The sequence below is a fragment of the Pseudomonas sp. GW821-FHT07G06 genome (assembly GCF_058986625.1).
This window is the reverse complement of sequence record NZ_JBYSVW010000004.1, coordinates 57672-287306: the sequence shown is the minus strand read 5'-3', so window position 1 is coordinate 287306 and position 229635 is coordinate 57672. Positions and strand designations below refer to the sequence as shown.

Genomic DNA, 229635 nt, shown 5'->3' with positions numbered 1-229635 from the left:
ATTCCTCCGGCAGGCGGTACATCTGGCGATTGCGCCGGTCCGCCGTGGCCGGTTGGAAACAGGTGTCGACCACGATCACCTGCTGCTCGTTGCGGATGACCCAGAAGTAATAATCCAGCGGCATCGGCGCATTCGGATCACCGCAACAGGCGTCGTAGAGAAAATTCTCCCTGGCGGTGCGCTGGGCGTTTGCGCCGACACGGATGGCGAACACTTCGTACACAGGCGTGGACATGGACACCTCCGGGCTCAGGCGGCCGCCGTGGTTTTGAGGGTCGGACGGAAGTCGAAATCGATCTGCTCGCTGATGCCCAGGTCCTGTGCCAGTTTATGCAGGCCGCTGTAGTCGCGCATGATGGTCGCGCTCCTGTTGCTTTCGCGGGTGTCGGCAATGATCAACGCCGCCTCCTCGACCCCGAGCTGCGTCAGAATCGCCTCCCACATCGAGTAGTCCTGAGCGATAAAGGCACTCAGCGCCACCGACAGGTTACGTGCGAAAAATTCCCGCTGGGTCGGCTGCATATTGGCGTACATGACCTTCGCCACTTCAGCCAGCACCTTGCTGTGAGCGTATTCGTCGCGGTTGTGCTGCTCGGCCACCTGGCGGTTCTGCGGCTGGATGGTCTGGTCATCCGCCAGCAGGTCCAGATAGGCGTTGACGCTAATCTCGGCCACTACCGCAAAGGTGATTGCCGCCAGATCCCGCTGCCATTGCTCGCTCAGCTCTGCCTGCAAGGCCTTCAGGCGCAGGTAAGTGACGGACGGCGGCAGATCCAGATCCTGATCCAGCGCCCGCTCCAGCCTGGTCCGTTCGATGGCGCGCAGGTGCATCAGCGTGTGGTAGTGCTCGTCGATCAGGGTCTGTTGCATGGCCTCGCGAAAATGCCAGTCGTCCTTGCCCAGGTACTGATTGGCAATGACGCTGAGGGCCGGATTGACAATGTGTTCTTCGGCGGTGACGGTGCGCAGGTTGTAGCCGATCCAGCCCCAGGTCACCACGCTGCTTTTGAGCTCGTCACTCAAGGCCTGGAATGTCGGGTGATGGAAAAACGGCACCATGCACTCCGGGTAATCCGGGCGCAGCGGGTCGAACGCTTCAATGATCTGGGCCCTGTCCGGCGCACAAACGGAGGCGCGCCTGGTCCAGGCCTGGTTGAGCCGCACGATCAGTTGATGATCGACCTGGGCGATCTCGATTGCTGTTTGCATGACGCGATACCTGTAAGACGCGTACCCGCCAAGGGGTACGCCAAAAGAATGAAGGGCGCCGGAAAAATCAGGCCAGCCAATAGCGGGTCAGGTTGCGCGCCGGATCAGTGTAACGACTGCGGGCGTGAATCATCCGCCAGTTGTCCCAAATCAGCAGGCATCCGTCGGGAATCAGCACCGGAATGTTGTGCTCGACGAAGTACGCTTCGCCGAGCGCGGCAAACCTGGCCAGCGGCGAGGTGCTGTTGGCGACCAGGGATTGCTGCAGGGCGTCCCTGGACGGATTTACATCGCCGTAGTGAAACTGGTTGTAGCTGAAACGGAAAATATCCCCGTCCTCCGTAGGCGTGAGGATGTACTCCTTGACCCGCCGCTGGTCCGGTTCGCCCGGTTTGGCGGTGGCGACAAATTCTACCGGCGTGTCATCGAGCCATGCGCGCAGTTGCGGCTCGCTGCGTTCGAGGACGCGGAGAAATTCGTAGCCGTCCACCAAACCGGTGTGCCCGCCCCCGCACGTGGCCTGCTTATGGCAATGCAACGCCAGATAACGCGGCGGCGGCCCGTACACGGGCGCCTCGGTGTGCGGGCCAATGCCGTTCATGCTCTGGGAATATGGCAAGTCTTCGTAACCTGGCTTGCGAGTGATGGCAAAGGCCATCTGGCCGTTGAACTGCGGAATGATCGGACCGAACTCATGCAAGGTGCCTACGACATCATCGGCAAATTCTTCCGGGGTCAGCACAGTCCAGCCCAGCGTCGACAGCTCTTCATGACGATGGCCGAGCGAAATGTAAGGTTGAGACGCAACAATCCCTTGATCTGACATGGTGAGATTCCTGGCAGGTGATCAGGCGTTTACGGTTGAGGTGTAAGCGGCAATGAAGTCACGGCAGGCATCGCCCGGTCGGTAGCGCTGCTCGTCGATGCTCTGCACCGGGGTGATTTCGGCGGCGGTGCCGGTGAGAAAGCATTCATCGAAGTCGCCGAGTTCCGTAGGCAGAATCGTCCGTTCGACCACCTGATAATCCAGCGCCCTGGCCAGTTCGATCACGGTTTGCCGGGTGATGCCGTTGAGGAAACAATCCGGCAGCGGGGTGTGCAGCGTCCGGCCCTTGACGAAAAACACATTGGCGCTGGTGGCTTCGGCGACGTGGCCGCGCCAGTCGAGCATCAGCGCATCGTGGTAACCCGTGTTCTCGGCGTCGTGCTTGCTCAGCGTGGCGATCTGGTAATGCCCGGAAGCCTTGGCCTCGAACGGGCTGCTGCAGGGTGGCGGACGGCGCCAGCTCGCGGTTTTCAAGCGGATGCCGGCCATGCGCGCCGCCGGGTCGAAATAGCTCGGCCACTGCCAGCAGGCGATGGCCACGTGCACACGGTTGAAGCGCGCCGAGGTGGAGATCATTTCACTGCCGCGCCAGGCCACCGGGCGCAGATAACCCTCGACCACCTTGTTGCGTTGCAGCAGTTCATGGCTCGCCGCTTCCAGTTCGGCCAACTCATAGGGGATGGCAAAGTCCATCAGGTGCGCCGAGCGGTACAGCCGCTCGCTGTGCTCGCGCAGCTTGAATATCTTGCCGTTGTAGACCCGCTCACCTTCATACACGGTGCTCGCGTAATGCAGGCCGTGGGTCAGCACATGCAACTGCGCCCGGGACCACTCGACGAACTCGCCGTCGAGCCAGATGACACCCTCGCGCTGATCAAACGGGATACCGCTCATATCCATATCTCCCCATTGTTCATGAATGTTCCTACGCCGTTTCCAGCAACACCGGTATCAATTCCGGCACGGCGGCGAGCTCGGTCTGAAAGAAGAACGAACGCTCGCCGAAGGCCGGTTGCAAGTCGTCGAACCAGGTCACCTGCGGATCGAAGCGCGCGTAGAACGTGCGCAACACCCATTGCGGATTGCGTGCCTGGAGGAACTGCAAGACGAAGACTTTTTCCCCCGCAACTGTCTCGATACCGTTGATCAACACCTTGCCGTAGAAGGTGCTCATGGACGGCCCGCGCACCGTTCGCGCAAGCCCCGACACCGTGCGGTACGCCGCCTGGAAGATCTCGAAGGCCCGGGCCAGCGGCATCGCGAAGTAGTGGCTGGGGCCGGTGTCACGCTCGACGAACATGTAATAAGGCACGGCCCCGAGCCGTACGCCTTCGGTCCACAGCGCGGCCCAATCGGCGGGATTTTCGTTGATGTGGCGGATCACCGGCGCCTGCATGCGCAGCGTCGCGCCCGTCGAGCGGATGCGCTCGATCGCCTGGCGGGCAATGGCCTGGCGGATCTCCACCGGGTGGTTGTAGTGGCCCATGATCGACAGGTTTTTACCCGCTGCGACGATGCGCCGGAACAGTTCCAGCAGCTCGGGCGCATCCTTGTCGCTGACAAAACGCTGCGGCCAGTACGCCACCGATTTGGTGCCGATGCGGATGCTCTTGAGGTGTGGCAATTGCAGCAGCGGCTCGATGTAACCGGCCAGCGAGCGGGTGTTCATGATCATCGGGTCGCCGCCGGTAATCAGCACATCCGTGACTTCGGTATGCACCCGCAGGTAACTGACCAGCTCCTGGGACTCTCGAGCGTTGAACTTGAGTTCTTCCTCGCCGATGAACTGCGCCCAGCGGAAACAGAAGGTGCAGTACGCGTGACAGGTCTGACCGGCGCCGGGGAAAAACAGCACGGTCTCGCGGTACTTGTGCTGGATGCCCGGGAGGACTTTGCCGTTGAGCGTGACACCGTTGTGGGTCAACTGTCCGGCCGGATGCGGGTTCATGCGCAGCCAGATCGCCTCGATCCGGCGCTTGATCGCCGCGCTGTCATCCAGTTCGATCAGTTGCTTGAGCGAGGCATATTCCTCTGGCAGCAACATGTCCTTGTGGGGGAAGGTCATGCGAAAAATAGGATCGTCCGGAATGTTGTGCCAGTCGATCAGCGTGCCCAGCACGTATTCGTTGGTGCGAAACGGCATGACCCGGGCCACCACGGTCATGGCCTCCTGCAACGCCGGCGTCAGCTTGTCCCAGTAAGGTGTGTCGCGGATGGTGCGTGAGTTATAGGGTTTGTAGCGTTCGTGCTCCGACAGTCCTTGCATGGCCGCGCTCCTGGTGGTTGCCCTGAGTGTTGTTAGGCGATGGCCGGCGCTTTGCGCTCTATGTCCATCCACGCCCGAACGCTGTCGCGGTCCCACTGGCGACGCACATAGGCCTGGAGCCGTGCAGGCACCGGGTCGCCGTTGGCAACCAGGCGGTTGAGCATGATTGCCAGGTCGGTGTCGGCAATGCTCCAGTCCCCGAACAGATGCTCGGCGCCCTCCTCCAGCAAATGGTCGGCGACGAACAACAGGCGCTCGACGGCGGCTTGGGCCTCGTCGGACAGCGCGGTGTTTTTCTTGCCGAAGTACACCAGGTCAAACGGGCGTTCCTTGCGCACCACCAGCAAGTCGCTGCGCAACCAGGCCTGCAATTGACGGGCGCGGGCGCGCTGCTGGAGGCCCTGCGGATAGAGTTTTTTATGCCCCGGGCAGAGTTCATCGAGGTACTCGGCAATCGCCGAGGATTCCGACAAGGCAAAATCGTCGTGAACTAAGGTTGGAATCTTGCAGGTCAGCGAAAGATTACGATAACTCGCCCTATAGTTTTCGCGTGATTTCAGATCAACCGTGACAAGTTCAAATGAAAGTTGCTTTTCCTTGAGCGCGACAAATGCCGACATCGCAAAAGCACTGACATGATCGGCGCCGACACACAGTTTGAGCTTCCTGTTTTCCATAGAGCACTCCATTCACTGACTGCAGGGATTAACGTGCATTGGAAGTGATCGTAGTTAGTTGAATGAAGGCTGAATAGATACAGAATTTGTCCGTTTCAATCGATACAGAAAGTTGTTTTCTACCGGCAGACACGCAGCCAAAAGCGCTGCAAACGGGAATACAGGGGCAGGCCTGTAAAACAAAAAAAGGGAGCCAACGAAGGTTGGCTCCCTGGGTTGATGCGTTGGGAAATTACGGCTGGGTGGTGATCAGGCCATGGCTGTCGGCAAAGTTCGAGAGCAGTGCCATTTGTGGCATGTTGCTCATGTTCAGCATCGCCAGAGGCTCGTGTTTGCTGGTGTTGACGAAGCCATGCCGGGTCCAGGCCGGCACCAGCAGCACGTCGCCGCTGTTGACGTCGACCGCATCGGCATCGCCTAGGGTCAGCACGCCGCTGCCACACTGGATAACGAACAGATGCCACCAGGAATGGGCATGACCGTTGAGCGTCACACCGGGGTTCAGCCATTGCATGGCGATCGCCATCCCGGGCGTCACTGCACAGCCGTCAATGCTCTTGTCGTGAGCCAAGGCGACAATATCCACGTCGCGGGCCTCAAGGGTCTGACGCATACCCGCCAGTTCGGTGCCTTTCCACACCTTGGCACTTTGCTGTCGATGATGCAGGCTCTGACGAAAGTCTTTATATGAAAAAAACGCACCTTGAAAGTTATCCATTCGCACGTCCTTTCTTTTTATTTCCCACACTTTAGCGCTAAACCTTAAGTTATAGGTTCAGCGCTGTAAAGTCTGGAAATAATTTACAAAACCGATGGGCGCAAGGCAGCAATCATGTCCACTTCTATCGCGGCATTCTTGGGTAATTGATAAACACCGACTGTAGTGCGCGTATGTTTACCGGCATCACCCAACACGTGGCTGAACACATCCGAGGCGCCGTTGGCCACTTCGCTCAAGTCGACAAAATCCGCCGTGGACTTCACATAGACCGTTACCCGGATCAATGACTTGATCTTGTCCAGCGAACCGATGGCATCGACGATCAACGCCAGCCCGCGCATCGCACTGATGCTGGCGGCCGCTTGCGCATCGGCCATGCTGAGGTCCAGCCCGACGCGGCCGGGGTAATGGATCTTGCCGTTCATGCGTGGCACCAGGCCGCTGATGTACAGCTCATCGTGATGACGGATCAGCGGCGCGTAATGCCCGCCTGCGGTGTTTTCGCCGTAGATGTCATAGCCAAACTCTTTGGCCAGGGCGATGAAGCGTTCATCGCAGGTCATGTGCTGGATCATTGATCGAACCCTCTTGATCGGTAATGCAAAAAACAGGTGCTTGCGGGCTCAGCACACGGCGCGGGTGGCCGGTGCCAGGCTAGTCACCTCAATGCGTGACTCAATCGACTCGGCCAGGCGCAACAGGTCGTTGCTCAGTTGCCCGTAGTGTTCGTTGAACAATACGATGTGGCCGATGAATGAGAAGTTGTCTTTGACCAGCGCGCTGACCGAGTCGCCGATACGCTTGGCGTACTGCCCTTCCACCAGGTCGATGCGCAGTGCGCGGGCCAGGACCTCGATGTCTGGCGTTGCCCGCAGGATGCCGCCGGCCGGCGCCCGGAGCAGGCGAATGCCGCAGTAGCCGCGAGCCACTGGCTCATGCTGCTCGGTCTTGCCTTCCACCGCCCAGCGCACCCAGCGTTCCCACGGATCGAAATCGACGAAGGCGCGCTTGGCCAGGTCCCAGATATGCATGCCGCCGGGACGCATGTTGGTTTCCACGGCGCTGGTCAGGTTGTCGCGGCGCAGGAACACTTCGTTGTGCCAGGCACCGTTGTCCAGGGACACCAGACCCGCCATATGCCGACCGGCTGCCATCAAGCGTGCCTGGACCTCAGCCGGCAGCGGTGCGGGGACGACTTGCTGGATCTCTGCGCGGTAGGCACCTTCGGTGGTGGTTTTTTCAGTCACCCAGGTGCTGCCGGCCACAGAGTCCCAGCTGTATTCGCGGGCGTTCTGCACCAGTTCTTCAAGGACGATGCCGCCTTCGCGGTAGGGCTTGAGGGCGAGCCAGGCGTCATCGCACTCCGAAGGGTGATGGATCACGCGACAGCCTCGGCTCGCCCCTTCGCAGGCTGGCTTGATGAAGGCCTTGCCGCCCAGTTCGACGACGCGCTGGCGCAGTTCCGGCAGGCTTTCGACCCGCACGGAAAACACCGGCCGGTATTCTTCAGGGGAGGTGCTGGCAGTTGCTTCGAGCCGGCGAAAGATCTGCTTGTCCAGGCCCGCCCGCGCTTCGTCCGGGGTAATGCCCGGCAGGCCGAAGTGACTGGCCAGCGCTGCACCGAGCAGCACGCCGCGATCGGAGAACGGCAGTACGCCGATCAGCTTCCAGCTGTCGGCATTCAGGCACCCCACCACCAGCTCAAGGGACGCCGCCACGTCTTTCTCGGCCAGCGAAGTGCTGCAGACGTGATCGGCCACCTGGTCGTCATGGGGCTGAATCTTCTCGACCAGCAGGATGAGCCGGGCGTTGTAGAGCGACTTGCACAGCTCGCGCAATTTCTGGATGTCGTGAACCCGATTGCCGTTGTAACCGACCACTACCACGCATGAAGTCGTATTCATAATGCCCCCGACCTGCAAAGTGAAAACCGCAACGGCGCTGACTCAGTCATGCAACGACGCATTGGATTTACGGTTGAGCCAGTACCAGGCCAGGATCCCGCCGGCGCCGATGGCGGCGAGGACCAGCGCGTTGTACGGCGCCGGCACCACTCGCATGATCAACACGGTCAGCCCGGCCCCCACACCCAGGGACACTTCCTTGACGAACATGTTGTTTTGCTTGACCGAGAAGTAATCGAGGTAGCTGAAGGCGCATTCGGCGATCGACAGCAACGCCACCCAGATCAGCGCCCCGACAAGGGTTTCGACGTGGAACGCGGCTGGCGAAGACAACACGGCAAAGCCGCCGACGATGATCCCGATCACCGCCACGACTTTGAAGCGCCCGGTGCGCTCGATCAGCTTCATCACCGGCACCTGGGCGAACACCACCACGGCGCTGTTGAGGATCAGCATCAGGCCGTACCAGGCCGGCAGCTCGCCGGTCTTGAGCAGGATCGCCTGGGGCAGGATCGAGAACACTCCGAACAACTTGATGCCCATGATGATCCCGGCGATCACCCACGGCAGTTTGTTGCCCCAGTTGCTGCCGAGCTGGCTGGCCGGACGGGCCAGCACCGGTTCAGTGGTGAAGGTCGCGCCGAGGGCGATCGGCAGGCACAGCAACACGAACGCCGCCGCACCGAGGAAAAACATCGTTGGCGTGAGCAGTGGCGACAGCAGGATCAAACCGGCCACCAGGCTGCCCATGTTCATGGCCACGCGGTTGTAGGCCGCGCCTTCCTTGGTCTGGGCCGCTTCGCTCTTGATCAGGTAACCGGCAATGGCAATGCCATAGGCAAACAGTGCGGCAGCAGACATCACCATGCCTTGATTGCTGGTCAGTGCCAGCAATACCAGGCCGAGCCCGGCACACAGCAGCGTGACGCTCAGGGAGCGGCGCCCAAGCAGCAGTAAAGTCAGGGGCAACAACAGCAACAAGGCGCGATATCCGAGGGCCAGAATGCTGTTGGTGGCCGTGTCGAGCCAGACGTTGGCCTTGCCCAGCACCGCGAACAGCGAGACAGCGGTGATGATCCGGATCGTGAATAACCGCAGGTTAATGACCGGCTTGGCCACCGCGACCGTTGTTTCGACACTCATGCAGCACCTCAGGAACCGGATGAACGCCCGCCAACAAAGGCCGACATTCAGAAAAGTCTGTAAGGGCATGGTAGAGAGAGAGGCTTGTCCTGATCAGGGCAAGTTCGTATAGAATCCAACGAACTTTACTGCCGGAGAGACCAGTAAAATGCAGGTTCAACGTGCAGTCATCAAAGCCATTGAATTCCAGCCCGGCGTGCCGTTGGTGCAGCAGATCGTCGATCAGCTGACCCAGGCGATCAGCACCGGTGGCCTGCCCCACGGCGCCAAGCTGCCGCCGATTCGCGAACTCTCCGACTTGATGAACGTGGGCAAATCCACGGTAGTCGATGCGCTGGACCGCTTGCGCGCCAAGGGGCTGGTGGTGTCGCGCCAGGGCTCGGGGCATTACGTGCATCGCTCCGAAGCGGCGCTGAAAAGTGGCACCGGCCCGGACCTGCAACCCCAGGACACCCTGAGCGTGGTACGCCGCGCACTGCTGCTGGACAACGGCGCACTGCGCCCCGGCTGCGGTTTCCTGCCGACCTCCTGGCTGCCCGCCGAAGAATTGCAGAAAGCCGTGCGCGGCACCCTGCGAGCGACCTCGTTGCGCATGGGCGAGTACGGCGTGGCCGGTGGTTACGTGCCGTTGCGCCAGGCCTTGCGGGTCAAACTGGCGACCTTCGGCATCGAAGCGCCGGTGGACCAGATCATCACCACCGCCAACACCATGCAGGCCATCGACCTGCTGATGCGCCTGCTGGTCAAACCCGGCGACACCGTACTGCTCGATGATCCGTGCTACTTCAACATGCACGCCAACCTGGCGCTGCACGGGGCCAAAGTCATCACCATCGCCCGGGATTGCGACGGCATGGACCTCGACGCCCTTGAGCAACTGCTGATCGCCCACAAACCCGTGCTGTACATGACCAACAGCACACTGCACAACCCCACCGGCCACTCGTTCACCCCGGCCCAGGTCTACCGCTTGCTGGAACTGAGCCACCGCCATGGCTTCCACATCGTCGAAGACGATCTGTACTGCGACATCCAGCAACGCCGCACCCCGCGCCTGGCAGCCAGCGGGCTGGACAATGTGAGTTACGTCTCCGGCTTCTCCAAGACCCTGACCGCCAACAGCCGCGTCAGCTACACCGTGCTCTCACCACAACTGGCGGCGCGGATGGTCGCGCTGAAAATGGCCTGCGGTGGCGTGACCTCGGAACTGGCGGAGCAGATCACCTGCACCATGCTCAGCGACGGCAGCTACGCCAAGCATGCTCGGCGCACGGTGGACCGGCTGTATGAATCCAACAGCCGCGTGGCCGGTTGGTTGGCGGAGGCCGGGTGTTCGCTATCCTCGCTACCCGGTGAAGGCGTGTTTATCTGGGCGCGGTTGCCGGATGGATTGCATGCCGAGAACCTGGCACGACAAGGGCTGGAAAACAACATGGTATTGGCACCGGGCACCTTGCTGAGCAAAGGGCCGAATGCCAGTCAGTTCCTGCGTTTCAATGTGGCGCACAGCGACAGTCTGCAGGTGCGGGATCGCTTTTTCCGCTTGCTCGACACACCACACAAATAAAGTCTCTCCTCCCCCTGTAGGAGCTGCCGAAGGCTGCGATCTTTTGATCTTGATTTTGGGCTGAGCCGAGATTGCCAGGATCAAAAGATCGCAGCCTTCGGCAGCTCCTACAGGGTGATGTGTTGTTTTCCTGGTATGTGTCGCCACCAGATCGCTACGATTGCCCCCCCCTGCTGATGCACGCTAACTTCGCCCGGTCGCTGCCAATTCAGCGACCGGGCCTGAGAACTCGAACACGACGCAGGAACAATTGGAGTTCTCCTTATGCATACTGGTTCGCGACTCCGACCGGCACGCTCTCTCCATTTTTTCTTAAGCAGATTCGCGAACCGGCTCGATCCCACAATCAAATCAGCGTCGAGCAAATAGCCCCTGTAGGAGCTGCCGCAGGCTGCGATCTTTTGATTTTCAGCGATGTCAGTTCCGCCAAAGGTCAAGATCAAAAGATCGCAGCCTGCGGCAGCTCCTACAGGGGGGTTGGTGCTGTACTCAAAATTGGCTCCAACAAAAAGCCCCGCTCTTCTCTCGAAGGCGGGGCTTTTCAATTCAGCATCCGACGCTTAAGGCGCGTACGTCAGCAGCAACTCGGTCGGCACTTTGAAGTCCAGGGACATCATCACGCTCAACGCGGTAATGGTGAAGATCGAGAACACGAACAGCTTGCGTGCCCAGACCGTGTCATCCACTGCCTTGTAGCCGGTCCAGGCCATGTACAGCCAGTACATGCCCATGGCCGCGGCGACGGCGAGGTAGCTCATGCCGGCGTAGCCGCTGAAGGTCAGCATCAAGGTCGCCACGAGGAAGGCCAGGATGTAGATCAGGATGTGCTTCTTGGCCACCTGGATGCCGCGCTTCACTGGCAGCACCGGAATCGATGCGGCCAGGTAATCGTTGAAGCGGAAGATCGCGATGGCGTAGGAATGCGGCATCTGCCACAGGCTGAACATCACCAGCAGGGTCAGCGCGGCCATGTCGAAGGTGTTGCTTACTGCGACGTAGCCAATCACCGGCGGCATGGCGCCCGACAGACTGCCCACCAGCGTGCCGTGAACCGACTTGCGCTTGAGGTACAGGCTGTAGAAGCCGACGTAGATGACGAAGCCGATCACCGCGAACAGCGCGGCCAACGGGTTGGCCACCTTGTACAACAGGGCAACGCCGGCGACCCCCAGGACGGTCGCATAGATCAGGGCCAGTTTCAGGGAGATCAGGCCCTGGACCAGCACGCGGTTCTTGGTGCGCTCCATCTTGATGTCGATGTCGCGGTCGATGCAGTTGTTGAACACGCAACCGGAGGCAACCACCAGGGACGTGCCGATCATGGCGGCCAGGAAGATGGCCAGATCGACATGCCCTTTGGAGGCCAGGAAAAATCCGCCTGCCACAGAAAGCACGTTACCGAAAATGATCCCCGGTTTGGTGATTTGGATAAAGTGCTTAAGGGACATGCGGATCTACCTCACTTCGCCATCATGAACGTGTGGATGCTGAACATGATCCACAGCGACAAGCCAACCAGCAGGACAATCACGATCGCGGCGAAGACAAACGCAATCACGTTGTTACGCTGCGCGGCCGAACGGTCCAGGTGCAGGAAGTACACCAGGTGCACCAGCACCTGGATGACGGCGAACGCGACGACGATCATCAGGGTGATCGACTTCGGCAGCGTCGGGTACATCACCAGACCGAACGGGATCAGGGTCAGGATCACCGACAGGATGAAGCCGATGGCGTAGGACTTGACGCTGCCGTGACCGGCATCGTGGCTGTCATGGCCATTGTGGGAATGAGCTGCGTTAGCCATTTACATAGTCCCCATCAGATAAACAACGGTGAATACGCAGATCCACACGACGTCCAGGAAGTGCCAGAACAGGCTCAGGCAGCTCAGACGGGTCTTGTTGGTCGCCGTCAGGCCGTTTTTCTGCACCTGATACATCATGATCGCCATCCAGATCAGACCGCTGGTCACGTGCAGACCGTGGGTGCCGACCAGGGTGAAGAACCCGGACAGGAAGCCGGAACGGCTAGGGCCGTAGCCTTCGGAGATCAGTACGTGGAACTCGTTGATCTCCATGCCGATGAAGCCGGCACCGAACAGGAAGGTCATGGCCAGCCAGCCCAGGACCTGCTTCTTGTTGCCACGGAAGAACGCCAGCATGGCGAAGCCGTAGGTGATCGAACTGAACAGCAGCAGAGCGGTTTCGCCCAGTACGTATGGCAGTTCGAAGATGTCGTGGCCCGACGGGCCACCCGCTACGTTATTAACCAGTACCGCGTACGCCGCGAAGATCGACGCAAACAGAATGCAGTCGGTCATCAGGTAGAGCCAGAAACCGTATACGGTCATCTCGCCCGAGTCGTGGTGATGGTCATCATGCCCATGTCCATCGACATGGGTGTGTCCAGCATTGGTCACTAAGTTCGACATGGTTTAAGCCTGTTCCAACGAGGTTTCAACACGGGTGGCGGTGGCCGGGATTTTCCCTGCCGCAACCAGACGCTTGTGCTGCTCGGCTTCGATGCGCTCGATCACGTCGACCGGCACCATATAGCCTTGATCATCACGGGCCGCGTGGATCACGAAGTAGATCACGGTGCCAGCCAGGCTCGCGATTGCCAGCCACCAGATGTGCCAGATCATCGCGAAACCGAACACGGTCAGCAGCGCGCCCATCACCACACCGGTCGCGGTGTTGTTTGGCATGTGGATCGGCTCGTACCTGGCAGGAACCTTGTACGCGGTGCCGTTTTCCTTGGCTTCGGTGAACGGGTCGACAACGTCGGCTTTAGGCAGCACAGCGAAGTTGTAGAACGGAGGTGGCGACGAGGTCGACCATTCCAGGGTGTGTGCATTCCACGGGTCGCCGTGTTCGCACATGTTTTCCGGCTTGTTGCGGTCACGCACGCTGACGTACAGCTGGATCAGCTGGCAAGCGATACCCACGGCGATCATCACCGCACCGATCATGGCGACGTACAGGTACGGTACCCACTCAGGGTTGGTGGTGGCGTTCAGACGACGGGTCATGCCCATGAAGCCCAGTGCATAGAGCGGCATGAACGCGACGAAGAAGCCCGAGATCCAGAACCAGAATGCAGCCTTGCCCCAGCCTTCGTGCAGCTTGAAGCCGAACGCTTTAGGGAAGTAGAACGCGAAACCTGCGATGTAACCGAATACCGCACCGCCGATGATCACGTTGTGGAAGTGTGCGATCACGAACAGGCTGTTGTGCAGAACGAAGTCGGCACCCGGGATGGCCAGCAGTACGCCGGTCATGCCGCCGATGGCGAAGGTCACCATGAAGCCCAGGGTCCACAGCACCTGGCTGGTGAAACGCAGACGGCCCTGGTAGATGGTGAACAGCCAGTTGAACAGTTTCACACCCGTCGGGATGGAAATCAGCATCGTCGCCAGACCGAAGAAGGCGTTGACGCTGGCACCCGAACCCATGGTGAAGAAGTGGTGCAGCCAAACCATGAAGCCCAGGATCGAGATCGCGCCCGATGCGTAGATCATCGAGTGGTGGCCGAACAGTTTCTTGCCGGTGAAGGTCGAGATGACTTCGGAGAAGATACCGAACGCTGGCAGGATCAGGATGTACACCTCAGGGTGACCCCAGGCCCAGAACAGGTTCACGTACATCATCGGATTGCCACCAAGTTCATTGGTGAAAATGTGGAAATCCATGTAACGGTCAAGCGTCAGCAGCGCCAGGGTGGCGGTCAGGATCGGGAACGAAGCCACGATCAGGACGTTGGCCCAGGTGCAGGTCCAGGTGAAGATCGGCATGTCCATCAGCTTCATGCCAGGGGTACGCATTTTCAGCACGGTGGCCAGGAAGTTGACCCCCGTCAGTGTCGTACCCAGACCCGATAGCTGTAGCGCCCAGATGTAGTAGTCCATCCCCACGCCAGGGCTGTATTGCAGGCCCGACAGCGGCGGATAGGCAACCCAGCCGGTCTTGGCGAATTCGCCGACGCCCAGGGACAGGTTGATCAGCACCACGCCGGAAACCAGCAGCCAGAAGCTCAGGGAGTTCAGGAACGGGAAGGCAACGTCACGCGCGCCGATCTGCAGCGGCACTGCAAGGTTCATCAGGCCGGTGAAGAATGGCATCGCCATGAAGATGATCATGATCACACCGTGAGCGGTGAAGATCTGGTCATAGTGTTCCGGTGGCAGGTAGCCAGGCGAACCCTCGGTGGCCATGGCCAGCTGGGTACGCATCATGATGGCGTCGGCAAAACCGCGCAGCAGCATGACCATGGCGACGATGATGTACATCACGCCGATTTTCTTGTGGTCGACCGACGTCAGCCACTCGGTCCACAGGTAGGTCCACTTCTTGAAGTAGGTGATTGCAGCGAACAGCGCCAGACCACCGAGCGCGATCATGGCGATGGTCACCATTACGATCGGCTCGTGGAACGGGACCGCTTCCCAACTTAATTTACCAAACATCGTTTACTCCTCTGCCCCGGCAGCTGAATGCGCGTTCATGTCCATTCCTTGCGTAGCGGCCACTTCTTTCTCTTCTTTCTCGTGCTTCACTTTCGGACCCGGTTTCATGCCTTCGTACTTGTCGACGATGGTCTGGAACAGGTTCGGCGTCACCGAGGAGTAGAGCTCGACTGGGTTGTTCTGGCTCTGCTTGGCAAGGGCTGCGTATTCAGCTTGTTCAAGCTGTTTAGGTGCCTTTTTGACTTCACTTACCCAGGCGTCGAATTCTTCCTGGGAAGTGGCGATCGCCTTGAATTTCATACCGGTGAAACCCGCGCCGCTGTAGTTGGCGGAGATACCGTCCATCTCAGCGTTTTCGTTGGCGATCAGGTGCAGCTTGGTCTGCATGCCCGCCATCGCGTAGATCTGGCCACCCAGCGCAGGGATGAAGAACGAGTTCATCACGGCGTCAGAGGTAATGCGGAAGTTGATCGGGGTGTGCGCCGGGAACACGATCTTGTTGACCGTGGCGATGCCTTGTTCCGGGTAGATGAACAGCCACTTCCAGTCCAGCGCGACCACTTCGATGGTCACCGGCTTCACGTCGGATTCCAGCGGCTTGTACGGGTCAAGGGCGTGGGTCGACTTGTAGGTGACGTAACCCAGGGCAATGATGATCAGCACTGGAACGGCCCACACCGCGATCTCGATCTTGGTGGAGTGGTTCCATTTCGGGGTGTAGGTGGCGTTGGTGTTGGACGCGCGGTATTTCCAGGCGAACAGGAAGGTCATGACGATGACCGGAACCACGACCAACAGCATCAGCAGCGTTGCGGTGATGATCAGGTTTCGCTCGTCCAGACCGACCTGGCCCTTGGGATTGAGCAAGGTCATGTTGCAGCCTGACAGCAACAACGTGCCGATCAGCGGCAATAAGCCTAGTAGTCTGGGGTACCTGTTTTTACTCATCTCACGACCTCTAAAGCAGCTTGCGCAATGCAGTTGGGTTTTGATCGCCAACACTTCACCCTGCCAAGGGTTGGCATTTTTCTTGGATTGAATAAGGGCATGCCCGTCGTGCGTCAGACGCTGTACGACAAATCCCGGGCCTGCGGTGAGTTCTTATTCGAATTCGTGGTCAAAGGCCTTGTTACAGACCAATTCCATTTGGTGCGGGTAGTTGGAGGCTCCGACACCTGGGCATCGCATGAAGCCACCAGACCTCTCGACACCCTGTTTCTGCTCATACCTGGTTAAGATTTGAGCAGCGTCGGGAATTCAGTGCGGGCGATTGTAGATATGTAGCGTTTTATAAACCATGTCTCATCCCGAAATAATTTTTATCCGAACCGGCAACAATCATTCACCGTTTTCGCAAAAGTGGCGCATCTTATCGAAATTGATTCTCAACAAAAACACCAAAATAAGTAGGTCTTCCGCCCACAGTTCAGACAGTATCGGGGGCCTCCCTGCTGCCCTTTACCTTGCCAAAGGCCCGATACGACGGGGGCTCAGGCCAATCGTAAGCCCCTGTTAAAACTGCCTGTTCGGGTCCGGGACGGAAAAAACCGGGAGCCTGCAAAACAGCCCAATTTCGTTACGATTCCATGTGCCAATCCGGCTTCCATGAACGCCCTGCGACACTGACTCTGTGACAACATGTCGCACATGTGTCGCACCCTTGGCTGCCCCACATCAGGGTCTTTTTACCTGGGCTCTGGAATGCGCTCCTCAACACAAAAAAAGCCCCGCTCCTCTCTGCAAGGAACGGGGCTTTTTTGTCCGACAATGGATGGCGGCCGATGACCTCAGCGCAGTGCTTTGCGGTTACGCGACGTCAACAGCGGCACCAGCACCACGATCAGTACGAAAGCCACCAGCGCCCACTGCGCCAGCGACAAACCGAGGATCGGCGGGTATGGCGTGGAGCAGAAACCATCGACCTGGAAACCCAGCGGGAAGATCTTCGCCAGCGGCAAATCATCGACAATCGGTTGCAGCACATCGATGCCGCAGCTGACCGCCGGATAGAACTGCGTATAGACGTGGTGCCCGGCAACGCCTGCGCCTGCCAGCGCGCAGATCACCACCAGGGTTTCGAACACCGTGATGCTGCGACGGTTGCGCATGGCCGCGCCGATGAAGGCGAAGATCGCGATCAGCAGCAACGCATAACGTTGCAGGATGCACAGCGGGCAAGGCGCCTCGCCCAGGACAATTTGCATGTACAGCGCGCCGCCGATCAACGCCAGGCAAATGATGCCCAACAACACCAGGTAGCGCCGTTCACGCCCCAACCGCATGGATTCATCGCTCATCGCGTTTCCCTTCAAGATTCGAGTGCCCGCCAGTCTACACGCTGGCCCGGACCTTTGAGAGTCTGGAGCATGTCCGGGGGATTCGGGGGGAATAGACGACAAGACGGTTAAGGAGGGATTAACTTTAAAAGATCGCAGCCTCCGGCAGCTCCTACATCGGAATGGATTGCATCCTGTAGGAGCTGCCGAAGGCTGCGATCTTTTACTCCAGCGCCGCTGCCGGCCCGAAGAACTCATAGCGGCTTTGCTTCTCCGGCACACCCAGTGCCTTGAGATGGCGCTTGATGGACGCCATGAAACCTTTCGGCCCCAGGAAGTAAACATCCAGGTCACGCTGCTCCGGCAGCCACGCATTCAACTGCTGCTGGCTCAACAAACCGACCTTGTGCGCCGCCGGGCTCACGCCGTCGTCCTCGGAATAGCAGTAGAAACGCTTGAGTTGCGGGTGACGCTCGGCCAGGCCATCGATCCAGTCGCGGAAGGCATGCACACTGCCGTTGCGCGCACAGTGGATGAAATGCACTGGCCGCCGGGTTTCCAGCGCCGCTTCGAGCATCGCCAGGGTCGGGGTGATGCCGACGCCGCCGCTGATCAGTACCAATGGTTTGTCGCTGGCGGTGAGGGTGAACTCGCCCGATGGCGGGAACAACTGGATGCTGGCGCCGACATGCATCTGGTCATGCAGGTAGTTGGAAGCGCGACCACCGGCTTCACGTTTGACGCTGATGCGGTACTGGCCTTTGTTCGCCAGCGCCGACAACGAGTAGTTACGACGGATCTCTTCACCGTCGAGGATCAGTTTCATGCCGATGTACTGGCCGGGTTCTGCCGTCAGGATCGGGCCTTTGTCGGCGGGTTCGAAGTAGAACGACGTGATCTCGGCGCTCTCCTCGACCTTGTCCACCACGATGAACTCCCGCGCCCCGCGCCAGCCGCCGTGGGCCTGTTCTTTTTGGTCGTAAACGCTGGCTTCGGCACCGATCAGGATGTCCGCCAGCTGGCCGTAGGCCGCGCCCCAGGCCGCGATCACTTCAGGGGTGGCGATCTCTTCGCCCAATACTTCGGCAATGGCCCGCAGCAGGCAGCTGCCGACAATCGGATAGTGCTCAGGCAGGATCTGCAGGGCCACGTGCTTGTTGATGATCTTGGCCACCAGGTCGCCCAACTGGTCGAGCTGGTCGATATGGCGCGCGTACATCAATACGCCGTTGGCCAAGGCACGCGGCTGGTCACCGCTGGCCTGGTGGGCCTGGTTGAACAGCGGGCGGACTTGCGGGTATTCGGAGAGCATCATGCGGTAGAAGTGCGTGATCAGCGCCTCACCACCGCTTTCAAGCAGCGGTACGGTGGATTTGACGATGGCACGGTCTTGAGCGCTCAGCATAAGGTGACTCCTGATCTCTTGGGTTGCTAACGGATTACCCTATGCGTATCAGCTTTCGTGCCAACTATTTAATCGTTAAAAATCAATAAGTTAATAACGCAATAGTCATTTCGACACTATCTGCTTTATAGTCATACCGACTACACGGAGTCACTATGACTGCAAAACCACTGCTCACCGCCTTGCTGCCCCTGGTCTCCGACCTGTCCCGCGAACTGCCCGAGGGCGAGCGTTATCGCCGCCTGCTGGAAGCCATGCGCGCCCTGCTCCCGTGCGATGCCGCCGCCCTGCTGCGCCTCGATGGCGAATGGCTGGTGCCACTGGCCGTCGACGGCTTGAGTACCGACACCCTCGGTCGGCGCTTCAAGGTCAGTGAGCACCCGCGTTTCGCGGCGCTGCTCGGCAGCCCCGGCCCGACCCGTTTCGCTGCCGACAGCGACTTGCCTGATCCCTATGACGGCCTGGTCGACGGTCTGGATGATCATCTGGAGGTCCACGACTGCATGGGTTGCCCCTTGTTCATCGACGAGCGCCCATGGGGTCTGCTGACCCTCGACGCCCTCGACCCGGAACGCTTCGAACCGATCGAACTGGATGCCCTGCAAGCCTTCGCCAGCCTCGCCGCCGCCACGGTCAACGCCGCCGAACGCATCGAGCGGTTGAACAACCGGGTCGAAGATGAGCATCAGCGCGCCGAGGTCTACCGCCAGGCCAGCGGCCAGCAGAATCGCGAGATGATTGGCCAGAGCAAGGCCCACAAGCGTCTGGTCGAAGAAATCAGCCTGGTAGGCGGCAGCGACCTGACCGTGCTGATCACCGGCGAAACCGGGGTCGGCAAGGAGTTGGTGGCCCAGGCCATCCATGCCGCCTCGCCGCGCGCCGACAAACCGATCATCAGCCTCAACTGCGCCGCGTTGCCCGACACCTTGGTGGAAAGCGAGTTGTTCGGCCATGTCCGCGGCGCCTTTACCGGGGCGATGAACGACCGCCGTGGCAAGTTCGAGCTGGCCAATGGCGGCACGCTGTTCCTCGATGAAGTCGGTGAGTTGTCGTTGACCGTGCAGGCCAAGCTGTTGCGCGTGTTGCAGAGCGGTCAATTGCAGCGACTGGGTTCGGACCAGGAGCATCAGGTCGACGTGCGCCTGATCGCGGCGACCAACCGCGACCTCGCCGAGGAAGTGCGCAGCGGTCGTTACCGTGCCGACTTCTACCATCGCCTCAGCGTTTACCCGCTGCTGGTGCCTGCCCTGCGCGATCGCGGGCGCGATGTGCTGCTGCTCAGCGGTTACTTCCTCGAGCAGAACCGCTCGCGCATGGGCCTCAACAGCCTGCGCCTGAACAGCGACGCCCAGGCCGCGCTATTGGCCTACGACTGGCCCGGCAACGTGCGCGAGCTTGAACATTTGATCGGCCGCAGCGCCTTGAAAGCCCTGGGCAATTGCAAGGAACGGCCGAAGATTCTCAGCCTGAGCGCAGCCGACCTGGACTTGCCCAACGCCAGCGTTGAAACCGCCACCGAGCAACCTGTCGCCACCGTCACCCAAGCGTCGACCGGCGATTTGCGTGAGGCCACCGAGCGTTATCAGCGTCAAATGATCGGTGCCTGCCTGGAACGGCACAACAACAATTGGGCGAGCGCCGCCCGTGAGCTAGGCTTGGATCGGGCGAACCTGGGGCGGATGGCCAAGCGGTTGGGGATGAAATAAGCAAAGATTGCAGCCTCCGGCAGCTCCTACAGGGATCACATTTCTCTGTAGGAGCTGCCGCAGGCTGCGATCTTTTGATCTGCCCTTGAGTCATTGAAACTAAAGACTGCCCCCGACAAGTCGATAACCCGGCATCGAAGTCATGGCGATCCCGGGATTGCCCGTCACCTTTTTCCAGAGAAGGTTCATATGTCCTCCACCAAAGCCCGCGCAGACTCACTTTCGCTTCTGCTGTTTACCCTGCGCAGCGGCAAGCTGATGGCGATCAACCTGCTCAAGGTCAGTGAGATCATTCCCTGCCCGCCGCTGACCCGGCTGCCGGAGTCACACCCCCACGTCAAAGGCATCGCCACCCTGCGCGGTGCATCGCTGTCGGTGATCGACCTCAGCCGCGCCATCGGCGAGCGCCCGCTGGAAGATCCGAACGGCGGCTGCCTGATCGTCACGGATGTCAGCCGCTCCAAGCAGGGCCTGCACGTGCAGGCCGTGAGCAAGATCGTCCATTGCCTGACCACCGACATCCGCCCGCCGCCCTTCGGCTCCGGAGGTTTGCGCGCCTACATCACCGGCGTGACGTCGGTCGATGGCACCCTGGTACAGGTACTGGACATCGAAAAAGTCATCCACGGCATCGCCCCGGCACAAATCGAAATGGCGCCGACAGAACTGAGCATGGAAGACGCCGAATTGCTCGGCAACGCGCGCATCCTGGTGGTCGACGACAGCCAGGTCGCCTTGCAGCAATCGGTGCACACCCTGCGTAACCTTGGCCTGCAATGCCATACCGCCCGCAGCGCCAAGGAAGCCATCGATTGCCTGCTGGATCTGCAAGGCACCGCGCAGCAGATCAACCTGATCGTCTCGGACATCGAAATGTCCGAGATGGACGGCTACGCCTTCACCCGCACCCTGCGGGAAACCCCGGACTTCGCGCATCTTTATGTCTTGCTGCACACGTCGCTGGACAGTGCGATGAACGCCGAGAAAGCACGGCTGGCGGGGGCGAACGCGGTGCTGACCAAGTTCTCTTCGCCGGAATTGACCCAGTGCCTGATCACTGCGGCCAAGGCTGTCGCTGAACAGGGTTACTGAGCCTTGGCCGAGGACTTTTGCTGGCTGATGCGGCGCGACCTCACTGAAGTCGTGCCGTCACCCGATTGGCCAGCCGGCCTGCAACTGAGCGAATACCATCCCGAAATCGGCGCAGCCGTGCACCGGTTGATGGAGTTCGGTTACCTGGAAGGTGGCGGTCGCGTGGCAGCGCTGGACATGTGGCAATGGCAGTTTGAAAACGACCCGGAATATGACCCGGCGCTGTGCTTCATCGCCCGGGATGCCGAAGGCATTGTTGGCGTGTGCCAGTGCTGGACCAGCGCCTACATCAAGAACCTGGTGGTGCATCCACGGTTTCAGGGCCGGGGCTTGGGGCGTGCCTTGTTGTTACAGGCGTTCAAAGTGTTCCAGCAGCGGCGTGAAGGATGTGTGGATCTGAAGGTGCTGGAAGACAACCACCGGGCGCGGCGATTGTATGAAAGTGTCGGGATGCGTGCCGTTCGCCGGGAGCCGGTACCAGACTGATACGCCGCCATCGCGAGCAGGCTCGCTCCCACAGGTTACCCGTCGTACACAAAATCTGTGGCCACACTCGACCACTGTGGGAGCGAGCTTGCTCGCGATGGGGCCTGCACAACCACTTCAAAACCTTCAGGCATACTCACCTTTCGGCCACAGCCCCAAGGACGCCTGAACCATGAAAGCAGCAACACTGACTTTTCTCTGCCTCACCGCCCTCGCCTCTCAGGCCCACGCCTCCAGCCCCGACGCCTGGGCTGCCTACGACAAGGCCGTACTTGCCAGTTGCACCAAGGCCAGCGGCCTGAAGAACAGCAAACCGGTCGGAAACGCCGCACAGTTCGATGACCGGGTTGGCTATACCGCGCTCCTGCTCCAGGGCCAGTACCCGCAAAAGCACATGAAAGGTGCACAAGGCACCGAGCTGTGCCTCTACAACAAAAAGAGCAAAACCGCGTACGTCACCGAATGGGACTCCATCCGCCCCGCCAAGGCCAATTGAGTGGCGCACATTTCGTTGCGGGCAGCTTGATCAAAAACTTGTGCTACCGCGCGATGGCCCCATCGCGAGCAGGCTCGCTCCCACGATGAATCTTCAGTGAACATGGAATTTGTGTACGACACAGATCCACTGTGGGAGCGAGCCTGCTCGCGATGACGGCAGGCCAGTCACTGGAATTTCAGCGCTTGCCCATCGACCGACGAGTTCCCGGCGGTGCCATGCCCGGCGTCTTGGTGTGGCCGTTCTTGGCGCCGTTCTTGTACCACGGCTGGTTCGAGCCTTTGGCTGCCGCCAATTCGCCCGGCTTGAACGGGAACTTGAATGCCGGGATTTCGGCTTTGGTTTCGCTGTCGGCGCTGGAGTCGACGCTGTCTGGCAGCTCTGCCTGCACGTCGTTCTGGACGTCGGCGACCGGCGGTTGTTTCGGGGAAGTCATGAAAGCTCCGGGTGATGCATGAAATGTCGGGCCCGGTAAATGAGCCGCGAAAGATCGCAGTATAACGGAACGGCAGCGACAAGCTTCAAGCGACAAGCTTCAAGTTAAAAGCGATGGGGGCAGCTTTTAAACTTGCAGCTTGCCGCGTGAAACTTGTAGCTTGCTAAGCATTCTTCACCGCCCGACGAGCCCGCCTCTCATGAAAAAGACTGTCCTGGCCTTCAGCCGCGTCACCCCGGCAATGGTCGAACGCCTGCAACAGGATTTCGACGTCATCGTGCCGAATCCGAAAAACGGCGACATCAACGCCCAGTTCAACGAAGCCCTGCCCCACGCCCACGGCCTGATCGGCGTCGGTCGCAAACTCGGCCGCGCCCAATTGGAAAACGCCGCCAGGCTGGAAGTGGTGTCCAGCGTCTCGGTGGGCTACGACAACTATGACCTGGCCTACTTCAACGAACGCGGAATCATGCTGACCAATACGCCGGACGTGCTCACCGAAAGCACCGCCGACCTGGCGTTCGCGCTGTTGATGAGCAGCGCACGTCGCGTCGCCGAATTGGATGCCTGGACCAAGGCCGGGCAATGGCAGGCCACTGTCGGTGCGCAGCTGTTCGGTTGCGATGTGCATGGCAAGACCCTGGGCATTGTCGGCATGGGCAATATCGGTGCGGCCATCGCCCGACGCGGTCGCCTGGGCTTCAACATGCCGGTCATCTACAGCGGCAACAGTCGCAAGACCGGGCTGGAACAGGAACTCGGCGCGCAGTTTCGCAGCCTCGATCAATTGCTGGCCGAAGCTGATTTCGTCTGTCTGGTGGTGCCGCTCAGCGAGAAAACCAGACACTTGATCAGCCATCGTGAACTGGCGCTGATGAAGCCGAGCGCGATCCTGGTGAATATTTCCCGTGGTCCAGTGGTGGATGAGCCGGCGCTGATCGAAGCGCTGCAAAACAACCGCATCCGTGGTGCCGGGCTGGACGTATACGAAAAGGAACCGTTGGCCGAGTCGCCACTGTTCCAGCTGAAAAATGCCGTGACCTTGCCGCACATCGGCTCGGCCACCCATGAGACCCGCGATGCCATGGCCAACCGTGCCCTGGCCAACTTGCGCAGCGCCCTGTTGGGCGAGCGCCCGCAGGATCTGGTCAATCCGCAAGTCTGGAAGGGTTGAAAAAAAGGGCAGGCGTTATTTGCGCCTGCCCTTTAATGCAAAGAATAAAACAATATCACTCTCAACCTGTCATAAAACTTCCTGAATACACACCCTGCAATTCAGTCAATAAACAAACAACAAAACAACCCGCTAGACTCTCCTTACTTTTCCAGGAACAACGAAAACAATAAAGGAGATCACCACCTTGAACCAACTTACGACAAGTAAAATCATACGCTTCAGCAAAGCAACACTGATGTTATCCATTAGCTTTTTTGGATTGCTGGTGATGTACAGCAACTTTACAGACTACGCAAGCAACTACGAAAGCATCAGCAACATCCTGAGCATGGAGAGCACAGGTGACGACGGGAGATACAGCTACAGGGCCGTTACCTCGCACATGTTCCACCACCGTATCTACTGGCTCATCATTACACTCGAGGTTATCTACACGATCTTCTTCATGATCGGAACCTGTTTTCTTTATAAAAACATGAACAGCAGCGCTGAAGAATTTCACGAGGCCAAAAAGCCCGCGATCATTGGATTACTCATTGCACTCTTGCTTTACTATGTCGGCTTCCAGGTTATCGGCGTGGAATGGTTCAACATGGACCAATCCCAAGCCTGGAGTTACAAAGACTGGACCCGGCATATTGTCGACTTCATACTTCCGCTGCTGATTTACATTGCGATCAGAGTCGAGGACTGAAGGCTTCAGCGCTCGATGAAAGTCATCTCAAGCGAGCTTGCCACTCTCCTGTACCAAGCGTGGTTTGGGGTTGCGAAACACCAGTACGTTACCCGACATCACCAATACCAGCCCCAACAGCGCCGGCATCGTCCACTGATAACCCTCGGCGAACGCCGAGACATTTAGCGCCACCACTGGGAACAGCACAGTGCAGTAGGCAGCACGTTCCGGCCCCATGCGGCCGACAAGGGTCAGGTAGGCAGTGAAACCGATCACCGATCCCGGAATCACCAGGTACAACAGTGAGCCGATATAACGCGCGCTCATTTCCATGTCGAAGGGAATGCCTTTGACCAGGCACCACACCGAGAGCATCGCCGCCCCATAGGCCATGCCCCAGGCATTGGTGGTCAGCGGCTTGAGACCGGCCTTCTGTTGCAGGCTTGAGAGCATGTTGCCCGCCGAGAAACACAAGGTGCCGCACAAGGCCAGACCAAGGCCGAGCAAGGTTTCCGGGCTGGCGCTATGCCCGGCCAGTTCCGGCCAGAACAGCAGTCCCAGCCCAAGCAGGCCCAGCGCACCGCCCATGAGCACGTTGCGGGCGATTCTCTGGCCGAAGAACACCCGCGCGTTGAGGGCATTCCACAGGGTGGCGGTGGAAAACACGACGGCCACCAGACCGCTGGGGATCCACTGGCTCGCGGTGAGGAAGCACATGAAGTTGACGCAGAACAGGCACAGGCCCTGAGCCAGGCAAATCAGGTGCCCGCGACGGTTCATCACTTGCAGGCGCCGACTGAGCAACAGGATCACGAACAGCACCAGCGCGGCGAGGCCGAAGCGATAGACGATCGACACGGGAATCGCTACCACGCCCAGTTGCCATTTCAAGGCAATCCAGGTGGTGCCCCAGATCAGCACGGTCAGCAGGTACAAAGAAAGGTTCATGGCAAAGGCTCCTCGATAGGTGCCCAGTGTCTGGCGCCACGCCTGGACGCACTTGCATAAACTTGCGCTTTTGTCTGGCGACAGGCTGGCAGGCGCACGTCTACGGAGTAGGATGCAGGGCGTTGGATGCTGGTGTTAGAGAGCAACGATCATGGCTGCACTGGATACCCTACAAGTCTTTCAAGCCCTCAACCGCTCGCCGAATGCTCGTCTGGAGCACAGCGCCGAGCTGGGTGACGGCTTGTCTGCAGCCTTGTGGAGCAATCACCACGACGCCCAGGAATACGAAGCGCCCAGCCATCACACGTTGTCCTGTTACATAGCCGGCGGCACCGGCACCTTCCGTCGCGACAAGCCCGGCAACAAGGGCGGCCCGGACAAACTGTGCATCCTGCCGGCCGACCACCAGTCAGGCTGGGTGATCAACGGCGACATCCGTCTGGCACACCTGTACTTCAGCCCCGAACAATTTGCCCTCGGCTGCGTCACCCTGCTTGATCGCGAGCCACGGGAAATGCAACTGCGCGAACAGACCTTTCTCGATGACCCGCAGCAGGCGCTGCGCTTTCGGCAGTTGATCCGTTTGAACTGGGACGAGCCGGGCGAGCGCCTGCTGACCAGCAGCCTGGCCCACGAACTGCTCAGCCATGCCCTGCTCAGCCAGGTCAACGCCCGGCAAGGCCTGCGCCTCAAAGGTGGATTGGCCGCGCATCAGCGCCGGCACCTGGTGGAGTACATCGACAGCCATCTGGACGAGGCCATCAGCCTCGGTCAGTTGGCGGCCTTGTGCGCGTTGTCGGAGTACCACTTCGCGCGGATGTTCCGCGAGAGCTTCGGCTTGCCGCCCCACCAGTACCTGCTGGCGCGGCGCCTGAACCGGGCGCGGGAATTGCTGCGCACGACCTCGCAGCCACTGGGGGAGATTGCGCTGGCTTGCGGCTTCTCCAGTGCCAGCCACTTCACCAACCGCTTTCGCCAGGCATTAGGTGCAACGCCCGGCGAGTATCGACAGGCTTTTTTGCGCTAGGACATTGCAATCCCCCTGTAGGAGCTGCCGCAGGCTGCGATCTTTTAACCCGCCACAGCAAGATCAAAAGATCGCAGCCTTCGGCAGCTCCTACATTAAAACTCCAGCTGCGATCTTTTAACCCACCTCAGATCCCCTGTAGGAGCTGCCGCAGGCTGCGATCTTTACCTGCCACAGCAAGATCAAAAGATCGCAGCCTTCGGCAGCTCCTACATCAGAACTCCAGGGTGCTGGATAACGTTACCTGCCGCGAATCCCCCATGGAAACAAAGAACCGGCTCGCCGCCGAGGTGTAGTAGGTGCGGTCGAACAGGTTCTTCACGTTGAGCTGAAACTTGACCCTCTGCCCGTCGACCTGGGTGTCGTAAGTGGCGAACGCATCGGCCACGGTGTAGCTCGGCAGGTCGAAATCGTTCACCGCGTTGCCTGCTCGCTCCCCCACATAACGCGCCCCGGCACCGACCCGCAGCTGATCACCGCCAATGACGCTGCCGAAGTCATAGACCGCCGACAACGAGCCGCTGTTCTTCGCTACGTTTTGCAGTTGATTACCCTTGTAAACCGGGTCTTCGGTGACTTCGGCATCGGTGTAGGCGTAGCTGCCGATCATGCTCCAGCGATCGGTGAGCTGACCGCTCAAGTCCACTTCCAGGCCACGGGAGCGCACTTCGCCAGCGGCGCTGTAGATCGTGGTCGGGCCTTCGGCGTTGGCCACCAGCACATTGCGCTTCTTGATGTCGAACAGCGCGATGTTGCCGGTGACGCGACCTGGCAAATCAAGTTTGGCCCCCAACTCCCAGGACTTGGCTTCTTCCGGCGCGATGCCGCCGTCAAGCACGGTACTGCTGCCGCTCAACGGTGCGATGGTCGAGTTGGGTTTGAACGACTCGGTGTAGCTGCCGTAGAACGACAAGGCATCGGTGTACTTGTACACCAGGCCCGCGCGCGGCACCCATTTCTGCCCGTTGCCGTCGGTGTTGGCGTGGAACGGCACGCCTTTGCCGGCGTACTGGTCGTACGCCTGGAAACGCGCGCCGGCCACCAGAATCCATTGCTCATTGAGGTGGATGGAATCCTGCAGGAAGGCCGAGTCGCTGCGCAGTTCATCGGTCTGCGCACTGTCGGCCGGGCTGACAGTGGTGCCCGGCACTTCCTGGCCATAGATCGGGTTCACGTAGCTGAACTGGGTGCGGCTTTTCTGACGGATCAGGTCTTCGCGATAGATCTTGCGGTATTCGTCGTCGATGCCGAACAGCAGGTCGTGCTGCAGGCCGAGCACATTCACATTGCCTTCGAGGCTGACGGTGGTGAATCGGTCGGTGCTGATCGCGTTTTGAGTACCGTCCATGCTACGGGTCAGGGTGCCCTTTTTAGTGTCGATGGCGGTCACGCGCACCTGGCTGGCGTCGTAGGTTTCGCGGTTCCAGCTGTAGCCGAAATGGGCTTTCCAGTTGTCGTTGAGTTCGTGATCGGCCTCGAAGTGATAGAGGTCAGAACGCCCTTCCATGTTGTTGAACGGCTCGTCGAGACGCTCGTTGCGCGAGATGTCCAGCGGGTGGTTGGTCCGTGGATCGATCAGCGTGCCGCGGTCGAACGGCGTGAGGAATTCGCGGTGCTCATAGGCGAACAGCAGCTGGGTGCTTTCGCCGTACCAGGCCACCGACGGCGCAATCAGGCTTTCACGATGCACGCCGAAGTTGCGCCAGTAATCTTCGTCTTCATAGTCCAGCACCATGCGGTAGGCCAGCCCGGAATCGCCGAGGGCGCCGGTGCTGTCGAGAGTGCCGCCGCTGCCGTTTTTGCCGTTGCCATAGCTCGAACCGCGCGCAGTCAGCGCGTTGTACTGCTCAAGTTCGGGCTTCTTGCTGACCATGTTGACCACGCCGCCCGGATCCTGGATGCCGTAGAGCAACGAAGCCGGGCCCTTGAGCACTTCGACCCGATCCACACTGGCGTTGAGGCCACGGCCCTGCACGATCGGCATGCCGTCGCGCATGATCGAGCCGTTACGGTTGTCGCCGAAACCGCGAACCATCACCGAGTCCTGGGTGCTGCCCAGGGTATTGGCCTGGGTGATACCGCTGACGTTGGCCAGGGCGTCATCGAGATTGCGCGGCGCCTGATCGCGGATCACCTGGGCCGGGACGACATTGATGGTCTGCGGGATGTCTTGAATCGGGGCCGAAGAGCGCATCACCGAAGAGGTCGGTGGCGGCTGGTAGCTCATGGAATCATCCATCACCGAGGTGATGGTGGTCGCGCCCAGGTTCAACGCCCCTTCAGTCGGCCGCGGTTCCAGCGCCATGGTATGGCCGTCGGTGCGGCGGAACGTCAATCCCGAGCCGGTGAGCAGACGTTGCAGGGCCTGTTCGGCGCTCATCTGGCCATTGACCGCCGGCGCATTGAGGCCGTACGGCGCTTCATCGGTATAGACGACGCTGATGCCGGTTACCCGGCTGAAATCACTCAGGGCCTGGGGCAGCGGTTTGGCGGCCAGCGAGAAACTGAACTGCGCACGCGACTGGCTGCTGCCCGACTCTGCGGCCAGCGCCAGGCCAAGCGGCAACAACGCCGATGCCGAAAAGCTCAACGCAGACACACCCAACCATTGTTTGACCGAACCCGACTTTGCCCTGGACTTCATGACTCATGACCTGTGTAGAACCGCAACGGATGCGAATGACTCGCAGTTTCAGTCACTACACGGATGGCGCTCGGGTTTACCTCACAACAATTTGAAAATATTTTTTATTCAGGGTGATGTGGTGTTTGAACTGGCATCTTCGCGAGCAGGCTCGCTCCCACGGGTGAATGCATTCCAAATGTGGGAGCGAGCCTGCTCGCGAAATGGCCAGTCGCCTCAACGCAAAATTATCAGATGCCCCAACACCTGATGCTGCTCAAACCCCAACACCCCCTGCAACGAACTCAACACCGCCTGCGGGTTCCTGCTCGGGAAGCTGCCACTGACCCGGCGTGCCGCCAGTTCATCGTTCAGCAACACAATCCGTCCGGGGTAATAGCGCCCCAGATCCCGCACCACATCGGCCAGCGTCGCCTTGTAGTAATTCAGCCAGCCCTGGCGCCAGGCCAACTGCGCCTCACTGTCCACCGCGTGGAGCATTTGCACCGAACCTTCGCCGTAGGCGACTTGCTGGCCGGCGGTGAGGATTTGCTGTTCGGCGTCCTGGTCCGCCGTCACCCCGACTCGCCCGGACAGCACCGTGACCTGCGCCCCCCGAGGCTGCAAACGGACTTCGAACTGCGTGCCCAGGACGCGCGCCTGGCCTTTCTCGGCGTCCACCACAAACGGCTCACCGGTGTGAGTAACGCTGAAAAATCCGGCGCCGCGACGCAGTTGCACATGCCGCTCGCCGCGACTGAAATCCACGGCGATGGCACTGTCGGCATCCAGTGTCACCTGCGACTGATCGGCCAGGGTGACAGTGCGGATTTCCCCCGGTGCCGAGACGAAGTCCGCGCCCAGGTCATCGATCCAGCGCAATGGCTGCCAGCCTGTACCGAGACTGACCATCAACAACAGACACGCCGCCATCGCCAGCGCACCGGACCAGCGCCCGACCGTGCTGCGCCGAGACTTGTCCATGGCGTTGAGATACCTCTGCAAGTCCAGGGCATCTTCAGCGGCGAGTGTGCGCGCCGGTCCTTCGCTCAGCTCCCACAAGACCTGCGCCCGGGCATAGGCCTCGGCATGGGCGGGATCGGCCTGCAACCAATGACTGAAAGTCGCCTGATCAGCACTGCTGGGCTGGTCATGCAACAGACTCAGCCAGGCCAGTGCCTCCTGTTCCTGAGCGGGCGTCGGGGTGACGCGTTCGAAGTGGTTCACGGTGCTTTCCCTGGCGTACGCGATTCGGGTTCCCGAAGGCTGGCCTTGCAGGCTTCGAGGGCGCGCATCATATGTTTTTCCACGGCACTTTGGGACAAGCCCATGGCCTTGGCGATCTCGGCGTATTTACGGCCGTGAATGCGATTGAGCAGAAAAATCTGCCGCGTGCGCTGCGGTAATGCGCGCAATGCGGCTTCGACGTGCCGCAGATCGTTGCCCGCCTCCAGCGCCGCTTGCGGTCCGCTGCCATGGCTGTCCGGTGATTCCACCAGCATGCCTTCGCTGGCCCGGACCCGCGTGCCTTCACTGCGCAAATGATCGATGGCGATGTTGCCGGCGCAGCGCAACAGATAGGTACTGAGTTCCTCGACTTGCACCAGCGGCCGCCGCCAGAACCGCAGGAACAAGTCCTGAACCAGGTCCGCCGCCGTCGCCCTGCAACCGACACGCCGACTCACCAGCGCTTCCATTTGCGAACGCTGGGAGAGAAACACCTGGAGAAAGTGTGCACGGTCGCCGCGCTGTTGATCACGCTCGATATCGTGGGGGTCGGGTGGGAGAGTCATCATCGTTCATGTTTCGACCTGAAAACCGGGGAGGCCACGACAGCGTCAGGGGCCCGGCAAGGCCGCAATATTAATGATAAATATTCTCATATGCAAAAGGATCGGATGCAACCCTCTATATCGCCCGTTGGCTCATCGCAAACCAGGCTGCCCCACAGCCCATGCCAATGACCATGGCATCCAAAAGCCACCGAAACAAAAACGGGCCTGCAATGCAGGCCCGTTCTCATGGGAAGGTAAAAAGTGAATCAGGTGTCAGCCGTTAAGCGCCGCCTGTTCGTTTTCCAGAAACTCTTCTTCCAGCAGCTGGTCGGCATGGGCGCCACTCTCGATTGGCACCACATTCGCTCGTTTGCCGCGTAATTTGCCGAACATATGCTCCAGCGCATGTTCAAGTTTGGTGGCTGCTCCGTCGATCGCCTGCTCCATGGTGGAGGCTTTATGGGTGACGGAAACCGGTTGATGGCCTTTTGGCCGCGCCTCCAGCTGGCAGCGCATGTCGTGGGGACCCGGCTTGTCGCCGTTCTCGTCCCGCAGGTGAACCTCGACGCGTGTCAGGTCCTCTTCGTAGCGTTCGAGCGTGCTCTCAATGGTCGTACGTACCCACTCCTCCAGTCGTTTACTGCCTTGAATATGGTTATCGCTATTGACTTGGATTTGCATAGTTCATCCCTTATTTCAGCTAGCTCGCGAGAGGCCGGTCAGCTAAGCCCTTGGGCGTCATCACCGTGACCTCTTGGTTACACAATCGGTCTGTACGCTGAACAATTCAACCCCTAAAAAAAGATAAATTTTCAATCGCAAAAAAAGCCGGACAACCGGTAAAAGCGCTGTTAAGGTCGGGAGTTGGGTCGCCCTGCTCTTGCGTAACAATTGCTCACATTTGCTGTTCCCCCAACGGGTGCAGGCTGCGAAAAACCCCCGCTTCCTCCACCAACCAATCGTGCACTGCGCGCACACCCGGATGGCTCAATGCCCCCGGTGCGTAAAGCAGCATGTAGCGCTTGTGGTTGGGCACCGCCAGACCAAAGGGCACGATCAACGCCCCGCGTTCCAGCTCATCGTTGAGCAGCGTTCGTCGGGCAATTGCCACGCCCATCCCGGCGATGGCCGCTTCGATGGTCAGGTGATTGCGATTGAAGGTATGCCCGCGTCGAACATCCGCCCCTTCGAAGCCGATGGCGTTGAGGTAAAACTCCCATTCCGCATACTCGTAGCTGCCGCGCCAGGCGGTGATGTCGTGCAGCAAAGGAAAGTGCATCAGGTCTGCCGGACCGTGCAGCGGCGGACGACCCCGCAACAGGCTCGGCGCGCACACCGGAAAAATCTGTTCATCGAGCAAGGCTGTGGATAACAGGCCCGGGTAGCTGCCGTCGTTCAGGTCGATCGCCAGATCGAAGTCGCCCTCATGCAACGGCACGCTGCTGTCCTCGGCCACCAGGCGCAACTGGATGTCCGGAAAGCGCTGCTGCAAGCGCGGCAGGCGCGGCGTCAGCCATTTGCTCAGGAACGACGGAATCGAACGCACCCGCAGAATCCCGCTGATCATGCCCGCATCCAGTCGGCGCAATTCCGCGTCGATGCTGCCAAAGGCCTCGTTGACGGTAATGGCCAGGCGCTGGCCCTCGGCGCTCAACTCCACGCCACGGGCGCGGCGGTGAAACAGGCGAAAGCCCAAGCGTTCTTCCAGCTGGCGGATCTGCTGGCTGACGGCTCCGGGTGTGATGTGCAGTTCTTCGGCACAACGGGTGAACGACAGGTGCCGCGCAGCACAGGCAAACACGTTCAGCCAGACATAGGTCTGGGCATGTAATTGACGGCTCATCGTTTAGTCCTGCTAAAGGATGTCTTAGGAAATTTCGTTGGTCACATAGGACCTTGGCGGGCAGTATCGCCGACATAGCGCTTGTCCTACAAAAATGGCGGCGATTCCTCTCCCATTACTTGTACAGGCTTTAGCATGGCTATCAGTGTTTTCGATCTCTTCAAAGTCGGCATCGGTCCGTCCAGCTCCCATACCGTCGGTCCGATGCGCGCCGCCGCGACCTTCGCTCAACAACTGATCGCACAGGGTTTTCTGACGGACGTGCGACGCGTGGAGATCCGCCTTTACGGCTCTCTGTCGGCGACCGGCGTCGGTCACGCGACGGACCGCGCCTGCGTCATGGGCTTGATGGGCGAATGGCCCGACAGCATCGATCCCACCACCATCGACAGCCGCATTCACACCCTGCGCGAAACCGGCAAATTGCGTCTGGCAGGCGTTGAGGACATTGCCTTCGACTGGCACCGCGATCTCCTGTTGCTTGACGAGAGCCTGCCCTACCACCCCAATGCCATGTCCCTGACAGCCTTCGGCGAATCCGGCGAACTGTTCGAGCAAACCTATTACTCGGTGGGCGGCGGCTTCATCATCGAAGCGGCCGAGGCCGAATCCGGGATCGCACCGACTGGCGATGTGGTGCTGCCTTACGATTTCTCCAGCGCCGCCGAATTGCTCAGGCTGTGCAATGAGCACGGGCTGCGGGTCAGTGAGCTGATGATGGCCAACGAACGGGCATGGCGTGGTGATGCCGAGATCCGCCGGGGCCTGTTGCACATCTGGTCGGTGATGCGCGAATGCGTCGAGCAGGGCTTGCGTCACGAAGGCATCCTGCCCGGCGGTCTGAATGTTCCACGCCGAGCGGCGAAACTGCATCGCAGCCTGCAGGAAATCGGCAAGCCGAATGTGATCACCTCCACCTTGTCGGCGATGGAGTGGGTCAACCTGTACGCCCTGGCCGTGAACGAAGAAAACGCGGCAGGCGGGCGCATGGTCACGGCGCCGACCAACGGCGCAGCGGGCATCATTCCGGCGGTGCTGCATTACTACATGAAATTCAATGCCGATGCGTCTGACGACGACGTGGTCGCGTTCTTCCTGGGTGCTGCCGCCGTAGGCATCCTGTGCAAGAAAAACGCATCGATTTCCGGGGCCGAGGTCGGCTGCCAGGGCGAAGTCGGCTCTGCCTGCGCCATGGCCGCCGCGGGCCTGGCAGAGGTACTGGGCGCCAGCCCGGAACAGTTGGAAAACGCTGCCGAAATCGGCCTGGAACACAACCTCGGCCTCACCTGCGACCCGGTGGGCGGACTGGTGCAAGTGCCGTGCATCGAACGCAATGCCATCGCCGCCGTGAAAGCCATCAACGCCACGCAAATGGCCCTGCGCGGTGATGGCAAGCACTTCATTTCCCTGGACCGGGTGATCCGCACCATGCGCGACACCGGAGCCGACATGCACGACAAGTACAAAGAGACGTCACGGGGCGGACTGGCGGTGAACTGGGTGGAGTGTTGACCGCTTTGGTTGCACGCCCGCCATTATTGCCCTGAAACGTGCAGAAAACGCGGCCCCCTGTAGGAGCGAGCTTGCTCGCGAAAAACCCTCAGGCGCCGCAAGCCATCTGGTTTGACGCGTTATCGTTCACGACCATCGCGAGCAGGCTCGCTCCTACAGAACCTGTTTATTGTCCGACAATTTTCCGGCATGGGCCTTGCTACTTCCCTGCTGGAACAATGATGGCGAGATGGCCGATGGTCTGGTGTTGCGAACTAATCCCGATATCGGCCGGTCAACAACTGCACGTTCAATCAGGCGGTGACGCATCATGGACAACCCTTTCCAGCTCATTACCGATGCCTTTGCAGCGGATTACCAGATCAACCTGAGCATTCAGGGCCTGGACGGCAGCATCATGCTGACCCTCTCAAACAGTGGCCGCGTGGTGGCCAAACGCATGATCAGCGCCGAACAACGCAATGACCCCCAGCGCCTCAAGCGCCTGGTTCAAAGCATTCAATTCGGCATTGCCATCGAACAGGGCCACAGCGCCGTGGCCATCCTCGAAGCCATGACCGCCGGCAGCGGACGGACCTTGCCGCCCCCTCCCGTCAAAGGGCGGCAGCGCCCCACGCTCGGGCTCTAGATTTCGCCCTTCTCGACCTCTGGATGTTCACTGGAACCCGCGCCGGTCTTGCGATGCGGATTTTCGATCTTCACCGAGGGAAATTGCGACGAAGCGTAACGCACCACCAGAATCGCAAACGCCAACAGCAGAATCCCGCCGCACAGGTAAATGATCCCCAGGTCCGGCGGGTTGTGGTGCGAAACGTTGGAAATCAGCAGCCGTGTCAGCGCGGTGATCGCCACGTAGATCAGGAAGCGCACGGGCATGTGGTTGGTCTTGAAGTAAATCCCGACCATCGCCCCCAGTTCCAGGTAGATGAACAGCAGCAGGATGTCATCGATCTTGATGTGCCCCTCTTCGATCATCCCGAGAAATTCCATCACCGCCGCCCATGCGGTCACCGCACCGATGGCGAACAGCGCCAGGTAATGAAAGGTCTCGACGAACAGATTGCCCAGGGACTCGGCCAGTTCATGCACGCTCTGCCGCAGTTTTTCGGCCCAGTTGATTTTCACGGTGATGCTTCCTTAGGTCGGTTCGACCGGATGATGCGGGTTGGACGTGACGGTTTTTCTGCATGCAGAAAAAAGGCCAGCCCATGATGGCGAGCCGTTCCGGATTGCGCGCCGTGGCGTTTGGTCGCACCTGTGCGGGGCCTCGCCTGACAAATGTCGAAACCGGTCTACATTAAAAAGCCACTACCCAAAAGACAGGGTTTCGCTTATCCTTTCGCTGTATATAGATACAGTAGTCGAAACCGACAACCAATGTGAAGGCATGTGAGGTGGTGAATGGCCGTCGAAGTGGTATACCGCAGCAGCCGAGATCTGGAGCGCTTGTTCATGGATAAAGCCGAAGCTGACCGTCATGACAAAATGCTCGAACTGGCCGAATTGCTGGCTGAAGTGTTGCAAAAAGCCGTTCCGTCCCTGACCGAGCAGCAAGTGGAAGAAGCCGGGATCTACATGGCGAAGAATCGCGATGTGTTCGCCAAGGCGTTCAAGAGCCAGCCGGACGCCCTGTCCGAATTGCTTGCGGCACCTGTTGAAGTCGTGGAACCTGTTGTAGCGCCTGAGGTGGTTGAAGCCGCTGAGCCGATCACCCCGGCCAAGCCTGCCAAGGCCCCCAAAGCCGCCAAGTAAGCAAGGCCCGAATTGAATAGGCCCTGAGTCCGATGGAGTCAGGGCCTTTTTCATGTCCGAAGATCAAAAGATCGCAGCCTTCGGCAGCTCCCTGCAGGAGCTGCCGAAGGCTGCGATCTTTTGATCTTTTTATCGATACAGCACCTTTTCCGCCAGCTCGTCCGCCACCCGAGCCGGCGAACGTTTTTCCGCCTGGGCGTGGGCAAACACCTCGGTCAGACGCGAGCTGATTTTCGACAGGTGTGCGGTGATGGTCGACAGTTCTTCACCACGGTGCTTGAGCGACACATAGATCAGCCCGCCGGCGTTGATCACGTAATCCGGTGCGTACAGGATGCCGCGACGTTCCAGTTGGTCGGCGACATCCAGATGCGTCAGCTGATTGTTAGCCGAGCCGGCCACTGCCGAGCAACGCAGTTGCGTCACGCTGTGGCTGTTCAGCACTCCGCCCAAACCGCAAGGCGCAAGAATATCGCAAGGTGTGCTGAGCAGTGCGTCGTTGGCGATGGGGTGAGCCCCGAGTTGCTCCATCGCCAGTTGCACCTTGCCATGATCGATATCGCTGACCAGTAGTTCGGCCCCGGCGGCGTGCAACTGTTCTGCCAGGGCATAACCGACGTTGCCCAAGCCTTGAATGGCGACGCGCAGGCCTTCGAGGTTATCGCTGCCCAGTCGCGCCATCGCAGTAGCGCGAATGCCGGTGAATACGCCCATCGCCGCGTGCGGCGCGGGGTCACCCGCCGAGGTGGTGCTGGTGACGTGTTGGGTCTGTTGGGCGATGCAATCCATGTCCGCCACTGAGGTGCCGCTGTCGATGGCCGTGATGTAGCGCCCGTCCAGCTGATTGATACAGCGTCCGAAGGCTTCGAACAGCGCGGCGCGGTTGGCCACATGAACGGGGCGAATGATCACCGCCACGCCGCCACCCTGGGCCAGGCCGGCCAGTGCCGCCTTGTAACTCATGCCTTGGGCCAGGCGCACCGCATCCTCGACCGCAGACTCGTCGCTGGGATAGGCAAGATAACGACAACCGCCCAGGGCAGGCCCCAGTCGGCTGTTATGAATGGCAATGACCGCCTTCAACCCGGTGACCGGGTCAACGCTCAGATGCAGCGATTCAAGGCGAGTACTTTGCATGAGAGCGAACATCGTAAGGCTCCCGAATCACTTCTTGTAGACGCCAGTATAGGCTTGCGCCCGAAAATTGCAGAAGCGCACCGGAATAAGCGCGACCGCGATGCAGGCTTTCGGAAATAACCGGAATTCGCTCTTGCGCAGCACTGGACGAATGCCGGAGAGGGGACTAAAACGAGGCATTGCCCGGAGATTTTGATGACCCCGCGCCAATCGTTCTTCGCCTGCCTGCAACGTTCACCGCCCGCGCTGTTCGAGGCGGCGCTATGGATTGCAGTCGAGCATGACGGTGAAGTGAACCCCCAAGCAGTACTGGCCGATTTCCAGGAATTGCAGCAACGGGTCAGCGGTGGCTTGCCGATGCTGCCGGTCAGTGAACTGGCCCAACCGCTATTGCGGCGCATGAACGACCTGGGCTTTGCCCAGGACGACTTCACACCCTTGCGCCCACAAGTGGCACTGCTCGACAAAGTACTGGAACGCCGACGAGGGCAACCCTTGACGCTGGGGTTGATTGCGCTGGAGTTGGCCAAGGGCCTGGAGATCCCCATGGTCGGGGTCAACTTTCCCGGGCATTTCCTGCTGCGGGTGCCGGGCGCCGATCATTTGCTCGATCCCTGCGGCGGCCGTCGCCTTTATCCGAACGATTGCCGAGAGTTGTTGCACCGCCAGTATGGCCCGAACATGAAGCTCAGTGCCGACCATCTGGTCACCGCCGAACCGGTGCAGATGCTGCAACGGCTGTCGCGCAACCTGCGCCAGTTGTACCTGTCCCACGACGACTTCATCAATGCCCTGATCGACGCCGGGCGCGTCCTGGAACTGGGCAATGCCAGTAGCGCCGACTATCTGGCCCGGGCCAGCCTGTATCAACGGCTGGACTGCCCGAACGCCGAGCGTTTTGACCTGGAGCACGCACTGCTGCTCAGCGACGATCCCATCCAGCGGATTCGCCTCACGGAACGGCTGGGGCATCTGCCGCCGAATGCCATCGTTCATTGATCAAAAATCATTGTGGGAGCGAGCCTGCTCGCGAAGAGGGAGTGTCAGTCAAATCAATATGACTGACATACCGCTATCGCGAGCAAGCTCGCTCCCACATTGGGTCGGTGTGAACCGTTATGGCGTATCTGGCTGATTCGCCGGATGCGCCTGGATGAACGCCGGGTGCGTCGCCGCCAATGCCGCCACTCGCCGGATGCGAGGATAAGCCTCAAGGGAAACATTGAAACGCTCGGCCGCGTACAGCTGAGGGATCAGGTAGACGTCCGCCAGCCCCGGCTCGGGGCCGAAGCAGTAACCGTCATCACCGATCAACTGCTCTACCGTGGCCAGGCCCTGGCCGACCCAGTGCCCGATCCACTCCACCACCTGCGGTTCGTCGTGGCCCGACTGGCGCAGCCGGTTGAGCACGCTGACGTTGTGCAGCGGGTGCACATCGCAGCCGATCACTGCCGCCACGCCACGCTCATGTGCGCGGGTGGCGAGGTCCCTGGACAGCAGCGGCACCTGTGGATAACGTTCCTCCAGGTATTCGATGATCGCAGGAGACTGGATCAGCAATTCGCCTTCATCGGTACGCAAGGCCGGCACGCGGCCCTGCGGGTTGATGCCCAGATAAGGCGGCTGTCGATGCTCGCCGCCTTGGGGTGCGATCAGGTTGACCGGCAAGGAATGATAATCCAGGCCCTTGAGTGCCAACGCGATACGCACCCGGTACGACGACGTCGAACGGTAGTAAGTATAGAGTTCCATGCCCCGCTCCTCTCAGCGCGCCGGCAGCACTTTGCCGCGGCACTCACCGAAACCGATGGAAGCGAAACCGTCGCGGCGGCAACGGCCGCGCAGGATGATTTCGTCACCGTCCTCAAGGAACTTGCGCACCTCGCCCGAGGCCAGTTCGATCGGTTTTTTACCGCCTTCGGTGATTTCCAGCAGGCTGCCGAACTGACCACTCTCCGGCCCCGACAAGGTGCCCGAACCGAACAGGTCACCGGCCTGCAATTGGCAGCCGTTGACGCTGTGGTGCGCGACCATTTGCGCCACGGTCCAGTACATGTGCTGTGTGTTGCTCAGGGTCAGGCGATGGGCCGGCAGGTTCTGCTCGCGCATGGCCTCGGTGAGCAGCAGCACTTCCAGTTCGATGTCGAACCCGCCAGCGGCCTGATCGCGCTTGTCGAGCAGGTACGGCAGCGGCTGCGGATCGCCTTGCGGACGCGCAGGCTGGGCGCGACGGAAGGGTTCCAGTGCTTCGGCGGTGACAACCCACGGCGAAATGCTGGTGATGAAGCTTTTTGACAGAAACGGCCCCAAAGGCTGGTATTCCCAGGCCTGGATGTCCCGTGCCGACCAGTCGTTGAGCAGGCAGAAACCGGCGATGTGATCGGCAGCGTCGCCGATGGCAATCGAGTCGCCCATGTCGTTGCCCTGGCCGATCCAGATGCCCAGCTCCAGTTCGTAGTCCAGGCGCGCACAAGGGCCGAACGTCGGTTCGCTCTGACCGGCCGGCAACGTCTGGCCTTTCGGGCGGCGGACGTCGGTACCGGACGGGCGAATGGTCGACGCACGACCGTGGTAGCCGATTGGCACGTACTTGTAGTTCGGCAGCAACGGGTTGTCGGGACGGAACAATTTGCCGACGTTCTGCGCGTGCTCGATGCCGACGTAGAAGTCGGTGTAATCATTGATTTTTGCCGGCAGGTGCATCTCGCAATCCGCCGCCAGCGGCAGCAGTTTTGCGCCCTGGGCTTCGATCTTGCCGTGCAGGGTGCTGCCCTCGGCGAACAGTTCCAGCAAACGGTCGCGCAACGCGACGCGAGCCTCACGCCCCAGTTCGAAGAAGGCATTCAACTGACCGCCAAGGGTCGCTTCGACGGCTGCTTTCGCAGCGCCATCGAACAAACCGGCCTCCAGGGCCGCTTGCAGGTCAAAGATGTGTTCGCCAATGGCCACGCCACTGCGCGGTGCCGAGCCGTTGAGGCTGAACACGCCCAGCGGCAGGTTTTGCAGAGGGAAATCCGCATGGCCGTTGGCGGATGCAACCCAGCTGCGAGTGATGGAAGTCTGCGTCATGGGTTATCTCCGGGTCGGGTCAAAAGTGGCGGGCAGCGTAGCCCAGCAGGCATCGTAAGTGTTTTGCAGTTGCGGGCAATCGAGGGCGAAACGGCTCGGACGCAATACCTGGCTAGTCTCGAACATGAATGCCATGGTGTTGTCGATTTTCGCCGGCTTGAGGTCCGCGTTGATCGCTTTGGTGCAAGTCTCTCCGTCGGGACCATGGGCGCTCATGCAGCTGTGCAGCGAAGCACCGCCGGGCACAAAGCCTTCGGCCTTGGCGTCGTATTCGCCCTGGATCAAACCCATGAACTCGTTCATCAGGTTGCGATGGAACCAGGGTGGACGGAAAGTTTTCTCGGCCACCATCCAGCGCGGCGGGAAGATCACGAAGTCGAGGTTGGCCAGGCCATGGACGCTGGTCGGCGAAGTCAGCACGGTGAAGATCGAAGGATCCGGGTGATCGAAACTGACGGTGCCGATGGTGTTGAAACGGCGCAGGTCATATTTGTACGGCACGTTGTTACCGTGCCAGGCGACCACGTTGAGCGGCGAATGATTGAGCTCGCACGCCCACAACTGGCCGAGGAATTTCTGCACCAGCGTGGTGGGTTGTTGCAGGTTCTCGTAGGCCGCCACCGGGGTCAGGAAGTCCCGCGGATTGGCCAGGCCATTGCTGCCAATCGGCCCCAGGTCCGGCAGACGCAGCGGCGCGCCATGGTTTTCGGCGACATAACCACGGGCCTGCGGGTCGAGCAGCTCGATGCGGAATTTAAGACCCCGTGGCAGCACGGCAATTTCCAGCGGTTCCAGTTCAAGCACGCCCAGTTCACTGGCAATGCGCAGGCGCCCCAGTTCAGGCACCAGCAACATCTCACCGTCGGCGTTGAAGAACACGCGCTCCATGGAACGGTTGGCGCAGTAGTTGTAGATGCTGATCCCGGCCGGTTTTTCCGCGCCCGAGTTGGCGGCCATGCTCACCAGGCCGTCGATGAAGTCGGTTGGCTCGGCGGGAATGTCCAGCGGGTTCCAGCGCAGGCGATTGGGGGTCACCTCACCCAGCGGGCCGCCGGCCAGTTGCCGGTCCAGCTTGACGAATGCCGGGTGATTGGCTGACGGCTGAATGCGGTACATCCACGTCCGACGCGCCTCGCTGCGCGGCATGGTGAACGCCGTACCGGAGAACAGCTCGGTGTAGAGACCGTACGGGGCTTTTTGCGGGGAGTTCTGGCCAACAGGCAGTGCGCCGGGCAAGGCTTCGCTGCTGAATTCGTTGCCGAAGCCTGACAGGTAGGCCAGCGCTGGCATCGTTGAATCGGGGTTCATGGAGCCTCCTGAACAGGGAGTCGGCAGTGGCCGCTCGCTCTGTTGCAGAGGTCGAGGCACGCCTGGGTTATTTTTATCGTAATTTGATTACGCATAACGTAATTTGATTGGTATTGACCGTCAAGCTATAAAGACGCCCATTCGTCCCGGGATCCCAGCCACCATGGAAAAAACCAGCGACAACAACGGTAAACAGAAAGTCCGCTCGGCCGAGGTTGGCACCGACATCCTCAAGGCTCTGGCCGAGTTGTCGCCTTCGACTTCGCTGTCGCGCCTGGCCGAACACGTGCAGATGCCGGCGAGCAAGGTCCACCGTTATTTGCAGGCGCTGATCGCCAGCGGGTTTGCCGAACAGAACGCAGCGACCAACCATTACGGCCTGGGTCGTGAAGCCTTGCGCGTGGGGTTGGCAGCACTCAACAGTATGGACGTGCTGAAAGTCGCCGCCCTGCCCCTGGCCGAGCTGCGCGATGACTTGAACGAAACCTGCTTTCTGGCGGTATGGGGCAATCAGGGCGCGACCGTGGTGCACATCGAACCGGCAGTGCGTGCGGTGACGGTGGTGACACAACTGGGCTCGGTGCTGCCGCTGCTCAGCTCTTCGACGGGACTGGTATTTGGCGCCTACCTGCCGAAACGCGAGACCGAGGATCTGCGCGTGCAGGAATTGCAGTCCCACGCAGCCCATGTACTGGCAGACGATCAGGCCTACGCGACCCAGTGCGAACAAATCCGCGCACGTGGTTTGCACCATGTACATGGTTTACTGCTGCCAGGGGTGGATGCCTTGTCGGCACCGGTATTCAACGCGATGGGCAGAGTGGTTGCGGTGCTGACGGTGGTGGGGCCGACATCGTTGTTCCATGCCGATGAAAACGGGCCGGCGGCGCAGCGCCTGTTATCCGCCAGCCGTGCGGTCAGCTGGCGCATGGGTCATGAACCCGCCGCCTCCGCAACCTGATTGCGACAGCTGTGCCAACCAGGCAGGGTTGGCATGCCTTTAATTCATTTCAAAACCAAAAACCAACACTTAACAAACCTGCATTATCAATCCCAACTTCTTCGCCATGGCAACTGCCTGTGTGCGTCGTTCCACACCCAACTTGCTGTGAATGCGCCGGGCATGGGTTTTCACCGTATGCAACGAAATGAACAGTTGCTCGGCGATTTGCTGATTGGAGTTGCCTTGGGCAATCAGGTCCAGTACTTCAAGCTCCCGCCCGCTCAGCAAGCTGACAGCGGTGCCCCTGTCGACCATTGGCGCCGTTCCCTGTAGACGACAGATCAGACCCGGCTGGCGCAAATTCAAATCACGCAATGCCTGTTGCCCATGACAACGCTTCACCAACGCCAGGCCAGCCTCCAGTGCGGCATGAGCCATGTCCGGCTCGCCCGTCAGGTCCGCCACTTCGCAGATTGCCAATTGCAACTCCGTTTCCAGCGCCAGCATGGCCTGTTGTTGCGCATGCTGGAGTAACGCCTTGAGGCGATCCAATGGACATTGCGCCAATTGAAGTTGAGTCTCGGCCAACACCAATTGGTATTCGATACGCGCAATCAGTTGCAGCGTGGCGGGTGGTGCCTGGCGTGCATGGGCCCCGCGATAATGACGCAAGACTCGGGTCAGCGCTTCCCGGACCAACTCCGGGCGCCCTTGTTGCAGCCAGAAATGACTGCTGATTTGCAGCAGTACGCTGCGATAAACCGTGTCGGGGATCTGCCGTTGCTGCATCAACCGTTCGGCTTCGCGCAGACGATCAAATGCATGGGCATAATCGCGCTGGTTGGCGGCCATCTGTGCTTGCCCGAGAAAGCCATACAGCGCGTGCTTGTCCTGGCTTTGCAGGCAGTCCTCCAGGCCGGACTGGAAGAAACCGGCGGCCAGTTCATCTTGTCCCTGACAGAGGGCCAACCGTCCTCGCCGCAGGGCAATTCGCCCCAATAGCGGCGTCGGTCGATCAGCCTCTCGAGACAACAGCGCAACCGTATCAGCCAACAAGCTCTCGGCGCGTCGGGGCGCTCCGCGCATCTCCAGCAGCTGCGCGTGATCGAGTTCAAGCAGCCCTTCGAACAATAGCGAGCCTTGGGCGCGCGCCAGGCACAGTGCCTCACGATTGAACGCCTGCGCCACATCGAGTTCGGCGTTGAGCAACGCCTGCTGGGTCAGTCCTGACAGGCACAACACTCGCGCCGGCCAGGCATCGACGCCCAGTTCGGCCAGCGCATCGAGAAAGTGCCCGCGGGCCGCCTCCATACGGCCTTGCAAATGCAGCAGCCAGCCCTGCTGCGCCTGCCAGCGTGCCAGCAGTTGCCGTTGCAGCGCCTGCGTAGGCTGCGGGGTAAATCGTGCCAGTTGCTCGATGCACGCGGCGGCAGGGTCGAAACGTCCGGCAAACAATAACGCCGCGCTGACCAGCCCCACCAATTGCGGCGTAACAAGGGTCAGCTCAGCCTGTTGACGCTCGTGGAGTTTCAACAACAGACAGACATTTTCGCGCCGGAACAAGTGCTCGAGGCTGAAGTGCTGCAACAGACTGACCGCCACTTCGAACTCCTGCGCCAACAGCGCCTGCTCGAACGCACCTTGCCAGTCCTCTTCGGCGCTGAACCATTGGCACGCGCGGCGATGCCAGGATCGCCCGGTCGGGGTCGGCTCTTCAGCCATTGCCCGGGCCAGTGGCTCGAAGATCCGCAGCCACTCGACGGAGTCTTCCCAAGGCTCAATGAAGCAGCCCATTTCCTGCAACGCGTGCAGCCACTGCGCGCCCTCACCCGTACCGAAAAGATGCTCGCACAAGCTGGCGTTGAAGCGTGGCAGATGAACCAACACCTGCCAGACCTCAACCAACTCCGGCGGCAAGGTGTTGAACAACTCGTGCTGCAGATAATCGAGCAACGTTGCCGAACGCCCCTGCTCACCCGACCACGGGCAACCATTGAGTAACGCGATCCGCACGCCAGCGCACCAGCCACCGCTACGCTCAACCACCCTCTTGGCGGTCTGGGCCGCCAGGGTCGGCTCGACATGACCGAGCAACTGCCCGACCTCGGCCTCGGTAAACGCCAGCGCCCGGCCTTCGCACTCGTACACCTCATCATCGAGCAGCAGCCGCGGCCAGTTGCAGGAGGGTCGACGACGGGAAGCCAGCCACCAGGTCAGCGCCGGGTTGGCGACGGCCAACAGGCGATCGAGCATCCGGTCGAGTTCCGGGTTGGGTGCGCGGCAGTAATCATCCAGGAACAGCCAGGTCGGCGTCTGTAATCGGGCCAGATGCGCCAGCAGCCCGGGCTCATCCGCCGATGGCAGATCCAGCGCTTGCGTCAGGCGCAACAGAAAATCGGCAGCACTCAACGACGCCCCCGCCAGCGGCAGCCAACAGACCCGACAGTGCTCCGGCGCCCGCAGCAGGCATTCGCTGAGCAACGCGCTCTTGCCACTGCCGGGCGGTGCGCAAAGCAACTTCACCCTCGCGGTCGACCCCAGCATGGGCTTGATCAGCCGCTCGCGGGACAGATGATGGGACGACAGTCGGGGCACAAGGCCAGGGCGGTCCAGACGGTGCGTCATTGCAGTCATTGTGATGCGCCTTTTTTTATAATTCTGGCGCCACCCTAGACCCCTCCCGAGCGCTTGTTGAAGAAGTATTCAACACACTGATCGCCCCCTATAAAAAAGGTGACCGCAAAGTCACCCTTTTGTGTAGAAGCCTGTAGGAAACCTACCTGACCCCCGTGCTACGCAAGGCTGCCGGTGTGTAGTCCCCCGCTTTTGCATCGATGTTGAACTCGAAGCTGCGCTTTTCTTCGTTCTTCATTCCCAGTGCGATGTAGCGACCGGCAATCAGGTCATACAGCGCTTCGACGGTATAGGCCGGCACCTGGTGATCGTAGTAGAACTGGGCATGCCCTTCGGCGACGCGCCAGAGCTGTCCACGTCCGTCGTAGTGGTCGGCCAGCGCCACTTGCCAGCTGTCTTCGTCGATGTACATGTGGCGCTTGGCGTACACGTGCCGCTCGCTCGGCTTGACCGTGGCGACGACCTCCCAGACCCGGTGCAATTCATAGCGCGTCAGGTCCTGATTGATGTGCCCGGCCTTGATCACATCGGTGTACTTGAGGTCTGGCGAGTCGAGCTTGTAGCTGTTGTAGGGGATGTACATCTCCTTTTTGCCGATCAGTTTCCAGTCGTAGCGATCCGGTGCGCCGGAAAACATGTCGAAGTTGTCGGTGGTGCGCAGGCCATCGGATGAGGTGCCGACACCGTCATAGGCGACCTGCGGCGCACGCCGTACCCGACGCTGGCCGGCGTTGTAGATCCAGGCCTTGCGCGGTTCCTTGACCTGATCGAGCGTCTCGTGGACCAGCAATACGTTGCCCGCCAGCCGCGCCGGTGCGGTCACTTCCTGCTTGAAGTAGTTGAGCACGTTATCGTCGCTGCCCGGTTTCAGATCACCGAGCAACGACGGCACGGCGACTTCGTCCTTGAAGCGGATCACCGTGAAGTCACCATTGGACTGTGGTGTCGCCTGGGTGATGGTGCGACGCAGATTGCCGCCGTGGTAACGGGTGACGTGGTTCCAGATCACTTCCACGCCATTCTTCGGAATCGGGAACGCGTAGTAGCGATTGCCGGTGAAGTTGGCCAGACCGTTACCGTCGTTGATCGGTGTTACGTTCAGCGCACTGCGCTTGGCCGACTCATAGATTTCTGCCGGTAGGGCCACGGTGCGGTGGCTGGGATAAACCGGAATCCTGTAAGTCTCGGGGTAGCGCTTGAACATTGCGATCTGGCCGTCGGAAAGCTTGTCCTTGTACTTGTCGACGGTCGCCGCGGTGATCACGAACAACGGCTTTTCGTTGGCGAACGGGTCGGCCAGGAAACCTTTGCTGTCCACCGCGCCAGCGTTTTTCGGGATGCCACCGGTCCAGGCCGGAATCGAACCATCGGCATTGCCGGCCTTCTCGGCACCGAGTGGTGTAAGGCTGGTGCCGAGCTTGTTGGCTTCCTCTGGCGACACCGCGGCCATCACCTTGGCGGCCAGCAGACTCAGAGCCAGAACGGTGCCCAATTGCAGAATCATCTTGCGCATTGAATTCATCCTTTTCAGCCAGATCAGAAGTTCACACCAAAGCTCAACGCCACGAAGTCACGGTCGGTGAGGACGTTGTAGTCCCCTCCGAAAAAATCGGTGTAACTGAGGCTCGCGGTATAGGTGTTGCGATAGTCCGCATCGACACCCAGGCTGATGGCCTTGGCGCCTTCGTTGAACAGGCCGTTGGGGCCATAGCCGGAGACGTCGTGGGACCACGAGAGATTGGGCCTGACATTGATCCCGGCGATGAGGTTGTTGTAGTCGAGGATGGCCCGACCGCGATAACCCCATGAAGTCGAGGTCACGAAGCCGTCGGTGTCACCGCCGAAACCATACTGGCCATACACCGAGTCGCGGCCATAGCGCAGTTTGCTGCGTGCTTCCAGGCCACCGACCCGAACCACCGCCGCCTCGCCCACCAGCGTCAGGCGATCCGCACCGGCGACCCGATCGATGAAGTGCGTCAGGGTGCTCTGGACCTGCGTCACTTCCTTGCGGCGGTAACCTGTGTTGTCAGCCCCCGGTGACGTGGCGATGGGCGACGCCGCACCGCCTGCTATCGGATTGAGCATGGCCAGGGTCAGGTCATTGGTGTTGACCTGCACCGGGAGGTTGGGGCGGTAGCTGATTTCCCCGCTCCACGCAGTGCCGGTCGATAAGGTGGTGGAGAAGCTGGCGCCGTAGAGGCGGATGTCCTCCGGGTATTCGAGGTAATACTGCCCGCGTCCGAGCATCACACTCTGGGCCAGGCCTGAACCGCTGCCGGGGGCGATTCGGTTGGCGGCGGCGACGATTCCCGGAAGGCTTGCCAGCGTACTGAGCCCGGCGGTGGTGGTCCCGACGCTGGGGCCGCGGCTGTGGTAGTTCATGAAGTACAGGCCGTACTCGGTGTCGTCCCCCAGCCAGCGCAACGCCGTACCCCACTGTCCGGAATCCCGGGCATCACGGTCGCCGCCACGGGGAACGATCACCCCCTCTTTGCTGACCTCGAAGCCCTGGCCAAAGGCTGCAGCAATCGGCTGCAGCGGTGCAATGGCCGGGCTGGCGACGGTGTAGCCCTTGTTGCAGCCATCGGCCACCACATCGACACCAAAGAAGGTGCCGCAGTTATCGACGACTGTCTGATCCCATTCCAGTTGATAGAAGCCTTCCACGGTCAACTTGTCCGTCAGGCCCTGGGAGGCGAACAGCATGTTGACCGGGATCAGGCCCTCCTTGATCTCGGCCCCAGGGCGACGGAACGCGGACACGTCGACCGGATTGATGCTGTTGATCGAGTTGCCAATGAAGGTGCTCTCACCCCAACTGACCACCTGCTTGCCGGCACGCACCGTGCCCGGCAAATCGGCGAGGGAGTAGTTGTGATAAACGAATGCGTCGAGGATTTGTCCGCCTGAAGACTTGGCGCCTTCTTTGCGATTGTGATCGCTGATGTCCTTGAATGGGCGGCTTTCATCCTTCAGCTCGAAGTCGTACCAGTACTTGCCACGCACAAACGCACCGGTGTCGCCGTACTTCAGTTCGAGGTCGTGAATCCCCTTGAAGATCTTCGAGAAGGTTTCGCCTTTCTTGAAGTTCAGGCGCCCGTCGTCACCGGTCGAAGACTGACCGGAACCGCCATTGACGGTGCCTACCAGGGCATCATCCGCATCACGCATGCCCCAACTCGCGCCGACCGACAATGAGGAGTCGAACGTCCCCTCGATTTCCCCGATGCTGAACGAAATGGCCTGAGCCTGGGCACAGCAGCCCAATGCAACCGCGGCCGCCAGCGCCTGCGGTGTGAAGATGGCGCGCATTGTTGTTTTTGTCATGCGTCTTCCCCGGTGAGTGACAGAAGGCGTCACCCTACTGCCGGGCATCGGGATCGATAAGCGCACCAAGGAGGTATTCGTGGTGTACCTCTAAAGGATGACTGGCACAGGGTCATCACCCGGACGTCGAGCAGCCGAATCCTGACTGTTGCCTGGGCTGCAACAGTGCATGTCGGGAATTGGTGTTTTTCCTACAGCACCAAGGACTTATTCTTATCTGGCTGCCACGGAGCCTGCGCCGTGACTGAAAGATTTCAGATGAATCGAGGATTCGGCTCATCGCCCCGTGTTCACTGACGTTGATTTGTAGCTCCTGATCCAACGTCTTACTTTGGCCGCTGCGTTTGCAGCGGCCTTTTTTATGGGGCTCATTTTCAACGTGGGCACGGCCACTGCAGGAGCTGGCTTGTCGGGTCGCCGCATCGCAGCGATGGTCGTTAACGATAACGCGTGTGAACCGGATAAACGCGGCGCACAGACGCCTCGGCTTGGGCGAGTCCATTCAATTACAGTTTCGGTGTGGGCACGGTCCTTTGTGGGAGCTGGCCTGCCAGCGATGGTCGTTAACGATAACGCGGGTTAGCTGGATGAACGCGGCGCACTGGAGTCCATCGCCAGCAGGCTGGCTCCTACAGTTTCGGTGTGGGCAGGGTCCTTTGTGGGCGCTGGCTTGCCAGCGATGGTCGTTAACGATTACGCGTGTGATCTGGATACACGCGACGCACTGGAGTCCATCGCCAGCAAGCTGGCTCCTACATTTCTTTCAGAAAGCAACTACAAGCATAGGTAAACATCACAAGCACTCCGGCCATTAAGTTGAACAGCAAGTCGGCAAACGACTTTTATCGTTGCCTGGCTTCAAACTACTTATTGCGAGTGCAACCATGAAACCCATCAACTACAACCAGTATCGCTCAGCCAGACGCTTCAACAGCCGAATACGCTTTCTGGTTCTTCACTACACCGCCGCTAACTTTTCAAGTTCTGTCAGCGCCCTGACCGGCCCGAAGGTCAGCGCGCACTATCTGGTTCCGGATATCACCGACCCCAGTTACCTGAAAGCCGGTTATACCGGGCAGGAAGTGTTCAACCTGGTGGATGAAAGCCATCGCGCGTGGCACGCGGGCGTCAGTCAGTGGGGCAACCGCAGCAATCTGAATGACACGTCTATCGGCATTGAGGTGGTCAACCTGGCGACTGACAACCACGGCGAATTCACCTTCCCACCGTATCACCCCGAGCAGATTGCCGCGATTGAACAACTGGCGCTGAACATCCTCATGCGCTACCCGGATATCACGCCGACGCAGGTTCTGGGCCACTCCGATATTTCAATCGGCCGCAAAAGCGACCCGGGGCCGATGTTTCCCTGGCAGGCGCTGTACTTGAAAGGCGTCGGCGCCTGGTTTGATGAAGCCACTCGGGACCAGTATCTGAGCCAATACACCACATCGGGCGTTCCGGGCCGAAGCGAATTGCTGGGGCTGTTCAAGTCCTATGGCTACGATGTTTCGGGCGCCTCGTCGGAAGGTGGTTTTCAACAGTTGGTGCGGGCATTCCAGATGCATTTTCGCCCGGAAAAATTCGACGGAAAAATGGACGCACAGACAGCCGCCAATCTGAAGGCACTGGTATTCAAATACTTTTCCGGCTGATCGAGGGCAAACGATTTTCCAACCGACAAATGCGGTTACCGGCAAGGTCAATCAATGTGACCTTGCCGGCAAAGTCAGAGCGAATACTTCTGCAAATTCCCCATCATTTCCTTCAGCGCTTCGATGTTGTCCTTCGGATGCGCCGCACCTTCGAAGTCGCAAATCTGCTGCCAGTGCGCCGCCACGTCTTCCGGTGAGAAGCCGGCCCGTGGATCGAACCCGACACCGAGGCTGCGCTCCCAGCGGACCTTGCCCATCCAGCCGCCACCGACCTCGAACAGACCGGAGGTTTCCTGGCAGTTCTCGCTGGCCAGGTACACCACCAGCGGGCTGACCAGTTCCGGCTTGAGCTGTTCGAAGACTTGCGGCGGGATCAGGCCTTCGGTCATGCGTGTGCCGCCGGTAGGGGCGATGGCGTTGACCAGGATGTTGTTCTTGCGGCCTTCGATGGCCAGGGTGCGGGTCAGGCCATAAAGACCGAGCTTGGCCATGCCATAGTTGGACTGGCCGAAATTGCCATAGATACCCGAGGTCGACGCGGTGAAAATCACCCGGCCGTAGTTTTGCTCGCGCATGTGCGGCCAGGCGGCACGGGTGACTTTGTAGGCACCTTCGACGTGGACGCGGTAAACCAGGTCCCAGTCGGCGTCTTCCATTTTGTGGAAGGTCTTGTCACGCAGGATCCCGGCGTTGTTGACCACCACGTCGACGCGACCGAAGACGTCCAGGGCGTGCTGGACCAGTTTGTCACCGTCAGTGACCGAATCGTGGTTGGCCTCGGCGATACCGCCGGCCTCGCGAATATCCGCTACCACGCGGGCGGCGGCCGAGGCGCTGGCGCCTTCGCCCTGGGTCGAGCCGCCCAGGTCGTTGACCAGAACCCTGGCGCCCTGTTTGGCGAACAGCAGTGCATGCGCCCGTCCCAGGCCGCCACCGGCACCGGTAATGATCACAACTTTATCTTCGAAGCGCACAGACTCATTCATGGGGGGACTCCAGCAGGCCAAGGGACGATGAGTCCGAGTGTCCGGCACGGCGCAGCGGGTCACAATCAACACGGGGGAGGCTGAATGGTGCGCGATAAGGCTGGGGGATGATGATCGCGTCAACAGGTTGCGCGGCCCTTGTGGCGAGGGAGCTTGCTCCCGTCGGGTCGCGAAGCGGCCCTGAGGCATTCAATCCGGGACACAGGTTTTACGACTGCTGCGCAGCCCAACGGGGGCAAGCCCCCTCGCCACAAAAGCCCAGCAGGTTCACGCTGCGAATCAGGAACACGCCACCTTGCGCGGTGGGGAAAGCAATTGATCGCGAAACGCCAGGTAGTGCCTGAGGACCTCGCAGGGTGCCTCGATCTGCGGGTAGTGACCGATGTCGGGCAACACCACAGTGTCCGCATCCGGGATCAGCTCCCGGTAACGCTCGACCATATGCACGCCGGAGATCGGATCGACCCCGCCATCGATCACTCGCAGCGGCACTTCACCGCGTTGCATCGCGCTTACCCAGCGGTTGCGCCAGACCCGTCGCTCCGGGATGTAGGCGATCAACTTGTGCATGATCCGTGGCCCACGCTGGCATTCGACCAGGCTCCAGAAGTCATCCATCTGGCTTTCACTGGGACGGGTTTGCGGGCCGAAAATCTGCCGAAAGCTTCTCACCAGGCCATCACGGCTGAAGGCACGGCCAATCATCCAGCCCAAAGGGCTGAGCAAGAGCTTTTGCATCAATACCGGGCGGTGGGTTTCCGGAAACAACCCGCCGTTGAGAAACACACAACTGGCCAGCTCCACCCGCGACTCGTAATGCCGGGCCAGCAGTTCCTGGGCCACGCTGTCGCCATAGTCGTGGGCGAACAGGTGCACCGGCTGTTCGACATTCAGGTGCTCAAGCAGTGCCTGTTGCAGATCCGCTTGCTCCAGCAGGCTGTATTCGTGGTTCGCCGGTTTGGCCGAATCGCCGAAGCCCAGCATGTCGCAAGCGATCACGCGAAAGCGCTGGGTCAATGGCTGCCACAGGTAATGCCAGTCCCAACTGGCGGACGGAAAACCGTGAATCAGCAACAGCGGCTCACCCTGCCCCGCCGTCCAGTAACGGATGCTGTGGCCACGGAAAACGAACGTCTGGCTGCGTTTGCGCCAGACACACAGAGGAATCTCGGCGAGTGCCATTAGAGTTTATAACCCGGGTCCAGTTTATCGAGCTTGCGCAGCAGCGCCGGCCACGCCAGCGCTCCACCCATTCCTTGAGCACTTCTGGTGACACCCGCGATCATGGCTTTGGCGCCGGCCAGAATCTGCGGTTCGATGGCAATCAGTTCAGCCGCACCGTTTTGCGCCATGACTTGAATGTCGCAGGCACGTTGAAAGGTAAACATCATCAGGAACGTATCGGCGATGGTGCTGCCGCAGGTCAGCAGACCGTGGTTATGCAACATCAGGAAATTGTTTTCACCGAGGTCGGCCTGCAGCCGCACCTTCTCTTCATGGTTGAGCGCCACACCTTCGTAGGCATGGTAGGCCAGGCTGGAAAGCACGAACAACGATTGTTGGCTGATCGGCAGAACGCCCTGCTTCTGTGCCGAGACCGCCACCCCTGAAGCCGTGTGGGTGTGGAGCACACAAACAACATCGTGACGCACTTCATGCACGGCGCTGTGGATGGTGTAACCCGCCGGATTGATCTCGTAAGGACTGTCCATCAGCTTGTTGCCGGCCTGATCCACCTTGACCAGGCTCGACGCGGTCATTTCGTGAAACATCAACCCGAACGGGTTGATCAGGAAATCTTCGGTGCCGGGTACCTTGGCGGAGATGTGGGTAAAGATCAGGTCATCCCAACCGTGTTGGGCAACCAGGCGATAACAGGCCGCCAGGTCAACGCGAGTCTGCCACTCGGCAGCACTGACCTGGTCTTTGACACTGTGTGGCGATTGGACGGGAGCGACAGTCACGGCAAGGAGCCTCGGTGTTTTTTTATTATGGAGTGTTTCCTATGTTCACCGAGTCTAGTCAGCCCTTGAGGTTCGTGTAGTTGCATTGGCAGCCAGCTTGGTGGCCTTACGGGTCAGTCGCCCTGCCATCCATGGATCCATGTCAAACGACCGGCGCCAGCGATGGTCTGACCGGCAGTTCTTTACCGTACTGTCAGAACCCTGACTGGCATGGATGTCGGCGTAACGTCAGGTGCGCAGTGCGCTGATCAGCTCCGCCAGCCAAGGTTCGGCGTCCGTCTCGGGGGTCACGCTCTCGCTGGCATCCAGGCGCAGCATCGGCAGTACTTCGCGAATGCCCAGTTCACCGAACAATTCGCGCATCTGCTCGCCGCCGCCACAAAAAGTATCGCCATAACTCGCATCGCCCAATCCGATCACCGCGCCCGGCAAACCGCGCCAGGCTGCTGGCAGTTGGTCACGAATGGTCGAATACAGTGGTTGCAGATTGTCCGGCAGCTCACCCATGCCGGTGGTCGAGGTCACCGCCAGAAAGGCTTCGGGGCCAAACGCCTGGACGTCGGCGAGGGTCGCACGCGGGTTGTGCCAGGTTTCGAAACCGGCGGCTTTCAACAGGCTGGCGGCGTGGCGGGCAACTTCTTCGGCCGTGCCGTACACCGAGCCGGAAATGATGGCGACTTTCATCAATCTGATCCTGAATCCGGGTGAAAGACCCGGATATTAACACCACGGTCGTGATTATTCTTTTAGAATGCAATTGACAATCAATCAGGAAAGGATGCTCCGATGATTAATGCTCAACTGCTGCAAATGGTGATCAACGCCTCCAACGACGGCATCGTGATCGCCGAGAAGGAAGGCGATCAGGACAAAATCCTCATATACGTCAACCCCGCGTTCGAACGCCTGACGGGGTACTCCAGCGAAGAGATCCTCTATCAGGATTGTCGTTTCCTGCAGTCAGGGGACCGCGACCAGGAAGCCCTGCCGTTGATTCGCAACGCCTTGAACCGAGAAGGTTCCTGCCGGGAAATACTGCGTAACTACCGCAAGGACGGCACACCGTTCTGGAATGAGCTGTCCCTTTCAACGGTGAAAAATCCAGCGGACGGGCAAACCTACTTTGTCGGCGTGCAGAAAGACGTCACCGTCCAGGTCAAGGCGCAACAGCGCGTGGCTCAACTGGAGGGGCAGGTCGCTGAACTCCAGGCGGAACTTGCTGCGCTCAAGGCGACGAACGGTGCAAACGAAACTCAGAATTAATGGTCAGTAACTACAATCACCAATAACTTTGTAACTATATCCTTCGAGCTGGCCATGCAACGCGACGCGCTCCTGACCCAGGATGAGCTGGATTTCATCCAGACCATGCAGCACAACCCGCAACTCAATGTGCGGGATGCGACGTCGAGCCTGCTCGTCAACGGTGGATCGCAAATCCGTGACCTGCTTACCCGCCTGGCAGCCCATGAGCAGGTCACCATTCAAGCCAGCTTCGAAAACCAGCAAATAACCTTCCCCCTGCACCTGGTGGAAGACGAGTTCCATGCGCTGCATTTGCGTCTCGGCGTGCCGAGCATCTATGAAGACGGGCCGATGGTCCGGCCTTGGCGTCTGGTACTGGACGAGCCGGTCGCGCTGGAAAACGCCCAGGGTCAACCCGGCACCCTGTGGGTACACGAAGTGTCGTGCAAAGGGGTTTTGCTGGAGGTTCGCAACAAGACCAAGCCACCGAAGCATTTCGCCTTGTGGTTCAGCCCCTCAGGCTATGAGCGGATTGCCTTGCGCGGCACCTTCGAGAAAGAAAACGACCAGGGCTTCTATGCCTATCAACTGAACCAGAGCGATACGGACGAAACCGAGCGTCTGCGCCAGTTCATCCTGCAACAGCATCGTTTGACTCATCCAACGCTGCATCTCTGAACTTCAAGTATCCAGATTCCCCGCCAGGAACTGCTTCAGACGCTGGCTCATGACCTTCCCTTCATTGCCCAGGCAACCGATCGATGATCCGGCCAGGCTGTCCTGCGCCAGGTTGGAAGCATCACCAGCCAACAACAATCGACACTCCAGGCCCATGGCCAGGCGATTCAAGCGCCGCGGCAACTCGGCATTCGGCACCTGATTGGAAAACAGCACCAGTGCCATGGGCTTGATCCTTTCACACATCAGCGCCAGTTCCTCGAATGGCTGGCCTATGTTCAATACGCGAATGGCCGATGGCCCGGAACTCAGGAACAGGGCGGCAACCAACAGCTCCAGCTCCCGGCAATGATCATCCAGGGCACAGATGACCACGCGACGCGGCTGCTTCTCGCGCGCCAACAGCAAGCGCTGCACTACCCGGGAACGCAGAAAACCATCCAGGAACAGCCACTCGCTGGTTACGCCGAACTGGTCCTGGCGCTGCAACAACTGCTTCCAGACGGGGATCAGAATGTCCTGAAACACCACAGGCAGGGCGTAACTGGAAAAGATTTGCCCGTAGAGCTGCTCCAGCCGAAGGTCGTCAAACTCGTTGACCGCCGCAAGAACCTGCTGCTGCCACTGCGCGTAATCGGCTTCCACGAGGCTGTTGGGGATGATGTGCGACAACGCCTGGAGCGGCTCGGTCCTGGCCAGGATCTTGCCAATCCTGCTGACCGCAACACCGCGTTCGATCCAGCCGAGAATGCTGCGAATGCGCTCAATATCGGTCAGCGAGTACAGTCGATGCCCGCTATCGGTGCGTGTTGGAACAATCAGGCCATAACGTCGCTCCCAGGCGCGAAGCGTGACCGGGTTGACACCTGTCAGTCGCGCCACCTCGCGAATGGGAAAGAGCTCTTCCCGTTCGAGAGCGTTCGCCTGCGTGGATCCTGAAGCGACGTCTGTAAGTATGGGCATCCTGTTGAAACATCCCTGTATCGTCCGTCCGATATTCTAACGCCCCCGCCCCGTAAAGTTTCCGTAAAAAATCGATACTGCGAAGGAGCGGGTAAACGTCACAGACGCCACGGGCAGAATCAGGAATAATCCTTGCTTGTTTCAAGTCGCAGCCCACCACCCCGGCGCTGCGCCTGGCGAAGCGCCTATCCGGAGCGACGCAAATGCCTTATGGAGATACACAATGTCTACCCCACCCGTCACGCTGATGGTTGCGCGCCGCGTTGCCAATGGACGTTATCAGGACCTGATCGCCTGGCTGCGCGAAGGCGAGCAATTGGCCACCGACTTTCCCGGCTACCTCGGCTCCGGCGTACTCGCACCGCCGCCCGACGATGACGAATTCCAGATCATTTTCCGCTTCGCCGACGAACAGACTCTGCACGCCTGGGAACATTCCGTCTCTCGCAGCGCCTGGCTCGGACGCGGCAGCGACCTGTTCGCCCACCCGACAGAACACCGGGTCAGCGGTATCGAAGGCTGGTTTGGCGTCGCCGGCCAACGCCCGCCGCGCTGGAAACAGGCCGTGGCGATCTGGCTGGCGTTCTTTCCGGTCTCGCTGCTGTTCAACTTTGTGCTGGGGCCGCTGATCAGTGACATGAGCCTGCTGCCGCGGGTGTTCATCAGCACGCTGTGCCTGACGCCGCTGATGGTTTACTTGTTCATTCCGTTGTCGACCCGTTTGCTGGCCAATTGGCTGAACAGTGCGCCAGCTCGACCGCTGCCCGCAGAACCCACCGTCCAAAATCGCTGATCCCCCTGTGGGAGCGAGCTTGCTCGCGATGAGGGCGTGTCAGTCAACATATGTGTCGTCTGACAGTCCGCAATCGCGAGCAAGCTCGCTCCCACAGTTGTTTCCCCCCGCAATAGGTAGAGCGCTGCCGTCGCTGGTATAGTTTTACTCTCACCGCGACGCGAGCCGTTCATGACTTCTTCCGCAGCCCCTATCCTGATTACCGGCGCCGGCCAGCGTGTCGGCTTGCACTGCGCCCGGCGATTGCTGGAAGACGGCCATCGCGTGATTTTCAGCTACCGCAGCGAGCGGCCCGGCGTACAAGCCCTGCGCGATCTGGGGGCCACCGCCGTGTTCGCGGACTTCGCCAGCGAGGCCGGGATCCTTGCCTTCATCAGTGAACTGAAAACCCACACTGACTGTTTGCGGGCGATTGTCCACAACGCCTCCGAATGGCTGGCCGAAACACCGGACACTGACGCCGCAGCATTCACCCGCATGTTCAGCGTGCACATGCTGGCGCCCTACCTGATCAACCTGCATTGCGCCGATCTGCTGCAACGCTCAAGCCCCGCCGACATCGTGCACATCAGCGATGACGTGACCCGCAAGGGCAGCAGCAAGCACATCGGCTATTGCGCCAGCAAAGCCGGACTCGACAGCCTGACCCTGTCCTTCGCCGCCAGGTACGCGCCGGACATCAAGGTCAACGGGATTGCGCCGGCCCTGCTACTGTTCAACCCTGAAGACGACGCGGCCTACCGCGCCAAGGCACTGGCCAAGTCCGCGCTGGGCATCGAGCCCGGCTGCGAAGTGATCTACCAGAGCCTGCGCTATCTGCTCGACAACCCTTATGTCACCGGCACCACCCTGACCGTCAACGGCGGAAGGCACATCAAATAAGTGTCCCGCGAGGATTCTCCATGACGTTATCCCTGCCCCAGAATTATCGAGAGATCCTCATCGGCCTCGGTGAAAATCCAGACCGCGAAGGCCTGCTCGACACCCCGGTGCGCGCAGCCAAAGCCATGCAGTACCTTTGCCATGGTTACGAACAAAGTGTCGAAGAGATCGTCAATGGCGCGCTGTTCGCCTCCGACAACGATGAAATGGTGATCGTCGACAACATCGAGCTGTATTCGCTTTGCGAACACCACATGCTGCCCTTCATCGGCAAGGCGCATGTGGCTTATATTCCAACCGGCAAGGTGCTGGGGCTGTCGAAGATTGCGCGGCTGGTGGACATGTTCGCCCGACGCCTGCAAATCCAGGAAAACCTCACCCGGCAAATCGCCGACGCCGTACAACAGGTGACCGGTGCGGCAGGCGTCGCAGTGGTCATCGAAGCGCAGCACATGTGCATGATGATGCGCGGCGTCGAGAAACAGAATTCGACCATGAACACCTCCGTGATGCTCGGCGCCTTCCGCGAGTCGAGCAACACCCGCCAGGAGTTCCTGCAATTGATTGGACGGAGCAAGTAGCAATGCCACAACTTCAGCCAGGCATGGCACGCATCCGGGTCAAAGACCTGTGCCTGCGTACCTTCATCGGCATCAATGAGGATGAAATCCTCAACAAGCAGGATGTGCTGATCAACCTCACCATTCTGTACGCGGCCCAGGAAGCGGTACGTGACAACGACATCGATCACGCGCTGAACTACCGCACGATCACCAAGGCGATCATCGCCCACGTGGAAGGCAACCGCTTTGCGCTGCTCGAACGCCTGACCCAGGAAATTCTCGACCTGGTGATGGCCAACGCCTCGGTGCTCTACGCCGAAGTCGAGGTCGACAAGCCCCACGCGCTGCGATTCGCCGAGTCGGTGTCGATAACGCTTGCAGCGAGTCGTGCTACTGCGTAGCAGCGGCAAGCTTCAAGCAGCAAGCCGCAAGCTGTAAACTTCCAGCCACCGCAATCCATCTTGCAGCTTGAAGCTTGCCGCTCAAAGCTGTCTCGCAGAGACCCCCCATGACCGATCAACAACGCCTGGAACTCGAAGCCGCCGCCTTTCGTCGGCTGGTGGCCCACCTGGACAGCCGCAAGGATGTTCAGAACATCGACCTGATGAACCTCTCGGGCTTCTGCCGCAACTGCCTGTCCAAGTGGTACAAGGCGGCGGCCGACGAGCGCCAGATCGACGTCAGCCTCGACGAAGCCCGCGAAGTGGTTTACGGCATGCCGTACGCCGAATGGAAGGCCCAATATCAGCAAGAAGCCAGCGCCGAACAACAGGCGGCGTTCGCCAAAGGAAAACCCAATGAGTGATTTGAACACCCTGCGCGCCAGCCTCAACAGCGGCGAACACGCCTTCGCCGATACCCTGGCGTTCATTGCTGGCGGTTACGACTATCAGCCTCAGGCCTTCAACAATGGCGGCGTGGAAAACGCGGCCGGGCAGAACGAAGGCTCGTGCAAGACCCTGGGTCTGGCGCTGCTCGAAGGTTTGAGCGATGAAGAAGCCCTGTTGGCGTTCGGCGAGCATTACCGCTCGGTGCTGGCAACGCCGGAAGGCAGCGACCACAGCAACATCCGGGCGCTGATCGCCCACGGCCTGGCTGGCGTGAAGTTCACCCAACAGCCGCTGACTCGCCGCTGATACCCAAAAGATCGCAGCCCTGTAGGAGCTGCCGAAGGCTGCGATCTTTTGATCCTTGCACATTCCGACTTTTAAGATTGACCCGGCAACTTTATTTCGTTTGCTCCGTAGCACCGCTCACGGCTTAGATAAAAAGAAGTCCTCCTTCTTCCGAGCCGGTCATTCATGCGCAGCGAATCCATCAGCCAGTCGATCAACATCGTTCACCCTGTCACGCTCAGCCACGGCAAGAATGCCGAGGTCTGGGACACCGATGGCAAACGCTACATCGACTTTGTCGGTGGCATTGGCGTACTGAACCTCGGCCATTGCCATCCGCACATCGTCGAGGCCATTCGCGAACAAGCCACGCGGCTGACCCACTATGCGTTCAACGCGGCACCCCATGTGCCTTACCTCGAACTGATGGATCGCCTGAGTGCATTCATGCCAGTGGGTTACCCGGTCAGCGGCATGCTCACCAACAGCGGCGCGGAAGCGGCGGAAAACGCCTTGAAAATCGTCCGTGGCGCCACCGGTCGCAGCGCGGTCATCGCCTTCGACGGCGCATTCCACGGCCGCACACTGGCCACGCTCAACCTCAATGGCAAAGTGGCGCCCTACAAACAGAAAATCGGCGTGCTGCCGGGGCCGGTGTATCACCTGCCCTTTCCCGGTCCGGACAATGGCGTGACCTGCGCCGAAGCCCTCAAAGCCATGGAGCGCCTGTTCAGCGTCGAGATCGATGTCGAAGACGTCGCTTGCTTTATCGTTGAACCGGTGCAGGGCGAAGCGGGATTCCTGGCCATGGACGTCGAGTTCGCCCAGGCGTTGCGCAAGTTCTGCGACGACAAGGGCATTGTGCTGATCGCCGATGAAATCCAGTCCGGTTTCGGCCGCACCGGCCAGCGCTTCGCGTTCTCACGGCTGGGCATCGAGCCGGATCTGATCCTGCTCGGCAAAAGCATCGCCGGCGGCGTGCCGCTGGGGGCGGTGGTCGGGCGCAAATCGCTGCTGGATAACCTGCCCAAGGGTGGACTCGGTGGCACTTACTCGGGCAATCCCATCGCCTGCGCCGCCGCGCTGGCGACGCTGGATGAAATGACCGATGCCAACCTGCACGCCTGGGGCACACAACAGGAGGAAGCGATTGTCGGCCGCTATGAAACCTGGCGCGCGAACAACCTGACACCGTACATGGGCCGCCTGACCGGCGTCGGTGCGATGCGCGGTATCGAGCTGATCAACGCCGATGGCTCGCCCGCCCCGGCACAATTGACCCAACTGCTGGCTTTGGCGCGGGATGCGGGCCTGCTGCTGATGCCCAGTGGCAAATCGCGGCACATCATTCGCTTGCTGGCGCCGTTGACCATCGAGGCTGCGGTGCTGGAAGAAGGGCTGGATATTCTTGAAGCCTGCCTTGCAAAACTGACGTGAAAACAGCCCCCTGTAGGAGCTGCCGCAGGCTGCGATCTTTTGACGTTGCTTTAAAAGGTCAAGATCAAAAGATCGCAGCCTGCGGCAGCTCCTACAGGGTTGAGTGCATTTTTTTTCACCATAAAAAAACCGGCCGAAGCCGGTTTTTTCATTTCGACGAAAGCAGAATCAAGCGTTCTGCAGATTGTCGAGGTAACGCTCGGCATCCAGTGCCGCCATGCAACCGGCGCCAGCCGAGGTGATGGCCTGACGGTACACGTGGTCGGCCACGTCACCGGCGGCGAAGATGCCTTCGAGGTTGGTGGCGGTGGCGTTGCCGTCACGGCCGCCCTGTACAACCAGATAACCGTCTTTCAACGTCAGCTGACCTTCGAACAGCGAAGTGTTCGGGGTGTGGCCGATGGCGATGAACACGCCGTCGACTTTCACTTCGTCGAAGCTGCCGTCGTTGTTCTTCAGGCGGGCACCGGTCACGCCCATGTTGTCGCCCAGCACTTCGTCCAGGGTCGCGTTCAGCTTCAGCTCGATCTTGCCTTCGGCAACACGGGCATTCAGCTTGTCGATCAGGATCTTCTCGGCGCGGAAGGTTTCGCGACGGTGGATCAGGGTGACTTTGCTGGCGATGTTGGCCAGGTACAGGGCTTCTTCAACAGCGGTGTTGCCGCCGCCGACCACGGCAACCGGCTTGTTGCGATAGAAGAAACCGTCGCAGGTTGCGCAGGCGGAGACGCCTTTGCCCATGAACGCTTCTTCCGATGGCAGGCCCAGGTAACGGGCGCTGGCGCCGGTGGCGATGATCAGGGCGTCGCAAGTGTAAGTCGCGCTGTCACCGGTCAGGGTGTATGGCTTGGCAGCGAAGTCGACGGCATTGATGTGATCGAAAACGATCTCGGTTTCAAAGCGCTCGGCGTGCTCGCGCATCCGCTCCATCAGCGCCGGGCCGGTCAGGCCGTGAACGTCGCCCGGCCAGTTGTCGACTTCGGTGGTGGTGGTCAGTTGACCGCCGGCCTGCATGCCGGTGATCAGCAGTGGCTTGAGGTTGGCACGGGCGGCATAGACCGCGGCGCTGTAACCGGCAGGGCCGGAACCGAGAATAATCACTCGCGAATGACGGACTTCAGACATGACCTGCTCCTGTTGACCGGCCCGGAACACCTGGCGCGGAACGCCGGATTGCCGGCGGGAATAAAAAAGAACGGTTGAAAGCACTTGGGGAAGGCTTGAACCCGACCGTCCTGTAAAAAGATTGGGTGCAGCGTATCGAGGGGGCGAAGATTAAGGAAATACGGTTTAACAATCCAGCTCATAGGTGGTCTCTATGCAATCTGCCCGACGATATCGACGTCTTTGTTACAGTGAATGTCGATACCGCCACCGCGCTTTCGCCTGTGAAGCAAAGCCGGTAAGGTCGGCGCGTTTTCCCTCTGCCCGGAGCACCTTATGCCCGCCCCTGTTCTGTCCGGCCCGCAATACCTGCGTGAAGGCCTCAAGCTGGTGCTGAGCCCCAGCCTGCGTTTGTTTGTGTTGTTGCCGCTGGCGATCAACCTGGTGCTGTTCGTCGGATTGATCTACCTGGCCGGCCATCAATTCAGCCTGTGGGTCGACACGCTGATGCCGTCCCTGCCCGACTGGTTGAGTTTTCTCAGCTACATCCTCTGGCCGTTGTTCGTGGTGCTCGTCGTGCTGATGGTGTTCTTCAGCTTCACCATGCTCGCCAACGTCATTGCCGCGCCATTCAACGGCTTCCTCGCGGAGAAGGTCGAAGTGGTGGTGCGCGGTACCGATGACTTTCCGGCCTTCAGCTGGGGAGAGCTGATTGCGATGATCCCGCGCACCCTGGCCCGGGAAATGCGCAAGCTGGGCTACTTCCTGCCGCGGGCGATCGGGCTGTTCATCCTCTCGTTCATCCCGGTGGTGAACATCATCGCCGCGCCGCTGTGGCTGTTGTTCGGGGTGTGGATGATGGCGATCCAGTACATCGACTACCCGGCGGACAACCACAAGCTGGGCTGGAACGAGATGCTTGGCTGGCTGCGCGAGAAGCGCTGGCAGAGCATGAGTTTTGGCGGGATTGTTTATCTGGTGTTGCTGATTCCGGTAGTCAACATCCTGATGATGCCGGCGGCAGTGGCGGGTGCGACGCTGTTCTGGGTACGTGAGCGCGGCGTCCAGACGCTGACAACAACCGCAAAGTAAAAAACGCCATCCAGCAATCTACTGGCGTGGTCGCGCAATCACCTGCGGACGAAGGTCTGTCATTCGTAGCATTGGTCCTTCCCAGGGAAGTTAGATAAAAGCTGCGGCAAGAGTATTTCTCTTGCCGCAGGCCTCACAACTGACTCACTTTCCATCCACCAGATTCTTCGTCTACAAACGGACGTGGACAACCGAAAATGGCAAGGGTGCAACTCTTCGTGCTATCAGCTATTAGTGGAATATTTTACTGCACGATGAACTCAATTTGACCGCTTGGGTCAGAAGTCTTGCCATTCACAGTTTGTCTCACCTTGACATGTTTGACACCTTGAGTCCAATCCTGGCGAAAACTCCAAGTTGATCCATCAGGATTTATTTGAGCTTTGCCTAAAACACTAAAATCATGGTTCAGCAATTCAACCGCTTCCGCTCCGGCCGTACAGGTACCTACGATGACTATCCTACCTACGGACAAACGACTTCCGTCTATTGGGTAAGTAACATTTAAAGCGCTCAAGGGTGGAGCGACAAAGAAGGTACGTAGCGCAGTTGAGGCTGAAGACACGCCAGCAAGAGTCTGCCGTGCCCTCACACCCTGAATACCTTTGCCCCAGTTGCGACTGAAATACCAAGTGTTTCCGTTCACTATGGCAGATCCGAGCATACTATCGTCAAAATCTAACACTTCAACTGTTGCCCCCCGCAAACACCCCCCCTCAATAAACACCCGGCCCAGATTGTGACTAGTTTCTTCTAAGGGATATTGAATCGTCGGCACGGGAGTGCTGATCTCTGCTGCCTCATTTGAACCCAGCTTAACTTTCGATTGCTCTGTCATCATTAGTACTCCTTTTATCCGGCAAAATTGCCTGTGACGCAGAACCACTTTCACGCCAATTAAAAATAAATACACCTGCAATAACTGATAGTTTCGAGAAGCGATCGTCAACCTCAATAACACGCAAGCGAAGCTGATATTTCTCCAGCACACCACCCAAACCCTTGATCTCTTCAACGAAACAAAATGGATGAACGGCATCACTTTCTGAGTTTTTTTACTAAAACCTGTTACTTCTTACAGTAGCCGTTGCTACGCATAAGGTATCCAATACGCCTAGGGACTCCCCCCAACTTGAGATCCTTAAGCCATCAGGGATGAGTCACGGTTTCAACTAATGGAGTTCCAGCCCAATGACAACGCCAATCCATGATCCCGCCTCAACTTCCATGATACCTGGCGAAAGTGTCAGTACCGAGGATCAGAATGTATCCTTTCCCTGGACCCGCATGAGTCCGGCAGTGCTATATACGCAACCAGAAACGGGAGATGATTTTGTCATCAGTGAAAGCTCGCGCATTCTCATCGACAGCGAGAGCCTGCGCCCCCTGGCAACACGACTGGCGGCCGGGTTCGCCGGTGCCGCCGGGCTTGGCAAACCAATTACCATTGAGCTGCTGCCAGGCGTTCCCCCACTACGGGGTGACGTATTGTTGAAACTGTCCGCACCGAATACGGCGGACGTCCCGATTCCTGTCAATGGGAAAAGCGAAAGTTACCGGATTGATATCTCAATCAATGTCCTGGTCACCGCACAAACCCTGGAGGCCATGGCCCGGGCCCTGACCACCCTGCATAAAGCTGCACGCGTTTCCACCACACTTGCTCCAGGGGTTGTAATTGATGCCCCCCTGTATGCCGAGCGCTCGGTGATGATTGATATGGGCCGCTGGTATTTCAGCCCCAATTGGGTAATCAACCTGATTCAGGAAATGGCCTGGAATCAACTCAATACACTGCATTTGCACCTGACCGATAACGAAGGGGTAAGGGTTACCTTTCCTTCCTGTGGGGACATCTCCAGTTCCGATGCCTGGAGTACAGAAGAGCTCAAGCGCGTCCTCGACACCGCCGCCGCCTACCATATTGAGGTGATTCCTGAACTCGACATGCCTGGACACATGGACTGGATACTACGCGACCGACCTCTACTCCAGCTTCAGCTCATTGATGGCACCGTTGTGTCTAAAGCTCTCGATTTCAGCATTGCCGAGGCGCGTTCCTTTATCAAAACTCTCGTCTCCGACCTTCTCACAATGTTTCCACGCAGCCGGCGTATCCATTTGGGAGCCGATGAATACTTTCTCAAGCCGATCACCCACAACAACACGCCCCAACTAGCCAAATATGCACAGGACATGTCCGGCAATCCAAATGCCACCTCCGAGGACGCTGTCAGGTACTTCATCAACGACGTGGCAAACCTGATACAAGAGGGAGGTAAAATCGCGCGAGTCTGGAACGACGGGGCCGTTCGACCAAACCCGGTCATTGCTGTGGATAAAAAGGTAGAAATCGAGTGCTGGAGTCTCTGGGGCAGCGTGCGCCGAGAAATGACCGCACAAGACCTGGTAGATGCCGGATACAGCGTGATCAACGCCCATGGCGACTTTTATTTCATCGTTAACAAGACCTGGGACAATATCTTCCACGCCATGCACTCGCCTCGCGGTATTTATGATACGTGGCGAGCCAACCATTTCATGGACAAAGCAGGAGGCGCGATAACGGAGATTCCCGCGGACAGTCCATTTTTAGTGGGGGCCGGAATCCAGTTCTGGATCGAAGTGCCTTCCTTCAGTTCCCCGGAAGAAGCCTGGAATCAGCTGATACCTTGGTTGTTGCCACTGGGGCAACGAACTTGGGACTCTCCGAACGGCGCTGCCGACTACGATTCACTGTCACTGATCGCACAAGCCGTAGCCCATCCACCGCCAGAACCGTGGTAACTGAATAGGTTTCGTGCGTGCCTGACTCAGCACTTGTCAGTACGCACCAGCTCATCGGCAGGCTCACAACGTCACAAATCCATCATCCCGACGTCACACTGACGACATGGCCCCAGCCGACACTGGGGTCATGACGACAGCTCTGCATATCACCCTGATCACCGAAACCTTCCCTCCGGAAATCAACGGCGTAGCCAATACCCTGGGTCGCTTGTGCGACGGTTTGCGCGCGCGCGGGCATCAAGTGGAACTGGTGCGACCACGCCAGAGCTGTGACCAGCAGTTGGGCAGCGACGATGAATTGCTGCTGTGCCGCGGCTGGCCGCTCCCGGGCTATCCCGGTCTGCAATGGGGTCAGTCGTCGATGCACAAGCTGCTGCGGCGCTGGACGCGTCACCGCCCGGATGTGCTCTACATTGCCACCGAGGGTCCGTTGGGCCTATCGGCCTTGCGTGCGGCACGGCGTCTGGGGATTTCCGTGGTCAGCGGTTTCCACACCAATTTCCAGCAGTACTCCAACCAGTACGGGCTTGGCTTGCTCACGCGCCTGCTGACTCACTACCTGCGCTGGTTCCACAACCGCTCGACCATGACCCTGGTGCCCAGCGTCAGTCAGCGCATGGAGTTGGAACGACGGCATTTCGAACGACTGGCGCTGCTCTCCCGAGGAGTCGACAGTGAGTTGTTTCATCCGGCCAAACGACTGAGTGCCCTGCGCGAGCAATGGGGACTGACCGAGGAAGACATCGCCGTCATTCACGTCGGACGCCTGGCCCCGGAAAAGAATCTTGGCTTGCTCAAACGCACCTTCAATACCCTCAAGGCGAGTTATCCCCGGCGCACCCTGAAACTGATCGTGGTCGGCGACGGCCCGCAACGTCAGGAACTGCAAAACGAAATGCCCGAGGCGATTTTCTGCGGCACCCAGCGGGGTGAAGCCCTGGCGTGTCACTACGCATCAGGCGATGTGTTTCTGTTTCCGAGCCTGACCGAAACCTTCGGCAATGTGGTGCTTGAAGCACTGGCCTCGGGGCTCGGCGTGGTGGCCTACGATCAGGCGGCGGCGGCCCAGCATATTCGTCATGGCTACAACGGTGTGTTGGCGATGCCGGGGGATGAAGAAGCGTTCTGCGATGCAGCGGCATGGCTGTTGGAGGACAGGGAGGCCTTGCGCAATGTGCGGCTCAATGCACGCCAGCATGCCAGTCGCCAGGGTTGGGCGACGATCATCGAACAGTTCGAGGGACAGTTGCGCGGGGCGTGTGCCGGGGAGATGGTGGTGCCGAATGCGCCGATTGTTCCCTGATTTCCGGTGACCTTGAGTCAGCCATCGCGAGCAGGCTCGCTCCCACATTGGTTCTGTGTCATACACAAATCCCCCTGTGGGAGCGAGCCTGCTCGCGAAGGCGGCAGTAGGGTCGCCGCTTAAACCAGCGTCATCAACGCTTCACGACTGAACGGCAGGATGTCTTCCTCTCGACCATCGCGCACTTTCTGTGCCCAGTCCGGATCCACCAGCAACGCACGACCAACCGCCACCAGGTCGAACTCGTCGTTGTTCAGGCGCTCCAGCAGTTTTTCCAGGCTGGTCGGTTGTGCCACCTTGTCGGTGTTGACCATGAACTGCAGGAACTCGCCATCCAGGCCGACGCTGCCCACGGTGATGGTCGGCTTGCCGGTGAGTTGGCGGGTCCAGCCAGCCAGGTTCAGCTCGGAACCGTCAAACTCCGGTTCCCAGAAACGGCGGGTCGAGCAGTGGAAAATATCCACGCCGGCATCGGCCAACGGCTTGAGGAACTCGCCCAGCGCCTCCGGGGTTTGCACCAGACGCGCGGTGTAGTCCTGCTGCTTCCACTGCGAGAAGCGGAAGATGATCGGGAAACCTTCACCGACCGCGGCACGCACGGCCTGAATCAATTCAATGGCGAAGCGCGAACGGTTGGCCAGGCTGCCGCCGTATTCGTCGGTACGCTGGTTGCTGCCTTCCCAGAAGAACTGGTCGACCAGGTAACCGTGGGCGCCGTGGATTTCTACGCCGTCCATGCCAATGCGCTGGGCGTCCCTGGCAGCCTGGGCGAACGCGGCGATCACGTCCTGGATATCCTGCTGGGTCATGCCGTGCACAACGACCTGGCCGTCCTTGATTTTTTCCGACGGGCCATAGCCCGGTACGCTGGCGTCCGGCTCGGTGCCGATACGACGTACGCTGCCCACATGCCACAACTGCGGAACAATCTTGCCGCCTTCGGCGTGAACGGCGTCGACGACTTTCTTCCAGCCGGCCAGCGCCGCTTCACCATAGAAGTGCGGAACGTTCGGGTAGCCGTTGGAAGCCTTGTGACCGACGGTGGTGCCTTCAGTGATGATCAGGCCGACGCCCGCAGCGGCACGACGACGGTAGTACTCGATCACTTTGGAGTTCGGCACGCCGCCCGGTGAAAAGGAGCGGGTCATCGGCGCCATGACGACGCGGGTCGGCAGTTCGAGGGTGCCGAGGTGGAACGGTTTGAACAGGGCTTTTACGGGCATGGGACGCTCCACGGAAGAATGACTTTATGACGGTGATAATATGGAGGGATCCGCTGCTTGAACAGCATTATTGATTTTGGTGATTAACAATCAAAAGACAGAAGCAAAAGATCGCAGCCTTCGGCAGCTCCTACACAGGATCGTAGGAGCTGCCGAAGGCTGCGATCTTTTGATCTTGATCTATCGCTTAACTCAGCGCTTTTTCAATCGCGTGAACAATGGTCGGATCATCCGGCGCCGTGCGTGGCGAGAACCGCGCCAGTACGCGGCCATCCTTGCCCAGCAGGAACTTCTCGAAGTTCCAGGTGATATCGCCGGGGAATTCCGCCCCCTCGCCCGCCAGCAAACGGTACAACTGATGACGGTCATGCCCGTTGACTTCCAGCTTGCTGGACAACGGGAAGGTCACACCATAGTTGAGGCTGCAGAAATCCTTGATTTCCTGCTCGGTCCCCGGTTCCTGCCCGGCAAACTGGTTGCACGGCAGGCCCAACACGCTGAAGCCTTTGCCCTTGTATTGTTGGTAGAGGTTTTCCAGCGCCGCGTACTGCGGGGTCAGGCCGCATTTGGAGGCGACGTTGACCACCAATACGACTTGGCCTTTGAAAGGCGCCAGAGGAAGCTCCTGTCCATCCAGGGCTGTCAATTTAAGGTCGTGAAAAGCACTCATGGCGTACTCCAGATTCCCGTGTTCTTCTCGAAACAGCCACTTGGCGGTGTCGTCAGGGACAGCCGCAGACTAAAAAGGCGCCCTCGGGGCGCCTCTCCAGTTATCTGAGCTTAGCGCAGAAATCAGTGGTGATGGCCACCTTCGCCATGGACGTGGCCATGAGCGATTTCTTCCTGGCTGGCGTCACGGATGGCAACGATCTTGACCTGGAAATTCAGGCGCTGACCGGCCAACGGGTGGTTGCCGTCAACGGTCACGTCGTCGCCGTCCAGATCACGGATGGTCACGATCTGCATCTGGCCGTCCGGAGCGGAAGCGTGGAACTGCATGCCCACTTCCAGCTCGTCGACGCCTTCGAACATGCTGCGGCTCAGGGTGCTGACCAGTTCGGCCGCGTATTCGCCGTAAGCGTCTTCCGGTTCAACGGCTACGGTCAGCTCGTCGCCGACAGCCTTGCCTTCCAGAGCCTTTTCCAGGCCCGGGATGATGTTGCCTGCGCCTTGCAGGTAAACCAGCGGCGCGCCGCCGGCGGAGCTGTCGATGACCTCACCAGCGTCGTTGGTCAGGGTATAGTCGATGGAGACAGCCTTATTGGCGGCGATCAGCATGGGGCGAGACCTTTTGCATAAGAAGATTGAAAGGCCAAGTTTAGCGAAGCAATCGACCGAAAGCGAACACAACCCGGACAAACGGGATTCGACGGTCACAGGCTTCCATCAGGACGAGGACGGCCACTGGGTGGCCGAGCTTTCCTGCGGCCACACCCAACACCTGCGGCACCAGCCGCCCTGGCAATCCCGGGCCTGGGTCATGGACCCTGTGTTGCGCCAGGAAAAAATAGGCCAGCCCTTTGATTGCGGTTGGTGCGCACAAGGCACGGTTAGCGATAACCTTGGCGACTGAATTTCGGTAATCGACCAGCCATAGGTCGTGACCATTGCCATGCACCTTCCAGAGAATCCGCATGCAAACTTTTTTTATCGCGCCCACCGATTTTGGTGTGGGTCTGACCTCCATCAGCCTCGGGCTGGTGCGTACCCTTGAGCGCGCCGGGCTCAAGGTCGGCTTTTTCAAACCGATTGCCCAGCCGCATCCGGGCGACACGGGCCCGGAACGCTCCACCGAACTGGTGGCGCGTACCCACGGCTTGAAACCGCCTCAGCCACTGGGCCTGGCGCATGTCGAGCGCATGCTCGGCGACGGTCAGCTCGATGAGTTGCTCGAAGAAATCATTACCCTGTATCAGCAGGCGGCCATCGGCAAGGACGTGCTGATCGTCGAGGGCATGGTGCCGACCCGCAGCGCCAGTTACGCCGCGCGGGTCAATCTGCACCTGGCCAAGAGCCTCGACGCCGAGGTGATCCTGGTCTCGGCACCGGAAAACGAAGTGCTGACCGAGCTCTCCGGTCGTGTCGAGTTGCAGGCGCAATTGTTCGGCGGCCCGAAAGACCCGAAAGTCCTCGGCGTGATCCTCAACAAGGTCAAGACCGAGGAAAGCATGGAGGCCTTCGCCACGCGCCTGAAGGAGCATTCGCCGTTGCTGCGCAGCGGTGATTTCCGCTTGCTCGGCTGCATTCCGTTCCAGCCGGAACTGAACGCCCCGCGCACCCGCGACGTCGCCGACCTGATGGGCGCGCAAGTGCTCAACGCCGGTGATTACGAAACCCGGCGCATGACCAAAATCATCATTTGCGCCCGCACCATGCGCAACACCGTGGAGTTGCTCAAGCCCGGCGTGCTGGTGGTGACCCCCGGCGACCGCGATGACATCATCCTCGCCGTCAGCCTCGCGGCCTTGAACGGCGTGCCGCTGGCCGGCCTGCTGCTGACCAGCGACACCCTGCCCGACCCACGCATCATGGACCTGTGCCGCGGCGCCCTGCAGGCCGGGCTGCCGGTGCTGTCGGTGAGTACCGGCTCCTATGACACCGCCAACCTGCTCAATGGCCTGAACAAGGAAATCCCCATCGATGACCGCGAGCGCGCCGAAATCATCACCGATTTCATCGCTGGCCACCTCGATGCCAACTGGTTGCACCAGCGCTGCGGGACACCGCGCGAGATGCGCCTGTCGCCAGCGGTGTTCCGCTATCAATTGATCCAGCGCGCCCAGGCGGCCAACAAGCGCATCGTGCTGCCCGAAGGCAGCGAGCCGCTGACCGTGCAGGCCGCGGCGATCTGCCAGGCCCGAGGCATTGCTCGCTGCGTGTTGCTGGCCAAGCCCGAAGACGTGCAGGCCGTCGCCCGCGCCCAGGGCATCGAGTTGCCACCCGGCCTGGAAATCATCGATCCGGACTTGATCCGCGAACGCTATGTCGAGCCAATGGTCGCGCTGCGCAAAAGCAAAAGCCTCAACGCGCCGATGGCCGAGCAACAACTGGAAGACACCGTGGTGATCGGCACCATGATGCTGGCCCTGGATGAAGTCGACGGGCTCGTATCGGGCGTGATCAACACCACTGCCAACACCATCCGCCCGGCCCTGCAGCTGATTAAAACCGCGCCGGGCTGCACCCTGGTGTCTTCGGTGTTCTTCATGCTGTTTCCCGAAGAAGTGCTGGTCTACGGCGACTGCGTGATGAACCCGCACCCGAGCGCCAGCGAACTGGCCGAGATCGCCCTGCAAAGCGCCGACTCGGCCGCCGCATTCGGCATCACGCCGCGGGTGGCGATGATCAGCTACTCCAGCGGCGAATCGGCCAGCGGCGAGGAAGTCGAAAAGGTCCGCGAGGCCACTCTGCTCGCCCACGAACAACAGCACTCGCTGCTGATCGATGGTCCCTTGCAGTACGACGCCGCGGCCAACGAAAGCGTGGCCCGGCAGCTGGCGCCGAACAGCCAGGTGGCCGGTCGTGCCACGGTGTACGTGTTCCCCGATCTCAACACCGGCAACACCACTCACAAAGCCGTGCAGCGCAGCGCCGACTGCGTCAGCCTCGGGCCGATGCTGCAAGGCCTGCGCAAACCGGTGAACGATTTGCCGCGCGGCGCGCAGGTCGACGACATCGTCTACACCATCGCCCTGACCGCGATTCAAGCCGCCAACCGACCTATGGATGTGTAAATGCTGGACTTCCTACCCGCCCCGTTGCGCGGCGTGATCGCCTCGCTGCTGCTGGCATTGAACACGATTTTGCTGTGCTCGTTTCTGTTCTGCGTGGCGCTCGTCAAGGCATTGCCGTTCGCCCTCACCCAACGCATTGCGGGCTGGCTGATGAGCCATACCCATGAAGCCTGGATCAGCCTCAACAAAGGCTGGATGAACCTGGTGCGCCGCACGCGCTGGCACATCAGCGGCCTGCAAGGCCTCGACTACCGGCACTCGTACCTGATCACCAGCAACCACCAGAGCTGGGTCGACATCCTGGTGCTGCAATACGTCCTCAACCGACGCATCCAACCGTTGAAGTTCTTTCTCAAACAGGAGCTGATCTGGGTTCCAGTGATTGGTCTGGCCTGGTGGGCGCTGGGCTTTCCGTTCATGAAGCGCTACTCCAAGGCCTATCTGGAGAAGCACCCGGAGAAAAAAGGCAAGGACCTGGAAACCACCCGCAAGACCTGCGCGAAATTCCGCGACAACCCGGTGGGCATTTTCAACTTCGTCGAAGGCACGCGCTTCACCGAGGGCAAGCACAAGCAACAGCAATCACCCTTCAAGTACCTGCTCAAGCCCAAGGCCGGAGGCATTGCCTTTGTGCTGGATGCGATGGGTGAGCAACTGGAGTCCATCGTCAACGTGACCATCCACTACCCCGCCGGGCGTCCTGGTTTCTGGGATTTGTTGTGCGGGAACATTGCGGACGTGGTGGTGCACTTTGAAGAGCTGAAGATTCCGCCGCAGTTCATTGGCAAGAACTACGACCAGGATGGTGAGTACCGATTGCAGTTCCAGGGCTGGATCAATCAGTTGTGGCAGGACAAGGATGCTCTGCTTGCGCAGATGCATCGGGAGTTCCCGGGAGCTTAAAATCAAAAGATCGCAGCCTCCGGCAGCTCCTACACAAAGGTGCGCGTTTACCCTGTAGGAGCTGCCGAAGGCTGCGATCTTTTGACAATCTACGGAGCACAAAAAACCCGCCGAGGATCACCCATCGGCGGGTTTTTCATTTCCGGCTAGCGTTTAGATCGCACCACGCTCGCGCAGTAGAGCCAGCACTTGCTTGACGCCTTCTTCCAGCGACACGGACTGGGTGTCGATCACCAGATCGGCATCCAGCGGCACGTCGTACGGGAAGGACTCACCCGGGATGTTATCCCCGGCCGCCGCGTACAGGCCTTGCGGATCACGCTCGGCGCAGACGGTTGGCGAAGCCTGGACGTAGACCGTCAGCAGACGTTCCTTGCCGATCAGTTCCCGGGCCTGTTCACGACCTTCGGCGCTCGGCGCAACGAACGCCGCCAGGGTCAGCAGACCGGCTTCGTTGAACTGACGCGCAACGTGCGCGGCACGACGCCAGTTCTCGGTACGCCCGGCGCGATCCTGTGGCAGCCCCTTGTTCAGGTCGTGACGCAGGTTCTGGCCATCGAGTACGAACACCGCACGACCAAGGTCGAACAGCTTTCGTTCAACGGCATACGCCAGAGTGCTCTTGCCCGCGCCCGACAAGCCGCTGAACAACACGGTGGCCGGTTGCTGGCCGAAGCGCTGTGCACGCTCTTCGGTGGCGACGTGGGCCAGCTTGCCGTGGTGCGTGCTGGTGCCATGGGCCAAAGGCTGGGCGACGATCATGCCGGCGCCGACGGTGCCGTTGGTCAAGCGGTCGATGATGATGAAAGCGCCGGTGGTTCGGTTGCTGTCGTAACCGTCGAGGGCAATCGGCGCATCGAGCGCGATCTTGACCTTGCCGATTTCGTTCAACTGCAACGCGCTGGCCGGACCTTCTTCCAGGGTGTTCACGTCGACCTTGTTGACGATGCTGGCGATGGAACCCGGCACGTAACTGGTGGCGCGCTTGATGTCGTATTTCTTGCCCGGCAGCATCGGCTCTTCAGCCATCCACACCAGCATCGCTTCGAAGCTGTCAGTCACCGGCGGCACGTTGTCGGCGTGAACCAACAGGTCGCCACGGGAGATGTCGATTTCGTCTTCCATGGTCAGCGTGACGGCCTGACCTGGACCGGCGTGCTCCAGCTCACCTTCGAAGGTGACGATGGACTTCACGCGGCTGCTCTTGCCCGACGGCAGCACCACGACTTCGTCGCCTTTCTTGACGATGCCGCTGGCCAGCGTACCGGCGAAGCCACGGAAGTTCAGGTTCGGACGGTTGACGTACTGCACCGGGAAACGCAGGTCGGTGAAGTTGCGATCGCCCGCCACTTCCACGGTCTCGAGGATTTCCATCAGCGACTGGCCGGTGTACCACGGCGAGCGCTCGGACTTGTTCACCACGTTGTCGCCCTTCAATGCCGACATCGGCACGAAGTGCATGCTGGTGGGCTTCATCTTCAGGCCTTCGGCGAACTGCAGGTAGTCGGCCTTGATCGACTCGAACACGCCTTGGTCGAAGTCCTTGAGGTCCATCTTGTTGATGGCCACGACAATGTGCTTGATGCCCAGCAACGAGGCGATGAAGCTGTGGCGGCGGGTCTGGGTCTGCACGCCGTAGCGGGCGTCGACCAGGATGATCGCCAGGTCACAGGTGGACGCACCGGTGGCCATGTTGCGGGTGTACTGCTCATGGCCGGGGGTGTCGGCGATGATGAATTTGCGCTTGGCGGTGGAGAAATAGCGGTACGCGACATCAATGGTGATGCCTTGTTCACGTTCGGCCTGCAGACCGTCGACCAGCAATGCCAGGTCGATGTCTTCGCCGGTGGTGCCGACTTTTTTCGAGTCGCGGGTGATCGCTTCCAGGTGATCTTCGTAGATCATCTTGGAGTCGTGCAGCAGGCGCCCGATCAGGGTGCTCTTGCCGTCGTCAACGTTACCGCAGGTCAGGAAGCGCAGCAGCTCTTTACGTTCGTGCTGGCCCAGGTAGGCGAGGATGTCCTCGCTGATCAAATCAGATTGATGCGACATGACAGCCCCTTAGAAATAACCTTGACGTTTTTTGTCTTCCATCGAGCCTGCGCCATCGTGGTCGATGACACGGCCCTGGCGCTCGGAAGTTCGCGTCAGGAGCATTTCCTGAATGATGTCCGTGAGGCTTTCGGCCTCGGACTCCACCGCGCCCGTCAACGGGTAGCAACCAAGGGTACGGAAACGCACTTTCTTTTTGACGATGCGCGCTTTGTCTTCATCGCTCAGGTGCTCGAGGATGCGCTCGTCGTCGATCATGATCAGCGTGCCGTTCTTCTCGATGACTTCACGCTCGGCGGCGAAGTACAGCGGGACGATCGGGATGCCTTCAAGGTAGATGTACTGCCAGATGTCCAGTTCGGTCCAGTTCGACAGCGGGAAGACGCGGATCGATTCGCCCTTGTTGACCTTGCCGTTGTAGACGTTCCACAGCTCGGGACGCTGGTTCTTCGGATCCCAGCGGTGCTTGCTGTCGCGGAACGAGTACACGCGCTCCTTGGCGCGGGACTTTTCTTCATCGCGACGGGCGCCGCCGAACGCTGCGTCGAAACCATGCTTGTCGAGTGCCTGCTTCAGGCCCTCGGTCTTCATGATGTCGGTGTGCTTGGCGCTGCCGTGGGTGAACGGGTTGATGTTCTGCGCCACGCCGTCCGGGTTGACGTGGGTGATCAGGTCGAGGCCCAGCTCGGCGACCATCTTGTCACGGAAGGCGTACATCTCCTGGAATTTCCAGCGAGTGTCGACGTGCATCACCGGAAACGGCAGCTTGCCCGGGAAGAACGCCTTGCGTGCCAGATGCAGCATCACGGCGGAGTCTTTACCGATGGAGTACAGCATCACCGGGTTGTCGAACTCGGCGGCCACCTCGCGGATGATGTGGATGCTTTCCGCCTCCAGCTGTTTCAGATGCGTCAGTTTGTCGACCATGGCTACTCACGAAAGCTTTCTTATGAACGGCCAGCGGGCCGTGTTCGAGCGGGGATCCTAGCACAGCGACCTCTTCTAATCAGGACGCCAACTAGATCGAAAGAGCATATGAATATGCCTGCCCGTTTGGGCTATTGAACCGCAAACACCTCTCTGTAGGAGCTGCCGAAGGCTGCGATCTTTTGATTTTGATTTTAAAGATCAAAAGATCGCAGCCTTCGGCAGCTCCTACAGGGATCAGGTCAAATCGGGTTTGGGCAATCGATGAAGATGTGCTCCAGCGCAAAGCGCCGCGCCAGATAATCCCCCAGCGCCTGAACGCCGTAGCGCTCGGTGGCATGGTGACCGGCGGCGATGAAGCTGATGTCGTTTTCCCGTGCACTGTGGAAGGTCTGCTCGGAAGCCTCGCCGCTGAGGTACAGATCACACCCCGCCAGCACGGCTTGATCGATGTATCCCTGGCCGCCACCGGTGCACCAGCCGACGCGGCGGATCATGGCGCTGCCTTCGATCAACAGCGGCTCACGGCCCATGACTTCCTGTACGCGGCGTGCGAAATCCCGGGGCATCATCGGCTCGTTCAGCGAGCCGACCAGACCGACAATCTTCAGGTTATCCGGGTCCAGCGGACCTTCGACGGTGATGTCGAGCTGCCGCGCGAGCTGCACGTTATTGCCGACATCCGGGTGCAGATCCAGCGGCAGGTGATAGGCCAGGAGGCTGATATCGTGCTTGAGCAGGGTCTTCATGCGGCGCTGCTTCATGCCGGTGATGCACGGGTTTTCGCCCTTCCAGAAGTAGCCGTGGTGCACCAGTATCAGGTCGGCATTGGCCTCTACCGCGGCATCCAGCAACGCCTGGCTGGCAGTGACGCCACTGACAATGCGCATCACTTGCGGACGGCCTTCGACTTGCAAGCCATTGGGGCAGTAATCGGCGATTTTGGCGCTGTTGAGGTAACGGTCGGCTTCTTCGACCAGGGTGCTCAGGGCGACGGCCATAAAAGACTCCTAAATATCCCGTTCAGAGGCGCGTGCGGCCTCGTATAATGCGCGTCATTATGAGCGGTCTCATACCGCCTGCAACTCTCTCAGGAACTGCTTAATGCTCAAGGCGCTGCGTTTTTCCGGCTGGCCGCTGTTGGCCGGCGTGCTTGTCGCTCTTTTGATAATCCAGCGTTACCCGCAGTGGGTCGGGCTCCCGAGCCTCGACGTCAATCTGCAGCAAGCGCCGCAAACCACCAGTATGCAACAGGGCCCGGTGTCTTATGCCGACGCGGTCACCACCGCGGCGCCGTCGGTGGTGAACCTGTACACCACCAAAGTCATCAACAAACCCAACCATCCGTTGTTCGAAGATCCGCAGTTCCGCCGATTCTTCGGCGATAACTCGCCCAAGCAGAAACGCATGGAATCGAGCCTCGGCTCCGGCGTGATCATGAGCCCGGAAGGCTACATCCTGACCAACAACCACGTGACCAGCGGCGCCGACCAGATCGTCGTGGCGCTCAAGGACGGCCGGGAAACCCTGGCCCGGGTGATCGGCAGCGACCCGGAGACTGACCTCGCGGTGCTGAAGATCGACCTGAAAAACCTGCCGTCGATCACTGTGGGGCGCTCCGACAACATCCGCATCGGCGACGTGGCGCTGGCCATCGGCAACCCGTTCGGCGTCGGCCAGACCGTGACCATGGGCATCATCAGTGCCACCGGGCGCAATCAACTGGGCCTGAACAACTACGAAGACTTCATCCAGACCGATGCCGCGATCAACCCCGGCAACTCGGGCGGTGCACTGGTGGACGCCATTGGCAACCTGACCGGCATCAACACGGCGATCTTCTCCAAGTCCGGAGGCTCCCAGGGCATCGGTTTCGCGATCCCGGTCAAGCTGGCGATGGAAGTGATGAAGTCGATCATCGAGCACGGCCAGGTGATTCGTGGCTGGCTGGGTATCGAAGTGCAGCCGTTGACCCAGGAACTGGCCGAATCCTTCGGTTTGTCCGGGCGTCCGGGGATTGTCGTGGCGGGGATTTTCCGCGATGGTCCGGCACAGAAGGCCGGCCTGCAACTGGGTGACGTGATTCTTGCCATCGATGGCGAACCGGCCGGCGATGGCCGTCGCTCGATGAATCAGGTGGCGCGGATCAAACCGACCGACAAGGTCACGATCCAGGTGATGCGCAACGGCAAGGAACTCAAGCTGACCGCGGAAATCGGATTGCGTCCGCCGCCGGCACCGGTCAAAGAGAAAGAAGAAGAGTAAGCGGCCAACCCAAAAACCTGTGGGAGCGAGCTTGCTCGCGATGACGGGCTGGCAGTCAACAAGGATGTTGAATGTTATGGCCCCGTCGCGAGCAAGCTCGCTCCCACAGGATCGTGCCTGATTTTACAGATCGCCCAGACCGTCGATCAGCGCCTGGTTCTGCTCTGGCGTGCCGATGGAGATCCGCAGGAACTGCGCAATCCGCTCCTGCTTGAAGTGCCGGACGATCACGCCCTGCTCACGCAACTTCGCCGCCAACCCCGCCGCATCGTGTTGGGGGTGACGGGCGAAAATGAAGTTGGCCGCCGACGGCAGCACTTCAAAGCCCTTGGCTTGCAACTGCCCGACGACCTTCTCGCGATTCTCGATCACCAGCCGGCAGGTCTTGTCGAAATACTCGCGATCCTCGAACGCGGCAGCGGCGCCGACATTCGCCATGCGATCCAGCGGATAGGAGTTGAAGCTGTTCTTGATCCGCTCCAGCGCCTCGATCAGGTCCGGATGCCCCACCGCCAGGCCAACCCGCAGACCGGCCAGGGAGCGGGACTTGGACAGGGTCTGGGTCACCAGCAGGTTGGGATAACGATCGACCAGAGTGATTGCCGTCTCGCCGCCGAAATCGATGTAAGCCTCGTCCACCACGACCACCGAATCCGGGCTGGCCTTGAGAATCTGCTCCACCGCTTCCAGCGCCAGCAAGCAGCCGGTCGGTGCGTTCGGATTGGGGAAGATGATCCCGCCGTTCGGCCTGGCGTAGTCCGCCGGGTTGATCTGGAATTGCTCGTCCAGCGGCACCGCGTCGAAGTTGATGCCATACAGTCCGCAGTAGACCGGATAGAAGCTGTAGCTGATGTCCGGGAACAGCAGCGGCTGATCGTGCTGCAGCAAACCGTGGAAGATGTGCGCCAGGACTTCGTCGGAACCGTTGCCGAGGAACACCTGATTGCCTTGCACGCCGTAATACCTGGCGACCGCGTTCTTCAGCAGGTCGCTGTTCGGGTCCGGGTACAAACGCAGGTTGTCGTTCAGTTCGGTCTGCATCGCAGCCAAGGCCTTGGGCGATGGACCGTACGGGTTTTCGTTGGTGTTGAGCTTCACCAGCTTCGCCAGTTTCGGCTGCTCGCCCGGCACGTATGGCACCAGGTTCTTGACGAACGGGCTCCAGAATTTACTCATCTTCATTTCACCTGCTTGTCGTCAACGATGCGGTATTCGGCGCTACGCGCGTGCGCGGTCAGCGATTCGCCACGGGCCAGCACGGATGCAGTCTTGCCCAGTTCCGATGCGCCCTGCTCGGAGCAGAAGATGATCGACGAGCGTTTCTGGAAATCGTACACACCCAACGGCGAGGAGAAACGCGCGGTGCCGGAGGTCGGCAACACGTGGTTCGGGCCTGCGCAGTAGTCGCCCAGGGCTTCGGAGGTGTGACGGCCCATGAAGATCGCGCCAGCGTGGCGGATCTGCGGCAGCCAGGCTTGCGGATCGGCAACGGACAACTCGAGGTGCTCCGGTGCGATGCGGTTGGCCACTTCGATGGCCTGTTCCATGTCGCGAACCTTGATCAATGCACCGCGGCCATTGATCGAGGTTTCGATGATTGCGGCACGCTCCATGGTCGGCATCAATTTGGCGATGCTGGCGGCGACCTTGTCGAGGAACCCGGCGTCGGGGCTGACCAGAATGGCCTGCGCGTCTTCGTCGTGCTCGGCCTGGGAGAACAGGTCCATAGCGATCCAGTCCGGATCGGTCTGGCCGTCGCACACCACGAGGATTTCCGAAGGGCCGGCGATCATGTCGATGCCGACCTGGCCAAACACGTGGCGCTTGGCGGTAGCCACATAGATGTTGCCCGGGCCGACGACCTTGTCGACCTTCGGCACGCTTTCGGTGCCGTAAGCCAGCGCCGCAACAGCCTGGGCGCCGCCGATGGTGAACACGCGGTCGACACCGGCAATGCAGGCCGCAGCCAGCACCAGTTCGTTGATTTCACCGCGCGGGGTCGGTACGACCATGACCACTTCGGTGACACCGGCCACCTTGGCCGGAATCGCGTTCATCAGCACCGACGACGGGTACGACGCCTTGCCGCCCGGCACGTACAGACCGGCACGATCCAGCGGCGTGACTTTCTGGCCCAGTACGGTGCCGTCCGCCTCGGTGTAACTCCAGGAGTCCTGCTTCTGCTTCTCGTGATAGCTGCGTACGCGGGCTGCGGCGACTTCCAGTGCTTCGCGCTGGGCCACGGAAATTCGGGTCAGTGCCAATTCCAGGCGCTCGCGCGGCAGGATCAGGTCGGCCATGGACTTCACGTCCAGACCGTCGAACTGACGGGTGAAGTCCACCAGCGCCGCGTCACCGCGCTCGCGCACAGCCTTGATGATGTCCAGCACCCGCTGATTGACCGAGTCGTCAGACACACTTTCCCAGCTCAGCAGATGATCCAGATGATGCGCGAAATCCGGGTCAGCAGCGTTGAGTCGGCGAATTGCAGTCAGTGCGGTCATAGCGAGAGCCTCATAGGAATGGCAAAAAACTCAGGCGCCCGAAGCTAACATTCGATCCGCTTGGGCACCTGAGAATTCTGGCTATGAGGCGGATAGACGGCGCAACTCAAGGTTGCGCAGGTGAATCAGCCGCGGTGTCGAGACTCCACTGCCTTGCGCAGGGTGTCGATCAACGCCTGGATACGGGCGTGCTGCATTTTCATCGAAGCCTTGTTGACGATCAGGCGGGAGCTGATGGCAGCGATGAAATCCTGTGGCTCCAGGCCGTTGGCCCGCAGCGTGTTACCGGTGTCGACCACGTCGATGATCTTGTCCGCCAGACCGATCAGCGGTGCAAGCTCCATCGAGCCGTAGAGCTTGATGATATCGACCTGACGACCCTGTTCGGCGTAGTAGCGCTTGGCAACATTGACGAACTTGGTGGCGATGCGCAGACGCCCCTTGGGCTCGACTGCACCGACTTTACCGGCGGTCATCAGCTTGCACTGGGCAATTTGCAGGTCCAGCGGCTCGTACAGGCCCTGGCCGCCGTATTCCATCAGCACATCTTTGCCGGCGACGCCGAGGTCGGCAGCCCCATGTTCGACATAGGTCGGCACATCGGTGGCACGCACGATCAGCAGACGGACATCGTCCTGGGTCGTGGGGATGATCAGCTTGCGGCTCTTGTCCGGATTCTCGGTCGGCACGATGCCCGCTTCAGCCAGAAGCGGCAAGGTATCGTCAAGGATGCGGCCCTTGGACAGTGCGATAGTCAGCATGGGAAACGTCAGCCCTTAATCAGGAATCTTATGCCCGGTCGCAATCGGCGCCGGACACGCATCGAGCCGGAAACCGGCTCGACCTACAACAATCCATCGGGCACGTCCCTGTGCCCATGCAGCAGTACTAGCCCGGAACGCGACGGATCTTGGCGCCCAGCATCTGCAGTTTTTCTTCGATGCACTCGTAGCCACGATCTATGTGGTAGATGCGGTCGATCAGGGTGTCGCCCTCGGCGATCAGGGCCGAGATGACCAGGCTGGCCGAAGCACGCAGGTCGGTCGCCATCACTGGCGCGCCCTTGAGCTTCTCGGTGCCGGTGACGATTGCGGTGTTGCCTTCGACCTGGATCTTGGCGCCCATGCGGTGCAGTTCGTAGACGTGCATGAAGCGGTTTTCGAAGATCGTCTCGATCACAGCACCCGTGCCTTCGGCAATGGCGTTGAGGGAGATGAACTGCGCCTGCATGTCGGTCGGGAACGCCGGGTACGGAGCGGTCCGCACGTTGACGGCTTTCGGCCGCTTGCCGTGCATGTTCAGCTCGATCCAGTCTTCGCCGCAGGTGATTTCGGCACCGGACTCCCGGAGCTTTTCCAGTACGGCTTCGAGGATGGTCGGATCCGTGTCCTTGACCTTCACGCGGCCACCGGTCACGGCAGCGGCAACCAGGTAGGTACCGGTTTCGATACGGTCCGGCATCACCTTGTAAGTGGTGGTGTGCAGACGCTCGACGCCATCGATGGTGATGGTGTCGGTGCCGGCGCCGGAAACCTTGGCGCCCATGGCGTTCAGGAAGTTCGCCAGGTCGACCACTTCAGGTTCGCGCGCGGCGTTGGCCAGGACGCTACGGCCCTTGGCCAGTGCGGCGGCCATCATGATGTTTTCGGTACCGGTCACGCTGACGGTATCGAAGAAGAAGTGCGCACCGCGCAAGCCACCCTCAGGCGCCTTGGCCTTGATGTAGCCGCCCTCGACGTCGATGACCGCGCCCATGGCTTCCAGGCCACGGATGTGCAGGTCAACCGGACGCGAACCGATGGCGCAACCGCCAGGCAGCGCGACTTCGGCTTCGCCGAAACGGGCAACCATCGGGCCCAGCACCAGGATCGACGCACGCATGGTTTTAACCAGTTCGTACGGTGCGACCAGGGTCTTGATGGTGCGCGGGTCGATTTCGACGGCGAGTTTTTCGTCGATCACCGGCTCGATCCCCATGCGACCGAACAGTTCGATCATGGTGGTGATGTCGTGCAGGTGCGGCAGGTTGGCAACCGTCACCGGACCATCGCAAAGCAGCGTGGCAGCAAGGATCGGCAGGGCAGAGTTCTTTGCCCCGGAGATGCGGATTTCGCCGTCAAGACGAGCACCGCCAGTAATAATCAATTTATCCATAAGAATCTCGACGCCCTTGGGCTCAGGTGCGCTCGGCCCAGGCCGCGCTGCTGAAAAATTTCATTGTGACCGCATGGATGCTGCCATCGGTGATCCATGGGTTCAAATGGGCATAGATCTGCTGCTGACGCTTCACCGGGCTCATCGCCGCCAGTTCATCGCTAATCACATTCAGCTGGAAATTGCAGCCTTCGCCCTCGACTTCTACCAACGTTCCGGGCAGCTTTCCTTCAAGGAAGCTCTTCACTTCTACGGCCTGCATGCTCAACCTCAATCGGCGCCCTGTGCGCGCGGGTCGGACATCATACAAAAAAGCCCCGCGCCTGCGAACCCCGCGAAGCAGGACTCTGACGGGGGGCTTCTTTATAGATGCGGGTTAGGGATGCGCCAACAGCTCGGTCAGCTCGCTGACCTGAGCGATTTCACGCATGTCTTCAGGCATCCCACGGATGCTCAACGCCTTGCCGGCCGCCTGAGCATCGCGGATGAAGCACAGCAGCAATGACAAACCGACACTGCTGGACTTGGTCACCGCCGAACAATCGACCACCAGCGCCGCTGCCTTGCTGGCCTTGATCAGCGCCTTGCCCTGCTCACGCAGGCCAGGGCCGGTGCGGTAATCCAGCACGCCACTGAGTCGCAGCTCACCCGCTTCGTCCATCTGGACTGCCGACTCACTCATTGGGCTGACTGCTCTGGCTTCTTGTCGGTGGCTTCCTTGGCCTTGGCGACTTCCCCGGCCCAACCATTGATGGTCTTGTCCAGGTCGTTGCCATTGCGCTGCATCGCATCGGCGAACTGATCGCGGAACAGCTTGCCGATATTGATGCCGTTGATGATGACGTTACGCAGTTTCCACTCGCCGTTGATCTTTTCCAGCGTGTAGGACACTGGATAGATCGCGCCGCTGCTGCCTTTGACCGTCATGCCAACGCTGGTACGGTCGCCCGACTCGTCTTTGGCCGGTTCAACGGTGATGCCCTGGTTGTTGTACTCCAGCAAGGCATTGCCATAGAACTGGAACAGGCCCTTCTTGAAGTTTTCTTCGAAGGTCTTCATCTGCTCGGGCGTAGCCTTGCGCGAGTACTTGACCGTCATGATGCTCTTGGAAATACCCTCGGCATCCACGACCGGCCCGACGATGGTGTTCAGCGCCGTATAAAAGTCTTGCGGATCCTGCTTGTACTTCTCTTTGTTTGCCGCCAGGTCCGCGAGCATACGGTTGGTTGTGTCCTGCACCAGATCGTGCGCCGAAGGCGCCGCTACGGCGTGGGACACCAACGGAAACACCGCGAGCATTACCAACAGGCCACGTCGCAAGGTAGAGATCATTTAACAGTTCCTCATTTAGCTTCTTTGCTAACGGTATTGAGCAGGAATTTACCGATCAGGTCCTCGAGCACCAGCGATGACTGCGTGTCATGGATGGTTCCACCATCCTTGAGCAGGGTGTCTTCCCCGCCCACGCTGATACCGATGTACTTCTCGCCCAACAACCCAGCAGTCAGGATAGATGCAGTGGAGTCCGCCGGCAGATTATCGATGCGTTTTTCCAGCTGCATGGTCACCCGACCGGTAAAGCTGTCGCGATCCAGATCGATGGCCGTGACCTTGCCGATGGTCACACCGGCCATGGTCACCTTTGCTCTGACAGTCAAACCGGCGATATTGTCGAAGTAGGCGTAAAGTTTATACGTGTCGGTGCTCGGAGTCGGGGACAGGCCACTGACCCGCAACGCCAACAAGAGCAAAGCCAGGATGCCAGCCAGCAAGAAAAGGCCGACACCGATTTCCAGGGTGCGGTTTTGCATCAGAAATCTCCAAACATCAAGGCAGTCAGAATAAAGTCCAGGCCGAGCACTGCCAACGAGGCATAGACAACGGTCTTGGTAGTGGCACGACTGATCCCCTCGGAAGTGGGTTCGCAGTCATAGCCTTGGAATACGGCGATCCAGGTCACGACAAAGGCAAAGACGATGCTTTTGATGATCCCGTTGAGCACATCCTCAGTGAACGTCACGCTGTTCTGCATGTTCGACCAGTAGGATCCTTCATAGACCCCCAGCCAGTCGACAGCGACCCACGAGCCGCCCCAGATGCCCACCACGCTGAAAATCATCGCCAGCACCGGCAGGGAAATGAAGCCGGCCCACAAGCGTGGCGCAATGATGTACTTGAGCGGGTCAACCCCGATCATTTCCAGGCTGGACAACTGCTCGGTGGACTTCATGTTGCCGATTTCCGCGGTCAACGCCGAACCGGCGCGCCCGGCGAACAGCAAGGCGGTCACCACCGGCCCCAGTTCTCGCAGCAGCGTCAGCGCAACCATCTGCCCGACAGCCTGCTCCGAACCGTAGCTGGAAAGGATGTTGAAGCCCTGCAGCGCCAGCACCATGCCGATGAACACCCCGGAGACCACGATGATCACCAGGGACATCACGCCCACCGAATGCAGCTGCTTGACCAGCAGCCCGAAGCCGCCACCGATTCCACCGCGGCCAAGCAAGGCATGAAACAGGAACAAGGCCGAACGCCCGAACACCGCCAGCACATCGATGCCGGCCTGGCCGAAGCGGCGAACGCGCTCCATCAATGAAATTCTGCGCATCAGCGCTTCCCCAGAATATCTGCGCGGTAATCCGTCGCTGGAAAGTGGTACGGAACCGGGCCATCGGGTTCGCCGGTCATGAACTGACGAATGCGCGGTTCATCCGAGTTCATCAATTCGTCCGGGGTCCCCTGCCCCAACACCTGACCATCGCCCACCACATAAATGTAATCGGCAATGCTCGCGGTCTCGGCCAGGTCGTGGGAAACCACGATGCTGGTGATGCCCAGCGCATCGTTGAGCAAGCGAATCAGGCGCACCAGAACGCCCATGGCGATGGGGTCCTGGCCGACAAAGGGTTCGTCGTACATGAGGATCTGTGGATCGAGCGCAATCGCCCGGGCCAGCGCAACACGGCGCTTCATGCCGCCGGAAAGCTCGTCGGGCATCAGGTCGATGGCACCGCGCAAACCCACTGCCTGCAATTTGAGCAGAACGATGTCGCGGATCATTTCTTCCGGCAGTTGTGTGTGGACCCGCAGCGGAAACGCGACATTCTCGAAGACATCGAGGTCGGTAAACAGCGCGCCGCTCTGAAACAGCACGCCCATATGCTTGCGCGCATCGAACAGGTCGCTGCGTGACAGTTTTGGCAGGTTCTGACCGTTGACCCAGACTTCGCCCTTGGTGGGACGCAGCTGGGCGCCCATCAGGCGCAGAAGCGTGGTCTTGCCGCACCCGGAAGGCCCCATGATGCCGGTGACCTTGCCACGCGGGATACGGATATCGACATTATTGAAAATGCTGCGCGCACCGCGCTTGAAGGACAGTCCCTTCAGCTCGACCGCGTAGGCGTTATCGGCACTCATCTAAACTCCTTGCGATGCAGCCTCTCACTCGGACGCCTGGCTTTCTGACGAAAGCACATACCTCCCGGGCAGGCCGAACTGGCGGCGAACTATATCACTGCGAAGGCTGCACGCCCAAGGCCAAAGCCGAGTCATGTGCAACTGCATGAGCGGTTCAAAGCCCCGTCTAGAGGGTTTCAGGTAACAAGGAATGACAATGCGCGACGAACTTGCGTGAGGGATTCGATCATAACCGCTATAATCGCCGCCTTTTCATCAGGCTATACGATTTCTGACATGAGCCAATCCAGCGACCTGATTCAATCAGCACAACGCACCATCCGCCTCGAAGTAGAAGCCGTGCAAGGCCTGCTACCCCATATCGACGCAGATTTCGTACGCGCTTGCGAGATGATTCTGGCCAGCAAAGGCCGCGTGGTCGTGGTCGGCATGGGCAAGTCGGGGCACGTCGGCAACAAGATCGCCGCGACCCTGGCCAGCACCGGCACCACGGCGTTTTTTGTGCACCCGGCGGAAGCCAGCCATGGCGACATGGGCATGATTACCCGCGACGACATCATTCTGGCGCTCTCGAATTCCGGCTCCACCAATGAAATCGTTACCCTGCTGCCACTGATCAAGCGCCTGGGCATACAGTTGATCAGCGTGACCGGCAACCCTGATTCGCCGCTGGCCAAGGCCGCCGAGGTGAACCTGAATGTTCACGTCGAACACGAAGCCTGCCCGTTGAACCTGGCACCCACCTCGTCGACAACCGCTGCCCTGGTCATGGGTGACGCCCTGGCGGTCGCGCTGCTGGAAGCCCGCGGCTTCACCGCCGAAGACTTCGCCTTTTCCCACCCCGGCGGCGCCCTGGGCCGACGCCTGCTGCTGAAAGTGGAAAATGTCATGCACGCCGGCCAGGAACTGCCGCAGGTCCAGCGTGGCACCCTGCTCAAGGACGCCTTGATGGAAATGACCCGCAAAGGCCTGGGCATGACCGTCATCCTCGAGGCCGACGGCAAGCTGGCCGGAATCTTCACCGATGGTGATTTGCGCCGCACACTGGACCGCAGCATCGACATCCACAGCGCTGTCATCGACCAGGTCATGACGGCCCACGGCAAGACCGCCCGCGCCGAAATGCTGGCCGCCGAAGCGCTGAAAATCATGGAAGACCATAAAATCAACGCGCTGGTCGTGGTCGACAGCGAAGACCGCCCGGTCGGCGCCTTGAACATGCACGACTTGCTGCGTGCAGGAGTAATGTAATGAGTGCGGACCTGCTGCAACGCGGCAAACAGATCAAACTGGCGGTGTTCGATGTCGACGGCGTGCTGACCGATGGTCGCCTGTACTTCCTCGAAGACGGCAGCGAATTCAAGACGTTCAACACGCTCGACGGCCAGGGCATCAAGATGCTGATGGCCGCCGGAGTGCAAACTGCCATCATCAGTGGCCGCAAGACCCCGGTGGTCGAGCGGCGAGCCAGGAACCTCGGTATCCCGCACCTGTATCAGGGCCGTGAAGACAAACTGGTGGTACTCGACGAGCTGCTGGCCCAACTGAATTTGAGCTATGAGCAGGTGGCCTACCTCGGCGACGACCTGCCGGACCTGCCGGTGATTCGCCGAGTCGGCCTGGGCATGGCGGTGGCCAATGCCGCCAGTTTTGTGCGCGAACATGCTCACGGCATCACCCTCGCCCGTGGCGGCGAAGGTGCTGCTCGCGAGTTCTGCGAATTGATCCTGCGCGCCCAGGACCGCCTCGATGCGGCCAATGCGGCGTACCTGTGAGCCCGATATGCTGAGCAAAAAGTTTCGCAACACCCTGATGTACAGTTGCATCGCGGCGATATTCGCCGCGGTCGGCTACTGGAACATCAGCCCGGAACGCTTCCTCGACAAGCCGGCAACGCCGGTCGATGAAAGCATGATCGACTATTACGCCATCAACGCCCACAGCGTGCAGTACCTGCCGGACGGCAAGCTGCAATATGATCTGGTGTCCGACAAGGTCGAGCACCTGAAGGCGACCGAGGTGACACTGCTGACCAACCCCGACCTGAACGTGTTCCGCGGCACCGAATTCCCGTGGCACGTCCAGAGCCTGCGCGGCGAAGTCAACCCTGACGGCACGCAGGTCGAGCTGATCGATGACGTACGCATCACGCGCTTCGACGAGAAAAACCGCAAGACCCTGATCACCAGCACCCGCATGACCGTGTTCCCGCAGCAGCAATATGCGCAGACCGAGCAAGACGTTAGAATCGACGGCGCTGGCGGTGTATCGACTGGCAAGGGAATGAAAGCGTATTTGAAAGAAAGCAGGATACACCTGCTATCGAACGTAAGAGGACAGTATGAGGCTCGTTAAAACCCTCCCGATTTTGCTCAGTCTGGGCGCAGCACTGGGAAGCGTGAGCGCCTGGGCTCTGCCGGAAGACCAACAGCAGCCTATCCGCATTCAGGCCGACGATGCCCAACTGGACGACAAGCAAGGCATTGCTACCTATAAGGGTGACGTGATCATCACCCAAGGCTCGATGAAGGTGACAGGCAACACCGTTACCATCACCCGCACCCCGACCGGCGACATTGACGTAGTGACCTCGGTGGGCAACCTGGCGTACTTCGAGCAATTGCAAACCGCTGGCGATACCAAGCCTGTTCAGGGTTGGGGCGTGACCATCCAGTATCACGCCACGCAAAATCGCGTCGTGTTGATCGACAAGGCCAAGGTTGTCGACAAGGACAACAACGTCACCCAAGGCGAGAAAATCGTCTACGACACCGAGAAGAAGCTGGCCAGCGCCGGGCGCGCCACCGGCAGCAAGGTGACCGAGTCGCGTCCGCGTATCGACATGGTGATCCAGCCGAAGAAGAAAACCGACGAGAAAAAGGCCCAGTAATGGCAACTCTGAAAGCTCAGCATCTGGCCAAGAGCTACAAGAGCCGCCAGGTCGTGCGTGATGTCAGCCTGTCCATCGACAGCGGTCAGATCGTCGGCCTGCTTGGCCCGAACGGCGCCGGCAAGACCACCTGCTTCTACATGATCGTCGGCCTGGTGCAAGCCGACCAGGGCCGCGTCCTGATCGATGACCTGGACGTCAGCCACCAGCCGATGCACGGCCGTGCAAAAGCCGGTATCGGCTACTTGCCGCAAGAAGCATCGATCTTCCGCAAACTGTCGGTGGCCGACAACATCATGGCCATCCTCGAGACCCGCAAGGAGCTCGACAAGGCCGGTCGTCGCAAGGAACTGGAAAGCCTGCTGCAGGAATTCCACATCAGCCACATCCGCGACAACCTCGGCATGAGCCTGTCCGGTGGTGAGCGCCGCCGCGTGGAAATCGCCCGCGCCCTGGCCACCAACCCGAAATTCATCCTCCTCGACGAACCGTTCGCCGGCGTGGACCCGATTTCGGTCGGCGACATCAAACAGATCATTTACCACCTCAAGGCCAAAGGCATTGGCGTGCTGATCACGGACCACAACGTTCGTGAAACCCTGGATATCTGTGAAACCGCCTATATCGTCAATGACGGTCAGTTGATCGCCGAAGGTGATGCAGAGACCATCCTGGCCAACGACCTGGTGAAGGAAGTGTATCTGGGCCATGAGTTCCGCCTGTAAACGCTGAGCTGTGCCCAGGCAGCCGCCCGGGCACCGGTCTCGCGATTCATCGGTGCCTCATGCAAACCTGCGCGCTCAGCCCCCGACAAGGGCAACTCCGCAACACAAATTTATAGTTTTTTATTGTTACAGCGCTCTAGGCAAATCCTTCAGTTTCAGGCATATAATTTGCTTATGTTTGGCGCCCCGGCGCCCTGTAGTGGATGGCGCATGTGCGCCGGCGAATAAGGTGTTAAGCCCCTGCCATGAAACCATCGCTAGTCTTGAGAATGGGCCAGCAGCTGACGATGACACCTCAGCTGCAACAGGCCATCCGCCTGCTCCAATTGTCGACCCTGGACCTGCAACAGGAAATCCAGGAGGCCCTGGAGTCCAATCCGATGCTCGAACGCCAGGAAGAAGGCGACGACTTCGACAATTCCGACCCCTTGGCCGACAACGCCGAACAAAAGCCCAACACCGATATCCAGGAACCCTCCTACCAGGAAAGCGCCCCGACGGTTGATAACCTCGATGAGGGTGACTGGAACGAGCGCATCCCCAACGAACTCCCCGTCGACACCGCGTGGGAAGACGTTTACCAGACCAGCGCCAGCAGCCTGCCCAGCAATGACGATGACGAGTGGGACTTCACCACCCGTACCTCGGCCGGTGAAAGCCTGCAAAGCCACCTGCTGTGGCAACTGAACCTGGCCCCGATGTCCGACACCGATCGCCTGATCGCCGTAACCCTGATCGACTGCATCAACAATCAGGGCTATCTGGACGAAACCCTCGAGGAAATCCTCGAAGCCTTCGATCCGGAACTGGACATCGAACTGGACGAAATCGAAGCCGTCCTGCACCGCATCCAGCAATTCGAGCCGGCCGGCATCGGCGCACGCAATCTGGGTGAATGCCTGCTGCTGCAATTGCGCCAGTTGCCCGCCAAGACGCCTTGGCTGGCCGAAGCCAAGCGCCTTGTCACCGATTACATCGACCTGCTCGGCAGCCGCGACTACAGCCAGTTGATGCGCCGCATGAAGCTCAAGGAAGATGAGCTGCGCCAGGTCATAGAGCTGGTCCAGAGCCTCAACCCGCGCCCGGGCTCGCAGATCGAGTCCACCGAAGCCGAGTACGTCGTACCTGACGTTATCGTACGCAAGGACAACGAGCGCTGGCTGGTGGAGCTGAATCAGGAGTCGGTGCCACGACTGCGGGTCAACGCCCAGTACGCCGGTTTTGTGCGCCGCGCCGATACCAGCGCCGACAACACGTTCATGCGCAATCAGCTGCAGGAGGCCCGCTGGTTCATCAAGAGCCTGCAGAGCCGCAATGAAACCCTGATGAAGGTTGCCACCCAGATCGTGGAGCATCAGCGCGGTTTCCTCGAATATGGCGACGAAGCCATGAAGCCGCTGGTCCTGCATGACATCGCCGAAGCGGTCGGCATGCATGAGTCGACGATTTCACGAGTGACCACCCAGAAGTTCATGCACACCCCCCGCGGCATCTATGAACTGAAATACTTTTTCTCCAGTCACGTAAGCACCTCCGAAGGCGGCGAATGCTCGTCCACGGCGATCCGGGCGATCATCAAAAAACTGGTTGCCGCGGAAAATCAGAAAAAGCCGTTGAGTGACAGCAAGATCGCTGGTTTACTGGAGGCACAAGGCATTCAGGTGGCTCGCCGCACCGTCGCCAAGTACCGCGAATCCCTCGGGATCGCGCCTTCGAGCGAACGCAAGCGGTTGATGTAGAGCCACGCCACAGCGTTCCAGTGGTAGATCATCTGATCTACCGCTTTATGCACTGGCAACGAAGGAGAAGCTGTATGCAAGTCAACATCAGTGGACACCAACTGGAAGTGACCGAACCTCTTCGCACCTACATCGGCGAAAAACTCGAACGATTGGAGCGACATTTCGACAAGATCACTAACGTGCAGGTCACGATGACCGTCGAGAAGCTGAAGCAGAAAATCGAAGCCACGCTGCATATTCCCGGGAATGAAGTGGTCGCCAATGCGGAACATACCGATATGTACGCTGCGATCGATGCACTCACCGACAAGCTGGATAAACAACTCAAAAAGCATAAGGAAAAGACCCAGAGCCTCCTTCAGGGCGCAACCGGTCGTTAACACTCCCAACCCATGATCCGACTTGAAAGTATCCTGACCCCCGGCCGTTCCCTCGTGAACGTGCCGGGCGGCAGTAAAAAGAAAGCCCTCGAACAAATTGCCAATCTGATCGCCCGCGAAGTGCCGGCTCTGGAGATGCAAGATGTCTTCGAGGCGCTGATTGCCCGTGAAAAACTCGGCTCCACCGGTTTTGGCAACGGCATCGCTATTCCACACTGCCGTCTCAAGGGTTGTGTATCGCCCATCAGTGCATTGATGCACCTGGACGCCCCAATCGATTTCGACGCCATCGACGGCGCGCCGGTTGACCTGCTGTTCGTTCTGCTGGTCCCGGAAGCCGCTACCGATGCGCACCTTGAGCTGCTGCGACAGATCGCCAGCATGCTCGACCGCAAGGACGTACGCGAAAAACTGCGTCATGCCGCAAGCAACGAAGCCCTGTATCAGGTTGTCCTGGACGAGCAAAACGGTCAGTAATCATGCGCTTGATCATCGTCAGTGGCCGTTCCGGCTCGGGTAAAAGTACCGCCCTCAATGTTCTTGAGGACAACGGCTACTACTGCATCGACAATCTGCCTGCCGGCCTGCTGCCGGAACTGGCCGAAAGAGCGTTGATTCATACCGAGCTGATGCAGCCGCTGGTGGCTGTCTCCATTGACGCCCGCAACCTGCCCAGCCACCTGTCACGCTTCCCCGAGCTGCTCGAAGAAGTCCGCAGCCGCCACATTCAGTGCGATGTCCTGTACCTGGACGCCGACGAAGAAACCCTGCTCAAGCGCTTCTCGGAAACCCGCCGACGTCACCCCCTGACCAACGCCAACCGCTCGCTGGCCGAAGCCATCAACGTCGAGAGCGTTCTGCTCGGACCGATTGCCGACCTCGCCGATCTGAAGATCAACACCACCAGCCTGAACCTGTATCAGCTGCGCGACGCCATCAAACTGCGTCTGTTGAATCAGCCCGAGCCGGGCACTGCGTTCCTGGTGGAATCCTTCGGATTCAAGCGCGGCATGCCGGTGGACGCCGACCTGGTGTTCGATGTGCGCTGCCTGCCCAACCCTTACTGGAAACCGGAATTGCGCGAGCAGTCCGGGCTCGATCAACCGGTTGCCGATTACCTGGCGGCACAGCCGGATGTGGAGGAGATGTTCCAGGACATTTCCACATACCTGCTAAAGTGGCTGCCTCGTTTTGCCGCCAGCAACCGCGCCTACGTCACCATTGCCATTGGCTGCACTGGCGGACATCACCGCTCCGTCTACCTGACCGAGCGTCTGGGGCAGGCGCTGCAAAAAACCCTGAAGAACGTCCAGGTTCGCCACCGCGACCTCAGCTAAAGGATTCACATCGCGATGCCTGCTCTGGAAATCGAAATCATCAATAAACTGGGTCTGCACGCCCGTGCTTCTGCAAAGTTCGTTGGAGTCGCGGGTCAGTTCCCGTGCCAGATCCGGGCCGGTCGCACACCAGAGTCCATGGTCGATGGCAAAAGCATCATGGCGATGATGATGCTGGCCGCCGGCAAGGGCACCACGATCCACTTGAGCACAGAAGGCGAGCAGGAACAGGAAGCACTGGATGCGCTGGTGGCGTTGATCAACAACTTCTTCGACGAAGGCGAATAAAGATCAAGATCAAAAGATCGCAGCCTTCGGCAGCTCCTACAGGGCTGCGATCTTTTCAGGCCAGCGCCGTATCCATCACCATCATCAAGCAGAACCCCATCAGCAGGCCGAGGCTGGCAAGTTTGTCATGACCGTTGCGGCGCGACTCGGGAATGACTTCGTGGGTCACCACCAGCAACATTGCCCCTGCCGCCAGCGCCAACCCCAAAGGCAGCAGCATCTCGGCCAGGCTCACAAGCCAGGCGCACACCAGCGCGAACACCGGTTCGACCAACCCTGATGCGGCACCGATCAGGAACGCCTTGACCCGAGACATCCCTGCCCCGGCCAATACCAAGGCGATGACCAGCCCTTCCGGCACGTCCTGCAAGGCAATGCCCATGGCCAGGCTGTCAGCTTCAGGCATGCCGCCGCCGGCAGAAACACCGACCGCCATGCCTTCCGGAATGTTGTGGGCGATGATGGCAAACACGAACAGCCAGATGCGCGGAGCAATGACCGGGCGCTCCAGGGTGCCGACCAGCCTGTCCGGGCTGACGCCGGAGACCTTTCGATCCACCAGGAACAACCCGAACGCGCCGAGCATAATGCCGAAGCTGATCAGCCCACTGGACGCCCAAGGCGACAGTCCAAGCCCTTCGGCGGCAGAGATGCCCGGAACGATCAGCGAAAATGCCGTCGCCGCGAGCATCACGCCAGCGCCAAAGCCAAGCAAAGTGTCGCTGAGCACCTGCGGCATGCGTCGAATCACCAACACCGGTACCGCACCCAACGCGGTACCCAGGGCGCAGATCGCACCGCCCTGCAGTGCGCGCAGCAACCTCGGCTCAAGGTCGAGCCATGCCAATCCATGGGCAACCAATAGGCTCATGCCCGCCAGCAGTAACAGCGATCCAAACGCGTAACGAAACAGCCGTCCACTTCCAATCGCCAGTGTTTCAGTGCCCATAGCCCAGCCCTGGATTGTTTTTATGGAAGACTTAAACCAGTGCGGCCTGATAGCGTGCAGCGACTTGCGGCCAATTGATCACGTTGTAGAACGCGCTGATGTATTCAGGACGGCGGTTCTGATAACGCAGGTAATAGGCATGCTCCCAGACGTCGAGGCCCAGGATCGGCGTATTGCCGCTCATTAACGGGCTGTCCTGGTTACCGCTGCTTTCCACCACCAGGGTCTTTTGCGCCGTCACGCTGAGCCAGGCCCAGCCACTGCCGAAGCGGGTCAACGCCGCCTTGGTGAAGGCCTCCTTGAAACTGTCGAGTCCGCCCAATTGCTCGTCGATAGCCTTCGCCAGCGCGCCTTCGGGTTTGCCTGGGCCGCCGGGCGCCATGACTTCCCAGAACAACGAATGGTTGGCGTGGCCGCCTCCCTGATTGATCACCGCCGCGCGCAGTTTTTCCGGCAGTTGCTGCACGGCAGACACCAGCTTCTCCACGGGCCACTCGGCATACTCGGTGCCCTCGACGGCCGCGTTGAGGTTGTTGATGTAGGTCTGGTGATGTTTGGTGTAGTGGATCTCCATGGTCTGCGCATCGATGTGCGGTTCCAGGGCGTCGTAGGCGTAGGGCAAGGCAGGCAAGCTAAAAGCCATGTTCAATGGACTCCATGATGATGAGGCACAGGGGAAGCGGCATCGATGTGCAGCAGTCGATGGGTACGCGGATATTCGCCGTGCTCACTGATGAAATTCAGCAGCTCGACGTAGGTCTTGCTGCTCTGGCGCAACGCGGCTTCACGCAATGTTTGTGGTAGCCGCGAGTCCTGCATGGCCTGCAACAGCCGTTGGTGGATGGCGCACAAGTATTCGACGCTCTCCTCCGGCTGGTTCAGGCGCAAGTGCAGGTCTGCCAGGTTGTGATGGGAAATCACGCAAGCTGCCACCGCTTCGTCGGCATCCGCCCAGCGCTCGAACAGCACCTGGGCCAGGGCCAATGCCTGCAGATACGCCTCGCGGGCATCGACCAGTTCACCCTGCATGAAAAAGCGATTGGCTCTTTCGATCGTGCGTTTCCAGTGCTCCATGGTGCGCCTCCAAAGCGGCAGCGGGGCTTACACGCCGCCCGCGGTGAGTTTTTCCGGGTTGAGCAGTTCTTCCAGCTGGCCGCGCGACAGGTCGGTGTGTTCCAGCGCGACGTCAATCACCGGCCGACCTTGCTGATAGGCCTTCTTGGCAATCTCGGCAGCTTTCTGGTAACCGATGATCGGGTTGAGCGCGGTGACCAGAATCGGGTTGCGCGACAGCGCTTCCTTAATCCGGCCCTCATTGACCTTGAAGCTGGCAATCGCCTTGTCCGCCAGCAGGCGGCTGGAATTGGCCAGCAACTCGATACTGCTCAGCAGGTTCTGGGCGATGATCGGCAGCATCACGTTCAGTTCGAAGTTGCCCGACTGACCGGCGATGGTGATCACGCTGTCGTTGCCGATGACCTGAGCCGCGACCATCGCGGTGGCCTCCGGAATGACCGGGTTGACCTTGCCCGGCATGATCGAAGAGCCCGGTTGCAAGGCTTCCAGTTCGATCTCGCCAAGACCGGCCAGCGGGCCGGAGTTCATCCAGCGCAGGTCGTTGGCGATTTTCATCAGCGATACGGCAGTTGCCTTCAGTTGCCCGGAGACCGCGACGGCAGTGTCTTGAGAGCCAATCAGCGCGAACAGGTCCTTGCCCGGCTGGAACTGAACCCGGGTCAATGTGCTGAGCTGCTGGCTGAAGCGCACCGCGAACTCGGGGTGGGCGTTGACGCCCGTACCCACCGCCGTGCCGCCCTGTGCCAGAGATTGCAGGCTTGGCTGCAAACCTTGCAGCAGGCCGATGTTGGCCCTGAGCTGTTGCGCCCAACCGTTGAGCACCTGACTCATGCGCACCGGCATCGCGTCCATCAGGTGCGTACGCCCGGTCTTGACGTGGTGATGCACCTGCCCGGCCTTGCGCTCGATGACCTGCACCAGGTGCGTCAGCGCCGGTAACAATTGCTCATGCAACGCCAGCGCCGCACTGACGTGGATAGTGGTCGGAATAATGTCGTTGCTGCTTTGGCCACAGTTGACGTGATCGTTGGGGTTCACCGCCTCGCCGAGCAAGCGGCTGGCCAGCGTGGCGATCACTTCGTTGGCGTTCATGTTGGAACTGGTGCCCGAACCGGTCTGGAAGATATCCACCGGAAAGTGCTGCATGAAATCGCCTTCTAGCAGGCTTTGGGCCGCGTCGACAATGGCCTTGCCCTGGGCTTCGCCGATCTGCTTGAGCTCGATGTTGGCGCGGGCCGCCGCGGCCTTGGCCAGGATCAGCGCGCGAATGAACTGCACGGGCATCGGCTTGCCGCTGATCGGGAAGTTATCCACCGCACGTTGAGTCTGTGCGCCGTAGAGGGCGTCTTCCGGGACCTGAAGCTCGCCCATGCTGTCGCGCTCAATACGTGTCTTGGTCATCTGTAGATCCTTGCACCAGTTCTATGAGAGGAATCGAGGGTTGCAACTCACAGGTAGCGAGTTGCCAGGTGTAGCTTTGCCAGCGCGTGAGGCGGCATTTGCAAAGAGAGAGGCGTTCCAGTTCGCGCAGCGGGCGCCAGGCCTGGTCGAGACAGTAAGTGCGCCAATGCCACGGCAGCGCGACATCGGCGGCGGTGTCGAGCAATAAACGGAAGGAAGTTTCGGCGACGGTCCAGGGTGAGGTTGCCGTGCAGGCCGCCAGATACCGGCCTTCGGCCAGATAGTGGTCGATCAGGCGAGGTTCATCGGGATTCATCGCGCAACGGATCTGGCGACTCATCCAGCGCCAGCTTTCGAGGTAAGGCAGCTCGTGCAAGACAGAACTCATGATCCGGGGCTCATTCGGTAATGAGATTTATTATTATATGATAATGAGAACCAAAACAAGTCGTGAAGACAGGTTACCCCTGTGGGAGCGGGCTTGCTCGCGAAGAGGGAGTGTCAGTCAACATCACTTCAACTGACACACCGCCTTCGCGAGCAAGCCCGCTCCCACAGGGGATCTGTGTTGTGGTCAAAAAAAAACGCGCCACCCGATAGGTGGCGCGCCTTTTGTGTAACAGGAAGGCTCAGCTGCCCGCCACCGTCATCCGCTCGATCAGCACCGAGCCTGTACGAATGTTGCTACGCAACTCAAGATCATTACCCACGGCCACGATCTGCTTGAACATGTCGCGCATGTTGCCGGCGATGGTCACTTCCTGGACCGCGAACTGGATTTCGCCGTTCTCGACCCAGAAACCCGCCGCGCCGCGGGAGTAGTCACCGGTCACCATGTTCAGGCCCTGCCCCATCAGTTCAGTCACCAACAGCCCGCGCCCCATGCGCCGCAGCAAGGCCGCCTGGTCTTCTTCGCCATGGGTGACGAACAGGTTGTGCACGCCGCCGGCATTGGCGGTGCTCGGCATGCCGAGCTTGCGGCCGGAGTAGGTGCCGAGGATGTACGACACCAGCTCACCTTTTTCGACGAACGGTTTGGCGTAGGTTGCCAGACCATCTCCATCGAACGCCGCGCTGCCCATGGCACGCATCAAGTGTGGGCGCTCGTCGATGGTCAGCCACTCTGGAAACAGCTTCTGCCCCAGCGTGCCTTCAAGGAACGACGACTTGCGATACAGGCTGCCGCCGGAAATCGCCGACAGGAAACTGCCGAACAGGCCCCCCGCCAACTCTGCGGAAAACAGCACCGGCACCTCACAGGTCGGCACCGGACGCGCGCCCAGACGGCTCGCCGCCCGTTGCGCGGCACGCTGGCCGATGCTTACCGGATCGGCCAGCAAGTTGCCCTGACGGTTCACGTCGTACCAGTAATCACGCTGCATCTGGCCATCCGCTTCGGCAATCATCACGCAGCTGAGGCTGTGGCGAGTCGACGCATAACCACCGATAAACCCGTGACTGTTGCCATAAACGCGGCAGCCCTGATGGGTGCTGAGGGTGGTACCGTCGGCGTTCTTGATCCGGCTGTCGGCGGCAAACGCCGCGGCTTCACAGGCCAGGGCCTGCTCGATGGCTTGCTCCGGCGTGATGTCCCACTGGTGAAACAGGTCGAAATCCTGAAGATCCCGCGCCATCAACGCGGCATCCGCCAGGCCCGAGGCTTCGTCTTCCGAGGTGTGTTTGGCGATAGCCAGAGCAGCGGCCACCGTTTCGCGAATCGCTTCCGGACCGCTGGCCGACGTGCTGGCCGAGCCCTTGCGCTGGCCTACGTACAGGGTGATGCCAAAACCCTGATCGCGGTTGAATTCGACCGTTTCGACTTCACGCTGGCGCACCGACGTCGAAAGGCCCTGCTCCAGGGAGACGGCCACTTCACAGGCGCTGGCCCCCTGGCGCCTGGCTTCAGCGATGATCTGCTCGACCTGTTCCTGCAGTGCCGGCAATGCTTGTGGGCCGACGCTTTCAACTGCACTCATGCTGTTCTCCACTCAAATTCTGCTTTCGGTAACGGTCATCGAGCGACCGGGCCGGACAAGCGGCCCCCGACTGGTTATCATGGCGGCGTTTCTTTGCGGACTGCCACCATGGTTGATTCTTACGACGACTCCCTCGATACGGGAGAAAAAAGCAAATCCCAGGTCAAACGCGAGCTGCATGCTCTGGTTGACCTCGGCGAGCGCCTTACAACGCTCAAGCCTGACTTGCTCAACAAACTGCCATTGACCGACGGATTGCGCCGGGCCCTGGCCGATGCGCCCAAGCACACCGCGAACATCGCGCGTAAACGGCACCTTCAGTTCATCGGCAAACTGATGCGCGATCAGGACACTGACGCGATTCTGGTTCTGCTCGATCAACTCGATGCCTCCACCCGTCAATACAACGAACGCTTCCATAACCTGGAACGCTGGCGCGATCGTCTGATTGCCGGTGACGACGCCGTACTGGAAAAATTCGTCGTCGAATACCCCGACGCGGATCGCCAGCAACTGCGCTCCCTGATCCGTCAGGCCCAGCATGAGGTTGCGCAAAACAAGCCTCCTGCTTCCAGCCGTAAAATCTTCAAGTACATCCGTGAGCTGGACGAGACTCAACGCGGACTGCGTTAAGTCATCGAGCCCCTGTAGGAGCTGCCGAAGGCTGCGATCTTTTGATCTTTAAAAAAGCAAAGATCGCAGCCTTCGGCAGCTCCTGCAAAGGCGGTGTATCTCCTTACGAGCCCGTGCCACCCACGGTGATCGCATCAATCTTCAGCGTTGGCTGGCCGACACCCACCGGCACCGACTGCCCATCCTTGCCACACGTGCCCACGCCGCTGTCCAGCGACAGATCATTCCCGACCATCGACACCTTGCTCATGGCTTCCGGTCCGTTGCCGATCAGGGTCGCGCCTTTGACCGGAGCAGTGATCTTGCCGTCCTCGATCAGGTACGCCTCGCTGGTGGAGAACACGAACTTGCCGCTGGTGATGTCCACCTGACCGCCACCGAGGTTGGCGCAGTAGATGCCGCGTTTCACCGAAGCGATGATTTCCGCCGGGTCGCTTTCACCGGCGAGCATGTAGGTGTTGGTCATGCGCGGCATCGGCAGGTGCGCGTAAGACTCGCGACGACCGTTGCCGGTGCGCGCCACACCCATCAGACGGGCGTTGAGCTTGTCCTGCATGTAGCCCTTGAGTACGCCATTTTCGATCAGCGTGGTGCACTCGGTCGGCGTGCCCTCGTCATCGACGCTCAACGAACCGCGACGACCGGCCAGGGTGCCGTCATCGACGATGGTGCATAGCTTGGAGGCAACCATCTCGCCCATGCGCCCGCTATAAGCCGAGCTGCCCTTGCGGTTGAAGTCGCCTTCCAGACCATGACCGACGGCTTCGTGCAGCAGCACGCCCGACCAGCCGGAGCCGAGTACCACCGGCAAGGTGCCGGCCGGAGCCGGAATGGCTTCAAGGTTGACCAGCGCCTGGCGCAACGCTTCACGGGCATAGCCCATGGCGCGGTCTTCACCAAGGAAATAGCGGTAATCGGTGCGGCCGCCACCGCCATGACCACCACGCTCGCGGCGACCGTTCTGCTCGACGATTACGCTGACATTGAATCGCACCAGCGGGCGTACATCCGCCGCGAGGCCGCCGTCGGTGGACGCCACCAGAATCCGCTCCCAGACACCGGCCATGCTCACGGTGACCTGCTGGATGCGTGGGTCGAGGGCGCGGGTCGCGGCGTCGACGCGCTTGAGCAAATCGACCTTTTCGGCACGGCTCAGCACTTCCAGGGGGTTGTCCGGCGCATACAACTGCGCAACATCCTGGCTGGTGAATGCCTGCACCGTACCGTGCTGCCCGGCCCGGGAAATCGAACGGGCGGCACGCGCCGCCGCGCCCAGGGCTTCAAGGGTGATGGCATTGCTGTAGGCAAAACCGGTTTTCTCACCCGATTGCGCACGCACGCCGACACCCTGGTCAAGGTTGAAGCTGCCTTCCTTGACGATGCCGTCTTCCAGCGCCCAGGACTCGGAGATCTGCCCCTGGAAATACAGGTCGGCGGCATCGATGCCCGGCCCGGCCAGATCGCCGAGCACGCCTTGCAGGCTCTCGATCGTGACGCCACCGGGCGCCAGCAGGTGTTCACTGACTGAGGACAACAACTCGCTCATATGCTTTACGCCTTAAATTCGTGTTTCTGATGCAGGTCGCTGGGCGCCCTGCGAGAAAAAGCGCCGGTGACTGGACACCGGCATCCGCGCCCGGATGGACGCCTGTTCGCTGCTGTCGCGTTCGGCCAGCAGCACGGCCTCGCCTTGATCCTGTTGTGCCAGCACACGCCCCCACGGGTCGACGATGGCGGCATGCCCGAAGGTTTCCCGCGGTCCCGGATGCGTGCCGCCCTGGGCAGCCGCGAGTACATAACATTGGGTCTCGATGGCCCGCGCACGGATCAGCACATCCCAATGCGCCGCGCCGGTCACCGCCGTGAAGGCCGAGGGGGCGGTAATCAGTTCCGCGCCGGCAGCACGCAGTTCGCTGTACAGCTCGGGAAAGCGCAGGTCATAACAAACCGTCAGGCCGACCCGACCGACCGGTGTGTCCGCCACGACGACTGCGCTGCCATAAGCATAGTCATCGGATTCACGGTAACGGCCACGATTGTCCGCCACATCCACATCGAACAGGTGCAGCTTGTCGTAGCGCGCCACCGTTTCGCCCTGGTCATCGACCAGCAACGAACAGGCATGCGCCTTCGCCGTCGGCTGATCCACCGGCGGCAACGGCAACGTGCCGGCCACTATCCATAACCTGAGGTCGCGTGCGGTCTGTTTCAACCAGGGCAGGATCGGGCCTTCGCCCAAGGCTTCGGCGCGCCCGATGTCGGAAACGTCGCGCCGGCCCATGGCGGCGAAATTTTCCGGCAATACCACGAGTTTCGCGCCGCCGGCAGCCGCTTGTTCGAGCAGTCGACGGGCCTGGGCCAGATTGGCCAGCACATCGCTCTGGCTGACCATTTGAATCACCGCTACAGACATGGCCTTTTCCCTATTGAAACAATACGTTCCTGTAGGAGCTGCCGCAGGCTGCGATCTTTTTACCTTTATTTTTCAAGATCAAAAGATCGCAGCCTGCGGCAGCTCCTACAGCCATGCTACTCCATAGGTCTGGAAAATGGTTTTTCAAAAAGCCTTGTCGAAGGTGATTTTCGGTTCTTTCCACGGCCCTTTGACGGTGTACTTCACACTGGCGAAACGGGAGACCCGGTCACCGATCAGCTTGTCGATCAGGAACAGCGCCCCACCGACCGCCGGTGCGCCGACGATCAGCGCGGCAATCGGCAGGTTATTGGTCACCGGCAGGGTCACCATCAGTTTCGCATCGATCTGATCGGCCACCATGTTCAGCGTGCCGTCGAGTTCGATGGTGCTCGATGGACCCGTCAGCTGGATCGGCTGACGGGTGACATACACACCATTCGTCCCGACCAGCAGCCCCTTGACCCGGTCATAACTCAGGCCTTTGCCGAACAGGTCAGAGAAGTCCAGGCGCAGGCGCCGGCCGATGGAGTTGAAGTTGAGCAAACCAAATACCCGAAGCGCCTGGGCACTGCCTTCGACTTCGACGAACTGGCCCTGATTGAGTGTCGCATCAAGCGAGCCGGAGAAACGCTTGGTCGCCACCCAGGCCGGCGAGCCGGGCCAGCGGCCATCGACATCCATATAAAAGTCCCGGCTGGTGACACTCGGCGCAAACCCCCAGCCCTTGAGCACATCGGCGAGGTTCTTGCCGCTCATGCGGCCCTTGTACCAACTGTTGCTGGCGCCGGGTACGCCTTCCCAGCCACCACTGCCCACCAGCAGCATGCCCTTGAGTCCCAGATCCAGCGAGTTGAACACAATGCCCCTGGCCGTCGGGCGAACCTTCAGCGACCAGGTACCGACCAGATCCTGGCCCTGGAATAACTGATTGATCGTGATGTCCATCGCTGGGATTTTCGTCGGGTCCACCGACGCCAGCGGATCCGGCGAGTTTTCATCGGCCAGTACGGTCGGGTCCGGTGCCGGCAAGCGCACGGTTTGCAGATTGATCGCGACTGGCGTGGCCTTCGAATCGGGCAGGTTGGCGCTGCCCTTGATCTGCTGGCTGTCGAGTTGCAGCGCCCAGGCGGAGGGTTTGCGCGCCAGCTGGATCGACGCCTGATCAAGCGTGGTGCCGATACCGCTGAGCTTGCCCACCTTGAAATCCGCACCGCTGAGCAATTGCTTGGCGCTGCCGCCGGGGTCCTGCCCGGCGTATTTATCCACCAGATCCTTCCACGGGCCTACGTCCAGCTCGGACAACACGCCCCGTACCCGCAGGCCTTTGGTGTCCGGCAACACCGCCTCGCCGCCACCGAGGAACAAGTCCCCGCGACCGTCGGCGAAATTGCCGGCCGGGGCAGCAAACGTGAAATTCGCCAGATCCCCGTAATTGACCCAATAGCGCCGCTCGTCGCCCTGTAACGTCATGCGAAACGTCGTGTCCCGCCCGGCATCGGCGGCCATGCCGAAGGGCGCAGGCAAATCGACCGCCACGCCCTTGAGGTTGGAGTTGACCCGCAATTGGCTGTCGGCACCATTGAGGGTCAGTTGCAGTTGATAAGGGATCACGCCACTCACCGGCAGAGGCTGGGTCACCTTCAGCCAGTCGGTCAGTTTCTTGACCTCGACCTGGCCCGACGCGTGCACCCGGGTATTGAGCTTACCCGGGCTGCCATCGGCAAAAATCTGTGCGGTGACCGGCTTGTCGAATGCCCGGGCGCTGATGTTCTGCCCGCTCAGACCTTTGGCGCTGTCGAAACGGAAGTCACCTTTGAGCTGGGTCAGCTCCAGCACCGGCTCGGCCAGTTTCAAGCGTGCCCTGGCGGTCTTGAAATCGACGAGGATCTTCGGTTCCTCGCCTTTTGCCAGCGGAATATCCAGCTTCAACTTGCCGCTCAGCTCACCCTCGCCTTCCCAGCCGGCAAAGGTCGCCCCGGTGCCGATCGGCGCTTCCTGAAGGATTTTCAGGCCATCGCCCAAGCCACCGGCAAACCCGCCATCAAGGAACAGATGAACGTTCTGCCCGGCAGGCACATGGGGGATGTTGACGTAAACATCGCTGACCTGGGTGTCGAGCAACTGGCCTTTGCTGGCCAGGATCCGAACGCCGCTGTCTTCGACAAACACATCGCCGCTGACCTTGCTGACATGGGGCCAGCCCGGCTGGAAGGCCAGTTCGGCATCGTGAACCTTGAAGTACAGGCTGATGCTGCGATCGACGTCTGCGGCACCGTGGCTGAGCGACCCTTGATACTGGAAGAAGCCCTGGTCCACCGCGCCCTTGAGGATCGCCGTGCGCAGCCATTCATCCAGCGCCGGACTGAGGACTGTCGGCAGATACTTGGCGGTATAGCGACCGTCACCGTCCACCAGGCCAACCCGCAGGTCCATGTAGTCTTCCTGCGTGTCATCGAAATGCAGGCGAATCAGGAAGTCGCCGGCAATCTTGCCCTCCTCGCCCAGCACCTTCAGATACGGCGCAATCAGGGTGAAGCCTTCTTTATCGAGTTTCCAGGTCAGCCGCGCGTTGGCCTGGATGTACTGCCATGGCTTGGCGAAAATCGGGTCCAGGTGCAGCATGAAATCCTTGCTGTCCATGCGCAGTTCGCCGTGCCCCAGGTCACCGCTGATGCTGCCGCTGACATTTCGCGCCGCCGGCGCCCCGTGATAGGCATCGAAGCCCACCTGGTCGAGGTTGGCGGCAAAGCTGAACTTGCTGTCGTCGGTGGCATTGGGTCGCACATCGATCAATACATTGCGCAGTCCGCCCTTCACCTTGAGCCGCTCGACAACGGTGGCAAAGCCTTGCGGAAACGGCGCCAGGGCATTGAGCAGCGGCGTGAGCGGGGTCAGGTCGACCCGGTCGGCCTGTAGATGCCAGAGTTCTTCGGTCTTGTCGGTGGCGGCGCTTTGCTTGAGCTGCAAATGCGTTTCCCAGCGGACGTCGCCCAGGTTCATTGCCAGGGAATCCAGGGTAACCTGCACGCCTTCGGCACTGCGCTCGAAGTAACCATTGAGTGCCAGGTTGTTGATCTGGATCGGCTTGCGCTCGGCGTAGGCACCCTTGAGTTGTGGCGCGTTCAAGCGCACTGCAGCGCTTTGCAAGAGACCTTTGCCCCAGGTCAGCCACAGCTCGCCCCCGGCCTTGATCTCGGAGAAATTCCATTGCTGGCTGATGCGCTCGGGCAGCCACTTCGACCAGTCGCTTTGCGGCAGGCTCAGGTAGACCTCGGCCTCACCGTCCTGCCATTGACTGGCTCGAATGCGGGTACGCAGGCTCATGGCCACGGGCTGGCCGTCGGGCAGGGTAAGGCGGGCGTCGAGACGCTGCCGCGACGCACCGGTTTTCAGATTCAGGCCGACGTAGGTCAGGGTCAGCGGCGAATGTGCAAAGGGCTGCAAGGTCACCTGGCTGTCGAGTACCGACAGTTGCTGGATCATCTGCATGCGATTGAGCAATTGTTGCGGATCGACCGGTTGATCCTGTTGCACGGGCAAACCTTCCAGCGCCCAGTGACCGTCGTCGCCCTCCTTGACGCTGATCTTCAGGCCGCTGAGCTCCAGATGAGCGATGCGTACCTCACGTGCCAGCAGACTGGCCCAAAGGTCCGGCACCGCGCGCACCTGATCCAGGTGCAGGGCATTGGCGCCCTCCCCGACGGTCACGTCGTGGGCCATCAATATGGGGGCGAATCCACTCCAGTTGCCTTCCAGTTCGCCGATTTGCAGCGGCATGCCCAAGGCATCGCTGGCTTTGGTTTCGATATCGGCACGGTACTCGGCGACCAGCGGCGTCAGTTCCCGGCCAAGGCTGACGTAGAGCGCCATCAACACCAAAACCAACGCGCACAGGCCCAGACCCCAGCGGGTCAGTGCGGCCAAAATGCGTGTCAGACGGTCCATGTCAGATGGCCCCCATGGCAAAAGTTTTGCAAAAAGCTGAGGCCAGCCATTCTCGAATAATCAAAACGAAACGCTTCAGAGCAGCACCACGTCGTATTGTTCCTGGGAATACATGGTTTCGACCTGGAAACGGATAGTGCGCCCGATAAACCCTTCCAGCTCGGCGACGTTGCCCGACTCCTCGTCGAGCAGGCGGTCGACAACTTTCTGGTTGGCCAATACACGATAGCCCTCTGCCTGATAGGCGCGAGCCTCACGCAGGATTTCGCGAAAGATTTCGTAACACACGGTTTCCGGCGTCTTGAGCTTGCCACGCCCCTGACAGGCGTTGCACGGCTCGCACAAGACCTGTTCAAGGCTTTCGCGGGTGCGCTTGCGGGTCATCTGCACCAGGCCCAGCTCGGTGATACCGATGATGTTGGTCTTGGCGTGATCGCGTTCCAGTTGCTTCTCGAGCGTGCGCAGCACCTGGCGCTGGTGCTCTTCATCTTCCATGTCGATGAAGTCGATGATGATGATTCCGCCGAGGTTGCGCAGGCGCAATTGACGGGCGATGGCCGTCGCGGCTTCGAGGTTGGTCTTGAAGATGGTTTCTTCGAGGTTGCGATGGCCGACGAACGCCCCGGTATTGACGTCGATGGTGCTCATGGCTTCCGCCGGGTCGACCACCAGATATCCGCCGGACTTGAGCGGGACCTTGCGTTCGAGGGCCTTCTGGATTTCGTCTTCGACGCCATACAGGTCGAAAATCGGCCGTTCGCCCGGGTAATGCTCCAGACGGTCGGCAATCTCCGGCATCAACTCGGCGACGAATTGCGTGGTCTTCTGGAAAGTTTCCCGGGAGTCGATGCGGATCTTCTCGATTTTCGGGCTGACCAGGTCACGCAGGGTGCGCAGCGCCAGACCGAGGTCTTCATAGATCACGCTGGGCGCGCTGATGGTTTTGATCTGGGCGCTGATCTGATCCCAGAGCCTTCGCAGGTAGCGGATGTCCATGAGGATTTCATCGGCGCCGGCACCTTCGGCTGCCGTACGCAGGATGAAACCGCCGGCCTCCTTGATACCTTCCTTGGCCACGCAATCGGTGACCACTTGCTTGAGGCGTTCGCGCTCGGCTTCGTCTTCGATCTTCAGGGAAATCCCGACATGGGCCGTGCGCGGCATGTACACCAGGTAGCGTGAAGGGATAGACAGCTGGGTGGTCAGGCGTGCGCCTTTGGAACCGATCGGGTCCTTGGTCACTTGCACCACCAGGCTCTGGCCTTCGTGCACCAGTGCGCTGATGCTCTCGACCGCCGGGCCTTCGCGCAGGGAAATTTCCGACGCATGAATGAACGCCGCACGATCCAGGCCGATATCGACGAAGGCCGCCTGCATCCCCGGCAATACCCGCACGACTTTGCCTTTATAGATGTTGCCGACGATCCCGCGCTTTTGCGTACGCTCGACGTGGACCTCTTGCAGGACACCGTTTTCGACCACCGCCACGCGCGACTCCATCGGCGTGATGTTGATCAGGATCTCTTCACTCATGGCAGGGTCTCGTTCAGGCATGTTCACGATAATGGCCGCATCTGTTCAGAACGTTGCTTAGTGTGCGTTCCGGGTTTGCCAACAGGGTATGCCGAAATGGCCGAGCAGTTCCGCGGTTTCGCAAAGCGGCAGTCCGACCACCGCTGAATAACTTCCATTGAGCCCGGCGACAAACACCGCACCCAGTCCTTGAATGCCATAACCGCCCGCCTTGTCCTGTGGTTCACCGCTGGCCCAGTAGGCCACGGCTTCATCACGACTGATATCCCGAAAGCGCACGCGACTGGTGACAACCCGGGATTCGCAACGCTCGCCATCAAGCACGGCAATCGCGGTCAGGACTTCATGCTCACACCCTGACAACATCATCAGCATGGCGCAGGCATCCGCTTGATCAACCGGTTTGCCGAGAATTTTTCCATCGAGCACCACGGCGGTATCGGCGCCCAGCACGCAGAACGGTTCGTCAGACACGACGCTGCCGCGCCCGGCCTCGGCCTTGCCGCGCGCCAGACGCTCGACATAGGCCGACGGGGATTCTTGATCTATAGGAGTTTCATCGATATCCGCACTGACGGCGGAGAACGGAACGCCGATCTGCGTGAGCAATTCACGCCGGCGTGGCGAGCCAGAGGCGAGGTACAACCGTTTCATCAAGACCTCTCCCTGTCTAATGCCTGAGCGAATTAATTGATTTTGTAGCGTCGACGCAATCCGCGCAAACCGAAACTGATCCAGGGCCAGAGCAATGCACTGACCAGTGCCGGCAGCACCAGCGCCAGCGTCGGCTGACGATTGCCGGTCAAGGCACTGAGCCAGAGTTGTACAAGCTGGGCGAGGCCGAAGATCACCAGGATCACCAGGCTCTGCTGCCACATCGGGAACATCCGCAGGCGTTGTTGCAGCGCCAGCACCAGATAGGTGATGAGCGTCAGGATCAAGGCATTCTGACCCAGCAAGGTACCGTAGAGCACGTCTTCAGCCAGCCCCAGGCAAAACGCCGTCACCATTCCGACGGTCTGCGGCAGGTTCAACGCCCAGAATGCCAGCAACAAGGCCAGCCACAGCGGACGCAGGATTTCCATGAATTGCGGCAGAGGTGAAACGCTCAGCAGCAGACCGACGGCGAACGTCAGCCAGACTATCCAGCCGTTTCGGGATGCTTTTACACCACCCATTATTCTCTCCCCACTGGAGTGGCCGGCGCGGAGACTGGCGGTTTGGCGGCAGGCTTCGCGGCAGCGGGTTGCGCCGTCGGCGGTTTAGCCGCCGCAGGATGCGTGGCCGCAGGTTTGGCTGGCGTGGTGGCTGGCTTGGCGGGTGCGGTGGCCGCAGGCGCCGCCGTAGCAGGAATCGCCGGTGCGGCAGCCGGTGCAGCGGGGACCGCGGGGCTGACCAGTTTCGGAACCGTCGCCGGAATGGTCGGCCCACCGCCCTGTGCATCCAGGCTTTCCTGGGCCTGGGCAGCGGCGTTGACGCGTTCTTCGGCGGTCCGGTTGTCGCTGAACACCAGCAACAGGTAGCGGCTGCGGTTCAAGGCGGCGGTCGGAACGGCGCGGACAATGGCAAACGGCTGGCCGGAGTCGTGAATCACTTCCTTGACCGTCGCCACCGGGTACCCGGCCGGAAAACGTTGGCCGAGGCCGGAGCTGACCAGCAAGTCGCCTTCCTTGATGTCGGCGGTATCGGCCACATGCCGCAACTCGAGGCGCTCCGGGTTGCCGGTGCCGCTGGCGATCGCCCGCAAACCGTTACGGTTCACCTGCACCGGGATGCTGTGGGTGGTGTCGGTCAGCAACAGGACGCGGGAGGTGTAGGGCATCAACTCGACCACCTGGCCCATCAGGCCGCGGGCGTCGAGTACCGGCTGACCGAGGACCACACCGTCGCGCTCACCTTTGTTGATGATGATGCGATGGGTGAAGGGGTTGGGGTCCATGCCGATCAACTCGGCCACTTCGACCTTCTCGTTGACCAGTGCCGAAGAGTTGAGCAACTCGCGCAGCCGAACGTTCTGCTCGGTCAGGGCGGCAAGCTTCTGCATGCGCCCCTGCAACAGCAGGTTCTCGGTCTTGAGTTTTTCGTTTTCGGCGACGAGTTCGGTCCGGCTGCCAAATTGACTGGCAACGCCTTCCCACAGTCGTCCGGGCAGGTCGGTGATCCAGTAGGCGTCCATCAGCACCAGCGACATCTGGCTGCGTGCAGGCTTGAGCAGACTGAAACGGGCATCGACCACCATCAGCGCGACCGATAGCACGACCAGCACCAACAGGCGCACGCCCAGTGAAGGGCCCTTGGTGAAAAGCGGTTTAATAAGCCGCTCCTCCCAGGCAAATGTTCTGTTTATTCATACGGCAGCAATCCGGCCTGGATGCAGACTGACAGAAGATAAACGCGAACAGGCAGCACTGCAAAGTGCCGCCTGCGCGCTCAACAGCATAGAAGCGATCCGGCGACTTATTCGCTGGAAAGCAGGTCCATGGTGTGTTTATCCATCATTTCCAATGCACGGCCACCGCCGCGAGCAACGCAGGTCAGCGGGTCTTCGGCAACGATCACCGGCAGACCGGTTTCCTGGGCCAGCAACTTGTCCAGGTCACGCAGCAAGGCGCCACCACCGGTCAGTACCAGGCCGCGCTCGGCGATGTCGGAAGCCAGTTCCGGAGGCGATTGCTCCAGGGCGCTTTTCACGGCCTGAACGATGGTTGCCAGGGACTCTTGCAGAGCTTCCAGCACTTCGTTGGAGTTCAGGGTGAATGCGCGTGGAACGCCTTCGGCCAGGTTACGGCCACGAACGTCGACTTCGCGAACTTCGCCGCCCGGGTAGGCCGTGCCGATTTCCTGCTTGATGCGCTCGGCGGTGGATTCACCGATCAGGCTGCCGTAGTTGCGACGCACGTAGGTGATGATCGCTTCGTCGAAGCGGTCGCCGCCAACGCGGACGGATTCGGCGTAAACCACACCGTTCAGGGAGATCAGCGCGATTTCGGTGGTACCGCCACCGATATCCACGACCATCGAACCGCGAGCTTCTTCAACCGGCAGGCCGGCACCGATCGCAGCGGCCATTGGCTCTTCGATCAGGAACACTTCACGGGCACCGGCACCGAGGGCCGACTCACGGATGGCGCGACGCTCAACCTGGGTGGATTTGCATGGAACGCAGATCAACACGCGCGGGCTAGGCTGCAGGAAGCTGTTTTCGTGAACCTTGTTGATAAAATACTGCAGCATTTTTTCGCACACGCTGAAGTCGGCGATCACGCCGTCCTTCATCGGACGAATGGCAGCAATGTTGCCCGGAGTACGGCCGAGCATGCGCTTGGCTTCGGTGCCGACAGCAACGACACTTTTCTGGTTACCGTGTGTCCGAATGGCCACAACGGAGGGCTCATTCAGGACGATACCGCGCTCGCGCACGTAAATAAGGGTGTTGGCAGTGCCCAGGTCAATGGAAAGATCGCTGGAAAACATGCCACGCAGTTTCTTGAACATGGGAAAGGGACCCTAGGCAACGCGTGGGTAAAAAAGTGCGGCAAACTCTAACAACGACAGGGATTTTGGGCAAGGCGCCAATATGTTAAATTGGACGCTTTTCTGTGCACCAAGCCCCACAATCGCGGCCTTATGACCGTAGAAGTGCGGTAGTGTTCCGACAATCTAACACACGGACGCGGTCCGTTTTGTTTTCCACTGGAGAATCCCAATGGCGCTAGAACGCTCCGACGTGGAAAAAATCGCTCATCTGGCCTGTCTGGGCCTCAATGATGCCGATCTTCCACACATCACTTCGGCCCTCAACAGCATTCTCGGGCTGGTCGACGAAATGCAGGCGGTCAATACCGACGGTATCGAACCGCTGGCCCACCCACTGGAAGCCAGCCAGCGCCTGCGCGCGGACGTCGTGACCGAGACCAATAACCGCGAGGCCTACCAGTCCATCGCACCAGCGGTCGAAAACGGCCTGTACCTGGTTCCGAAAGTCATCGACTAAAGGGAAAGAGCCTGCAATGCATCAATTGACTCTGGCCGAGATCGCCCGCGGACTCGCCGATAAAAAGTTTTCCTCCGAAGAGCTGACCAAAGTCCTGCTGGCGCGCATCGCCCAGCTCGATCCACAGCTCAACAGTTTCATCAGCCTCACCGAAGACCTGGCGCTGACGCAGGCGAAAGCCGCTGACGCCCGTCGGGCCAATGGTGAGAGCGGCGCCCTGCTCGGCGCGCCGATCGCCCACAAAGACCTGTTCTGCACCCAGGGCATTCGCACCAGTTGCGGCTCGAAGATGCTCGACAACTTCAAGGCACCGTACGACGCCACTGTCGTCGCCAAGCTGGCTGCCGCCGGGGCCGTGACCCTGGGCAAGACCAACATGGACGAATTCGCCATGGGTTCGGCCAACGAGTCGAGCTACTACGGCGCGGTGAAAAACCCGTGGAACCTGGAACACGTGCCGGGCGGCTCGTCCGGTGGTTCGGCGGCGGCGGTGGCCGCTCGTCTGTTGCCGGCAGCCACCGGCACCGACACCGGCGGTTCGATCCGTCAGCCGGCGGCCCTGACCAACCTCACCGGCCTGAAACCGACGTACGGTCGCGTTTCGCGTTGGGGCATGATCGCCTACGCCTCCAGCCTCGATCAGGGCGGCCCGTTGGCGCGCACGGCCGAAGACTGCGCGATTTTGTTGCAAGGTATGGCCGGCTTCGATCCGAACGACTCCACCAGCATCGATGAACCCGTGCCAGACTACAGCGCCAGCCTCAACGGCTCGCTGCAAGGCCTGCGCATCGGTGTGCCGAAGGAATACTTCAGCGCCGGTCTCGACCCGCGCATCGCCGAACTGATCCACAACAGCATCAAGGAGCTGGAAAAGCTCGGTGCCGTGATCAAGGAAATCAGCCTGCCGAACATGCAGCACGCGATTCCTGCGTACTACGTGATCGCCCCGGCGGAAGCCTCTTCCAACCTGTCGCGTTTCGACGGCGTACGTTTCGGCTATCGCTGCGAAGACCCGAAAAACCTCGAAGACCTGTACAAGCGCTCCCGTGGCGAAGGTTTCGGCGCGGAAGTGCAGCGCCGGATCATGGTCGGTGCCTACGCGTTGTCCGCCGGTTACTACGATGCCTATTACCTCAAGGCGCAGAAGATCCGTCGCCTGATCAAGAACGACTTCATGGCGGCCTTTAATGAGGTCGACATCATCCTCGGCCCAACCACGCCGAACCCGGCCTGGAAGCTCGGCGCCAAGAACAGCGACCCGGTCGCTGCGTACCTGGAAGACGTCTACACCATTACCGCCAACCTCGCCGGCCTGCCGGGCCTGTCGATGCCGGCGGGTTTTGTCGACGGTCTGCCGGTTGGCGTGCAACTGCTCGCCCCGTATTTCCAGGAAGGTCGCCTGTTGAACGTTGCCCACCAGTATCAGTTGAACACTGACTGGCACACCCGCACCCCAACCGGCTTCTGAGGAGACACACATGCAATGGGAAGTCGTGATCGGGCTGGAGATTCACACCCAGCTCACCACCCGGTCGAAAATCTTTTCCGGTAGTTCCACCACGTTCGGTTCCGAGCCGAACACCCAGGCCAGCCTGGTAGACCTGGGCATGCCCGGCGTGCTGCCGGTGCTGAACCAGGAAGCGGTGCGCATGGCGGTGATGTTCGGTCTGGCGATTGACGCCGAGATCGGCCAGCACAACGTGTTCGCCCGTAAAAACTACTTCTACCCGGACCTGCCCAAGGGCTACCAGATCAGCCAGATGGAATTGCCGATCGTCGGCAAGGGCCACCTGGACATCGCCCTGGAAGACGGCACGGTCAAACGTGTCGGCATCACCCGCGCGCACCTTGAAGAAGACGCTGGCAAAAGCCTGCACGAAGAATTCAGTGGCGCCAGCGGCATCGACCTGAACCGTGCCGGCACGCCGTTGCTGGAAATCGTTTCCGAACCGGACATGCGCAGCGCCAAGGAAGCCGTGGCTTACGTCAAGGCGATCCACGCGCTGGTGCGCTACCTGGGCATCTGCGACGGCAACATGGCCGAAGGCTCGCTGCGTTGCGACTGCAACGTATCGATCCGTCCGAAAGGCCAGGTCGAGTTCGGTACTCGCTGCGAGATCAAGAACGTCAACTCGTTCCGCTTCATCGAAAAAGCGATCAACAGCGAAATCCAGCGTCAGATCGAGTTGATCGAAGACGGCGGCAAGGTGATCCAGCAGACCCGTCTGTACGATCCGAACAAGGACGAAACCCGTCCGATGCGCAGCAAAGAGGAAGCCAACGACTACCGTTACTTCCCTGATCCGGACCTGCTGCCTGTCGTGATCGAAAACACCTTCCTCGACGACGTGCGCGCCACCCTGCCGGAATTGCCGCCGCAGAAGCGCGAGCGTTTCCAGGAGCAGTTCGGTCTGTCGGTCTACGACGCCAGCGTCCTGGCCACCAGCCGCGAGCAAGCCGATTACTTCGAGAAAGTCGCAAGCATCGGCGGCGACGCCAAGCTGGCGGCGAACTGGGTGATGGTCGAGTTGGGCAGCCTGCTCAACAAGCAAGGCCTGGACATCGAACAGTCGCCGGTTTCCGCCGAGCTCCTGGGCGGCATGCTGCTGCGCATCAAGGACAACACCATCTCCGGCAAAATCGCCAAGGTCGTGTTCGAAGCGATGGCCAACGGCGAAGGCAGTGCGGACGAGATCATCGACAAGCGCGGTCTCAAGCAAGTGACCGACACTGGCGCGATCTCGGCGGTACTGGACGAAATGCTCGCGGCCAACGCCGAGCAGGTCGAACAATACCGTGCGGCAGACGAAGCCAAACGCGGCAAGATGTTCGGCTTCTTCGTCGGCCAGGCCATGAAAGCCTCCAAAGGCAAGGCCAACCCGCAACAGGTCAACGAACTGCTGAAAAGCAAGCTCGAAGGCTGATGAGAATGGAGCCAGCCCGGCAATCTGGCTCCATTCCCCTGTGGGAGCGGGCTTGCTCGCGAATGCTGTTCGGCACTCAACACAAAGTTGACTGTCAGAATGCATTCGCGAGCAAGCCCGCTCCCACATTTGTTTTTTGGAACGCCCAAATGAAACGTCTGCTCGGCGCCTGCGCCCTCCTCTCGCTCCTGGCCGGTTGCGCCAGCACCGACACCGTCGACCCGCACGGCTACGACAAAACCGGCGTGGCGTCGTACTACGGCTCCAAACACCAAGGCAAACGCACCGCTAGCGGCGAGCGTTTCAACAAGAATTCCATGACCGCCGCCCATCGCCAGCTACCCTTCGGTACACGGGTGAAGGTCACTAATCTGAATAACGACAAGTCCTGCGTGGTACGCATCAATGATCGCGGGCCGCACACCCGTGGCCGCCTGATCGACCTGTCCCAGGAAGCCGCCGAGCGCCTGGGCATGCTGCGCAGCGGCACCGCGCGGGTTCGCGTGCAAGCCCTCGACGACTGACCGATGGAGCCCCGACCATTTTCGGATTAGCCGATTTACCCCTGATCAGCGTGATCGAATTGCTCAGCGGATTGCTCCTGCTGATTGTCGGCGCCGAATTGATGGTGCGCGCCGCCGTACGCATCGCCGCGCGGTTGCACATACGTCCGCTGATCATCGGCCTGACCATCGTCGCCCTCGGCAGCAGCGCACCGCAAATGGCGGTCAGCCTGCAGGCGACCCTGGCGCACAACGCCGACATCGCCGTCGGCAGCGTGATCGGCAGCAGCATTTTCAACATCCTCGTCACCCTTGGGCTGTCCGCCCTGATCATTCCATTGCGGGTTTCCCGGCAATTGGTGCGTCTGGATATTCCACTGATGATCGGTGCCAGCCTGCTGGTGTTCGTACTCGCCTGGAATGAAGAACTGACCCGTGTCGACGGCGTGATGCTGCTGACGGCACTGGCGATTTACCTGGGGTTGCTGCTACGCCAGTCGCGGCACTCGACGCGCCCGGTATCGAGCCATGACCATCATGCGCAAGCGCCATGGCTGAGCAGCCTGCTGATGATCGTCGCCGGGCTGGCGATGCTGGTGTACGCCGGGCACTTGCTGCTGGGCGCTGCGGTTGCGGTCGCCACCGATCTCGGGTTGTCGGAGCGAATCATCGGCCTGACCATCGTCGCCGTCAGCACCTCACTGCCTGAGCTCGCCACTTCGTTGATCGCGGCAATGCGCGGCGAGCGCGATATCGCCGTGGGCAACGTGATTGGCAGCAACCTGTTCAACCTCCTGGGTGTGCTCGGCTTTACCGCGCTGGTGGCGCCATCGCCGCTGTCGGTGTCACCCAACGCCCTGGATTTCGACCTGCCGGTGATGCTCGGCGTCGCGGCGCTGTGCCTGCCGGTGTTCTACTCCGGCTACCGGGTGACCCGCGCCGAAGGCCTGCTGTTTCTGGGTCTGTACCTGGCGTATGGGCTGCACGTGGTGTCGTTCACCACCGGCATGCCACTGGCCGGCAAGCTGGAACACCTGATGCTGTTTTTCGTCCTGCCGGCGCTGGTGGCGTTTTTGCTGTTCACGTCGCTACGCGCCTGGCATCGCCAACACCATAAGAAGGAAGTCCCATGACCGAGAATAAAAAAACCGGCGTTGAAGTTCGTCGCCAAGTAATGGGCGACGCCTTCGTCGACCGCGCACTGGGCAATGCAACCGAGTTCACCCAGCCGCTGCAGGACTTTGTCAATGAACATGCCTGGGGCGGCGTCTGGAATCGCGAAGGCCTGCCGCTGAAAACCCGTAGCCTGATCACCCTCGCCGCCCTGACCGCACTCAAGTGCCCGCAGGAGTTGAAAGGTCACGTACGTGGCGCCTTGAACAACGGCTGCACCGTGGAGGAAATTCGCGAAGCGTTGCTGCATTGCGCGGTGTATGCCGGCGTGCCGGCGGCGATCGATGCGTTCAGGGCGGCGCAGGAAGTGATCGATACCTATCAGAAGCCGGAATAATTTGTAGGAGCTGCCGAAGGCTGCGATCTTTTGATCTACAGCGTCCTCGAATACGCCAAAAAGCCAAGATCAAAAGATCGCAGCCTTCGGCAGCTCCTACATCCATCCGCCCAATTGCAATACGAAGATCCCCACATTGGTGGTGACCGCCGCCATCAGCGTGGTGATCACGATAATCGCCGCCGCCAGTTCATGATTGCCCTCGGCCGCCCGCGCCATCACAAAACTGGCAGCGGCGGTCGGGCTGCCGAAGTACAGAAACAGAATGCCCAATTCCGCGCCGCGAAAACCCCACAACCACGCACCCAACGTCGCCAGCACCGGCAAGCCGATCATCTTCACCAGGCTTGAACTCAGCGCCATGTTGCCGCTTTTGCGCAGCGCCGCCATGGACAAGGTGCCGCCGATGCAGATCAGTGCCAGTGGCAAGGTGGTTTGTGCCAGATACTGGCCGGAGGTCTCCAGCCACCCTGGCAAGCCGATCTTGAAATAGGCGAAGGGCGCCGCCGCCATCACGCTGATGATTAGCGGATTGCTGAACACGCTTTTGCAGATGCTCCACGGATCGGATTTGATCACCGGGCTGTACACCGCCAGGACGATGGTCGAGAGCGTGTTGTAAAACAGGATCACCAGCGCCGCGAGGATCGCCCCGAGGGAAATCCCGTAGTCGCCGTACATGCTGGCCGCCAGCGCCAGGCCGATCACTCCGTTGTTGCCGCGAAAGGCGCCCTGGGTGTAGATCCCCCGATCTTCCCGCGGACATTTCCAGATCGCCCAGCCCCAGGCGATGGCAAAGCCCACAAGGGTCGCGAGGGAGAAATAGATCAGCAGCGCCGGCTGCAACGCCGCGTGCAGGTCGGCATGCAGGATACCCAGAAACAGCAGCGCCGGCATGGTGACATTGAACACCAGGGCCGACGCCGTGTGGATGAAGTTGTCGTTGATCCAGTCGATGCGCTTGAGCAGCACACCCAGAAACAGCATGGCGAATACCGGCGCGGTGATGTTCAGGGTTTCGAGGAAAATTGCCAGCATGCCGGAGAGGACCTTGGGGTGGGCGTCGTTAGGGGGCTAATGATAAGCCACACCGAGCACATTAAGATCAAAAGATCGCAGCCTGCGGCAGCTCCTACAGGGGAACGCGTGTTCTGTAGGAGCTGCCGCAGGCTGCGATCTTTTCCAGGCAACACAGTCTCAGGTAATCGGCGCCGGGTTGAACAGGGTGATGTCGTTATGCAGCTTGTGCTGCTCCGCCCACGTCTGCTTCTTGCCGCTCGCCACGTCCAGATAGTAGTGGAACAACTCCCAGCCCAGCTCCTCGATCGAAGCGCGGCCGGTGGCAATGCGCCCGGCGTCGATGTCGATCAGGTCCGGCCAACGCTGCGCCAATTCAGTCCGGGTCGACACCTTCACCACCGGTGCCATGGCCAGCCCATAAGGCGTGCCGCGACCGGTGGTGAACACATGCAGGTTCATCCCCGCCGCCAGTTGCAGCGTCCCGCAGACAAAGTCGCTGGCCGGGGTCGCGCAGAAGATCAGGCCTTTGCGCTTGAAACGCTCGCCAGGGCCGAGCACGCCGTTGATCGCGCTGCTGCCGGACTTGACGATCGAGCCCAGGGACTTCTCGACGATGTTCGACAGCCCGCCCTTCTTGTTGCCCGGCGTGGTATTGGCGCTGCGGTCCGCTTCGCCCTTGGCCAGGTAACGGTCGTACCAGTCCATCTCCCGCACCAGTTCCTGGGCGACGTCCTGGTTTTCCGCACGGGAGGTCAGCAGGTAAATGGCATCGCGCACTTCGGTGACTTCGGAAAACATCACCGTCGCACCGGCCCGCAACAACAGGTCCGAGGCGTAACCCAGCGCCGGGTTGGCGGTGATGCCGGAGAACGCATCACTGCCGCCACACTGCATGCCGAGAATCAGCTCGGACGCCGGCACGGTTTCCCGGCGACGTTGATCAAGCTTCTTCAATCGGGTTTCGGCCAGCGCCATGATCTGCTCGATCATCTCGGTGAAGCCGTGGCTGGCGTCCTGCAAGCGGTACAGCCATGGCTCGCTCAAATCCACCGAACTGTCGTTCTCGTGCATCACCTGCCCGGCCTGCAATTTCTCGCAGCCCAGGCTGATCACCAGCGCTTCTCCGCCCAGGTTCGGGTTGCGTGCCAGGTTGCGCACCGTGCGAATCGGGATGTAAGCATCGGTCGCGGTGATCGCCACGCCACAGCCGTAACTGTGGGTCAACGCCACCACGTCATCGACGTGCGGGTACTTGGGCAGCAACTCGGCCTTGATGCGCTTGACCGCATGATCGAGCACGCCGGTCACACATTGCACGGTGGTGGTGATGCCGAGAATATTGCGCGTACCGACGGTGCCGTCGGCGTTGCGATAACCCTCGAAGGTGAAGCCTTCCAGCGGTGCTTGGGCCGCGGGCACGTCGGTGGACAACGGCAGGCTGTCCAGCGGTGGCGCGGTCGGCATGCGCAGTTGATCTTCCTTGACCCAACTGCCGCGGGGAATCGGCTGCAAGGCGTAGCCAATGACCTGGCCGTAACGAATCACCTGGCCGCCCTCGGGAATGTCTTCCAGGGTGACCTTGTGGCTCTGTGGCACGAAGTCCACGGTGACCAGGCCGTCGGCAAATTCGGTACCGGCCGGTACGCCCTGATCGTTGACCACGATCACTACGTTATCCCGCTCGTGCAGGCGGATGTAGCGCGGCGAGTCGGAATGTTCAATCAACTGCATGACGCCGCTCCTCAGGAATGCGCTTGAGACAATTTGCCAGGGGCTTCAGTACCATTCGCGGGTGGCTCTTTGAGCACCACACGCTTGATCGGACCCACGATCACCAGGTAGCTGAACACCGCGACCAGCGCGTTGCAACCGACGAACACCAGCGCCCACTTGAACGAACCGGTGGAGCTGATGATGTAGCCGATGACGATCGGGGTGGTGATCGAAGCCAGGTTACCGAAGGTGTTGAACAGGCCACCGCTCAGACCGGCGATCTGCTTGGGCGAAGTATCGGACACCACGGCCCAGCCCAGTGCGCCAACGCCTTTGCCGAAGAACGCCAGGGCCATGAAGCCGACGACCATCCACTCCACGTCTACATAGTTGCAAGCCACGATGCTACTGGAAACCAGCAGGCCGGCAATGATCGGTGCCTTGCGGGCGAAGGTCAGGGAATGGCCTTTGCGCAGCAGGTAATCGGAAATCACCCCGCCGAGCACACCACCGATAAACCCGCAGATCGCTGGCAACGAAGCAATGAAACCGGCCTTGAGGATGGTCATGCCGCGCTCCTGCACCAGGTACACCGGGAACCAGGTCAGGAAGAAGTAAGTGATGCCGTTGATGCAGTACTGGCCCAGGTACACGCCGAGCATCATGCGGTTGGTCAGCAGCTGACGGATGTAGTCCCACTTCGGACCGTCGGCCTTCCTGCCTTTGTCCTTGTCCTGGTCCATGTCGACCATGCCGCCGTTGTCGGCGATGTGCTTGAACTCGGCATCGTTGATCATCGGATGCTGGCGCGGGCTGTAGATCACTTTCAGCCAGATCCCGGAGAAGATGATGCCGATCACGCCCATGACGATGAACACATGCTGCCAGCCGAAGCTGTAGACGATCCAGCCCATCAGCGGTGCGAACAACACAGTGGCAAAGTATTGCGCCGAGTTGAAGATCGCCGAAGCGGTGCCGCGTTCAGCGGTCGGAAACCAGGCCGCCACGATGCGCGCGTTGCCGGGGAAAGATGGCGCTTCGGCCAGGCCGACCAAAAAGCGCAGCATGAACAGCGCAACCACCGCGGTGGACATGCCGAATTCGCCGACATAACCCTGCAAGACAGTGAACAGCGACCAGGTGAAGATGCTCAGTGCATAGATTTTTTTCGAACCGAAACGGTCCAGCAACCAGCCACCGGGGATTTGCCCGGCCACGTAGGCCCAACCGAATGCGGAGAAGATGTAGCCGAGGGTAACGGCGTCGATGCCCAGGTCTTTTTGCAGGCTCGAGCCGGCGATGGCGATGGTCGCGCGGTCGGCGTAGTTGATCGTGGTCACCAGAAACAGCATGAGCAGGATCAAATAGCGGACGTGAGTCGGCTTGGTCGATTGCATGTTGATGTACTCCCACTGATTATTTTTATGCGCGGGTGAATCTTGTGTCCTGTAGGAGCTGCCGCAGGCTGCGATCTTTTGATCTTTAGCGCCATCAAAGGCACCGACAATCAAGATCAAAAGATCGCAGCCTGCGGCAGCTCCTACAGGGTGTTGCGTTTACGAACCGATGTAGCTGGTCTTCACGACCGTGTAGAACTCTTGCGCATAGCGACCTTGCTCACGTGATCCATAGGATGAACCTTTACGCCCACCGAACGGAACGTGGTAATCCACACCGGCGGTCGGCAGGTTGACCATCACCATCCCGGCCTGGGAATGGCGCTTGAAGTGGTTGGCGTATTTCAGCGAGGTGGTGGCAATGCCCGCCGACAGCCCGAACTCGGTGTCGTTGGCCATGGCCAGCGCAGCTTCGTAATCGGCGACGCGGACGATGTTGGCCACCGGGCCGAAGATCTCTTCGCGGCTGATGCGCATCGACGCTTCACTGTCGGCAAACAGGGTCGGCGCGAGGAAGTAGCCCTCGGTGTCGCAGGTCACCAGACCACCGCCGCTGACCAGACGTGCACCTTCGGACTGGCCGATGTCGATGTACTTCATGTCCTGTTCAAGTTGCGCTTGCGAGACCACCGGACCGATATCGGTGCCAGCCTTCAACGCATGGCCGACCTTGATCGACTTCATGCGTTCGGCCATGGCTTCGACGAACCGGTCGTGAATCCCGGCGGTGACGATGAAGCGGCTGGATGCGGTGCAACGCTGGCCGGTGGAATAGAACGCGCTCTGTACCGACAGCTCGACCGCCTGCTTGAGGTCGGCATCGTCGAGAATGATCTGCGGGTTCTTGCCGCCCATCTCCAGCTGCACCTTGGCCTGGCGCGATACACAATTGACGGCGATCTGGCGACCCACGCCCACAGAACCGGTGAAGCTGATGCCATCGACCTTCGGGCTGTTGACCAGCGCTTCGCCAACTACGCGACCGCTGCCCATCACCAGGTTGAACACGCCGGCCGGGAAACCGGCTCGGGAGATGATTTCCGCCAGGGCCCAGGCGCAACCCGGTACCAGGTCCGCCGGCTTGAGCACGACGCAGTTGCCGTAGGCCAGGGCCGGAGCGATTTTCCACGACGGGATCGCGATCGGGAAGTTCCACGGGGTGATCAGACCGACCACGCCCAAGGCTTCGCGCGTGACTTCAACGTTGACGCCCGGACGCACCGACGGCAGGTAGTCGCCGGACAGACGCAGGCATTCACCGGCGAAGAATTTGAAGATGTTGCCGGCGCGGGTCACTTCACCAATGGCTTCCGGCAGGGTCTTGCCCTCTTCCCGGGCCAGCAGGGTGCCGAGTTCTTCGCGACGGGCGAGGATTTCAGTGCCGACTTTATCCAGGGAATCGTGGCGCGCCTGGATGCCGGAAGTGGACCACGCCGGGAACGCTGCACGGGCGGCGTCGATGGCTGCGTTGACCTGGGCCAGGTCAGCCTTGGCGTAATCGCCGATGGCATCGGTCAGTTCGGACGGGTTGATGTTGGTCGAGTAATCGCCGCCGGAAACCCACTCGCCGTTGATGTAGTTATCGAAACGCTTTGCATCTGCCACTTTAAGATCTCCTCACGCAAAAAGCCGCTGATTGCTCAGCGGCCTTACTTAATCGGATGTGTTACTGCGCACCCTGCTTGTCGATCAGCGCGGCGAGCATTTCGTACTCTTCGCCGGTCAGATCGGTCAGCGGTGCACGCACAGGACCGGCGTCGTAGCCGGCAATTTTTGCCCCGGCCTTGACGATGCTCACGGCATAACCGGCCTTGCGGTTACGGATGTCCAGGTACGGCAGGAAGAAGTCGTCGATGATCTTGCCGACGGTGACGTGATCTTCGCGTGCGATCGCGTGGTAGAAATCCATCGCGGTTTTCGGGATGAAGTTGAACACCGCCGAGGAGTAGACCGGCACGCCCAGTGCCTTGTAGGCCGCGGCGTAGACTTCGGCGGTCGGCAGACCACCCAGGTAGCTGAAGCGATCACCGAGGCGACGACGGATCGACACCATCAACTCGATGTCACCCAGGCCATCCTTGTAGCCGATCAGGTTCGGACAGCGCTCGGCCAGGCGTTCCAGCAGCGGCGCGGTCAGGCGGCAGACGTTACGGTTGTAGACCACCACGCCGATGTTGACCGATTTGCACACGGCTTCAACGTGGGCGGCAACGCCGTCCTGGCTGGCTTCGGTCAGGTAGTGCGGCAGCAGCAACAGGCCCTTGGCGCCCAGACGCTCGGCTTCCTGTGCGTATTCGATGGCCTGGCGGGTCGAACCGCCCACGCCGGCCAGGATTGGCACGCTGGTGGCGCAAGTGTCGACCGCCGTCTTGATGATTTCCGAATATTCGCTGGCCGCCAGAGAGAAGAACTCACCGGTGCCGCCCGCGGCGAACAGCGCCGAGGCGCCGTATGGGGCCAGCCATTCGAGACGCTTGATGTAGCCAGCGCGGTGGAAATCGCCCTGGGCATTGAAATCGGTGACCGGGAAAGACAGCAGACCGGAAGAGAGGATGGACTTCAGTTCTTGTGGATTCATTATTCGAACACCCTGGATAGCGACGTTGTGTGAGAAAACCGTTCAGCCTGCGCTGAAGTTGTAGGTCATCGTACAACTTAAAATACAACCGTCAACTGCATTTCATCGTTGAGGGTGGAAATTGTTCCACAAGCAGGGTCACAAGCCCACGTTTATAGGCCTTTCAGCGTTGAGAGAAGAAATGGAATGTGCAGCGCATTCACAGTAGAGGAGATACGTTGTCGGAAGATCAATCAGCAACTGGCTGAAGAATGCGGCGTGCTTGCGGCCCAATCGCGAGCAGGCTCGCTCCCACAGGGGATCTCCTGCGCACACAAAAACCTGTGAACATCCGCAATCAACTGTGGGAGCGAGCCTGCTCGCGATGACGGATTACCAGACGATGAATCGCCTGAAGCGGTAAGACTAACCCCGCTGCGCCTCAGCCTCTTCATGGGCATGGCGCAACCGCTCACGACTGTTGGTCAGGTGCAAACGCATGGCGGCCCGGGCCGCATCGGAATCCTGACGGGCAATGGCGTCGTAGATTTCCTCGTGCTCACGGCTCAGGCGACCCATGTAGTGTTGCTGGTCGTCATGGGCCAGGCGCGCGGAATTCAACCGTGTACGCGGGATAATGCTGGTGCCCAGGTGGGTCATGATGTCGGTGAAATAACGGTTGCCGGTGGACAGCGCGATTTCGAGGTGGAAGGCGAAGTCCGAAGCCACGGCGTCACTGGCGTGGGCGGCGCTTTCATTCAACGCATCGAGGGCGGCGCGCATGTTGGCCAGTTGTTCCGGACTGCGACGTTGCGCCGCCAGCCCGGCAGACTCCACTTCGAGGCTGATACGCAACTCCAGGATCGCCAGCACATCGCGCAAGGTCACCACGGTCGCCGGGTCGATACGAAAGCCACTCGGGCTCGGCGTATCGAGCACGAAGGTGCCGATGCCATGGCGGGTTTCCACCTGGCCGGCCGCCTGCAGACGGGATATCGCTTCGCGCACCACCGTGCGACTGACACCATGGGCATCCATGATGGCCGACTCGGTGGGCAACTTGTCGCCACGCTTGAGATGACCGTCGCGGATCTGCTCGGACAGCACCGTCACCAGTTCCTGAGCGAGGCTGCGGCGCTTGCGTGGGAGGCGTGGTGTGTCGATCGGGTTTTCCATGGTGTACATCGGTCTCGAAAAGTTCGGCGGCTGAAAGCGCATCATAGCGCAACGCGGTTGTACGATCACCCATCCCCCTGTCCCTCCGTAGGAGCTGCCGCAGGCTGCGATCTTTTGACTTTGCCTTTCAAGATCAAAAGATCGCAGCCTGCGGCAGCTCCTACCGGGGGCGGAGGTGTTTACGCGGTCACGGCCTGGTCCACCAGATGGCCATTCTCGATACGAACATGCCGCGGATGGAAGCGCTTGAGGCTGCTGCGATGGCCGACGCTGACAATGCTCAACCCCGGCAATTCATCGATCAGCGCTTGATACAGCGTGGCCTCGTCTTCTTCGTCCATCGCCGAGGTCGCTTCGTCCATGTACAGCCATTGCGGTGCATAAAGCAGCGCACGGGCAAAGGCCAGGCGCTGCTGCTCACCCGGAGACAACATGCGCTGCCAGTGGTTGGCTTCGTCGAGACGGGCTATCAGGTGCGGCAAACGACAGGTTTCCAGCACCTGCACGTAGCGCTCGTTCGGATAGGTATCGCCGGGCTGTGGATAACTGAGGACATCACGCAGAGTGCCAATCGGCAGATACGGTTTTTGCGGCAGGAACAGGTAACGCGCCGATGGCAGGCGAATACTGCCGTGGCCGGCCGGCCACAGATGTCCCATTGCCCGCAGCAGGGTCGACTTGCCGCTGCCGGAGCGGCCGCTGAGCATCACACGCTCGCCCTCCTCCACGGTCATGTCGGCGTTGGTCAGCAGGTGACGACCGTCCGCCAGGTCGAGGCCGAGGTTGTGCACCCTCAGGACGGAGCCCGAGTTCTGCACGTCGATGGCTGGCGCACGCTCTTCGTTGTCACGCATGGCCTGGTGGAAGCTCAGCAGACGATCGCAGGTGGCGCGCCAGGACGCGAGGCTCTGGTAGGCGCTGATGAACCAGCTGAAGCTTTCCTGCACATTGCCGAACGCCGAGCTGATCTGCATCAGTTCGCCCAGTTCGATCTTGCCGGAGAGGTAACGCGGCGAGGCAACGATGAACGGGAAGATGATGGCTGCCTGGCTGTAACCGGCGGTGAAAAACGTCAGACGCTTGGACACCTTCATGATGTCCCAGAAGTTATGCCAGACCATCCCGAAGCGATTGCTCAACCGACGATTTTCGTTCGGTTCGCCGTTGTACAACGCGATGCTTTCGGCATTCTCGCGAATCCGCACCATGGAGAAACGCAGGTCGGCTTCGAAGCGTTGTTGTTGGTTGTTCAGACCGATCAGGCGACGACCGATCAAATGCGTCAACCAACTGCCCACCACGGCGTAGACCAGCACGCACCAGAACATATAGCCGGGAATGGTGATGCCGAACACTTCGATACTGCCCGACACGCCCCACAGGATGATCGAGAACGACACCAGGCTGACGATATTGCGCAGCAGCCCGATACCCAGCTCAAGGGTGTTGGAGGTGAAGTTGTTGAGGTCTTCGGAAATCCGCTGGTCCGGGTTATCGGTGTAACCGCCCTGTTCCAGCTGGTAGTAGTTTTTGTCCGCCAGCCAACGGCTGAAATGCTTTTCAGTGAGCCACGCCCGCCAGCGGATCGTCAGCATCTGCGTCAGGTAGAGCCGATACACCGCGCCGACGATCGCCACCGCCGCAATCGCACAGAAATACAGGATCAGTTGCCAGAACGCGGCCTCGTCCTTCTTTTGCAGGGCGTTGTAGAAGTCCTTGTACCAGGTGTTGAACCACACCGAGATCCCCACGCTGATCAGCGACAGCGCAATCACCGCGATCAGCAGTGTCCAGGCCTTGACCTTCTCTTCACTGCGCCAGTAAGGCGTGATCATTGCCCACACTTTGCGAAAAAACTGCCCGCGCACGGCGTCGTTGACCGCGGAATACTCAGCGTTCTGATTCATGGATAAGGCTCGATAAAGAAAAGAACACGCACGAACCGATCATAGATGATCGGTTCGGTTTGTCGCGAGATACGGCCCGCATTCGTTCAGCGCAGGTTCAGCGGCGAACGGGGCGCTTCTGCAGTTTGCGCTGCAGGGTGCGGCGGTGCATGCCCAGGGCGCGGGCAGTGGCGGAGATGTTGCCTTCATGCTCGGTCAGCACCCGCTGGATGTGCTCCCACTGCAGGCGGTCCACGGACATCGGGTTTTCCGGCACCAGGCTGTCGAGGTCGGCGTGTTCGGACAGCAGCGCCGCCAGCACGTCGTCGGCGTCCGCCGGTTTGCACAGGTAGTTGCAGGCACCGCGCTTGATCGCCTCGACGGCGGTGGCAATGCTCGAATAGCCGGTGAGGATCACCACGCGCATTTCCGGGTCCATTTCCAGCAACTTGGGCAGCAGCACCAGGCCCGAATCGCCGTCCATTTTCAGGTCCAGGGCGGCGTAATCCGGCAGATCGGCCTTGGCCAGTTCCAGGCCTTCTTCGGCGGAACCGGCAGTACTGACGCGAAAACCGCGGCGGGCCATGGCGCGGGCCATGACGCGGGTGAATGTGGCGTCGTCATCGACCAGCAACAAATGCGGCAGTTCTTCGCCTTCGACTTGGATCTCTTCACTCATGTTCGTCTCCTCGGGCGACACGGGGAAGGCGCAGCTCGGTGAGCGTGCCGCCTTCCTCATGACTGTAGAGTTTCACTGAGCCGCCGGCGCGTGTCACGCTGGCCTTGCTCAAAAACAGGCCCAGGCCGAAACCTTTGCCCTTGGTGGTAAAAAACGGTTTGCCGATTTGCTCGGCGATGGCCAGCGGCACACCGGCGCCATGGTCACGGATGCTGATGGTGAGATTTTCCCAATCCCAGTCCAGCGTCACCTGCAGCCCTTCGGGGCAGGCGTCGGCAGCATTGTTCAGCAGATTCAGCAACGCCTGGGTCAAATCCGGCGGCGGCGCCATACGGGGTACCGGGCCCTGGCCAAGGCGCTGGAAACGATAGCTGGCTTCCGGGCGCATCAGGTGCCAGCGATTGAGGGCTTCATCAAGCCAGTCGGTGACGTCCTGCATCTCCACCGCCAACCGGCGATTGGCCTCCGCGGCGCGCACCAGATGCTGCAAGGTCTCTTTACACAGCTTGACCTGATCCTGCAGCACGCCCAGGTCATCCTGCAACATCGGGTCAGGGTGGTCCTGACGCATTTCCTTGAGTAGCACACTCATGGTCGCAAGCGGCGTGCCCAGTTCATGGGCGGCACCAGCGGCCTGGGTGGCGACGGCCAACAGTTGCTGATCGCGCAGGCCTTCTTCGCGACGAATGGCGCGCAGCTCTTCCTGACGACGCAGTTCTTCGGCCATGCGCGCGGCGAAGAACGTGATGACCGCCGCCGCGAGGGCAAAACTCAACCACATCCCGTACACCTGCAGGTTTTCCCGGGCGATGGGGAAGGTTTGCAGCGGATAGAACTGCGCCAGCAGCAGTGTGTACATCGTCAGCGCGATACCCGAGAGGATCACCGAATAACGCCATGGCAACGTCACGGCGGCAATGGTCAACGGCACCAGGTAATAGGAGACGAAGGGGTTGGTCGAACCACCGGAGAAATACAGCAATGCGCTGTGGATAAACAGGTCGCAAGCCAGTTGCACGGCGTATTCGAGCTCGGTCACCGGCCACGAGGTACGCAGGCGAATCGCTGTGAACACGCACAACAGCATCGAACAGGCGAGCGTCGCAGCCAGTTGAAACCAGGGCAGAGGCAACAGTTCGAGCCAGTAGGCCAGGCCCACGGAACCGGCCTGGGCGGCCAGCACCAATGTGCGGATGAATGTCAGCCGCCAGAGGTTCTGGCGAGTGGCGGAAGTGATTTGAACGGGGGCGAGCATGAGCTCTCCTGATGAGCGCTCCAGGCGGATCGCAGGGAGTATAACCAAGCACGGGGGCTGACAGGCAAAAGTGCGGCAAAAGGACACAGAGAAGCAGCTGCAAGTTTCAAGCTGCAAGCCACAAGATAAAAGCTTGTAGCTTGTAGCTTGTAGCTTGTAGCTTGTAGCTTGCAGCTTGTGGCTTGTGGCTTGTGGCTTGTGGCTTGCAGCTTGAAACTTGCCGCTGCTCCATAGAGTCTGATGGTTTCACGCAGGTCCGGACCATACCCCTGCGCACCTTTCAAGGAGCCTTCATGCACACATTCCGCCGCAGCGCCGCCCTCCTCGCCCTGAGTCTCGGCACCGTCGCCAGCCTCCCGGCCCTGGCCGCCGACGAACTGCATTACAACCAGATTTCCCTGCGCGCCGAAGTCAGTCAGGAAGTGGCCCGCGACCTGATGATCGTGACGCTCTACACCGAAGAACAGAACAGCGACCCGGCCAAACTCGCCGCCGACGTCAGCACCACCATGAACAAGGCGCTGGCCCAGGCCAAGCAGGTCAAGGACATCACCCTGCGTCAGGGCAGTCGCAACAGCTACCCGATCTACGACACCAAGGGCCAGAAAATCACCGGCTGGCGCGAGCGCGCCGAATTGCGCCTGGAAAGTTCGGACTTCGCCGCACTGTCGAAGTTGACCGGCGAACTGCTCACCGACCTGAAAATGGGCGGCATGGACTTCGCCATTGCCACCCCGACCCGCAAGGCCAGTGAAGACGCCCTGCTCAAGGACGCCGTGACCGCCTTCAAGGCCCGCGCCCAACTGGCCACCGATGCCCTCGGCGGCAAGGGCTACAAAATCGTCAACCTGAATCTCAACAGCAATGGTTATCCACAGCCTTACCTGCGCGCGCCGATGATGATGAAAGCGGCCGCCATGGACGCCGCCCCCGTGACACCGGATGTCGAAGCCGGCACCAGCCAGGTCAGCATGACCGCCGATGGCTCGATTGAAGTGCTGATGCCTTGAATCGATAGCCCGTAAACAAAAACGGCGGTCATTAAAATGATCGCCGTTTTTTTTGGCAGTTTTCAGGCATGAGCTATAACTGGATAGGTCCACCCGAGAAATGCCGTCGATTGGCCACTATCGGTGCAACAATAACCACTCTTATTCACGCCATGCCCACCCCACAATCCGGGGTATGAATAAGTAACACCCCCGCCCCACGCGGGAGCAACCCGAGGCAGGCGCGCACTGTAAAAGTGCGTCACTTGCACCGTAAAAACGCCGCGCAAACGGTCAAATGCGTCAGAAATTATACAAATGCGACATTAAGGTACGTTCGTGCCACCGTTTAAGGCTTGTAGTCACTCTGGATCTTGCATTGGGTATGGCCCCTGCATAAGTATCCGCAGGCACGACTCACGAGGTCGTCCTCTAATTCCAAAAATGACAACAAATCATGAGGCCACCATGCTTAAACAAGCGGTCATTCCGTTTTTAGTCGGCGCCAGCCTGTTGGCTAGTGCACCGTTCGCTCAAGCTGCGACTAACCTGGTGTTCTGCTCCGAAGGGAGCCCGGCCGGTTTCGATCCAGGTCAATACACCACCGGAACCGACTTCGACGCCTCTGCAGAAACCATGTTCAACCGCCTCACCCAGTTCGAGCGCGGCGGCACCGCTGTCATTCCAGGTCTGGCGACCAGCTGGGACGTCTCCGATGACGGCCTGACCTACACCTTCCATCTGCGTGAAGGTGTGAAGTTCCACACTACCCCGTACTTCAAGCCGACTCGTGAGTTCAACGCCGACGACGTGCTGTTCACCTTTAATCGCATGATTAACAAGGATGACCCGTTCCGCAAAGCGTACCCGACCGAATTCCCGTACTTCACCGACATGGGGATGGACACCAACATCACCAAGATCGATAAAGTCGACGACAAAACTGTCAAGTTCACCCTCAAGGACGTTGATGCCGCGTTCATCCAGAACATGGCCATGAGCTTCGCCTCGATCCAGTCCGCCGAGTACGCTGCCCAGCTGCTCAAGGAAGGCAAGGCCGCCGACATCAACCAGAAGCCGGTCGGCACCGGCCCGTTCGTGTTCAAGAGCTACCAGAAAGACTCCAACATCCGCTACACCGGGAACAAGGACTACTGGAAGCCTGACGACGTGAAGATCGACAACCTGATCTTCGCCATCACCACCGACCCGTCGGTACGTATCCAGAAGCTGAAGAAGAACGAGTGCCAGGTCACCCTGTTCCCTCGTCCGGCCGACCTGAAGGCGCTGAAAGAAGACAAGGACCTGAAACTGCCTGACCAGGCTGGTTTCAACCTGGGTTACATCGCCTACAACGTGATGCCCAAGGTCAAGGGTCAAACCGATGCCAACCCGCTGGCCGAGCTGAAAGTTCGCCAGGCACTGGACATGGCGGTCAACAAGCAACAAATCATCGACTCCGTGTACCAGGGCGCCGGCCAACTGGCCGTCAACGCCATGCCACCGACCCAGTGGTCCTACGACACCACCATCAAGGATGCGCCGTACAACCCTGAGAAAGCCAAAGAGCTGCTCAAGGAAGCGGGCGTGAAAGATGGCACCGAAATCGTTCTGTGGGCGATGCCGGTACAGCGTCCATACAACCCGAACGCCAAGCTGATGGCAGAAATGCTGCAGTCCGACTGGTCCAAGATCGGCCTCAAGGTCAAGATCCAGAGCTACGAGTGGGGCGAGTACATCAAGCGTTCCAAAGGTGGCGAGAACCAGGCGATGCTGATTGGCTGGAGCGGTGACAATGGTGATCCGGACAACTGGCTGAACGTGCTGTTCGGCTGCGACTCGCTGGAAGGCAACAACTTCTCCAAGTGGTGCGACAAGAAGTTCGACGACATCGTCAAGCAGGCCAAGCGCACTTCCGACCAGGCCAAGCGCACTGAACTGTACAAGCAGGCGCAACACGTCCTCAAAGATGCAGTTCCGATGACACCTATCGCTCACTCGACGGTGTTCCAACCCATGCGCGCCAACGTGCAGGACTTCAAGATCAGCCCATTTGGCTTGAACTCCTTCTACGGCGTCAGCGTCAGCAAATAAGGTTTTGCAACGGCGACGTTTTTGACGTCGCCGTTGCTTTATCTACCGAGCAAGCAGGAATTTGCCTACATCCCAATCCGCAGCTGGCTACAGCATCGGGTGAGGACGCGTTGCCATTTCCTACGAGTCTTTAGGACTCTACGCATTTACTGCCGGACCCGCGCCCCATACCGTCGGGATCCGACCAGTGCATGCGTGGGTCATCGGTTACTGCTGCGTGCATGGCTTGAAATCAGTGATGCCTCTACGTCCGCGGACGGGACGGTGGCTCATTGACAACACATTGAGAGAAAAGGGAGCGTTATGCGCCATACCTTGGTTTTATCCGCATTGCTGGGCACCGGCCTGTTGGCCGCCACTTCCATCAGCCAGGCCGCCAACAACAGCCTGGTATTCTGCTCCGAAGGCAGCCCCGCCGGTTTCGACACGGCGCAGTACACCACCGCGACCGACAACGACGCTGCCGAGCCGCTGTACAACCGGCTGGCAGAGTTTGAAAAAGGCGCGACCAACGTCGTACCAGGCCTGGCCACGAGCTGGGATATTTCCGAGGACGGCCTCAAATATACCTTCCACCTGCGCGAAGGGGTGAAGTTTCATACCACCAAATACTTCACGCCAACCCGCGATTTCAACGCCGATGACGTGCTGTTCACGTTCAATCGCATGCTCGATCCGCAACAACCTTTTCGTAAGGCTTATCCGACAGAGTTTCCGTACTTCAACGGCATGAGCCTGAACAAGAACATCGCCAAGGTCGAAAAGACCGGGCCGCTGACCGTGGTCTTTACGCTCAACAGCGTGGACGCCGCGTTCATCCAGAACATCGCCATGAGCTTCGCCGCCATCCTGTCGGCCGAATACGCCGACAAGCTGTTGGCCGAAGGCAAGCCGAGCGACATCAACCAGAAGCCGGTCGGCACCGGGCCGTTCGTGTTCAAGAGCTATCAGAAAGACTCGAACATCCGTTACACCGGCAACAAGCATTACTGGGACCCGAGCCGCGTCAAGCTCGACAACCTGATTTTCGCCATCAACACCGACGCTTCGGTGCGCGTGCAGAAACTCAAGGCCGGCGAGTGCCAGATCACCCTGCACCCGCGCCCTGCCGATGTGCCCGCACTGAAGAACGACCCGGCCCTGCAACTGATCGAGAAGCCTGGCTTCAACCTCGGCTACATCGCCTACAACGTGCGTCACAAGCCGTTCGACCAGCTCGAAGTGCGCCAGGCACTGGACATGGCGGTGAACAAGCAGGGCATTCTCAACGCCGTTTACCAGGGTGCGGGGCAACTGGCGGTCAACGCCATGCCGCCGACCCAATGGTCCTACGACGACACGATCAAGGACGCCGCCTACAACCCGGAAAAAGCCAGGGAGTTGCTCAAGGCTGCCGGTGTGAAGGAAGGCACTGAAATCACTCTCTGGGCCATGCCGGTCCAGCGTCCGTACAACCCCAACGCCAAGTTGATGGCCGAGATGCTCCAGGCTGACTGGGCGAAAATCGGCCTCAAGGTCAAGATCGTCAGCTATGAATGGGGCGAGTACATCAAGCGCACCAAGAATGGCGAGCACGACATCAGCCTGATCGGCTGGACCGGTGACAATGGGGATCCGGACAACTGGCTGGGCACGCTCTACAGCTGCGACGCCATTGGCGGCAACAACTATTCGATGTGGTGCGATCCGGCCTACGACAAGCTGATCAAGCAGGCCAAGGTCGTCACCGACCGTGACCAGCGCACCCTGCTCTACAAACAGGCGCAGCAGTACCTCAAGCAGCAGGTGCCGATCACGCCAGTCGCCCACTCAACGGTCAACCAGCCGCTGAGCGCCAAAATCGAAGGGTTCAAGGTGAGCCCGTTCGGTCGCAATGTGTTCTCGGGTGTCAGCATAGAAAAATAACCGATTAGCCAGAAATGCCGGGGGGCGGATTTTCCGCCCTCGCGCAGACGCTTTGCCGTCTTTTGCCAATTCGGCCGACAGCAAACGTTTGCGATGCCATGAATGAGTTCTAAACCAATAGCCGGATCACAAAAAAAGACCGGTATAAAAAAAGAAAGTAAGGAGCTTTACCCATGAAACTGAGCAGCACCGCGTTATTGGCCCTGGCCATAAGCAGCGTAACCGCCACGGCTTACGCAGAAACCCAAAGCCAGGCTTTCACCCCGGTTACCGTGAACGAGAAGAACGCCCAAAGCGAAGCCACCGGTTTTGTCGAAGGCCAGTCGATCACCGGCACCACGCGTAACTGGTACGCCAATGAACAACTGAAACGTGGTGCAAAATTCAAATACAACGATCACGGCACGCTGACCGATACCGATCGTCGTATCAACTGGGTCCAGGGCACCATCGTCAAATACAACTCGGGTTTCACCGAAGGGACTGTCGGTTTCAGCACCGAAGTGGCGGCTTACAACGCCATCGCACTGGACCAGGATCGTAAAGACCTGGCATCCGGCAACGGTGGCGCACCGGGCACTCGTCCAAGCGCAGGCAACAACCGTACCCTGACCAAAGAAGGCGGCGACGCTCAAGGCCAGTGGAGCAAACTGGGCCTGGCCAACGTCAAGGCCCGTGTCTCCAACACCACCCTGACCGCCGGCCGCATGAACTTCAGCAGCCCGATGGTCGACGTGATCGGTAACCGCGCACTGCCTTCGAGTTTCGAAGGTGTGGCCATCCACAGTGAAGAGCTGAACAACCTGGCCTTCGACCTGGCCACCTTCGACCGCAACTCACCGCGTACCGAAGAAAGCCAGCGTAAATTCCGCACCGAATACGCCAACGGCATCGTCGAGACCGATCACGTCTACACCGGCGGCCTGACCTACACCCCATTTGCCAGCCTGACCACCAGCCTCTGGGCGACCCAGGCTGAAGACATCTGGAACCAGTACTACTTCGGCGCTTCCCATGTACTGGGCGACAGCCAGGTACTGAGCCTGACCACCGGCCTGAACTACTACAAAACCCAGGACACCGGTAAGGCCCTGATCGGCACTATCGACAACGACACCTATTCCCTGTCGTTCGGCCTGACCCACCAGGCACACACCCTGACCCTCTCGTACCAGGAAGTGAACGGCAACGAGTACTTCGACTACCTGCACGAAACCAACGGCATCTACCTGGCCAACTCCCTGCTGTCGGACTTCAACGGCCCGAACGAAAAATCGTTCCAGGTTGCCTACGGTCTGAACATGGCCGAATACGGCGTACCAGGCCTGAAGTTCAACATCTACCAGGCGCGCGGCTGGGGTATCGACGGCACTCACTACACCGGCAACGGCGGCGTGCCCGGCAAGGGTTACGACGGCATCCAGTCCCAGGATGGCGAACACCACTATGAATACGGCATCGGCGCGACCTACGCCGTACAGAGCGGCCCACTCAAGGCCACCACGATCCGCGGTACCTACACCGCTCACCGTGCCAGCGAAAACCAGGCTGACGGCAGCATCAACGAGTTCCGTCTCGTGACCACGATTCCATTCAACATCCTGTAATGCGCGGGCCTGACGGCTGATTCAATGACGAATCGGCCGTTGGGTTTTTGTCCTTTAACTGATTGCAGAGGGTTCTTGATGAAAATGCTTCCCCTACGTGCGGCCATTGCGGCTGCTTTGCTCAGTGTCGCTGTCGGCGTCTCGGCCAAACCCTTGGTGGTTTGCACCGAAAACAGCCCCGAAGGCTTCGACATGGTCCAGTACACCACTGCAGTCACAGCCGATGCGGTGGCCGAAACCATCTTCAATCGCCTGGCGGACTTCAAGCCCGGCACCACTGATGTGATTCCGGCACTGGCCGAATCCTGGGACATCAGCGAGGACGGTCTGACGTACACGTTCCACCTGCGTAAAGGCGTCAAGTTCCACACCACTGAATACTTCAAGCCGACCCGCGACATGAATGCCGACGACGTGGTCTGGAGCTTCCAGCGCCAGCTGGACCCGAACCACCCATGGCACAAGCTGTCGAGCGTGGGCTTCCCGTACTTTGAAAGCATGGGCTTCAAGGAACTGCTGAAAAACGTCGAGAAAGTCGACGACAACACGGTCAAGTTCACCCTGACCCGCCGCGAAGCGCCGTTCCTGGCCGATATCGCCATGGCGTTTTCTTCGATCTACTCCGCCGAATACGCCGACCAGTTGCTCAAGGCCGGCAAGACCGGCGATCTGAACAACAAGCCCGTCGGCACCGGCCCGTTCGTCTTCCAGCGCTACAACAAGGATGCCCAGGTTCGTTTCAAGGCCAACCCGGACTACTTCCGTGGCAAGGCACCGGCTGACTCATTGATCTTCGCCATCGCCACCGACAACAACGTGCGCCTGCAGAAGCTCAAGGCCAACGAATGCCAGGTCGCGCTGTACCCGAAACCGGACGACATCCAGAGCATCAGGAAAGACACCAACCTCAAAGTCGACGAACTGAACGCGATGACCGTTGCGTACATCGCCATCAACACCACTCACAAATACCTGAGCGACGTGCGTGTGCGTAAAGCCATCGACATCGCCTTCGACAAGGAAGCAGCCGTCAACGCGCTGTTCGGCAAAGGCAATGCGACCGCGGCGGTCAACCCGTTCCCGGACACTCTGCTGGGCTACAACCACGACCTGAAGAACCCGCCCCGTGACCTGGACAAGGCCCGCGCCCTGCTCAAGGAAGCCGGCGTACCGGAAGGCACGGTATTCACCCTGTTCACCCGTAACGGCGGTGGTGCCACCAACCCGAACCCGATGCTCGGCGCGCAGATGATGCAAGCCGACCTGGCCAAGGTCGGGATCAAGATCGACATCCGCGTGATGGAATGGGGCGAAATGCTCAAACGCGCCAAAAACGGCGAGCACGACATGGTTTCCGCCGGATGGGCGGGCGATAACGGCGACCCGGATAACTTCCTTACGCCTATGCTCAGTTGTGAAGCGGCCAAGAACGGAGAAAACTACGCCCGCTGGTGCAATGACAAGTTCCAGGCGCTGATCGACCAGGCTCGGGAAAAAACCGATCCGGCCGAACGTGCAGCGCTCTACGAGCAGGCCCAGGTTATTTTTAACCAGGACCAGCCATGGATCAGCATGGCGCACACTAGAATGTTTACCGCAATGCGCAACAACGTAGAGGGCTATCACATTAGCCCCCTCACCACGAACAACTTCGCCACCACCCAGGTGAAGTAGATAAGAAAACTCCCGGCATTCCTGACGCAGGGATGCCGGGCACGCCTAACCGGCTGATGAGGTACACCTTACGATGTTTAGTTTTATTGCCCGCCGACTGGGGTTACTGATCCCCACGTTTTTCGGCATCACCTTGCTGACATTCGCGTTGATTCGCATGATCCCTGGCGACCCCGTGGAAGTCATGATGGGCGAACGCAGAGTCGACCCGGAAATGCACGCTCAGGCAATGGAACGCCTAGGTCTGAACAAACCCCTGTATGCCCAGTACCTGGATTACATCGGCAAACTGGCCCACGGCGACCTCGGGGAATCCCTGCGTACCCGTGAAAGCGTCTGGAACGAATTCACTTCCCTGTTCCCCGCGACCCTGGAACTGTCCATGGCCGCCCTGTTGTTCGCCGGCATCCTGGGCCTTCTGGCCGGGGTGATCGCGGCACTCAAGCGAGGGTCCCTGTTCGACCATGGGGTGATGGGTGTCTCCCTGGCGGGATACTCGATGCCGATCTTCTGGTGGGGGCTGATCCTGATCATGTTCTTCTCGGTGAGCCTGGGCTGGACCCCGGTATCCGGACGGATCGACCTGCTCTACGACATCGAGCCACGCACCGGCTTCATGCTGATCGATACGCTGCTGGCCAACGAGCCGGACGCCTTCTTCGACGCCCTGCACCACCTGATCCTGCCGGCCATCGTGCTGGGCACCATCCCGCTGGCGGTGATCGCGCGGATGACCCGCTCCTCGATGCTCGAAGTACTGCGTGAAGACTACATCCGCACCGCCAAGGCCAAGGGCCTGTCGCCGTCGCGCGTGGTGTTCGTGCACGGTCTGCGTAACGCGCTGATTCCGGTACTGACCGTGGTCGGCCTGCAAGTCGGCACCCTGCTGGCCGGTGCGGTCCTGACCGAAACCATCTTCTCGTGGCCCGGCATCGGCAAATGGCTGATCGAAGCCATTGGCGCCCGGGACTATCCCGTCGTGCAAAACGGCATCCTGTTAATCGCCTGCCTGGTGATTCTGGTCAACTTCGTAGTGGACATCCTCTACGGCTTTGCCAACCCACGCATCCGTCATCAGCGCTGAGATCATGACCATGACCACTCCAATTCCATCGGTAGCAGTCGATCAAAGCCTGCTGTACCCGTCTCCGTACAAAGAATTCTGGCAAGCGTTCTCCAAGAACAAAGGCGCCGTCGCCGGCCTGATGTTCATGCTGCTGGTGATTTTCTGCGCCATCTTCGCCCCGTGGGTCGCCCCCCACAATCCGAGCGAGCAGTACCGTGATTTCCTGCTGACCCCGCCGGCCTGGCTGGAAGGTGGGCAGATCCAGTTCCTGCTCGGTACCGATGAACTGGGCCGCGACCTGCTGTCGCGCCTGATCACTGGCTCGCGCCTGTCGCTGCTGATCGGCTTGTCGTCGGTTGTCATGTCGTTGATTCCAGGGATCCTGCTGGGCCTGTTCGCCGGGTTCTTCCCGCGCGTGCTCGGCCCGACCATCATGCGTCTGATGGACATCATGCTGGCCCTGCCGTCCCTGCTGCTGGCCGTGGCGATCGTCGCCATCCTCGGCCCTGGCCTGATCAACACCGTGATCGCCATCGCCGTGGTGTCCCTGCCGTCCTACGTTCGTCTGACCCGCGCCGCGGTGATGGGCGAACTGAACCGCGACTACGTGACCGCCGCGCGCCTGGCCGGTGCCGGCCTGCCACGCCTGATGTTCGTCACCGTGCTGCCCAACTGCATGGCGCCGCTGATCGTTCAGGCCACCCTGAGCTTCTCTTCGGCGATCCTCGATGCCGCCGCACTGGGCTTCCTCGGCCTTGGCGTACAACCGCCAACCCCTGAGTGGGGCACCATGCTGGCTTCGGCCCGCGACTACATCGAACGCGCCTGGTGGGTGGTGAGCCTGCCTGGTTTGACCATTTTGCTCAGCGTGCTGGCAATCAACTTGATGGGTGACGGCCTGCGCGACGCGCTGGACCCGAAACTCAAGAACGCCGCCTGAGGAGATTCCCATGTCACTGTTAGAAATCAAGAATCTCAACGTTCGCTTCGGCGACAAGAACGCCACGCCAGTGGTCGACGGCCTCGACCTGAAAGTGGACAAGGGCGAAGTGCTGGCCATCGTTGGCGAGTCCGGTTCCGGCAAGTCCGTGACCATGATGGCGCTGATGGGCCTGATCGAGCACCCCGGCATCGTTACCGCCGACTCGCTCAGCTTTGACGGCAAGGACATGCTCAAGCTGAACAATCGCCAGCGTCGGCAGATTGTCGGCAAAGACCTGTCCATGGTCTTCCAGGATCCGATGACCGCGCTGAACCCGAGCTACACCGTCGGCTTCCAGATCGAAGAAGTGTTGCGCCTGCACCTGAAAATGTCTGGCAAGGCGGCCCGCAAGCGTGCCATCGAACTGCTGGAAAAAGTTGAAATCCCGGGCGCCGCCAGCCGTATGGACGCCTACCCGCATCAACTGTCCGGCGGTATGAGCCAGCGTGTCGCAATTGCCATGGCGATTGCCGGCGAACCGAAACTGCTGATCGCCGACGAACCGACCACAGCGCTCGACGTGACGATTCAGGCGCAGATCATGGACCTGCTGCTGGCGCTGCAGAAAGAGCAGAACATGGGCCTGGTGCTGATCACCCACGACCTCGCGGTCGTGGCCGAAACCGCCCAGCGCGTGTGCGTGATGTACGCCGGCCAAGCGGTCGAAGTCGGCCAGGTGCCGCAACTGTTCGACATTCCGGCACACCCGTACAGCGAAGCGCTGCTCAAGGCGATTCCGGAACACAGCCTGGGGGCCTCGCGCCTGTCGACCCTGCCGGGCATCGTTCCCGGTCGCTACGACCGTCCGCAGGGTTGCCTGCTGTCGCCACGCTGCCCGTACGTGAAAGACAACTGCCGTCAACAACGTCCGGCCCTTGACCAGAAAAGCAACAGCCTCGCTCGCTGCTTCTACCCGCTGAACCAGGAGGTGGCGTAATGGCCGTCGTTCTTACCGCCCGCGACCTGACCCGTCACTACGAGGTGTCCCGAGGCCTGTTCAAGGGTCACGCCACCGTGCGCGCCCTCAACGGCGTGTCGTTCGAACTGGAAGCCGGCAAGACCCTCGCTGTCGTCGGTGAATCCGGTTGCGGCAAATCCACCCTGGCCCGTGCCCTGACCCTGATCGAAGAGCCGTCCTCGGGTTCCCTGAAAATCGCCGGCCAGGAAGTCGCCGGTGCCGACAAGGCCCAGCGCAAGCAACTGCGCAAAGACGTGCAGATGGTGTTCCAGAGCCCGTACGCCTCGTTGAACCCACGGCAGAAAGTCGGTGATCAGTTGGCCGAGCCGCTGTTGATCAACACCAACCTGAGCGCTGCGGAGCGTCGTGAGAAAGTCCAGGCGATGATGAAGCAGGTGGGCTTGCGTCCCGAGCACTACCAGCGCTACCCGCACATGTTTTCCGGTGGTCAGCGCCAGCGGATCGCCCTGGCTCGCGCAATGATGCTACAACCGAAAGTGCTGGTGGCAGACGAACCGACCTCGGCGCTGGACGTGTCGATTCAGGCACAGGTGCTCAACCTGTTCATGGATCTGCAGCAAGAGTTCAACACCGCCTACGTGTTCATCTCCCACAACCTGGCGGTGGTTCGCCACGTGGCCGACCACGTGATGGTGATGTACCTGGGTCGCCCGGTGGAAATGGGCACGAAAGAGGACATCTACTCCCGTCCCCTGCACCCCTACACCCAGGCACTGTTGTCGGCGACGCCAGCCATCCACCCGGATCCGGACAAGCCGAAAATCAAGATCGTCGGCGAGTTGCCCAACCCGCTGAACCCGCCACCGGGCTGCGCCTTCCACAAGCGCTGTCCGTACGCCACCGAGCGTTGCAGCACTGAAGAGCCAGCCCTGCGCCTGCTCGACAACCGCCAGGTGGCTTGCCACTACGCCGAGCAATTCCTCGACGGCGCGGCGTAAAAAATGTGGGAGCAGGCTCGCTCCCACAGGGATTGAGTTGCTCAAATTTTTGAAGCCTCAACCAAACCCCTTCTCATTCGATTGCGCATCAATCGATGCAGGAGGGGTTTTCTTTTGTCTGTCGAATTGTGATTGAGCGTCGCTTTTTTGCAGAAACGTACCTGCCATTCCTGACAGTTTCGAACGCTCAGCCGTCTTGTTTGAATCCTGTCGGTGAGTCATGAGTCGTGATGACAGGCCCGTCACGCGACACACGGCATAAACCCGCAAGCGTTTAAAAACCAAAAGGACAGGCGAAGCCTCATGGACACTCAAGCAACAGACGTAAACCTGCGGGACGCGGGTCAACTCGACCCGGGATTTGGTGTGTTTGGACAGATCAGACCTGACTTTCTGGCCGGCTCGGTCAGGGCCGTTGTGTTATCGGCTGAAGGCTCCCTGACCTACGCCACTCGACAGGGAGAGGGTTTCACTGTGTACCGCACCGATTCTGACGGCATCAAGGACAAGGCGTTTGGCAATGACGGAAACACGGGGGAGTGGCAATTCGTCAGCGGTAAGAAGGCAAGTCCGTCGCGTTTGCTACTGCAAGAGGATCGCAAGATCCTGGTGATCGGTGATACCCGAGAACCCGACGGTATTGGCCGGGCAGCACTGAGACGTTTTCATGCCAACGGCAGCCCTGATCTGGACTTCGGCAGTGTCGTCATTCCTGTAGCACAGCATGATTATTCCCAAGTGGCGTTGATCGACGGTTGCCTGCAGGGTGATGGAAAAGTGCTTGTGGCGTTCAGCTATTTCATCAGTGAGTCCGAAGGGGCACTGCTGACTCGCCTGCACAGTAACGGCGAACTCGATACCGGTTTCGGCAATAGCGGTTTTGTCGAGATCGAAACCGCGGGCGACTTCATCCGGCTTTGCAGCGTTGTGATTCAAGACGGAAACATCGTTGTTGGCGGAACCACCACATCCGGTCAGCTCGTTCTTGCACGATATGATCTGCAGGGGCAGCTCGATAGCCAATTTGGTGTCGATGGGTTTGCTTTCCTGGCAACAACGGATTGCTCACTCAAAATGAGTCAACTCATCGCACAGGCGGATGGCAAGCTGGTATGTGCCGGCGGTATCCAGGAGAGCATGGGCATGGCGATGAGGTTCACCGCGGACGGTCACCCCGATAAGGAGTGGAATGGCGGGCTTCCTGTATTCACCAACACCGGTCCCGAAACATTCTGGCGATCCCTGGCCCAGCAGCCGGATGGCAAGATTGTCGTGGTTGGTTACAACCGGGCACTCCATATCATCGCTGGCAGGTTGTTGCCCAACGGAGACTATGACATCCGCTTCGGCGGGACTGGGGCCGGGTGGGTTTCTTTTGGTCCTTCAGGAGGATCGCCGTGGGATGTGAAGGTCCAGAGCGATGCTCGCATTATCGTTGGCGGCGAGGCTTTCATTGAAATGGGGAATCGCGGCCCGGTCGTCTACGGGCTCCAGGCCTGATCCCGTTCTCGACGGCGCGGCATAATAACAGTGGGAGCGGGCTTGCTCGCGAAAGCGGTCTGTTAGTCGACATTGATACTGACTGGCATGACACCTTCGCGAGCAAGCCCGCTCCCACAGGGTTGGAGTTGTAACCAGAACCCCCTTCTACTTCGACTGCCTATCAGTCATGCTCGGCATCGAGCGATTACGTCTGGCTATCGCCCTCTTCTTCATCGGAGTCCGGCTCGTCGGTGGTCGAGTCATCGTCGTTGTCAGCACCACCCTGCCCCTGATCTCCCGGCTCCGATTCGGATTTGGCGAGCATCAACCCCGCGTATCCCGCTTGCCCGCTCGAAGCCTGCTCCCCGTGATCGATGCACTCGGCCCACGCCGTCGACGTCCCGAGCGATAGCATCACCAACACCTTCAACAGCAGTAAAACGCGAAACAACCTGTTCATAGCCGATTCCTTCCTTTCGTGGAGTGCCTGTCTGGCGCTGAGTGAAATCTAGTTCCGATCAGCCGGGTTCTCCAGATTGGACGCTGACGAGCGAGCAGAAATGCACTCGGCAGAAAGACCGGTTTCAAATAAACCCAATAGCCGGATCAACTAAGCGAAACAGTTCGGCGAGGCTGCCCCTCAAATTTGTCTGGAGCGCGAGGGCGGGTAGCCTGATAAATCATGGGTATGGACAGCAGCGCCATTGCCGCACTGACCAGCCACACACTGTGCCCGCCAAAGTGACCGTACAACTGACCGCCAAGCATCGGCGACAACAGTGCACTCGCACTCCAGCTCATGAAAAACACGCCAAAGTACTGTCCGCTTTTTCCACGTTGCGCATGCTGCATGACCAGCGCATTCAGTGGTGGCATGAACAGCGCCTCGCCCAATGTCCAGACCACCGTCGACAGGCAGGCATAGAACAGCCCTGAACCCAATGGCAACATTCCGAGCCCACAGGCCAGCAACAGACTGCCCGCCACCAGTTGGCGACGCGTGCCCCAGCGTTCGCCCCAATGGGTCAACGGAATCTGTAACGAAACCACCAATACGGCATTCAATGCGAACTGCCAGCCGATAGCTTCGGTGCTCAGGCGATAGTAATCACGCAGGTAGTTACCCAGCGTGCTGTAGACCGTGTCGAAGGCCATCCCGAGCAAGACCGTCGTCGCCAGTAACCAGAGAAAGGGTTTGTCGCGATACGGCACGCATGAGCCTGAGCCGGTTTCAGGTTTCTCGTCAGGCACCAGCACCGGTCGGCGCCATGTCGTGCGGACAAACCAGAGCAAGGCCAGCAGGGTCATGGCTGCGCTGGCGAAGAATACCCAGCGAAAATCGGTCTGCGCCAAAACGCCGCCCGCCACCCCGGCAGCGGCCATTCCGAGGTTCCGGGCGACCCGGCTCAAGGCCTGTGCCCGGGAACGCTGCGCAACCTCGCAATACTCCATGATCAGCCGCTGATGCAGCGTACGGATCGCCCCGTCGACGGCCCCGCTGAGCAACAGCAACCCGGCCAGCAGCGGCACCTGCGTGACCAGCCCGAGCAGGATCAGAACCCACATCGAAACAAAGAACAGCGCTGCGGTGAGCCGTGCCGTGCGCACATGATCACTGAGCAAACCACCGAGCATCGAGCCGATCAGCAATCCAGCGCCATAGGCCGACAGCAGCCAGCCAACGGTTTCAATAGCCAGCCCCAGTCCCTGACGCAGGTACAGCGCCATGAACAACTTGACCATGCTGCTCAGTCGATTGATGAACAACAGCGCCGCGAGCACCCAAGCCATCACGCCGAAATAGCCGTCCAGCCTCAGCAGATGAGTCAGCCGATGCGTCATTCCCTTGATCATCAATTTGGCCGCTGATTGCGAAATGTGTCTTGGACACTAAACGGCAACGACTGACTTGTCGCGGGCAAATCTCCCACATGGGGCAAAAGCAGAGGCGGGCTACAAATGCGAAGGAAAAGACCTACACATTCGCCTCCAGCGCGAAATCAATCCAAAAAAATGTTCATCACGCAATCCCGGGCAACTGGAGCCAGCTTGCTGGCGATGGGCTCAAGTGCGCCACGTTTATCCAGTTTGCGTGTCATCGTTAAAGTCCATCGCGAGCAAGCTCGCTCCTACAGAAGAGCAAAAAAAAGCCCACTGTTTTCACAGTGGGCTTTCGGGGGTCGCCATTGCGCGCTTAGTGATGCTCGCGGGTTGCACGGAATTTCACGTCCGGCCAACGCTCTTCCATCAGTGCCAGGTTGACCCGCGTAGGAGCGAGGTAGGTCAGGTGACCGCCGCCGTCCAGTGCCAGGTTTTCCACAGCCTTGTTGGAGAATTCCTCAAGCTTCTTCTTGTCGCTGCATTCGATCCAGCGCGCGGAATAAACAGTGATCGGCTCGTAGGAGCACTCGACCTTGTATTCCTCTTTCAAACGGCTGGCGACCACGTCGAACTGCAGCACACCGACGGCGCCGAGGATGATGTCGTTACTGCGTTCCGGGAAGAACACCTGGGTCGCGCCTTCTTCGGCCAGCTGCTGCAAGCCCTGACGCAGTTGCTTGGATTTCAGCGGATCCTTCAGGCGCACGCGGCGGAACAGTTCCGGGGCGAAGTGCGGGATGCCGGTGAAGCCCAGGACTTCGCCTTCGCTGAAGGTGTCGCCGATCTGGATGGTGCCGTGGTTGTGCAGGCCGATGATGTCGCCGGCAAACGCCTCTTCCAGTTGCTCACGCTCGGAGGAGAAGAAAGTCAGCGCGTCGCCGATCCGCACGTCCTTGCCGGTGCGCACATGGCGCATCTTCATGCCTTTTTCGTACTTGCCGGAGCAAATACGCATGAAGGCGATGCGGTCGCGGTGTTTCGGGTCCATGTTCGCCTGGATCTTGAAGATGAAGCCCGAGAATTTCTCTTCCACCGGCTCCACGGTGCGCTCGTTGGCCACCCGGGCCAGCGGGCGCGGAGCCCAATCAACGACGGCGTCAAGGACGTGGTCGACACCGAAGTTGCCCAGGGCCGTACCGAAGAACACCGGGGTCAGTTGACCGTCGAGGAATTCCTGCTGGTTGAACTCGTGGCAGGCGCCCTGCACCAGTTCAAGCTGTTCGAGGAAACGTTCGTACTCGTCACCCAGGTGCGCACGCGCCTCATCGGAGTCGAGCTTCTCGATGATCTTGGTTTCGGTGCGTTCATGGCCGTGACCGGCGGTGTACACGATGATGTAGTCGTCGGCGAGGTGATACACGCCTTTGAAGTCACGGTAGCAACCGATCGGCCAGGTGATCGGCGCGGCCTTGATCTTGAGGACGGCTTCGATTTCGTCGAGCAGTTCGATCGGGTCGCGGATGTCACGGTCGAGTTTGTTGATGAAGCTGACGATCGGCGTGTCACGCAGACGGCAGACGTCCATCAGGGCGATGGTCCGTGGCTCTACACCTTTACCGCCGTCGAGGACCATCAACGCCGAGTCCACCGCGGTCAGGGTGCGGTAGGTATCTTCGGAGAAGTCTTCGTGGCCCGGGGTGTCGAGCAGGTTGATCATGTGCTCGCGGTACGGGAACTGCATGACCGACGTGGTAATGGAAATACCACGCTGCTTTTCCATTTCCATCCAGTCGGAGGTGGCATGGCGGTCGGATTTACGAGATTTCACCGTACCGGCTACCGCGATCGCCTTGCCCATCAGCAAGAGTTTCTCGGTGATGGTGGTCTTACCGGCATCGGGGTGGGAAATAATGGCGAAAGTGCGGCGTTTCGCGACTTCGGCGGCCTGTTTGGTCATGGGAAATCGCCTGGCAGGTGATTCAAAAAAGGGCGGCGAGTATAGCTTAAAAAGTGATCTACGGACCACCGTCCATACACCCCGATCCCCCTGTAGGAGCTGCCGAAGGCTGCGATCTTTTGATTCTGTTTTTTTAGAAGCAAAGTCAAAAGATCGCAGCCTTCGGCAGCTCCTACAGGTGGCCACATGGCATTTAATGTGGGAACCTTTTAAAGCACGGAGACGTCCACTCCCCCGTAACGACCACTCGTCGGGGGCCTGAAACACCTGCAATTCGGCCTGACGAGGCTGTGCTCATGGCTCGATTGCATGCCGTTTTACCGGCCTGTTCGAGCTGCTTCTCGCGATCATTTTTTCGGCAGCCAAGCAAGGCATTGCCACACGAAAATGTGTTCGCCGACTGAAAAAAGGAGTCCGCCTGTGGCTATCCGCTATGGCAAAGGGCTGATGGGAGGCGCGTTGGTAATCGCCCTTCTGGCCCTGCTGATCCAATGGATCGGCATTAACACGATCGAACACTACCGCGACGACTTACTGTTTTACCTGCAAGCTCATCTGATTCTCGTCCTCGCTTCCATGCTGGCCGCCCTTGTCGTGGGTCTCCCCGCCGGTATCTTACTCAGCCGCCCGTCCATGGTCGGTCGCGCTGAACGCTTCATGCAGTTCTTCAACATTGGCAACACCGTTCCGCCTCTGGCCGTCCTGGCCATTGCCCTGGGCATCCTCGGCATCGGCAGCGGCCCGGCCATCTTCGCCCTGTTCCTCGCCTCCTTGCTGCCCATCGTGCGCAACACTTATGAGGGCCTGAAAAACGTTCAGGGCTCACTCAAGGAAGCCGCCGTCGGCATCGGCATGACCCCGCGCCAGGTGCTGTGGAAAGTCGAGCTGCCGAATGCCGTGCCGATCATCATCGGCGGCGTGCGCGTGGCGTTGGCGATCAATGTCGGGACGGCGCCGCTGGCGTTCCTGATCGGCGCCAACAGTCTTGGCAGCCTGATATTCCCCGGCATTGCCCTGAACAATCAGCCGCAGTTGCTGCTCGGTGCCGCATGCACCGCATTGCTGGCCCTGTTGCTGGACGGCATGGTCACACTTGGCAGTCGCCTCTGGCTCGAACGCGGCCTGCGCCCGTCTTAAGCCTCGGCAAAGGAACTCTCATGAAAACAACAAGCTTTTTACTAGGCTGCATTCTGCTGTGCGCAGGATTTGCCCAGGCCGCGGAAAAACCGTTGATTCGCATCGGCGCCCGAGTATTCACCGAACAGACCCTGCTGGCGGAAATCACCGCGCAATACCTGCGCACCAAGGGTTACGACGTGCAAGTGACCGGAGGTCTCGGCAGCAACCTCGCCCGCAGCGCCCACGAAAGCGGTCAACTGGACATGCTCTGGGAATACACCGGTGTGTCGCTGGTGGCCTACAACCATGTCACCGAAAAACTCGACAGCGAACAGTCCTACGCGCGGGTGAAAGAACTCGACGCACAAAAAGGCCTGGTCTGGCTCACTCCGTCGAAATTCAGCAACACCTATGCCCTTGCCCTGCCGAAAAATGTCGCTGACCAATACCCGCAGATCAACACCATCAGTGAGCTGAACAGGGTGCTGCGCAAGGAGGCCAAGACCAACAATCTGGTGGCACTGGATACCGAGTTCGCCAACCGCTCGGACGGGCTCAAAGGCATGGTGCAGCTGTACGACATGAACCTGACCCGCAACAGCATCCGGCAGATGGATGCGGGGCTGGTCTATACCGCGCTGCGCAATGGCCAGGTGTTTGCCGGCCTGGTCTACACCACTGATGGTCGCCTCAATGCCTTCAAGCTGAAATTGCTGGAAGACGACAAGCACTACTTCCCCGACTACACCGCCGCGCCCGTGGTGCGTCAGGCCTGCCTCGATGCGCATCCGCAACTGGCCGCACAGCTCAAGCCACTGGCGGAACTGTTCGACGACAACACCATGCGCGAGCTCAACGCGCGGGTGGATGTCGATCACCAGAGCCCTTCAACCGTGGCCGCCGATTTCCTGCGCCAGCATCCATTGAACTGAGAAGGAGAAGTCATGGAATTCTTGAACGCCTTTTCCCATCTCGACTGGCAGCAGGTGATGCATCTGACCAGGCAACACATCACGCTGGTCGGCATCGCCGTGACCCTGGCGATTCTGGTCGGCGTGCCACTGGGCATCCTGATGACGCGCTTCCCGAGTCTCGCCGGGCCTTTGCAGGCCAGTGCCACGGTGCTGCTGACGGTGCCGTCGATTGCCCTGTTCGGCCTGTTGCTGCCCTTCTACTCCAAATTCGGCCAGGGCCTCGGCCCGATGCCGGCGATCACCGCAGTGTTTCTCTATTCACTGCTGCCGATCATGCGTAACACCTACCTGGCCCTGACCAGCGTCGAGCCGGGCATCCGCGAAGCGGCGCGCGGCATCGGCATGACGTTCGGCCAGCGCCTGCGCATGGTTGAGCTGCCCATCGCCGTGCCGGTGATCCTTGCCGGCGTACGCACCGCCGTGGTCATGAACATCGGCGTCATGACCATCGCCGCCACCATCGGTGCCGGTGGCCTCGGTGTACTCATCCTCGCTTCCATCAGCCGCAGCGACATGTCGATGCTGATCGTCGGCGCCGTGCTGGTCAGTGTGCTGGCCATCATCGCCGACCTGATCCTGCAGGTACTGCAACGCTCGCTGACTCCAAAAGGACTGCTCAAATGATCGAACTTCAAAACCTCAGCAAGACCTTCCAAAGCAACGGCAAGGACGTGAAAGCCGTGGATTCGGTGAGCCTGACCGTCAATGAAGGCGAAATCTGCGTGTTCCTCGGGCCATCGGGTTGCGGCAAAAGCACCACGCTGAAAATGATCAACCGCCTGATCAAACCCACCTCGGGCAAGATCCTGATCAACGGCGAAGACACCACCGGCCTCGACGAAGTGACGCTGCGTCGCAACATCGGCTACGTGATCCAGCAGATCGGCCTGTTCCCGAACATGACCATCGAAGAGAACATCGTGGTCGTGCCGAAACTGCTCGGCTGGGACAAACAGAAATGCCACGACCGCGCCCGCGAGTTGATGAGCATGATCAAGCTCGAACCCAAGCAGTACTTGCATCGCTATCCACGGGAGTTGTCCGGTGGCCAGCAACAACGGATCGGCGTGATTCGCGCCCTGGCGGCAGATGCGCCATTGCTGTTGATGGACGAACCGTTCGGCGCGGTCGACCCGATCAACCGCGAGATGATCCAGAACGAGTTCTTCGAAATGCAGCGGGCGCTGAACAAGACCGTGATCATGGTCAGCCATGACATCGACGAGGCGATCAAGCTCGGCGACAAGATCGCGATCTTCCGCGCCGGCAAGCTCTTGCAGATCGATCACCCGGACACCTTGCTCGCGCACCCGGCGGATGAGTTTGTCAGCAACTTCGTTGGCCAGGACAGCACGCTGAAACGCCTGCTGCTGGTGAAAGCCGAAGACGCGGCGGACAACGCGCCCTCAGTCAGCCCGCAAACCCCGGTGGCCGAGGCGCTGGAATTGATGGACGAACATGACCGTCGCTACGTGGTGGTCACTTGTGCCGAGAATAAAGCCCTGGGTTATGTACGACGCCGCGACCTGCACCGTCAGACCGGCACCTGCGCGCAGTACCAACGCGAATTCAACGCCACGGCGGCGTACGACGAGCATTTGCGCATCCTGCTGTCGCGCATGTACGAATTCAATCGTTCTTGGTTGCCGGTGATGGATGCCGAGCGGGTGTTTTTGGGTGAGGTGACGCAGGAGTCGATTGCGGCCTACCTGAGTTCGGGACGTTCGCGGGGGATGAAAACCAATATCGTCTCGCCGGCCGAGGCAGTAGTCGCCTGACAGCTTGCTCGGTAAAAATACAAAACCTGTGGGAGCGAGCTTGCTCGCGATGGCGCCATTTCAGGCAACTACGATGCCGGCTGTGAAAATGTCATCGCGAGCAAGCTCGCTCCCACAGGTTCTGTGCGATTTTCCAGTGATTCGCAGGCCGGAAAAAAATATCAACAGTAGCGTCTGCAAAAGCTATATGGAAACACGCTCCGGAATAGTCAAATCCCCTCTCAGCCTACCTTTTCGCCGCCAACGTCGCCCATATTGTCGCCATCGCACTTCCTAGTGACTTAGCGCACAAAAGCATCGAACGTGCAGGTATTTTTAACACTTCGCAATTCTTCGGGAACATCCGACTGTCATCTGAGTCGGTTACAAAGAGTGATGCCCGCAACGCGCGTCAGAAGAGTGCAAAAACGCGACATTTTTTGTTGATCTCAAGCCCCTCACGCCCTAAAGTTCGCGCCGAACGTCCATGCTGGAAACGATCCATCCGGCTCAAGTACTGACGACGAGACAGCAAGGCCAAGGGAAAGCTGCACTTCCCATGGCCTTTTTGCTTTCGGCGACATGCCTTGGGAAGTAGGCGAACCAAAGTGGGGATACGGAGGACGTTCATTTGCACCCATTGATAATTTTAGTTTGCCAGTAGGAGTTCCCAGCATGTCGATCCAGGTCGAAGACTATTTCGCGCGTGAAACCTTTCAGAAAATGAAGGCGTTCGCCGACAAACAGGAAACCCCGTTCGTGGTGATCGACACCGCGATGATCGCCCAGGCCTACGACGACCTGCGCGCCGGTTTCGAATTCGCCAAGGTCTACTACGCGGTCAAGGCCAACCCGGCCGTCGAAATCATTGACCTGCTCAAAGAGAAAGGCTCGAGCTTCGACATCGCCTCGATCTACGAGCTGGACAAAGTGCTGAGCCGTGGCGTCAGCGCTGACCACATCAGCTACGGCAACACCATCAAGAAATCCAAGGACATCCGCTACTTCTACGAGAAGGGCGTGCGCCTGTTCGCCACCGATTCCGAAGCCGACTTGCGCAACATCGCCAAGGCCGCCCCGGGTTCGAAAGTCTACGTGCGCATCCTGACCGAAGGCTCGACCACCGCCGACTGGCCGTTGTCGCGCAAATTCGGCTGCCAGACCGACATGGCCATGGACCTGTTGATCCTCGCTCGCGACCTGGGCCTGGTGCCGTACGGCATCTCGTTCCACGTCGGTTCGCAGCAGCGCGACATCAGCGTTTGGGACGCGGCGATCGCCAAGGTCAAAGTGATCTTCGAGCGCCTGAAAGAAGAAGACGGCATTCACCTGAAGCTGATCAACATGGGCGGCGGCTTCCCGGCCAACTACATCACCCGCACCAACAGCCTGGAAACCTACGCGGAAGAAATCATCCGCTTCCTCAAGGAAGACTTCGGTGATGACCTGCCGGAAATCATCCTGGAACCGGGTCGTTCGCTGATCGCCAACGCCGGCATCCTGGTCAGCGAAGTGGTGCTGGTCGCACGCAAATCCCGTACCGCGGTAGAGCGTTGGGTGTACACGGATGTGGGCAAGTTCTCCGGCCTGATCGAAACCATGGACGAAGCCATCAAGTTCCCGATCTGGACCGAGAAGAAAGGTGAGATGGAAGAAGTGGTCATCGCCGGCCCTACCTGCGACAGCGCCGACATCATGTACGAAAACTACAAGTACGGCCTGCCGCTGAACCTGGCCATCGGTGATCGCCTGTACTGGCTGTCGACCGGTGCGTACACCACCAGTTACAGCGCCGTCGAGTTCAATGGCTTCCCGCCGCTGAAATCGTTCTACGTGTAAATACTGCGTAGAAAACAAAAAGCCCATGACATGTCATGGGCTTTTTTGTTTGCGCAAATCCCTGTGGGAGCGAGCTTGCTCGCGATGGCGACAGGTCAGTCAACATTGATGTTGAATGTCATGACGTCATCGCGAGCAAGCTCGCTCCCACAAAGACTTAAGAGACCGGGGTTAATTCGACGACTCGATGATGGAATTCGTTGGCCAGCGCCTGAATCCTCGGATCGGTCGCGCCCATCAGCGCCTGACTCGCCACTCGCAGAAAATTCAGGTTGCCACCGGCCAACGCCTTGCGTAGCCAGACCAACGCATCCTCGATATTCCCTTCGTCGGTCAAGACCGCTGCAAAGCTGAACTGCCCGCGAAAATCCCCACCCTCGGCCGAACGTCGATACCAGTCGCGGGCGGCGCGCAAATCCATGGGACACACCCGCCCTTCTTCCAGGTATCGACCCAACAGGTTCATTGACTTGGCATGACCCAAGTGTGCTGCGCGCTGATAGAAGCTGAACGCCAGCGCTGGATCCTTGTTTAACCCCCGCCCGGTCGCCAGCAGGTTGGCGTAGTTGTACATCGCCCAATCCAGTCCGGCCTGCGCCGCGACTCGATAATGCCGTGCAGCAAGCGAGGCATCGGCAACACAACCCCAGCCATGTTCATGACAACGGCCGAGCATATTGCGTGACATCAGGTGCCCCTGGCGCGCGGCGATACCAAACCAGCGCAACGCCAGCGGCTGGTCCTGCGCGATTCCCTGGCCGTCGAGCAGAATCTGCCCGAGCAAAGCCTGGGCCTCGACTTCGCCTTCACGTGCGGCGATCAGGATGGCCTGTGCGGCGCGGGCCGGACTTTCGTCGAGCATGGAGCGCAGGCGTTCGCCGTCGAGCATTTCCTCGCGGCGTAAACGGAAGTCCGCCACTTACACCTCGACCCAGCGACGCAACAGATTGTGATAGGTACCGGTCAGGCGGATCAGCGATGGATGATCAGGGACATCGCGGGTCAGTTGCTGGATGGCCCCGTCCATCTCGAACAACAGGGCGCGCTGACTGTCTTCGCGCACCAGGCTTTGCGTCCAGAAAAACGAGGCGAGTCGCGTTCCGCGCGTCACTGCGTTGACCTTGTGCAGACTGGTGCCCGGGTACAGCACCATGTCGCCGGCAGGCAGTTTTACTCGCTGGGTGCCGAAGGTGTCCTGGATTTCCAGCTCGCCGCCGTCGTAATCCTCGGGCTCGCTGAAGAACAGCGTGGCGGACAAATCCGTACGTACCCGCTCGATGCTGCCTTTGGGCTGACGCACCGCGTTGTCGATATGGAAATCGAAACTGCCACCGGCGGTGTAACAGTTCACCAATGGAGGAAAGACTTTGTGCGGTAGTGCAGCCGACATGAACAGCGGATTTTTCCACAGCCGCTCCAGCATCGCCGCGCCGATCTCCTTGGCCAACGGGTGCCCTTCAGGCAGTTGCAGATTGTGCTTGGCCTTGGCCGACTGGAAGCCGGCGGTGATCTTGCCATCGGCCCAATCGGCCTGTTCCAGAGCCTCGCGAATGCGCTGCACCTCGTCTTTCTCGAACAGGCCTGGAATGTGCAGCAGCATGACAAGACACCTGAATACAAAGGGGCGCCAATGGTATTGATTCTTATTGCCCGTGTAAAACACATCTGACGAATGAGTCAGCAGAAACCGTAAGGTTAAATTGTAAAGATTGTAAATTCAGTGCGAATAGTAATGTTTCGCAATTGTTACGAATACCTATTTACCCTATATTCCGCGGCCTCAAATCCTTGGGGAGGGGAATTCAAATGTCGCGTCAACAACCACAAGTACCGGTCAGTTCACCACGTCTGCTCGCATCGGCCATCGGCATGGCGATTACTGCCGGCTCTGCGGGCCACATGGTTTTCGCGGCGGAAAAAACCGACGAAAAAGCACCGGACAATGTGATTTCGCTGGGCGCCACCGCCATCACCGGCGAAGCCCAGGACGAGACAACCTACAACGTAGAGAAAGCCTCCTCGCCCAAGTACACCGCGCCGCTGATCGACACGCCGCGCTCGGTGACCGTTGTTCCGCAACAAGTCTTGAAAGACACCGGCTCGCTCAACCTGCAGGACGCGCTGCGCACTGTTCCAGGCATCACCTTCGGTGCCGGTGAAGGCGGCAACCCGCAAGGCGACCGTCCGTTCATCCGCGGCTTCGACGCCCAGGGCGACACCTATCTGGACGGCGTGCGCGATACCGGTTCCCAGAGCCGCGAGATCTTCGCCGTTGAATCGATTGAAGTCAGCAAAGGCCCGAACTCCGCGATCGGAGGCCGTGGCGCAGCGGGCGGCAGCATCAACCTGGTCAGCAAGAAAGCGCACCTGGGCGATTCGCTCGACGGTGGTTTCACCTGGGGTTCCGACCAGACCCAGCGCTACACCTTCGACGGCAACTACCAGTTCACCGACACCGCCGCTGGCCGTCTGAACCTGCTGAGCCACGAGAGCAATGTCGCCGGTCGTCAGAGCATCGACTACGACCGTTGGGGTGTTGCCCCGTCCCTGGCCTTCGGTCTGGGTACCGATACTCGCGTCAACCTCGACTACTACCATCTCGAAAGCAACGACACACCGGACTCGGGAATTCCGTACTCCATCCCGGTCGGTGGCTCTGCAGCCCGCACCAAGGCCAACCCGGACAAGCCGGATGACGGAGGCAACAGCAGCAACTGGTATGGTCTGAACGACCGCGACTTCCGCAAGACCCGTGTCGATACGGCGACCTTCGCCATCGAGCACGACCTGAGCGACGCGCTGACCATCAAGAACACCCTGCGTCACGGCACCAGCATGCAGGATTACATCCTGACCCAGCCGGATGACAGTAAAGGCAACGTCAACAATGGCAGCGTCTGGCGCCGGGCGAACACCCGCGTGAGCAACACCGAGACCACCACCAACCAGACCGACCTGTTTGGCGATGTCTACATCGCCGGGTTCAAGAACAGCTTCTCCACCGGTGTCGAATACACCCACGAGGAAAATGAAAAGTCCTCGTACAACGTCAACACGGACACCACCCCGGGAACGGCAGCAGCGACCACCAACTGCTCGCCGGCCCTGATCGGCGCGCCAAGCGGCTACAACTGCACCTCGCTGTCCAACCCGAATCAGAATGATCCGTGGAGCGGCGCCATCTCGCGCAACTACGCCGGCACCGACACCAAGGCCAACACCTACGCACTGTATGTGTTCGACACCCTGACGTTGTCCGAGCAATGGCTGGTGAACATGGGCCTGCGCTACGACCATTTCGACACCGACTACAAGACCTTCAACGGTTCCAGCGTGACCACCTCCAAGGGCGATGACACCAGCGAATTCATTACCGGTCAGTTCGGTGTGGTGTACAAACCTGCTGAAAACGGGAGCATCTATGCGTCCTACGCGACGTCCGCCACTCCACCGGGCAATACCCTTGGTGAAGGCATGGACGGCAACCCGCTGGGCGGCACGCCGGATCGCAACGGCAACCTGCTGAAAAGCGACATGGAGCCGGAAACCACCAAGAACTACGAAATCGGTACCAAGTGGGACCTGTTGAACAATCGTCTGTCCGTGACCGCCGATATCTTCCGCACCGAGAAAGACAACGCTCGCGTGCAGACCAACACCACCACCTACGAAAACGTCGGCAAAACCCGCGTTCAAGGTATCGAACTGTCGGCCAGCGGCAAGCTCACCGATAAATGGCAGGTCTTCGCCGGCTACGCCTACATGGACAGCGAGCAAGTCGATGGCGGCGACCTGCCGGCAAACAAAGCCAACGATGGCAACGAGCTGCCTAACACGCCGAAAAACAGCGCCAGCCTGTGGACGACCTATCAGGTCGCGCCAAGGCTGACCATCGGCGGTGGCGCGTTTTATGTCGATGATGTGTTCGGCAGTGCCGCCAACACCACCATGGTTGACTCCTACGTTCGTTACGACGCGATGGCAGCCTACAAGCTGAGCAAAAACGTCGACCTGCAGCTGAACGTGCAGAACCTGACCGACGAAACCTACTACGACAAGGCGTTCTCGACTCACTTCGCCAACCAGGCGGCCGGTCGCACCGCGTTGCTGAGCACCAACTTCCACTTCTGATTGCCACTCACACTGCAATCCCTGTGGGAGCGAGCTTGCTCGCGATGACGGCGCCACATTCAACATTTATGTTGGCTGACACACCGCTATCGCGAGCAAGCTCGCTCCCACAGGAGAGGGTGAAAGCGAAATCAGACCCGGCCCCGTTCATTCACATGAACGGGGCCTTTGTGCGTAAAAAAGAATGCTTCTCGACAACCCCACGGCATAATGCGCGCCGTGCTGAATCAATTTGAACGAACAAGGCGAGCGACGTGTTGAAGAAAACCCTGTTCCAGTTGCACTGGTTTTTCGGCATCAGCGCCGGGCTGGTCCTGGCCCTGATGGGCATCACCGGGGCGATGGTGTCGTTTCAGGATGAAATCCTGAGCACACTCAACCCTTCGGTGTTGCAGGTCGAAAAACAGGTCGCCGGGGTGCTGCCGCCTGCCGAACTGGTGGAGCACATCGAAGCCGCGTCGGGCAAAAAGGTCTCGATGCTCACCGTGGAAACCGACAGCGGCAACGCCGCCAAAGTGTGGTTCACCCCGCCGCCGGGTGAGCGCCGTGGCGAGATGCGCTACTTCGATCCGTACACCGCCGAGTTCCTCGGCGACGCCGCCGGCCAGGACTTCTTCGGCCTGATGCTGCAACTGCACCGCTTCCTCGCCATGGGCGACACGGGTCGGCAGATCACCGGCGCGTGCACCTTGATCCTGGTGTTCTTCTGCCTGTCCGGCCTGTACCTGCGCTGGCCTCGCCAATGGAGAAGCTGGCGCGCCTGGCTGACCCTGGACTGGAAGAAAAAGGGGCGCAGCTTCAACTGGGACCTGCACTCGGTGGCCGGCACCTGGTGCCTGGTGTTTTACCTCCTGGCAGCGCTGACCGGGTTGTCCTGGTCCTACGAGTGGTACAACAAGGGCCTGACCCGGTTGCTCTCCGACTCACCGCAGAACGAACGCGTTCGCGGCGGACGTGGCCCTGCGCCGCAAGGTCCGGCACCGACGGCCGATTACGCGGCGATGTGGAGCAGCATCTACAGCGCGGCCGGCCCGCAACTCAGTTCCTATAACGTGCGCATGCCGCCAGTGGCCGGCCAGCCGGCGACCGTTTATTTCCTGCTGAAAACCTCGCCCCACGACCGGGCGCTGAACCAGATCACCCTCGACCCGGCAACCGGCGTGGTCAAGCGCGTTGACCGCTACAGCGACAAGAGCCTCAAGGCGCAACTGCTGACCAGCATCTATGCACTGCACGTCGGCAGTTACTTCGGCATCGTCGGGCGCATCCTCCTGACCCTCACTGCGCTGAGCATGCCGCTGTTCTTCGTTACCGGCTGGTTGCTGTACCTGGATCGTCGCCGCAAAAAACGCCAGATCAAGGACGCTCGCCAAGGTCTCGTAACACCAGCTGATGACGCGCCGGCCTGGCTAATCGGTTTCGCCAGCCAGAGCGGGTTCGCCGAACAACTGGCCTGGCAGACCGCCGGGCAATTGCAGGCTGCGGGCCTGCCAGTGAAGGTGCAGCCGCTGGCGGACGTCAGCGAACGGGATTTGCAGGACTCGAACAACGCACTGTTCGTCGTCAGTACCTTCGGTGATGGCGAAGCACCAGACAACGCCAGGGGTTTCGAACGCAAGGTACTGGGCCGCACGCCGAGCCTGGAGCGCCTGAACTATGCCGTCCTCGGCCTCGGCGACCGGCAATATCAACACTTCTGCGGATTCGCCAAACGCCTGCACACCTGGCTCGGCGAACACGGCGGCACGACCTTGTTCGCCCCGGTGGAAGTCGACAGCGGCGATCCTTACGCCTTGCGCCACTGGCAACAGCAACTGGGCCTGCTGACCGGCCACGCGCCCGTCGACACCTGGCAAGCGCCCAGCTACGACAACTGGACCCTGACCCATCGCGAGTTGCTCAACCCGGACAGCAGTGGTTCCCCGGTGTACTTGCTGGGGCTCAAGCCACCCACCACCAACAGCTGGCTGGCCGGTGACCTGGTGGAAGTCTTGCCGCGCAATTGCCCGTGGGCCATCGAGCACTTCCTCGACGGCCTGGGGATTCACGGCGAGACCAAGGTGCAGCTCAACGGCCTGCAGGAAACCCTCGAACAGGCCCTGGCCAGCCGCCAGTTGCCGCAGAACCGCGCCCATCTGGTCGGCCTGCACGCGCAGGCGCTGGCAGAGGCCCTCGTGCCGTTGGCCATGCGCGAGTACTCCATTGCGTCGATCCCGGCCGATGGCGTGCTGGAACTGATCGTGCGCCAGGAAGTGCATGCCGATGGCAACCTCGGTGTCGGTTCCGGCTGGTTGACCGAACACGCCCCTGTGGGCAGTTCCATCAGCCTGCGCGTGCGGCGCAACAGTGGTTTCCATCTGCCGGCCCAACCGGTGCCGATGATCCTGCTGGGCAATGGCACGGGGTTGGCCGGGTTGCGCAGCCTGCTCAAGGCACGGATTGCCGACGGCCAGCAACGTCACTGGCTGCTGTTTGGCGAGCGCAATCGCGAGCACGACTACCTGTGCCGTGATGAGCTGGAGGAGTGGCTGATCAATGGCGACCTGGCGCGACTGGACCTGGCGTTTTCACGTGATCAGGCCGAAAAGATCTACGTACAGGATCGCCTGCGCGAATCGGCGGCCAAACTGAAGCAGTGGCTGGCGGACGGTGCGGTGATCTACATCTGCGGCAGCCTTCAAGGCATGGCTTCAGGCGTGGACCAGGTGCTCAACGAGGTGCTGGGCGCCGCCGAAGTGGAGCGCCTGATCGAACAGGGCCGCTACCGCCGCGACGTGTACTGAGCCCCCGCAATCCATGTGGGAGCGAGCCTGCTCGCGAAGGCGGAGTGTCAGCGAAGATGATCTCGACTGACGCAACGCCTTCGCGAGCAGGCTCGCTCCCACAGGGGGCTTTGTGTCCAGCGATCAGGCTGGCTGCAACTTCTGCTCAAACACCGACACCCCATCCAGATCGCGCAACACCACACTCAACTCCCCACTCTGCCCATCGATATTCACCTCGCCAAAAAACTGAAATCCAGCAAACGGCGAGGCGTTATGCACCGGGGAGGCCTTCTCGAATACCACTTCAGGGCCAAAGGTCTTATCCAGCGAGTCGGGCCCGAAACTGCCCGCATTCAACGGCCCGGCCACGAACTCCCAGAACGGTTCAAAGTCCTGGAACGCCGCCCGATCCGGGTGGTAATGATGGGCCGCGCAGTAATGCACATCCGCCGTCACAAACAGAAAGTTGCGCACCTGTCGCGCCCGCAGGAAACCGAGCAATTCGGCGATTTCCAGTTCGCGCCCCTGGGCCGGGCCGGGGTCGCCGTTGGCCACCGCTTCCCACCGCGTGACACCGGGACTCACTTCACCATCAGGCGCGCCAAGGCCGATGGACATGTCAGCGGCGATGACTTTCCATTGCGCCTTCGAGGCCTGCATTTCGCGCTTGAGCCAGTCCAGTTGCTCACGCCCGAGAAACGGCCTGGCTTCGCCAAGGTTGTTGTCGTTGGCCCCGCGATAACTGCGCATGTCCAGCACGAACACATCCAGCTGCGGCCCGTAACCGAGCTTGCGATAGATCCGCCCGCCGCCATCGGCGCTCTGCAAGCGCATCGGCGCGTATTCGAGCCAGGCCTGACGTGCGCGGTCCACCAGGCTGTGGATATCTTTGCCCTGGTATCGTGCATCCGGCTTTTTCCCCGGTGACCAGTTGTTCATCACTTCGTGGTCGTCCCACTGCCAGATCTGCGGGACCTCGGCATTGAAACGGCGAATGTTTTCGTCCATCAGGTTGTAGCGGTAATTGCCGCGATACTCATCGAGGGTCTCGGCGACCTTGCTCTTGGCCTCGGTGGTGATGTTGCGCCACACCCGGCCGCCTTCCGTGCCGAGCTGCGCCGGGATCGGGTTGTCGGCGTAAATGGTATCGCCGCTGTGGATAAAGAAGTCCGGCAGGCGCCGGCGCATCGCCTCGTAGATGCGCATGCCGCCAATGTCCGGGTTGATACCGAAGCCCTGGCCGGCCGTGTCGCCACTCCAGACAAACCGGATGTCGCGCCGGGTCTGCGGCACGCTGCGCAAGTGACCGAACCAGGGTTCACTGGCAACGCCGCTCTGGGCGTCTTCGAACTGCACTCGGTAGAAAATCGCCTGGTCGGCGGGCAGCCCGGTGAGTTCGATCCGGGCGGTAAAATCGGTGCGCGCATCGGCCAGGGGCGAGACGAATCGACGAGGGTCGGGAAACAGGCTGCGGGTGTCCCACTCCACCACCATCCGTGCGGGGCGGTCGCAGCGGCTCCAGATGATCGCCCGGTCACCCAGCAGGTCGCCGGACTGCACGCCGTCGGTGAGTCGCGGCCGATCCTTGACCGAAGCGATCACCGCCGGCGCCAGCCCCGGCAACAACAGCCCGGCGCCGACCGCTTGCACGACACGACGGCGCCCGAGGTTGAAATCGCTCATGCTGTTCTCCCTGTGACAGAGAAAAGATCGCAGCCTGCGGCAGCTCCTACAGGTGTTCACAATCTGCCTCTGTAGGAGCTGCCGAAGGCTGCGATCTTCTGATCTACGCCTTGGCCGGCTCCAGCGCCAACTCCACAGTCTCCGACCGCTTGACCAGCGCATACACCACCGCCGTCAACAGACTCCCCGCGACAATCGCCAGCAGATACAACAGCGCATGGTTGATCGCATTCGGGATCGCCAGTACGAACAAACCTCCGTGGGGCGCCATCAATTTACAGCCGAAATACATCGACAACGCACCGGTCAGCGCACCGCCGGCGATGCTCGCTGGAATCACCCGCAACGGATCTTTCGCGGCAAACGGAATCGCCCCTTCGGAGATGAAGCACAGCCCCAGCACCAGCGCCGCTTTACCGGCTTCGCGTTCAGTCTGCGCAAACTTGCGCCGGGCAATGAACGTGGCGATGCCCAGGCCAATCGGCGGCACCATGCCGGCGGCCATGGTCGCCGCCATCGGCGCGTAACTCTGCGAGGCCAGCAAACCGACCGAGAAGGCATAGGCCGCTTTATTGATCGGCCCGCCGAGGTCGACGCACATCATGCCGCCCAGCAGCACACCAAGCAGGATCGCGTTGGTGGTGCCCATGCTGTCGAGGAAATGCGTGAGGCCGGCAAGCATCCCGGCCACCGGTTTGCCAACCACGTAGATCATCACCAGACCGGTGAACAAACTCGCCAGCAACGGAATGATCAGGATCGGTTTCAGCGCCTCAAGGCTCTGGGGTAACCGCGCATATTTATTGATCGCCCTGGCCGCATAACCGGCGAGGAAACCGGCGATGATCCCGCCGATGAAACCCGCGCCCAAGGTGCTCGCCAGCAATCCGCCGATCATCCCCGGCGCGAGGCCGGGACGGTCGGCGATGGAATAGGCGATGTAGCCTGCCAGCAGCGGCACCATCAGCTTGAACGCAGTGTCACCGCCGATCTGCATCAACGCTGCCGCCAGCGTGCCCTCTTCCTTGAAAGCGGTGATGCCGAACACGAACGACAAGGCGATCATCAGGCCACCGGCGACCACCATCGGCAACATGAACGACACGCCGGTCAACAGGTGTTTATAGACGCCCGTCTTCTCCTGTTTGACCGTTGTATTGGCAGCGCTTGATGCGCTTTCCTGCTGGCCTTCGGCCAAGGCTTTTTTCAAGGTTGCTTCGGCTTGCTTGAGGGCAATACCGGTGCCACAGCGATAGATTTTCTTGCCGGCGAAACGCTCGGTGGCGACTTCGATATCGGCCGCCAGCAGCACCACATCGGCCTCGGCAATCGCCGCTGCGCTCAGTGGATTGCGTGCACCGACCGAGCCCTGGGTTTCCACTTGCAGGTCATAACCCAGGCGATTGGCCGCTTGCTGCAAAGCCTCGGCGGCCATGAACGTGTGAGCGACGCCCGTCGGGCATGCGGTGACGGCCACCAGTCGCGGCGCGTGTTGGGCCACTGCCACTGGCTCGATGATCGCTTCGGTAGCAGCGTAAACCTGTGCTTCCCGGGCACCACGTCGCAGCACGACTTCCACGTCTTGCAGGGCCTGGGCCGGGGTGCTCTGGAACACTCGCTTGCCAACAAACCGCGCCATGTCCACGGGCGCGCTGGTCACCAGCAGCACCCACTCGGCCGCGTCGAGGGTGGCCGCCGACAATTGCTTTTCGGGATGTGCGGCATCACTGATTTCGACACTGGTGCTCCAGCCCTGACGCTGGGCCGCGGCGTCGAGCAGCCGGGCGCACAGCACACTGGTGACCATGCCGTTCGGGCAGGCCGTAACGATGGCTAACTTCATGACAAACCCTCTTATTGTTCTGTCAGGGGACGCACGCGCACACCCTGTTCGAGCTGCGCCAGTTGCGCTGCATCGCCAATACCGAATCCGATCTGGGTCACTGCCATCGCGGCAATCGCCGTGGCGGTGCGCAAGGTTTGCTCCGGCGTATCGGCACTGAGCAAACCGTGAAGCATCCCCGCCAGCAATGAATCACCCGCGCCCACCGTGCTGGCGACGCTGACCCTGGGTGGCGTGGCATGCAGCGCCGAGCCGACACTGAACCAGTTCACGCCTTCGGCGCCGTGGGAAATCACCACATGCTCGATGCCCTGAGCGTGCAAGCGCTCCGCCGCTACGGCCTGGGCAGTGACCGACACGACCTCGCAGTCCAGCACCTCGGCCAGCTCTTCGGCGTTGGGTTTGATCAGCCAGGGTCCCGCTTTGAGCGCTGCACGCAACGCCTCGCCGCTGGTGTCGAGTGCAACGTTCAGGCCCAGCGTCTTCAAGCGCACAATCAGCGCCTGCAACCACTGCGCGTTGACGCCCAACGGCAAGCTCCCGGCGACCACCACCGCATCGTGCCCCGGGGCAATCTGCTCCAGTCGATCCATCAAGGCCTGCTGCGCCGCTTCGCTGACCTGCGGCCCCGGCCCGTTGATGTCGGTAATGCGGCCGTCGCTTTCCGCCAGTTTGATGTTGCTGCGGGTTTCCCCGGGAACGCGGATGAAAGCGTCGACAAAACCGCGTTTGGCGAACAGCGTTTCAAACGCCTGCGGATTGTCTTCGCCAAGAAAGCCACTGACAGTCAGCTGATGCCCGAGGTCGGCCAGCACTTGCGCCACGTTCACGCCTTTACCGGCGGCGTGGGTGTGCATGACATCGCTGCGATTGACCTGGCCGGCTTCAAGGCACGGCAACTGGACGGTCAGGTCCAGTGCCGGGTTGAGGGTCAGGGTGAGAATCCGTGCCATTACAGGGCCTCCACGAGTGCGCGCACTTCATTCGCGCTGCCCACGGCCAAGGCCTGTCGGGCAAGGGTTTGAGTCTGAGTGAAGCCCAGTTCGCGAATCCGCGCCTTGACCTCGGCAATACTGCGCGCGCCGACACTAAGCTCATCCACCCCGAGGCCGACCAGCACCGGCACCGCCAGTGGGTCGGCCGCCAGCTCGCCGCACACGCCGACCCATTTGCCATGGGCATGGGCCGCGCGCACGGTGATGTCGATCAGTTGCAGCACCGCCGGGTGCAAGCCATCGGCCTGGGCCGACAGCGTCGGATGGCCACGGTCGATGGCAAGCGTGTATTGGGTCAGGTCGTTGGTACCGACGCTGAAAAAGTCGACCTCCTTGGCCAGCACCGGCGCCAGCAAGGCCGCCGACGGCACTTCGATCATGATCCCCAGTTGCAGGTCGGCAACCGGGATTTCCTGGCGCAGACGTTCGGTCATGTCACGGGCCTGGCGCCATTCATCAACGCTGCCGACCATCGGGAACATGATCCGCAGCGGACGGTTGTCGGCGGCCCGCAGCAAGGCGCGCAATTGAGCTTCCATGATCTGCGGGCGCTGCAAGGTCAGGCGAATGCCGCGCACGCCGAGGAACGGGTTTTCCTCCTTCGCGATCGGCCAGTACGGCAGCGGTTTGTCGCCACCGACATCGAGGGTACGTACCACCAGCGGCCGCCCGGCCAAGCCGTCGAGAACGCGGCGGTACTCGGCTTCCTGAGTCGCCTCGTCGGGCGCTTGCGGGTGGGCCATGAAAATCAGTTCGGTGCGCAACAGGCCGATGCCTTCGGCGCCCTGCTCCACCGCACTGGTGACGCCGGCACTTTCGCCGATATTGGCGAACACTTCGACGGCATGGCCGTCGGTGGTCAGTGCCGGCTGGTGGCGTTGCTCGGCAGCGGCCTTCAAGCGCTGCTCGCGGGTATCGCGCTCGGCCGTGGCGCGCTGCAAGGTCGCCGCATCTGCGTCCACATGCAGACGCCCACGCTGGCCATCGAGCAGCAATGGCGTACCCGACGCCAGCAGCAACACGCCGGAGCCGGCGCCGACCAATGCCGGAATGCCCAGGGCCCGGGCAACGATCGCACTGTGCGCCGTAGCGCCGCCCCGTGCGGTGAGAATCCCGGCCACGCGAGCCGGGTCCAGACGCGCGACGTCGGACGGGCCGACCTCGTCCATCACCAGAATGTACGGCTGATCCGGTTCGCTCGGAGTTTCGATACCACTGAGTTGCAGCAAAACCCGACGACCAATGTCGCGCAAGTCGGCAGCGCGCTCGGCGAGCAAGGCATCCTGCAACGCTTCCTGCTGCCGGGCCGCCGCTTCAATCACGACCATCCACGCAGCCTCCGCGCTTTCGCCCTGCTTGAGACGCGTATCGACCTCATCGGTCAGTTCCGGGTCGTCGAGCATCTCCTGGTGGGTGATGAAGATTTCGCGAATGGCTTTGCTTTTACTGCGCTCGATCAATCCCTGGATGTCCCGGCGCACCTGCGCCAGCGCGTGCTGGAGACGTTCACGCTCGATGGCGGCGGACTCACCACGCAACGGGTAATCGATGGTTTGCAGCACTTGAATATGCGCCGGACCGATGGCGATGCCCGGGGCGGCGGCAATGGCCTGGACCACGCTGCCGGATAGCGGGGCGAGGACCACTTCGGCCATATCGGCAACGACTTCCCGTGCCTGGCTGACTGGCGGCAACGGCTCGACTTCTTCACCGAGGCCTTCTTCGATGGCTGCCAACAGGGCCGGCAACGCATCCGCCGCAATGCCCGGTTCGGCGATGAATTCCAGGACCTGCCCGCGACGGGCGCCGAGGCTGAGCAGTTTGCTCAGACTCTTCACCGACACCGCGCTGTCGTGGCCGTCGACGATTCGCACGCGGATTTCACCCTCAAAACTTTTCGCCAGTTGCGCGAGGATCTTCGCCGGCCGCGCATGCAAACCGTGGGCATTGGCCAAGGCAATGCGCGCGCTTGGCCAGTCGGCGGGCACTTCACCACCGAGCACTTCGAGGACTTTGCGGCTGCTGGTGGCGCGCCCCAATTCCTGGCCACGTCCTTCGATCAACAACGCGCACAGGCGCTCGAGCAGGGCTTGATGGGCCTCACCGAGGCTGGCCAGGCAGAACAGTCCATTGAGTGGCTGGCCGAGATAGCGCAGCGGTTTGTCCGGGGTGACGAAGGCCAGGCCGGGGCGCTTCACCGTTTGCTCGCTGTGCAGCCACCACAGGCCATCGCCCAACGGCAGCGCTTCAACCTGTTGCAGCACGGCGGAAAAACCATTGCTCACGCAGTCGGCCTGCCGCAACAAACGTGCGCCGCGCCAGACCAACTCTTCGAAATCCTCAGCCGCCACACCGAGGCCGATCATCTGCGCATCCAGCGCCAACTCCTGCGGCGCACCTTGCAGCAATTTCAGCAGCGCTTCAGCGGAACCGGCGCGACGCAGGGCCTGACCCAGGTCAGTCTCGCCAAGGGCGCGGGTGAGCAATTGCAACAGGCGCAAGTGCTCATCGGATTTGGCGGCGATACCGATCGCCAGGTAAACGATATGACCGTCACCCCAGTCCACGCCATCGGGGAACTGCATCAGGCGCACACCGGTTGTGAACACCAGGTCGCGGGTTTCGGGGGTACCGTGGGGGATGGCAATACCTTGACCGAGAAAGGTCGAGCCCTGGGCTTCCCGCGCCTGCAAACCGGCGAGATACCCCTCGGCAACCAGGCCGTCGGCGACCAGATGCCGGGCCAGCAATTGCAGCGCTGCGGACTTATCCACAGCCGACTGGCCCATGGAAATCTGCTCTACAGTGAGCTCGAGCATGCGTTCTCCTTTTTGGCGCCTTGGGGTGCCAGGTATTGTTTTGAATGAGTCAGCTCAGGCGCTTGGTCGTCACTTTTGGCGGTTTCACGGCAGAACCGGCCAAAGGCGCCTTTAACGTAGAAAATACGCTTGCTGAAACGTTTAATCTATAATGAATGGCACGTTACTCGATAATGTCCCATCCTTGAAGCTCAACTTGTCGGATGCGTTGCGACAATGGTCGCCTGCCTTAATCGGTTAGGATTGACGAAAATGTCGAGGCAATCTCGAAAAAACAAGGAAACAGCGGGTTGAAACTCAGTGATATTGCCCAGTTGGCCGGTGTGTCCGTCACCACCGCCAGCTATGTCATCAATGGCAAGGCCGAACAACAGCGCATCAGCAGCGCCACCGTCGAACGCGTGCGCGCGGTCGTCGAACAACATGGCTTCACGCCTAATCCACAGGCCGCCGGCTTGCGCAGCCGACACACGCGCACGTTGGGGTTCATTCTGCCGGATCTGGAAAACCCCAGTTACGCGCGAATCGCCAAATTGCTGGAACAAGGCGCCCGCGCCCGCGGTTATCAGTTGCTGATCGCCAGTTCCGACGATGCCCCGGACAGCGAACGGCAATTGCTGCAACTGTTCCGCGCCCGGCGCTGCGACGCGCTGATCGTTGCCAGCTGCCTGCCGGCCGGCGACGACAGCTATCACCAGTTGCAAGCCAAGGGCATACCGATCATTGCCATCGACCGGGTCATGGAGCCCGAGCACTTCTGCTCCGTGATCAGCGACGACCGCGAGGCCAGCCTGCAACTGACCCGCAGCCTGCTGGAGCCGTTGCCCAAACAGATCGCCCTGATCGGTGCCCGCCCGGAACTGAGCATCAGCCGGGAACGTGCCGCGGGCTTCAAAGAGGCCCTCACCGGGTTCAACGGCGAAGTCCTGATCGAAGAAGGCGAATCCTTCAGCCGCGAGTGCGGCAAACAATTGATGGAAGAGTTGCTGCTGCGCCTGGGCCATTTGCCCGATGCGCTGGTGACCACCTCCTATGTGCTGCTTCAGGGCGTGTTCGATGCGCTGCACGACTTCCCGTTAAAAAACCGCCCGCTGCGCCTCGGCACATTCGGCGACACCCAGCTGCTGGACTTCCTGCCGCTGCCGGTCAACGCCATGGCCCAGCAACACCAGTTGATCGCCGACAAGGCCCTCGCGCTGGCACTGGCAGCCATCGAACAGTCGGATTACCGGCCCGGCGTACAAGCCATCCCTCGCACGTTCAAGCAGCGTATTCTTCAGGAATGAGCCGTGGAGCTGATCGACACCCATACCCACCTGGACTTTCCGGACTTCGACGCCGATCGCCAGGCGCTGCTGGCCGAAAGCCGCGCCCTCGGGGTGCGGCGGATCGTGGTGCTGGGGGTTTACCAGGCCAATTGGCAGCGGGTCTGGGAGCTGGTGCAGAGTGACCCCGACCTGCACGCCGCGTTCGGGCTGCATCCGGTGTATCTGGACGATCATCGCCCGCAACACCTGAGCGAACTCGGTGACTGGCTGACCCGTCTGGCCGGCCATCGGCAGTTGTGTGCGGTGGGCGAGATCGGCCTGGACTACTTCATCGAATCCCTCGACCGCGACCGCCAACAGAAGCTGTTCGAGGCGCAATTGCAACTGGCGGCGGACTTCAATCTTCCGGCATTGATCCATGTGCGGCGTAGCCATGCGGCGGTGATTGCCACGCTCAAACGGTTTCGCCTGAAACGTGCCGGGATCATCCACGCCTTCGCCGGCAGCAAGGAGGAGGCGCGGGAATACATCAAGCTCGGTTTCAAGCTCGGCCTTGGCGGCGCCCCGACCTGGCCACAGGCGCTGCGCATGCACCGCGTGCTCGCCGAGCTGCCACTGGATTCGGTGGTGCTGGAAACCGATTCGCCGGACATGGCGCCCGCCATGTTCCCAGGCCAGCGCAACAGCCCGACACACTTGCCGGCCATTTGCGCGGCACTGGCGCAATGGATGGCGATCAGCCCGGAACGACTGGCGGCTGCCAGTACCGCCAACAGCTGCGAAGTGTTCGGCTGGTAATCAGTCAGCGTGAGCCCTGGCAGCTTCCAGGATCAGCGTCAGGTGCTGACGCCGGCGGAAGTAGCGAACCACCGCGAAATACACGAACAAGACGATCAGCGAAGCATTCAGCTGTTCGATGACACTGAGCATTCCCACCCACTCCATCACCAGTGCCACCAGCAAGGCCGTGCAGACCATCACCCGCAGGCTGGCGCGCAACAGCGAAAAAGAGTCGAGAGACTTGAAGCGCTTGATCTGTTCCGGACAACGTAACTGAACGTGTTTCCGGCAGTGGGCACAGGCAAACGCTTCATTGATCGCAATGGCGTTGAGTTGCCAGGGTTGAAGCAGCAACGTGCGCTGACAATGCGCACAGCGCCCCTGGACTCCTGTTGTTACAGCAGACATGACCAAGTTCCTCCATGGGGGTAAGCCGCGTAACTCTTCCTTGATTGAAATCCAATAGCCAGCGCACGGAGAGAATCAGGAAGATTCTCTCCGCGAAAGGGAAAAAGGATTACGAAACTTTCCGACAGTACACCAAAACCGTGGGAGCGGGCTTGCCCGCGAAAGCGATCATCCAGTCACACTAATGTTGGATGTGCCGCCGTCTTCGCGGGCAAGCCCGCTCCCACAGGGTCCCGAGGAGAATTTCAGACCCGGAATGCACTGATCAACTGTTTCAACTCCACGACCTGAGCCGACAACGCCCGGCTTGCATCTTCGGTCTGGTGCGCACCTTCTGCGGTACGCTCGCCGGCGCGATTGATCTCGACGATGTTCTGGTCGATGTCGTGGGCCACGGCGGTTTGTTGCTCCACCGCGGCGGCAATCTGCTGGTTCTGGTCGACGATCATGCCGACCGCGCCCAGGATGTTTTCCAGCGCCCGCTGGACCTTCTCCGACTGCCCCACCGTGCCGTTGGCCATTTCATGGCTGGTGCCCATGGCCTTGACCGCCGCACCGACTCCGCCATGGAGCTTGGCGATCATCTGCTCGATTTCTTCGGTCGATTGCTGGGTACGCTTGGCCAGGGTCCGGACTTCATCGGCTACCACGGCGAAACCGCGCCCCTGTTCACCGGCCCGTGCAGCTTCGATAGCGGCATTGAGCGCCAGCAGATTAGTCTGCTCGGCGATGCTCTTGATCACTTCCAGAACGCGGCTGATGGACTGGCTATCGCTGGCCAGTTGATTGATCACCAGCACCGACTGATCGATTTCGTTTGCCAGTGCGGCAATGCTGCCTTGCTGCGACTCCACCAGACCGCGACCGCTGATGGTTTCGTCGTTGACGCTGTGGGCGCTGCTCACCGCCGCTGCAGCACTGCGCGCGACTTCCTGGGAAGTGGCCGACATCTGGTTCATCGCCGTGGCCACTTGTTCGATCTGTGTGCGCTGCCCGGCGACGGCCTGGTTGCTTTGCGCGGAAACGCTTTCCACCTGACCGGCCTGGCGTTCGACTTCGCTGACGGTCTGGCCCACCCGCTCGATCAGGTCATGGATTTTCTTCACGGTGCCGTTGAACACCTCGCCCAACTCGCCCAGTTCGTCACGGCTATGGGCACTGAAGGTCACGGTCATGTCGCCGGCCGCCACCTTGTCCATCACCGCTCCCAGGCGCTTGAGCGTGGTGCGGGTCGAGGCATAGAAAGCGCCATAGAGATAAAAGATCAACACGAACACGACTGATAACGCCACGGCCTGCAAGACCATGTGCGTGCGGTTCTGGTCCAGCCGCTGCTGCAACTGCGGCCCCAGATACTTGAGGGTTGCTTCGTTGAGTTGGTAAGTCTGGTCCATCAGGGCGCTGACCTGATCGTAAAAGCCCTGCCACGGCGCATCGAGGGTATCGGCCATGACCACTTGCTCTTCGAACAGCTCGCTGGCCTTCTTCAAGGATGCCCGGCTGCTATCGGCCTGAGCGGCCAGGGTATCGCGGGCGGCCTTGCTGGACCCCAAGGCGTCCTGCAACTTCAGGCCATATTCGGCCTGGAGCTTTTCAATCTGCGCCAGCAATTCATCGAAACGAGTACTCGACGCCGAGTTGATGAAACCCTGCCCCAACGAATAAGACCCCATTGCCCGACCTTCGCCCAGAATCTGGGTCACACGTGGGGTGACGAGGGTGACGAGTTCGCTCAACTGGCGCATGTCGCTCTGGTTGTCGCGACTGAGGCCGGACTGGCTGGTGATGAGCTGGCCGAAAATCTGCGCGCTGCCCACCAGCTTGCCGATCAGGGCACTTTTGCTTTGCAGGGAGTTTTCCGTTTGCTGGGCCTTGAACGCGGCGATCATCTCATCGCGTTTGCCATCAAACACCGCGACCTGCTCCGGGTCGCTGGTCATCGCCGTCAGCCCTTGCAGGCGAGTCAGAATATTCTGCTCGAGGGTGCTGATTTTCGATTCGACGTTGCCGGCCTTGCCGGATTGGCCGAGGCTGACATTGATCTGCACCAGGTTGTTCAGGGTTTCCAGATCGCGACGCAACGTCAGGCTGCTGCCCAACAGGTCGAGACTTTGCAGTTCGATGCGCGTCCCCTGGAATTCGCGGTAGGAGTCACGCACCAGATAGAAGTTGGTCACCAGCATCGGCACCAGGAACAGTACGCTGATCAGGCTGAACTTCATGCCGAAGCTCAGGCGATTCATCAGTGCGACAGCGGGATAGAGCAAGCTCTTCACTGGATGTCTCCCTTCAATTTCTTATTTTTTTTATTGGCAGGCGCAGACAGACAGCAGATAGCCACTATGCGGCGCTATCTCTGTATAACTTAAATCGGCAGGAAGTTTTGTAACTTAAGGTTAACGACAGGGCAAAGCACTTCAGGCAAGTGATCACCCTGTGGCGAGGGGGCTTGCCCCCGTTGGGTGGCGAAGCCGCCCCCGGCGATTGATCAGTTAAAACGGGTACTCCTGATTTACGACTGCTGCGCAGCCGAACGGGGGCAAGCCCCCTCGCCACAATGGCTCAGTGCAGGACCGTCCACAACGCAAATCCGGCATACCAGAGCACTGCGGCACGCAGCAGCAGGTCCCAGATGCGGTCCAGGTTGTTGATACCTTCTGCGCCGGCCACCGGTGCCGGAATTTCACCGGCCACCAGCCCGACTTTCACGATCAATTGCGCGGCGCTGATGTTCCAGTTCAGCAGTTCATGCAGCATCACCCGACTGACTGCGACAAAATTGCCGACCAACGCCAGGCTCGCCGCCAGCAGACGCACGGGCAACCAGTCGAAGGCGTGACGCAGTTGCCCGGCGCGCTCGACCAGCGCCGGGTTTTTCCCGTGTTCTTCGGCCAGCGCCAGCAGCCGATAACTCAGCGCCGCGACCGGCCCCAACAGGAAGTACCAGAAAATCACCGCGAAAAAGCTCTGGTAGGCCTCCCACAACAAATGCCCTTCGACCTGCTCCAGCAACTGCTCGCCACTGTCTGCACAGATATCCAGATCGCGCTTGGCGACAAGGGCCGCTGCTTGCAGATCCTCCCGACGCCAGGCATCGCGGAACGGCCCGAGATCGCCCAGCAGATCACCGCGCCCCAGGCTGTAGATCACGACCAGCAAATGGATCGGCAACGCAAGCAACCCGTAGGCCACCGGCTCGATGACGACCAGCAGCAAACCCAGCAACGCCACCGGCAACAAGACCACCACCGACAACACCAGCCATGGCCGGCCCGAAAGCCGCGGGCTGGCCTCGAGTTTGTTCAGCTCGTGCGTCCAGCCACTGTCACGCTGAACCTGATGGCGCAGGGCCGAGAACTTTTCGATCCACACCGCCAATAGCAACACCAGAAAACTCATTGCCCTTCCTCTTGTGCCAGAGCGGCGCGATAACGTGCCCAGTCGAACGCCGGCCCTGGATCGGTTTTGCGCCCGGGTGCAATGTCGCTGTGCCCGCAGATACGCTCTGTAGTGATCGCCGTGAACGTCCGTTGCAACTGACGGGTCAGGGCCGTCAACGCGCCGTATTGCGCGTCGGTGAACGGCAGATCATCCGTGCCTTCGAGCTCGATGCCCACGGAAAAATCGTTACAGGTTTCCCGCCCCTCGAAGCTCGAGACCCCTGCATGCCACGCACGCTCAAGGCATGAAACAAACTGGGTGACGGTTCCGTCACGCTCGATCAGAAAGTGAGCGGACACCCGCAAATCCGCAATCCCTTCAAAATAGGGATGCTCGGTGACATCCAGGCGATTCTGGAAAAACTCCTGCACCTTGCCAGTGGCGAACTGCGCCGGTGGCAGGCTGATGTTGTGGATCACCAGCAGGGAAATCTCGTCTGTGGGGCGCGCATTGAAGTTGGGTGAGGGGCAGACATGCACACCCTGAATCCAACCGCTCGGGTCCAACTGCATACCGATTCCTTCAACGTCGACTGTGTTGGCACAGTATGCCGCGATATTCCCCCAAGGCGCGATCACTTGCCGCGCTTGAGACGCTTGAGGTTGCCGATCACCCGCTCGAGAGCTCGCTCGAACAGCAAGGTGTCGTCAAGCACTCGCGCCACGCCATTGCGCAGCTCCAGGGCCAGGTCAGGACGACTGCGCTCGAGCACTTTCATGCCGGTGCGGTTGACGAAGATGTATTGGCCGGTGGTTGCAATGATGGCCACCAGTTTGCAGCGAAGGCTGCTTTCCGGGTCTTCCTGAAACTCGACCCAACAGCCCGGAAGCATTTTATCGACCTGGCGCAAACCCGCATCGTCCGCCAGCAAACGTATCGGCTCACTGTGCACCTGACTTTCGTCGGCCATGTGCAGGACGACAGGCGTCAGCACTTCGGTCATCAGCGACGCACCGGCGGGTGAGCCCCCCGCCGCCTGAACGTGCAAACTTTCCAGCTCGCTGAAAAACTCGCTGGCGGCAAACGGATCGAACGCCGACGAGTTCAGCCCGTCGCGCAACGACTTGAGCAAATCCGGAACCAGGGCCAACATCCTGGTCGCATCGGACTCGTGGTGGTGCTGAACGCTCCAGACCAATTGCTCCAGGGTACGCACATCGGCATGCCACTCCACCGACTGATCGCCATGCTTGAGGTACGTCAGCAGCAGTACTTTGCTCCAGGCCTCCTGGACAAACCCCAGCACGCCTTGCGGCAGGAACTTGCCAATCAACGCCTGATTCAGCACCTGCTCGACACGCTGGCGGGCCAGCCCGGTCTTGGCTCGTCCCTCCTCGGCATCACGAATACGTTGCTCGAGCAACTCGCTGCGACGGCGCTCGTCCTGGGTAAACGCGAGAAAGTCGGCCAGCAGTTCGGAAAATATCGCGGGGTCATCGACAAAGTCATTCAACAAACGCTGTACGACCTGATCGATGCGCACGTACAGGCTGTCACGCTGATGATCGTCACAGGCGTCCCAACCCATTGCCGCGCTGGCGATTTCGTTGAGCAGGCGTCGTGCCGGATGACTGCTGCGACTGAAGAAACTCTTGTCGAGCACCGCCACCTTGACCAGTGGAATCTGCAATCGGCCGATCAGCGCCTTGAGCGGATCCGGCAGATTACGATCTTCGAGCATGCATTCGAACAGCATGGCGACCAGGTTGATCACATCTTCATCGGCCTCCCCGAAAACCCGCGACCTGCCACTTTTGACGCTGACCCGAGTCAGTAACTGTTCGAGCTGGTTGCGCAGGTCAAAATCGTCCACGACTGCCGGAGCCGGCACGTACTGCTGCAAATGCGACAGCAGGCGCAATAGATCGCGCGTGGAAATCGGCAACGCAGTGGCACTGACGTCCAGCGTTGGCGACAGGCTGCCGCGAACGTTGAACAGCAGGGCCTGCAACGCGGCGAAAACCGCCTGGACATTGTCATCGATGGGCAAGCAGACCGGCGTGGCGCCCTCATCGGTCGATTCGACGGGGGCGCTGTCTGACCGGTCCATGGTACGGCGCACCGGGGCCGGTTTAAGGTCGGGCAACACACCGGTAGCGAGCAGCAGTTGATTGGCTTCGGCGTAAAGCTGAGCGGTCTCGCTGAGGACATAACGCTCGAACAACCCGAGGATAATCAGCTTGACCTTGATCTCCAGCCCCAGCTGGCGTGCAGCCTGCAAAAAGTATTCGCAGAGCATCGTCGGACTCAGGGGGTTGTGCAGATCGCCCAACGCCTTGCCCGACAAGGCGCAGAGTCGGGCCGTCAGTTGATCCAGGGCCAACCCTTCGCGGTCCAGCACCCGACTGACCATTGCTTCCACCGCGACTGTACGCTCCCGCTCGTCATCGTTTTGCGCCAAGGATGCGTCGACCGCCAAGGCCCGGGGCATGGCCGCAATGGCAGGGTCGTATTGGGCAAGCCGGATGAACGCGCCGAAAAACTGCTCGAGAAACACCCGCTCGATGCTTTTGTGCTTGAGACGCAAATCGCGCATCGCTTGAAAGAAGATGTTCTGCTCGACGTCACAGCGGGCTTGGTCGGCCATTTCGAAGAGGGTGTTATCGGCGTTGTCGAACAACGCCTGCAATCCGTGTCGCAGCTGTTGTGCGGCCTTGTCGCGAACCTGGAGAAGAATCGCCGGCAGTCGGGCGAGTGGCGAGTGAGCCACCTGGTCGGTAGTTGCCTTGTGCAAAGGCACTACATTCCCGTCGTTGTGCATTCGGCCTCCCTGGAACGGTGATGCTTCGACTCGTCAAACCGATGACGTCAAATACAAGGCGAATTATCTTGTAAAAGCTCACCTTTGCGCCAGAAGACTCTGCATCTCATCTCAAACAGGCGTTTGCTCGGTACCGATGTCCCGCACCGACACCCTCAGGGATTCGACCAAATGCAGGTGCCATTGCCAACGTAACGCTCTGATGCCTTGGGTTGGTCCGTGCCATGGCCCTATAATCGAGCCACTTTGTTTGTGGAGTCCGTTATGCCGAATCTACGTCTCGCCGATCTGACCGCCGAAATCGAAGCCAACGTGCGCCGTGCGTTGCGTGAAGACATCGGCAGCGGCGACATCACCGCGCAGTTGATCCCGGCTGAACGCCTGGCCAAAGCCACCATCATCACCCGCGATGCGGCCGTCATCAGCGGCACCGCCTGGGTGGATAACGTGTTTCGGCAACTGGACCCACGGGTGGCGGTGCACTGGCAGGTTGCCGACGGTGAACGGGTGACGCCCAATCAGGTGCTGTTCCACCTCGAAGGCCCGGCGCGCTCACTGCTGACCGGCGAACGCAGCGCCCTGAACTTCCTGCAACTGCTCTCCGGCGTGGCAACCCGCGCGCAATACCTGGCGGACTTCGTCGCCGAGACTCAGGTCAAGCTGCTCGACACCCGCAAGACGCTGCCGGGACTGCGCCTGGCGCAAAAGTACGCCGTAACCTGCGGCGGCTGCCACAACCACCGCATCGGCCTGTATGACGCCTTCCTGATCAAGGAAAACCACATCGCCGCCAGCGGCGGCATCGCGCAAGCCATCGCGGCCGCGCACAAGATCGCCCCGGGCAAACCGGTCGAGATTGAAGTGGAAAGCCTGGAAGAACTGAAAGAAGCGCTGGCGGCCGGTGCCGACATCATCATGCTCGACGAACTGAGCCTGGACGACATGCGCGAAGCCGTGCGCCTGAACGCTGGCAAGGCCAAGCTGGAAGCCAGCGGCGGGATCAACGAGAGCACGTTGCTGCCGATTGCCCGGACCGGGGTGGATTACATTTCGATCGGTGCGATGACCAAGGATGTGAAGGCGATCGATCTGTCGATGCGCTTGAGTATCTGATCACACGTATGTGAGTTGTCAAAACTGTAGGAGCGAGCTTGCTCGCGATGTACCTGAGAGCGCCATGTTTAACCAGTAAACACGCGTTATCGTTAACGACCATCGCGAGCAAGCTCGCTCCTACATGAGTGTCAAACCACCAGATTGTTCATCTCGCAGTACTCTTCCCACTCGACGCCCAGCACCTCGGCCGCTTCTTTGTGCAACTTCAGGCGTTCTGTCTCGTACTCCTCCGGGGTCGAGGTGTACTTGAGCGTCAGTTCCCACGGCTGCAAGCCCTGGGCTTCGGCTTCATCCTCGAAGGCCCATTGAATCTGGTCTTTCTGATCGTCCGGACTCAAGTCCTTGATCTCGTCCATCAATTCGGGCGCGTCCAGCACGTACTTCTTGAGGGCTTCTTCGTGTCTTTCTTCTTGGCTCAATTCTTTTACGGTCATGTTGTTCTCGCTGATCTGGGGAATGGAAGATGGATCTGGATCATCAAGGATCTCTCTGACGCAGAAGAACCGCTTGTAGCCCGGTCTGTCTGGCCTTCAGAACCATTCGGGATCATCTGAAAACTGCTGGGCGAGGCTCATGCAGGTCCGAATATAGGATGTTTGTCGGACGATTTGCACGTCTCTTTACATCTCCCCACAAAAAGTTGTGCACAGGATGTGCTGATGGCGACGGGAACATAAATTCAAATCCCAAGTCATAGCGATGTGCCATGTCGGCACTTCACAAGGAACCTCAGTGATGCGCAGCATTTCCAAGTCTTCGTCTGTTGTGCTTACAACCGCATTGTTCGCCAGCCTGGCACTACCGTATCCGGTGCTGGCCGCTATCGAAGTCAGCAGCGGCAACCCCTCGTTTGGCGACAAGATCCCGGCTCTCCACTACGAGTACGACAAGTACACCCTGGTCAAAACCGGGATAAGTGCCGATGACCTGCAAAGCATGCAAAAGTCGCTGAAGGACACCTCGGGGAATGTCGAAGACCTGAAGAAAACTGTCAGCGAACAACAACGCACGATTGAGGATCTCAAGCGCGGCAACGGTTCCAGCTCAAGCTCCAGCAGCAGGGAAATCGACGAGCTCAAGCGCAAGGTGGCCGAACAGGAGCGCGACATCAACAACCTCGGCAAGCAGGTTGAAGAACTCAAACGCAATAGCGGCTCCAGCTCCAGTTCAAACAGCAGCGAGATCTCCAGCCTGAAACGGGAAGTCAGCGATCAGGACCGCGAACTCGACAACCTCAAGCGGACCGTCGAGGACTTGAGCAGAAAGGTGAAATAACCAGGGGGGAGATGGTGCCCGAGACAGGAATCGAACCTATGACGAAAACACCAGGATTTGCTGTTGAATCCGACAACAACTGAACGATGTACTTTCCGATGTACTTTTTTGCATCCCGCTGGGTGATCGTCTGGTCACCCTAGGCAACAAATAATACCCCGCGTCCTCCCCCCTACAAAGCACAAACCATCATTGCACATCCCCTAAAACCTTTTGTATCGGTCTTGTACCGCGTAGGATACCCGCGCCTTCAACAGGGCGAATTGACATATGGAGCTCCAAACACATGACGTCCCTCGCCGAAAAGGCCCCCACTCTTAGCACCCCGCATCTAACTCACCCGAAGTACCGGCCCGACGTTGACGGATTGCGCACAATCGCCGTTATGTCCGTCGTGCTATTTCACGCGTTCCCGGAGTGGATACCTGGTGGCTTCATCGGCGTCGACATCTTTTTCATTATTTCCGGCTACCTGATCTCCACCATCATCTATGGCAGCCTTGAGCGCCAGGCGTTCAGCTTCACCGAATTCTATGCCCGCCGTATTAAACGGATATTCCCCGCCCTGCTCCTGGTGCTGATCAGTTGCTACGCCTTCGGCTGGTTCACACTGTTCGCGGACGAGTTCCAGCAGTTGGGCAAACACATTGCCGGCGGCTCTAGCTTCATCTCGAACTTCGTGTTGTGGGACGAGAGCGGCTACTTCGACACCACGGCGGAAATCAAACCACTGCTGCACCTGTGGTCGCTCGGTATTGAGGAACAGTTCTATATCGTCTGGCCACTGATTCTGTGGGCAGCCTGGAAAATGCGACTGAACGTGCTGACGCTGACCATTGCTTGCCTCGGTGCGTCCTTCCTCCTGAACATGATCAACATCGGGGCAGATCCGTCGGCCACCTTCTATATGCCGCAAACCCGTGCGTGGGAATTGCTGGCCGGTTCTGTACTGGCTTACGTGGTAGCGCACCACGGCCATCAAACGCACCAATTGGCTCTTCGGCTGGATAAACTGGCCACCAGCATTCTGATGCGCCCGGGCACGCCAACTAATGGGGCAGTACTGAGAAATGCAAAATCGATCCTTGGCATGGCACTACTTGCCATCGGTTTCGCGATTGTCACCAGCACTGGATTCCCTGGCTGGCAGGCGATCATCCCTTGCGCAGGCGCGATCCTGATTATCTCTGCCGGCCCGCAGGCGTGGCTCAACAGGAATATTCTGTCCAGCAAGCTGTTTGTGTGGCTGGGCCTGATCAGCTTTCCGCTTTACCTCTGGCACTGGCCGCTCCTGTCGTTCGCCCGAATCATTGAAGGCGAGGTGCCGGCGCTCGAAATCCGCATTGCGGCCGTCATCGCGGCAATCGTTTTGGCGTGGCTGACCTACAAGCTGGTTGAGCTTCCGCTGCGCCGTCGCGAGTGGCCGCTGAAGACTGCCGCCCTGGTGCTGATCATGGCCGGGATCGGCGCTGCCGGTTACATGACCTACGACCGCGCGGGCTTCCCGGATCGCTCTACCGTGGTTCAGGCCAAGGCCGTCAACGCCCAGTTTTCTGGTGCGATTTGGAAGTACGCCACAAACCACACCTGTATCTACCGCTACCGCTGGCAGGAGGCAGGCACCTATCCATGGTGGTTCTGCATGACCAACAAGGACGAAAACCCTACAATCATCCTGCTGGGCAACAGCTACGCAAACCACCTGTACCCTGGTCTGTCAAAGCAGCCAGAATTGAGTCAGCAGACCTTCTTGTCGATTGGGGCATGTGACCCGTATCTGGCTTACTCCACGCAACCAGCAGAGCCTGCAACGCCATGCGCTGGCGACCGACCGGCGCACCAGCTCGACTATATAAAGAGCCTGATCGAAGACACTGGCACGGTGAAGTACGTTTTCTGGTCAGGGTTTGAGCCGGTGATGTCAGCTGACTACGTGGAAAAAGCAGAGCAAACGCTGACCTATCTGGAGAACAAAGGGGTTCAGGTCATTGTGTTCTCGCCGCACTTCAGGGAACGCATCGATATCAAGTCATGCTTCAGCAGGCCTTTGAAGCCGCCTACCGGGCAATGTACTTTCGATATCTCGGAGCGCGAGAAGATCGACAACGGATTTGCACCGTTGCGAGATGCGATTATCGCCAGACACCCGAAGACCAAAATCTTCGACCCTAACGATATCTTCTGTGACGACACGACATGCTCCATCGTTAAAGACGGCTTGCCGATGTACCGGGACGAGTTCCAGCACCTGTCGCTGTACGCGAGCAGGCTGCTGGCCGATAAGTTTGCCGAATGGTCTAAAGAGAACATACCGGCAATATTGAAGTGAAGAATAGCCCCGCGTTTGCGGGGCTTTCCTTTACAGCGTCAAAGGAAATGGACAGCTAAAATGAAAACAACAAATACAACGCAGAAAATAGAATTCGCAAATTCTCTACGCGGCATAGCAGTTCTGCTTGTTTTACTTGGCCACTACATTTTTGTTTTTAATGCCATAAAAGGAAAATTCTTAGCTTTCCCTAGCATGGATTACTTCCCTTTTCCATGGGCACTTCACATCTTCCGTCCATTCCCATTAAACCAACTAAATATTGGACAGATTGCTGTAGCATTCTTCTTTTTAGTTAGCGGACTTGTCATTCCAAATGCTGCCGCCTCCCTAGGAAACTTTGCCAACGGCCGTACAGCGTTCGTCGTTGGCCGAGTACTGCGCATTTGGCCGACTTACATGTTGGGACTGATGATATCCGTTTCTGCACTTTGGTTTAACAGTTATGTAAACTCGGTAGAGCTCAATATTCCAGCTATACAAATCCTTTCCAACATGACGCTATTTAGAGATTGGCTCGGCCAGACCCAAATTGACGGTATAGTGTGGACGCTTGAAATCGAAACGAAGTTCTATCTGTTTGTGCTTTTGTTTTGGAGCGGCATCGGAAAAGGAAAGCTATACCCAATTGCGCTAATGCTTATTGCAACAATCTTTCTTGCACCGCTTGGCGCAAGCATCTTCGCCACACAAACACCGAACATAACGACAGAAAATTTCATTTGGACATTGCCATACTTGCTCTATATGAGCATGGGCGTTGTCTTCAACTATCATCTAAGAGGCACCATAGATACAAAGTCGCTAATCGCCATTATCGCAACCATGGCGGCCGCATTCGTTTACACCGCGAAAACGCAGGGCCTTTACGCGCAAGTCCCAGTGTCCTATGTGTCGACGCTGTTGGTTTTCAGCTTCCTCTATTTTTTCGCAAGGACATGGAGTGGAGGGCCGATCATTCGCTTTTTTGCCAAGATCAGTTACCCGCTTTATGCCAGTCATGCGGCTTTAGGTTATACCGGCATGGCCTATATGATTCGCCTCGGAATTACTCCACTTTTAGCACTTGCCATCCAGATCGCGATCAGCACAGCACTCGCATGGGGTATGCACGTACTCATCGAAACACCGACACATAATGCCGGCAAGCGTATTGGTCAATGGCTTGTCAACCGTCGTCGCCCTGCAAATGTGGCAGCAACAGATCCTACTTAGACGTCCAATGACGTGAAGAAGGCCCCGCAATGCGGGGCTTTCCTTTATTGGTAGTTGGTGCCTCCAGGCACTCTTGTAAAGATCGGCGATCCTGTATAGCTGAAGGCTATGCCATCACCCGGTGGGATTGTCACTGCCCCGGTAGCCGGGTTCATGTTCCCCACCGCACCACCACCGCGGCGGTAAACCAGTTGACTGATAGTCCCACCGTTGGGATTGATCAGAATGGTTTCCTCGACTGGTCCGACGTTGGTGTAAATCATCCCGGTACCGGTCAGCCCAATTACCGCAGCGGGCTTCGAGAAGAACACAGCCTCGTACAACCCATTGCCACCGTCGTTTTCGGATGTGCCCCCAAGCGTAACCATCTGATCACAAGCCAATAGCGCAATGCCGTCGGAAATGGCCCCTTCAATACACGGGGTGACCAACGTGTTACATGTCGGCCGCTGGTTGCTCATCGTTGCATCAGCGTTAAATACAATGCCGTTCGCAGGGCGCGACGTCATAAGTTGGGTGTTGGTGGACATCGTCAGGTTTTCAAAATACCCGGCAACAGAGCCCTCAATTCGGAAACCGCAACCGAGCGTGGTAGAGGCTTCGCGAGTGTTGATGCGGCGAATTCGCGAATGGTTAATGCGAATACGCAATAGGTCGGTGGTGCTTGGGTTTCCTTCAATAGTGAAGTCTTCCAGGTCCAGGTCGAACGAGTAGATGCCGTTGTTAGGTCGGGTCCCGATTGCATCCATGGCCCGGCCGGAACCGGTGCACTTGAACACCGTGTTCCGGATACCGTTACCGGTGAAAACAAGCGTCGGGTAACTGATGTCAAGGGTTGTCCCATATTCAAAAACGCCAGAGCCGGCGCACAACTTGATCTTCGCCGCCCAGCAAGTAGCAACCGCGTTCTGCAAACGAGTGAAGTTGTTGCGGTCAGCAATAGGCAGAACCCCGAACTGCTCGACGGTAACGAACTGCTGAAACTTCAACTTCCACCGGCCACCATCGGTAGCAACGATGATCGCCCCGCCGTTGTCGGCCGAGGTGGTATCGGCAGCGTCGTACTCGTACATCCCACCGCCAGCGGTGCCCGGCTCATAGCCCGACACGAAAACGTGGGTGTACTGCGTCTTCAGCACTGCACGGAGGGCGACAATGCTGTTTACGACCGTGACCAGCTTGTCGCGGATGATCTGGCCGACGCTGTTGCCGTCCGAGTAAGCAACGTTGAAGGCGTTGTTGATCGGGCCCTGACCTGTCGCAAGGATGTTGGCCACATAAGCCGCGACAAACTGCCGGCTCGCTGCGTCCTGGTTATCGATCGGGTCGGCGACGCTGGTGATCCGACGGTTCTCGGCGTAGAAATAATCGCGCCCGAACGGTCTGCTGAGTGCCCTTGAAAAATTGGAGTTGTTTTGCTGGATCAGCATCGTCAGCCGATCAAAAACATCCTCGTGGGTTTCGGCCAGAAACTTGCCCTGATTGCGCAGAGACGTCTCCTGAAAGGCGTCCATTACCCGGGCGACTACCAGCTGGCCTGGGCCTGGAAGCGCAGCCGACGTGACGATGCTTCCGCCTACATCGCTTCCTGCCCCATTCACGGTGTAGTTCGTGCCGAGCATCAGGGTTGTGCTTACACCTAGCGGACTCACATACGTAACAACCAGATCTTCATTGATCAGGAACTTGAAGAAAAGCGGGAAGTTCTTCGTAACTCCGTTTGTCACGAACTCAGCAATGCTATTTAGCGTTGGTACGGTCACTTGAGTGACTCTTTTCTCGGGACGAAAAAAAGCCCGCTCAATAGCGGGCTTCGATTGAGTGGAGCTAGTTAGCGGGCGATACCTAACGGGTCGGCGTAACTCTGCGACGGCCTGACCAGGAACTGCTGGCCGTTCTCTTTCTGAATGCGCGGCTTGAACTCAACAACCCAGACCACGGGGTGGCGTTCCAGTCGCCGCCGGTGGAGAGCCACAAATTTTGGAATGATTCGATGTAGCCAATGCTCCCGCAGCTACAAGCCACTCGTTGGCCACAACTTCGAAGGTCTTGACCGCTTCCGACGCGGCGGCGCGCGTCTCTTCCCGGCCCTGCAAACGTGGGTCGACACCATTGGCGACGAGCTTGCGCGCCTGGCCCCGCAGTTCGCGGGCGTCTTTTAGGCTTATTTCGGGATAGGTGCCAGCGACATGCGCGGCTGTTTGCCGTGCCAGGAGAACCTGAAGTGCCAGGACTTTGTTCCGTTGGGCGCAACGAACAGCGAAAGACCGCTGGCGTCTGTGAGGGTGAAGCTTTTTTCGGTCGGCTTGGCCTGGCGCACAGCGGTATCAGTGAGGGGCATCAGTACATCACCAAGTCACTCGAATTAAGAAGTGCTGAATGATGTACTAAAAATGCGCGGTACACAGCGAAAGCCTGCGAAAGATGGCGAAAAGAAAAACCGCCAATTCTTGAGGCTCTTGGCGATTTCGTGAAACTCACCGGAAGACGGTGAAAATGAATATGGTGCCCGAGACAGGAATCGAACCTGCGACCTTCGCGTTACGAGTGCGCTGCTCTACCGGCTGAGCTACACGGGCGGTGGGCTAAACCTAGCATTGCTATCGAGGTCCGGCAACTTCGCGCAATGTCTCGATGTTTCACAGACAAAAAAATGCCCCGCCGTTTTCACGGCGGGGCATTTTCTACAACGTTGAAGCGGTCAGGCGTGAGGCGCGATTAAACGCCCGAAGCCTTGGCTGCTGCCACGTCTTTGATGGACAGCTTGATACGGCCGCGGTTGTCCACGTCCAGTACCAGCACTTCCACTTCCTGGCCCTCTTTCAGGATGTCGGTCACTTTCTCTACGCGAGCGTCGCTCAGCATCGAGATGTGAACCAGACCGTCCTTGCCTGGCAGGATGTTGACGAATGCGCCGAAGTCGACGATGCGCTCAACCTTGCCGACGTAGATCTTGCCGATCTCGGCTTCAGCGGTGATACCCAGTACGCGCTGACGTGCAGCCTCAGCAGCTTCCTTGGTTTCGCCGAAGATCTTGATCGAACCGTCGTCTTCGATGTCGATCGAAGCTTTGGTTTCTTCGCAGATCGCACGGATGGTCGCGCCACCTTTACCGATAACGTCACGGATCTTGTCGGTGTCGATCTTCATCGCGATCATGGTCGGAGCGTTGGCCGACAGTTCGGTACGCGACTGGCCAATGATCTGGTTCATCTGGCCGAGGATGTTCAGGCGCGCTTCCAGGGCTTGGCCCAGAGCGATCTCCATGATTTCTTCGGTGATGCCCTTGATCTTGATGTCCATCTGCAGCGCGGTGACGCCTTTGGCGGTACCGGCTACCTTGAAGTCCATGTCGCCCAGGTGGTCTTCGTCACCCAGGATGTCGGTCAGGACGGCGAACTTCTCGCCTTCTTTAACCAGACCCATGGCGATACCGGCAACCGGCGCCTTCATCGGAACGCCAGCGTCCATCAGGGCCAGGGAAGCGCCGCAAACGGAAGCCATCGAGCTCGAACCGTTGGATTCGGTGATTTCCGACACTACACGGATGGTGTACGGGAACACGTCAGCGGCAGGCAGCATGGCCGAAACCGAACGACGGGCCAGACGGCCGTGACCGATTTCACGACGACCAGCGCCACCCATGCGACCACACTCGCCCACCGAGAACGGAGGGAAGTTGTAGTGCAGCATGAACGGGTCTTTTTTCTCGCCTTCCAGGGTGTCCAGCAGTTGTGCATCACGGGCAGTACCCAGAGTTGCAACGACCAGGGCCTGGGTTTCACCACGGGTGAACAGGGCCGAACCGTGGGTTTTTGGCAGAACGCCGACTTCGATGTTCAGCGGACGTACGGTGCGGGTGTCGCGACCGTCGATACGCGGCTTGCCGTTAACGATGTTTTCGCGAACGGTGCGGTATTCGATTTCACCGAAAGCCGCTTTGACGTCGGAAGCGGAAGGCTGGCCTTCTTCACCGGACAGCTTGGCAACGACCTGGTCTTTCAACTCGCCCAGGCGAGCGTAACGGTCGGCCTTGACGGTGATGGTGTAGGCCTGGGAGATCGCTTCGCCGAACTCGGCACGGATAGCGCCCAGCAGTTCGGTGGCTTCTGGCGCAGGAGCCCAGGTCCAGGTTGGCTTGGCAGCTTCGGCAGCCAGTTCTTTGACCGCGTTGATCACAACCTGGAATTCGTCGTGAGCAAACAGTACCGCGCCCAGCATCTGGTCTTCGGTCAGCTCTTTGGCTTCCGATTCAACCATCAGCACAGCGTCCGAAGTACCGGCAACGACCATGTCCAGGCTCGAAGCAGCTTGCTGCTCGTAAGTCGGGTTCAGCAGGTAGCCGGTGCTTTCGTGGAACGCAACGCGGGCAGCGCCGATCGGGCCATCGAAAGGAATGCCGGAGATCGCCAGGGCAGCCGAGGTACCGATCATCGCAGCGATGTCCGGATCGGTCTTCTTGCTGGTGGAAACGACGGTGCAGACAACCTGCACTTCGTTCATGAAGCCTTCAGGGAACAGCGGACGGATCGGACGGTCGATCAGTCGGGAAGTCAGGGTTTCTTTCTCGGAAGGACGGCCTTCGCGCTTGAAGAAACCGCCAGGGATCTTACCGGCAGCGTAAGTCTTTTCCTGGTAGTGAACAGACAGAGGGAAGAAGCCCTTGCCTGGATCGGCTTGCTTGGCACCGACTACGGTCACCAATACGCTGACGTCGTCGTCAACGGTGACCAATACTGCGCCGGAGGCCTGACGGGCGATACGGCCAGTCTCGAGGGTAACGGTCGACTGACCGAACTGGAATTTTTTGATTACCGGGTTCACGGTGTCCTACCTTCTTTGTGGCTCTTGGGGGAACTGGTTTCTTGCGAAATTCTTGGGCAATGCCGGGAATCGGCCCGACCGGTTTGTCCAGGTGTTACTCAGGCAAAGCAGGTATCCAGATAAAACTTGAGGCTGGGAGCCTGCCATGCGCCGGCGGGAAACCCGCTGGTGCACGACAGACAACCAACCTCTAGCGCAATCGCTTATTAGCGACGCAGACCCAGGCGACCGATCAGAGTCTGATAGCGACCCAGATCCTTGCCTTTCAGGTAGTCCAGCAGCTTACGACGCTGGTTAACCATGCGGATCAGACCACGACGGGAGTGGTGGTCTTTACCGTTGGCCTTGAAGTGACCTTGCAGCTTGTTGATGTTGGCGGTCAGCAGTGCAACTTGCACTTCTGGCGAACCAGTGTCACCAACAGCTTGCTGGTAGTCAGCAACGATTTGAGCTTTTTCTTGAACGTCGAGAGCCATGAGGCAATCCTTTTATCAGGAAACTGTTTCAGAAAAACAGTTTCAACAGGCCAGGGACAAATCCCTGTATCTAAAAATGAGTAGTGACCGTGCCTGTTAACAGCCACCCTCGCCAGCCCGGTATTACGCGGACTGGTTTCGGTCATTCTGACCGAATCAGTCGACGCGGCGCGATGCGCCCGTCTTCGCTCACTTCACCGATACCGATGAAGCGACCATTGTGATCCTGTACCCGCACCATGCCGAACTTCGGAGCATCCGGGGCACGCACCGGCTGACCGTTGAGCCAGTAGAACGCGCTTGCTTCGGAGAACTGCAACAGTGGCCAATCCAGCAGGCCGCTGTCCGATGGCATCAGGAAGCGATCGACCGCTTCGTTGCCGCCTTCGGCATGTACCGCTTCCAGCTCTTCGAGGGTAACAGTCTGCGCCAGGGTGAATGGCCCGGCCTGGGTACGTCGCAGTTCTGCAACATAAGCGCCACAACCGAGTTGCTCACCGATATCCTCCACCAGGGTACGGATATAGGTGCCTTTGCTGCAATCCACCGCCAGCCGCGCAGTATCACCTTCGAAGGCCAGCAATTCCAAGCGCGTAATAGTAACAGAACGCGGTTCGCGCTCCACTACTTCGCCTGCACGAGCCAGCTTGTACAGCGGCTGGCCATCACGCTTGAGCGCCGAGTACATCGGCGGTATCTGACTGATTTGCCCACGAAATTTCGGCAGTACAGCCTCGATATCGGAGCGACCAACGGTCACCGGGCGCTCCTGCAAAACTTCACCTTCGGCATCCGCCGTGGTGGTGGTCTTGCCCAGTTGCGCCAGGGTTTCGTAACCCTTGTCGGAATCGAGCAGGTATTGCGAGAACTTGGTGGCCTCGCCGAAGCACAGCGGCAACACGCCGGAGGCCAAGGGATCGAGACTGCCGGTATGACCTGCCTTTTCGGCGTTCAGCAACCAGCGAACCTTCTGCAAGGCCGCGTTGGAGGTGAACCCCAGCGGCTTGTCGAGAAGGATAATGCCGCTGACGTTGCGACGGATACGTTTGACCTGAGCCACCGGTTACTCCTTGGTGTCTTCGGCTTCTGCCGCAACCGGATGCTGATTGTCTTCAGCCACTGCGCGCTCGATCAATGCCGACAGATGCGCACCACGCACGACGCTTTCGTCGTAGTGGAAGTGCAGCTGTGGAACGCTGCGCAGCTTCATCTCGCGAGCCAGCTGCATGCGCAGGAAACCCGCGGCGGAGTTCAGCACCTTGATGCTTTGTGCGATTTCTTCGGCGCTGTCCTGGCCCATCACGGTGATGAAGATCTTGGCGTGACCGACGTCACGGCTGACTTCCACTGCGGTAATGGTGACCAGGCCGACGCGCGGGTCTTTGACTTCACGACGGATCAGTTGTGCCAGCTCACGCTGCATCTGATCGCCGATACGTTGGGTACGGCTGTATTCTTTTGCCATGTCTTGTTACCTGTAACTGCCCCGCGGTGAAACCCGCAAGGTCTGAAAGCGGCAAACGCCCGGCCTGACAAAAGCCAGACCGGGCGTTGCGTTTAGAGTCCTGGTGACGAATTGCGCATTTGCATGCGGCTCCCCGTCACGGCTCCTGAAGTGCGCGAGTTAGAGGCTGCGAGCAACCTGCACCTTCTCGAAGACTTCGATCTTGTCACCGACCTTGACGTCGTTGTAGCTCTTCACGCCGATACCGCATTCCATGCCGGCACGTACTTCGGAAGCGTCATCCTTGAAGCGGCGCAGGGATTCCAGCTCGCCTTCGAAGATAACGATGTCTTCACGCAGTACACGGATTGGACGGTTACGGTGCACAACACCTTCGATAACCATGCAACCGGCGATCGCGCCAAACTTCGGCGAACGGAACACGTCACGCACTTCGGCGATGCCCAGGATGTTCTCGCGAACATCGCTGCCGAGCATACCGGTCAGGGCTTTCTTGACGTCTTCGATGATGTCGTAGATCACGTTGTAGTAACGCATATCCAGACCTTCCTGCTCGACGATCTTGCGCGCGCCGGCATCGGCACGCACGTTGAAGCCGAACAGTACAGCGTTGGAGGCCAGTGCCAGGTTGGCATCGGATTCGGTGATACCACCGACGCCGCCACCGACCACACGCACTTGCACTTCGTCGTTACCCAGGCCGTTCAAGGCACCGTTCAACGCTTCCAGCGAACCACGGACGTCGGATTTGAGGACGATGTTGAGCGTCTTCTTCTCTTCCTGACCCATGCTTTCGAAGATGTTTTCCAGCTTGCCGGCGTGAGCGCGAGCCAGTTTGACTTCGCGGAACTTGCCTTGACGGAACAGAGCCACTTCACGGGCTTTCTTCTCGTCGGCAACCACGCTCATCTCGTCGCCAGCGTCCGGGGTACCGTCCAGGCCGAGGATCTCGACAGGGATGGCCGGACCGGCTTCCTTGATTGGCTTGCCGTTCTCGTCGAGCATGGCACGCACGCGGCCATAGTTCGAACCGACCAGGACCATGTCGCCCTGACGCAGGGTACCGTCTTGAACCAGCACGGTAGCCACCGGGCCACGGCCCTTGTCCAGGCGGGATTCAACCACGACACCACGACCAGGGGCCGATGGGGTTGCAGTCAGTTCCAGGACTTCGGCCTGCAGCAGAACGGCTTCGAGCAGTTCGTCTACACCGGTACCCATCTTCGCCGAAACCGGTACGAATGGAGTATCGCCACCCCACTCTTCCGAGGTCACGCCGTGTACCGACAGTTCGCTACGGATGCGATCGAGGTCAGCACCTGGCTTGTCGATCTTGTTCACAGCGACAACCAGCGGAACGCCAGCAGCCTGGGCATGCTGAACAGCTTCGATGGTTTGCGGCATTACACCGTCGTCCGCTGCAACCACCAGGATCACGATGTCGGTCGCCTTGGCACCACGGGCACGCATCGCGGTAAACGCGGCGTGACCAGGGGTGTCGAGGAACGTCACCATGCCACGGTCGGTTTCAACGTGGTACGCACCGATGTGCTGGGTGATACCGCCGGCTTCGCCAGCTGCAACCTTGGCACGACGGATGTAGTCGAGCAGGGAAGTCTTACCGTGGTCAACGTGGCCCATTACGGTCACGACCGGCGCACGGGAAACTGCCTCGCCTTCAAACTTCAGGGACTCGGCCAGGGAATCTTCCAGGGCGGTGTCGCTGACCAGGGTCACTTTGTGGCCCAGCTCTTCGGCAACCAGTTGGGCAGTTTCCTGATCCAGTACCTGGTTGATGGTCGCTGGAGTACCCAGTTTGAACATGAACTTGATGATTTCAGCAGCCTTGACCGACATCTGCTGGGCCAGATCGCCCACAGTGATGGTCTCGCCGATCTTCACTTCGCGCACGACAGGGCCGGTCGGGCTCTGGAAACCGTGGGCGTTGCGCTTCTTCAGCTTGGCCTTGCCGCGACCACCACGACGGAAGCCATCGCTTTCTTCGTCGGTAGTACGTGGGGCAACGCGTGGCGCTGGCGCCTTTTCCTTGACCGAAGCACGATGCGGAGCGTTTTTGCGCTCGCCATCGCCACCACCGCGACGATTGTTGTCGTCGGCACGTGGTTTGTCCGGACGACGCTGTTCGTCGCGCTTGCGAGTGTCTGCCGCAGGTGCCGGAGCAGCTGCCACAACCGGTGCGCTTTCACGCACTGGCTCGGCTACCACAGCAGGGGCTGCAACAGGTTCGGCTGGAGCGGTCGGCGCAGCAGCAGGCTGGCGACGCGCTTCTTCTTCGGCGCGACGCTTGGCTTCTTCTTCAGCCTTCTGACGTGCAGCATTTTCTACTGCGCGACGTTCATCCAGTTCACGCTTGCGCTCGGCTTCGATTTCTTCCGGGCTGCGCTGTACGAAGACTTTCTTCTTGCGTACTTCAACGCTGATGCTTTTGCTGCCGGCAACCCGCAGGGTGCTGGTGGTTTTACGCTGCAGCGTAATCTTGCGTGGTTCTTCCACTTTCGCCTTGTGGCTGCTTTTCAAGTGAGTCAGCAACGATTGCTTCTCACTGTCAGTCACACTTTCTTCGGCGGCGGTGTGCGGCAGACCTGCCTCACGCATCTGCTGCAACAGGCGCTCTACCGGTGTTTTGACCTCATCGGCCAGTTGTTTCACCGTGACTTGCGTCATGCACTTCTCTCCTCAGGCCGCGCCTAATTACTCGAACCAGTGGGCTCGGGCGGCCATGATCAACTTGCCGGCACGATCATCGTCAATGCCGTCGATGTCGAGCAGGTCGTCAATAGACTGCTCGGCCAGGTCTTCGCGGGTAACTACGCCGCGCACCGCCAGTTCCATCGCCAAATCCTTGTCCATACCCTCAAGCGAGAGCAGGTCTTCGGCCGGATGGGCGTCTGCCAGCTTTTCCTCAGTAGCGATGGCTTTGGTCAACAAGCGATCCTTGGCACGAGCGCGAAGCTCGTTGACGATTTCCTCGTCAAAGCCGTCGATGTTGAGCATTTCTTCCAGCGGTACGTAGGCAATCTCTTCCAGGCTGGTGAAGCCTTCATCTACCAGCACCTGAGCCAGCTCTTCGTCGACTTCCAGCTCGTCGATGAAGTTGCGCAGGATGTCGCCGGTTTCTGCTTGCTGCTTAGCCTGGATGTCCGATTCGGTCATCACGTTCAGGGTCCAGCCAGTCAACTGGCTGGCCAGACGCACGTTCTGACCACCGCGACCAATGGCCTGAGCCAGATTGTCTGCGCCAACGGCGATGTCCATTGCGTGGGCATCTTCGTCAACGATAATTGCCGCAACCTCGGCCGGGGACATGGCGTTGATCACGAACTGAGCCGGGTTGTCGTCCCACAGAACGATGTCAACACGCTCACCGCCCAACTCACCCGACACTGCCTGGACGCGCGAACCGCGCATACCGATGCAAGCGCCTTGCGGGTCGATGCGTTTGTCCTTGGAGCGGACGGCGATCTTGGCGCGGGATCCCGGATCACGGGACGCTGCCATCACTTCGATCAGGCCTTCGGCAATTTCCGGCACTTCGATGCGGAACAACTCGATCAGCATTTCCGGCGCGGTACGCGACAGGATGAGCTGCGGGCCGCGGTTCTCGGTGCGGATTTCCTTGAGCAGCGCACGCAGACGCACGCCAACCCGGAAAGTTTCGCGAGAAATGATGTCTTCACGGGCCAGCAACGCTTCGGCGTTGTTGCCCAGATCAACGATCACGTTGTCGCGGGTGACTTTTTTCACGGTGCCGGAGATGATTTCACCCAGGCGCTCGCGATAAGCGTCAACAACCTGCGCGCGCTCGGCTTCGCGAACTTTCTGCACGATGACTTGCTTGGCAGTCTGTGCAGCAATGCGGCCGAACTCGATGGACTCGATTTTCTCTTCGACAACGTCACCGACCTTGGCGCCAGGGTGCGTTTCAGCAACCTTGCTCGGCCAGGTTTCGATGGCCGGATCGTCCAGGTCTGCCTCTTCGACGACCGTCCAGCGACGGAAAGTCTCGTAGGCACCCGTGTGGCGGTTGATTTCCACACGCAGATCAACTTCGTCTTCAAAACGCTTTTTGGTCGCAGTGGCCAGGGCCAGCTCCAGCGCTTCAAAAATCACGTTTGCCGGTACACCCTTTTCGTTGGATACCGACTCAACAACCAGCAGTACTTCTTTGCTCATCGTACGCCTCGCCTTTCGCAAGCCATTGGATCCGCGGGATCCGCAGTATCTGGCACGCCTCAGTCAAAACTGGGAATAATGTTGGCCTTGTCGATCATATCGATCGGCAACAGGAACTCATGGTCTTCTACCTGCACCACGACATCCTGCTCTTCTACGCCGCGCAGAAGGCCCTGAAAGTTGCGTCGTCCTTCAAAAGGCGAGCGCAGCTTGATCTTCACTTGTTCACCGGCAAATTTTGCAAACTGCTCAAGAGTGAACAGAGGGCGTTCCATGCCAGGCGAGGAAACTTCAAGGGTGTATTCAACGGAGATCGGATCTTCAACATCCAGCACGCCGCTGATCTGACGGCTGACGATGGCACAATCGTCCACCAGCACGCCGCCCTCTTTATCGATATAAACGCGCAACATCGAGTGACGACCCTGAGCCGAAAACTCGATACCCCAGCATTCATAGCCTAGGGCCACGACCACCGGGGCCAGCAAGGCCTGCAACTCTTCTAGCTTGCTCGACACCTGAACCCCCTAGTGCATGTATGTGCATGCTATGCAAAATAAAAAAATGGGCGAAACGCCCATCCTTGAAACGCCGTCGAACAGCGGCGTAGAAAGTGTCCAGCTAACAAAAAGCCCCTTAAAAGGGGCTCCTTAAACTGGTTGCGGGGGCCGGATTTGAACCGACGACCTTCGGGTTATGAGCCCGACGAGCTACCAGACTGCTCCACCCCGCGACAAAGCTGGGGCGGAAGTATACGACCGATCCCCTACAGGGTCAATGTAACCTTCCACCTGCAAGAAAGCCCGCAACAGCGGGCTCTCCTGACTAATTGGTACCGAGAAGGGGACTCGAACCCCTACACCCTATGGGCACAACCACCTCAAGGTTGCGTGTCTACCAATTCCACCACCTCGGCAATACTACGTTTGAAACCCTTCTTACTTCTGCTCTTGAGCTGGAGGTACGTCAGTCGCTGGAGTAGCCGACTTTTGCTCTTGAAGCACCGGGACATCATCAGAAGCCGGTTGTTGCTTTGGAACTTCCAGTACCGCTGGATTTGGGAGACCTACTTGAGTCAGCTGGTGAGCCTTCTCTTTAGCAAAGTAACCTAACCCCAAGCTGGTTATGAAAAAACCTGCGGCAAGTATAGCAGTAAACTTACTAAGAAAGGTAGAGGAACCTTGGCTTCCGAACACAGTATTTGAAGCACCTGCTCCGAAAGACGCGCCAGCGTCCGCACCTTTACCCTGCTGCAGCAAAACCAGAGCTACTACGCCCAATGCACCCAGCAGATGAAAAACGACTACGACTGTTTCCAGCATTTTTTCAGTTTCCCGCGGCGCGACAAATCGCACCGAACTCATCTGCATTCAGGGAAGCCCCACCAATGAGGCCCCCATCGATATCCGGCATGCCGAACAGTTCGACCGCATTGGCCGCCTTCACGCTGCCGCCGTATAGAAGCCGCACACCTTGTGCGACTTCAGAATTCTCTGCCGCCAACTGGGCGCGAATGGCTGCGTGCACATCCTGCGCCTGTTGTGGCGTTGCAGTCAGCCCGGTGCCAATGGCCCAGACCGGCTCGTAAGCGATCACTGCCTTGGCAAAGGCACCGACACCCAGCTCCTCTATGATACTGCCCAGCTGACGCGAGACAACCTCAAGAGTCTTTCCGGCTTCACGCTGCTCAAGGGTCTCCCCTATGCACAACACCGGAATCAAGCCACATGCCTGTGCCGCTGCGAACTTGCGGATCAGCATTCCGTCCTGCTCGCCCATGATCTGGCGGCGTTCGGAGTGCCCGACAAGCACCAGGGAACAACCTGTATCCACCAACTGACTCGGTGCAACTTCACCGGTCAACGCACCTTGCCCGGACTCCACCGCAGAATTCTGCGCGCCGACCGAAATCGACTTTCCTTTCAAGCCATCAATCACTTGATTGATATGCAGGAAAGGCGGGAATACCGCGACATCAACACCGCTCGGCAAGGCCAAGTCACGAAGGCCATTGATCAGCTCAGCGACGCTGGCGCGGGTACCGTGCATCTTCCAGTTACCAGCTACCATAGGGCGACGCATGCTGTACCTCGTCGGTCAAAGTGGGCGCAGATGTTACCCAACACAATCAAGGCTGGCAAGCCGAATTCAGGCAGAAACTTCAGTAACCAGTTTTGCCAGCTCTTCGGCATAGCCGCGAACCAGGGTTTCGTCTTCGCCTTCGACCATCACACGCACCAGCGGTTCGGTTCCGGACTTGCGCAACAGCACACGCCCCCGACCTGCCATGGCCTTGGTCACACGCTCGCTGGCCTCCTTGACCGATGGATGCTCGAGGGGATTTGCACCACCGCCGAAACGCACATTGATCAGCACCTGAGGGCACTTGCGCAACGCCTGACGAGCCTGCGCCAGACTTTCATCCCGCGTGCTCAGCGCGATCAGCACCTGCAGCGCAGCAATGATTGCATCACCCGTGGTGGTGTGACTGAAGCACACGATGTGTCCGGAGTTTTCACCACCCACGATCCAGTTGCGCTCCAGCAATTCGGCAATCACATAACGGTCACCGACATTGGCACGCACGAAGGGAACACCGAGGTCAGCCAGGGCCAGTTCCAGCCCCAGGTTACTCATCAGGGTTCCGACCACGCCGCCCTGCAGCTTGTCGCGCTCATGCAGGTCACGGGCAATGATGAACAGCAACTCGTCGCCATCGACCACCGCACCCGTGTGGTCGACCATCTGAACGCGATCGCCATCACCATCGAAGGCGATACCCAGATCGGCATGCTCAGCCACGACGGCAGCCTGCAGCGGCCCCATGTGGGTCGAACCGCAATTGTCGTTGATGTTCAACCCGTTCGGCTGCGCCGACAGCACGACGACTTCCGCGCCCAGCTCACGGAACACACTCGGCGCCACTTTATAGGTCGCACCGTGAGCGCAGTCGATCACGATCTTCAGGCCGGTGAAGCTGGTGCCAGTGGGCACGCTGCTCTTGCAGAATTCGATATAGCGTCCCGATGCGTCATTGATTCGCGACACCTTGCCGATCTTGCTCGACTCCACCACGGTCATTGGCGTATCGAGCAACTCTTCGATCATCAGCTCAACCTCATCCGGAAGCTTGGTGCCTTTGCCGGAGAAGAACTTGATGCCATTGTCATCATGCGGATTGTGCGACGCGCTGATCACGATGCCGGCTTCGGCATGGAAGGTGCGTGTCAGGTAGGCAATCGCCGGGGTCGGCATTGGACCCAGGAGCATCACATCGGCACCCGCCGAAGTAAGCCCCGCTTCAAGTGCAGACTCGAACATGTAGCCGGAGATCCGGGTGTCCTTGCCTACCAATACCTTGCAGGCGCCCATCTTGCGGAACGCCATGCCGGCAGCCCAGCCGAGCTTGAGCATGAAATCAGGAGTAATCGGGTATTCACCGACACGCCCACGAATACCATCGGTGCCAAAATATTTTTTGCTCATAAGTGCTCCATCATTCTTATTCGGCTGATTCCACTGCGGCGATCATCCGCACCACATCCACTGTTTCGGCTACATCATGGACGCGCAATATACGCGCACCTTTCGCCGAAGCCAGCGCCGCGAGCGCCAAACCACCATACAGCCGGTCTCCCACCGGACGATTCAATGCCTGGCCAATCATGCTCTTTCGCGAAACCCCGACCAACAGGGGCCGCCCAAGGGCATGCAGGGCTTCCATATGTTTGAACAAGCTCAGATTGTGCTGCAAGGTCTTGGCGAAACCAAAGCCGGGGTCAAGAATGATCCGTTCCGCTGGAATACCCACCAACGAACACTGAACCATGCGCTCGGCGAGAAACTCACCGACTTCCCTTGTAACATTCTGATACTGCGGATTGTCCTGCATATCGCCCGGTTCGCCCAGCATATGCATCAGGCAAACCGGCAGACCGGTGGCCGCCGCGGCATCCAGCGCACCATCGCGACGCAACGCACGTACGTCATTGATCAACCCGGCACCCAGACGCGCCGTTTCACGCATGACGGCTGGCGTTGAGGTGTCGACCGAGATAATGACGTCCAGCTCGCGAGCAATGCGCTCGACAATCGGCGCTACGCGCTCCAGCTCCTCCAGCGGCGATACCGCCCTGGCACCAGGACGGGTGGATTCGCCACCGACATCGATCAGCGTCGCGCCGGCCGCCACCATGGCTTCGGCGTGGCGCATGGCCGCGTCGAGCTGGCTGTATTGGCCACCATCGGAGAACGAATCAGGAGTGACATTGAGGATACCCATGACATGTGTCTGGGCCAAATCAAGAACCCGGTTGCCGCAAGGCAACCGGGTCGAGGACTGAACAGAAGTCATTTCAAGCCTTATACGTCAGCAGCAGGACCGCCGATCGGTGTTTCCGGACGCTCATCCTGTACCACCGGCGGGGTGCCGGAAGTACCCGTGCCACCCGACCAGTCGCGTGGCTCGCGAGGCGTACGACCCGCCATGATGTCGTCGATCTGCTCGGCATCGATGGTTTCGTACTTCATCAAGGCATCAGCCATGGCATCGAGCTTGTCACGGTTGTCGGTGAGGATCTGCTTCGCCGTGCCGTAGCACTGGTCGATGATGCTGCGCACTTCGGAGTCGATCAGCTTGGCTGTCTCACCGGAGAAGCTTGCACTTTGACCGCCACCGCCGCGACCGAGGAACACTTCACCCTCTTCTTCGGCATACATCAACGGACCGAGTTTTTCCGAAAGACCCCACTTGGTCACCATGTTCCGCGCAATCTGGCTGGCACGCATGATGTCGTTGGAAGCACCGGTGGTCACGCCATCGAAGCCCAGGGTCATTTCCTCAGCGATACGACCGCCGTACAGCGAGCAAATCTGGCTGATCAATGCACGCTTGGACAGGCTGTAACGATCCTCTTCCGGCAGGAACATGGTGACACCCAACGCACGACCGCGCGGGATGATCGACACCTTGTACACCGGATCATGCTCAGGCACGACGCGCCCCACAATAGCGTGGCCCGCTTCGTGATAAGCCGTGTTCTGCTTTTCTTTCTCGGACATGACCATGGACTTGCGCTCGGCGCCCATCATGATCTTGTCTTTCGCCAGTTCGAACTCTTTCATTTCGACGATGCGCTTGCCGGCACGGGCAGCGAACAGCGACGCCTCGTTCACCAGGTTGGCCAGATCGGCACCGGAGAAGCCCGGGGTACCACGTGCGATCACGGCCGGAGCAACGTCGTCACCCATTGGCACTTTGCGCATGTGAACCTTGAGAATCTGCTCGCGGCCACGAATGTCCGGCAGACCGACCACAACCTGACGGTCGAAACGGCCTGGACGCAGCAACGCAGGGTCCAGCACGTCAGGACGGTTGGTCGCGGCAATGACGATGATGCCGTCATTCATTTCGAAGCCGTCCATCTCGACCAGCAGCTGGTTGAGTGTCTGCTCGCGCTCATCGTGACCACCACCCATGCCAGCGCCACGATGGCGACCGACCGCATCGATTTCGTCGATGAAGATGATGCATGGAGCGTGTTTCTTGGCCTGTTCGAACATGTCGCGAACACGACTGGCACCCACACCGACGAACATCTCGACGAAGTCGGAGCCGGAAATGGTGAAGAAAGGTACTTTGGCTTCGCCGGCGATAGCCTTGGCCAGCAGGGTTTTACCGGTACCCGGAGGACCGACCATCAGCACACCGCGAGGAATGCGGCCACCCAGGCGCTGGAACTTGCCCGGATCGCGCAGGAACTCGACCAGTTCGCCGACTTCCTCCTTGGCTTCGTCGCAACCGGCAACGTCAGCCAGGGTAGTTTTCACCTGATCCTCGGAGAGCAGGCGTGCCTTGCTCTTGCCAAAGCTCATCGGCCCGCCCTTGCCACCGGCACCGCCCTGCATCTGCCGCATGAAGAACATGAACACGGCGATGATCACCAGGATCGGGAAGCTGGCGACCAGGAGTTGGGTCCAGATGCTTTGCTGCTCAGGCTGCTTGCCTTCGACCACGACGTGGTTGTCCACCAGGTCGCCGATCAGGCCGTTGTCCTGGATCGCCGGGCGAATGGTCTTGAAGCTGTCGCCATCGTTGCGCTTGCCGGTAATCACGTAGCCATCAACCGCCACGCGCTCGACCTTGCCATCCTTGACCTGCTGGATGAAGTCGGAATAGTTGAGGGTCTGCGGCTCGTTAGGGCTGGAGAAGTTGTTCATCACCGTCACCAGGACAGCCGCGATGATCAACCACAGGATCAGATTCTTTGCCATATCGTTCAATTAACTACCCTCTGAAGCAAGCTCCGCTACTGGCGCGCGCTTCGCATGATATTCACCGGCCTAACTTACTACATTACCTACAACTTGGCAGGCGCCGTCTGTAACCCTTTGTGAAACACTTCCTACACAATATTCGCTAATTCTGACAAGGCGTAATACAAAAATCCTATCACCCCGATCGAAAATTCACTCATTCCTCACTGCGACCGCGGAAACCGCGGCCCAGCAGGTACTGCTCGCGAGAACGGTCGCGCGACGAAGTCGGCTTGCGCATCTGCACCTTCTCGAACTGCTGGCGAACGCTCTTGTGGAATTCGTCGAAACCTTCGCCCTGGAAGATCTTGATCAAAAAATCACCACCGGGCTTGAGCACCCGCGTCGACAGATCCAGCGCCAATTCGCACAGGAACATCGCGCGCGGCATATCAACGGCCGGCAATCCACTCATATTGGGGGCCATGTCGGAAATCACAAGGTCTACTTCTTTATTTCCGACGGCATCGAGGATCTGGGCCAGCACGGCATCCTCGGTAAAGTCGCCTTGAATAAAGGTGACGTCGGGGATGCTGTCCATTTCAAGAATGTCAGAAGCGATCAGTGTGCCCTGCCCGCCAATCAGACGACTGGTCACCTGCGACCAGCCACCCGGAGCCGCACCCAGGTCGATTACGCTCATGCCAGGGCGGATCAGACGGTCCTTTTCCTGGATCTCCAGCAGTTTGTAGCTGGCACGGGAACGGTACCCGTCTTTCTGTGCCATTTTGACGAATGGGTCGTTGAAATGCTCTTGCAGCCACTTAAGGCTTGTCTTGGAACGGGCCACGGGATACCTCGGAATTAAAACGGGTCGTGATTAACTGGGCGGTCCCGGACTCGCTCGGGTAAACTGGCCGCCGCTTTTTACAAGATCAGACGCAGGGGTCAGATTATGCCGCTCACTCAAGAGCAGAAGAAACAGTACAAATCCATTGGCCACCATCTGAAACCGGTTTTGATTGTGGCAGACAATGGTTTGACTGAAGGTGTGTTAGCCGAACTCGAACGCGCTTTGGCGGATCACGAGCTGATCAAGATCAAGCTCAACATCCTCGATCGCGAATCGCGCCTGGCGTCCATTGCAGAGCTCTGCAAGGTCGGCAAAGCGGATCTGGTCCAGGTCATCGGCAAGATGGCGCTGATCTACCGCAAGAACTTCAGCGTCAACAAGCAGCTGTCGAACGTCCATCGCTTCAAGTGATGGCAAGGGTCAAGGGTGTGCTTCGCGCACCCTGCCACTCCATCCCGGCACCGGCTGCAACACCAGCACCAGCCCGGAAAAGCCCAGAACAAGATAGCTGAACGCCTGCCAACGCAGCGCATCCGGCCATCCGAAGCGAACCACGAAGTACATCGCGCACGCATACAGTGCCATCAACAGCAGTTGCCCCCGTATATCCCGCCATAGACTGACGAGGCCATCGGCCTTTATCAGCACCAAAGCCTGAAATATCACACACGCCGTAGCGAATCCCACTACCAGCGTATTGAGCGTGCCTGCGATTTCGTCGATCAGCAGCGGCGCCAGGCCAATTCGTCCCAGCACCGGCAACAGACCGATTTGCAATAGCCACAAGCCGCCGACCCACAACATCTGGGTCAGCTGCCAAAACGTGGCGCCCGCACGAAACGGGCGCCGGCCTTCAGATGTGGCGAACTTCGACAATCTCGTACTCGATAACGCCACTTGGCGTTTTCACCGCGACCACATCGCCCTCTTCCTTGCCGATCAAGGCACGGGCCAAGGGCGAGCCGACCGAAATCTTGCCGAGTTTGAAGTCAGCCTCATCCTCACCCACGATGTGGTAAGTGACGCTTTCATCAGTCTCGACGTTGGCGATTTCGACGGTGGTACCGAAGATAACTTTGCCAGTGTGAGGAATGGTCGTGACATCAATGATGACCTGATTCTGGATCCGGCCTTCAATGTCACGGATCCGCGCCTCGACCATACCCTGCTGCTCGCGGGCAGCATGGTATTCGGCGTTTTCCTTCAAGTCACCCAACTCGCGGGCCGTACCGATGTCCTGGCTGAGCTTCGGACGAACGACCTTGGTCAGGTGAGTGTGCTCTTCTTCCAGGGCGCGAGCGCCCTGAACGGTCATTGGGTACTTCGTTATGCTCATGCCTTCAATCCTGCGTGTAGATCCTGCAAGCGGCGCACAGTCTTCTCGGGACCGAACTTCAGCGCTTCGCAGATGGCTTCGCCAGCAGCAATGGTGGTGGTGCAATAAATCTTGTGCTGCAGGGCATTACGACGAATGGAGTACGAATCAGCGATCGACTGACGACCTTCGGTGGTGTTGATGATCAGCGTGACTTCGTCATTCTTGATCATGTCGACCACGTGCGGACGACCCTCGGTCACCTTGTTCACACGGCGCACTTTCAGGCCAGCAGCCTCGATCAGCTTGGCAGTCCCGGCAGTGGCAACCACTTCGAAGCCCAAGTTGATCAGATCACGGGCCACGCCCGCAACCAGTGGCTTGTCGTCGTCACGTACGCTGATGAACGCAGTACCGCCGGTCGGCAACACTTCGCTGGCACCCATCTGGGCCTTGGCGAACGCTTCACCGAAGGTGTCGCCCACGCCCATCACTTCACCGGTCGACTTCATCTCCGGGCCGAGGATCGGGTCAACGCCAGGGAATTTGGCGAACGGGAACACCGCCTCTTTCACGCTGTAGAAGTTCGGGATGATTTCCTTGGTGAAACCCAGCTCCTTCAGGGTTTTACCGGCCATCACGCGTGCTGCGATCATCGCCAGGGAAACACCGATGCACTTGGACACGAACGGTACGGTACGGGAAGCGCGCGGGTTGACTTCGATGACGTAGATGTCTTCGCCTTGCAGCGCCAACTGTACGTTCATCAGGCCGACCACGCCCAGCTCCAGGGCCATTTTCTTGACCTGTTCGCGCATCTCGTCCTGGATGTGCGCCGGTAGCGAGTACGGCGGCAGCGAGCACGCGGAGTCACCGGAGTGAACACCGGCCTGCTCGATGTGCTGCATGATCGCGCCGATCACCACGTCCTTGCCGTCGCAGACCGCATCCACGTCCATCTCGATGGCGCAGTTGAGGAAGTGGTCCAGCAGCACCGGGCTGTCGTTGGACACTTGAACCGCTTCACGCAGGTAGCGCTTGAGCTCTTCTTCTTCGTAGACGATTTCCATCGCACGACCGCCCAGTACGTAGGACGGGCGCACCACCAGCGGGTAACCGATCTTGGCGGCGGCACGAATGGCTTCGTCTTCGCTGCGCACGGTGGCGTTTGGCGGCTGACGCAGGTTCAGGCGCTGGACCATTTGCTGGAAGCGCTCACGGTCTTCGGCACGGTCGATGGCATCCGGGCTGGTGCCGATGATCGGCACGCCAGCAGCTTCCAGGGCGCGGGCCAGTTTCAGCGGGGTCTGGCCGCCGTACTGGACGATCACGCCCTTTGGTTTCTCGACGCGAACGATTTCCAGCACGTCTTCCAGGGTCACTGGCTCGAAGTACAGGCGATCGGAGGTGTCGTAGTCAGTGGAAACGGTTTCCGGGTTGCAGTTGACCATGATGGTCTCGTAACCGTCATCGCGCAGGGCCAGTGCCGCGTGTACGCAGCAGTAGTCGAACTCGATGCCCTGGCCGATACGGTTCGGACCGCCACCCAGGATCATGATCTTGTCGCGACCCGAAGGAGCGGCTTCGCACTCTTCCTCGTACGTCGAGTACAGGTAAGCGGTGTCGGTGGCGAACTCGGCAGCGCAGGTGTCGACGCGCTTGTAGACCGGGAAGATTTCCAGCTTGTGACGGTGAGCACGCAGGCTTTTCTCGGTCACACCCAGCAGCTTGGCCAGGCGCATATCGGAGAAGCCTTTGCGCTTGAGGCGGAACATCAGGTCACGGTCGATGCTGGTCAGGCCCAGGGTCTTGACCTTCTCTTCGTCCTTGATCAGGTCTTCCATCTGCACCAGGAACCAAGGATCGATCATGGTCATGCCGAAGATGTCTTCAACGGTCATGCCGGCGCGCATGGCGTCCGCCACGTACCAGATACGCTCGGCGCCCGGCACGGTCAGCTCGCGCTTGAGCACGCTCATGCTTTCCGGATTGGCCAGATCAACCTTCTCGTCCAGGCCGCAAACACCGACTTCCAGGCCGCGCAGGGCTTTCTGCAGGGATTCCTGGAAGGTACGGCCGATGGCCATGACTTCACCCACCGACTTCATTTGCGTGGTCAGGCGCGCATCAGCCTTGGAGAACTTCTCGAAGGCGAAACGTGGCAGCTTGGTCACGACGTAGTCGATGGACGGCTCGAAGGACGCCGGGGTCTTGCCGCCGGTGATGTCGTTCGACAGCTCGTCGAGGGTGTAGCCCACAGCCAGCTTGGCCGCGACCTTGGCGATCGGGAAGCCGGTGGCTTTCGAAGCCAGCGCCGAGGAACGGGATACGCGCGGGTTCATCTCGATCACGACCATGCGGCCGGTGTTCGGGCAGATACCGAACTGCACGTTGGAACCGCCGGTTTCCACGCCGATCTCGCGCAGCACCGCCAGGGAGGCGTTACGCAGGATCTGGTATTCCTTGTCGGTCAGGGTCTGTGCCGGAGCCACGGTGATCGAGTCACCGGTGTGCACGCCCATCGGGTCGAAGTTTTCGATGGAGCAGACGATGATGCAGTTGTCCTTCTTATCGCGGACAACCTCCATCTCGTACTCTTTCCAGCCAATCAGCGATTCGTCGATCAGCAGCTCTTTGGTCGGCGACAGGTCCAGACCACGGGCGCAGATTTCTTCGAACTCTTCACGGTTGTAAGCGATACCGCCACCGGTGCCGCCCATGGTGAAGGACGGACGGATGATGCACGGGAAGCCGAGCTTCTCGAGGACCGCGTTGGCCTCTTCCATGCTGTGGGCGATACCGGAACGCGGGCACGCCAGGCCGATGGATTTCATCGCCTTGTCGAAACGCGAACGGTCTTCAGCCTTGTCGATGGTGTCGGCGTTGGCACCGATCATCTCTACGCCGAACTTCTCCAGAACGCCTTCGCGCTCCAGGTCCAGGGCGCAGTTCAGGGCAGTCTGGCCACCCATGGTCGGCAGCAGCGCGTCCGGACGTTCTTTCTCGATGATCTTGGCAACGGTCTGCCACTTGATCGGCTCGATGTAGGTGGCGTCGGCCATGGCCGGGTCGGTCATGATGGTGGCCGGGTTGGAGTTCACCAGGATGACGCGGTAACCCTCCTCGCGCAGGGCTTTACAGGCCTGGGCGCCGGAGTAGTCGAATTCGCAGGCCTGGCCGATCACGATCGGGCCAGCGCCGAGAATCAGGATGCTTTTAATGTCTGTACGTTTTGGCATGGGTTTGTCACTCAAATCCGCAGGTCAGTCGGCAAGCCGTCTTGTTCAATCTCTGAAGACTTGAGGGGGCCGCCGGTGCGGGGCCACCCTCAAGCTTTGCTACATCAAGGCGAGCGATCAGCGTCGCTTGGCCATCTCGTTGATGAAGCGATCGAACAATGGCGCTACGTCGTTCGGGCCAGGGCTGGCTTCCGGGTGACCCTGGAAGCTGAAGGCGCTCTTGTCGGTACGCTCGATCCCTTGCAGGGTGCCGTCGAACAGCGATTTGTGGATCGCGCGAACGTTGGCCGGCAGGGTGGCTTCGTCCACGGCAAAACCGTGGTTCTGGCTGGTGATCATCACCACACCGGTGTCCAGGTCCTGGACCGGGTGGTTGGCACCGTGGTGACCGTGACCCATTTTCAGGGTCTTGGCACCGGAAGCCAGGGCCAGCAGTTGGTGACCGAGGCAGATACCGAAGACCGGGATCTCGGTTTCCAGCACGTCCTTGATCGCCTGGATCGCGTAGTCGCATGGCTCCGGATCACCAGGGCCGTTGGACAGGAACACGCCGTCCGGCTTCAGCGCCAGCACATCGGCAGCTGGCGTCTGGGCAGGCACTACGGTCACGCGGCAACCGCGCTCGACCAGCATGCGCAGGATGTTCACCTTGACGCCGTAGTCGTAGGCAACCACGTGGTACGGCAGCTCGGAGGCTTCGATGGTCGCGTGGCTGTCGGTTTTCAGATCCCAGACAGTCGAACGCCATTCGTAGCTGTCCTTGGTGCTGACAACCTTCGCCAGATCCATGCCTTTCAGACCAGGAAAACCCTGGGCGGCGGCGATGGCGGCTTCTTCGGAAATATTGTCACCGGCCATGATGCAGCCGTTCTGCGCGCCTTTTTCACGCAGGATGCGCGTCAGGCGGCGGGTGTCGATACCGGCGATGGCCACAACATTGTTGGCCTTCAGGTAGTCGGACAGGGACATCGTGTTACGCCAGTTGCTCGCCACCAGAGGCAGGTCACGGATGACCAGGCCAGCGGACCAGACGCGATTGGACTCGGCGTCTTCCGGCGTGGTGCCGGTGTTGCCGATATGCGGATAAGTCAGGGTAACGATCTGTTGGGCGTAGGAAGGATCGGTAAGGATTTCCTGATAGCCGGTCATTGCGGTGTTGAACACCACCTCACCAACGGTCTGACCGTCGGCTCCAATGGCTTCGCCGCGAAAAATGCTGCCATCAGCAAGGGCGAGTATGGCTGGCTTAGTCAAGAAGACCTCCCGTAAATAAAGCCTGAAAGGGCGATCGCAGGTTGTAAAAAAGCGGAGTGACGTATGGACACGTCACCCCGCTTCTTCACTGAATTATTCTGCGCGCTTTTAGTGGACACACTAAAGCTGTAGCTTACAGAAAAAGGCCTTTTTGGTCTACCGCCAATGAGCCTTAAAGGCTGGAGAATGCGACAGGACGTCGCTTGGCGGAACAAAACCGGGCTCAAACGCGGTGCGCGAGCCCGATTTCGGGTGCATCTTAACGCAGATCGAGCACGTCTTGCATGTCGTAAAGGCCAGGCTCGCGCCCGTCCAGCCACAATGCAGCACGTACCGCACCCTTGGCGAAGGTCATGCGACTGGACGCCTTGTGGGTGATCTCGACACGCTCGCCGTCGGCGGCGAACAGCACGGTGTGATCACCGACGATGTCGCCGGCACGTACAGTGGCGAAACCGATGGTTTCACGATCACGCGCACCGGTCTGGCCTTCACGGCCATACACCGCCACTTTCTTCAGGTCACGACCCAACGCATCGGCAATCACCTCACCCATGCGCACGGCAGTGCCGGACGGCGCATCGACTTTATGTCGATGGTGAGCCTCGGTGATTTCGATATCGACGTCGTCACCCAGTACGCGAGCAGCCGTGTCGAGCAACTTCAGGCACAGGTTGACCCCGACACTGAAGTTGGCCGCGAAGACAATCGGAATGTCCTTGCCCGCTTCCGCCAGCAACTGCTTTTCTTCAACACTGAAGCCCGTGGTGCCGATGATCATGGCCTTGCCGTGTTTACGGCAGAAAGCCAGGTTCTTCAGGGTCACCGTCGGGTGCGTGAAGTCGATCAGCACGTCGAACTCGTCGACCACCCGATCCAGATCGCCGGACAGCGGCACGCCGATGCGACCGATAGCCGCCAGTTCACCGGCATCCGCACCGACCAGCGTGCTGTCAGGACGGTCCACTGCCGCCGTCAACCCGGCGCCTGGCGCCTGCTGCACCGCTTCAATCAGGGTCTTGCCCATGCGCCCGGCGGCGCCCATCACTGCAATACGTCGCATGCCTGTCTCCTTACAAATCGCCGAAGAAGCGTTTCACGCCTTCGAACCAGCCGGTGGTTTTCGGCGAATGGCTGTTGTCGTCCGCCAGCGAACTGCGGAATTCCTCGAGCATTTCGCGCTGGCGACGACTCAGGTTGACCGGCGTCTCGACCGCCACACGGCACATCAAGTCGCCCGCACCACCGCCACGCACAGGCGCGACACCCTTGCCACGCACACGGAACTGCTTGCCGGTCTGGGTCCCCTCGGGGATCTTCAACTTGACCCGGCCATCAAGGGTCGGAATCTCCAGCTCGCCACCCAGCGCCGCATCGACGAAGCTGATCGGCACTTCGCAGAACAGGTGCTTGCCATCACGCTGGAAGATCGAGTGCTCTCGCACGTTGATCACCACGTACAGGTCGCCGGTCGGGCCACCCTGGGCACCCGCCTCGCCTTCGCCGGACAGACGAATGCGGTCACCGGTATCGACGCCGGCCGGCACTTTCACCGACAGGGTCTTGTACTCTTCGACGCGACCTTCGCCATGGCAGGAATCGCACGGATCGGAAATGATCTTGCCCTGGCCATGGCAGCGCGGGCAGGTCTGCTGCACCGAGAAGAAGCCTTGCTGCATGCGCACCTGGCCGATACCGCCGCATGTCGGGCAGGTCACCGGCGAAGAACCTTTCTTGGCACCGGAGCCATCGCATGGCTTGCAATTGACCAGCGTCGGAACGCGGATATTCACGGTCGTGCCGCGCACCGCTTCTTCCAGGTCCAGCTCCAGGGTGTAGCGCAAGTCACTGCCGCGCTGAGCGCCGCCACGGGAACCGCCGCGACCACCACCGAAGAAGTCACTGAAGACATCGCCAAAGATGTCGGAGAAGTTCTGGCCACCGAAACCGGCACCACCGCCACCCATGCTCGGGTCGACACCGGCATGGCCGTACTGGTCGTACGCCGCGCGCTTGCTGGAATCGGAAAGCACTTCGTAGGCCTCGTTGGCCTCCTTGAACATCTCTTCCGACGCCTTGTCATCGGGATTACGGTCCGGGTGGTGCTTCATCGCCAGGCGACGGTAAGCCTTTTTCAGGTCCGCTTCGCTTGAGCCACGCTCAACACCCAACACTTCGTAATAGTCACGCTTTGCCATAAGTCTTTGCACTCTTGAGGACGTCCGGCAAAACCCTCCTGAGTCTGCCAAACTCGTTGAGCCCCAATACAGGCCCGGACCCAACTCACGTCAATTCAACGATCCTGGTCTTTGTTTCAAAGTGGCACTTTCGGCTCGGAAAGCAGGAGCATTCCCGGCCATGCCAGCAACACGCGAGCGCTGTCGCATGCTGTAAAAATTCGCGTATTCCAGATACGCCAACGCGGGAGCAAGCTCCCGCGCGGCGACATCCTACCAGTCACCGCCTAAAGGCAGTCAACCGGCCGACCAACAACTTACTTGTGGTCTTTGACTTCTTCGAACTCGGCATCGACAACGTCGTCAGCCTTCTCAGCCGATTCGCCCTGCGGTGCAGCGCCTTCAGCAGGCTGAGCCTGTTCGGCGTACATCTTCTGCGCCACTGGAGCGGAGACTTTCGACAGCTCTTCAACCTTGGCGTCGATAGCAGCCTTGTCGTCACCTTTGACGGCGGCTTCCAAGGCAACTACGGCAGCTTCGATTGCAGTCTTCTCTTCGGCAGTCACTTTATCGCCGGCATCGGTCACCATTTTGCGCGTCGAGTGAACCAGTGCGTCGCCCTGGTTACGGGCAGCGGCCAGCTCTTCGAACTTGCGGTCTTCCTCGGCGTTCGCCTCGGCATCACGCACCATGCGCTCGATTTCCTCGTCGGACAGACCGGAGTTGGCCTTGATCACGATCGACTGAGTCTTGCCGGTAGCCTTGTCCTTCGCACCGACGTGCAGGATGCCGTTGGCGTCGATGTCGAAGGTCACTTCGATCTGCGGCACACCACGTGGAGCCGGTGGAATGTCGGCCAGGTCGAACTTGCCCAGGGACTTGTTCTGAGCTGCTTGCTTACGCTCGCCCTGCAGCACGTGAATGGTCACGGCGCCCTGGTTGTCGTCGGCGGTCGAGAACACTTGCGATTTCTTGGTAGGAATCGTGGTGTTTTTCTCGATCAGCGCGGTCATCACGCCACCCATGGTTTCGATACCCAGGGTCAGCGGGCTGACGTCGAGCAGCAGAACGTCTTTCACGTCACCGGCCAGTACCGCGCCCTGGATGGCAGCACCCATGGCAACCGCTTCGTCCGGGTTGACGTCTTTACGCGCTTCTTTACCAAAGAACTCGGTGACCAGCTTCTGAACCAGTGGCATACGGGTCTGACCGCCCACCAGGATCACGTCGTTGATCGCGCCAACGTCGATACCGGCATCTTTCATTGCGATGCGGCAAGGCTCGATGGTGCGCTGAACCAGGTCTTCCACCAATGCTTCCAGCTTGGCGCGGGAGATCTTCACGTTCAGGTGCTTAGGACCGGTGGCGTCTGCAGTGATGTACGGCAGGTTCACGTCGGTCGACTGGCTCGAGGACAGTTCGATCTTGGCTTTTTCAGCGGCTTCTTTCAGGCGCTGCATGGCCAGCGGGTCACCCTTGAGGTTCATGCCGCTTTCTTTCTTGAATTCGTCGACGAGGTAGTCGATCAGACGAATGTCAAAGTCTTCACCGCCCAGGAACGTGTCACCGTTGGTAGCCAGTACTTCGAACTGGTGCTCGCCATCGACTTCAGCGATCTCGATCACGGAAACGTCGAAAGTACCACCGCCCAGGTCGTAAACGATCACGGTGTGATCGCCCTTGGCCTTGTCCATACCGTAAGCCAGAGCAGCGGCGGTCGGTTCGTTGATGATACGTTTTACATCCAGACCGGCGATGCGGCCGGCGTCTTTGGTCGCCTGACGCTGGCTGTCGTTGAAGTAGGCCGGAACGGTGATCACCGCTTCAGTCACGGTCTCGCCGAGGTAATCTTCGGCGGTCTTCTTCATTTTCTTCAGGATTTCAGCCGAGATTTGTGGCGGCGCCATTTTCTGGCCGTTCACTTCAACCCAGGCGTCGCTGTTGTCAGCCTTGACGATCTTGTAAGGGACCATCTGGATGTCTTTCTGCACGACTTCTTCGTCGAAACGACGACCGATCAGACGCTTCACCGCATACAGGGTGTTGTGCGGATTGGTCACGGCCTGACGCTTGGCCGACTGGCCAACCAGGATTTCGCCATCGTTGGCGTAAGCGATGATCGACGGCGTGGTACGCGCGCCTTCAGCGTTTTCAATAACTTTTGCCTTGCCGTTTTCCAGCACGGAGACGCAGGAGTTGGTAGTCCCCAGGTCGATACCGATAATTTTGCCCATGTTCACTCTCCCGAAACTTTGGATTTGGTTGCCGCAGCAGTGGTGGCTAACTGCGGTAGCACTTAAACGCTTGACTTATAAATGGGGGCCTTGCGGCGGATTTCAAGCCTGCTCGTCAATCGAAGGCGAAACCGGCGCAGGCGCCTTGCTGACCACGACCATCGCCGGGCGCAGCAGGCGTCCATTGAGCTGATAGCCCTTCTGGAACACCTTCAGAACGCTGTTCGGCTCGACATCGGCGCTTTCCTGCATGGCCATCGCCTGATGATGAACGGCGTTGAACGGTTCGCCATGCGGGTCGATCGCTTCAAGCTGATAACGCTTGAGAGTGTCGTGGAACATTTTCAGGGTCAGCTCGATGCCTTCGCGCATCGGACGGATGCTTTCGTCGTCCGGGCTGGACAGCTCCAGGCCGCGCTCCAGGCTGTCGACGATCGGCAGCAGGTCGCCGGCGAATTTTTCCAGCGCGAACTTGTGAGCCTTCTCCACATCCTGCTCGGCGCGACGGCGGACGTTCTGCAGATCGGCGGCTACACGCAAAGCCTGATCCTGAGCGCCTGCCAGTTGCTCTTCGAGCACTTGTACACGAGCCGCCAGGTCTTCACCCGAAGCCTCGGGCGCCTGGTTGGCGTCTGGGTTTTGCGTATCCACTGTCTGTTCGTCAGCCATAGATTTCTCCTTTCAATATCGTCCGCGAGCTCAACTCGCGCTTCTGCCCAGCTATATGGGGCCGCAAAATCCGGCTTCAAGGGGCGCCGATGATTAACCCTACAAAAAACAATCGCATTGTCATGCCGGCTCGCGATAAGGGATTCGTCAGACCGATCGAATCGAGCTAACGGGGGGCATTGTCAGCCAGAAACAAAACACTGTATAAATAACCAGACCTAACACCTGGGAGCGGCCCATATGCTGGTGCACCTGTCCGTACACAACTACGCCATCGTTGAACATCTCGATCTCGAACTCGATCGCGGGATGAGCGTGATCACCGGGGAAACCGGCGCGGGCAAGTCGATCATGCTCGACGCGCTGGGCCTGACCCTGGGCGATCGTGCCGACAGTGGCGTGGTCCGCCCCGGCGCCGACAAGGCCGATATCCTGGCCACCTTCGATCTGGCCGACATTCCGGAAGCCAGCGCCTGGCTGGCCGAACGCGACCTCGAAAACGACGGCCCGTGCATCCTGCGCCGGGTAATCACGTCCGAAGGTCGCTCGCGTGGCTACATCAACGGCACGCCCTGCCCGCTTGGCGATCTCAAGGCGCTGGGCGAACTGCTGATCGACATTCACAGCCAGCACGAACACCAATCCCTGCTCAAGACCGACACCCACCGTCGCCTGCTCGATGAATATGCCGGCGCGACGGATCTGGCCCGCCAGGTTCAACTGGCCGCCCAACGCTGGCGCCAGACCCGTCAGGAACTGGAGCGGCTCTCCAACTCCGGCGACGAGCAACGTGCACGCCATCAATTGCTCAGCTATCAACTCGAAGAACTGGAAAACCTTGGCCTCGGCGACAATGAGCTCGAGCAGCTGGAACAGGAACACAAGAACCTGACCAACGCCGAAACCCTGCTGGGCATTTGCCGGCAAGTCGTCGAACAATGCAGCGAAAGTGACTCAGGGAATGTCCTCAACGCCCTCACCGCCAGCCTCAACCGCCTGTCGAGCGTGAACAGCTCGATCGGCGCCCTGGGCGAAGCCAGCAGTTTGTTGACCAGCGCACAGATCCAGGTTGAAGAGGCCGTGGGCGAACTGAACCGCTTCCTCGACAATTTCGATGCCGATCCATCGCGCCTTCAATACCTGGAAGAACGCCTCGATGCGATCTACACCCTGGCGCGCAAACACCGCATCCAGCCAACTGAAGTGGCCGAGATGCAGCAGAAACTGCTGGATGAAATCGAGACCCTGAACGCCAACGACGAATCCATCGAGCGCCTGAGCGATGAGCTGTCGTCCTATGCCCGGCACTATCAGGAAAAGGCCCGGGAGCTGAGCGATCTAAGACATCAAGCCTCGAACAGCCTGGCCAGTGCCGTGGAGCAGGAAATCCAGCGACTGGGCATGCCCGGCGGGCGCTTCACCATCGAACTGCGCCCAAACAGCAGCGACGAACTGCTGCCTAACGGACTTGAACAGGTTGAACTGCTGGTCAGCGCCAACCCCGGCCAGCCGTTGAAGGCCCTGGCAAAAGTGGCATCCGGCGGCGAACTGTCGCGGATCAGCCTGGCGATTCAGGTAATCACCGCACAGACCTCCCGCGTACCGACCCTGGTGTTCGACGAAGTCGACGTCGGCATTGGCGGTCCGACCGCAGAAATCGTCGGCCAGTTGCTGCGCAGGCTCGGCGAGCGTGGGCAGGTGCTGACCGTGACCCACTTGCCGCAAGTGGCAGCGCAAGGTCATCAGCATCTATTTGTGCATAAAGTGCGCGGCGAAGATGCCACCCGCACGGCGGTTTCCAAACTGAGCAAAAACGACCGCGTCGAAGAAGTCGCACGAATGCTGGGCGGCATCGATCTCACCAAGGAATCCCTGGCTCACGCCAAGAAAATGGTCGTCACCGCAAAAATCTAACGCGAACCCTGTAGGAGCTGCCGCAGGCTGCGATCTTTTGACTTTGCCCTTTCTAAAAGCACAGATCAAAAGATCGCAGCCTGCGGCAGCTCCTACAGGAACCATGTGCAAACCAGCACACACCGCAGAAAGCACGAAGGCGACCCTGGGGTCGCCTTCGCTCGTTTCGCGAACGGAAGTTCGCGCGACATGCTTACTTTTTCTTGCGCACGTACAGCACCAGATTGTGATCAACCATCTCGAAGCCATACTTGTCGACGATTGCTTTCTGAAGCCGCTCGATTTCTTCGTCGAAGAATTCGATCACTTCGCTGGTTTCGACGTTGACCATATGGTCGTGATGCTTTCCGTCGTCCAGTTCGAAGACCGCGTGGCCTCCGTCGAAGTTGTGCCGCACCACAAGGCCAGCTGCCTCGAACTGGGTCAGAACACGGTAAACCGTGGCCAGACCGACGTCCTCACCAGCCTCCATAAGGGCCTTGTAGACATCCTCGGCACTCATGTGGCGTTGCTCGGCGGAATCGAGCATTTGCAGAATTTTGACCCGTGGCAGGGTCACTTTGAGGCCGGCTTTGCGTAGTTCGCTATTTTCAACCATGGTCAGCTTTCTCGCGATGCTGCTTCGCAGCTTCTCTTAATGCGGGTATGATCGGCGTTTACGTTGTCCCAGCCAAGATAGTGGAAGTCGCCCACCGATGCAAAACACCAAGCTCTTGCTAACCAGTTTCACCTTTGTGGGACTGCTCGCACTCGCCGGTTGTTCATTCCCCGGGGTTTACAAAATCGACATCCAGCAGGGCAATGTCGTCACGCAGGACATGATAGACCAGTTACGCCCGGGAATGACCCGTAAGCAAGTACGGTTTATCATGGGCAACCCTCTGCTGACTGACACGTTCCATGCCGATCGCTGGGATTATCTGTACAGCCTGCAACCGGGTGGCGGTGAACGCCAACAGGAACGCATCAGCGTTATCTTCAACCCAAATGATCAGCTTGTCAGCCTCTCTGGTGATTTCATGCCAGGCGTGAGCCGTGACGAGGCCATTCTCGGCAAGGACAGCGGCACGACAGTGGCTGCCCCGGCAGAAAACGTCGAGAAGCCAAAACCGGAAAAACCGGTCAAGCCAGGTTCGCTGCTGGACCAGATCCAGAAGGACGTCGACGGCGTAGAAACCGTTCCGGTCCCGACGCCAGAACCACTGGACACCTCGCCGCAATAATTTGCGACGCAATAAAAAGCCCGGCATGCCCGGGCTTTTTATTGTCTGGCGTTCAAGCCACTCATTGATTCCGGGCTTTGGCCTCGGCAGCTTTTGCCGCGCGCAGTCGGCGTACCTCTTTCGGATCAGCCAACAACGGGCGGTAGATCTCGATACGATCCCCGGCCTGGACTGCCCGACTCTCCGGGTCAGCTACCACCTTGCCGAAGATCCCCACAGGGCAATGGGTCAGATCCAGCTCCGGAAACTGTTCAGCCACGGCCGACCTGAGCAAGGCCGCACGCACGGACGTTCCGACAGGCACAGCCACTGTCAGCAGCACCTGACGGTCTACCGCCGCGTAGACCACCTCGACTTCAATCATGACCTTAACCATGTATCTGCTTGGCACGCTGACAGAACGCATCCACCAGGGTGTTGGCCGCCTGATTGAACAGCGGCCCCAAGGTGGCACGAACCAGTGGCCCGGCATAATCGAACGATAGATCGAGGCTGATCTTGCAGGCCTTGTCGGTCAGCGCCTTGAATACCCAGATGCCATGCAATTGGGTGAAAGGGCCCTCTTCGAGGTTCATTTCGATCGACTGCCCGGGAACCAGGGTGTTGCGCGTGACGAAATGCTGGCTGAGGCCGCCCTTGGCCACCCCAACGCTCGCCCGCATATGCTCAGGGGAGCTCTCCAGGACTTCGGCCGACGAACACCACGGCAGAAACTCCGGGTAGCGCGCCACGTCGTTGACCAGGTCATACAGCGCTTGTGCCGGGTACGGCAGCAAGGCCGAACGCGAAATGTGTGTCGTCATGTCAGCGTCACTTCCACAGCTGGGCGGCAAACACTACAAGGATGCCGATGGGCGCCACATAGCGCATCAAGAACAAGGACAGACCAAACAGCGCAGGGTTACGGATCGACAACTCGTCGCGCACCGCTTCACGCCCCATGATCCAGCCCGCAAACACCACGAAACACAAACCGCCAAGCGGCAACATGAGTCGCGAGGTGAAGAAATCGATCACGCCAAAGAAGTCGAGACCACCGGTTGCTCCCCATTGGTAGAGGTGGAACATCCCGCCTTCGTTCACGAAGAACTTGGCCTCCTTCCAGATATTGAAGGAGAACACCGTGCCCAGACCGACGAACCAGCAGCTGAAAGCCAGCCAGAAGGTGACCCAGGCACGACTCACTTTAGTGCGCTCGACCAGATAGGCCACCATCGGTTCCAGCAGGGAAATTGCCGAACTCCAGGCAGCGACCGCCACCAGCACGAAAAACACCACCCCCATCAATTGCCCGAACGCCACGTTGCCGAAGGCAAACGGCAGGCTGACGAACATCAGCCCCGGCCCTTCGCTCGGGTTCAGGCCCGCCGCGAAAACAATCGGAAACAATGCCAGGCCGGCCACCAGGGAAACGAAGGTGTCGAGCAGCGCCACACCAACGACAGTCCCCGATATCGATGAGCTCTTCGGCATGTAGGCGCCATAGATCATGATCGAGCCGACGCCTACGCTCAGGGAAAAGAACGCATGCCCCATCGCGGGCAACAAGCCGTCCAGGACCTTTTCGGGGTGGAAGTCGAACATGAAATGCACGCCCTCCATGAAATGACCGGTGGTCATGCTGTAGCCCAGCAGCACCAGGACCATCACGAACAACAACGGCATCATGATGCGCAGACTGCGCTCAAGCCCGGCGACCACGCCCTTTGCGATCACCACCGCCGACAGCAGCATGAAAATCGTGTGCCAAAGTGTCAGGCGCCAGGGGTCGGCAATGACATTGCCGAAGTAAGCCCCCACCTGATCCGCCGTCACACCCTGAAAATCGCCACGCCCCATGTCGATGATGTAATCCAGCGACCAGCCGCCCACCACACTGTAGAACGACAGGATCAGCAACGCCGTGATCATTCCGGCAAATGCGCCCCAGGACCATTTGCCCGAGTGCCCCGCCTCGACCGCCAGCGTCTTCAAGGCATTGGCCGGGCTCTGCCTTGCACGCCGGCCGATCAGCGTTTCGGCCAGCATGACCGGCACGCCAATCAGCGCGATGCAGGCCAGGAACATCAGCACGAAGGCACCGCCGCCATAGACGCCGACCATGTACGGGAATTTCCAGATACTACCCAGCCCCACGGCCGAACCGGTCGCGGCGAGTATGAAGACCCAGCGGCTAGCCCAACTGCCGTGGACAGAAACCTTGTCTGTCGACATCGTTATCACGCCCAAGCGTTCAAAAAAGAGGCCGCATTGTCCGGGATTCAATCAACCTGCTCAAGCACGTAGCAACCCCGTAGCCGACTCTGTTGTAACTCCCTATAATGCCGCCCCTATGGCTAAACAGAAGAAACACCCAACAGGGACCATCGCGCAAAATAAAAAGGCGCGACACGATTACTTCATCGAGCACAAGTTCGAGGCTGGTCTGGTCCTGGCCGGCTGGGAAGTAAAAAGTCTGCGGGCAAGCAAGCTGCAACTGGTTGACAGTTATGTCCTACTCAAGGATGGCGAAGCCTGGCTGCTCGGCAGCCATATCACGCCCCTGACGACCGCCAGCACCCACGTCATCGCCGACCCGGTGCGCAGCCGCAAGCTGCTGCTCAACCGTCGCGAGCTGGACAAGCTGTCCGCTGCGGTGCAACAAAAGGGTTACGCCTGCGTGTGCCTGTCCTGGTACTGGAGCAAGCACATGGTCAAGTGCGAGATCGCCTTGGGCAAGGGCAAGAAGGAATACGACAAGCGCGATACCGAGCGCGAACGCGACGCGGGTCGCGAGTTGCAGCGCGCGGTGCGCAACAAGGGCAAGGAAGACTGATTTTTCTGCCCGAGTTTCGCGGTGTCAGCGAAAAGATCGCAGCCTGCGGCAGCTCCTACAGGGAACGCATTCCAATGTAGGAGCTGCCGAAGGCTGCGATCTTTTGCTTCAAAAGGTCACATCCCCTTGCGCCGCTCCGCCCGAGCCACGCGCTGCACTTCCTGACGCACTTCTTCCAGCACCTCCTGCACATACAGAATGTGCCGGCTGGAAACTTCCCGCGCCTGCTCCGCCCGCCCTTCGATAATCGCCTGGTACAACTCCCGATGCTGCGTGATCAGCATGTCGCGGGTTTCAGTGCGCTGCTTGTACATGCCACCGATGTTGGTCACCACGTTGCGCTTGAGCAAGTCGAACAGCCCGCGAATGGTATGCAGCAGCACGGCATTGTGGCTGGCCTCGGCGATCGCCAGGTGAAAACTTGCGTCCGCGGCCCCCTCTTCGGCACGGCTCACCTCTTCGTGACGCGAATAGCAGTCCTGCAACGTGTTGAATGCCGCGGTCAGCCGCTCGCGATCCACATCAGTGGCGCGCAACGCCGCGTAGTAGGCGCAGGACGCTTCCAGCGTATGGCGAAACTCGAGCAGATCGCGCTGCGCCTCGGGGTTGCTTTCCAGCAGATGCAACAGAGGATCACTGAAGGTGGTACCCAGTGATTCCACCACATAGTTGCCGCCGCCCTGGCGACTGACCAGCAGCCCCTTGGCGGTCAGCTTCTGAATGGCTTCACGCAACGAAGGGCGGGACACGCCAAATTGTTCGGCCAACGCGCGCTCGGCCGGCAAGCGCTCTCCGGCCTTCAGCGTGCCCTCGAGGATCATGCCCTCAAGCTGCTCGACAATATCGTCAGACAAACGGCGCTGACGAATCTGATCAAACCCCATAACTCGATTTCTCCACGATCCGACGGCTCGCCGGGGCTCTATTCTGGCCTATTGGCGCCGCGCCAGCACCTGCCACAGCGCATTTGGTCATACCAGACGGACGACCTGCGCACTTTGCATTCGACAAAAGTTTTAGGGCGGCAAATTGACACACCGCCTACAAGGCTTTTACCCTAGCCAACAGCGATTGTAAATTGGTCTTACCAATTATCCAAGAACGCTGATCAGTGCCTGACCAACAACAATTAGGGGCCACCCCATATGCAAACCTGGCAACAGCTCTATACCCCGCTCGGCAGCCTCGGCCTGTCCGCACTCGCAGCCGTCATCCCCATCGTGTTTTTCTTCCTGGCCCTGGCCGTGTTCCGCCTCAAAGGGCACGTGGCCGGCAGCATCACCCTGGCTTTGTCGATCCTGGTGGCGATCTTCGCTTTCCAGATGCCGGTCGATATGGCGCTCGCCGCCGCCGGGTATGGCTTCGCCTATGGCCTGTGGCCGATCGCCTGGATCATCGTGGCAGCGGTGTTCCTCTACAAACTGACGGTCAAGAGCGGTCAGTTTGAAGTCATCCGCAGTTCGGTCCTGTCGATCACCGATGACCAGCGCTTGCAGGTGCTGCTGATCGGCTTCTGCTTCGGTGCATTCCTGGAAGGTGCCGCCGGTTTCGGCGCGCCGGTGGCGATTACCGCCGCACTCCTTGTAGGGCTGGGCTTCAACCCGTTGTACGCCGCAGGCCTGTGCCTGATCGCCAACACCGCGCCGGTGGCCTTCGGCGCCTTGGGCATTCCGATCATCGTGGCCGGGCAAGTGACCGGTATCGACGCGTTCAAGATCGGCGCCATGACCGGCCGCCAACTGCCGCTGCTGTCGCTGTTCGTGCCGTTCTGGCTGGTGTTCATGATGGACGGCCTGCGCGGCGTGCGGGAAACCTGGCCAGCAGCACTGGTGGCGGGCTTGAGCTTTGCCGTGACCCAGTATTTCACCTCGAACTTCATCGGCCCGGAACTGCCGGACATCACCTCGGCCCTGGCCAGCCTGATCTCCCTGACCCTGTTCCTGAAGGTCTGGCAACCACAGCGCGCCGCCGGCCAGCACATCGTCGGCGCTGTCTCGGCCTCCGTGGTGAGCGCCAGCGTCGGTGGTTTCGGCCAGAAGCGCACAACCGTGGCTTCGCCTTACAGCCTCGGGGAAATCTTCAAGGCCTGGTCGCCGTTCCTGATCCTGACCGTACTGGTCACCATCTGGACCCTGAAACCGTTCAAGGCCATGTTTGCCGCCGGCGGTTCGATGTACAGCTTCGTGTTCAACTTTGCGATCCCGCATCTTGATCAAATGGTGATCAAGGTCGCGCCTATCGTGGCTGCGCCAACGGCTATACCGGCAGTGTTCAAACTGGACCCGATTTCCGCCACCGGCACGGCGATTTTCTTCTCGGCGCTGATCTCGATGCTGGTATTGAAGATCAATTTCAAAATTGGTCTGACCACTTTGAAAGAGACCTTCTACGAGCTGCGCTGGCCGATCCTGTCCATCGGCATGGTGCTGGCGTTCGCCTTCGTCACCAACTACTCGGGCATGTCCTCGACCATGGCCCTGGTGTTGGCAGGCACCGGTGCAGCCTTCCCGTTCTTCTCGCCGTTCCTCGGTTGGCTGGGCGTGTTCCTCACCGGCTCCGATACTTCGTCCAACGCCCTGTTCAGTTCGCTGCAAGCGACCACCGCGCACCAGATCGGCGTCAACGACACCTTGCTGGTGGCGGCGAACACCAGCGGCGGCGTGACCGGCAAGATGATCTCGCCACAATCGATTGCCGTGGCCTGCGCCGCGACCGGCCTGGTGGGCAAGGAATCGGATCTGTTCCGCTTCACCCTCAAGCACAGCCTATTCTTTGCAACGATTGTCGGCTTGATCACCCTGGCTCAGGCCTACTGGTTCACCGGCATGCTGGTGCACTAAGGACTACAAGCAAAACGGTAAAAACCGACGCCGGGCCACGCCCCCGGCGTCCGCAATTCACACCCCGGTCTGTAAGGCTGCTGAAAGCTTCCGACTCTATATTCAGCAGCCTCAACAGACGAATAACCGGGACCACCCGGAGACACGCCTGATGAGCGAGCTTTTTTACAACGCTGTGCCGAATGCGACCCGTGTCGCCCCGCCACTGCCCGAGCCTCGGCAATACCCCAGCGAGAAACCGTCACGGGTCTACCTGTTCGGGACCTGCGTGGTCGATTTGTTCTACCCCGAAGCCGGGATGGATGCGATCCACCTGCTGGAACGCGAAGGCATTCGTGTCGAGTACCCGCAAGGGCAAAGCTGCTGCGGACAACCGGCCTACACCTCGGGTTACACCGAGCAGGCACGGACCGTCGCACGCTCGCAACTGGCGCTGTTTGCCGGGGATTATCCGGTGGTGGTGCCGTCGGGCTCTTGCGCCGGGATGTTGCGCGAACACTATGCCGACTTGTTCAAGGACGAGCCGCACACGTTGAAACAGGTTCAGGCCCTGGCTGCCAGAACCTATGAACTGGCCGAGTTCCTGTTGTTTGTCTGCAAGGTGCAGTTCAAGGACAGCGGCGAGCCGGTGAAAGTGGCGCTGCACACTTCGTGTTCGGCACGCCGCGAAATGAACACCCACCTGCACGGCCGCGAGTTGTTGTCGCAGTTGAGCAATGTGGAACGGGTCAATCACGATCACGAAAGTGAGTGCTGTGGCTTTGGCGGAACATTCAGCGTCCGTATGCCAGACATTTCCGGCGCGATGGTGGCTGACAAGACCCGGGCGTTGAAGGAATCCGGCGCGCACAAGGTTTTGAGTGCCGATTGCGGCTGCCTGATGAACATCAACGGCTCATTGGAAAAACAGCAGGAAGCGTTGCGCGGTCAGCATCTGGCCAGCTTCCTCTGGCAGCGTACCGGAGGTGCCCGATGAGCACCTCCACGATTATTCCTACGGTTGCCGTAGAAGAAGATTTCCGCACCCGCGCCCACAACGCGCTGGGTGATGTGCAATTGCGAGGCAACTTTCGCAAGGCGATGGATTCACTGATGACCAAACGGGCAGCGGCGTTCAGCGATGCCCATGAAAGAGAACACTTGCGCGCACTGGGCAATGCAATCCGTGCCCGCGCGCTCTCCAAGTTGCCCGACCTGCTCGAGCAACTGGAACAGAACCTGACCCGCAACGGTGTGACAGTGCACTGGGCGGAAACGGTGGACGAGGCCAATGGCATCGTCCTCTCGATCATCCGCGCTCACGAGGGGCGGCAAGTGATCAAGGGCAAATCGATGGTCAGCGAAGAAATGGAGATGAACCATTTCCTGGCTGACCGGGGCATTGAATGCCTGGAATCGGACATGGGCGAGTACATCGTCCAGCTCGACCACGAGAAGCCTTCACACATAATCATGCCGGCGATCCACAAGAATGCCGGCCAGGTCGCGTCCTTGTTCCACGACAAACTTGGGGTGGAATACACCAAGGACGTTGACCAACTCATTCAGATCGGTCGCAAGGTCTTGCGGCAGAAATTCTTCGAAGCGGACATCGGCGTCTCCGGTGTCAACTTCGCCGTGGCCGAAACCGGCACCCTGCTGCTGGTGGAAAACGAAGGCAACGGGCGCATGACCACTACCGTACCGCCCGTGCACATCGCCGTTACCGGTATCGAAAAAGTCGTGGAAAACCTGCGCGACGTGGTGCCGTTGCTGTCGTTGCTGACCCGCTCGGCCCTGGGCATCCCGATCACGACCTACGTCAACATGATCTCCGGCCCGCGCAAGGAACATGAACTCGACGGCCCGCAGGAAGTGCACCTGGTACTGCTCGACAATGGTCGCAGCCAGGCCTTTGCCGACAGCGAATTGCGCCAGACCCTGAACTGCATTCGCTGCGGTGCCTGTATGAATCATTGCCCGGTCTATACCCGAATCGGCGGCCATGCCTATGGGGAGGTTTACCCCGGCCCTATCGGAAAAATCGTCACCCCGCACATGGTCGGCCTGGCGAAAGTCCCGGATCACCCGAGCGCATCTTCGTTGTGCGGTGCCTGCGGCGAAGTCTGCCCGGTAAAAATCCCGATCCCTGCGTTGCTGCGGCGCCTGCGCGAAGAAAACGTCAAGGCCCCGGACAGCCCCCATCAAGTGATGCGCGGCCAAGGCAGCAAGTATTCGCGCAAGGAGCGGTTCCTCTGGAACGCCTGGGCGAAGCTCAACAGTTCGCCGACGCTGTATCGCCTGTTCGGCTTCTTCGCCACTCGCCTGCGCGCCCTCACGCCGAGCAATGTCGGCCCGTGGACGCAAAACCACAGCGCACCGAAACCCGCCGCCCGCTCACTGCATGACATGGCCCGCGAGCATCTGGCCAAACAGGGAGACCGCTGATGAGCGCCAAGCAAAATATCCTCGCCAAACTGCGTAAAAGTCTGACAGGCACCACGCCGGTGGCCGACAACTTTGATGTCGATCTGGTGACCCAGCCTTACACCTACGCGCCTGAGCAACGCATTCCACAACTGCGCAAACTGATGGAAGCGGTGCACACGGAAATCCACCTGACGTCCGGCGAAGAGTGGCCGGCGCTGTTGGCGCAATTGCTGCGGGACCGCCAGTTGCCAAGCCTGCTGATCGCACCGACAACGCCCCACGGTCAACTCATCACACAGCATTGGGCGAATAATCCCGATCTGCCGACGCTCAAGGCCTACGACCGCCCGGTCGAAGAATGGAAAGCCGAGCTGTTCAACGACACCCCGGCGAGTCTGACCGGCAGCCTCGGCGCCATCGCGGCAACCGGCAGCCTGATCATCTGGCCGACCCAGGAAGAACCGCGCTTGATGAGCCTGGCCCCACCGGTGCATTTCGCCCTGCTCAAGGCCAGCGAAATCCGCGACAACTTCTATCAGGTGCAGCAGGAGTTCGAATGGGCCCAGGGCATGCCGACCAACGCGTTGCTGGTGTCCGGCCCGTCGAAGACCGCCGACATCGAACAAGTGCTGGCGTACGGCGCCCACGGTCCGAAAGACCTGGTGGTGTTGATCCTGGAGGACCAATGAGTCTACCGGCCGCTTTCCTGCGAGATGCACAGCAACTGATTCCACAAGAACGACGTTTCGACGACCCGCTGTCGACCCTGGCCTTCGGCACCGATGCCAGTTTCTATCGGTTGATTCCGCAACTGGTGGTCCGCGTCGAGTCCGAAGACGAAGTCGTGGCGCTGCTGCAATTGGCGCAACGCGATCAGGTGCCGGTGACCTTCCGCGCCGCCGGTACCAGTTTGTCCGGCCAGGCGATCAGCGACTCGGTGCTGATCGTGCTGGGGGACAACTGGAACGCGCGCGAGATCCGCGACCAGGGCACGCAAATCCGCCTGCAACCGGGAGTGATCGGCGCACAGGCCAACGCCTGGCTGGCGCCGTTCGGACGCAAGATCGGCCCGGACCCGGCCTCGATCAATGCCTGCAAGATCGGCGGTATCGTCGCCAACAACGCCAGCGGCATGTGCTGTGGCACGGCGCAAAACACCTATCACACTTTGGCCGGCATTCGTCTGGTGCTGGCCGACGGAAGTCGTCTCGACACTGAAGATGCCGCCAGCGTCGCGGCGTTTCGCCAAAGCCATGCCGCGTTGCTGGAACGCCTGGCGACTCTGGCTCGCGAGACCCGAGCCAACGCTGATCTGGCTGCGAGAATCCGCCACAAATACCGTCTGAAAAATACCACCGGCCTGTCGCTCAATGCCCTGGTGGATTTCGACGAGCCTGTGGATATCTTGAGCCACTTGCTGGTGGGTTCCGAGGGCACGCTCGGGTTCATCAGCGCGGTGACCTACGACACGGTGATCGACCACCCGAACAAGGCCTCGGCCCTGATTGTCTTCCCGGATGTCGAGACCTGCTGCAACGCGGTCACCGTACTGAAAAGCCAACCGGTGTCGGCCGTGGAACTGTTGGACCGGCGCAGCCTGCGCTCGGTGCAGGACAAACCCGGCATGCCGCCTTTCGTACAGCATCTGTCGAACAATGCCTGCGCCTTGCTGATCGAATCCCGCGCCGCGTCGTCCGCCCTGCTGCATGAACAACTGGCGCAGATCATGGCGTCGCTGCAGACGTTCCCGGTGGAAAAACAGGTCGACTTCACTGAGGACCCACGGGAAAACGCCCGTCTCTGGGCCATCCGCAAAGACACCTTCCCCGCCGTCGGCGCGGTGCGCAAGACCGGCACCACGGTGATCATCGAAGACGTCACCTTCCCGGTCGAACAACTGGCCATCGGCGTCAATCGCCTGATCGAACTGTTCGACAAACATCACTACGATGAAGCGATCCTTTTCGGACACGCCCTGGAAGGCAATCTGCACTTCGTCTTCACCCAAGGCTTCAACAACACGGAAGAAGTCGCACGCTATCAGGCGTTCATGGACGACGTGGCGCAACTGGTGGCAGTGGAGTTCGGCGGTTCGCTGAAAGCCGAACACGGCACCGGGCGCAACATGGCGCCGTTCGTCGAACTGGAATGGGGCAGCGATGCCTACCAGCTGATGTGGCAACTCAAGCGTCTGCTCGATCCCAACGGGATTCTCAACCCGGACGTGGTGCTCAGCGAAGATCCGCAGATCCACCTCAAGCACCTCAAGCCCTTGCCGGCCGCCGATGAGATTGTGGACAAGTGCATCGAATGCGGCTTCTGCGAACCGGTCTGCCCGTCGAAGGGCCTGACTCTGAGCCCACGCCAACGCATCGTGATCTGGCGCGACATTCAGGCACGAAAACGCGCCGGCATCGATACCACCGAACTCGAAGCCGCTTACGAATACCAGGGCATCGACACTTGCGCCGCCACCGGCCTGTGCGCGCAACGTTGCCCGGTCGGCATCAACACCGGCGAGCTGGTGAAAAAGCTGCGCAGCCGTACGGCAACCCATACGAAAACCGCCAACTGGCTTGAAGGAAATTTCGCCACGGCGCTACAAGGGGCGCGGTTCACCCTGCACGTCGCCAATGGCGCACGGATGTTGTTGGGCGCGCCACGCCTGGCAAAACTTTCGGCGACGCTGACGAAGCTGTCCAATGGTCAGGTCCCGCAATGGACCAGCGCCATGCCGCAGCCGGAAAAAGCCATCCGCTTCAGTCCCGCCGTGTCGGACGAACGCCCGCGGGTGGTGTACCTGGCAGCGTGTGTGTCGCGGGTCATGGGGCCAGCGGCGGGGGATAAAGAGCAGGTGTCGTTGTACGACAAAACCTGCGGGCTGCTGGAAAAGGCCGGTTACCAGGTGGTCTTCCCGGACAATCTGGACAACCTCTGCTGCGGCCAGCCATTCGCCTCCAAAGGCTACGCCGAACAAGCCGAACACAAACGCCAGGAACTGATCGGCGCCTTGCTGCACGCCAGTCGCGGCGGGCTCGACCCGATTTATTGCGACACCAGTCCCTGTACGTTACGGCTCACTCAAGACCTTGGCGACGTTCGACTGGACCTCTACGACCCGGTGCGTTTCATCCGCACGCACCTGATGGATCGCCTCGACTTCACACCACAGGAAGCACCGATTGCGGTGCACGTCACCTGCAGCACCCAGCACCTTGGAGAAAGTCAGGCGCTGATCGATCTGGCGCGCAAATGCAGCAAAAACGTGGTCATTCCCGAAGGCATTCACTGCTGCGGCTTCGCCGGCGACAAGGGCTTCACCACGCCGCAATTGAATGCCCATTCGCTGCGCACGCTCAAGGATGCGGTGCAACAATGCAGCGAAGGTATTTCCACCAGCCGCACCTGTGAGATCGGTTTGACGCAACATGGCGGCATTGACTACCACGGACTAGTCTATCTGGTGGACCGCGTTACCCAGGCTAGGGTGCCCTGATAGAAGGACCCAAGGAAGGTGCATAGATGTACCTACTTGCCGGAATCGATAGCTCCACAGTAAAAAACAGAACCCTGAGGTGCCACCGCAGTCCACTGATCAAGTCCCGCAAATGCGGGACTCTCCCAACACTCGGTAGCCCGACTTGATGGCCAGCAATGCCTGGCCCTTCAGCTCAAGGAGATACACATGAATCGTTCTGTGCTGTTAGGTTTGTTTATTACTGCTTCCATGATGGCTTCCACTTCGTTTGCTGCAGAAGAAGACCTTTGCGCTGTCAACCTGAAAACCATCGAAAACGCCAAGGCACAGATTCCTCCGGAAATGACTGAGCAGGTAGAAAACTCCGTCAAGCAAGCCAAAGCCGACCATGCAAAAGGCACCAAGGCAGGCACTGATGATTGCATCGCCGAGACCAACGACGTCATCAAGGCCCTCACCGACGCGAAAAAAGGCGGGAAGTAATCCGATACGAAGCAAAACAAAACCCGCCAACGGCGGGTTTTTTTGCATCCGGGGTCTGGGAATGTGTAACCGCCCGCATCGAGGGAAAAGCTTGGCACGCTGTCTGAAAAAACCGAATTCTTGCGTTGAATCGTAGTCTTTGAGGTAGGCCCCATCCGTTCAAGGTGATACCCATGAAGCGCACCACACTCGCTGGTCTGTTCATTTCCGCTGCAATGTTGGCCTCTACTGCATTGGCGGCGGACAACAACCTGTGTACGAGCAAGCTGCAAGAGCTCAAAGGCAAAGTGAACGCGCTGCCGGCGACCTCCGGAAGCACCGCCATGGAGATCAAGAGACTGATGTCCAGCGCCGAAGCCTCACAAGCCTCCGGAGACGACACAAAATGCGTCACCGAAGCCACCCAGGCATTGGCACTCGCTGACAAACAGAGCAACCAGCCAAACCCATGATGTGTGGTGGCCTACCTTCGGGTTGGCCTTCTGAGTCGCGTTGACGTACACTGTACAGGCTTGTTGCTCACTTGATTCACAGAGCACCAGGCTCGGGGCCGTTTAGGATTCGACGCCGGTTGCGAAACTTTAGGTGCATGCCGAGTTGGTAACAGAACTCGTAAATCCACTGTTGCAACTTCCTATAGTTGCCAATGACGAAACCTACGGGGAATACGCTCTCGCTGCGTAAGCAGCCTTAGCCCTTCCCTCCTGGTACCTTCGGGTCCAGCAATCATCAGGGGATGTCTGTAAACCCAAAGTGATTGTCATATAGAACAGAATCGCCGTGCAGTACGTTGTGGACGAAGCGGCTAAAACTTACACAACTCGCCCAAAGCACCCTGCCCGTCGGGTCGCTGAGGGTTAACTTAATAGACACGGCTACGCATGTAGTACCGACAGCGGAGTACTGGCGGACGGGGGTTCAAATCCCCCCGGCTCCACCAACTTCACATCTAAAGACGTCCTCGGACGTCTTTTTTTGTGCCTGAAATCCAGTGAATACAGAGGCTTAGGCTCCATAATCGTCTCAGGGCGTCCATAATCATCCAGGCCATCGTGTATTCCAAGCTTCCGCCTGCTATTTTTTGGAATACATGAACAGCTTGGAATACACCATGGGAGCTCAAGCCGCGCGACTTTCAGATGTTAAAGTCAAGGCAGCCAAACCAAAGGAAAAGGACTACATCCTTACTGATGGTGATGGCCTTCAGATGAGGGTTAGAGCCAATGGCTCGAAGCTGTGGAATTTCAATTACATCCACCCGGTGACCAAGAAACGGGTCAACATGGGCTTGGGTACTTTCCCCGAGGTAGGCCTGGCTCAAGCACGGAAACGCACAGTTGAAGCCAGGCAGCTGGTTGCCCAAGGGCTAGACCCGAAGGAGAAGCGCGACGCGGACCGGCAAACGTTAAAGTCGACCACGGAGCACACTTTCAAAAATGTGGCGACCGCCTGGTTTGATCTCAAGAAAGACTCAGTGACCACCGCGTACGCTGAGGACATCTGGCGTTCCTTAACACTGCACGTCTTTCCCGACTTAGCGCTGACGCCGATTTCAGCGATCACTGCGCCAGCCGTTATTAAATTGCTTAGACCTCTTGAGGCAAAGGGCAGATTAGAGACGGTTAAGCGGCTTAGCCAGCGTCTCAACGAAATCATGACTTACGGGGTGAATGCTGGCTTAATTTTTTCAAATCCACTTAGTGGCATCCGCTCTGTCTTCAAAAAACCGAAGAAGCAAAATATGGCGGCACTCGCGCCGGATGAGCTGAGAGAACTGATGCTTGCAGTCGCCAATGCCAGCATCAAAAGGACTACGCGCTGCTTGATCGAGTGGCAGCTCCACACCATGACCCGCCCCGCGGAGGCTGCTACCGCTCGCTGGGCGGACATCGACCTCGAAAAGAAGATATGGACGATCCCACCAGAGCGTATGAAAAAGCGTCGCACTCATATAATACCGCTCACGCAGCAAGCTCTAGAGCTTCTGGAAGCTATCAAGCCTTTTAGTGGACACCGTGAGTATGTGTTCCCCGCAGATCGAAATCCTCGTACCCATTGCAACAGCCAGACCGCCAATATGGCGCTCAAGCGGATGGGATTCGCGGGCCGTCTAGTCAGCCACGGCATGCGGTCAATGGCGAGCACCATACTGAACGAGCATGGCTGGGACCCGGAGTTGATCGAGGTTGCACTCGCGCATGTTGATAAGGACGAGGTACGCAGCGCCTACAACCGGGCTGACTACATCGAGCGCAGGCGTCCAATGATGAAATGGTGGAGCGAACACATCCAAGGAGCCGCTACCGGGAGTCTTTCGATGTCAGCCATCATGGATGTAGGGAATTCAGCGCTCGCTACGGCTACTGCGCCTCTAGTAATCTTGACTAGTAAGGGCGCATCGGCGATTGCCTAGCTCGCAAGCAAAGTGGATGCTTCACAGCCACCGGCGTTAAGCCAACTGGCATCTGTCACATCAGTTCAACGGCGGGCTGGCCCCTGCCGTTGAGGAAAAACTTAATTCGGTGCCTGGGATTAGTTGACCACTACAAGATCAATTCTGTCATCTCTGCCGTTTCTGCCTAGCCAGCTTGGCTTTAGCTATGATAGCTACAAACCCGATTGTTGACTCTATGGACTGCGATGAGTCAATAAATCGGTTTAAAATCCTACCTAAAGTTAAGTCATCAAAATTCGAATTAATAATCACATTTGTTAGAACATCAATTGACGCATACGAATCTTCAAGCGACTCTTGCGATGGCACTTTGGCTGGCGTGCGCCTGGTTTCTGGCGGCACTTCCAAAGGCAATGACGGCTGCTCTGAAGTCTCAAAGCTAGTGGGTTGATGATCTGTAGGTTTTGTTTTTAAAGCAGCCCGTGGAGAACCTGGAAGTTGATCGAGAGCTATACTCGCCTTAACTTCGCTGCGCCTTTTAGCCAAAATTGTTTGCCGAAATGGCAACATATGCCACTGCCAGATAGAGTCCCCAGCAGCAAACTCTTCGCTTACTGGTGACAGGTTGCCCAATCCCAAAATTGCAAATCCATTCTCTACAAGTCCGACAGATGCGGTTTGATTAGTCGGTGGATTCCATCGCCCTAAATCTGGATAAGTAAAGCTCTCCTGTGGGCTTCCTTGTGCTATCCGAGCAAGTCTAAGAGCCTCAGCAGTAATATACTCACGATCCTGTAGCTTCCAACTCGGAGGTTCGGAGGAAACTGCGCCGAGCAAAGCACCTGCCATCGTAGCGATAGTATCAGTGTCGCTATCTAGCTCATTTGCGGATGTGATCAGAGCTTCCTCAACATTCCCATCTCGATAGATGTGAGCAAGAGCTAAGGCGGCTAACGCTGTTTTAAACCCTGAGCCGCGATACTGGGGTGTCAAACAGCCTATGCTTTCCAAAATAGAATGATAGCTCGGCAAAAAAGCGCTATTCAGTAATTTGGCAACAATATCTAAGTCGTTTAGAGCTTCTTGCGCTGTTTTTTCGAGTGCGGTGTTTAAGGAAACTCCTGAGCTCTCTTCCCATGCAGGTAGCCAAAATGCAGCTAGCTGCGAATCTTTTGAAATTATATTCGGAATATTCTTAAACTGCAGAATGTACTTTTTCCACGCTTCAAGTGGTGGAATCTCGCCAGAAATCAAAGTATCTGCTAGGCCTAAAGCATGAAACACAGCGCCGCAAAATCCGTGAGGATGACCATGCGTTACCAACGAGTCGCGAATAACATTTAAAACAAACTCTGAGGAGTTCCCATTTGAGGCCCAAACGTGCGGTTGAACTCGCATGGCTGCTCCATTCCCACCACCTTTTATGTAGACTTGGCTTCCCCGTTCATAAAAATTGGAGAACCAATTTACACCTCGGCGTGAAAGATTGAGTGCGGCAGCTTTGGTTCCTAGTCCACCACCGAGTGCGTAGCTAGGCCAGACAGTCAGTTCAATTTTTGCGAAAGTCTCAACATCAAATGAGCCATTCCCTCGAATCGACCGTGAAACCGCAAGCCGAAGCTGGGTGTCGTCTGAATAGGTACCTGCTGGCAAGGAGACTTTCGGACCATTACGACCGCCAATCAACCGCTTCCAATCAACCGTTTTGGAGACTCTACTCATACCGGTTCGATGGCGTACATCTGCTGGACCTCGGACGAGTTCCGTCATCCAGCCCAAAGCATCGCCAGCTGCGGCCCATAGGGCGGAATGAACGACGGAACGCTCGAAGCTGTTGTACTGTGAGCTTTCGGGGGCTAGGAGTGACTGGTCAGTGTTCAATTTTTGCATCCGATAAACTTCTCTGGCGATATTAAAACATCTACGTGCTTGTAATGGAAATCCAGAAGCCAAGCTTTTACTTGATCACTGTGATCTCCTTCTCTCACATATATTGTTTTGAGATGCTGGATCGGAACTGCTCCTGGGTACAGCACTTCAGCCTGCTCGCATGTGGCAAGCCGGGGTGCACGATCTCTCCTATACGCACACCAGTCGCCCTTTCTTTTGATTACTGGTACGAATAATTGTTTGAGCCCTTCTAGTCCACCGTCTCTCAGACAGTGCTCATAGCCATTGTTAGTCGTAGCAAAAACCACGTCATGCGACATGATGGAGGCATCGAAAGCGAGCACTGCCCACCAAACCCCTCTGTCACTGTGCCACCCCTGTGAAATGTCAAAAAATCTTCGATTTATTTCAGATAGAGATAGGTTGACATAATCTAACCAATTTTGGCTCTTATCGAAAAATTCACTTTCTTCCGGACGATATGTCGAGTTTACGTGCAAAATGTGTTGCAAATAATCCTCTTTCTTCAAACGATGGCGCGATAGCAGTGCGCCACTAGCCAGACTTCCTAAGATACCTAAATGAGTTGTAAAATGAACTACCTCAGTGATGCATCGGTTTGCAACCTCTTCTTGCACAGTCATACTATTACCTCCGTAAAGGTACCTGCACCGAAATATTTTACTAAATGAGATTCGCCCCCGGATTTGTACCCAATTATTACGGCTTTTCTCGCTCTCGCAATGGCGATCGCCAGCAGTTTTCGCAATATTAGAAGTTGATCATCGTGCTCTTCTCCAGCAAACGGTGTGTTTTCATTATTGAATCCAAGAATGAAAACATAATCGAACTCCAAGCCTTTAGCAGAGTGAAAAGTTGAAAGAGCAATATTCTCTGGCCCTTCTGGCCATTCCGCTCCTCTGGTGATGTCAACGAAAGGGATATCATTTAGAGTCAATACTTTAGAGATTTCGCTAAACCACTGCCCTCCTTGTGGTTTTAGGAAGGCTACTGAGTCTTCAGCGAGGTGTACGTGTCTTTCAATATACTCAACCGCCCAAGCAGCTTGTGATGAGTATTTGCCGCGCAAAATGATGGGAAGCGGACCGTGAGTAGAGGCTGCGGTGAGGTTAG

General features: G+C 59.6%; 207 protein-coding genes, 3 tRNA genes, 1 other RNA gene and 2 pseudogenes (2 of these 213 running past the window's edge). 85 read left to right on the top strand and 128 right to left on the bottom strand.

The window, feature by feature from the left end:
- The 10 genes from AC3WJW_RS10380 to AC3WJW_RS10335 all read right to left on the bottom strand — a co-directional run.
- A protein-coding gene (locus AC3WJW_RS10380; protein ID WP_493725927.1) for an N-acyl homoserine lactonase family protein crosses the window boundary here: on the bottom strand, positions 1-235 show its 5' portion. The gene continues 566 nt to the left of window position 1, outside the view; only the first 235 of its 801 coding nucleotides appear in the window; it begins with the start codon at positions 233-235; its stop codon lies beyond the left edge, outside the window.
- A 14-nt stretch (positions 236-249) separates the two neighbouring features.
- Positions 250-1209 carry a diiron oxygenase gene (locus tag AC3WJW_RS10375; RefSeq protein WP_493725926.1) on the bottom strand — a complete coding sequence of 320 codons (960 nt, stop codon included), beginning with the start codon at positions 1207-1209 and terminating at the stop codon, positions 250-252.
- A 67-nt stretch (positions 1210-1276) separates the two neighbouring features.
- On the bottom strand, positions 1277-2035 hold the full coding sequence (locus AC3WJW_RS10370) for a TauD/TfdA family dioxygenase (protein WP_493725925.1): 759 nt from the start codon (positions 2033-2035) through the stop codon (positions 1277-1279).
- 21 nt (positions 2036-2056) lie between these two features.
- Positions 2057-2929 carry a branched-chain amino acid aminotransferase gene (locus AC3WJW_RS10365; RefSeq protein ID WP_493725924.1) on the bottom strand — a complete coding sequence of 291 codons (873 nt, stop codon included), beginning with the start codon at positions 2927-2929 and terminating at the stop codon, positions 2057-2059.
- 31 nt (positions 2930-2960) lie between these two features.
- Complete coding sequence (locus tag AC3WJW_RS10360) at positions 2961-4301, bottom strand: KamA family radical SAM protein (protein ID WP_493725923.1); 1341 nt, start codon at positions 4299-4301, stop codon at positions 2961-2963.
- Between the two features lie 32 nt (positions 4302-4333).
- The gene (gene yfcF / locus AC3WJW_RS10355; RefSeq protein ID WP_493725922.1) at positions 4334-4978 is read right to left on the bottom strand and encodes a glutathione transferase; all 645 of its coding nucleotides are present in this window, start codon (positions 4976-4978) and stop codon (positions 4334-4336) included.
- A 232-nt stretch (positions 4979-5210) separates the two neighbouring features.
- A complete protein-coding gene (locus AC3WJW_RS10350) occupies positions 5211-5696 on the bottom strand; it encodes a cupin domain-containing protein (RefSeq protein WP_493725921.1) in 486 nt (161 codons plus the stop codon).
- 83 nt (positions 5697-5779) lie between these two features.
- Positions 5780-6274 (bottom strand): RidA family protein, encoded by a 495-nt coding sequence (locus tag AC3WJW_RS10345; RefSeq protein ID WP_046040191.1) that lies wholly within the window; start codon positions 6272-6274, stop codon positions 5780-5782.
- Between the two features lie 48 nt (positions 6275-6322).
- Entirely contained in the window at positions 6323-7603 is a 1281-nt protein-coding gene (locus tag AC3WJW_RS10340; RefSeq protein WP_493725920.1) for an ATP-grasp domain-containing protein, read from the bottom strand.
- 42 nt (positions 7604-7645) lie between these two features.
- Positions 7646-8746 (bottom strand): MFS transporter, encoded by a 1101-nt coding sequence (locus tag AC3WJW_RS10335; protein WP_493725919.1) that lies wholly within the window; start codon positions 8744-8746, stop codon positions 7646-7648.
- A gap of 148 nt (positions 8747-8894) precedes the next feature.
- On the opposite strand from AC3WJW_RS10335, the gene AC3WJW_RS10330 reads away from it, so the two are divergent.
- Complete coding sequence (locus tag AC3WJW_RS10330; protein WP_493725918.1) at positions 8895-10313, top strand: aminotransferase-like domain-containing protein; 1419 nt, start codon at positions 8895-8897, stop codon at positions 10311-10313.
- 560 nt (positions 10314-10873) lie between these two features.
- Here AC3WJW_RS10330 and cyoE read toward each other — a convergent pair.
- Genes cyoE through cyoA form a run of 5 tightly spaced genes read right to left on the bottom strand, consistent with a single transcriptional unit; the run spans position 10874 to position 15729 of the window.
- Positions 10874-11761, bottom strand: coding sequence for a heme o synthase (gene cyoE / locus AC3WJW_RS10325; RefSeq protein ID WP_008046745.1), 888 nt, complete (start codon positions 11759-11761; stop codon positions 10874-10876).
- Between the two features lie 11 nt (positions 11762-11772).
- Entirely contained in the window at positions 11773-12120 is a 348-nt protein-coding gene (cyoD, locus tag AC3WJW_RS10320; protein WP_007970373.1) for a cytochrome o ubiquinol oxidase subunit IV, read from the bottom strand.
- A complete protein-coding gene (locus tag AC3WJW_RS10315; RefSeq protein WP_102701088.1) occupies positions 12121-12747 on the bottom strand; it encodes a cytochrome o ubiquinol oxidase subunit III in 627 nt (208 codons plus the stop codon). It lies immediately after the preceding gene.
- Between the two features lie 3 nt (positions 12748-12750).
- On the bottom strand, positions 12751-14781 hold the full coding sequence (gene cyoB / locus AC3WJW_RS10310; RefSeq protein ID WP_493725917.1) for a cytochrome o ubiquinol oxidase subunit I: 2031 nt from the start codon (positions 14779-14781) through the stop codon (positions 12751-12753).
- A 3-nt stretch (positions 14782-14784) separates the two neighbouring features.
- Complete coding sequence (gene cyoA, locus AC3WJW_RS10305) at positions 14785-15729, bottom strand: ubiquinol oxidase subunit II (RefSeq protein ID WP_015093556.1); 945 nt, start codon at positions 15727-15729, stop codon at positions 14785-14787.
- A 27-nt stretch (positions 15730-15756) separates the two neighbouring features.
- Between cyoA and AC3WJW_RS10300 the strand changes: the two genes are divergently transcribed.
- Positions 15757-16017, top strand: a complete 261-nt coding sequence (locus AC3WJW_RS10300; RefSeq protein ID WP_104450999.1) for a hypothetical protein — start codon at positions 15757-15759, stop codon at positions 16015-16017.
- A gap of 551 nt (positions 16018-16568) precedes the next feature.
- Here AC3WJW_RS10300 and AC3WJW_RS10295 read toward each other — a convergent pair.
- Entirely contained in the window at positions 16569-17078 is a 510-nt protein-coding gene (locus AC3WJW_RS10295; RefSeq protein ID WP_007970367.1) for a disulfide bond formation protein B, read from the bottom strand.
- A gap of 202 nt (positions 17079-17280) precedes the next feature.
- Positions 17281-18462, bottom strand: a complete 1182-nt coding sequence (gene hmpA, locus AC3WJW_RS10290; RefSeq protein ID WP_493725916.1) for an NO-inducible flavohemoprotein — start codon at positions 18460-18462, stop codon at positions 17281-17283.
- A 155-nt stretch (positions 18463-18617) separates the two neighbouring features.
- Here hmpA and norR point away from each other — a divergent pair, with 155 nt between their 5' ends.
- The 4 genes from norR to AC3WJW_RS10270 all read left to right on the top strand — a co-directional run bounded on the left by norR (position 18618) and on the right by AC3WJW_RS10270 (position 22242).
- Positions 18618-20168, top strand: coding sequence for a nitric oxide reductase transcriptional regulator NorR (norR, locus tag AC3WJW_RS10285; protein WP_493725915.1), 1551 nt, complete (start codon positions 18618-18620; stop codon positions 20166-20168).
- 189 nt (positions 20169-20357) lie between these two features.
- A complete protein-coding gene (locus AC3WJW_RS10280) occupies positions 20358-21260 on the top strand; it encodes a chemotaxis protein CheV (protein WP_007970363.1) in 903 nt (300 codons plus the stop codon).
- 27 nt (positions 21261-21287) lie between these two features.
- Positions 21288-21746, top strand: a complete 459-nt coding sequence (locus AC3WJW_RS10275) for a GNAT family N-acetyltransferase (RefSeq protein ID WP_173900831.1) — start codon at positions 21288-21290, stop codon at positions 21744-21746.
- Between the two features lie 172 nt (positions 21747-21918).
- Complete coding sequence (locus tag AC3WJW_RS10270; protein WP_493725914.1) at positions 21919-22242, top strand: hypothetical protein; 324 nt, start codon at positions 21919-21921, stop codon at positions 22240-22242.
- 178 nt (positions 22243-22420) lie between these two features.
- Here the strand turns inward: AC3WJW_RS10270 and AC3WJW_RS10265 are convergent, their stop codons facing one another.
- Positions 22421-22678, bottom strand: a complete 258-nt coding sequence (locus AC3WJW_RS10265) for a hypothetical protein (RefSeq protein WP_493725913.1) — start codon at positions 22676-22678, stop codon at positions 22421-22423.
- Between the two features lie 199 nt (positions 22679-22877).
- Between AC3WJW_RS10265 and AC3WJW_RS10260 the strand changes: the two genes are divergently transcribed.
- Positions 22878-23852, top strand: a complete 975-nt coding sequence (locus tag AC3WJW_RS10260) for a 2-hydroxyacid dehydrogenase (protein WP_493725912.1) — start codon at positions 22878-22880, stop codon at positions 23850-23852.
- A 187-nt stretch (positions 23853-24039) separates the two neighbouring features.
- The gene (locus AC3WJW_RS10255; protein WP_493725911.1) at positions 24040-24549 is read left to right on the top strand and encodes a DUF2165 family protein; all 510 of its coding nucleotides are present in this window, start codon (positions 24040-24042) and stop codon (positions 24547-24549) included.
- A 27-nt stretch (positions 24550-24576) separates the two neighbouring features.
- On the opposite strand, the gene AC3WJW_RS10250 is transcribed toward AC3WJW_RS10255, so the two are convergent.
- Positions 24577-25479, bottom strand: coding sequence for a DMT family transporter (locus tag AC3WJW_RS10250; RefSeq protein WP_493725910.1), 903 nt, complete (start codon positions 25477-25479; stop codon positions 24577-24579).
- Positions 25480-25630: 151 nt separating this feature from the next.
- Here AC3WJW_RS10250 and AC3WJW_RS10245 point away from each other — a divergent pair, with 151 nt between their 5' ends.
- A complete protein-coding gene (locus AC3WJW_RS10245) occupies positions 25631-26506 on the top strand; it encodes a helix-turn-helix domain-containing protein (protein ID WP_493725909.1) in 876 nt (291 codons plus the stop codon).
- 214 nt (positions 26507-26720) lie between these two features.
- Here the strand turns inward: AC3WJW_RS10245 and AC3WJW_RS10240 are convergent, their stop codons facing one another.
- The 5 genes from AC3WJW_RS10240 to AC3WJW_RS10220 form a co-directional block, all read right to left on the bottom strand.
- The gene (locus tag AC3WJW_RS10240; RefSeq protein WP_493725908.1) at positions 26721-29150 is read right to left on the bottom strand and encodes a TonB-dependent siderophore receptor; all 2430 of its coding nucleotides are present in this window, start codon (positions 29148-29150) and stop codon (positions 26721-26723) included.
- 216 nt (positions 29151-29366) lie between these two features.
- Complete coding sequence (locus AC3WJW_RS10235) at positions 29367-30356, bottom strand: FecR family protein (protein WP_493725907.1); 990 nt, start codon at positions 30354-30356, stop codon at positions 29367-29369.
- Positions 30353-30925, bottom strand: a complete 573-nt coding sequence (locus AC3WJW_RS10230; RefSeq protein ID WP_493725906.1) for an RNA polymerase sigma factor — start codon at positions 30923-30925, stop codon at positions 30353-30355. Before AC3WJW_RS10230 ends, AC3WJW_RS10235 begins: the two co-directional genes overlap by 4 nt.
- A 252-nt stretch (positions 30926-31177) precedes the next feature.
- Positions 31178-31585: an HPF/RaiA family ribosome-associated protein gene (locus AC3WJW_RS10225; protein WP_007970346.1), complete on the bottom strand. Its 408-nt coding sequence runs from the start codon at positions 31583-31585 to the stop codon at positions 31178-31180.
- A 214-nt stretch (positions 31586-31799) separates the two neighbouring features.
- The gene (locus tag AC3WJW_RS10220) at positions 31800-32747 is read right to left on the bottom strand and encodes a LysR substrate-binding domain-containing protein (RefSeq protein ID WP_007970343.1); all 948 of its coding nucleotides are present in this window, start codon (positions 32745-32747) and stop codon (positions 31800-31802) included.
- A gap of 135 nt (positions 32748-32882) precedes the next feature.
- Between AC3WJW_RS10220 and AC3WJW_RS10215 the strand changes: the two genes are divergently transcribed.
- Together AC3WJW_RS10215 and AC3WJW_RS10210 are read left to right on the top strand one after the other, a co-directional pair.
- On the top strand, positions 32883-34259 hold the full coding sequence (locus tag AC3WJW_RS10215) for an L-serine ammonia-lyase (RefSeq protein WP_493725905.1): 1377 nt from the start codon (positions 32883-32885) through the stop codon (positions 34257-34259).
- Between the two features lie 310 nt (positions 34260-34569).
- Positions 34570-34887: a DUF3509 domain-containing protein gene (locus AC3WJW_RS10210; protein WP_493725904.1), complete on the top strand. Its 318-nt coding sequence runs from the start codon at positions 34570-34572 to the stop codon at positions 34885-34887.
- On the opposite strand, the gene AC3WJW_RS10205 is transcribed toward AC3WJW_RS10210, so the two are convergent.
- The gene (locus AC3WJW_RS10205; protein ID WP_015093539.1) at positions 34884-35384 is read right to left on the bottom strand and encodes a phosphate-starvation-inducible protein PsiE; all 501 of its coding nucleotides are present in this window, start codon (positions 35382-35384) and stop codon (positions 34884-34886) included. The genes AC3WJW_RS10210 and AC3WJW_RS10205 overlap by 4 nt on opposite strands.
- A gap of 276 nt (positions 35385-35660) precedes the next feature.
- On the opposite strand from AC3WJW_RS10205, the pseudogene AC3WJW_RS10200 reads away from it, so the two are divergent.
- Positions 35661-35900 (top strand): annotated as a pseudogene (locus AC3WJW_RS10200) (YebG family protein); the annotation flags it as partial.
- A gap of 240 nt (positions 35901-36140) precedes the next feature.
- Here the strand turns inward: AC3WJW_RS10200 and AC3WJW_RS10195 are convergent.
- The gene (locus AC3WJW_RS10195) at positions 36141-37160 is read right to left on the bottom strand and encodes a Glu/Leu/Phe/Val dehydrogenase family protein (RefSeq protein WP_007970336.1); all 1020 of its coding nucleotides are present in this window, start codon (positions 37158-37160) and stop codon (positions 36141-36143) included.
- A gap of 183 nt (positions 37161-37343) precedes the next feature.
- Here AC3WJW_RS10195 and AC3WJW_RS10190 point away from each other — a divergent pair, with 183 nt between their 5' ends.
- Positions 37344-38147 carry a SirB1 family protein gene (locus AC3WJW_RS10190; protein ID WP_493725903.1) on the top strand — a complete coding sequence of 268 codons (804 nt, stop codon included), beginning with the start codon at positions 37344-37346 and terminating at the stop codon, positions 38145-38147.
- A 117-nt stretch (positions 38148-38264) separates the two neighbouring features.
- Here AC3WJW_RS10190 and maiA read toward each other — a convergent pair whose 3' ends face one another.
- The 3 genes from maiA to hmgA are packed head-to-tail and all read right to left on the bottom strand — an operon-like array spanning position 38265 to position 41525.
- Positions 38265-38900 (bottom strand): maleylacetoacetate isomerase, encoded by a 636-nt coding sequence (gene maiA / locus AC3WJW_RS10185; RefSeq protein ID WP_493725902.1) that lies wholly within the window; start codon positions 38898-38900, stop codon positions 38265-38267.
- A gap of 12 nt (positions 38901-38912) precedes the next feature.
- The gene (fahA, locus tag AC3WJW_RS10180) at positions 38913-40217 is read right to left on the bottom strand and encodes a fumarylacetoacetase (protein WP_493725901.1); all 1305 of its coding nucleotides are present in this window, start codon (positions 40215-40217) and stop codon (positions 38913-38915) included.
- A 3-nt stretch (positions 40218-40220) separates the two neighbouring features.
- Entirely contained in the window at positions 40221-41525 is a 1305-nt protein-coding gene (hmgA, locus tag AC3WJW_RS10175) for a homogentisate 1,2-dioxygenase (RefSeq protein ID WP_493725900.1), read from the bottom strand.
- A 163-nt stretch (positions 41526-41688) separates the two neighbouring features.
- Here hmgA and AC3WJW_RS10170 point away from each other — a divergent pair, with 163 nt between their 5' ends.
- A complete protein-coding gene (locus AC3WJW_RS10170; protein ID WP_493725899.1) occupies positions 41689-42486 on the top strand; it encodes an IclR family transcriptional regulator in 798 nt (265 codons plus the stop codon).
- A gap of 69 nt (positions 42487-42555) precedes the next feature.
- Here the strand turns inward: AC3WJW_RS10170 and AC3WJW_RS10165 are convergent, their stop codons facing one another.
- The 3 genes from AC3WJW_RS10165 to AC3WJW_RS10155 form a co-directional block, all read right to left on the bottom strand.
- On the bottom strand, positions 42556-45102 hold the full coding sequence (locus AC3WJW_RS10165) for a LuxR C-terminal-related transcriptional regulator (RefSeq protein ID WP_493725898.1): 2547 nt from the start codon (positions 45100-45102) through the stop codon (positions 42556-42558).
- Positions 45103-45244: 142 nt separating this feature from the next.
- A complete protein-coding gene (locus AC3WJW_RS10160) occupies positions 45245-46615 on the bottom strand; it encodes a DUF1329 domain-containing protein (protein WP_493725897.1) in 1371 nt (456 codons plus the stop codon).
- A 23-nt stretch (positions 46616-46638) separates the two neighbouring features.
- The gene (locus AC3WJW_RS10155) at positions 46639-48432 is read right to left on the bottom strand and encodes a DUF1302 domain-containing protein (RefSeq protein ID WP_493725896.1); all 1794 of its coding nucleotides are present in this window, start codon (positions 48430-48432) and stop codon (positions 46639-46641) included.
- A gap of 884 nt (positions 48433-49316) precedes the next feature.
- On the opposite strand from AC3WJW_RS10155, the gene AC3WJW_RS10150 reads away from it, so the two are divergent.
- A complete protein-coding gene (locus AC3WJW_RS10150) occupies positions 49317-50087 on the top strand; it encodes an N-acetylmuramoyl-L-alanine amidase (protein WP_493726022.1) in 771 nt (256 codons plus the stop codon).
- Between the two features lie 74 nt (positions 50088-50161).
- Here AC3WJW_RS10150 and AC3WJW_RS10145 read toward each other — a convergent pair whose 3' ends face one another.
- The 4 genes from AC3WJW_RS10145 to AC3WJW_RS10130 all read right to left on the bottom strand — a co-directional run bounded on the left by AC3WJW_RS10145 (position 50162) and on the right by AC3WJW_RS10130 (position 53721).
- Entirely contained in the window at positions 50162-51073 is a 912-nt protein-coding gene (locus tag AC3WJW_RS10145; RefSeq protein WP_493725895.1) for an SDR family oxidoreductase, read from the bottom strand.
- A 279-nt stretch (positions 51074-51352) separates the two neighbouring features.
- Entirely contained in the window at positions 51353-52255 is a 903-nt protein-coding gene (locus AC3WJW_RS10140; RefSeq protein WP_095965862.1) for an alpha/beta fold hydrolase, read from the bottom strand.
- Complete coding sequence (locus tag AC3WJW_RS10135) at positions 52255-53037, bottom strand: class II aldolase/adducin family protein (RefSeq protein ID WP_102701466.1); 783 nt, start codon at positions 53035-53037, stop codon at positions 52255-52257. The genes AC3WJW_RS10140 and AC3WJW_RS10135 overlap by 1 nt, the downstream gene beginning before the upstream one ends.
- A 228-nt stretch (positions 53038-53265) precedes the next feature.
- Positions 53266-53721, bottom strand: a complete 456-nt coding sequence (locus AC3WJW_RS10130) for a flavodoxin (protein WP_008046231.1) — start codon at positions 53719-53721, stop codon at positions 53266-53268.
- A 102-nt stretch (positions 53722-53823) separates the two neighbouring features.
- On the opposite strand from AC3WJW_RS10130, the gene AC3WJW_RS10125 reads away from it, so the two are divergent.
- On the top strand, positions 53824-54300 hold the full coding sequence (locus AC3WJW_RS10125; protein ID WP_493725894.1) for a PAS domain-containing protein: 477 nt from the start codon (positions 53824-53826) through the stop codon (positions 54298-54300).
- A gap of 54 nt (positions 54301-54354) precedes the next feature.
- Positions 54355-54960, top strand: a complete 606-nt coding sequence (locus AC3WJW_RS10120) for a hypothetical protein (RefSeq protein ID WP_493725893.1) — start codon at positions 54355-54357, stop codon at positions 54958-54960.
- 3 nt (positions 54961-54963) lie between these two features.
- On the opposite strand, the gene AC3WJW_RS10115 is transcribed toward AC3WJW_RS10120, so the two are convergent.
- Positions 54964-55923, bottom strand: a complete 960-nt coding sequence (locus AC3WJW_RS10115) for a MerR family transcriptional regulator (RefSeq protein WP_493725892.1) — start codon at positions 55921-55923, stop codon at positions 54964-54966.
- 223 nt (positions 55924-56146) lie between these two features.
- On the opposite strand from AC3WJW_RS10115, the gene AC3WJW_RS10110 reads away from it, so the two are divergent.
- The 7 genes from AC3WJW_RS10110 (at position 56147) to AC3WJW_RS10080 (ending at position 60713) form a co-directional block, all read left to right on the top strand.
- Entirely contained in the window at positions 56147-56716 is a 570-nt protein-coding gene (locus AC3WJW_RS10110) for an antibiotic biosynthesis monooxygenase (protein ID WP_116580984.1), read from the top strand.
- Positions 56717-56887: 171 nt separating this feature from the next.
- On the top strand, positions 56888-57598 hold the full coding sequence (gene folM, locus AC3WJW_RS10105) for a dihydromonapterin reductase (RefSeq protein WP_007970306.1): 711 nt from the start codon (positions 56888-56890) through the stop codon (positions 57596-57598).
- Positions 57599-57618: 20 nt separating this feature from the next.
- Positions 57619-58179: a GTP cyclohydrolase I FolE gene (gene folE / locus AC3WJW_RS10100; RefSeq protein ID WP_102701473.1), complete on the top strand. Its 561-nt coding sequence runs from the start codon at positions 57619-57621 to the stop codon at positions 58177-58179.
- Between the two features lie 2 nt (positions 58180-58181).
- Positions 58182-58562 carry a dihydroneopterin triphosphate 2'-epimerase gene (folX, locus tag AC3WJW_RS10095; RefSeq protein ID WP_108229116.1) on the top strand — a complete coding sequence of 127 codons (381 nt, stop codon included), beginning with the start codon at positions 58182-58184 and terminating at the stop codon, positions 58560-58562.
- A 107-nt stretch (positions 58563-58669) separates the two neighbouring features.
- Positions 58670-58966: a DUF1244 domain-containing protein gene (locus AC3WJW_RS10090; protein WP_007970303.1), complete on the top strand. Its 297-nt coding sequence runs from the start codon at positions 58670-58672 to the stop codon at positions 58964-58966.
- Positions 58959-59297 (top strand): HopJ type III effector protein, encoded by a 339-nt coding sequence (locus AC3WJW_RS10085; protein ID WP_493725891.1) that lies wholly within the window; start codon positions 58959-58961, stop codon positions 59295-59297. Before AC3WJW_RS10090 ends, AC3WJW_RS10085 begins: the two co-directional genes overlap by 8 nt.
- Before the next feature lie 165 nt (positions 59298-59462).
- Positions 59463-60713: a 2-aminoadipate transaminase gene (locus AC3WJW_RS10080; RefSeq protein ID WP_493725890.1), complete on the top strand. Its 1251-nt coding sequence runs from the start codon at positions 59463-59465 to the stop codon at positions 60711-60713.
- A gap of 168 nt (positions 60714-60881) precedes the next feature.
- On the opposite strand, the gene trxB is transcribed toward AC3WJW_RS10080, so the two are convergent.
- Positions 60882-61838 carry a thioredoxin-disulfide reductase gene (trxB, locus tag AC3WJW_RS10075; protein ID WP_007970300.1) on the bottom strand — a complete coding sequence of 319 codons (957 nt, stop codon included), beginning with the start codon at positions 61836-61838 and terminating at the stop codon, positions 60882-60884.
- A 315-nt stretch (positions 61839-62153) separates the two neighbouring features.
- On the opposite strand from trxB, the gene cysZ reads away from it, so the two are divergent.
- The gene (cysZ, locus tag AC3WJW_RS10070) at positions 62154-62909 is read left to right on the top strand and encodes a sulfate transporter CysZ (protein ID WP_493725889.1); all 756 of its coding nucleotides are present in this window, start codon (positions 62154-62156) and stop codon (positions 62907-62909) included.
- 244 nt (positions 62910-63153) lie between these two features.
- On the opposite strand, the gene AC3WJW_RS10065 is transcribed toward cysZ, so the two are convergent.
- Positions 63154-63750 (bottom strand): hypothetical protein, encoded by a 597-nt coding sequence (locus tag AC3WJW_RS10065; RefSeq protein ID WP_493725888.1) that lies wholly within the window; start codon positions 63748-63750, stop codon positions 63154-63156.
- 350 nt (positions 63751-64100) lie between these two features.
- Between AC3WJW_RS10065 and AC3WJW_RS10060 the strand changes: the two genes are divergently transcribed.
- Positions 64101-65696, top strand: a complete 1596-nt coding sequence (locus AC3WJW_RS10060) for a family 20 glycosylhydrolase (RefSeq protein ID WP_493725887.1) — start codon at positions 64101-64103, stop codon at positions 65694-65696.
- A 106-nt stretch (positions 65697-65802) separates the two neighbouring features.
- A complete protein-coding gene (locus AC3WJW_RS10055; RefSeq protein WP_493725886.1) occupies positions 65803-67002 on the top strand; it encodes a glycosyltransferase family 4 protein in 1200 nt (399 codons plus the stop codon).
- A gap of 119 nt (positions 67003-67121) precedes the next feature.
- Here the strand turns inward: AC3WJW_RS10055 and AC3WJW_RS10050 are convergent, their stop codons facing one another.
- The 3 genes from AC3WJW_RS10050 to AC3WJW_RS10040 all read right to left on the bottom strand — a co-directional run bounded on the left by AC3WJW_RS10050 (position 67122) and on the right by AC3WJW_RS10040 (position 69503).
- On the bottom strand, positions 67122-68225 hold the full coding sequence (locus AC3WJW_RS10050; protein WP_493725885.1) for an NADH:flavin oxidoreductase: 1104 nt from the start codon (positions 68223-68225) through the stop codon (positions 67122-67124).
- A 187-nt stretch (positions 68226-68412) separates the two neighbouring features.
- Positions 68413-68895: a glutathione peroxidase gene (locus AC3WJW_RS10045; RefSeq protein WP_008046206.1), complete on the bottom strand. Its 483-nt coding sequence runs from the start codon at positions 68893-68895 to the stop codon at positions 68413-68415.
- Between the two features lie 122 nt (positions 68896-69017).
- Positions 69018-69503: an FKBP-type peptidyl-prolyl cis-trans isomerase gene (locus AC3WJW_RS10040; protein ID WP_007942189.1), complete on the bottom strand. Its 486-nt coding sequence runs from the start codon at positions 69501-69503 to the stop codon at positions 69018-69020.
- Between AC3WJW_RS10040 and AC3WJW_RS10035 the strand changes: the two genes are divergently transcribed.
- The 3 genes from AC3WJW_RS10035 (at position 69472) to yihG (ending at position 72862) form a co-directional block, all read left to right on the top strand.
- Complete coding sequence (locus AC3WJW_RS10035; RefSeq protein ID WP_102675406.1) at positions 69472-69798, top strand: DUF3565 domain-containing protein; 327 nt, start codon at positions 69472-69474, stop codon at positions 69796-69798. The two genes, AC3WJW_RS10040 and AC3WJW_RS10035, sit on opposite strands and share 32 nt — an antisense overlap.
- A 61-nt stretch (positions 69799-69859) precedes the next feature.
- On the top strand, positions 69860-71959 hold the full coding sequence (pta, locus tag AC3WJW_RS10030) for a phosphate acetyltransferase (protein WP_007970292.1): 2100 nt from the start codon (positions 69860-69862) through the stop codon (positions 71957-71959).
- Positions 71960-72862, top strand: a complete 903-nt coding sequence (yihG, locus tag AC3WJW_RS10025; protein ID WP_493725884.1) for a 1-acylglycerol-3-phosphate O-acyltransferase, YihG family — start codon at positions 71960-71962, stop codon at positions 72860-72862.
- Positions 72863-73015: 153 nt separating this feature from the next.
- Here the strand turns inward: yihG and cysN are convergent, their stop codons facing one another.
- From cysN to AC3WJW_RS10010, 3 genes are all read right to left on the bottom strand, one after another.
- On the bottom strand, positions 73016-74914 hold the full coding sequence (gene cysN, locus AC3WJW_RS10020; RefSeq protein WP_103394176.1) for a sulfate adenylyltransferase subunit CysN: 1899 nt from the start codon (positions 74912-74914) through the stop codon (positions 73016-73018).
- Positions 74915-74923: 9 nt separating this feature from the next.
- A complete protein-coding gene (gene cysD, locus AC3WJW_RS10015; protein ID WP_007970286.1) occupies positions 74924-75841 on the bottom strand; it encodes a sulfate adenylyltransferase subunit CysD in 918 nt (305 codons plus the stop codon).
- A 242-nt stretch (positions 75842-76083) separates the two neighbouring features.
- Complete coding sequence (locus tag AC3WJW_RS10010) at positions 76084-76842, bottom strand: Nif3-like dinuclear metal center hexameric protein (protein WP_493725883.1); 759 nt, start codon at positions 76840-76842, stop codon at positions 76084-76086.
- A gap of 103 nt (positions 76843-76945) precedes the next feature.
- On the opposite strand from AC3WJW_RS10010, the gene algW reads away from it, so the two are divergent.
- Entirely contained in the window at positions 76946-78106 is a 1161-nt protein-coding gene (algW, locus tag AC3WJW_RS10005; RefSeq protein WP_007970284.1) for a Do family serine endopeptidase AlgW, read from the top strand.
- 123 nt (positions 78107-78229) lie between these two features.
- On the opposite strand, the gene hisC is transcribed toward algW, so the two are convergent.
- The 10 genes from hisC to AC3WJW_RS09955 all read right to left on the bottom strand — a co-directional run bounded on the left by hisC (position 78230) and on the right by AC3WJW_RS09955 (position 86181).
- Complete coding sequence (gene hisC, locus AC3WJW_RS10000) at positions 78230-79282, bottom strand: histidinol-phosphate transaminase (protein WP_428605545.1); 1053 nt, start codon at positions 79280-79282, stop codon at positions 78230-78232.
- A 2-nt stretch (positions 79283-79284) separates the two neighbouring features.
- Positions 79285-80610, bottom strand: a complete 1326-nt coding sequence (gene hisD / locus AC3WJW_RS09995) for a histidinol dehydrogenase (RefSeq protein WP_007970280.1) — start codon at positions 80608-80610, stop codon at positions 79285-79287.
- 125 nt (positions 80611-80735) lie between these two features.
- Entirely contained in the window at positions 80736-81371 is a 636-nt protein-coding gene (gene hisG, locus AC3WJW_RS09990) for an ATP phosphoribosyltransferase (protein WP_007970278.1), read from the bottom strand.
- A gap of 127 nt (positions 81372-81498) precedes the next feature.
- Positions 81499-82764, bottom strand: a complete 1266-nt coding sequence (murA, locus tag AC3WJW_RS09985) for a UDP-N-acetylglucosamine 1-carboxyvinyltransferase (RefSeq protein ID WP_102702535.1) — start codon at positions 82762-82764, stop codon at positions 81499-81501.
- Positions 82765-82786: 22 nt separating this feature from the next.
- Positions 82787-83026: a BolA family protein gene (locus tag AC3WJW_RS09980; protein WP_015093504.1), complete on the bottom strand. Its 240-nt coding sequence runs from the start codon at positions 83024-83026 to the stop codon at positions 82787-82789.
- A 114-nt stretch (positions 83027-83140) separates the two neighbouring features.
- Positions 83141-83446 carry an STAS domain-containing protein gene (locus tag AC3WJW_RS09975; RefSeq protein ID WP_007970274.1) on the bottom strand — a complete coding sequence of 102 codons (306 nt, stop codon included), beginning with the start codon at positions 83444-83446 and terminating at the stop codon, positions 83141-83143.
- Positions 83443-84096 (bottom strand): MlaC/ttg2D family ABC transporter substrate-binding protein, encoded by a 654-nt coding sequence (locus AC3WJW_RS09970; RefSeq protein WP_493725882.1) that lies wholly within the window; start codon positions 84094-84096, stop codon positions 83443-83445. The genes AC3WJW_RS09975 and AC3WJW_RS09970 overlap by 4 nt, the downstream gene beginning before the upstream one ends.
- Positions 84097-84107: 11 nt before the next feature.
- Entirely contained in the window at positions 84108-84575 is a 468-nt protein-coding gene (gene mlaD / locus AC3WJW_RS09965) for an outer membrane lipid asymmetry maintenance protein MlaD (RefSeq protein WP_007970271.1), read from the bottom strand.
- On the bottom strand, positions 84575-85372 hold the full coding sequence (gene mlaE / locus AC3WJW_RS09960) for a lipid asymmetry maintenance ABC transporter permease subunit MlaE (RefSeq protein ID WP_007970268.1): 798 nt from the start codon (positions 85370-85372) through the stop codon (positions 84575-84577). The genes mlaD and mlaE overlap by 1 nt, the downstream gene beginning before the upstream one ends.
- On the bottom strand, positions 85372-86181 hold the full coding sequence (locus tag AC3WJW_RS09955; RefSeq protein ID WP_104450949.1) for an ATP-binding cassette domain-containing protein: 810 nt from the start codon (positions 86179-86181) through the stop codon (positions 85372-85374). Before AC3WJW_RS09955 ends, mlaE begins: the two co-directional genes overlap by 1 nt.
- Positions 86182-86457: 276 nt before the next feature.
- On the opposite strand from AC3WJW_RS09955, the gene AC3WJW_RS09950 reads away from it, so the two are divergent.
- The 10 genes from AC3WJW_RS09950 to AC3WJW_RS09905 all read left to right on the top strand — a co-directional run bounded on the left by AC3WJW_RS09950 (position 86458) and on the right by AC3WJW_RS09905 (position 93543).
- A complete protein-coding gene (locus AC3WJW_RS09950; protein ID WP_102702538.1) occupies positions 86458-87432 on the top strand; it encodes a KpsF/GutQ family sugar-phosphate isomerase in 975 nt (324 codons plus the stop codon).
- Positions 87432-87956 carry a KdsC family phosphatase gene (locus AC3WJW_RS09945; protein WP_007970265.1) on the top strand — a complete coding sequence of 175 codons (525 nt, stop codon included), beginning with the start codon at positions 87432-87434 and terminating at the stop codon, positions 87954-87956. Before AC3WJW_RS09950 ends, AC3WJW_RS09945 begins: the two co-directional genes overlap by 1 nt.
- Before the next feature lie 7 nt (positions 87957-87963).
- A complete protein-coding gene (gene lptC, locus AC3WJW_RS09940; RefSeq protein WP_493725881.1) occupies positions 87964-88536 on the top strand; it encodes an LPS export ABC transporter periplasmic protein LptC in 573 nt (190 codons plus the stop codon).
- Positions 88523-89071 (top strand): lipopolysaccharide transport periplasmic protein LptA, encoded by a 549-nt coding sequence (gene lptA / locus AC3WJW_RS09935; protein ID WP_104450946.1) that lies wholly within the window; start codon positions 88523-88525, stop codon positions 89069-89071. Before lptC ends, lptA begins: the two co-directional genes overlap by 14 nt.
- Positions 89071-89796, top strand: a complete 726-nt coding sequence (gene lptB, locus AC3WJW_RS09930; protein ID WP_007970262.1) for an LPS export ABC transporter ATP-binding protein — start codon at positions 89071-89073, stop codon at positions 89794-89796. The genes lptA and lptB overlap by 1 nt, the downstream gene beginning before the upstream one ends.
- Positions 89797-90041: 245 nt before the next feature.
- Complete coding sequence (locus AC3WJW_RS09925) at positions 90042-91535, top strand: RNA polymerase factor sigma-54 (RefSeq protein ID WP_015093497.1); 1494 nt, start codon at positions 90042-90044, stop codon at positions 91533-91535.
- Positions 91536-91609: 74 nt separating this feature from the next.
- Complete coding sequence (gene hpf / locus AC3WJW_RS09920; RefSeq protein WP_007941242.1) at positions 91610-91918, top strand: ribosome hibernation-promoting factor, HPF/YfiA family; 309 nt, start codon at positions 91610-91612, stop codon at positions 91916-91918.
- Between the two features lie 12 nt (positions 91919-91930).
- On the top strand, positions 91931-92395 hold the full coding sequence (gene ptsN, locus AC3WJW_RS09915; protein WP_007986694.1) for a PTS IIA-like nitrogen regulatory protein PtsN: 465 nt from the start codon (positions 91931-91933) through the stop codon (positions 92393-92395).
- 2 nt (positions 92396-92397) lie between these two features.
- Positions 92398-93255: an RNase adapter RapZ gene (gene rapZ / locus AC3WJW_RS09910; protein WP_493725880.1), complete on the top strand. Its 858-nt coding sequence runs from the start codon at positions 92398-92400 to the stop codon at positions 93253-93255.
- Between the two features lie 15 nt (positions 93256-93270).
- Entirely contained in the window at positions 93271-93543 is a 273-nt protein-coding gene (locus AC3WJW_RS09905) for an HPr family phosphocarrier protein (protein ID WP_007970256.1), read from the top strand.
- 55 nt (positions 93544-93598) lie between these two features.
- Here AC3WJW_RS09905 and AC3WJW_RS09900 read toward each other — a convergent pair whose 3' ends face one another.
- The 6 genes from AC3WJW_RS09900 to pmbA form a co-directional block, all read right to left on the bottom strand.
- A complete protein-coding gene (locus AC3WJW_RS09900; protein ID WP_493725879.1) occupies positions 93599-94492 on the bottom strand; it encodes a ZIP family metal transporter in 894 nt (297 codons plus the stop codon).
- A gap of 31 nt (positions 94493-94523) precedes the next feature.
- On the bottom strand, positions 94524-95135 hold the full coding sequence (locus AC3WJW_RS09895) for a superoxide dismutase (protein WP_493725878.1): 612 nt from the start codon (positions 95133-95135) through the stop codon (positions 94524-94526).
- A 2-nt stretch (positions 95136-95137) separates the two neighbouring features.
- Positions 95138-95566, bottom strand: coding sequence for a DUF2753 family protein (locus AC3WJW_RS09890; protein ID WP_493725877.1), 429 nt, complete (start codon positions 95564-95566; stop codon positions 95138-95140).
- A gap of 27 nt (positions 95567-95593) precedes the next feature.
- The gene (locus AC3WJW_RS09885; protein ID WP_493725876.1) at positions 95594-96970 is read right to left on the bottom strand and encodes a class II fumarate hydratase; all 1377 of its coding nucleotides are present in this window, start codon (positions 96968-96970) and stop codon (positions 95594-95596) included.
- Positions 96951-97358, bottom strand: a complete 408-nt coding sequence (locus tag AC3WJW_RS09880) for a FagA protein (protein WP_493725875.1) — start codon at positions 97356-97358, stop codon at positions 96951-96953. The genes AC3WJW_RS09885 and AC3WJW_RS09880 overlap by 20 nt, the downstream gene beginning before the upstream one ends.
- Positions 97359-97599: 241 nt before the next feature.
- Complete coding sequence (gene pmbA / locus AC3WJW_RS09875) at positions 97600-98946, bottom strand: metalloprotease PmbA (protein WP_095965900.1); 1347 nt, start codon at positions 98944-98946, stop codon at positions 97600-97602.
- Positions 98947-99054: 108 nt separating this feature from the next.
- On the opposite strand from pmbA, the gene yjgA reads away from it, so the two are divergent.
- Positions 99055-99579, top strand: coding sequence for a ribosome biogenesis factor YjgA (gene yjgA, locus AC3WJW_RS09870; RefSeq protein WP_007970253.1), 525 nt, complete (start codon positions 99055-99057; stop codon positions 99577-99579).
- A gap of 103 nt (positions 99580-99682) precedes the next feature.
- On the opposite strand, the gene tldD is transcribed toward yjgA, so the two are convergent.
- The 8 genes from tldD to mreB all read right to left on the bottom strand — a co-directional run bounded on the left by tldD (position 99683) and on the right by mreB (position 110968).
- The gene (tldD, locus tag AC3WJW_RS09865; protein WP_493725874.1) at positions 99683-101125 is read right to left on the bottom strand and encodes a metalloprotease TldD; all 1443 of its coding nucleotides are present in this window, start codon (positions 101123-101125) and stop codon (positions 99683-99685) included.
- Positions 101126-101137: 12 nt separating this feature from the next.
- Positions 101138-101992, bottom strand: a complete 855-nt coding sequence (locus AC3WJW_RS09860) for a carbon-nitrogen hydrolase family protein (RefSeq protein ID WP_493725873.1) — start codon at positions 101990-101992, stop codon at positions 101138-101140.
- A 144-nt stretch (positions 101993-102136) separates the two neighbouring features.
- On the bottom strand, positions 102137-105940 hold the full coding sequence (locus tag AC3WJW_RS09855) for a YhdP family protein (protein ID WP_493725872.1): 3804 nt from the start codon (positions 105938-105940) through the stop codon (positions 102137-102139).
- Between the two features lie 75 nt (positions 105941-106015).
- Complete coding sequence (gene rng, locus AC3WJW_RS09850) at positions 106016-107473, bottom strand: ribonuclease G (protein WP_007970246.1); 1458 nt, start codon at positions 107471-107473, stop codon at positions 106016-106018.
- Between the two features lie 57 nt (positions 107474-107530).
- On the bottom strand, positions 107531-108127 hold the full coding sequence (locus AC3WJW_RS09845; RefSeq protein ID WP_126049268.1) for a Maf family protein: 597 nt from the start codon (positions 108125-108127) through the stop codon (positions 107531-107533).
- A 32-nt stretch (positions 108128-108159) separates the two neighbouring features.
- Entirely contained in the window at positions 108160-108651 is a 492-nt protein-coding gene (gene mreD / locus AC3WJW_RS09840; RefSeq protein ID WP_007970244.1) for a rod shape-determining protein MreD, read from the bottom strand.
- Positions 108651-109787, bottom strand: coding sequence for a rod shape-determining protein MreC (mreC, locus tag AC3WJW_RS09835; protein WP_493726021.1), 1137 nt, complete (start codon positions 109785-109787; stop codon positions 108651-108653). The genes mreD and mreC overlap by 1 nt, the downstream gene beginning before the upstream one ends.
- A 143-nt stretch (positions 109788-109930) precedes the next feature.
- On the bottom strand, positions 109931-110968 hold the full coding sequence (gene mreB, locus AC3WJW_RS09830) for a rod shape-determining protein MreB (protein ID WP_002555108.1): 1038 nt from the start codon (positions 110966-110968) through the stop codon (positions 109931-109933).
- A gap of 211 nt (positions 110969-111179) precedes the next feature.
- Here mreB and gatC point away from each other — a divergent pair, with 211 nt between their 5' ends.
- The 6 genes from gatC to AC3WJW_RS09800 all read left to right on the top strand — a co-directional run bounded on the left by gatC (position 111180) and on the right by AC3WJW_RS09800 (position 116404).
- Positions 111180-111467 (top strand): Asp-tRNA(Asn)/Glu-tRNA(Gln) amidotransferase subunit GatC, encoded by a 288-nt coding sequence (gene gatC / locus AC3WJW_RS09825; RefSeq protein ID WP_007976465.1) that lies wholly within the window; start codon positions 111180-111182, stop codon positions 111465-111467.
- A 16-nt stretch (positions 111468-111483) separates the two neighbouring features.
- Complete coding sequence (gene gatA, locus AC3WJW_RS09820) at positions 111484-112935, top strand: Asp-tRNA(Asn)/Glu-tRNA(Gln) amidotransferase subunit GatA (protein ID WP_007976467.1); 1452 nt, start codon at positions 111484-111486, stop codon at positions 112933-112935.
- Positions 112936-112945: 10 nt separating this feature from the next.
- Positions 112946-114391 (top strand): Asp-tRNA(Asn)/Glu-tRNA(Gln) amidotransferase subunit GatB, encoded by a 1446-nt coding sequence (gene gatB, locus AC3WJW_RS09815; RefSeq protein WP_493725871.1) that lies wholly within the window; start codon positions 112946-112948, stop codon positions 114389-114391.
- Between the two features lie 149 nt (positions 114392-114540).
- A complete protein-coding gene (locus AC3WJW_RS09810) occupies positions 114541-114915 on the top strand; it encodes a septal ring lytic transglycosylase RlpA family protein (RefSeq protein WP_493725870.1) in 375 nt (124 codons plus the stop codon).
- Positions 114916-114965: 50 nt separating this feature from the next.
- Positions 114966-116027 (top strand): calcium/sodium antiporter, encoded by a 1062-nt coding sequence (locus AC3WJW_RS09805; protein WP_493725869.1) that lies wholly within the window; start codon positions 114966-114968, stop codon positions 116025-116027.
- Positions 116024-116404, top strand: coding sequence for a carboxymuconolactone decarboxylase family protein (locus tag AC3WJW_RS09800; protein WP_427579382.1), 381 nt, complete (start codon positions 116024-116026; stop codon positions 116402-116404). The genes AC3WJW_RS09805 and AC3WJW_RS09800 overlap by 4 nt, the downstream gene beginning before the upstream one ends.
- A 96-nt stretch (positions 116405-116500) precedes the next feature.
- Here AC3WJW_RS09800 and AC3WJW_RS09795 read toward each other — a convergent pair whose 3' ends face one another.
- The 9 genes from AC3WJW_RS09795 to AC3WJW_RS09755 form a co-directional block, all read right to left on the bottom strand.
- Positions 116501-117442, bottom strand: a complete 942-nt coding sequence (locus AC3WJW_RS09795) for an AEC family transporter (protein ID WP_493725868.1) — start codon at positions 117440-117442, stop codon at positions 116501-116503.
- Between the two features lie 159 nt (positions 117443-117601).
- Positions 117602-119155, bottom strand: a complete 1554-nt coding sequence (gene garD / locus AC3WJW_RS09790; RefSeq protein ID WP_116580955.1) for a galactarate dehydratase — start codon at positions 119153-119155, stop codon at positions 117602-117604.
- Between the two features lie 11 nt (positions 119156-119166).
- Positions 119167-120648, bottom strand: coding sequence for an MFS transporter (locus tag AC3WJW_RS09785; protein ID WP_493726020.1), 1482 nt, complete (start codon positions 120646-120648; stop codon positions 119167-119169).
- A 45-nt stretch (positions 120649-120693) separates the two neighbouring features.
- Positions 120694-122139 (bottom strand): aldehyde dehydrogenase family protein, encoded by a 1446-nt coding sequence (locus tag AC3WJW_RS09780; RefSeq protein ID WP_493725867.1) that lies wholly within the window; start codon positions 122137-122139, stop codon positions 120694-120696.
- 61 nt (positions 122140-122200) lie between these two features.
- Entirely contained in the window at positions 122201-123112 is a 912-nt protein-coding gene (gene kdgD / locus AC3WJW_RS09775; RefSeq protein WP_493725866.1) for a 5-dehydro-4-deoxyglucarate dehydratase, read from the bottom strand.
- Positions 123113-123517: 405 nt separating this feature from the next.
- Positions 123518-124267, bottom strand: a complete 750-nt coding sequence (locus AC3WJW_RS09770; protein ID WP_015093478.1) for a FadR/GntR family transcriptional regulator — start codon at positions 124265-124267, stop codon at positions 123518-123520.
- A gap of 179 nt (positions 124268-124446) precedes the next feature.
- On the bottom strand, positions 124447-126174 hold the full coding sequence (locus tag AC3WJW_RS09765) for an ABC transporter ATP-binding protein/permease (RefSeq protein WP_493725865.1): 1728 nt from the start codon (positions 126172-126174) through the stop codon (positions 124447-124449).
- 97 nt (positions 126175-126271) lie between these two features.
- Positions 126272-126832: a response regulator transcription factor gene (locus AC3WJW_RS09760; protein ID WP_007973041.1), complete on the bottom strand. Its 561-nt coding sequence runs from the start codon at positions 126830-126832 to the stop codon at positions 126272-126274.
- Positions 126825-128087 (bottom strand): ATP-binding protein, encoded by a 1263-nt coding sequence (locus AC3WJW_RS09755; RefSeq protein WP_493725864.1) that lies wholly within the window; start codon positions 128085-128087, stop codon positions 126825-126827. Before AC3WJW_RS09755 ends, AC3WJW_RS09760 begins: the two co-directional genes overlap by 8 nt.
- A 293-nt stretch (positions 128088-128380) precedes the next feature.
- On the opposite strand from AC3WJW_RS09755, the gene AC3WJW_RS09750 reads away from it, so the two are divergent.
- The 10 genes from AC3WJW_RS09750 to AC3WJW_RS09705 all read left to right on the top strand — a co-directional run bounded on the left by AC3WJW_RS09750 (position 128381) and on the right by AC3WJW_RS09705 (position 141821).
- Positions 128381-129097: an SIMPL domain-containing protein gene (locus AC3WJW_RS09750; protein WP_493725863.1), complete on the top strand. Its 717-nt coding sequence runs from the start codon at positions 128381-128383 to the stop codon at positions 129095-129097.
- 447 nt (positions 129098-129544) lie between these two features.
- The gene (locus tag AC3WJW_RS09745) at positions 129545-131170 is read left to right on the top strand and encodes an ABC transporter substrate-binding protein (protein ID WP_007973045.1); all 1626 of its coding nucleotides are present in this window, start codon (positions 129545-129547) and stop codon (positions 131168-131170) included.
- 303 nt (positions 131171-131473) lie between these two features.
- A complete protein-coding gene (locus AC3WJW_RS09740; protein WP_493725862.1) occupies positions 131474-133075 on the top strand; it encodes an ABC transporter substrate-binding protein in 1602 nt (533 codons plus the stop codon).
- Positions 133076-133248: 173 nt separating this feature from the next.
- Positions 133249-134682, top strand: coding sequence for an OprD family porin (locus AC3WJW_RS09735; RefSeq protein WP_493725861.1), 1434 nt, complete (start codon positions 133249-133251; stop codon positions 134680-134682).
- Between the two features lie 78 nt (positions 134683-134760).
- The gene (locus AC3WJW_RS09730) at positions 134761-136356 is read left to right on the top strand and encodes an ABC transporter substrate-binding protein (RefSeq protein WP_493725860.1); all 1596 of its coding nucleotides are present in this window, start codon (positions 134761-134763) and stop codon (positions 136354-136356) included.
- 73 nt (positions 136357-136429) lie between these two features.
- The gene (locus AC3WJW_RS09725) at positions 136430-137440 is read left to right on the top strand and encodes an ABC transporter permease subunit (protein ID WP_007973049.1); all 1011 of its coding nucleotides are present in this window, start codon (positions 136430-136432) and stop codon (positions 137438-137440) included.
- A gap of 10 nt (positions 137441-137450) precedes the next feature.
- A complete protein-coding gene (locus AC3WJW_RS09720; RefSeq protein WP_493725859.1) occupies positions 137451-138362 on the top strand; it encodes an ABC transporter permease subunit in 912 nt (303 codons plus the stop codon).
- A gap of 10 nt (positions 138363-138372) precedes the next feature.
- Entirely contained in the window at positions 138373-139341 is a 969-nt protein-coding gene (locus AC3WJW_RS09715) for an ABC transporter ATP-binding protein (protein WP_007973051.1), read from the top strand.
- Positions 139341-140321, top strand: a complete 981-nt coding sequence (locus AC3WJW_RS09710) for a peptide ABC transporter ATP-binding protein (RefSeq protein WP_015093469.1) — start codon at positions 139341-139343, stop codon at positions 140319-140321. The genes AC3WJW_RS09715 and AC3WJW_RS09710 overlap by 1 nt, the downstream gene beginning before the upstream one ends.
- A gap of 303 nt (positions 140322-140624) precedes the next feature.
- Positions 140625-141821: a hypothetical protein gene (locus AC3WJW_RS09705; protein WP_493725858.1), complete on the top strand. Its 1197-nt coding sequence runs from the start codon at positions 140625-140627 to the stop codon at positions 141819-141821.
- Positions 141822-142008: 187 nt separating this feature from the next.
- On the opposite strand, the gene AC3WJW_RS09700 is transcribed toward AC3WJW_RS09705, so the two are convergent.
- From AC3WJW_RS09700 to AC3WJW_RS09690, 3 genes are all read right to left on the bottom strand, one after another.
- Positions 142009-142263: a hypothetical protein gene (locus AC3WJW_RS09700; protein ID WP_007973054.1), complete on the bottom strand. Its 255-nt coding sequence runs from the start codon at positions 142261-142263 to the stop codon at positions 142009-142011.
- Between the two features lie 146 nt (positions 142264-142409).
- Positions 142410-143645, bottom strand: a complete 1236-nt coding sequence (locus tag AC3WJW_RS09695; RefSeq protein WP_493725857.1) for an MFS transporter — start codon at positions 143643-143645, stop codon at positions 142410-142412.
- Between the two features lie 352 nt (positions 143646-143997).
- A complete protein-coding gene (locus AC3WJW_RS09690; RefSeq protein ID WP_007973058.1) occupies positions 143998-145581 on the bottom strand; it encodes a peptide chain release factor 3 in 1584 nt (527 codons plus the stop codon).
- Positions 145582-146028: 447 nt separating this feature from the next.
- Here AC3WJW_RS09690 and AC3WJW_RS09685 point away from each other — a divergent pair, with 447 nt between their 5' ends.
- The 5 genes from AC3WJW_RS09685 to AC3WJW_RS09665 all read left to right on the top strand — a co-directional run bounded on the left by AC3WJW_RS09685 (position 146029) and on the right by AC3WJW_RS09665 (position 151270).
- Positions 146029-146718, top strand: a complete 690-nt coding sequence (locus tag AC3WJW_RS09685; protein WP_493726019.1) for an ABC transporter permease — start codon at positions 146029-146031, stop codon at positions 146716-146718.
- A 20-nt stretch (positions 146719-146738) separates the two neighbouring features.
- On the top strand, positions 146739-147632 hold the full coding sequence (locus AC3WJW_RS09680) for a glycine betaine ABC transporter substrate-binding protein (protein ID WP_493725856.1): 894 nt from the start codon (positions 146739-146741) through the stop codon (positions 147630-147632).
- A 12-nt stretch (positions 147633-147644) separates the two neighbouring features.
- Entirely contained in the window at positions 147645-148298 is a 654-nt protein-coding gene (locus AC3WJW_RS09675) for an ABC transporter permease (protein WP_493725855.1), read from the top strand.
- Positions 148295-149452: an osmoprotectant ABC transporter ATP-binding protein OsmV gene (locus tag AC3WJW_RS09670; RefSeq protein ID WP_102698854.1), complete on the top strand. Its 1158-nt coding sequence runs from the start codon at positions 148295-148297 to the stop codon at positions 149450-149452. Before AC3WJW_RS09675 ends, AC3WJW_RS09670 begins: the two co-directional genes overlap by 4 nt.
- Positions 149453-150106: 654 nt before the next feature.
- Complete coding sequence (locus tag AC3WJW_RS09665; RefSeq protein ID WP_007973066.1) at positions 150107-151270, top strand: type III PLP-dependent enzyme; 1164 nt, start codon at positions 150107-150109, stop codon at positions 151268-151270.
- A gap of 157 nt (positions 151271-151427) precedes the next feature.
- Here AC3WJW_RS09665 and AC3WJW_RS09660 read toward each other — a convergent pair whose 3' ends face one another.
- Positions 151428-152189: a tetratricopeptide repeat protein gene (locus AC3WJW_RS09660; protein ID WP_493725854.1), complete on the bottom strand. Its 762-nt coding sequence runs from the start codon at positions 152187-152189 to the stop codon at positions 151428-151430.
- Entirely contained in the window at positions 152190-152870 is a 681-nt protein-coding gene (locus tag AC3WJW_RS09655; protein WP_007973074.1) for a Fe2+-dependent dioxygenase, read from the bottom strand.
- A gap of 206 nt (positions 152871-153076) precedes the next feature.
- On the opposite strand from AC3WJW_RS09655, the gene AC3WJW_RS09650 reads away from it, so the two are divergent.
- Complete coding sequence (locus tag AC3WJW_RS09650; RefSeq protein WP_493725853.1) at positions 153077-155401, top strand: TonB-dependent receptor; 2325 nt, start codon at positions 153077-153079, stop codon at positions 155399-155401.
- Positions 155402-155655: 254 nt separating this feature from the next.
- Entirely contained in the window at positions 155656-158184 is a 2529-nt protein-coding gene (locus tag AC3WJW_RS09645; protein WP_493725852.1) for a PepSY domain-containing protein, read from the top strand.
- A gap of 123 nt (positions 158185-158307) precedes the next feature.
- On the opposite strand, the gene AC3WJW_RS09640 is transcribed toward AC3WJW_RS09645, so the two are convergent.
- From AC3WJW_RS09640 to ptsP, 4 genes are all read right to left on the bottom strand, one after another.
- The gene (locus AC3WJW_RS09640) at positions 158308-159849 is read right to left on the bottom strand and encodes an alkaline phosphatase D family protein (RefSeq protein ID WP_493725851.1); all 1542 of its coding nucleotides are present in this window, start codon (positions 159847-159849) and stop codon (positions 158308-158310) included.
- 103 nt (positions 159850-159952) lie between these two features.
- Positions 159953-161692, bottom strand: a complete 1740-nt coding sequence (locus tag AC3WJW_RS09635; protein ID WP_493725850.1) for a PTS fructose-like transporter subunit IIB — start codon at positions 161690-161692, stop codon at positions 159953-159955.
- An 11-nt stretch (positions 161693-161703) separates the two neighbouring features.
- The gene (pfkB, locus tag AC3WJW_RS09630) at positions 161704-162645 is read right to left on the bottom strand and encodes a 1-phosphofructokinase (protein WP_493725849.1); all 942 of its coding nucleotides are present in this window, start codon (positions 162643-162645) and stop codon (positions 161704-161706) included.
- Entirely contained in the window at positions 162645-165506 is a 2862-nt protein-coding gene (gene ptsP / locus AC3WJW_RS09625) for a phosphoenolpyruvate--protein phosphotransferase (RefSeq protein WP_493725848.1), read from the bottom strand. Before ptsP ends, pfkB begins: the two co-directional genes overlap by 1 nt.
- Positions 165507-165796: 290 nt before the next feature.
- Here ptsP and cra point away from each other — a divergent pair, with 290 nt between their 5' ends.
- Positions 165797-166792, top strand: a complete 996-nt coding sequence (gene cra, locus AC3WJW_RS09620; protein WP_218501056.1) for a catabolite repressor/activator — start codon at positions 165797-165799, stop codon at positions 166790-166792.
- Positions 166793-166795: 3 nt separating this feature from the next.
- Positions 166796-167572 (top strand): TatD family hydrolase, encoded by a 777-nt coding sequence (locus AC3WJW_RS09615; protein WP_493725847.1) that lies wholly within the window; start codon positions 166796-166798, stop codon positions 167570-167572.
- On the opposite strand, the gene AC3WJW_RS09610 is transcribed toward AC3WJW_RS09615, so the two are convergent.
- The 5 genes from AC3WJW_RS09610 to AC3WJW_RS09590 form a co-directional block, all read right to left on the bottom strand.
- Positions 167573-167962 (bottom strand): hypothetical protein, encoded by a 390-nt coding sequence (locus AC3WJW_RS09610; protein WP_493725846.1) that lies wholly within the window; start codon positions 167960-167962, stop codon positions 167573-167575.
- Between the two features lie 245 nt (positions 167963-168207).
- Positions 168208-168912 carry a methyl-accepting chemotaxis protein gene (locus tag AC3WJW_RS09605; protein WP_407800890.1) on the bottom strand — a complete coding sequence of 235 codons (705 nt, stop codon included), beginning with the start codon at positions 168910-168912 and terminating at the stop codon, positions 168208-168210.
- A gap of 1612 nt (positions 168913-170524) precedes the next feature.
- Positions 170525-171361 (bottom strand): regulatory signaling modulator protein AmpE, encoded by an 837-nt coding sequence (ampE, locus tag AC3WJW_RS09600; protein WP_493725845.1) that lies wholly within the window; start codon positions 171359-171361, stop codon positions 170525-170527.
- Positions 171358-171915 carry a 1,6-anhydro-N-acetylmuramyl-L-alanine amidase AmpD gene (gene ampD / locus AC3WJW_RS09595; protein ID WP_493725844.1) on the bottom strand — a complete coding sequence of 186 codons (558 nt, stop codon included), beginning with the start codon at positions 171913-171915 and terminating at the stop codon, positions 171358-171360. Before ampD ends, ampE begins: the two co-directional genes overlap by 4 nt.
- Positions 171916-171977: 62 nt before the next feature.
- The gene (locus tag AC3WJW_RS09590; RefSeq protein WP_493725843.1) at positions 171978-174164 is read right to left on the bottom strand and encodes a DUF1631 domain-containing protein; all 2187 of its coding nucleotides are present in this window, start codon (positions 174162-174164) and stop codon (positions 171978-171980) included.
- A 264-nt stretch (positions 174165-174428) separates the two neighbouring features.
- On the opposite strand from AC3WJW_RS09590, the gene nadC reads away from it, so the two are divergent.
- Positions 174429-175277: a carboxylating nicotinate-nucleotide diphosphorylase gene (gene nadC, locus AC3WJW_RS09585; protein ID WP_218501052.1), complete on the top strand. Its 849-nt coding sequence runs from the start codon at positions 174429-174431 to the stop codon at positions 175275-175277.
- Positions 175278-175408: 131 nt separating this feature from the next.
- Here the strand turns inward: nadC and AC3WJW_RS09580 are convergent, their stop codons facing one another.
- Positions 175409-175714 carry a DUF6388 family protein gene (locus tag AC3WJW_RS09580; protein WP_015093442.1) on the bottom strand — a complete coding sequence of 102 codons (306 nt, stop codon included), beginning with the start codon at positions 175712-175714 and terminating at the stop codon, positions 175409-175411.
- 301 nt (positions 175715-176015) lie between these two features.
- Between AC3WJW_RS09580 and AC3WJW_RS09575 the strand changes: the two genes are divergently transcribed.
- The 3 genes from AC3WJW_RS09575 (at position 176016) to AC3WJW_RS09565 (ending at position 180099) form a co-directional block, all read left to right on the top strand.
- Positions 176016-176555: a hypothetical protein gene (locus tag AC3WJW_RS09575; protein WP_493725842.1), complete on the top strand. Its 540-nt coding sequence runs from the start codon at positions 176016-176018 to the stop codon at positions 176553-176555.
- Between the two features lie 286 nt (positions 176556-176841).
- Entirely contained in the window at positions 176842-178884 is a 2043-nt protein-coding gene (locus AC3WJW_RS09570) for an acyltransferase family protein (protein WP_493725841.1), read from the top strand.
- A gap of 60 nt (positions 178885-178944) precedes the next feature.
- The gene (locus tag AC3WJW_RS09565) at positions 178945-180099 is read left to right on the top strand and encodes an acyltransferase family protein (RefSeq protein ID WP_493725840.1); all 1155 of its coding nucleotides are present in this window, start codon (positions 178945-178947) and stop codon (positions 180097-180099) included.
- Positions 180100-180143: 44 nt separating this feature from the next.
- Here AC3WJW_RS09565 and AC3WJW_RS09560 read toward each other — a convergent pair whose 3' ends face one another.
- From AC3WJW_RS09560 to AC3WJW_RS09550, 3 genes are all read right to left on the bottom strand, one after another.
- Positions 180144-181862, bottom strand: coding sequence for a putative phage tail protein (locus AC3WJW_RS09560; protein WP_493725839.1), 1719 nt, complete (start codon positions 181860-181862; stop codon positions 180144-180146).
- 159 nt (positions 181863-182021) lie between these two features.
- The gene (locus AC3WJW_RS09555; RefSeq protein WP_493726018.1) at positions 182022-182330 is read right to left on the bottom strand and encodes an integrase arm-type DNA-binding domain-containing protein; all 309 of its coding nucleotides are present in this window, start codon (positions 182328-182330) and stop codon (positions 182022-182024) included.
- Positions 182264-182440, bottom strand: a complete 177-nt coding sequence (locus tag AC3WJW_RS09550) for an Arm DNA-binding domain-containing protein (RefSeq protein ID WP_493725838.1) — start codon at positions 182438-182440, stop codon at positions 182264-182266. Before AC3WJW_RS09550 ends, AC3WJW_RS09555 begins: the two co-directional genes overlap by 67 nt.
- A 99-nt stretch (positions 182441-182539) precedes the next feature.
- Between AC3WJW_RS09550 and AC3WJW_RS09545 the strand changes: the two are divergent.
- A pseudogene (locus AC3WJW_RS09545) lies at positions 182540-182593 on the top strand (lasso RiPP family leader peptide-containing protein); the annotation flags it as partial.
- 9 nt (positions 182594-182602) lie between these two features.
- On the opposite strand, the gene AC3WJW_RS09540 reads toward AC3WJW_RS09545, so the two are convergent.
- The 16 genes from AC3WJW_RS09540 to rlmE form a co-directional block, all read right to left on the bottom strand.
- A tRNA-Thr gene (locus tag AC3WJW_RS09540) sits at positions 182603-182678 on the bottom strand.
- Positions 182679-182817: 139 nt separating this feature from the next.
- On the bottom strand, positions 182818-184923 hold the full coding sequence (gene pnp / locus AC3WJW_RS09535; RefSeq protein ID WP_007973102.1) for a polyribonucleotide nucleotidyltransferase: 2106 nt from the start codon (positions 184921-184923) through the stop codon (positions 182818-182820).
- 206 nt (positions 184924-185129) lie between these two features.
- Positions 185130-185399, bottom strand: coding sequence for a 30S ribosomal protein S15 (rpsO, locus tag AC3WJW_RS09530; protein ID WP_015093441.1), 270 nt, complete (start codon positions 185397-185399; stop codon positions 185130-185132).
- 142 nt (positions 185400-185541) lie between these two features.
- Positions 185542-186459 carry a tRNA pseudouridine(55) synthase TruB gene (truB, locus tag AC3WJW_RS09525; protein WP_007973105.1) on the bottom strand — a complete coding sequence of 306 codons (918 nt, stop codon included), beginning with the start codon at positions 186457-186459 and terminating at the stop codon, positions 185542-185544.
- A 3-nt stretch (positions 186460-186462) separates the two neighbouring features.
- A complete protein-coding gene (gene rbfA / locus AC3WJW_RS09520) occupies positions 186463-186864 on the bottom strand; it encodes a 30S ribosome-binding factor RbfA (protein ID WP_007973108.1) in 402 nt (133 codons plus the stop codon).
- Between the two features lie 159 nt (positions 186865-187023).
- Positions 187024-189549 (bottom strand): translation initiation factor IF-2, encoded by a 2526-nt coding sequence (gene infB / locus AC3WJW_RS09515; RefSeq protein WP_007973110.1) that lies wholly within the window; start codon positions 189547-189549, stop codon positions 187024-187026.
- A gap of 27 nt (positions 189550-189576) precedes the next feature.
- Positions 189577-191058 carry a transcription termination factor NusA gene (nusA, locus tag AC3WJW_RS09510; RefSeq protein WP_007973112.1) on the bottom strand — a complete coding sequence of 494 codons (1482 nt, stop codon included), beginning with the start codon at positions 191056-191058 and terminating at the stop codon, positions 189577-189579.
- 59 nt (positions 191059-191117) lie between these two features.
- On the bottom strand, positions 191118-191576 hold the full coding sequence (rimP, locus tag AC3WJW_RS09505; RefSeq protein WP_007973115.1) for a ribosome maturation factor RimP: 459 nt from the start codon (positions 191574-191576) through the stop codon (positions 191118-191120).
- Positions 191577-191714: 138 nt separating this feature from the next.
- A tRNA-Met gene (locus AC3WJW_RS09500) sits at positions 191715-191791 on the bottom strand.
- A 97-nt stretch (positions 191792-191888) separates the two neighbouring features.
- Positions 191889-191974 (bottom strand) — tRNA-Leu (locus AC3WJW_RS09495).
- 22 nt (positions 191975-191996) lie between these two features.
- Positions 191997-192380 (bottom strand): preprotein translocase subunit SecG, encoded by a 384-nt coding sequence (gene secG / locus AC3WJW_RS09490; protein ID WP_017336473.1) that lies wholly within the window; start codon positions 192378-192380, stop codon positions 191997-191999.
- A gap of 4 nt (positions 192381-192384) precedes the next feature.
- Positions 192385-193140 carry a triose-phosphate isomerase gene (gene tpiA, locus AC3WJW_RS09485; protein ID WP_493725837.1) on the bottom strand — a complete coding sequence of 252 codons (756 nt, stop codon included), beginning with the start codon at positions 193138-193140 and terminating at the stop codon, positions 192385-192387.
- Between the two features lie 66 nt (positions 193141-193206).
- Entirely contained in the window at positions 193207-194544 is a 1338-nt protein-coding gene (gene glmM, locus AC3WJW_RS09480; protein ID WP_493725836.1) for a phosphoglucosamine mutase, read from the bottom strand.
- Between the two features lie 16 nt (positions 194545-194560).
- Complete coding sequence (gene folP / locus AC3WJW_RS09475) at positions 194561-195412, bottom strand: dihydropteroate synthase (protein WP_493725835.1); 852 nt, start codon at positions 195410-195412, stop codon at positions 194561-194563.
- A gap of 8 nt (positions 195413-195420) precedes the next feature.
- Positions 195421-197331: an ATP-dependent zinc metalloprotease FtsH gene (gene ftsH, locus AC3WJW_RS09470; protein ID WP_015093436.1), complete on the bottom strand. Its 1911-nt coding sequence runs from the start codon at positions 197329-197331 to the stop codon at positions 195421-195423.
- Between the two features lie 199 nt (positions 197332-197530).
- Complete coding sequence (gene rlmE, locus AC3WJW_RS09465) at positions 197531-198163, bottom strand: 23S rRNA (uridine(2552)-2'-O)-methyltransferase RlmE (protein WP_007988685.1); 633 nt, start codon at positions 198161-198163, stop codon at positions 197531-197533.
- A 105-nt stretch (positions 198164-198268) separates the two neighbouring features.
- Between rlmE and AC3WJW_RS09460 the strand changes: the two genes are divergently transcribed.
- Complete coding sequence (locus tag AC3WJW_RS09460) at positions 198269-198577, top strand: YhbY family RNA-binding protein (protein ID WP_007942889.1); 309 nt, start codon at positions 198269-198271, stop codon at positions 198575-198577.
- 9 nt (positions 198578-198586) lie between these two features.
- Here AC3WJW_RS09460 and AC3WJW_RS09455 read toward each other — a convergent pair whose 3' ends face one another.
- The 8 genes from AC3WJW_RS09455 to grpE form a co-directional block, all read right to left on the bottom strand.
- Positions 198587-198970, bottom strand: coding sequence for an MFS transporter (locus AC3WJW_RS09455; protein WP_493726017.1), 384 nt, complete (start codon positions 198968-198970; stop codon positions 198587-198589).
- 49 nt (positions 198971-199019) lie between these two features.
- Positions 199020-199496: a transcription elongation factor GreA gene (gene greA / locus AC3WJW_RS09450; RefSeq protein ID WP_056728592.1), complete on the bottom strand. Its 477-nt coding sequence runs from the start codon at positions 199494-199496 to the stop codon at positions 199020-199022.
- A gap of 2 nt (positions 199497-199498) precedes the next feature.
- Positions 199499-202720: a carbamoyl-phosphate synthase large subunit gene (carB, locus tag AC3WJW_RS09445; RefSeq protein ID WP_493725834.1), complete on the bottom strand. Its 3222-nt coding sequence runs from the start codon at positions 202718-202720 to the stop codon at positions 199499-199501.
- A 117-nt stretch (positions 202721-202837) separates the two neighbouring features.
- The gene (gene carA / locus AC3WJW_RS09440; RefSeq protein WP_095965946.1) at positions 202838-203974 is read right to left on the bottom strand and encodes a glutamine-hydrolyzing carbamoyl-phosphate synthase small subunit; all 1137 of its coding nucleotides are present in this window, start codon (positions 203972-203974) and stop codon (positions 202838-202840) included.
- A gap of 259 nt (positions 203975-204233) precedes the next feature.
- Positions 204234-205037, bottom strand: a complete 804-nt coding sequence (gene dapB / locus AC3WJW_RS09435) for a 4-hydroxy-tetrahydrodipicolinate reductase (RefSeq protein WP_007973131.1) — start codon at positions 205035-205037, stop codon at positions 204234-204236.
- 10 nt (positions 205038-205047) lie between these two features.
- Positions 205048-206172, bottom strand: coding sequence for a molecular chaperone DnaJ (gene dnaJ, locus AC3WJW_RS09430; protein WP_007973132.1), 1125 nt, complete (start codon positions 206170-206172; stop codon positions 205048-205050).
- A gap of 296 nt (positions 206173-206468) precedes the next feature.
- On the bottom strand, positions 206469-208385 hold the full coding sequence (dnaK, locus tag AC3WJW_RS09425; RefSeq protein WP_007973133.1) for a molecular chaperone DnaK: 1917 nt from the start codon (positions 208383-208385) through the stop codon (positions 206469-206471).
- 102 nt (positions 208386-208487) lie between these two features.
- Positions 208488-209054: a nucleotide exchange factor GrpE gene (gene grpE / locus AC3WJW_RS09420; RefSeq protein ID WP_007973134.1), complete on the bottom strand. Its 567-nt coding sequence runs from the start codon at positions 209052-209054 to the stop codon at positions 208488-208490.
- A gap of 240 nt (positions 209055-209294) precedes the next feature.
- Here grpE and recN point away from each other — a divergent pair, with 240 nt between their 5' ends.
- Complete coding sequence (recN, locus tag AC3WJW_RS09415; RefSeq protein WP_493725833.1) at positions 209295-210968, top strand: DNA repair protein RecN; 1674 nt, start codon at positions 209295-209297, stop codon at positions 210966-210968.
- Positions 210969-211161: 193 nt separating this feature from the next.
- On the opposite strand, the gene fur is transcribed toward recN, so the two are convergent.
- The gene (gene fur, locus AC3WJW_RS09410; RefSeq protein WP_003197684.1) at positions 211162-211566 is read right to left on the bottom strand and encodes a ferric iron uptake transcriptional regulator; all 405 of its coding nucleotides are present in this window, start codon (positions 211564-211566) and stop codon (positions 211162-211164) included.
- Positions 211567-211663: 97 nt separating this feature from the next.
- Here fur and AC3WJW_RS09405 point away from each other — a divergent pair, with 97 nt between their 5' ends.
- Positions 211664-212191, top strand: a complete 528-nt coding sequence (locus AC3WJW_RS09405; RefSeq protein ID WP_057716485.1) for an outer membrane protein assembly factor BamE — start codon at positions 211664-211666, stop codon at positions 212189-212191.
- 61 nt (positions 212192-212252) lie between these two features.
- Here the strand turns inward: AC3WJW_RS09405 and AC3WJW_RS09400 are convergent, their stop codons facing one another.
- Genes AC3WJW_RS09400 through AC3WJW_RS09390 form a run of 3 tightly spaced genes read right to left on the bottom strand, consistent with a single transcriptional unit; the run spans position 212253 to position 214405 of the window.
- Positions 212253-212567 carry an RnfH family protein gene (locus AC3WJW_RS09400; RefSeq protein ID WP_493725832.1) on the bottom strand — a complete coding sequence of 105 codons (315 nt, stop codon included), beginning with the start codon at positions 212565-212567 and terminating at the stop codon, positions 212253-212255.
- Positions 212560-212994 carry a type II toxin-antitoxin system RatA family toxin gene (locus AC3WJW_RS09395; RefSeq protein ID WP_046038689.1) on the bottom strand — a complete coding sequence of 145 codons (435 nt, stop codon included), beginning with the start codon at positions 212992-212994 and terminating at the stop codon, positions 212560-212562. The genes AC3WJW_RS09400 and AC3WJW_RS09395 overlap by 8 nt, the downstream gene beginning before the upstream one ends.
- Before the next feature lie 7 nt (positions 212995-213001).
- The gene (locus AC3WJW_RS09390; RefSeq protein WP_493725831.1) at positions 213002-214405 is read right to left on the bottom strand and encodes a sodium-dependent transporter; all 1404 of its coding nucleotides are present in this window, start codon (positions 214403-214405) and stop codon (positions 213002-213004) included.
- 118 nt (positions 214406-214523) lie between these two features.
- On the opposite strand from AC3WJW_RS09390, the gene smpB reads away from it, so the two are divergent.
- Positions 214524-215006, top strand: coding sequence for an SsrA-binding protein SmpB (gene smpB, locus AC3WJW_RS09385; RefSeq protein WP_007973144.1), 483 nt, complete (start codon positions 214524-214526; stop codon positions 215004-215006).
- A gap of 116 nt (positions 215007-215122) precedes the next feature.
- Here the strand turns inward: smpB and AC3WJW_RS09380 are convergent, their stop codons facing one another.
- Complete coding sequence (locus AC3WJW_RS09380; protein WP_493725830.1) at positions 215123-215890, bottom strand: GntR family transcriptional regulator; 768 nt, start codon at positions 215888-215890, stop codon at positions 215123-215125.
- A gap of 261 nt (positions 215891-216151) precedes the next feature.
- On the opposite strand from AC3WJW_RS09380, the gene AC3WJW_RS09375 reads away from it, so the two are divergent.
- The 9 genes from AC3WJW_RS09375 (at position 216152) to AC3WJW_RS09335 (ending at position 226629) form a co-directional block, all read left to right on the top strand.
- Positions 216152-217846 (top strand): lactate permease LctP family transporter, encoded by a 1695-nt coding sequence (locus AC3WJW_RS09375; protein WP_493725829.1) that lies wholly within the window; start codon positions 216152-216154, stop codon positions 217844-217846.
- Positions 217847-217997: 151 nt separating this feature from the next.
- Positions 217998-218822, top strand: a complete 825-nt coding sequence (locus AC3WJW_RS09370; protein ID WP_218480134.1) for a (Fe-S)-binding protein — start codon at positions 217998-218000, stop codon at positions 218820-218822.
- Positions 218819-220273 carry a LutB/LldF family L-lactate oxidation iron-sulfur protein gene (locus tag AC3WJW_RS09365; protein WP_493725828.1) on the top strand — a complete coding sequence of 485 codons (1455 nt, stop codon included), beginning with the start codon at positions 218819-218821 and terminating at the stop codon, positions 220271-220273. The genes AC3WJW_RS09370 and AC3WJW_RS09365 overlap by 4 nt, the downstream gene beginning before the upstream one ends.
- Positions 220273-220944, top strand: a complete 672-nt coding sequence (locus tag AC3WJW_RS09360; RefSeq protein ID WP_493725827.1) for a LutC/YkgG family protein — start codon at positions 220273-220275, stop codon at positions 220942-220944. Before AC3WJW_RS09365 ends, AC3WJW_RS09360 begins: the two co-directional genes overlap by 1 nt.
- On the top strand, positions 220941-223751 hold the full coding sequence (locus tag AC3WJW_RS09355; RefSeq protein WP_493725826.1) for an FAD-binding and (Fe-S)-binding domain-containing protein: 2811 nt from the start codon (positions 220941-220943) through the stop codon (positions 223749-223751). Before AC3WJW_RS09360 ends, AC3WJW_RS09355 begins: the two co-directional genes overlap by 4 nt.
- A 189-nt stretch (positions 223752-223940) precedes the next feature.
- Positions 223941-224216 carry a PA2433 domain-containing protein gene (locus tag AC3WJW_RS09350; RefSeq protein ID WP_493725825.1) on the top strand — a complete coding sequence of 92 codons (276 nt, stop codon included), beginning with the start codon at positions 223941-223943 and terminating at the stop codon, positions 224214-224216.
- Positions 224217-224389: 173 nt separating this feature from the next.
- The gene (locus AC3WJW_RS09345) at positions 224390-224668 is read left to right on the top strand and encodes a PA2433 domain-containing protein (RefSeq protein ID WP_493725824.1); all 279 of its coding nucleotides are present in this window, start codon (positions 224390-224392) and stop codon (positions 224666-224668) included.
- Between the two features lie 94 nt (positions 224669-224762).
- Positions 224763-225156: a transfer-messenger RNA gene (gene ssrA, locus AC3WJW_RS09340) on the top strand.
- A gap of 171 nt (positions 225157-225327) precedes the next feature.
- The gene (locus AC3WJW_RS09335; protein ID WP_493726016.1) at positions 225328-226629 is read left to right on the top strand and encodes an integrase domain-containing protein; all 1302 of its coding nucleotides are present in this window, start codon (positions 225328-225330) and stop codon (positions 226627-226629) included.
- A gap of 147 nt (positions 226630-226776) precedes the next feature.
- On the opposite strand, the gene AC3WJW_RS09330 is transcribed toward AC3WJW_RS09335, so the two are convergent.
- The 3 genes in view from AC3WJW_RS09330 to AC3WJW_RS09320 are tightly spaced (each overlapping or abutting the next) and all read right to left on the bottom strand, a layout consistent with a single transcriptional unit that may run on beyond the window.
- On the bottom strand, positions 226777-228501 hold the full coding sequence (locus AC3WJW_RS09330) for an ADP-ribosylglycohydrolase family protein (RefSeq protein ID WP_493725823.1): 1725 nt from the start codon (positions 228499-228501) through the stop codon (positions 226777-226779).
- Complete coding sequence (locus AC3WJW_RS09325; RefSeq protein ID WP_493725822.1) at positions 228489-229145, bottom strand: DarT ssDNA thymidine ADP-ribosyltransferase family protein; 657 nt, start codon at positions 229143-229145, stop codon at positions 228489-228491. Before AC3WJW_RS09325 ends, AC3WJW_RS09330 begins: the two co-directional genes overlap by 13 nt.
- Positions 229142-229635 carry the 3' end of a 3'-5' exonuclease gene (locus AC3WJW_RS09320; protein ID WP_493725821.1) on the bottom strand. The gene runs 919 nt beyond the window's last position, so 494 of the gene's 1413 nt are visible here — the last part of the coding sequence; the start codon falls outside the window, past its right edge — the gene reads right to left on this strand; the stop codon is at positions 229142-229144. The genes AC3WJW_RS09325 and AC3WJW_RS09320 overlap by 4 nt, the downstream gene beginning before the upstream one ends.

What these genes read in the sequence shown, in the direction of transcription:
- AC3WJW_RS10375 (WP_493725926.1), bottom strand. Translation starts at nt 1,209, where the DNA reads ATGCAAACAGCAATCGAGATCGCCCAGGTCGATCATCAACTGATCGTG.
- AC3WJW_RS10370 (WP_493725925.1), bottom strand. Translation starts at nt 2,035, where the DNA reads ATGTCAGATCAAGGGATTGTTGCGTCTCAACCTTACATTTCGCTCGGC.
- AC3WJW_RS10365 (WP_493725924.1), bottom strand. Translation starts at nt 2,929, where the DNA reads ATGAGCGGTATCCCGTTTGATCAGCGCGAGGGTGTCATCTGGCTCGAC.
- AC3WJW_RS10360 (WP_493725923.1), bottom strand. Translation starts at nt 4,301, where the DNA reads ATGCAAGGACTGTCGGAGCACGAACGCTACAAACCCTATAACTCACGC.
- yfcF (WP_493725922.1), bottom strand. Translation starts at nt 4,978, where the DNA reads ATGGAAAACAGGAAGCTCAAACTGTGTGTCGGCGCCGATCATGTCAGT.
- AC3WJW_RS10350 (WP_493725921.1), bottom strand. Translation starts at nt 5,696, where the DNA reads ATGGATAACTTTCAAGGTGCGTTTTTTTCATATAAAGACTTTCGTCAG.
- AC3WJW_RS10345 (WP_046040191.1), bottom strand. Translation starts at nt 6,274, where the DNA reads ATGATCCAGCACATGACCTGCGATGAACGCTTCATCGCCCTGGCCAAA.
- AC3WJW_RS10340 (WP_493725920.1), bottom strand. Translation starts at nt 7,603, where the DNA reads ATGAATACGACTTCATGCGTGGTAGTGGTCGGTTACAACGGCAATCGG.
- AC3WJW_RS10335 (WP_493725919.1), bottom strand. Translation starts at nt 8,746, where the DNA reads ATGAGTGTCGAAACAACGGTCGCGGTGGCCAAGCCGGTCATTAACCTG.
- AC3WJW_RS10330 (WP_493725918.1), top strand. Translation starts at nt 8,895, where the DNA reads ATGCAGGTTCAACGTGCAGTCATCAAAGCCATTGAATTCCAGCCCGGC.
- cyoE (WP_008046745.1), bottom strand. Translation starts at nt 11,761, where the DNA reads ATGTCCCTTAAGCACTTTATCCAAATCACCAAACCGGGGATCATTTTC.
- cyoD (WP_007970373.1), bottom strand. Translation starts at nt 12,120, where the DNA reads ATGGCTAACGCAGCTCATTCCCACAATGGCCATGACAGCCACGATGCC.
- AC3WJW_RS10315 (WP_102701088.1), bottom strand. Translation starts at nt 12,747, where the DNA reads ATGTCGAACTTAGTGACCAATGCTGGACACACCCATGTCGATGGACAT.
- cyoB (WP_493725917.1), bottom strand. Translation starts at nt 14,781, where the DNA reads ATGTTTGGTAAATTAAGTTGGGAAGCGGTCCCGTTCCACGAGCCGATC.
- cyoA (WP_015093556.1), bottom strand. Translation starts at nt 15,729, where the DNA reads ATGAGTAAAAACAGGTACCCCAGACTACTAGGCTTATTGCCGCTGATC.
- AC3WJW_RS10300 (WP_104450999.1), top strand. Translation starts at nt 15,757, where the DNA reads ATGCAGTTGGGTTTTGATCGCCAACACTTCACCCTGCCAAGGGTTGGC.
- AC3WJW_RS10295 (WP_007970367.1), bottom strand. Translation starts at nt 17,078, where the DNA reads ATGAGCGATGAATCCATGCGGTTGGGGCGTGAACGGCGCTACCTGGTG.
- hmpA (WP_493725916.1), bottom strand. Translation starts at nt 18,462, where the DNA reads ATGCTGAGCGCTCAAGACCGTGCCATCGTCAAATCCACCGTACCGCTG.
- norR (WP_493725915.1), top strand. Translation starts at nt 18,618, where the DNA reads ATGACTGCAAAACCACTGCTCACCGCCTTGCTGCCCCTGGTCTCCGAC.
- AC3WJW_RS10280 (WP_007970363.1), top strand. Translation starts at nt 20,358, where the DNA reads ATGTCCTCCACCAAAGCCCGCGCAGACTCACTTTCGCTTCTGCTGTTT.
- AC3WJW_RS10275 (WP_173900831.1), top strand. Translation starts at nt 21,288, where the DNA reads ATGCGGCGCGACCTCACTGAAGTCGTGCCGTCACCCGATTGGCCAGCC.
- AC3WJW_RS10270 (WP_493725914.1), top strand. Translation starts at nt 21,919, where the DNA reads ATGAAAGCAGCAACACTGACTTTTCTCTGCCTCACCGCCCTCGCCTCT.
- AC3WJW_RS10265 (WP_493725913.1), bottom strand. Translation starts at nt 22,678, where the DNA reads ATGACTTCCCCGAAACAACCGCCGGTCGCCGACGTCCAGAACGACGTG.
- AC3WJW_RS10260 (WP_493725912.1), top strand. Translation starts at nt 22,878, where the DNA reads ATGAAAAAGACTGTCCTGGCCTTCAGCCGCGTCACCCCGGCAATGGTC.
- AC3WJW_RS10250 (WP_493725910.1), bottom strand. Translation starts at nt 25,479, where the DNA reads ATGAACCTTTCTTTGTACCTGCTGACCGTGCTGATCTGGGGCACCACC.
- AC3WJW_RS10245 (WP_493725909.1), top strand. Translation starts at nt 25,631, where the DNA reads ATGGCTGCACTGGATACCCTACAAGTCTTTCAAGCCCTCAACCGCTCG.
- AC3WJW_RS10240 (WP_493725908.1), bottom strand. Translation starts at nt 29,150, where the DNA reads ATGAAGTCCAGGGCAAAGTCGGGTTCGGTCAAACAATGGTTGGGTGTG.
- AC3WJW_RS10230 (WP_493725906.1), bottom strand. Translation starts at nt 30,925, where the DNA reads ATGATGACTCTCCCACCCGACCCCCACGATATCGAGCGTGATCAACAG.
- AC3WJW_RS10225 (WP_007970346.1), bottom strand. Translation starts at nt 31,585, where the DNA reads ATGCAAATCCAAGTCAATAGCGATAACCATATTCAAGGCAGTAAACGA.
- AC3WJW_RS10220 (WP_007970343.1), bottom strand. Translation starts at nt 32,747, where the DNA reads ATGAGCCGTCAATTACATGCCCAGACCTATGTCTGGCTGAACGTGTTT.
- AC3WJW_RS10215 (WP_493725905.1), top strand. Translation starts at nt 32,883, where the DNA reads ATGGCTATCAGTGTTTTCGATCTCTTCAAAGTCGGCATCGGTCCGTCC.
- AC3WJW_RS10210 (WP_493725904.1), top strand. Translation starts at nt 34,570, where the DNA reads ATGGACAACCCTTTCCAGCTCATTACCGATGCCTTTGCAGCGGATTAC.
- AC3WJW_RS10195 (WP_007970336.1), bottom strand. Translation starts at nt 37,160, where the DNA reads ATGTTCGCTCTCATGCAAAGTACTCGCCTTGAATCGCTGCATCTGAGC.
- AC3WJW_RS10190 (WP_493725903.1), top strand. Translation starts at nt 37,344, where the DNA reads ATGACCCCGCGCCAATCGTTCTTCGCCTGCCTGCAACGTTCACCGCCC.
- maiA (WP_493725902.1), bottom strand. Translation starts at nt 38,900, where the DNA reads ATGGAACTCTATACTTACTACCGTTCGACGTCGTCGTACCGGGTGCGT.
- fahA (WP_493725901.1), bottom strand. Translation starts at nt 40,217, where the DNA reads ATGACGCAGACTTCCATCACTCGCAGCTGGGTTGCATCCGCCAACGGC.
- hmgA (WP_493725900.1), bottom strand. Translation starts at nt 41,525, where the DNA reads ATGAACCCCGATTCAACGATGCCAGCGCTGGCCTACCTGTCAGGCTTC.
- AC3WJW_RS10170 (WP_493725899.1), top strand. Translation starts at nt 41,689, where the DNA reads ATGGAAAAAACCAGCGACAACAACGGTAAACAGAAAGTCCGCTCGGCC.
- AC3WJW_RS10165 (WP_493725898.1), bottom strand. Translation starts at nt 45,102, where the DNA reads ATGACTGCAATGACGCACCGTCTGGACCGCCCTGGCCTTGTGCCCCGA.
- AC3WJW_RS10160 (WP_493725897.1), bottom strand. Translation starts at nt 46,615, where the DNA reads ATGCGCAAGATGATTCTGCAATTGGGCACCGTTCTGGCTCTGAGTCTG.
- AC3WJW_RS10155 (WP_493725896.1), bottom strand. Translation starts at nt 48,432, where the DNA reads ATGACAAAAACAACAATGCGCGCCATCTTCACACCGCAGGCGCTGGCG.
- AC3WJW_RS10150 (WP_493726022.1), top strand. Translation starts at nt 49,317, where the DNA reads ATGAAACCCATCAACTACAACCAGTATCGCTCAGCCAGACGCTTCAAC.
- AC3WJW_RS10145 (WP_493725895.1), bottom strand. Translation starts at nt 51,073, where the DNA reads ATGAATGAGTCTGTGCGCTTCGAAGATAAAGTTGTGATCATTACCGGT.
- AC3WJW_RS10140 (WP_095965862.1), bottom strand. Translation starts at nt 52,255, where the DNA reads ATGGCACTCGCCGAGATTCCTCTGTGTGTCTGGCGCAAACGCAGCCAG.
- AC3WJW_RS10130 (WP_008046231.1), bottom strand. Translation starts at nt 53,721, where the DNA reads ATGAAAGTCGCCATCATTTCCGGCTCGGTGTACGGCACGGCCGAAGAA.
- AC3WJW_RS10125 (WP_493725894.1), top strand. Translation starts at nt 53,824, where the DNA reads ATGATTAATGCTCAACTGCTGCAAATGGTGATCAACGCCTCCAACGAC.
- AC3WJW_RS10120 (WP_493725893.1), top strand. Translation starts at nt 54,355, where the DNA reads ATGCAACGCGACGCGCTCCTGACCCAGGATGAGCTGGATTTCATCCAG.
- AC3WJW_RS10115 (WP_493725892.1), bottom strand. Translation starts at nt 55,923, where the DNA reads ATGCCCATACTTACAGACGTCGCTTCAGGATCCACGCAGGCGAACGCT.
- AC3WJW_RS10110 (WP_116580984.1), top strand. Translation starts at nt 56,147, where the DNA reads ATGTCTACCCCACCCGTCACGCTGATGGTTGCGCGCCGCGTTGCCAAT.
- folM (WP_007970306.1), top strand. Translation starts at nt 56,888, where the DNA reads ATGACTTCTTCCGCAGCCCCTATCCTGATTACCGGCGCCGGCCAGCGT.
- folE (WP_102701473.1), top strand. Translation starts at nt 57,619, where the DNA reads ATGACGTTATCCCTGCCCCAGAATTATCGAGAGATCCTCATCGGCCTC.
- folX (WP_108229116.1), top strand. Translation starts at nt 58,182, where the DNA reads ATGCCACAACTTCAGCCAGGCATGGCACGCATCCGGGTCAAAGACCTG.
- AC3WJW_RS10090 (WP_007970303.1), top strand. Translation starts at nt 58,670, where the DNA reads ATGACCGATCAACAACGCCTGGAACTCGAAGCCGCCGCCTTTCGTCGG.
- AC3WJW_RS10085 (WP_493725891.1), top strand. Translation starts at nt 58,959, where the DNA reads ATGAGTGATTTGAACACCCTGCGCGCCAGCCTCAACAGCGGCGAACAC.
- AC3WJW_RS10080 (WP_493725890.1), top strand. Translation starts at nt 59,463, where the DNA reads ATGCGCAGCGAATCCATCAGCCAGTCGATCAACATCGTTCACCCTGTC.
- trxB (WP_007970300.1), bottom strand. Translation starts at nt 61,838, where the DNA reads ATGTCTGAAGTCCGTCATTCGCGAGTGATTATTCTCGGTTCCGGCCCT.
- cysZ (WP_493725889.1), top strand. Translation starts at nt 62,154, where the DNA reads ATGCCCGCCCCTGTTCTGTCCGGCCCGCAATACCTGCGTGAAGGCCTC.
- AC3WJW_RS10065 (WP_493725888.1), bottom strand. Translation starts at nt 63,750, where the DNA reads ATGATGACAGAGCAATCGAAAGTTAAGCTGGGTTCAAATGAGGCAGCA.
- AC3WJW_RS10060 (WP_493725887.1), top strand. Translation starts at nt 64,101, where the DNA reads ATGACAACGCCAATCCATGATCCCGCCTCAACTTCCATGATACCTGGC.
- AC3WJW_RS10055 (WP_493725886.1), top strand. Translation starts at nt 65,803, where the DNA reads ATGGCCCCAGCCGACACTGGGGTCATGACGACAGCTCTGCATATCACC.
- AC3WJW_RS10050 (WP_493725885.1), bottom strand. Translation starts at nt 68,225, where the DNA reads ATGCCCGTAAAAGCCCTGTTCAAACCGTTCCACCTCGGCACCCTCGAA.
- AC3WJW_RS10045 (WP_008046206.1), bottom strand. Translation starts at nt 68,895, where the DNA reads ATGAGTGCTTTTCACGACCTTAAATTGACAGCCCTGGATGGACAGGAG.
- AC3WJW_RS10035 (WP_102675406.1), top strand. Translation starts at nt 69,472, where the DNA reads ATGGAGACAGCCTTATTGGCGGCGATCAGCATGGGGCGAGACCTTTTG.
- AC3WJW_RS10040 (WP_007942189.1), bottom strand. Translation starts at nt 69,503, where the DNA reads ATGCTGATCGCCGCCAATAAGGCTGTCTCCATCGACTATACCCTGACC.
- pta (WP_007970292.1), top strand. Translation starts at nt 69,860, where the DNA reads ATGCAAACTTTTTTTATCGCGCCCACCGATTTTGGTGTGGGTCTGACC.
- yihG (WP_493725884.1), top strand. Translation starts at nt 71,960, where the DNA reads ATGCTGGACTTCCTACCCGCCCCGTTGCGCGGCGTGATCGCCTCGCTG.
- cysN (WP_103394176.1), bottom strand. Translation starts at nt 74,914, where the DNA reads ATGTCGCATCAATCTGATTTGATCAGCGAGGACATCCTCGCCTACCTG.
- cysD (WP_007970286.1), bottom strand. Translation starts at nt 75,841, where the DNA reads ATGGTCGACAAACTGACGCATCTGAAACAGCTGGAGGCGGAAAGCATC.
- AC3WJW_RS10010 (WP_493725883.1), bottom strand. Translation starts at nt 76,842, where the DNA reads ATGGCCGTCGCCCTGAGCACCCTGGTCGAAGAAGCCGACCGTTACCTC.
- algW (WP_007970284.1), top strand. Translation starts at nt 76,946, where the DNA reads ATGCTCAAGGCGCTGCGTTTTTCCGGCTGGCCGCTGTTGGCCGGCGTG.
- hisC (WP_428605545.1), bottom strand. Translation starts at nt 79,282, where the DNA reads ATGAGTAAATTCTGGAGCCCGTTCGTCAAGAACCTGGTGCCATACGTG.
- hisD (WP_007970280.1), bottom strand. Translation starts at nt 80,610, where the DNA reads ATGACCGCACTGACTGCAATTCGCCGACTCAACGCTGCTGACCCGGAT.
- hisG (WP_007970278.1), bottom strand. Translation starts at nt 81,371, where the DNA reads ATGCTGACTATCGCACTGTCCAAGGGCCGCATCCTTGACGATACCTTG.
- murA (WP_102702535.1), bottom strand. Translation starts at nt 82,764, where the DNA reads ATGGATAAATTGATTATTACTGGCGGTGCTCGTCTTGACGGCGAAATC.
- AC3WJW_RS09980 (WP_015093504.1), bottom strand. Translation starts at nt 83,026, where the DNA reads ATGCAGGCCGTAGAAGTGAAGAGCTTCCTTGAAGGAAAGCTGCCCGGA.
- AC3WJW_RS09975 (WP_007970274.1), bottom strand. Translation starts at nt 83,446, where the DNA reads ATGAGTGAGTCGGCAGTCCAGATGGACGAAGCGGGTGAGCTGCGACTC.
- AC3WJW_RS09970 (WP_493725882.1), bottom strand. Translation starts at nt 84,096, where the DNA reads ATGATCTCTACCTTGCGACGTGGCCTGTTGGTAATGCTCGCGGTGTTT.
- mlaD (WP_007970271.1), bottom strand. Translation starts at nt 84,575, where the DNA reads ATGCAAAACCGCACCCTGGAAATCGGTGTCGGCCTTTTCTTGCTGGCT.
- mlaE (WP_007970268.1), bottom strand. Translation starts at nt 85,372, where the DNA reads ATGCGCAGAATTTCATTGATGGAGCGCGTTCGCCGCTTCGGCCAGGCC.
- AC3WJW_RS09955 (WP_104450949.1), bottom strand. Translation starts at nt 86,181, where the DNA reads ATGAGTGCCGATAACGCCTACGCGGTCGAGCTGAAGGGACTGTCCTTC.
- AC3WJW_RS09950 (WP_102702538.1), top strand. Translation starts at nt 86,458, where the DNA reads ATGAGCCAATCCAGCGACCTGATTCAATCAGCACAACGCACCATCCGC.
- AC3WJW_RS09945 (WP_007970265.1), top strand. Translation starts at nt 87,432, where the DNA reads ATGAGTGCGGACCTGCTGCAACGCGGCAAACAGATCAAACTGGCGGTG.
- lptC (WP_493725881.1), top strand. Translation starts at nt 87,964, where the DNA reads ATGCTGAGCAAAAAGTTTCGCAACACCCTGATGTACAGTTGCATCGCG.
- lptA (WP_104450946.1), top strand. Translation starts at nt 88,523, where the DNA reads ATGAGGCTCGTTAAAACCCTCCCGATTTTGCTCAGTCTGGGCGCAGCA.
- lptB (WP_007970262.1), top strand. Translation starts at nt 89,071, where the DNA reads ATGGCAACTCTGAAAGCTCAGCATCTGGCCAAGAGCTACAAGAGCCGC.
- AC3WJW_RS09925 (WP_015093497.1), top strand. Translation starts at nt 90,042, where the DNA reads ATGAAACCATCGCTAGTCTTGAGAATGGGCCAGCAGCTGACGATGACA.
- hpf (WP_007941242.1), top strand. Translation starts at nt 91,610, where the DNA reads ATGCAAGTCAACATCAGTGGACACCAACTGGAAGTGACCGAACCTCTT.
- ptsN (WP_007986694.1), top strand. Translation starts at nt 91,931, where the DNA reads ATGATCCGACTTGAAAGTATCCTGACCCCCGGCCGTTCCCTCGTGAAC.
- rapZ (WP_493725880.1), top strand. Translation starts at nt 92,398, where the DNA reads ATGCGCTTGATCATCGTCAGTGGCCGTTCCGGCTCGGGTAAAAGTACC.
- AC3WJW_RS09905 (WP_007970256.1), top strand. Translation starts at nt 93,271, where the DNA reads ATGCCTGCTCTGGAAATCGAAATCATCAATAAACTGGGTCTGCACGCC.
- AC3WJW_RS09900 (WP_493725879.1), bottom strand. Translation starts at nt 94,492, where the DNA reads ATGGGCACTGAAACACTGGCGATTGGAAGTGGACGGCTGTTTCGTTAC.
- AC3WJW_RS09895 (WP_493725878.1), bottom strand. Translation starts at nt 95,135, where the DNA reads ATGGCTTTTAGCTTGCCTGCCTTGCCCTACGCCTACGACGCCCTGGAA.
- AC3WJW_RS09890 (WP_493725877.1), bottom strand. Translation starts at nt 95,566, where the DNA reads ATGGAGCACTGGAAACGCACGATCGAAAGAGCCAATCGCTTTTTCATG.
- AC3WJW_RS09885 (WP_493725876.1), bottom strand. Translation starts at nt 96,970, where the DNA reads ATGACCAAGACACGTATTGAGCGCGACAGCATGGGCGAGCTTCAGGTC.
- AC3WJW_RS09880 (WP_493725875.1), bottom strand. Translation starts at nt 97,358, where the DNA reads ATGAGTTCTGTCTTGCACGAGCTGCCTTACCTCGAAAGCTGGCGCTGG.
- pmbA (WP_095965900.1), bottom strand. Translation starts at nt 98,946, where the DNA reads ATGAGTGCAGTTGAAAGCGTCGGCCCACAAGCATTGCCGGCACTGCAG.
- yjgA (WP_007970253.1), top strand. Translation starts at nt 99,055, where the DNA reads ATGGTTGATTCTTACGACGACTCCCTCGATACGGGAGAAAAAAGCAAA.
- tldD (WP_493725874.1), bottom strand. Translation starts at nt 101,125, where the DNA reads ATGAGCGAGTTGTTGTCCTCAGTCAGTGAACACCTGCTGGCGCCCGGT.
- AC3WJW_RS09860 (WP_493725873.1), bottom strand. Translation starts at nt 101,992, where the DNA reads ATGTCTGTAGCGGTGATTCAAATGGTCAGCCAGAGCGATGTGCTGGCC.
- AC3WJW_RS09855 (WP_493725872.1), bottom strand. Translation starts at nt 105,940, where the DNA reads ATGGACCGTCTGACACGCATTTTGGCCGCACTGACCCGCTGGGGTCTG.
- rng (WP_007970246.1), bottom strand. Translation starts at nt 107,473, where the DNA reads ATGAGTGAAGAGATCCTGATCAACATCACGCCGATGGAGTCGCGCGTG.
- AC3WJW_RS09845 (WP_126049268.1), bottom strand. Translation starts at nt 108,127, where the DNA reads ATGAAACGGTTGTACCTCGCCTCTGGCTCGCCACGCCGGCGTGAATTG.
- mreD (WP_007970244.1), bottom strand. Translation starts at nt 108,651, where the DNA reads ATGGGTGGTGTAAAAGCATCCCGAAACGGCTGGATAGTCTGGCTGACG.
- mreB (WP_002555108.1), bottom strand. Translation starts at nt 110,968, where the DNA reads ATGTTCAAGAAACTGCGTGGCATGTTTTCCAGCGATCTTTCCATTGAC.
- gatC (WP_007976465.1), top strand. Translation starts at nt 111,180, where the DNA reads ATGGCGCTAGAACGCTCCGACGTGGAAAAAATCGCTCATCTGGCCTGT.
- gatA (WP_007976467.1), top strand. Translation starts at nt 111,484, where the DNA reads ATGCATCAATTGACTCTGGCCGAGATCGCCCGCGGACTCGCCGATAAA.
- gatB (WP_493725871.1), top strand. Translation starts at nt 112,946, where the DNA reads ATGCAATGGGAAGTCGTGATCGGGCTGGAGATTCACACCCAGCTCACC.
- AC3WJW_RS09810 (WP_493725870.1), top strand. Translation starts at nt 114,541, where the DNA reads ATGAAACGTCTGCTCGGCGCCTGCGCCCTCCTCTCGCTCCTGGCCGGT.
- AC3WJW_RS09800 (WP_427579382.1), top strand. Translation starts at nt 116,024, where the DNA reads ATGACCGAGAATAAAAAAACCGGCGTTGAAGTTCGTCGCCAAGTAATG.
- AC3WJW_RS09795 (WP_493725868.1), bottom strand. Translation starts at nt 117,442, where the DNA reads ATGCTGGCAATTTTCCTCGAAACCCTGAACATCACCGCGCCGGTATTC.
- garD (WP_116580955.1), bottom strand. Translation starts at nt 119,155, where the DNA reads ATGCAGTTGATTGAACATTCCGACTCGCCGCGCTACATCCGCCTGCAC.
- kdgD (WP_493725866.1), bottom strand. Translation starts at nt 123,112, where the DNA reads ATGAATCCACAAGAACTGAAGTCCATCCTCTCTTCCGGTCTGCTGTCT.
- AC3WJW_RS09770 (WP_015093478.1), bottom strand. Translation starts at nt 124,267, where the DNA reads ATGGAAAACCCGATCGACACACCACGCCTCCCACGCAAGCGCCGCAGC.
- AC3WJW_RS09765 (WP_493725865.1), bottom strand. Translation starts at nt 126,174, where the DNA reads ATGAATCAGAACGCTGAGTATTCCGCGGTCAACGACGCCGTGCGCGGG.
- AC3WJW_RS09760 (WP_007973041.1), bottom strand. Translation starts at nt 126,832, where the DNA reads ATGAGTGAAGAGATCCAAGTCGAAGGCGAAGAACTGCCGCATTTGTTG.
- AC3WJW_RS09755 (WP_493725864.1), bottom strand. Translation starts at nt 128,087, where the DNA reads ATGCTCGCCCCCGTTCAAATCACTTCCGCCACTCGCCAGAACCTCTGG.
- AC3WJW_RS09750 (WP_493725863.1), top strand. Translation starts at nt 128,381, where the DNA reads ATGCACACATTCCGCCGCAGCGCCGCCCTCCTCGCCCTGAGTCTCGGC.
- AC3WJW_RS09745 (WP_007973045.1), top strand. Translation starts at nt 129,545, where the DNA reads ATGCTTAAACAAGCGGTCATTCCGTTTTTAGTCGGCGCCAGCCTGTTG.
- AC3WJW_RS09740 (WP_493725862.1), top strand. Translation starts at nt 131,474, where the DNA reads ATGCGCCATACCTTGGTTTTATCCGCATTGCTGGGCACCGGCCTGTTG.
- AC3WJW_RS09735 (WP_493725861.1), top strand. Translation starts at nt 133,249, where the DNA reads ATGAAACTGAGCAGCACCGCGTTATTGGCCCTGGCCATAAGCAGCGTA.
- AC3WJW_RS09730 (WP_493725860.1), top strand. Translation starts at nt 134,761, where the DNA reads ATGAAAATGCTTCCCCTACGTGCGGCCATTGCGGCTGCTTTGCTCAGT.
- AC3WJW_RS09725 (WP_007973049.1), top strand. Translation starts at nt 136,430, where the DNA reads ATGTTTAGTTTTATTGCCCGCCGACTGGGGTTACTGATCCCCACGTTT.
- AC3WJW_RS09720 (WP_493725859.1), top strand. Translation starts at nt 137,451, where the DNA reads ATGACCACTCCAATTCCATCGGTAGCAGTCGATCAAAGCCTGCTGTAC.
- AC3WJW_RS09715 (WP_007973051.1), top strand. Translation starts at nt 138,373, where the DNA reads ATGTCACTGTTAGAAATCAAGAATCTCAACGTTCGCTTCGGCGACAAG.
- AC3WJW_RS09710 (WP_015093469.1), top strand. Translation starts at nt 139,341, where the DNA reads ATGGCCGTCGTTCTTACCGCCCGCGACCTGACCCGTCACTACGAGGTG.
- AC3WJW_RS09705 (WP_493725858.1), top strand. Translation starts at nt 140,625, where the DNA reads ATGGACACTCAAGCAACAGACGTAAACCTGCGGGACGCGGGTCAACTC.
- AC3WJW_RS09700 (WP_007973054.1), bottom strand. Translation starts at nt 142,263, where the DNA reads ATGAACAGGTTGTTTCGCGTTTTACTGCTGTTGAAGGTGTTGGTGATG.
- AC3WJW_RS09695 (WP_493725857.1), bottom strand. Translation starts at nt 143,645, where the DNA reads ATGACGCATCGGCTGACTCATCTGCTGAGGCTGGACGGCTATTTCGGC.
- AC3WJW_RS09690 (WP_007973058.1), bottom strand. Translation starts at nt 145,581, where the DNA reads ATGACCAAACAGGCCGCCGAAGTCGCGAAACGCCGCACTTTCGCCATT.
- AC3WJW_RS09685 (WP_493726019.1), top strand. Translation starts at nt 146,029, where the DNA reads ATGGGAGGCGCGTTGGTAATCGCCCTTCTGGCCCTGCTGATCCAATGG.
- AC3WJW_RS09680 (WP_493725856.1), top strand. Translation starts at nt 146,739, where the DNA reads ATGAAAACAACAAGCTTTTTACTAGGCTGCATTCTGCTGTGCGCAGGA.
- AC3WJW_RS09675 (WP_493725855.1), top strand. Translation starts at nt 147,645, where the DNA reads ATGGAATTCTTGAACGCCTTTTCCCATCTCGACTGGCAGCAGGTGATG.
- AC3WJW_RS09670 (WP_102698854.1), top strand. Translation starts at nt 148,295, where the DNA reads ATGATCGAACTTCAAAACCTCAGCAAGACCTTCCAAAGCAACGGCAAG.
- AC3WJW_RS09665 (WP_007973066.1), top strand. Translation starts at nt 150,107, where the DNA reads ATGTCGATCCAGGTCGAAGACTATTTCGCGCGTGAAACCTTTCAGAAA.
- AC3WJW_RS09655 (WP_007973074.1), bottom strand. Translation starts at nt 152,870, where the DNA reads ATGCTGCTGCACATTCCAGGCCTGTTCGAGAAAGACGAGGTGCAGCGC.
- AC3WJW_RS09650 (WP_493725853.1), top strand. Translation starts at nt 153,077, where the DNA reads ATGTCGCGTCAACAACCACAAGTACCGGTCAGTTCACCACGTCTGCTC.
- AC3WJW_RS09640 (WP_493725851.1), bottom strand. Translation starts at nt 159,849, where the DNA reads ATGAGCGATTTCAACCTCGGGCGCCGTCGTGTCGTGCAAGCGGTCGGC.
- AC3WJW_RS09635 (WP_493725850.1), bottom strand. Translation starts at nt 161,692, where the DNA reads ATGAAGTTAGCCATCGTTACGGCCTGCCCGAACGGCATGGTCACCAGT.
- pfkB (WP_493725849.1), bottom strand. Translation starts at nt 162,645, where the DNA reads ATGGCACGGATTCTCACCCTGACCCTCAACCCGGCACTGGACCTGACC.
- ptsP (WP_493725848.1), bottom strand. Translation starts at nt 165,506, where the DNA reads ATGCTCGAGCTCACTGTAGAGCAGATTTCCATGGGCCAGTCGGCTGTG.
- AC3WJW_RS09610 (WP_493725846.1), bottom strand. Translation starts at nt 167,962, where the DNA reads ATGTCTGCTGTAACAACAGGAGTCCAGGGGCGCTGTGCGCATTGTCAG.
- AC3WJW_RS09605 (WP_407800890.1), bottom strand. Translation starts at nt 168,912, where the DNA reads ATGTCGGCCACTTCCCAGGAAGTCGCGCGCAGTGCTGCAGCGGCGGTG.
- ampE (WP_493725845.1), bottom strand. Translation starts at nt 171,361, where the DNA reads ATGAGTTTTCTGGTGTTGCTATTGGCGGTGTGGATCGAAAAGTTCTCG.
- ampD (WP_493725844.1), bottom strand. Translation starts at nt 171,915, where the DNA reads ATGCAGTTGGACCCGAGCGGTTGGATTCAGGGTGTGCATGTCTGCCCC.
- AC3WJW_RS09590 (WP_493725843.1), bottom strand. Translation starts at nt 174,164, where the DNA reads ATGCACAACGACGGGAATGTAGTGCCTTTGCACAAGGCAACTACCGAC.
- nadC (WP_218501052.1), top strand. Translation starts at nt 174,429, where the DNA reads ATGCCGAATCTACGTCTCGCCGATCTGACCGCCGAAATCGAAGCCAAC.
- AC3WJW_RS09580 (WP_015093442.1), bottom strand. Translation starts at nt 175,714, where the DNA reads ATGACCGTAAAAGAATTGAGCCAAGAAGAAAGACACGAAGAAGCCCTC.
- AC3WJW_RS09575 (WP_493725842.1), top strand. Translation starts at nt 176,016, where the DNA reads ATGCGCAGCATTTCCAAGTCTTCGTCTGTTGTGCTTACAACCGCATTG.
- AC3WJW_RS09570 (WP_493725841.1), top strand. Translation starts at nt 176,842, where the DNA reads ATGACGTCCCTCGCCGAAAAGGCCCCCACTCTTAGCACCCCGCATCTA.
- AC3WJW_RS09565 (WP_493725840.1), top strand. Translation starts at nt 178,945, where the DNA reads ATGAAAACAACAAATACAACGCAGAAAATAGAATTCGCAAATTCTCTA.
- AC3WJW_RS09550 (WP_493725838.1), bottom strand. Translation starts at nt 182,440, where the DNA reads ATGCCCCTCACTGATACCGCTGTGCGCCAGGCCAAGCCGACCGAAAAA.
- rpsO (WP_015093441.1), bottom strand. Translation starts at nt 185,399, where the DNA reads ATGGCTCTCGACGTTCAAGAAAAAGCTCAAATCGTTGCTGACTACCAG.
- rbfA (WP_007973108.1), bottom strand. Translation starts at nt 186,864, where the DNA reads ATGGCAAAAGAATACAGCCGTACCCAACGTATCGGCGATCAGATGCAG.
- infB (WP_007973110.1), bottom strand. Translation starts at nt 189,549, where the DNA reads ATGACGCAAGTCACGGTGAAACAACTGGCCGATGAGGTCAAAACACCG.
- nusA (WP_007973112.1), bottom strand. Translation starts at nt 191,058, where the DNA reads ATGAGCAAAGAAGTACTGCTGGTTGTTGAGTCGGTATCCAACGAAAAG.
- secG (WP_017336473.1), bottom strand. Translation starts at nt 192,380, where the DNA reads ATGCTGGAAACAGTCGTAGTCGTTTTTCATCTGCTGGGTGCATTGGGC.
- tpiA (WP_493725837.1), bottom strand. Translation starts at nt 193,140, where the DNA reads ATGCGTCGCCCTATGGTAGCTGGTAACTGGAAGATGCACGGTACCCGC.
- glmM (WP_493725836.1), bottom strand. Translation starts at nt 194,544, where the DNA reads ATGAGCAAAAAATATTTTGGCACCGATGGTATTCGTGGGCGTGTCGGT.
- folP (WP_493725835.1), bottom strand. Translation starts at nt 195,412, where the DNA reads ATGACTTCTGTTCAGTCCTCGACCCGGTTGCCTTGCGGCAACCGGGTT.
- ftsH (WP_015093436.1), bottom strand. Translation starts at nt 197,331, where the DNA reads ATGGCAAAGAATCTGATCCTGTGGTTGATCATCGCGGCTGTCCTGGTG.
- AC3WJW_RS09460 (WP_007942889.1), top strand. Translation starts at nt 198,269, where the DNA reads ATGCCGCTCACTCAAGAGCAGAAGAAACAGTACAAATCCATTGGCCAC.
- AC3WJW_RS09455 (WP_493726017.1), bottom strand. Translation starts at nt 198,970, where the DNA reads ATGTTGTGGGTCGGCGGCTTGTGGCTATTGCAAATCGGTCTGTTGCCG.
- carB (WP_493725834.1), bottom strand. Translation starts at nt 202,720, where the DNA reads ATGCCAAAACGTACAGACATTAAAAGCATCCTGATTCTCGGCGCTGGC.
- dapB (WP_007973131.1), bottom strand. Translation starts at nt 205,037, where the DNA reads ATGCGACGTATTGCAGTGATGGGCGCCGCCGGGCGCATGGGCAAGACC.
- dnaJ (WP_007973132.1), bottom strand. Translation starts at nt 206,172, where the DNA reads ATGGCAAAGCGTGACTATTACGAAGTGTTGGGTGTTGAGCGTGGCTCA.
- dnaK (WP_007973133.1), bottom strand. Translation starts at nt 208,385, where the DNA reads ATGGGCAAAATTATCGGTATCGACCTGGGGACTACCAACTCCTGCGTC.
- grpE (WP_007973134.1), bottom strand. Translation starts at nt 209,054, where the DNA reads ATGGCTGACGAACAGACAGTGGATACGCAAAACCCAGACGCCAACCAG.
- recN (WP_493725833.1), top strand. Translation starts at nt 209,295, where the DNA reads ATGCTGGTGCACCTGTCCGTACACAACTACGCCATCGTTGAACATCTC.
- fur (WP_003197684.1), bottom strand. Translation starts at nt 211,566, where the DNA reads ATGGTTGAAAATAGCGAACTACGCAAAGCCGGCCTCAAAGTGACCCTG.
- AC3WJW_RS09405 (WP_057716485.1), top strand. Translation starts at nt 211,664, where the DNA reads ATGCAAAACACCAAGCTCTTGCTAACCAGTTTCACCTTTGTGGGACTG.
- AC3WJW_RS09400 (WP_493725832.1), bottom strand. Translation starts at nt 212,567, where the DNA reads ATGGTTAAGGTCATGATTGAAGTCGAGGTGGTCTACGCGGCGGTAGAC.
- AC3WJW_RS09395 (WP_046038689.1), bottom strand. Translation starts at nt 212,994, where the DNA reads ATGACGACACACATTTCGCGTTCGGCCTTGCTGCCGTACCCGGCACAA.
- AC3WJW_RS09390 (WP_493725831.1), bottom strand. Translation starts at nt 214,405, where the DNA reads ATGTCGACAGACAAGGTTTCTGTCCACGGCAGTTGGGCTAGCCGCTGG.
- smpB (WP_007973144.1), top strand. Translation starts at nt 214,524, where the DNA reads ATGGCTAAACAGAAGAAACACCCAACAGGGACCATCGCGCAAAATAAA.
- AC3WJW_RS09380 (WP_493725830.1), bottom strand. Translation starts at nt 215,890, where the DNA reads ATGGGGTTTGATCAGATTCGTCAGCGCCGTTTGTCTGACGATATTGTC.
- AC3WJW_RS09375 (WP_493725829.1), top strand. Translation starts at nt 216,152, where the DNA reads ATGCAAACCTGGCAACAGCTCTATACCCCGCTCGGCAGCCTCGGCCTG.
- AC3WJW_RS09370 (WP_218480134.1), top strand. Translation starts at nt 217,998, where the DNA reads ATGAGCGAGCTTTTTTACAACGCTGTGCCGAATGCGACCCGTGTCGCC.
- AC3WJW_RS09365 (WP_493725828.1), top strand. Translation starts at nt 218,819, where the DNA reads ATGAGCACCTCCACGATTATTCCTACGGTTGCCGTAGAAGAAGATTTC.
- AC3WJW_RS09360 (WP_493725827.1), top strand. Translation starts at nt 220,273, where the DNA reads ATGAGCGCCAAGCAAAATATCCTCGCCAAACTGCGTAAAAGTCTGACA.
- AC3WJW_RS09355 (WP_493725826.1), top strand. Translation starts at nt 220,941, where the DNA reads ATGAGTCTACCGGCCGCTTTCCTGCGAGATGCACAGCAACTGATTCCA.
- AC3WJW_RS09350 (WP_493725825.1), top strand. Translation starts at nt 223,941, where the DNA reads ATGAATCGTTCTGTGCTGTTAGGTTTGTTTATTACTGCTTCCATGATG.
- AC3WJW_RS09345 (WP_493725824.1), top strand. Translation starts at nt 224,390, where the DNA reads ATGAAGCGCACCACACTCGCTGGTCTGTTCATTTCCGCTGCAATGTTG.
- AC3WJW_RS09335 (WP_493726016.1), top strand. Translation starts at nt 225,328, where the DNA reads ATGGGAGCTCAAGCCGCGCGACTTTCAGATGTTAAAGTCAAGGCAGCC.
- AC3WJW_RS09330 (WP_493725823.1), bottom strand. Translation starts at nt 228,501, where the DNA reads ATGCAAAAATTGAACACTGACCAGTCACTCCTAGCCCCCGAAAGCTCA.
- AC3WJW_RS09325 (WP_493725822.1), bottom strand. Translation starts at nt 229,145, where the DNA reads ATGACTGTGCAAGAAGAGGTTGCAAACCGATGCATCACTGAGGTAGTT.